Raw genomic sequence first — 225,438 nt, 5'->3', positions numbered from 1 at the left:
AAGTCCTGGGCTACGGGCTGCTGTCCTTTGTCGAGCTGCACGTCGACCAGCGCTGCCTGGGCGACATTGCCGCCAAGCTTGAATCCATCCCCGAGGTGCTTGAGGCGCACGGCCTCACCGGCTCTGCCGACATCCTGGTGCGGGTCGCCGCCAAGGACGCCGAGGAACTGTTCCGGGTGCACGGCCAGCTGCTGCATATCGACGGGGTGAATCGCGCGGATTCGGCGCTGTCCATGGCCGAGCTCGTCCCCTACCGCACCACCGCCCTGCTCCAGCACTCGCTCTCCGGCAACGCATAGCGCTCCAGGGCAGCAAAAAAGTTCCGGGAACCAGCCTGCTGGCTGGTTCCCGGAACTCTGCTTTTGCGCTTGCCGCTATTCCCGGCTAGTGGTCGACAGCCTTTTCAGCACCGACACCGGTCAGCGAACGGACTTCCATTTCCGCCTGCTTGGCGATGTCCTCGACACCTTTATCGGTGACCGAGCCCAGCCAGCCCAGGAAGAAGGCCAGAGGAATCGAGACGATGCCCGGGTTGGCCAGCGGGAAGATCACCATGTCGATGCTCGGGATCATCGAGGTTTCCGAACCGGAGAAGACCGGCGAGATGATGATCAGGAGCAGGGCCGAGCCGAGGCCGCCGTACATGGACCAGACTGCACCGCGGGTCTTGAAGCCCTTCCAGAAAAGCGAGTACAGGATGGTCGGCAGGTTTGCCGAGGCCGCGACCGCGAAGGCCAGTGCCACAAGGAAGGCCACATTCTGGCCCTGGGCGCCGATGCCGCCGGCGATGGCGAAGACGCCGATCACCAGAACCGTGCGGCGAGCCACCTTCATTTCCATCTCCGGGGTGGACTTGTCCTTGGCGATCACCGAGGCGTACACATCGTGGGCGAAGGAAGCGGCTGCGGTGATGGTCAGACCGGCAACCACCGCCAGGATGGTTGCGAAGGCCACTGCGGAGATCAGGCCCAGCAGGACGGTGCCGCCCAGTTCGTAGGCCAGCAGCGGTGCCGCCGAGTTCACGCCACCGGGAGCCGCCTGGATCCGATCCGGGCCGATCAGCGCGCCGGCACCGAAGCCCAGCACCAGGGTGAACAGGTAGAAGGCGCCGATCAGCCAGATGGCCCAGACTACCGACTTGCGGGCTTCCTTGGCGGTAGGAACGGTGTAGAAGCGCATCAGCACGTGCGGCAGGCCTGCGGTGCCGAGCACCAGGGCCAGCGCCAGCGAGATGAAGTCCAGCTTGGAGGTTTCCGAAACGCCGTACTTCATGCCCGGGTTCAGGATTTCCGGGTTGCCAGCCACTTCAGCTGCCTTGCCCAGCAGTTCGGAGAAGTTGAAGCCGAACAGGGCCAGCGTCCACACGGTCATGATCAGCGCGCCGGCAATCAGCAGGCAGGCCTTGATGATCTGCACCCAGGTGGTGCCTTTCATGCCACCTACCAGCACGTAGAGGATCATCAGTGCGCCAACGATGACGATCACCAGAGACTGGCCGAACTTCTCGTCGATGCCCAGCAGCAGGGAGACCAGCGCACCTGCGCCAGCCATCTGCGCCAGCAGGTAGAAGACGCACACCGCGAGGGTGGAGATCGCCGCAGCGATGCGCACCGGGCGCTGCTTGAGGCGGAAGGACAGCACGTCGGCCATGGTGAACTTGCCGGTGTTGCGCAGCAGCTCTGCGACCAGCAGCAAGGCAACCAGCCAGGCGACCAGGAAGCCGATCGAGTAGAGGAAGCCGTCGTAGCCCTGGATGGCGATAGCGCCGACAATACCCAGGAAGGATGCCGCCGAGAGGTAGTCGCCGGCAATGGCGGTGCCGTTCTGCGTTCCGCTGAAGGAGCGGCCGCCGGCGTAGTAGTCGGCTGCGGTCTTGTTGTTCTTGGAGGCACGGAGCACGATCACCAAGGTGACGCCCACGAAGGCCAGGAAGATGGCGATATTGACCAGGGGGTTGCCGACCTGGGTCGACTCGCCTGCGGCCTGGGCCAGGATGCTGAGCTGGTTCATCTAGTTCACTCCCTCGCGCTCAAGGCGCTCACGGATCTTGGTTGCTTTCGGGTCGAGCTTCTTATTCGAGAAGCTGACGTAGGCAGCGGTGATCGCGAATGTCGACACGAACTGCAGCAACCCGAGAACAATACCCATGTTGATGTTGCCCAGGACCTTGATGGACATGAAGTCGTGGGCGTAGTCGGCTAGCAGCACATAGGCGAAATACCAGACGAGGAAGAAGATGGCCATCGGGAAGACGAAGCTGCGGTGGGTCTTGCGCAGTTCCTGGAATTCCTCGGATTGGCTCTCCTTGACGAAATCAACGCCGGCAGAGACGTCGTGTTCCGGGTTGGCACTCATGATGCCCTCCTTGAGCGAGTTGGTGATGTGACTGAGCGCACATCTCTTGTGTGACTAAGTTCACTATTGGGGATTATTCCTTTGGCGACTAGGGGGCCTGTGCCGCTCGTGGCTCAACGGACTGCTTTCTGCGCCCAACGGCGCACCTTGGCGCGCTGAACGGTCAACGGATTTCGCGGGGCTCTAAGATGGGGTACATGTCTCCAGCACTGCAAGTCACCCTGATCGTCGCCATCGTGCTGGTCGGAATCGCCCTTGTCGGCTACTTCGGTTTCAAGATCTCCCGCTCCACCCGGGAAATGGGCACCGACGTCGAAGAAGCCACCTACAAGACGCTGCACCACATGTCGGTTGCGGTCCCCCATTTGGAACGCGGCCTGACCGAGGACGGAGCGGCGAAAAGCACCAAGGCGCTGCGCCGGCTGCTGAACTGCCAGGTGCTGCTGATCTCCGACACCACCCACGTGCTGGCCAGCGATGCCGGTGCCGATTTCACTGCGGAGCATGAAGAGACAGCAGCCAACGTTTCGAAAAGCGCGCTGGCGACCGGCAAGACCCAGGTAGAACGCTCTTCCGGCATGGACTTCGTTTCAGCACCCATCACCGTAGGAGATCTGAGTGTCGGGACGGTGACGGCGCTGTCGCGCAGGGCCGGCGCCAGCTTTGTGCGGGCCGTCTCCGAAGTGGCAGTCTTCGTTTCGGCGCAGGTCTCCACCGCGCAGCTGGATGAGTCCAAGGCCATGCTGCTCGAAGCGCAGATGCGGGCCTTGCGCGCCCAGATCTCCCCGCATTTCATCTACAACTCGCTGAATGCGATCGCCTCGTTCATCAACACTGATCCTGCTCGCGCCCGCGAGCTGGTCATCGAATTCGCGGACTTCACCCGCTACTCCTTCCGCCGCCGCGGCGAATTCACCACCCTGGCCGAAGAGCTGGAAGCCATCGACCGCTACCTGCTGCTGGAAAAGGCCCGCTTCGGCGAGCGCATCAAGGTCTCCCTGCAGATCGCCCCCGAGGTGCTGCCCACGCAAATTCCGTTCCTGGCCCTGCAGCCGCTGGTTGAAAATGCCGTGCGCCATGGCCTGGAAGCACGTCCAGATGGCGGAGTCATCTCCATTACCGCCACCGAGGACGGAATGCACGCGTTGATCAGCGTGGAAGATGATGGCATGGGCATGGATCCCGAGCAGCTGGCCAGCGTGCTGGCCGGCGACACCCCGAATATGCATGTGGGCCTGCGCAACGTGGACCTGCGCATGCGCCAGCTCTACGGCAATTCAAATGGTCTGGTCATCGAGACCGCGCCGGGGGCAGGAACACTGATCACCTTGCGCGTCCCGAAGTTCCGTCCACCCAGCGCCATTGCGTCCGATGTTTAGATAGTCCCGATAAACGGTAGAATTTTCGCATGATTAACGTGGTGGTTGCCGATGATGAACTTCCAGCGGTAGAAGAGATCGCTTTTCTGCTCAGCCAGGATTCGCGCATCGGGAAAATTCACCGCGCCACCTCGGGTGCCGCGGCGCTGAAGGCGCTGGAGGAAAATGCGGTCGACGCACTGTTCCTGGATATCCACATGCCTGCGTTGTCAGGTCTGGATATCGCCCGCGTCATTTCCCGCTTCGCCAATCCCCCGCTCATCGTCTTTGTCACTGCCGATGAGGACCAGGCACTGCAGGCCTTCGAATTGGCCGCCATCGACTACGTGCTCAAGCCCATTCGCCCGCAGCGCCTGGCCGAATCCGTGCGCCGCATCTGCGAACTGGTGGAAGATACCCCTGCGAAGCCGGAAATGATCACGGTGGACCAGGGCGGCATCACCAAGCTGATTCCCCGCGCGGATATCGCCTATGTCCAGGCGCAGGGCGACTATGCACGATTGCACACCAAGGATTCGAGCTACCTCATCCGGGTTCCGCTCAACGATCTGGAGCAGCAGTGGGGCGAGTCCGGCTTCGTTCGGATCCACCGTTCCTACCTGGTGTGCATGGACAAGATCGAGACCGTGCGCCTGCAAACCGGCAAGGCCGCCGTGGTGGTCAACAGCACCGAGCTTCCCATTTCCCGTCGCGCATTGCCCTACCTGCGTGAGCGCCTGGCCGCCAACCGCGTCCGCCCGCTGTAGGAAGCAGCTGGCCTTCCGTGGAACAGATTCCCCAAGACAGCAGCCGGCAAGAGCCCCCAACGCCCGGACGATTCGCTGAACAGCGTCCGCAACGCGTGCGCGTGCAGGCTCCGCAAGACGCCTCCCTGAAGGTCTCCCCTGCGCGCCCCGAGCACACGGCAGAAGAATTCTATGTTCGCCAGCTGATCCGTTCTCAGCTGCGGCTGGCCTGCGCCGTGGCTGCGGGCCTGCTGGCGCTGCTGGTCGGCATCAGCGCGCTGCTCGTGTTCTGGCCGGTCTTCGAGGACATCCGCCTGCTCGGCTTGCCGCTGCCTTGGTGGGTTTTGGGCATCGGGATGTATCCGCTGATCATCGTGGCTGGAATGCTCTACAACAGGGCCGCCGAGCGCAATGAAGAACGGTATCGGAGCATCAGCCGTGGCTAGCTTGCTGTCAGTTTCATCCTTGGTGCTGGTCTGCCTGACGACCATGCTGATTGCCTTCCATGGCTTGCGCCTGTCCCGTACTACGTCCGACTTCTACGTCGCTTCGCGCACCGTGCGCCCGTGGTGGAACGCCTCGGCGATTGGCGGCGAGTACCTTTCGGCGGCGTCGTTCCTGGGTGTTGCCGGGCTGATTGTGCTCTCGGGGCAATCGGGGTTGTGGTTCCCCATCGGCTACACCGCAGGCTACTTGATGCTGCTGCTGTTCGTTGCAGCTCCCCTGCGGCGTTCCCGGGCCTACACCATTCCGGACTTTGCGCAGATCCGCTTTGAAGGCTCCCCGATGCTGCGCAAGCTCACCACTTATCTGGTGGTGGTGATCTGCTGGCTGTATATCGTTCCGCAGATGCACGGAGCAGCCCTGACCCTCGCCATTGCCACCGGATTCCCCAGTTGGGTCGGTCCGGTCATTGTCGCGGCGGTGGTCTGCGTGACGGTGCTGTCCGGCGGGATGCGTTCGGTGACCTTCGTCCAGGCATTCCAATACTGGTTCAAGCTGGCTGCCCTGGTCATCCCCACGATCTTCTTGCTGGGGCGCGCCATCCCCGAGCATTCGTCCTCCGGCCATGCGCAGGCCCTGTACGCGCAGCTGGAGTCCGCGAATTCGATGAATCTCTACGAGACGGTCTCCATCATCTTGGCGCTGCTCTTCGGCACCCTAGGCTTGCCGCATGTGCTGGTGCGCTTCTACACGAACCCGACGGGCCAGGCAGCGCGTACCACCACGGTGATTGTGCTGTGCTTGCTCTCGGCCTTCTACCTGTTGCCCACGACGTTGGGTGTCCTGGGCTTGCTGTACACCCCGGAGCTCGGGGCCACCAATGAAACAGATGCCACCATCCTGTTGCTGCCCTCACGCCTTTTCGAAGGATTCCTGGGCGACGCGCTGACCGCAATCGTGGTCGGCGGCGCCTTCGCCGCATTCCTGTCCACCACCTCCGGGTTGGTGGTATCCCTCGCTGGCGCGCTGTCGCAGGAATTCTTTTCCGGCACCGTGCGCGGGTTCAGGATCTCGACCGTTCTGGCTACCGCACTGCCGGTCTTGATTGCGGTGGTGACGAATTCCTTGGCCTTGGCCGGTGCCATTGGCAACGTCTTCGCTTTCACTGCATCGACGATCTGCCCGCTGCTGCTGCTGGGCATCTGGTGGCGTTCGCTGACCGCGCGAGGTGCGATTGCCGGCCTGCTGGCCGGCGGCATTTCCTGCGGGCTGTCCTTGATGATCGGCACCTTCCTGCCCCAGGAAGACGAGATCTGGATCCATCTGCTGCGCCAGCCCGCGGCGTGGAGCGTTCCGCTGGCCTTCCTGGTGATGATCTTCGTTTCGCGCAGCACCAAGCGCAGCGTGCCAGCCAACGTTGAACGCGTCATGGCCCTGCTCCATGTCCCGGACTGGCGGGCGAAGTTCTAGCAGCTCTTCACCGCTTGCCCGGCAGGCGCGTCGCGGCTTGGCAACTGTGGTACAGGAAGTAGCCTGCGCCGGGAGCCGTTGGCCAGCCCCAGCAGGACTCCGCCGAGCACCAAGCCCATCCCCAAAATGCTTTGAAGCCCAAGGCTTTCGGCTGCCAGCAGGGTTCCGAGCAGGACGCCGGTGACTGGATTGAGCAGGCCGAAAAGGCCCACGGACGATGCTGGCAGTTGGCGCAGCCCGGTGAACCAGGCGAGGTATGCGGCCGCGGTAGCAACGAGGCTGACATATCCGAAGCCCGCCGCCGCCTGGATACCAAGCTGAGGCGGCGCTCCATGCACGAGCAGCGCGCAGGGCACCAGGACTGCCCCTCCGGCCACCAGCTGCCAGGCCGTGACCCGGATAATCGGCAGCCCTTGCGACCACCGCTTGGTCAAGATGAATCCGGCACTTGAGCAGAGCATCGCGACCAAGGACGAGATGATGCCCCGGATATCGATGCCGCCCTGCGCATCGAAGACCATGACGGCCACGCCGATGAATCCCATGAGCGCTCCGATCATCGGCCAGCGTGCAGGTCGCTCGCCGAGCATGAGCCAGGCGAACAGCATGAGCGCACCGGCGGAACTCGCCATGGTCGTCGCAGCGACACCCGATGGCAGCAGTTGCGCCACCACGTAGACCAGAGCGAAGAAGGCGCCGATGTTCAGGATGCCCAGGACCGCGGATTTCCACCACCAGCTGCCGTGTGGCAGTTTCCTGGATATCGCCAGCAACACCAAGCCTGCGGGCAACGCGCGGATCGCCGCACCCCAGAGCGCCGAGTCTTCCGGAAGGAATTCCCTGGTGACGTAGTAGTTGGACCCCCACGCGATCGGGGCAATCGCGGTCAGCGCAACCCATCCCAATGACCGCAGCCGGTTTCCGGCAGAAGCTAAAGTATCTTCCATGGAAGATACTTTAGCTTCCTTGGAAGATATAATAAAGGGATGCAGCACAATGACCATGTCTCGCGCATCCAGCAGCAGTGGGCCAAACAGCGTCCGGATCTCGACACCGCTCCGCAGGGAATTATCGGACGGCTTCACCGGCTGGCCAATTACCTCACTGAAGAGCTCTGTGCGGTGTATGCAGAACACGGGCTGACCGAAGCCGAATTCGATGTGCTGGCAACCTTGCGGCGGGCAGGCGAACCGTTCTCCCTGACTCCCGGCGAACTTGCCTTGCAGACGATGGTGACCACCGGAGCCATGACCAAGCGGCTGGACAAGCTCGTAGGCAATGGCTGGGTCACCCGGACCCAGTCCGGTGAAGACCGTCGAGGACGCCTGATCTTCTTGACTGCCAACGGCAAAGAGAAAATCGACGAAGCCTTTGCCGCCCACATGCGCAACGAAAAGCGCCTCGTAGAACAGCTCTCCCCCGCCGACCGTCCGGTGCTGGAGAACATGCTGCGCGACTGGTTGGCCCACCACGAACAGCCAGGCCTCTAAGCTATCCGGTTCTTCCCTCTATGAATGCAAAAAGCCGCGGACGGCAACGGGAGAGAATTTCCCGCCGCCGACCGCGGCATGGCTTTGGAGCCGGTGGCGGCGACTAGTCGATCGAAGCCATCAGCTCGACTACACGGTCGAGGAACGCATCGACCTGCGACTCCTCGTAGCCATCGGTGCCCTGCGCAGAACGGAATTCCACGCGGCGCACGGTGTCAACGGCCATCGGCACGTCGTTCTCGAAGTAGTCGATGAGCTGATCGCACAGGCGATCGACGTCCTCGATGTTGTAGCTCGACGCGTTGGAACGCGAAGGACGGCGGAAACGCTCGCCCTTGGCACGGTGCAAGCGGCCACGCAGGATCGCGGCCAGGCGGCCAACCTGCTGCAGCCAAACCTCTTCGCCCTGATGGGCAATCAAGTCATCGCGCTCGCGCTTGGCAAAGACATCTTCCAAGCGGTCCAGCGCGCCATCGACTTCGCGGGCCTGGTACCCGCCCTTCTGCGGTGCAAAAGTGGTGCGGCGAATCAGGTGGCTGGTGACCACACTGTCGTCGTTTCCTCCACCGTTGAAGGTGGCACGGGCACGGCTCAGGAACGCATCAACTTGCTTTGCGTTGTAGCCGAATTCCGAGTCCGGTACGCGGGAAAACGGAGCATCTTGCTGCTGCGACACGACAGTTCCTTTTTCTCTAGGGAGATATCCGTTGGGCACCGCACTCAGGCGATACCCCTCATATTCTATTGGCTTGTGCCGATAGTTGGCCTGATGGCCACACCAGCGAGTGCATTCCGGTAGCGGATCACACCCGCTGGCGTCGCGGGCCGGGGACGCGGTCAGAAGACTGCGACACTCCAGGCCAGCACATGTGAAATCACGTAACCCAGCGGAATGACGAACAGGACCGAGTCCAAGCGGTCCATGATTCCGCCATGGCCAGGAAGCAGGTTGCTCATGTCCTTGATGCCCAGTTCGCGCTTGACCATGGATTCCGAGAAGTCGCCGGTAGTCGCTGCAATGGTGGTGAAGAACGCCAGGATGACACCCGTCCACCATGGCATGCCCATCCAGAAGTGCATTGCGGATGCGCCAATGGCCATGGAACCGAGCATTGATCCGGCAAAGCCTTCCCATGACTTCTTCGGCGAAATCTTCGGCGCCATCGGATGCTTGCCGATCAGCACGCCCACAATGTAGCCGAAAGTGTCATTGGCGACCGCAAGCAGCAGCAACGTGGCGATGAGCCACTGGCCATTGACCGAATCGAGAATGAGCAGGGCAAAGGACAGCAGCAGCGGCACCCAGCTGATGATGAACACGCTGCTCATCACCGAGGCCACAGCGCCCTTGGCCCCATCCATCAGCCTGAAGAGCAAAGCGATCAGGATGCAGGCAATATAGCTGAACCCGAGTGCCTCTACCCCGCCCCAGATGGCACTGGCCGGCAACAAGATCGAAGACAGGTACAACGGCAATTGCGGTACCGATGTCTTGGCATGGGTAGTAGCCCTGGCCACCTCCCAGCAGCCAATGCAGCTGAGCGCGATCAGCGCGATGACCAGCAGCGGGTGGAACCACAGCAGGCCAACCAGCACGACTCCGAGCAACAGCACGCCGACGCCGATGGCCGCTGGCAGATTGCGCCCTGCACGCGACTTCTTCGGTTCCGGGGTTCCGATCAGCAGCTCCGCAGGGATATCTGCTTCTTCCGCGTCGGGTTCCCCGGTCTCGGCAAGGTCCGTGGAATCGGATACCGGCGGAGCAGGCAGCTTGCTGTCTGCGGGCGCGGGATTCTGCGTCGCAGATACGGCTTCCGGTGTGGCTGATTCTGCCTTCTCCGGCTTGTCATCTTCGGCAGCGGGGTCCGGAACCGTCTTGTCCTTTCCGGGTGCCGCCGACTGTGCAGGCTTCGCTGGTTCTGCCTGCATGGCAGATGCCTGCGCCTCAGCTTCCACCGGCTTGGACAGGTCGGCCTTGAAAGCGGCTTTGGCGCGCTCTTTCGCTTGCCCGGTATCAGCCTTGGCGGCATCAGCCTTGCCGGTCGATTCCGCGACTGCCTGGCTGCCAGCCGCAGCTGGTTGAGGGGTCAGCAATGCGGCATCTTTTCCGGCATCCGGTTTCACTGCTGCTACCGGCGTTGTCATGGCCGCTGGAGCGGGTACCGCAGTGGCAGGTGCAGGCTTGACCGGTTCCTGGATTCCAGTGGCAGGTTCTGAAGCTTCCTTTGCCCCGCGGTTTTTCATGAAACCGCGTTTCTTCCCCTTGGCGGCGGCTTCGCGCCGCGCGCGAGCTTCACGTCGGGTCAGGGGCTGGGATTCTCCGGATGCCACTGAGGGCACCGCCGAAGCGTTGCCCTCAGTGTTGTCTGTCGAGCCTGGCATTAGACTTCCAGCAGCTCTGCTTCTTTTTTCTTCAAGATCTCATCGACTGCGTCAACGTGCTTCTTGGTCAGCGCGTCGAGGTCCTTTTCTGCACGGGTACCCTCGTCCTCGCCAATTTCGCCGTCCTTGACGAACTTGTCGATGGAATCCTTGGCCTTGCGGCGGTGATTGCGCAGTGCAACGCGAGCGTCCTCGCCCTTGGCCTTGGCCAGCTTGACGTATTCCTTGCGGCGCTCTTCAGTCAGCACCGGAAGGACAACGCGGATCATCTTGCCGTCCGAGGATGGGTTGGCGCCAACTTCTGGATCGCCCAGAGCCTTTTCGATTTCGCGCAAAGCGGTCACATCGAATGGGGTGATGGTGATGGTGCGTGCTTCTGGCACTGCGAAGGAAGCCAGCTGCTGCAGCGGGGTTGGGGAACCGTAGTAGTCCACCATGACCTTCGAGTACATGCCTGGGTGGGCACGACCGGTACGGATCGTCGCGAAGTCCTCCTTGGCGGCCTCAATGGTGCGTTCCATCTTTTCGGCGGTATCCGCCAGCGTTTCCTCAATCACCGGTACTCCTCAAGTACTTCATCTGTGTTTCCGCTAAGGGAAATTAAATCTACTTCAATCCTAAGCCACGATCACCGATTAGACGGTGACGGTGGTGCCAATCCGCTCGCCGCGAATTGCCGCGGCCACATTTCCCTCGCCTTCCATGCCGAAGACCAGCATGTCCAGCTTGTTGTCCTTGCACATGGTCATGGCGGTCTGGTCCATCACGCGGATGTTCTTGACCAGGGCGTCGCTGTAGGTCAGGGTATCCAGCTTGGTGGCGGTTGGGTCGGTCTTCGGGTCGGCAGTGTATACGCCGTCCACCCCCGACTTGGCCATCAGGACTTCGTCAGCATCGACTTCCAGGGCACGCTGCGCGGCCACGGTATCGGTGGAGAAGTACGGCAGGCCGGCGCCGGCGCCGAAGATGACGACGCGGTCCTTCTCCATGTGGCGGATGGCACGGCGCGGAATGTAGTTTTCGGCGACCTGGGCCATGGCGATGGCCGACTGGACGCGGGTTTCAACACCGCACTGCTCCAGGAAGTCCTGCAGCGCCAGGCAGTTCATGACGGTGCCGAGCATGCCCATGTAGTCTGCGCGCGAGCGGTCCATGCCGGAAGCGGAGAGTTCCGCGCCACGGAAGAAATTGCCGCCGCCAACCACGATTGCCACCTCGACCTCGCCAACGGTCTGGGCGATCTGCTGGGCGATGCCGCGAACGGTATCTGGGTCAACGCCGATCTTGCCGCCGCCGAATACTTCGCCGGAGAGCTTGAGCAGTACGCGGCGTCGTTTGGTTTCTGGGGTGCTTGGCATGAGGTGTCTTACTCCTGGAGGTCGGAATCAAGCTGGGGGTTCTACGTCCCAGATCCCAAGCTATCGTGAGATCCGGGCTCAAGAAAAGGGAGGCGAGTCACCGAGTTTTCTCTCGGTGCCCACCTCCCTTTGATCTTGTGCGCTCAGGTTGCCCCGAACGCGGTTCGCTTAATGCGTATGGCTACTGCCTAGAGCTGCAAAGCCTAGGCGCCAACGCGGAAGCGTGCGAAAGCAACTGGCTTGGTGCCAGCTTCCTCGAAGACCTGGCCAACGGACTTCTTTGCGTCCTTGGCGAAAGCCTGGTCAACCAGGACGATCTCCTTGAAGAAGCCGGTCAGGCGGCCTTCAACGATCTTGGTGAGTGCAGCTTCTGGCTTGCCCTCTGCGCGAGCGGTTTCGTCAGCGATGCGGCGCTCGTCGGCAACCTTGTCAGCTGGAACCTCTTCGCGGGACAGGTAGGTAGGAGCCATTGCAGCGGTGTGCACTGCAACGTCGTGCGCGACGGTTGCGGCAGCTTCGCTGTCAGCGTCAACAGCCATCAGGACGCCAACCTGGGCTGGCAGGTCCTTGCTGGTCTTGTGCAGGTACGAAGCAACCTTGGCACCCTCGATGCGTGCAACACGGCGTACAACAACCTTCTCGCCGAGGATTGCGCCCTCTTCGATGACGGTGTCGCCAACGGTCTTGCCATCCAGCTCGTAAGCCAGCAGTGCTTCTGCATCTGCAGCGCCGGAAGCCACAGCGGCATCCAGGACCTTGTTGGCCAGTGCGATGAACTTGTCGTTCTTCGCTACGAAGTCGGTCTCGCAGTTGATCTCGATCATCACGCCGACGTTGCCCTCAACCTTGGCAGCAACCAGGCCTTCAGCAGTCGAACGGCCTTCGCGCTTGGTAGCGCCCTTCAGTCCCTTGACACGGATGATCTCGATGGCCTTCTCGGCGTCGCCGTTGGCCTCGTCCAGTGCCTTCTTAACGTCCATCATGCCGGCGCCAGTGCGCTCGCGCAGTGCCTTGATATCAGCAGCGGTGTAGTTTGCCACGTGCAATCCCATTCAGCTAGGAGTTTCAAGTTTATTTTGCTTATGGGACGGGTCGGATTTCCGGCCCGTCCCACAAGACTTGGTGAAGTTCACCTCGAGCTACACGCTAGTGCGCCCAGGCAAACTTCTGGAGTCACGGAGGTGACTACTTGGCTTCTGGAGCCTCGGTTGCAGCATCTGCAGCTGGAGCTTCGGCCTTGGCCTTCTCGCCCTCAAGCAGTTCGCGCTCCCACTCAGCCATTGGCTCAGCAGCACCCTCGGTCTTGCCGGCAGCCTTGTTGTTCTTGGCGATGAGGCCTTCGGCCACAGCGTCAGCAACAACGCGGGTCAGCAGGTTGACGGAGCGGATTGCGTCGTCGTTGCCTGGGATTGGGTAGGTAACCTCGTCTGGATCGCAGTTGGTGTCCAGGATGGCCACAACTGGGATGCCCAGCTTCTGGGCTTCGTCGATAGCCAAGTGTTCCTTCTTGGTGTCAACGATCCAGATAGCGGAAGGGGTGCGGGTCAGGTTGCGGATACCACCGAGGTTGTTCTGCAGCTTGGTCAGCTCTCGCTTCAGCAGCAGCAGTTCCTTCTTGGTGTGGCCCGAGCCGGCAACGTCCTCGAAGTTGATCTCTTCCAGTTCCTTCATGCGCTGAACGCGCTTGGAAACGGTCTGGAAGTTGGTCAGCATACCACCGAGCCAACGCTGGTTGACGTATGGCTGGCCAACGCGGTTAGCCTGCTCGGCAATGGCTTCCTGAGCCTGCTTCTTGGTACCGACGAACAGTACGGTGCCGCCGTGGGCAACGGTCTGCTTCACGAACTCGTAAGCACGGTCGATGAACGACAGCGACTGCTGCAGGTCGATGATGTAGATGCCGTTGCGCTCGGTGAAGATGAAGCGCTTCATCTTTGGGTTCCAGCGACGGGTCTGGTGGCCGAAGTGGACGCCGCTGTCAAGCAGCTCTCGCATGGTTACGACTGGCATGTCGCAACTCCTTTCAGCAGTGGCGGACCGGGCGCGCGTGCGCCCGCGGTAACTGCTCTTGGTTGTTCGGGTTGATGCAGATAGCCATTGTGGATATCCGCCCTGGCATGAGTACCGATTGATGCTTGGCATCTCGGCTTCGGTCCACCGATTCTCTCGGACCACTGGAACCTCAGGCCACAGCCGATTTAGCTGTGAATACTCATACGCGAAGTCAATCTCCTGCCCGATGCACCCAATTTTGGACACACCTGTGACACGACACTGCTGCTTCAAGTGTACTACAGAGAACCCCTTGCCCCGCACGGCGGTTTTGGTGATCTGCAGCCCATTGCCTTGCCCACAATCCGTTCCCCCGGTTGCCCATGATCCATGTTCCGGGGACACCTTGGAAAGATGAAAATCAAGTATCTCTTCGCAGGATTGCAGGTTCTGTTGCTGGCCTTCAGCTTTCCTCCGGCCGCGCCCACGGACGCCGAGCCGCAGCAAGTCCAGGTACCTGCCGCACTTGCCGCCACCAATGGCTGGCGCTGGCCGCTGGCTGGCGAACCGGCAATTCTGGTGCCCTTCGACAAACCGGAGAAAAATTGGCTTCCCGGGCACCGAGGCGTGGACTTGGCAGCCAGCGCTGGTGATGCCGTTTTCGCACCGCAGCGCGGCCGGGTCACGTTCGCTTCAGCGATCGTGGACCGGCCTGTGCTGGTTATCGACCACGGTTCCGGGTTCAAAACCAGCATTGAACCGGTTTCCGCTGAAGTCGCGGTGGGCGACTGGGTGGAGGCGGGTGCCAAAGTGGGCCAGGTGGCAACCGGCGCACATTGCTCTGGCCGTTGCATCCACTGGGGTGTGCGCCTCGATGGAGAATATATCGACCCGGTATTGCTGATCCGCGACATGCGTCCGTCGATCCTCTTGCCGTTGAACGAATGACGCGGCATCGCTCGAGGGCCGCACGAGCCGGATCATCATCCGGCTCCCATGCACTTCTTCACACACCCGTGCATCCAGCGGGATCCAGCTGTGCACTGGAGCGGAGCCGGGAACAAGAAAATCGTCCAGCAGCTAATTTTTCAATAGCTGCTGGACGATCTGCCTTGGTAGGGAGTGACGGACTTGAACCGACGACCAAGGGATTATGAGTCCCCTGCTCTAACCAACTGAGCTAACTCCCCACATGGGTCCATCGCCGGAGCGGTGCAACCACACTCGAAATATTCTAGGGCATCACTAGCCGAAACACCGATTTGGCGCACCCAATGATGACATTCCGGCTAGTGGGTGCTCACTTCTTGGCCCCGGTAGAGGGCTTCGAAGGAGTTCATCGTCTTTTCCTGCGCGTGGTTCTTCACCTTTTCGTGGCCAGCTTCACCCATCTTGGCGCGGTGCTGCTCGTCCAGGGCCAGAACCTGGTCCAGCTTGTTGGCCAGATCCTGCCGATCACCCGGCGTGAACATATAGCCGTTGACGCCTTCATCCACCAGATGCGGCAGCGCCATCGCGTTGGCCAGGACCACTGGCTTGGACGCCGAAAGCGCCTCAAGTGTCACCAATGACTGCAGCTCGGCGGTGCCTGGCTGGCAGAATACGTCGCAACGCAGGTAGGCCTGGCGCAATTGCTCGTCACTGACGTGCCCCAGGAAACGGACGCGGTCTCGGATCTGCAAATCATCTGCGATCTTCTCCAGATGAGCGCGCTGCTCTCCGCCTCCGACGATCTCGATGATGGCGTCAGGCACCTTGCTCATCAGAGGCAAAGCCTCGATCAGTTCGTTGATGTTCTTTTCCACCGCGAGGCGGCCCGCGAACAAGATCGTAGGGAACTCATTGCGGATGATTTCTTCCCCGTCCGCCAGCTCGTAGTTGCCGATCTCAATGCCATTGGACAGCGGGAGCACGTGGTTCAGTTTGGCCCGTTCGCGCATGGCCTTGGCGGCCAGCGGAGTGGGGGTCGTGACGGTATCCGCACGGCCAAAGATCTTCCCCATGTCTTTCCACGAATTGTGCGCGACAATTCGCTTGAACCATTGCGGGAACGGCAGGAATGGGTCCAGGTTTTCCGGCATGAAGTGATTCGTCGCGATGGAGCGAACGTTGTTCTTCCGCGCCCATGCGATGGTGCGCTGGCCAATCATGTAGTGGCTCTGGGCGTGGACCACGTCGGGCTTGATATCCGAGAGCAGCTTGCTGATCTGCTTATTGACTTCCCACGGGAACACGATGCGGAAGTATTCATGGGTCGGTACCGAGTGCGATTGCAAGCGATGGACAATAGCCTCATCGCGGATTTCCGTATAGGTCTTTCCCTTGTCGCCACGGGCTGCCAACACGTGCACCCGGTGGCCTCGCGCATGCATCGCCGTAGCCAACCGGTAGCAAAACATCGCTGCTCCGTTAACGTCTGGCGGATAAGTGTCAGCAGCAATGACGATGGTCAGCGGTTTTTCCTTGGCCACGGGCATCCTTCGGCGTTCACACGCGTTGTAGTTTTTGATAGAGAAATTTGCAGCTTCAGTCTATTTGGAATCAGGCATGGATTTTTCGCCTTCGGTCTTGTTCCGGCGTTCGATCACGTCGGGGTGGTGCCTGGACAGCGCGGTCACGCCGACGATAGCCAAACCGGCAGCCACCAGCATCAGCACGGTGACCAGTACCGGGACATCGGTACGCAGCTCTCCGAGGATGCTGATTCCTATGGCAATGCCAATGATCGGATCGATCACGGTCAACCCTGCGATGACGAGGTCTGGAGGCCCTTTTGAGTAGGCCTTTTGTACAAAGTACGAGCCGAGCAACCCGGCGACTGCCACCGATAGTCCAGCCAGCCACGGCAGCTGGAAAAAGCTGCTGTCGCCGATATTCAATACGGCGATGGCAATGGTTCGCACCAGCACGGCAACGAATCCGAAGAGCACACCGGCGCCGAGGATGAAGAAGAACGCGCCAAGCTTCTTGTGGAAGAAGATGGTGGCCAATCCCACGATGGCGACGACTACCGCCAGGATCATTTCAATCAGGTGGGCTTCGGTTTCAGTCACTTCCTGGTTGCCGTTGGTGGCCGTGACTGCCAACAGCACGAACCCAACCGAACCAACCATGCAGCTGATGATCGCCAGCACGGTGGGACGGTTCATCGTCAGGTCGGTTTCCTTGGCATTGACCATAGCGGTGATCACCAGTGCAATGGCGCCGATTGGCTGCACCACTGTCAGCGGTGCGCTGGCCAGGGCGAAGACGTTCAAGGCCATGCCCAGGGCCATGAGGCCCAAACCGCTCATCCAGCGTTTATTGCTGGCCAGCTTGCCGACATTCTTAAGCGTCAGATCCAGCCCGTCGACTGCGTTGCGTACTGCCTGCGATTGGAAGTGCGCGCCAAAGGCAAGGCAAAAGGCACTGCATAGTGCCGCTGCGATAGCGATCCAAACCATGTCAGTGCCTTTCTAGCCTAAGTTTTCAAATGACGGGGCAGGTGCACGCGTATTAAGGCCGATGCACGGCTCCGTCGGCGAAAGACCTAGGAGCGCTTGAACAATGCCCGGATAACAGCAACCAGTGCCAGCCCGGAACCTGCCATCACGATATATGGACGTGCCTGTTCAGCGCGGTGCGAGCCGGCTCTGTCAGCCTCCGATTGGTCTTCGGAAGACGAAGACGAAGAAGGGCGGACAAATCCCTTGGCCTTGGCCGCTGCCCCGGCAAACTTTTCTCCAGCACCGTGGGTGAAGGAACGCACCTTGTCGATCTTGGCCAGCGGAGCCTGCACGCTTTCGCCCAGGTTGTCACGCAGTGCCTGGATCTGGCGGCGGCGACGCTTGGTGCGAAGGACCAGCTCATCGGCACTCGGTGCCGGCGGCTTCGGTTCCTTCTTCTTGTCTGCGGACTCATCATCCTCAGCCGACTTCTTCTTCAGCGGCTCGTCAAGAGTGCTGACATCGAAGGCGCTGCCATCCTTGAGCACGCCAAAATCGTGGCGGAGTCCGCGAATAGCTGCTTCCGGCTTCAGCGGCAGTGCCTTCTTGACCTTTGAATATCCGACCAATCCCAAGATGGCGGCAATCAGCAAGAAGAAACCTGCAACGATCAATGCGGCGGCCCAACCTGGCAGCCAAAGAGCCAACACGTTGACCAGGGTTACTACTACGGCAATGACGAAGAGCAGCACTACTAGCAGTGCGGCGCCTGCTAGCGCCGCGGCCATGCCAATGCTGATTCCCTTGCCCTTGAGTACGGTAGTCGCAAGCTTGACCTCGTCCGAGAGCTGTTGTGGAACAAGCTCCTTGAGTCCATCAACCTGCGCCTTAGCACTCTTGACACTCGACTTAAGGCTTTCGTCAGCTTGCGTCGATTCAGCTTCAGACATGGTTTCTCCATATTCTCGATCGCTCAGCAACCGGTACAACAAACGCTAACACCCCGGTTGCCGCATACGACTCAGTCTTCAGGCGTAAAACCCACTGCTTTATCTCATGCTGTGGGTGTAACTGGTAACGATTCGAAAGTCTATCGTCTAATCACCTGTGGTTATAGGAGATTCAGGCGTTGCCGGGTTTTCACTTCAATTTTGCGCACCGGCACCACTGTTCTCGGGTAAAGCAAAACCTCCCAGCTGCTGGTGCAACTGGGAGGTTTTCTTGGCTCCTCCAACTGGACTTGAACCAGTAACCCTTCGATTAACAGTCGAATGCTCTGCCAATTGAGCTATGGAGGAATGCAACGAGTAATACTTTAGCACTGGCCAAGTCCGGTTTTCAAATCGGCAGCTCCTCATGCGGAGCACACGTTCCCTTCCCCGATTTTCCGCCATTATTCGCGCGCGGCAAGGTGCTCAACCGCCACTGCGAAGCAATTTACTTTCTGTGATCTGCCGCATATCTGGCCAACTCCAGTAGCTGCTGCGCCGACTGCTCCCATGAGTAGTGGGCGGCTCGTTCGACAGCCCGTTGCGAATATTCTTTCCAGGCTCCGGGCTCATCCAGGGTGCGTACTTGGTCCGCGAAACCCTGCGCATCATCTGCCGTCGCATACAGCGCGGCGTCTTCTGCGACTTCCCGGAAGATCGGCATGTCGGTGGCAATCACCGGAGTTCCCATACTCATGGCTTCAACCAGTGGCAGGCCGTAGCCTTCTTCGCGCGAAAGGGTGACCAAAGCCGTGCACTCGCTGAGCAACCGCTCGTATTCCTCATCACTGACTCCCCGGTGGAATACCACAGTGGCACCTGAAGGAATAAGCTTGGTTAATTCGGCATGACGCTGTTCGCTGATCCCGCTGAGCAGATGCAGCTCATAGTCGGGCAGATGCGCCATACCTCGGATGAGCGTCTCGGCATTCTTGTATTCCATGAAAGAGCCCATATAGATCAGGGTCTTCCTTGGCCGCTTCGCCTGGTCGCGGCGTGCAAAGTTTCCCGTCGGCGCGTTGGACACCAAGCCAATATGCTTCTTGGTCAATCGATGCTTGCGCATCAGCTTGGCGGTGGTGTTGGAGACGGTAGCTACCGCGTCGGCACGATTCAGCAGCATTCTTTGCGGCCAGTAGACCTGGTGGAACAGGAACCACCCGGCACGGATCGGCAGGGGCAGGAATTTCGGCGCGTGCGGATGCGAGTAGTAGATCAAATCATGCAGGGTCAGGATCACGGGATATTTTCGCCCCACGGTCCCCATGGTTTGCATGGGCGAAAACACGACATCAGGGTTGAGCTTATTGACTTGCAAGGCCACGAACGGTTCGAACACACTGGTGGGTCCGGAAATCTTCAAATACGGGACATCTGGAAGCATACCCAGTTGCCTGGTGTCGTTGACCAGCATCGTGACGTCGGCAACTTTGCTGGCGGCTTCGATCAACCCAGCGGTGTACCGGCTGATGCCGTCGTGGTGGGTGATTCGGGTGTATCGAGCGTCGATAACGAGTTTCACGTGCGCAGTTGCCTTTAGTTCGTGGTGCCTACGCTGTCCAGCCTAACGGGTTGCCGGGCCGCGCATCGCCAGATAGCTGATAACCGAGAGGGCCGCGGCAACAACCCAGCCAAGCAGTCCGGCGGCAATCCCCCATGCGCTGGCCACTGCGCCGCCAGCCAAACCGCCGACGGGAACCACTCCAAAGGTGAATAGCCGTCGTGCACTGAGGACTCGTCCCAGCAGGTGCTCGGGAACGATCTGCACGACCCATGAGGAGGCAGCAATGTTGAAGAGCAGCACGATGATTCCCCAGCCCAACGAGAACGTGCCCAGCAGCACCATGGACCACAGTTCTGGTGCGTAGGCTGCGGCCAGTACGCAGCCAGTCAATGCCGCCTGCAGTGAACCGGTGTAGACCAATAGCGTTGCGGGCGGAAACTTCCCAGCCAGCTTTCCTGCGACTGCTGCGCCGATCAGCCCGCCGATGCCGCCAATCGAGACGAAGATGCCGTACCCGAATTCGCCAAAGCCGAGCTCATTGATGATGAAGATCGCCTCCACCGACGAGCCGATGGCCAACCCCAAGTTGGAGAACATCACGGCAACCGTGATCGCCAAGAGCAGCCGATGCCGGAAAAGATATCTGAGGCCGGCGAGCATGCCGCCTTGTTCGGCCGACGGCTTGAGCGTGCCACCAAGGCCTTGCGATGGGCGATGGGAATGCACACGCAGCGCCATCAGCAAGGCCAGCAGGCCCAGTGCCGCCGAGATGCTCAGCAGCGGCGGCGCTCCCCACAGCGCGAATCCGGTTCCCGCAAGGGCCGGGACAACCACTGTCATGGATTGGTCCGCCGCGCTCAGCGAGGCGATCAGCTTGCTAATGCCCGCTGATCGGTTCTCGGGATCATCTTCGATGAGTTGCGGGACGGCAGTGGTTTGCGACGTTTCGGAAAAGACGTTGCAGATGCCAAGCAATGCGCACAGCAGCATTCCCATCGGGATCGATAGCGCTTCTGCGGATGACAGCACCGCCAAGCACCCCAGCAGGAACAGCTTGGCCCCGAGACCGATGCGCAGTACACGGAACGCGGAATACTTGTCGACCATATGGCCCGCGGGAATGCTTGCGAGCACGAAGGCCAGGGAACCAAGCGCATTGAGCATGCCCATTTGCATGGCGGTTGCCCCGAGGGCGCCAACGAACAACAGGTCAATCGCGATATCCGATAGCGAGCGTCCTGCCGCGTCAGTGGCATTCGCCCCGAGGAGCAGACGCTGGGATCGCTCGGCTTTCCGTGGGCTTACCGTAGTCACCTGCCCTCCCTTGCTCCAACTGTTTGATCATACATGCTCGCGCCGAAAACACAATCAAACGATTAGCGATACTTCTTGAACGCCACAAGTCGAGTCGATTACTCCGCTTCGCTATTGAAAGAGCTAATTATTGAAACATCAACATACAGGTCAGAGGGCAACCTACCACAACCACGTGCCACTGATGCGAAAATTGAGAAATTTTTCCCTGGGAGAATCCATCGAATTACTCGGCTTGCATTAACTAATTGAAGTGTGTTGTTAATAGATTCTTGTTAGGTGAGCCTGACCAACTATTGATTGTCTCTATCTGAGGAGCATGCACTTGGGTGCCTCACTGCCTACCCTGCAAATACCTGATCTGCCGCTGCCGATCTACGACGATGCGCTGCTCTGCGCAGACACCGTCCACGTCTACGAAAACGAATCACGTGATGCCATCTCACGTGTGGCCAACCGATTGGCATCGGTCAACGCGCCGACAACCGGACCGACCCCGCAGCAGCTGAAAGCACGCATCGACCTGGTTGATCTGCATCGCCCCTTGGGTTCGACCCAGGACTCGTTCACCGAGTTGAACGAGTTGTACTTCAACGACGCGGTCTACTTCCACGACCCGAAGTATGCTGCGCACTTGAACTGCCCCGTCGTGATCCCTGCAGTCGCCGCCGAAAACTTCGTCACGAGCATCAACACCTCGATGGACACTTTCGACCAGAGCGCCGGAGCCACACTGATCGAACGCAAGCTCATCGAGTTCACCGCCGAGCTGATCGGCTTCGAGGCCGGGCAGGCCGATGGAATCTTCACCTCTGGCGGAACGCAATCCAACCTCCAAGCCATGCTGATCGCGCGGAACACCGCGACCGCGAAGCTGCGCGGAACTTTGCCTGAACGGCTGGCCAACCTGCGGATCTACTGCTCGGAGGACGCGCATTTCTCGATTCGCAACGCCGCGATGCTCCTGGGCCTGGGCTACGACGCAGCCGTGTCCATCCCTACCGACGCCCAGCACCGCATGGATGTACAGGCCTTGCGCGTGCAACTTGACGCGGATCGCGCCGCCGGTCTGGTGCCCATGGCCATCTCCGCCACCAGCGGGAATACCGACTTTGGGGCCATCGATCCGCTGCCCCAGTTGCGTGCCATCGCCACGGAAGTCGGTGCTTGGTTCCACGTCGACGCCGCGTACGGTTGCGGTCTGCTCGTCTCCAGTTCCCACCGCCACCGGCTGGATGGAATTGAACAAGCCGACTCGGTCACTGTCGACTACCACAAATCGTTCTTCCAGCCCATCGGTTCAAGCGCCTTGGTGGTCCGCTCTGCGGCTTCCATGGAATCCATCGCCCACTATGCCGAGTATCTGAACCCGCGTGCGGAGGCCGACGCCACCCCTAACCAGGTGGCGAAGTCGTTGCAGACCACTCGGCGCTTCGATGCGCTGAAGCTCTGGGTCACCTTGCGCTCCTTGGGGGCTCAACGCCTGGGCGACATGTTCGACCAGGTCATTGCGTTGGCCGAGGACGCGCAGCAGGAAGTGGCCATGCGCGCCCAGTTGCATATGGCAGCCGATGTGCAGCTGAGCACGCTGGTCTTCTCCTTTGAAGATCCGCAGCACCTTTTGGACCTGGCAGAGCACAATGCACTGGCCAACCAGATCCGCCAGCGCCTCTATTCCAGCGGCGAGGCAATGATCGCCGCTACCACCGTCAAGGGCAAGCGGCTGCTGAAACTCACGCTGCTGAATCCGAATACGACCCTGGCCGATATCAGCGAGATCCTCGACGCCATCTGCCGCATTGGTTCCGGCATCCTGGCCGAACGCACCCTTGGAGAGAAGAAATGATTCAACCTGCCGAACACTTTGATGCCATCGCCATTGGAGCTGGCCCCTTCAACCTGGGCTTTGCGGCCTTGACCGACGGCTTGGCCGATCTGGATGTCGCCGTGCTCGAAGCCGGAGAGGAGTTCATCTGGCACCCCGGGATGATGCTTCCCGGAACCCACCTCCAGGTTCCCTTCATGGCGGACCTGGTGACCATGGCGGACCCGACCAGCAAGCATTCATTCTTGAACTACCTCAAGGAAAAACAGCGGCTTTACCCGTTCTACATCCGCGAAGACTTCTATGCCCTGCGCGAAGAGTATTCCAACTATCTGGCATGGGCGGCGGAAAATATCCGCAGCGTTCGTTTCGGGCACCGGGTGCTCGAAGCCGACTACCGCGATGGGACCTACCAGCTGTCGGTGCTCACCGCCGCGGGACTGACCCGCTTCACCGCAGACAAATTGGTGCTCGGCACCGGAACCCAGCCTTATCTGCCGCCTGTCATCACACCGGAAGCGCAAGCCAGCGGCAAGGTGCTGCACTCCAGCGACTACGCGTTCCACCGCGAACGGATCCTTTCGCCCCGGGCACCAGGTTCATCTTCGCAGGTAACAGCTGTGCTGGGCAGCGGCCAGAGTGCCGCAGAAGTCTTCCTGGATCTGCTGCGCAGCTTGCCAGCCGAGGACCATCTGGTGTGGGCAACCCGTTCGGAACGCTATTTCCCGCTGGAATACACCAAGCTCACCTTGGAAATGACTTCTCCGGAGTACATCGACCACTTCCACTCCCTGCCCATGGACCAGCGGGATGTGCTTTCAGCTGAGCAAAAGGGGCTCTACAAGGGCATCAATGCGGATCTGATCAACGAAATCCATGAAGAGCTCTACCAGCGAAGCATCAATGGAGCCCCGAATGTGCACCTGCGCACCGGTTGCGCTGCCACGAGCATCGACGCCGACGCGGATTACCTGGCCGTCCGCCTGCACCATGAGCGCACCGGAGAAGACTTGGAGTTCCTTGCCGACAACCTGGTCATGGCAACCGGCTACCGTGCCAGCGCGCCGGACTTCCTGGAAGGCATCAGCCAGCGCATCGACTACCTCCCCGACGGCCGATTCAATGTCGACCGCGAGTATTCCATCGGGCTGGATCAGGACATCTTTGTGCAGAACGCCGAATTGCACACCCACGGCTTCACCGCCCCGGATCTCGGCATGGGCGCCTACCGCAATTCGGTCATCATCAACCGCCTGGCTGGACGCGAAGTCTACCCGGTAGAGCAACGGATCGCCTTCCAGCGATTCGGCGCCGCTGAACTCAGCGGCCTGCCCACTTCCGCCAATGCCAGCGCACGAGCCTAAGGATTTACCGATGACCAGCTACACCTTCCGCCCCGTTTCACTGCCCGACGATTCGGCGCTGCTTCATTCGTGGATTTCCACCGAACACGCCTCGTTCTGGGGCATGCCCAATGCGACCGAAAAGGAGATCGAAGCGGAATACCGCACCTTGCTCTCTACCCCCGGATACGAAGTGCTCCTCGGCATCGACGCTTCAGGAGACGAGAAATTCCTGGTCGAGCTCTACGACCCAGCCGCATCCCCACTGGCCGACGCGTACAACTATGTACGTGGCGATCGCGGATTGCATTTCCTGGCGCCGGCGGCAGCGAACCCCCAGCCCGGGTTCACGCTGGAGGCGCTGGCCGCAGCCATGGTCCAGGCATTCGCCCTGCCTGGAACTGAACGAATCATCGTGGAGCCAGATGTGCGCAACAAAGCCATCCATGCGCTGAATGCTCGCGTCGGCTTCCGACCGGTACGGCCAGTGGAGCTTTCCGAGGCAGACGGCTCGATCAAGCAGGCTCTGCTGTCCATTTGCACCCGCCAGGATTTCGAGAGCGCAACCGGCCGCCGCTTGGAATCCTCGTTCCTCTCCCCCGTGCGTTGGGACATCGCGAATCGCCATGTCTTGGCCAAGGCCTTGGGCGAATTTTCGCATGAGCGCCTGCTGGAACCTGCCGAGCATGGCGACAGCCGATATTCAGTCCAGAAGGACGCGCACCGCTACAGCTTCAGCGCCCAGCGCTACCAGCTGAACCACTGGATAGTTTCACCGCAGTCTGTGGAACACCACGTTTACGTTGACGGCAGCTGGCTGGCGGCAGACGCGGATGCCATCGAATTCATCACGCTCTTCGCCGAGGAACTCACGCTCTCCCCAGCGCAGCTTCCCACCTATCTGGAGGAGCTCTCCTCCACGTTGAGCAGCCACTGCTACAAGCAGGTCCATGCAACCCATGATTCAGCGCAGCTGGCCGAATTCAATGGCAGCGCCGCACAATCATTCCAGCTCATCGAATCCTCGATGACCGAGGGGCACCCGTGCTTCGTTGCCAACAATGGACGCATGGGCATCGGACGCACCGACTACCTGAAGTACGCCCCCGAAACCGGGGCCGCGCTGCACCTTGGCTGGGCGGCAGCCCACAAGTCCAGGGCGCAATTCGATGCCATCGATTCGCTGGATTACGAAGGCCTGCTGGCTAGCGAGCTGGATCCAGCCGAACGCCAGCGACTGGACGAGGCCTTGGAGGCCGCCCTGTTCGGTACCGGCTATGCATCCGAAGACTACCTGTTCATTCCGGTACATCCCTGGCAGTGGGAGAACCGCCTGTCGATCACATTCGCCAACGACATTGCCCGCAAGCAATTGATCTGGCTCGGCAGCGGCGCCGACGAATACCAGGCGCAGCAGTCGATCCGCACCTTCTTCAACCTGTCCAACCCGCACCGCCACTACGTCAAGACGGCAATGTCGATCTTGAACATGGGCTTCATGCGCGGCTTGAGTGCCGAGTACATGAAGGTGACTCCGGCCATCAACCAGTGGTTGGGCGAGCTGTTTGCAAAGGATCCGGTGCTATCGACCCAGCCGGTCGCCCTGCTGCGGGAAATCGCGGCCGTCGGCTACCGCAACCCGCAGTTCGAAGCGGTCACGGCCACGAGCGATCCGCAGCGCAAGATGCTTGCCGCGCTGTGGCGCGAGTCCCCGATCAGCTTGCTCGGCCCGGAAGAGAAGTTGGCCACGATGGCCAGCTTGCTGCACGTCGATGCATCCGGCCGATCCTTTGCTGGCGCCCTCGTCCGCCGCAGCGGACTGGCTCCGGCCGAGTGGCTGAGCCGCTATCTGGATGCCTACCTGATTCCGCTGGTGCATTGCCTGGCAGCCTATGATCTGGTGTTCATGCCGCATGGCGAGAACGTAATCATGGTGCTGGAAAACGGTGTCGTGAAGAAGGTACTGCTCAAGGATTTGGGCGAAGAGATTGCGGTGCTGTCGGATCGGGTGGAACTGCCGGAGGAGATCCGCCGGGTGCGTACCGGAGGGGACCCGGTCTTGTCAGTCTTCACGGATGTCTTCGATTCGTTCTTCCGCTTCCTCGCCCCGCTGCTGGATGCCGAAGGCCTACTGTCCGAAGCAGAATTCTGGAAGACCGTGGTGGATCGTCTGCTTGATTACCGTGGGCAGCACCCGCAGTTCGCTGGCCGCTTTGACGAGCTGGGGCTCTTTGCACAGAGTTTCCCGCTCTCTTGCCTGAACCGCTTGCAGTTGCGCAACAACCAGCAGATGCTCGACCTGGCCGACCAATCCGGCGGCCTGCTCTATGCAGGGGATCTGGAGAACCCGTTGGCCACCGTGGCCGCCCCGGTGTCCTGACCTTTACTTTCCCCAGTGCCGTCGTGCCCAGATCGGGCGCGGCGGCACTGCAGTTCAATGGCCTAGTCAACGCCGCAATCCACAGTACTGGAAGCAGTGCGGCGGCTATTGGTGAAATTTTCTTGGGAAAATTACTTGACGCTTCAATCAAATGGGCCTAGTATTTAGTTAAAGCTTCAACAAACAATTTCAAGGAGTCATCATGGTCAACGTCAGCATCATCGGCAAGGGCAACATGGGCCAGGCTATCTCGTCAGTCTTCAGCAAGGCAGGGGCCACCATCCAGCTGCTCGGCTCCGGCGATTCGGCCACCGCCGCCTTCGGCGACATCATTGTTCTTGCCGTCCCATACCCGGCCATCGAAGGCATCATCGCCGAGCGCGGCGAACAGCTGGAGGGCAAGATCATCGTGGACATCACCAACCCGCTGAACTTCGAGACCTTCGATTCCCTGACTGTCCCGGCAGACAGCTCGGCCACCGCAGAAATCAGCAAGGCCCTGCCTTCATCGCGAGTCGTCAAAGCCTTCAACACCAACTTCGCCTCCACCATCGTTGAAGGCAAGGTCGGAACCACCCCGACCACCGTGCTGATCGCCGGTGATGACGAGGATGCCAAGTCCCAGCTGGCCGATTTGGTCACGGCCGGCGGCCTGCACGCCATCGACGCTGGCACCACCAAGCGCGCCCGCGAGCTGGAAGGCATCGGCTTCATGCAGATCTCCCTGGCAGCCGGCGAGAAGATCGCTTGGACCGGAGGCTTCGGGGTCAACTAATCCCGCCAACCCCTCATGCGCACCATGCCCCGGCGGTGGACAATGTCCACCGCCGGGGCATTGCCGTGCATCAAGCTGCCCGCACTCCCCACCGCTGGCTGGCAGTTGCCTATGTCCGCGCTTGCGCTGCGATCCTGCGGTCGAGTTCTTCAACCCCTGCGCCTTCAAGCCGCGGGAGCACCTGTTTCCTGCCGGCCATGGCGAGGAGAAGATCGAGCAATCCGCCGCGAACCTCGGGTCCCGCCCCGCTGCTGAAATCATCATCGGCTGCCGATATCCGCAACCCCTTGACCAGGGTGCTGCTGTTGACCGCGAAATCTCTGGAGGCGAAGAATTCTGCCACAACGCGCAGCACCTGGGGATCCGGGAACAGCGGCAGATCCAGCGCCTTGGCGATATCTTGCCCATGCACCACCACTTCACCCAGCAAACCGGTCACCGAGTTCAGCGGGGCAATGCATTTGGCCGCGGAACGGTTGAAGCTCTCCAGTGTTTCCCGGGGACTGGCCCCAAGCTGCTTGCGCAGCAGCCGTTCATTGTGCCGGCCGGTATTGAATCCGGAACGGGCCATGCTCGCCAGCCAGTGGACGGTGGTAGTGGATCCGGCCGCCGCCAGATGCGCTGCAACGTCACGCACCTGCCAGTTCTCGCACAGCGACGGGGCAGTCCACTGCTCAGGCGCCAAGCCGCCCAGCATTTCTGCCAGCTTCGCACGCTCGGCATCAACCAGCCCCCAGTGCCATTTCGCATCTTTCATGGTGGCCCTTCCCATCGGGTCCAGTTCCGGATCAGCTTCAAGGAGCATACCGGATTGGGTGCCTCGTTATCTTGCCGCTGGTCATCCCCCACTTCTCTGGATCCCCGAAGAAAGTCCCTGAAATCCTCCGGTACTAAGTGTTGCTAAATACCGCTACCTAGTTCTACTATCTAGTTGTACTCAATGGCGCTAAGTAGAGAGGGGTGCAGCATGGCCTCGCAGATGACTGAGATGCTCAAAGGCACCTTGGAGGGGATCGTCTTGGCGATCCTGGCCGAACGCCCGGCCTACGGATACGAGATCACCACGGAACTGCGCGAACGCGGCTTCACCGATCTGGCCGAGGGGACCATCTACGCACTGCTGGTGCGCATCGAGCAAAAGGGCCTGGTTTCGGTGGAGAAAGTCCCCTCCGAAAAAGGACCTCCACGCAAGGTCTTCACCCTCAACCCCCGAGGCAGGCAGCAGCTCGACGATTTCTGGAGCACCTGGAACCTGCTCGTTTCCCGCATCGACAGCCTCCCCCACCCAACCACTCCGAAGAAAGGGCACTGATCATGGTCGCCAAATGGATTGAAACCTTCACTGGATCACTGGAACAGAAAAAGCAGTACAAGCAGAGCCTGGCGCGCCTCAAGGAGCTGCCGCAGCCCTATGCGAAGGCCGCTGCGGGATTGCAGCGCTACCTGATGAACCAGAGCGGAATTACCGACGCCGAGACGATGATCTCGATGTACTCGGATTTGGCAGACCTCTTCGAAGGGGCGGCCGCCAACGGCACCTCGCTGCGCGAACTGCTGGGCGAAGATCCGGCGGAGTTCGCCGACGACTTCGCCCAGGCCTACGGCGGCAAGCGCTGGACCGACAAGGAGCGCGCCCGTCTGGCACAGGCCATTTCCGAAGCGGAAAACGAGACGAAGGAGCAATGACATGAACACCGCACTGGCCCCCGAACCGGCCATCGAGGTCATCGGCTTGGCCAAGTCGTTCAAGAAGCTGCCCGTGCTGCGCTCACTGGACTTCGCCGTGCAGCCTGGCAGCACCTTCGCCTTGCTCGGCTCCAATGGCGCCGGCAAGACGACACTCGTGCGGATCCTGGCCACCCTGCTGCCCGCCGATGCGGGCACTGCCCGGATCTGCGGAACGGCAACCTGCGAGAATCCCGCCCAGGTCCGCAGGTCCCTGGGCCTGACCGGCCAGTTCGCCGCCGTGGATGAGGTCTTGACCGGACGCGAGAACCTGCTGCTGGTCGCCCGGCTGCTGCGGCTGCCCGATCCGCCAGTGATCGCCAGCGGACTGCTGGAGCGATTCAGCCTCTCGGACGCGGCCGACCGCCCCGCCGGCACCTACTCCGGCGGGATGCGCCGGCGCCTGGATATCGCCATGGGCGTGGCCGGCGACCCGCCAGTGCTCCTGCTCGACGAGCCGACCACGGGACTGGATCCCCAATCGCGCCGGGAGGCCTGGCGGCTGATCCGCGGCTTGGCCGAGTCCGGAACCGCAATCCTGCTCACCACGCAGTATTTGGATGAAGCGGAACACCTGGCCGATCACATCGCCATCCTCCACGAGGGCACCATCATCCAGCAGGGCACGCTGGCCGAGCTGCAGGCCCAGCTGCCGCCGGCCACCACCGAGCTGGTCACCAAGCGGCCGAGCCTCGAGGAGATCTTCCTGGAACTGACCGGCAGCAACCAGCGAACCGAAGGGAGCCAGCCATGAGCATCGCAGCACTGCGTGAAACCCGGATCCTCACGGGCCGCTCGATGCGCCACGTGATGCGCAGCCCCGACACGATCATCACCACCGCAATCACCCCGGTAGCCATGATGTTGCTGTTCACCTATGTCTTCGGCGGTGCCCTCGGCACTGGCGCCCCCGGTCCGTACATCAACTACTTGCTGCCGGGCATCCTGGTCATCACCATCGCCTCCGGGGTCGCATACACCTCCTACCGGCTGTTCCTGGATCTGCGCGATGGGCTGGTGCAGCGCCTGTGCGCCATGCCGATCTCCCGTTCCAGCGTGCTCTGGAGCCATGTGGCCACCTCGCTGGCGGCCAATTTGCTCTCGCTGGTGCTGGGGGTGGCCGTGGCCATGGGCTTCCGCTCCTCGGCCTCCGTTGCCTCGTGGATCGCGGTGCTTGGGCTGCTGTGTCTGGTGACCCTGTGCCTGACCTGGATCGCCGTGCTGGCCGGATTGAGCGCGAAATCGGTGGATGGTGCCAGCGCCTTCAGCTACCCGCTGATCTTCCTGCCCTTCATTTCCTCGGCGTTCGTTCCCACCGCGGCCATGCCCGGCCCGGTGGCCTGGTTCGCGCAGCACCAGCCGATCACGGCGATAGCCGATTCCCTGCGCGCCTTGCTATCGCAGGACCCCGTGGGCTCCGAGCTGTGGGCAGCACTGGTGTGGCTGGCGGGCATCACGCTCCTGGCTTGGGCGCTGGCCGCGCGGATCTACCGAGGCAAGACCACCAGCTGAGCAGCAGATGCCGCGTGCGGAGCAGTGCAAGCCCCTAACTTGAACATTGTTCAAGTTAGGGGCTTTTCGTGCTACATTAAGGCCAGCAATTGAACACCGTTCAGGACTGGCTGATTCTTGGCAGGCAGTCGCCCAACCACGCTAAGGACCCCATGAGCATCTCCACGCATCGCATCGGCACCGCAGATTTCACTGAGCTGGCCGTCCGCATCGCCGACGGCCACCAGCTCACCGAGGCAGAAGCCCTCGGCCTGCTGGCAACGCCGGACGGAGACACGACGCGGCTGGTCAACGCGGCCGGGTTGCTGCGGCGCAAGCATTTCGGCAACACAGTGAAGGTCAACTACCTGGTCAACCTGAAGTCCGGCCTGTGCCCCGAGGACTGCACGTATTGCTCGCAGCGTTTGGGCTCCAAAGCTGAAATCCTGAAGTACACCTGGCTCAAACCCGAAGAAGCGGTGCACCAGGCCGGCCTGGGCATCGCCGGCGGCGCCTCGCGGGTCTGCATGGTGGCCTCCGGAAAGGGGCCCACGGACCGCGATGTCGACCGGGTTGCCACGATGATCGGCGCGCTGAAGGAAGACCATCCCGAGGTGGAGGTCTGCGCCTGCCTGGGCATCCTGAAGCAGGGGCAGGCCCAGCGGCTCAAGGAGGCCGGTGCCGATGCCTACAACCACAATCTGAATACTGCCGAATCTCTCTACCCGGAAATCTGCAGCACGCACAGCTTTGACGAGCGCGTCTCCACCGTCCAGCAGTCCCAGGCCGCCGGTCTCTCCCCCTGCTCGGGGCTCATCGTCGGCCTGGGCGAAACCCCAGAGCAGCTCGTCGAGGCGATCTTCGCACTGCGCGCGCTGGATGCCGATTCCATTCCGGTGAACTTCCTGATGCCATTCGATGGCACCCCGCTGGAAGGGACCTGGAACCTGACACCGCTGGCCTGCCTGCGGATCTTGGCCGTGGTGCGCATGGCCTGCCCGGACAAGGAATTGCGGATGGCCGGCGGTCGCGAGATGCACCTGCGCTCCTTGCAGGCCACCGCGCTGGAAGTGGCCAATTCGCTGTTCCTCGGCGACTACCTGACCAGCGAAGGCCAGGATGCGAAAGCCGACCTGGCAATGATTGCCGACGCCGGGTTCGTGGTGCTCGGGCAACAGGGCAAGGACCCGATGCAGCTGGCCGCGGAACTGAGCGAAGCCGCCGGCCATGCTGCCCGCCAGCCATCGGATGCCGGCAATGCCGGATCCTCTGGCTGCGCAGGTTCCTGCTGCTCCGCTGCTGATTCTTCGCCCTGCGGCAGTTCTGCCCCCGGTTGCGGCAGCGGCAACGGAAGCGCCGAACCGGTGCTGCGCCGCCGCGGCGCCGGAACCGCGCAGAGCCCTAACGCATGATCACCACCAGAACGACGCTGCTGGAGAGGGATGCCGGGCTGCTCTGGCACCCCTATGCTTCCCTGGATGCCGGCGCGCACTATGCGGTGCTCGAGGCGCACGGCGCCCAGCTGGTCCTGGAAGATGCCGCAGGCACCCGGCGAGAGGTCATCGACGGGATGTCCTCATGGTGGTCGACGGTGCACGGCTATCGCCACCCGGCTCTGGATGCCGCGGCCCGCGGCCAGCTGGAGCGCTTCAGCCACGTGATGTTCGGCGGCCTGACCCACCAGCCGGCCATCGAACTGGCCGAACGCCTGGTCGCGCTGGCCCCGGAGAGCTTGCGCCACGTGTTCCTAGCCGACTCCGGGTCGATCAGCGTCGAAGTCGCGCTGAAGCTCGCCCTGCAATACCAGGAGGCCAAGGGCCACACCGGACGCCACCGCTTTGCCGCGCTGCGCGGCGGCTACCACGGGGACACCTTCGCCACCATGGGCATCTGCGATCCGGTGGACGGCATGCATGCCGCGTTCGCCCCGCGCTCCTCCGGCGAGCTGTTCCTGCCCAAGCCTCCGGCGGCGCGCCGCGACGCCGCCGGCGGCTGGGAATATTCAGCCGCTGAATTGGCGCAATGGGAACAGGAAGCGCACGAGCTGATCGCGGCCCACGCCACCACGCTGGCCGGGATCGTCTTCGAGCCGGTGCTGCAGGGAGCCGGCGGGATGCACATCTATCCCCCCGCGGTGCTGCGCATCCTGCGCGAGCTGGCAGACCGCCACGGACTGGTGCTGATCGCCGACGAAATCGCCACCGGCTTCGGGCGCACCGGGCAGCTGTTCGCGGTGCAGCATGCCGGCATCGAACCGGACATCATGTGCGTGGGCAAGGTGCTGACCGGCGGGTATCTGACCCTGGCGGCGATGCTGTGCTCTTCGCGGATCGCTTCGGCCCTGTCCGGCAGCGGGGGCTCGGCGGGCGCGGCATTGCTGCACGGTCCGACGTTCATGGGCAACCCGTTGGCCTGCGCGGTGGCTTGCGCTTCGCTGGATCTGCTCGCCGGGGAACCGGGCACCTCGGCAGAGCGCGCTCCGTGGCGGCAGCAGCTCACCACCTTGGAATCCGGGTTGCGCACCCATTTGGCACCGGCCGCTGATCTGGCCTCGGTGCAGGAAGTGCGGGTGCTGGGCGGGGTGGGGGCCATCGCGCTCGCCTCCCCCGTCCAGGTGGCCGCGGTGACCGAAGCAGCCGTCCAGCGCGGGGTCTGGGTCCGCCCCTTCCGGAACCTGGTCTACGTGATGCCGCCGTATATCAGCACCCCCGAACAGCTCGCGGAACTGGGCCGCGGCGTGGTGGGCGCCGTGGAGCAGGTCCATGGCTGAGCCGGGTTGGGACTCCTGGCTGGCCACGCGCGCCACGGTGCGCCAGCGGCGGGGGCTGCAACGCAAGGACTCGTCCGCGGCGGGGCTCTTCGACTTGTCTTCCAACGACTATCTGGGGTTGTCCGGGCACCGCGATATCCGGCAGGCCGCCGCTCAGGCCGCCCTGGATTACGGCGCCGGAGCTTCGGCCAGCCGGGTGGCCGCCGGAACCCTGCCGGTGCATCGCGAGCTGGAAGCCGGGCTCTGCGACTACGCCCAGCGCCAAGCCGCCCTGGTGTTCTCCAGCGGCTACACCGCCAACCTCGGGGTGCTCGCCGCCCTCGGCGGGCCGGGGAGCCTGTTCATCCTCGACGCGCATGCCCACGCCAGCCTGATCGATGGCGCCCGGCTTTCGGGTGCCGAGGTCGCCACCGCAGCGCATAACGACCTGGCTGATTTCACCCGCCTGCTGGAAGCCAACTGCAGCGCCCAGCGCCCCAAGCCCCGCGTCCTGCTGGTGGTCGAATCCGTCTATTCGGTATTCGGCGACGCCGCACCGCTGCCTGAGCTGGCGGCCCTGTGCGCCGAGTTCGGCGCTTTGCTGCTGGTGGACGAAGCGCATTCGCTGGCTGCCACCGGCCAAGGCTCCGCAGTGCTGGCCGCCGGACTGGCTGGCCACGGACGGGTAGTGTCCACGGCGACCTTGTCCAAGGCCCTGGGGTCGCAGGGCGGCGCGGTGCTCATGGGCGGGCCTGGCGCGGCGGCACTGCGCGATCATATGGTCAACACTGCCCGCACCTTCATCTTCGATACCGCGCTATCCCCTGCCGCGGCAGCCGGAGCGCTGGCGGCCTTGCGCTTGGCCGGGCCGCAACGCCGTGGCGCACTGGCGGAGAATGCACTGCTGATCCGCGACCAGCTGCAAGCCCACCCGGCCCTGGCCGGCCGCGTGGAAGCCGGAGCCGGAGCCGTGCTCTCGGTGAAGATGCCCAGTGCCGGCGCCGCAACCCGCACGGCCGAAACGCTGGCCGTCCAGGGCATCTCGGTAGCCTGCTTCCGACCGCCCAGCGTGCCCGATGGCATATCCCGCATCCGGCTCACCGCCCATGCCCACCACGGGCACCCGGAATTATCTGCAGCTATCCACGCGGTAGCCCGCGCCATCATCCAGGAGGATTCATGAGCTGCCCTTTCGCAGCGACGGCGAGCGCCTTGGATCTGGCACCGCTCGCCGGGCCGCTGTCCGAGGCCTACCCGGACGTTGTCAACGCGCGCTACCGGAGCATCGAGGATCCGAACACCGTCCGCGCCATCCTGGCGCGGCCCGATGAGTTCTCGCCGGCCAATGCCCTGTCCACTGCGGTGGAGCCGGAACCTGCGGCGCTGCGGGTCCTTGCCCGGGCGCGCTTCGCGCTTCCCGAGGTGCTGGCCAGCGCTTCGGGCCCAGCGCATCTGGAAGTGCGCAGGATTGTCGCTGGATTCTTCAGCCCCGCCAAGGTCCGTGCCCAGCGCGAGCCGATCCTCGACCGAGTGCGCGGGATCTGCGCGGACCTCGAACCCAGGCTGCGCAACGGGGAATCGGCGGATCTGGCCACCGAATTGGCAGCCGTGATCCCGGTGGAAGCCATGGCCCGGCTCACCGGGGTGCCAGTGCCCGACGTGGGGACGCTCAAGGCCTGGAGCCGGGACTCGCTGGAGCTGTTCTGGGGTTGGCCCGATGCGCAGCGGCAGCTGGTGCTTGCCCGCAGCGCGGCACAATACTTCGGCTGGCTGGATGCATCGGTGCACCAAGCAGTGCAACGCGACGATGGGAATCTCTACGCCGCGTTGCACCGGGCCGGGGTATCCGAACCCCAGATCCGCTCGCTGGCTTATTTCCTGGGCATCGCCGGACAGGAAACCACTTCGATGCTCATCCAGACCGCATTGTATTCGGCATTGCATGACCATCGCTGGGAAGCCCTGGCCCAGGCGGGCACGGAAGAGGCCGCGGCCCAGGGGCTGGTGCGCGAGGTGCTGGCCCGGGCCTCCTCGGTGCCGACCTGGCGGCGTATTGCCCTCAAGGACACACGGATCGGGGACCTGGAATTCGCCACCGGGGAGCAGCTGGTGCTGCGCTTGGCCGGTGGCGAGCTCGGCGCCGCCGGCGATGATTCACTGGCTTTCGGCTACGGGATCCACCGGTGCCTGGGCGCTTCCCTGGCCAGGATGGAAACCGAGCTGGTGCTCTCCGAAACCGCACGCTGCCTGCCGCTGGCCGTCGCCGATGGGCCGCCCGTGCCCTTCGGCCATCTGCTGTCATTCCAGGCGCCACCCGCAGTGCCCATCACCTACCCTGCAGAGAGGATGCTGGAATGATCCATGCAATGACCGGAACCGATACCGAGGTCGGAAAGACCGTAGCCACCGCGGTGCTGGCCTCCCGCTCACTGTCCCACGGGCACAGCGTCGCCATCTACAAGCCGACGCAGACCGGTCTGGGCAAGTCAGAACCCGGGGACGCCCAGGATGTGGCACGCTGGCTGGGCAATCCCGGCCAGCTCTCGGCCTTCGAAGGGGTGCGCCTGCGCCACCCGATGGCACCGGTGGATGCAGCGCTGTGCGCTGGGCTGGATCCGGCTGCTGTGCTGCCCACCTTGGCCCAGCACGTGCAGCAGGTCGGCGAGCTCGCTGCCACGCATGATGTGGTGATCATCGAGGGGGCCGGCGGCTTGCTTGTGGAGCTGACAGCGGCCGGGGAAACCATCGCCGATCTGGCGCAGACCGTGGGGGCCAGCCTCGTCGTGGCCGCCCGCCCGGATCTGGGAACGCTGAACCATACGGCATTGACCCTGGAGGCCTGCGGTACCCGCGGTTTCACCCGGGGCACGTTGCTGCTGGGCAGCTATCCGGAACACCCCGAGCCGCTGCATCAACGAAATCTGGCGAATCTGCGGAACATGGCCGCCGGCCATGGCTGGGATTTTGCCGGGGCGCTGCCAGCTGGCCTGGTCCGCGATCCTAGCCGGTGCCGCGCCGCCCTGCATGAAGCGGCCGCGACACTGGCCTGGCCTTGCCCTGGACCCTGCTAGTTCTTTGGCAGGGTGAGGATCTCGGCTCCGGTATCCGTGATCGCGATGGTGTGCTCGGTATGCGCGGTGCGGCAGCCGGTGGAGCTGCGCAGAGTCCATCCATCCTTATCAGTGACCAGCTTGCTGGTGTCTTCCATGATCCAGGGTTCAAGCGCGAGCAGCAGGCCCGGGCGCAGCGTGTAGCCACGGCCTGCACGGCCGTCATTGGACACGTGCGGGTCCTGGTGCATCGTGCTGCCGATGCCGTGGCCGCCGAATTCCAGATTCACCGGATAACCTTCGGCGGTGAGCACCGAGCCAATAGCGAAGGAAATATCGCCAATCTTGGCTCCCGGAACCGCAGCTGCGATACCTGCGGCCAAGGCGCGCTGGGTTACCTCGATCATCTTGAGATCTTCTGCCCGCTGCTTCTCTCCCACAATGAAGCTGATGGCCGCGTCCGAAGCGATGCCGCGCAGCTTCACCGCCAAATCCAAGGTCAGCAGGTCGCCGTCGGCGAGCGCATAGTCGTACGGCAAGCCATGCAGCACCGCGTCGTTGACACCGGTGCAGATGTAGTGGCCGAAGGGACCATTGCCGAAGGCGGGGGCGTAATCGACATAGCAGGATTCCGCGCCGGCTTCCTCGATCAGTTCCTTGGTCCAAGTGTCGATTTCCAGGAGGTTGGTGCCGACCTTGACCCGGTTCTTGAGCGTTTGCAGGATGGTGCCAACAAGGCGTCCGGTGTCCCGGGCGCGGTCCAGTTCGCTGGGGGTGAGTATCTCAATCATTCCAATTATTATACCGGTCAAACTTTACCGGTACTATAATTTTTCCATGGTCAGATTGCCGCTTACTCCCCGCGAAATCGAGCAGGGAAAGAACCTTGGTGCACTGCTTCGGCGGGCGCGCGGGGAACGCACCATCCTCGATATCGCGCTCGAGGCCGGGCTTTCCCCTGAAACATTGCGGAAAATCGAGACCGGACGCGTAGCCACTCCCGCGTTCTCAACCATCGCCGCCATTGCAGCAGTGCTGGACCTTTCCCTGGACAGCATCTGGTCCAGCATGAACGACGCGGAGCCGGATAGGGCCTCAGGGCTTTCGGATAGGCGGCTGCTGCGCCGCTAGCCGTGCTGGTCCGCCGCGGAATAACGGGATGCGGCCGCTTATTGCCCCAAGCATGAAGAACATCGGCTTTTTGTCCTTCGGCCACTGGACCGACCATCCGCAATCCGGCACCCGCTCAGCATCCGACGCACTGCTGCAGGCCATCGACCTGGCAGTCGCAGCCGAGGAGCTCGGCGCGGACGGCGCCTACTTCCGCGTGCACCACTTCGCGCAGCGATACGCTTCCCCGTTCCCGCTGCTCGCCGCCATCGGCGCACGGACCAGCCGCATTGAGATCGGCACCGGCGTGATCGACATGCGCTAGCGCATATCTCTGCTGTAACACCGGCTATCGGACTGGCTTCGCATCCTTCTCCACCTGTAACGACAACATCAGCTTCGGTAATCGCTCGGGGTCAGCATCGTACGTAGGTGCACCCTCATTGAGAGGTCGTCGACTTGGGGGGCAGGTTCCGCTCACCGCGTTCAGTGCCAGCAGAACCCTACGTCCTGGACTCTGATTTGAGATGATGGATGGCATGGATGATGGAGACTCTGGTGCCCCGCTGGAAGTGATGGATCGACTCATCGCGGCTTCAGGCTTGCCTGCTCCTGTCTCAGTCCAAACGATTGACAGCGACGGCAATGGGCTAGACAACAGGCTGATGAGGGCCGAATTGACCGATGGCCGCATGGTAGTCATGCGGCAGAGCCGAGTGGCTACCACGTCACCGCGTCGGCGAGTCGACTTCCTGCGCGCCAACGGCATCAACACACCGAAGCTCTTTGCATCTGATGACGCTGGAGCCGCACTTTGGGAGTACATCTCCGGTCAAACACTGGCCGATTCAGTCGCGAACGGTACAGCGGACCGCACGGCATGGCGAAGGACCGGTGCTGCCCTGGCCGAATTGCACGCCGTCACATTTCCCGCCTCACTTGAGGGAACAATCGATGCAGATTCTTTGAGCCTACGAACTACCGATCCGGTCGAGAGTTTGCTCGACAACCTCGCTGCTAGCGGTCCATGGGTCGAGAAGCATCGTCCGCGACTGCGCGGTGCTCTCGAACACGTGAGGTGCTTTATCGCTGACCGGGCGACTCAGATCCGTACCGCCCGACCGAGCGTGCTTCATGGCGACGTCAACCTGCTGAACATCGTCGTCAACGAAGACGAAGCGCGGCTGATCGACTGGGATTTCCCACGTGTTGGCCAGCCCCTGGCCGAACTCTCCGCACTTGATGAGCACGCTTACCTCCACGGACTCGACGGTCTCCCTTCTTCGTTCTTCGAGGGGTACGACCGCCCCGTGCCTCGTGACCTGCTCCTGGCCTACCGAATCGTCGGATGCATCGGATGGCTCGCCAGTGGTGACTGGGAGGAGTGGGACCGTGCTCCAGAGCTCCCAGACGCGGCTCGGTCGCGCTTGGACAAGTGGCACCAGCGTCTACTCGACTGGTCGATTGGAATACCCGAGGTAATCACTACGCTCCGGTGATCAAGACTAGCCATCTGAATGACATAGGCCCAGGTCGAGCCACTCGACCTCGCCTTCTTGGCTCACGCTGCACAGCAGGAGAAGCGCCAGTCACCCGCGCCCCCGCCAGGTCTCTACGAGGCCGGCGACCCAGCGGGCGGACGCGAAGAGCCCGTAGCCGGCCCCGGCGATGCCCACGGCTACCACGAGCCAGCGCCCGATGCCGAGCCACACGCTCCCGTCAACGTCCAGCGCCCACTGCGTGCCTGTGATGAGCCCGGCGATGCCCATCCAGAGCCCGGCGACGACCACGGCGACCGGCAGGAGGGCGAGGCACATCGCGGCGGCGGCACTCCAGAGCTGACGCGCTTCGAGCTTCGCTGTGGCGGCGATGATCCGCTCGGCCCAGGCGTTCGAGGCGTCGAGCTTCGCCGTGACGACCTGTCCTGCCTCCCCGGCGACCTGCTCGACGGCCTTCGCGACCCGATCCTCGGTCCGTTTCTCGATGCGCTGCACCGCGCCGCCGACCTGGCCCACAAGCTTCTGGTTCGCAGCCGCCTGCGCCTTGAGCCCGTCAATCGCCGAGGCCGTAGCCGCGTGATTCTTCTGCGCTTCGGCGATCAAACTCTGCGAGGCGGCGCTCAGCCGCTTCCCGTCGAGACTCTTCACGAACTCGCTGAGCGTGCTCTCGATCTCGCTCAGCCTGCTCTCGACGCTCTCGATCTGCGGAGGCATGCCGACGGACTGCTGCGAGGTCGACGCCCGGTCGATGCGCTTCGCCAGCTCCTCGTCCATGACCTTCACGAAGCCCGCCAGCTTCTTCTGCTGCTCGGTCAGCCGGTCGATCCTCGCGTTCTGCGCCTCGACGGCGGCGAGGATCGAGGTCAAGGTCTCCATCATGTCCGGACTGCCAAGCTGCTGCGGCGATCCGCTCTGCTCGTTCTGCTGCTTCAGCCTGTCGAGCGCTGCGCTCATGTTCCTGCTCCTTCTGCTGCTGGTGGTAGTCGAAGAACGCCTGCGCGCCCTCCGGCGTGAAATCTGCCGAGAGTGCGCTCGTGCGCTTGCGGCGCTCGGCGCGCCCGGACTCGCCCCTGCGGTCCTCGATGTAGAGCGTCCAGGTCTCCTTGCCGACGTTCTTCCCGCGCTTGCTCACGGCGGTGTGCAGCCGCATCCGCGGCACCCGGTCGCCGTCATCGCCGAGCTGCTGGTTCTGCTCCGCGATCACCGCTTCGAGACCGGCCTTGTCCGTCGCGCGGGGATCCGCCAGGGCGGCACTCATCCGGTCGCCCATCTCGCGGTCGAGGCCGCCCTCAGCGAAGTCCTCGCGGCGCAGCTCCCAGTCCTTCGGCGCGTGCTCCAGCCGCTTCACGACCGAGAGCCCGTGCTCGCGCATCAGCTCGTCGTTGGAAGACTGGACGCCCTTCTGGTTCCCGGCCTTGCGGTCGTGGAACGTGCGGTAGTCCGAAAGGGCTTTACCCGTCTCGTTGTCGTGGTTGATGACCAGGACATGGTTGTGGGCCTTGCCGCCGCGGCCATCGGTATGGGTGACCACGAGGCAGTCGGAGCGCGGGTGCATCTTCTTCGCGAGCTGGTAGCCCAGATCGTTCACCCGTTGCACGTCCTCCGGGGTCTTCGGGTCGAACTCGTCATCGCTGAACGACTGGCGGTAGTGCAGTGCTTCGACATGCCGCTTGGTGTTCTGCGTGAGCGCCTGAGCACGGCGGGCGAACGCGCCGGGGCCTCCCGGCACGTCGCACGTGATAGCGACCCCGCGCTTGTCCTCCCTGCCTCGGATGTAGCGCTCCGTGTCGGCGGCGCTGGCGCTCGGGCTGTAGTGCGTGGTGCTCATGAGGCCGTCCGATCCCCGAGCAGCTCGCGGGCCTCGCGCAGCAGCTCGACCAGCTCGGGCACCTCCGCGGAGAGCGTCACCGGCTCACCGGCCCGCGCGCGGCGGTCCAGGTCGTTGACGTTGATCGCCAGCGGGCGCACCTGGGCGGCCAGCTCGCGGGCGTCCGCTGAGGCCTGCACGCGCGTCTCGACCCCGAGCAGGTGCGCCGCCACGGCGGCGTCCAACTCCTCCGAGCGGGAGGCGTGGAGGGCATCGCGTACGACGGTCCGTACCCACGTGCTCGGAGCCAGCCCGAGCCGCTTCGCACGAGTGCGAAGCGCCGCGAGCGTCTCCTCCCCGAAGTCGGTATCGAGCTTCGCGCGGCCCCCACGACGACGCTTCGCGCCGCCGTGACTCTGACGCACAGCCTCCGCATCAGCCCGACCGGTGTTCACCTGGGAGTCGGTCTGCTGCTCCACCTGTACGCCAGAGTGGCAAGCAGTAGGCCTGTCGGACACATCGCTGACGCTCGTGTCCTCCAGCCCTGCTTGCGAGGGGCCTCCGGCCCCCTCGACCCCCTGGAAGAGCGAATGCTGATCGGTGCTCATGCGGCACCTTCGATCAGCGCCAGCGGCACGTCCGGACTTCGCACCGCGAGCCCGCTGAGCAGCTCCGCGACCGCACCGTCCGCGTCGTGTTCCGCCGAGGTCTCCGGACCGTACGTCAGTTCCCGCGACCCGGCGTTCTGGTGGTACGCGTTGCCGTACATGCCGGGCGTGTGCGCGGCGGTCGGGATGCTGCACTGGTGCCACTCGTAGGGCTCGATCTTCCCGATGTGCTGCACGAGGTAGCGGTTGATGTCGTCGGCGCGGTAGACCTTCACGACCGACGCCAGGCGGCGGATGAACTGGTCCAGCGCCTCGTCCACGTTGCCCTTCTGGCGGGCGTAGTAGAAGAACTCGACCGGCTCGATCGTCGCCGTAATCACGATGAGGCGCGGAGCCACCTCGCCCTTGTTCTTGTACCGAGCCTTCGCAGGCGAGGCGTTATACGGATCGAGCAGCAGCAGCCAATCGTTCGCGTCCATCGCCGAGGCCCGCAGATCGTCCAGCAGCAGCACCTCCTCGCCCCGCCAGTCATCCAATGGGTTCCCCGTCGCGGCACGGTAGACCTGCCACCGCTCGCCATGTGCATTGGCCGCGCTAATCGCCTCGGTGATGAAATCCGTTGCGAACCGAGTCTTGCCGATCCCGGCATCCCCGTGGACGAACACCACGTGCGTCGAGAAGGCACCGGCGCGCAGCTTCGCGGCCGCCCGGTACGCGCGGCGCTGGCCGTAGGCCGACAGCGCGTCGTCGATCTCCCGCTGATGCCGCGAGTAGATGTCGAACAGTTCGTCCGTGAGCATGATCTGATCCCGCGTGATTTCGCCCTGCAGCACCCGCTCCCGCATGTCCTCGAAGTTCTCCGCGACGACCTTCTTCTTCACGTGGGCGCGCCCCTTGAGCCAGGTCTCCCGGCGCTGGGCGTCGATCCCGAGGTAGTCCGGCCCGCGCACCGTGGCGACCTCCGACGGCGCGTACTGATGCTTGTCCGCATACTTCACGTGAGTCAGGTACGACAGCATGTTGTCGAAGGCGTACCGACCGCGGCCCGGCTTCTCGACGTACTGGGGCTCGACGCCGATGCCGAACGCGAGCCGATCCAGCGGCGCGCTCTTCGCACGGCTGGCGAACTTGATGACCGCGTGCAGGTGATCGGGCTTCGGCTCGACCACCAGAGCCTTCTCCGTGTCGCTCCAGACCTCGCGCTCATCCTTGTCGTGCACGATTCCGTAGGCCTCGATGACCTCGCAGCCGATGGCCTCGAGCCGCTGCGCGACGTAGGCGAGGATCGCCCCGGCTCCCTGCTCGAGCAGCGCGGCCCCGTTCGGGTCCTCGGCAGCCCAGGTCCAGTACGACGGATCGAGGTACTGCGTGAGCCCGATGCTCGTCGGGTTGTTCTCCTGCTTAGCCACGGCGACCACCCCCGTCGCAGGCGGCGTGGAGGGCCGCAGAGGGGGTGCGGCGCCTAAATGACCCCGTATTGACCCCCAAATGAGACCTCAAATGAACCCGCGAGGCGACGCGACGCAGCGAAGACGGAATCGGCTTCTGACCAGGCGCGTTGTTGCAAGGCGCGGCAATCGACAAGCCCTTGCCGCGCCCGTAGGAACGAATGAGGCCCCCGAAACTCTTGGAGTGCGAAGCACGGCTGCGGACCGTCATCACGGCGATGGGCAGCCCGCCTTCGGCGGGTGCCAGGCCAGGCCCTCCGGGCGGGGTCAGGTCGGCGGGTGCGGTGCTGAGGTTGCGTGCGTCGGCGTGCATCAGCGACCACCGCCCCGGCCGTAGCGCTTGATGACAGCCTGATGCGTGACGCCGAGGGCGTCGCCGATCCTGGCCCAGGTCACCCCGTCGGCGCGGGCGTCGGCGACGGCGATCTCGACGGCCTCCTCCAGCACGGAGCGGAGCACGCCGAGGTCGTAGAGCTGGGCCTCGCCATCGGCGAGGGACGGGTCGCCCTGTCGCCAGCGGAAGCTGGTCAGGTGATCGAAGGCGGCGGAGTTCGCGCTCATCAGCGACCACCGCCCATCACGGCGGCGACGGCGGCGCGCTGTCGCGGCGTCAGCGGAGTGAGTGCCAGGCGCTCACCGGCTCGGCGACCGGCGGCGCGGGCGGCGGCGATGACGGGATCGAGCCCATCAGCATGCGGAACGGGAGACGAGTCCTGATCGAGAGCAGGGCAGTCAAGCGCGGATGCGCGGGGAACGTCGATAACGACAGACATCGGAAGTCCTCAGATATGAGTATCTTCCGGTTCCCCGCCACGGTAGTTGGGCTGTTTGACCGGCTACTCATCCGGGAGCAGAACCCCGCGCTTCTAAGTCGCGGCCCCGGTGGGATCTTCTTGTCTGCAACCACTCTCCCACGAGTCGACTCACCATTGCAATGACGAGTTGACTCATGAGTCAGTCGCGACGCGGCTCTATGCGAATGAGGTCGGGGTCGAACTTCACGTGACCGGGCGCGATGGGCTCGATGGTCACAGTCACCAGCTCGTCCACGAGCATCCGGCGGCGGTCTATGTCCAACGCCTTCCACTTCGACTCGACAACCTCGCGACGCTCCGCGGTGCCGACCGCCTCCTCCACGTCTGCCAGCAGCTTCGCCGCCACGGATACCGAGCGGTCGAGCAGCTCCGCGTCGATCTCGTCGATGCGGACCTTCACGTCGTTGATCGCCGCGGTGATCTCCAGGACCGGCTGATGGATGTCGCGCAGCAGCGGGCTCAGCTCCTTTACGCGCTCGACCAGGGCGTTCCGCTCGGTCAGCAGCTCCTCGCGGTCCGGCCCGTCGTCCTCCTGCGGCATCACGAGGTCGTGCACGTCCACCGACGACAGGCGGGTGAGCACTGCCTCGGTGACCATCGCATCGACGGGCTCGCGTTGGCGGGTGAGGTGGAACTGCTCGCCGCAGCGATACGTCGGCTGCTTGCGGCTGTTCGTCCCCGAGACGAGCGTCGCACCGCACTTCCCGCACAGCCCGATCGTCGACAGGAGGTATTTCGGCTGGTTGCCCTGCCTGGCCGACCTCCGCACGTTGTCCTCCAGCTTCGCCACCGCGGTCCGCCACGTCTGCTCGCTGACGATGGGCGGGAACGCCTCGCCCCGCACCGGGTACAGCTCGCCGGATGCGTAGTGCTTGATGTAGCCACAGTAAAGCGGGTTCGCGAGCAGGTAGCGCACGGCATCGACGGAGAATTCCGAGCCGCGGGCGGTGAGGTGACCAGCGCTGTTCAGGTCCTCGCGGATGCGCCGGATCGACAGCGACGGCTCGCCGAGGAACGCGTCGAAGGCCCGCCGAACCGCGTCGGCCTCTTCCTCGATCAGCTCACCCTCCCTCGACCATCCGAACGCCTTCCAGGCGGACGTGGGGATGCCCTCGGCACGTCGGCGCTCGTTCGACCTGATCTGTCGCTCGGCCTTGCGACGCGCCTCGAACCGGGCGAGAGCGGCGAGCATCGTCGCCCGGAACTCGCCGTCCGCCGTCGAGAGATCGATCTCGCCGTCCACGGTGACGACGCGCAGACCGAGGTCGATCAGCGTGTTCAGGTCCTTCGTGCTGCGCAGGAGCCGGTCCATGTCCACGGCGACCACCATCGAGAACCGGCCCGCGCGGGCGTCGTCCAGCATCTCGGCCCACCGGGTGCCAGCGCGGCGCTTCTTCGTCGCCGACACCGCGTTGTCCTCGTAGACCTCGACGACGTTCCAGTCCTTGGCCTCGGCCAGCGCCCTGATCTTCCTCAGTTGGGTATCGACCGTCCAGCGGTCGCCCTTGCGGTCCATGGAAGCGCGGACGTAGGCCGCCACCTCGTTCGTCTTCCTCAGTGCTACCAGTTCGACCATGCAACCAGCTTACGTGAACGAGTGTTGCAATCGCGACATGCGCTACGAGAACCCGTTGTACATGGCCGAGGATGCAGGTTCAGCTGACCTGATTTCCAATCGCCGGCTGCAGCTGGGCATCAGCCGCGGCTCGCCCGAGCAGGTTATCGACGGTTGGCGGCATTTCGGCTTCGAGCCCCGCGAAGGCGAATCGGATGCCGACATGGGCCGCCGCCACGCCGAGCGGCTGCTCGAAGTGCTCTCCGGCGAGGGCTTCGCCGAACCCAGTCCCAAGCCGATGTTCCCCAACCCTCCCGGCTTGCTGCGCATCGAACCGCACTCCAGCACCTTGCGCGAGCGCATCTGGTGGGGTTCGGGCTCCAATGCCACCGCAGTATGGGCGGCGAAGCTGGGAATGAAACTGCAAAGCTCCACGCTGAAGGACGATGAATCCGGCAAGCCTTTCCACGTCCAGCAGGCCGAGCGGATCGCGCTCTACCGCCAGGCCTGGAAAGATGCCGGCCATGCCCGCGAGCCACGGGTATCGGTCAGCCGCAGCATCTTCGCGCTGACCGACGAGCGCGACTGGCAGTACTTCGGCCGCGACCGCTACAGCTCCGACCGGGTGGGCAACATCGATGCGAAGACCCGTGCGGTCTTCGGCAAGTCCTACGCCGGCGAACCCGATGAGCTGGCCAAGAAGCTGGCCGAGGACGAAGCGATCGCCGCAGCCGACACGCTGCTGCTGACCGTTCCGAACCAGTTGGGCGTCGATTACAACGCGCACGTCATCGAATCGGTGCTCAAGCATGTTGCTCCGCAATTAGGTTGGCGGTAGCACAACGAAGGATGGTGCGCCTGGATTGACCGTGCCATCATAGCCACATCATGATCAGCCCGTTGCCGCAAGGCGCGGGCTGGTTCTCTGTGTGCAGGAGAGCCAGATGGCAGAGCATTCGAAGCACCGGCTGGAACGTATCAAGGTTTGCCGCGACAGTTCCAAACCAGCCGGGCGTCGATTACAACGCACATGTCATCGAATCGGTGCTCAAGCACGTGGGCCCGCAACTGGGTTGGCACTGAAGCGGGGGAATAGTTACGCCGACTCCTTCCCCAGTTATTTCATTGAGATCTGCAGCACTAGGGTGGATCAAAAGAACAAGAAGATTTCACGCAGATCCAGGGAGTAACTCATGAGCAAGCCATTGAACATCGCCTTCATCAAGGCCAGTTGGCACGCGGATATCGTTGACCAGGCGCTTGCCGGGTTCAAGGCCGAGATGAAAGCTTCCGGGCAGGAATGCTCCATCAACGTCGTTGCCGTACCCGGTGCCTACGAAATGCCGCTTCAGGCCATGCGCCTGGCGAAGACCGGGAAGTACGATGCAGTGGTGGCCGCGGCCCTGGTGGTTGACGGCGGCATCTACCGCCACGACTTCGTGGCCCAGGCTGTGGTCGACGGGCTGATGCGCGTGCAGCTGGACACCGACGTGCCGACCTTTTCGGTCAGCCTGACCCCGCACCACTTCCACTCGAACGATGAGCACCAGGCCTTCTATTTCGAGCATTTCCTGAAGAAGGGTGCAGAAGCTGCCCGCGCAGTGCGGGCAGTGGCAGCTATCGAACTCTAGCGAATTCGCGAAAACAGGAGTTCCGCCTTGGCCAAGATTTCACTGGCCAAGGTGGCACACCTGCGTTGTTTCGAAATGCTATACCTGCCACGGATCTACAATGGTCATTTTTCACGCTTACCTTGCTTCCACAAGGCAATGTCCAAAACTCGCAATAGCGACAAATGATGTTGGCCTGCTGCAAGCCTGATCGCTCTGAGCATGTCTACGAATTCGGCTGCTTCAGGCGAACCGTCGTGGAACGCGGAATACCAAGCGTTCCACTGTTCTCCGCTACCCTTGATGCCGACAACTGCTTTGACAACCGAATCATAAACCGGAATTAAATCTGGCCGTTTACGAGCCATAATTTTGCTCACCGTGGTTTGGCCGAGGTTCCAAGGATCGTCATACTGCCGCAGAATCTTCCACAATTTATCTGCAGGCGATCCCGGGGCGAGATATTTCTCGAATAGCTCAGGCGTCAGATTCTCAAACTTCAAGTCCTGCGGAATTTGTGACAGCAATTCACTGATTTGCTCGGCTAGTGTTTCAAGGATTCCCAAGGAAGCCTGCGCTGGCACGTCCACGGACAGCATCGACACTGCCACCAAGTCGATCGCAGTGATCTGATTTGGATCAATGTCGACATCTTCGCCAAGAGTTTCAAAGCGGGATCCAGAATATTTTGGCCGGCCGTTTTCCATGGTCGCAAAATAGTCCTGTATATCGGTTACCGCAGAGTCGAAGTCGACTTTCGATCGAAGTTGCATTTATGCCGATCCCATCCTTGGTTGAATCTCTGATCATTACAACATATCCGAGAATACCGACGTTTTGGACTGTCAATCTTGATTTAAGAAATTAGGCGTCACGTAGTTTGTCCGCCGCACTCGATACGCTCGATTCATGATCGATTTCAATAATTCTTCCGTCTTCAAATTGGGTCCCTGGGACCTGTCGCAGGTAGCTCCTGAAATCATGCCCATGCTGGTTGCTGGCGAAGAGCTGCAGGCCGCCTTCAAGGGCGCCCGTGACTACGTGGTGTTCACCAACAAGCGGCTCATCGCCGTCAATGTGCAAGGCATGACCGGCAAGAAGCGGGACTACACCTCGTTGCCGTATTCGAAGGTCCAGTCGTTCTCGGTTGAAACGGCTGGAACCTTCGATCTGGATGCTGAACTGGATCTCTGGTTCAGCTCACTGGGCAAGGTCCGCTTGGAGTTCAAGGGCAAAGTGGATATCCGTGCCCTGTCCCAGCTGGTCGCCGGCTACGTCTTGTAGCGGAATCTTTTACCAGGCCACGCGCGGGCTCAGCCGTGCCGCGGCCATCGACGCGCCCAGGATGATGGTGCGCATGAAGCGTTCGGCCGCTTCGATGAGCAGCCGTTCCCCGTCATCCACTGCTTCCTGCAATGTCATGGGAATAGGCATGATCGAGGCAATGGCATCGATGCCGATATCGTGCACGTCGCGGCAGCCGCGGCCCAGCGTTCCCGCCAAGGCCACCACCGGCACCCCATGCAGCGAGGCGCGCCGCGCAACTTCCGCCGGCACCTTGCCCTTGGGCGTCTGGAAGTCGATGGCGCCTTCTGCGGTGATGACCAGGTCCGCTCCGCGCAGCATCGAATCCAGATCGATGCCGGCCAAGCCCGAGTCCAGGATCGCCTCGAAGCGGGGCAAGAGCACCGCCCCGACTGCGGCCAGCCCAGCACCCAGTCCGCCCGAAGCACCGGTGCCCGGGGCCAAGGCGAAATCGGTGGAGCGCGCGGACTCCAGCGTATCGCGGCGCAGGATCGAAGCCCAGCGTTCAAAGCCTGCCGACATGCTTTCCACCTGTTCCTCGGTGGCACCCTTCTGCGGTCCGAATACGCGCGCCACTCCGCGCGGTCCGGTCAGCACATTGTGCTGGTTCAACGCCATCGTGATCTGCACCTGCCCGGCGGCCAATGCCGGGTGCAGGCCGGAAAGATCCAGCCGGTCCACGCGTCCGAGGTAATTGCCGCCGGCTTTGACCTCGCGGCCCTTGGCATCGAGGATCCGTGCTCCCAGTGCCTGCAATGCGCCCATGCCGCCATCGGAGGTGCCCGAGTCGCCGCAGCCCACCAGGATCTTGGAAGCCCCGGCATCGATCGCGGCCGCGATCAGCTCCCCCACTCCGTAACTGGTCGTGGTTCCCGGATCCCGCTGGTCGCGGGGAACCAGCCGCAGGCCGGCCGCGGCTGCCATTTCCACGACCGCAGTTCCTGCCGCCTCGCCGCCGAGCATCGCGTAGTGCGAGTGGACCTGCTGGCCGACCGGACCGGTGACCGTGACCGGGACCAGCTGGCCACCGGTAGAGCAGGCCAGGGTTTCGGCGGTGCCTTCGCCGCCATCGGCGATGGGCACGGCCTTGACTGCCGCTCCGGGCAAGGCCCGGCGGACGCCGGCGCCGATGGCTGCCGCCACGGCTGCCGCGTCGAGGGATTCCTTGAAGCCCGATGGTGCAACCAGGATGCGTTGTGGAAGTGCGTGTGCCATGATTCTTTGTCCTTTTCAGTGAGGATGGATGCGTTGGAAATGAAGCTTTGAAGTGAGTCAGAGGAACAGCGGCAGTCCCATGGCCGGCCAGATCCAGAAGGCGAAGGCCAGGACCAGCAGGACCATGAGCGGTCCGAGCACCGCGCTCAGGCGCAGCAGGTCTGCTGGCCGGTAGGTTTCGATGCCTTCGATCTCGGAGAACAGGTTCACCGGTTTCGCGCTGCTGGTCAGGGTGTGGCAGAAACCGGCCGCGGCGGTGGACGCCAGCGCAATGGCCACCGCATTGACCCCGACGCCCGGGGCGAGGGACACCACCAGCGGGATCAGCACCGCTGAGCGGGCCGAGCGGGACTGGATGACCAGGTGCGCCGCGGCGGAGATCACCACCACCAGAATGGTGAAGACCCAGGCGGCGGCAGCTCCGAGCTGCTCTACCGGGCCAAGGACCCGGCGGGCCAGCCAGTCGGCGGCCCCTGTTCCGGCGAGCGCGGTCCCCAGGGTCAGGGTCGCTGCCATGAAGATCAGCATCGACCACGGCACCGCCTTCAAGGCCTTGGCCAAGCCGACCGAGCCGTATCCCGGACTGGCGACCAGCAACGAGCCGAGCAGGGCCACGATGGCGGGATGGAGCTGATGCAGCGGCTCGGTGCACCAGAGCACCACCACCGCCGCGACCAGCAGCGCTGCCCTGGATTGCCCTACGGTGAGCGGGCCGGTGAGCGGCACCGGCGAATGCTCCTGCAGCCGTTCGATGCCCACGGCCAGCGGCTGGGCACGATCTTCGGCGCGGGTGAACATCCACAGCACCAGTTCGGCGCACAGATGCGAGGAAACGAACGCCAGTGGCAAGCCGTAGACCAGCCAGCCGGCGAAGGAGAAACCTTCATGCCCTGAGGCCGTGAGGATCTGGCTGGTGATCAGGTGCGCTCCCGCACCCAGGTAGGATGCCACCGCCGAAAGCAGGATGACCGAGGGGAAAACCAGGGCCAGGGCCAAGACGACACGGCGGCGATCCGCCAAGGCCTTGGCCAGGGCGATGAACACCGGGATGGCCAGGGCCGCGCGCCCGGAGGTGGAGGGCACCGCGAAAGCGGTGGCAACCAGCACCCCGGTGCTCAGGTGGATCAGCTGCCGCGGGGTGTTCGCGCCCGCGGCGATCCAGGCCGCGGCACGGGTCGCCAGTCCGGTGGCGGTGATCCCCGCCGCGATCACGAAGGCGGCCAGCAGCAGCCAGATGGTGTCTTCGCCCAGCGAGGAGAACAGTTCGGCTTCGGGCAGCACCCCCATGAGCACCAGCACCACCGCTGCACCCAGGGCGATGTAGGTATCGCCGACCGGCGAGAAGATCCAGAGCCAGATGGCCACGGCGAAAACCGCCAAGGTCAGGGCTCCTTGCGCCGGCAGTGCCTGCGCTGTCCCGGCCGCCGGGCCGAAGGCTCCGTAGGCGCACCAGGCAAGGAAGGCCAGCAGGAGCAGCGCGGCGATGATCCGCGCGGCGTTCTGCCTGCTCCACTGGCTTGGTGCCGCGCCGGCCTTGCCCGGTTCGGCGCTCTGGCCCATGGGCCGCTGGGCGGTGTAGCGGAATCCCGCGCGGGGCGCGGTTGGCTTGATGCTCATAATTCGCCTCTAAGACTGCTGGCCATGGATTGGGCGAAGTCTTCCTCGCAGCTGCTGCCTTGCCCGGCGTCGGCCAGCGGCAAGGAGAATCCGAAGCTGGTCCCGTTGCCATGCCCTGATTCCACCCAGGCCGTGCCGCCGTGGGCTTCGGCGACCGCTTTCACCACGGCCAGTCCGAGACCCATGCCGGATCCCTGCTCGCCGGTACCCGGTGCGCTGCGGTAGTTCTCCAGCAGGGCACGGGCTTCTTCCGGATCCAAGGCCGGTCCATCATTGGCAACCCAGAAGCTGGCCATGCCATCGGCTGCGGCAGAACCGATCCGGATGCTTTGGCCGTCTTCGGTATGCGCGACCGCATTCTGGATCAGCTGGTGCATTCCCTGGGCTACGCGCAGCGGATCCAGCCACGCCTGGGCCTTGGCGGACTCGGCGATCCTGAATCGGCGGTCCGGGTAGGCTCCCGGACGGGAAGCCGCCGCGGCGACATCCGCCGTGACTTCGCCAACGGAGATCATCTGCCGATGGATGAAGTTCGGGGTGGAGCTTTGCGCCAGCAGATCCAGGTCGGCAAGGGTCTGCCCCATCTGCGAAATATGGGCGTGCGCGGTGCTGATGATGGCGTTGCGTTGCTTGCGCGGAAGATCTTCCTCATTCAGCTTCTGCAGGGCGGAGGCCAGCTGGCGTTGCGGGCCGCCCAGGTGCTCGCGTGCTTCGGAGATGAAGTGGCGTTGGGCCAGATGCGAAGCTTCAACCCGGTCGAGCATCGCGTTCAGCGTGCTGGCCAGCTGCGCCAGGTCGTCTCGTCCTTCTACCGGAACGCGGGCCGAAAGGTCATTGGCGGTAATCGATGCGGCGGTTTCGCTCATGGTACGGATGGGGCGCATGATCTGGCCGGCTGCCAGCCAGGCGATGCCCGCCGTCAGGGCCAGTCCCCCGGCTGCTACGCCAAAGAGCATCGTTGCCTGCCGGTTGGCTTCGTCCTGGGCACCGCCAATGAAGTGCGCAACGACCAGGTGCGCCTGGTGGCCTTCGCCGTTGGCCCCGGAGGCATCTTTCGCCTCGGCTTTCGCCCAGCGGACCGTCCCGTGATTGCTTTCCAGGATTCCAGAGGTCTTCGCGTCATTGAGAATCCGTCCCAGGAGGACCGGGTCTTCAGCCAGCCAGCTCCCGGCTTGGTTTGCGGCGGTTCCTGCGGCGAGCACCCGCCCGTCGGCCTGGCCGATGATCGCTTCGCCGGCCATTGGCTGCTGGCGGGCCAGATAGCGTTCCATCAATTCGCCCATGGAGGAAAACGGCCGGGCAGTCTTCGGGTCCAGCCCCTCAGCCGCGAATGTCCGGAACTCCTCGATTTCCTGCGCGATGCCCACGTTGGCTGCCTCGGCAACCTGGCCGGACATGATCGATCGCATCGAAACCGTGACCGCCAGCAGCGCCAGTGCAGTAGTGAGCACGATCCAGCCGACGATGCGCAGCCGCGCCGAAACCGTTGATCCTTGGTTTTCCTGGAGATCAGTCATGGCTGTCTCCCTCCTGGTCCTGCGCTTTCGCAGCATTTGGCGCCGGGGCTAAAGAGAGCTGGACAACAAATGGCTCATGATGCGGGATGGGCGGATTGGCCGTGTCGGCAAGAGCCTGACTGGCACCGGCCAGTCCCGCTGGCACGGCCAACACCATGAGGATGAGAAGTATGCGACGAATCATGTTTTGAACATTAAAAAACCCTTGTGAGGAGCTCATTAGGCACTTGTTAGAAGATCATGGCTCGCCCATGAGAAGTAAATGAGAACGTTCGAAAAACCGCGAGTTCCAGCGCTTTTCCGGGACTCTGGCTTGGGGAAAATCCCATGAAAATTTCTTCAATCCCACCGGTTTCCGTGTTCCTAGTGCTGTAACAATCGCCGGCTGGCCTACGGCCGATCCAGCGGGCGGCAGGGATTCGTCGAAGTCCGCGGACGGCCAGCTCCGGCGCCGCCGGCGCGAATGAAGAGCGGCACAAAAAGAGGCTCCGCCATCCTTGATTGGATGGCGGAGCCTCTTCGAATGCGAGCTACTTGGTGGCCCAGAGCACCGACTCGCCGGAGAACGAGATCGTCTCGCTCACACGGATTTTCGCATCTTCCACGGCCTCGGCCGGCACGTCGAAGACTACCTGGTAGCTTCCCTTGCCGCCGTTGGCCAGGGTAGGTAGATCGGTGCCCGGCTTCGCGGGGACTGCGAACGAGCTGGTCGTGCTGTAGATGCTGGCATCCGATCCCACGAGCTCCGGATTCAGATCCAACCAGGCATCTCCTTCTTCGTCTCCGTTGTAGACCACGGAGAGGTCAACCAGCACATACTGGCCTTCGGCCTTCTCATTGAACTCGTTGGCCTTGGCGATCTGAGCTCCGGCGTCCAGGTTCACTGCGCTGACGTTCACCGAATACTCGCCAACGGTAGCCGCCTGCCCCAAGGCAAGTACCTGTGATTCATCTTCGGCCTGCTCGATGACCTCCGCCGGGGCTGCCACCTCGCCGTCCGATGCGTCGGCAATATCGTTGGCAACCTCGTCGATCGCCTTCACGTAGGCTGCCTGGGTGGCAAAGACCAGGATGATGGCCATGATGGCAATGATGCTCGATGCGATGCCCAAGCCCTTGCTGCCACGGCGCTTGGAGGCGACGACGAGCGAGATGACACCGAGCACCAGGGCAATGAAGCCGAGCACCGCGGCGATGTTGTTGACGATCGGCACCCAGCACAATGCCAAGGCAACGATGCCCACGACTAGGGCCGCGATGCCCAGACCCTTGCCAGCAGAGGTCTTGGCCTGAGGCGCCGGCGGCACCACATTCGGGTCGAGCGGATTTTGTACAGGCATGAAAGTTTCCTTCGAGTGAAGACGGCGCCCAGCTGGCACCGAGTCGGCGATCGGCTCAAGCGGATGACTGCCCCAGCCGATTCGGAGTCCTTGTTGACTCTTCAAGAGCTTGTCATTGCGCACCGACAATTTAGCTTCCCGCAATTCATTGCCTGCAATTCTGCCGGGAATTTTCCTTCCCTTGGCGGGCCGTTCGCACAACCCGGGCGATTAATTACAGAATGCAGTCATGGCCACTTCCATTGAACGTTCTCCGGGCCGCAGCACGCTGCGCTATGTGCGCCTGATGCTGCTCGTGGTGCCCCTGCTCCTCGTCGTCGCCATTGTCATCTATGGCATTGCTAACCAGCGCATCGAAGACTCGCTGAGTTCCTACTACCTGGGACCGGCACGAGACCTCTTCGTCGCAATGCTGGTGACTACCGGGGTGCTGCTGGTGGTCTATACCGGAGAAGAGCTGGAAGATTTTGCCCTGAATTTAGCAGGCTTCTACGCCATGTTCGTTGCAGTGGTCCCCACCAGGCTGGGAGAAACGCTGGCAGACTTGACAGTCGGCGAGCAGCGGCGGCTGATCTTCTCCGTGCAGGTATCGGTCATTGCGGTACTCGTCGTCAGCGTGGTTTTCATCTGGCTGGGAATCCGGACCAGCAATGCTCTGCACCGTGCGCTGTTCCAGAGCAACTTGACCAAAATCCTGGGATTGCTCAGCACCCTGCTCCTGATCGCCTTTGTCCTTCTGCTGTTGTGGCGGACCATCGAAGGCAGGCAGTTCGCCGGAGTGCATGCCAGCGCCGCGTTCCTGCTGATATTCTCCATGGGCATCGCCATCGCCAGCCATCTGGATCATAGGCCGCTGTGCTCCATGGATACCAGCGGCGGCAAGAAGACCCACTATGCAATCCTCTTGATGCTGATGCTGCTGGGGCTGATTGCCTGGCCGATTCTGCTGGCGCTGGGCATCGAAGAAGCGCTGTTCATTGTCGAATGGTTCGAGATCGGCCTGTTCGCGTACTTCTGGTATCTGGAATCCCGGCGCTTGTGGAACCTGGCGGACTGACTGCTGCAGGAAAAAATTGCACCGGCGTGCCCGGCCAATGTCCCCGATAAACGCCTCGTGGATTCCGGGCTTTTCAGGCGAAAATAAAAAGTTCCGGCTCGCAGATGCGAGCCGGAACTTTTCTGTAAGCTCCTCCAACTGGACTTGAACCAGTAACCCTTCGATTAACAGTCGAATGCTCTGCCAATTGAGCTATGGAGGATTGCAACGAGATATAACTTTACCCAAGAATCCCGTGATTGCAAAATCGGGATCCTAGGTCCCGCGCAAGATCCTCCGGCGCATTTCCAGTTCCATCAATTCTCGGTTGATCTGGGCATATTCTTCACCCTCAGATTCCATTTCCGCACGCTGAAGCCGGCCGATGAGCTCAGCCTTGCGGTGTGTGATTTGAAGCTCAATCAATCCGTTGATGATGTCGGCGCAGTAGCGGTTCAGGCTGTGCTCATCCGATGCCGGAATGCTGGTCACGGCGAGTTCCGAAACGAAGCTGCGCAATTGCTCGGGAACTTCGTTGCGAATCACTTCAACCCAGGACGTCGCCGAGGCACCCGCGCTGGAAGCGGCAACGATCCCGTCATGGACAGCCGAATGGGCCGGGGCCAGGAATCGGGCCTCGTAGAACGCCTGCCATTGCTCGTCCTTCAGCCGTTGCGGCTGCTGGATGACAACTTCCAGTGCCTGCCGTTCAAGGCGCATCACCGGGTCTCGGTGATCCGGGCGTTCGAAGGCCGGCGCGGTCGCGATGGCCGGTTCGGCTTCGTCTGGCTGCGGGCGCGGTGCCTGCAGCTCGGCGTTTTTCGGCAACCGGGCGCGCTTGATGGAGGCGCCGACCGAGCGGTTGACGTCCTCGTTGTTCATTCCCAGCCAACCGGCCAGCTCGCGGGCATACGCCGGACGAATGGCGGAGTCGCGGATCTGGGCAACGATGGGGGCGGTCTGGCGCAAGGCCTGCACTCGTCCTTCAACGGTGTTCAGATTGAATTTCTTCAGTTCGGCACGGATGGCGAATTCGAACAGCGGACGCTTGAGCTCAATGAGCTCGCGTACCGCTTCATCCCCGCGGTGCAAGCGCAAATCGCAGGGGTCGGCACCGGTTGGCTCAACGCACACATAGGTCTGGGCGATGAATCGCTGGTCTTCTTCGAACGCGCGCAACGCGGCCTTCTGGCCCGCGGCGTCGCCGTCAAAGGTGAAGACCACTTCGCCTCCGGTGCCGTCATCCTGCAGCAGGCGGCGGGCAATCTTGATGTGGTCGGTACCAAACGCGGTACCGCAGGTGGCCACCGCGGTGGTGATGCCAGCCAGATGGCAGGCCATCACGTCGGTGTAGCCTTCCACCACGACAATCTGCCGGCTCTTGGAGATCTGCTTCTTGGCCAGGTCGATGCCGTAAAGCACCTGGGACTTCTTGTAGAGCTGGGTCTCCGGGGTGTTCAGGTACTTTGGCCCCTGGTCGTCCTCGTAGAGCTTGCGCGCACCGAAGCCGATGGTTGCACCTGACAGGTCGCGGATCGGCCACATGACTCGTCCGCGGAACCGGTCGTAGATGCCGCGGTTGCCTTCGGAGAACATGCCGGTGAGCTTCAGCTCGTCATCGACAAAGCCCTTGGAACGCAGGTGCTTGAGCAGCGAATCCCAGCCCTTGGGCGCATAGCCTACGGAGAATTGGGCTGCGACTTCCGCGTCGAATCCGCGGCCGGCGAGGAACTCGCGGCCCGCGACCCCTTCATCGGTCGCCAGCTGAGCGCGGAAGAATTCCTCGGCGACCTTGTGCGCGTCGACCAGGCGCTGGCGCTTGCCGTAGTCCTCGCGGCGCGGTCCCGGTCCCCCGTCTTCGTAGTGCAGCTCGTAGTTGATGCGGGCGGCGAGCAGTTCCACGGTTTCGGTGAACGAGGAGTGGTCCATTTTCTGGATGAAGGCGATGACATCGCCGGACTCGCCGCAGCCGAAGCAATGGAAGGTGCCCAGCTGCGGGCGGATATGGAAGGACGGGCTGCGTTCATCGTGGAAAGGGCACAGGCCCTTGTACGAGCCGATGCCCGCGGATTTGAGCGTGACATAGGATTCGACAACCTCGCGCAGGTCGGTGCGGTTGCGCACCTCGTCGATATCTTCACGCTTGATCAGCCCTGCCATGATTCCCTTCTAGAACAACTTTGCGTCAGGGGCTTCGCCCTTGACCAGATACGAGTGCCATTCGGTGGCCGATACGTCGGTGAGCGAGGCGACCTGGTCAATCACCACGCGCAGCTGTGCGGCCTCATCAGCGGCGTCCTCCCAGTCGGCTGCGAAGATCGGCTCCAGGTTATCCCGGCCGGTCTCGAAGAGCAGCTGAACCAGTTCGGCCAGCAGCGTGCGCTGGTCCTCGTAGAGCGGCTGGCGCACTTCGGAGGTCATCACGTAGCTGGCGGCGATGCCCTTCATCACGGCAATCTCATGCTCGGTTTCCTCGGGCACGATTAGGCTCGCGTTGTAGCGGGTGAGATTGCCGTCCCCGTAGCGGACACGGGTGGCATCCATGGCAGCGGCGGCGAAACGGCCAATGAACTGGCTGGTCATGTCCTTCAGCGCGGCCATGGAACGCCGCGAGCCGTCAAAGTGGGCAACCCATTCCTCGCTGGCTTCCAGGCGGCGCAGCGCAGCATCGATATCGGCCTCGTCGGTCATCGGCAAGTACCAGTCCTTGGTCACCTGCAGCGCGCGCTCGCGCTGCATATCCTGCTTGAGCCAGCGCAGCTGCAGCTTGCCACCGACAATTGCGTCTTCCACGTCATGCACGGAGTAGGAAATGTCATCAGCCAGGTCCATGACCTGGCCTTCCATGCAGACTGCTCCCGCGGTGGCCTCCGGAACATTGCGCAGCCACGCGAAAATCGTCGCGTCATCTTCATAGACGCCGAACTTCTTGGTCTTCTTGCCGTTGACTTCGGGGGCATCAGCCTTCAACCACGGGTACTTGCATGCCGCGTCCAGCGAAGCGCGCGAGAGATTCAGCCCGGCCGAATGCCCATTGTGCCTGAAGGTCTTCGTTTCCAGGCGGGTCAGCAAGCGCAGCGTCTGCGCGTTGCCCTCAAACCCGCCGATGTCCTTGGCGACCTTGTCCAGGGCTTTTTCCCCATTGTGGCCGAAGGGCGGATGTCCCAGATCATGCGCCAGGCAGGCGGTATCAACGACATCCGGATCGCAGCCCAGTGCTGCACCGAGCTCGCGGCCCACTTGGGCCACTTCCAGTGAGTGCGTCAGCCGATTCCGTACGAAGTCATTCTGGTTCGGTGCCACAACCTGGGTCTTGGCGCTCAAACGGCGCAATGCCGAGGAATGCAGCACGCGGGCACGGTCCCGCTCAAACGCGGTGCGGTACGACTTCTTTGCTGGTTCAGGCACCCACCGTTGCTGGTCGGCTTCGGTATATCCGGGGATCTGAGTCATGGTTCCCAGTCTAGTGAGTGATTGCCTGCAATTATGAGTTATCCACTAGTGGCGTAGCCGTGGCCAGCGAATGGGACCTAGCCGCCGGAAATATCCAGTTCGGCGGCCTTGATCATTTCGCGGTGGGCGTCGCTCATCACGCGGTTATCCAGCCAGCCGTCGGGCACGTGGGTCTTCTTCGGGTGGCCGGCGCGGCCACGGGTGCCCTCAGCGCCCTCGCCGGGGTACGGCAAATCCAGATCCAGCTGGTCCAGCAGTTCGCGCAGGCGGGCCAGGGATGGCACCTGGGCCAGCTGCGAGCGGATCTCGCCGCCGACCGGGTAGCCCTTGAAGTACCAGGCGATGTGCTTGCGGATATCGCGCATGCCCTTGCCCTCGTCCTCGAAGAATTCGGTGAGCAGCTCGCCGTGGCGGTACACGGTCTCAGCCACCTTGCGCACCCCGGGACGGAAACGGTCCTCGCGGCCTTCGAAGGCAGCCTGCAGGTCGCCGAAGATCCATGGGCGGCCCTGGCAGCCGCGGCCCACCATGATGCCCGCGGCGCCGGTCTGCTCCACCATCTCGATGGCGTCCTCGGCGCTGAAGATGTCGCCGTTGCCCAGTACCGGCATGTCATCCATGGCCTCGCGCAGGGTGGCGATGGCCGACCAGTCCGAATGGCCGGCGTAGTACTGGCCCGCGGTGCGCGCATGCAGGGTCACCGCGGCGGCGCCGTGGTCGCGGGCGATCTTGGCGGACTCCAGGTAGGTCACGTGGTCCTTGTCGATGCCGATGCGCATCTTCACGGTCAGCGGGATATCGCCCTTGGCGGCCTCGGAGGTCGCCGCTTCGATGATCGAGGTGTAGAGGTCGGTCTTCCAGGGCAGCGCCGAGCCGCCGCCCTTGCGGGTGACCTTGGGGACCGGGCAGCCGAAGTTCAAATCGACGTGGTCCGCCAGATTCTCGTCAACCACCATGCGCACGGCGGCACGCACGGTTGCCGGATCCACGCCGTAGATCTGGATGGAGCGGATCTCTTCGTCGGGGTCGTGCGAAATGATGCGCAGGGATTCGGGGTTGCGCTCCACCAGCGCGCGAGCGGTGACCATTTCGGTCACGTACAGCCCGCCGCCGTATTCACGGCAGAGGCGGCGGAAGGCGCGGTTGGTCACGCCAGCCATCGGAGCAAGGACCACCGGAGTATCAATGGTCAGCTTGCCCAGCTGCAGCGGTGGCAGCTTGAGGGTCGGAGTGTTGGTTGGCGCATCAGTCAGGGTCGTCACCCATCCATTGTCTCGCATGAACGCAAATCGGGAACTGAGATCTTGATCAAACTGTGTTCCGCAGACGCTGGCTTATTGCCTCGTTGTCAACCAAAATGGTGCAATGACAAGTAAATTTTCGGCAGCGCGGGTGGTTCTGCTCGCCTTGGCCGCCGTCATTGTGGCTTTGGTAATAGCCGCGCTGCTCGTGGTTTCGCTGCGTCCGGCACCACAGGCCCACGCGGAGAACACCCCCGAAGGGGTCGTGCAACGGTATCTGATGGCCTTCGAAGCCGAGGATTTGCCTGCCATGCAAGGCTATGCCATGGAGGGCAAAGCCAGGACGCTGTGCAATCCGGAGCCCTATGCCACGCAGCCGCTGGACGTGCAGCTGCTCAGCAGCACCGTGGGCCCTGCGAGCGCTACCGTCCACACGAGGTTCGATTCCGGGGATGCCAGATTCCTGCCCTGGCCGGATCTGTCCTCCTACGAGGATGCCTTCGAGCTGCGCAAGGTCAACGGAACCTGGCTGATCGACCGCATGCCATGGCAGGTCGGACTGTGCACCGCCGAGGAGATGGGCTACTGATGGCCACCACTACTGCTCCAGTGCCGCTATCGCGAAGCGGCAGCGTGCTGCGTCCGGTCATCCTCCACGGACTGCTGCTCATCTTGCTGATGGTCGTGGCCACCGGCCTGGCCGCCTTGCTCACCGCGCTGTTCCATGGCTTCGATGCGCAGCAGGTCAGCACCGAACAGCTGGCGATGGCCTGGGCGTTCAGCTTGGTCGGGATCCCGTTGGCCTGGTTGCTGTGGCGCTCCATCCGCAAACGGCTGGCCCACCCGACGGCCTTCGATTCGGCGATCTGGTCCTTGCAGGCCTCGGCCGCGTATCTTGCGACGCTGGCTGCCAGCAGCTGCGCCGCGTTGGCGGTGCTCTCCGGACTGGTCGCCCCTTCCATTCAGGGGGCGTGGCAGCCGACCCTGGGCACGGCTTTGGGATGGGGAGCGGTGTGCGCCTGGCAGCACCACCAGATCGTGGCTGCGCGGACCGCGCCACGGCAATTCGCGCATCTGGCCGCGGCGGTGGGGAACTACTTCAGCATGGTGCTCGTCGCACTCTCGCTAGTGGCCACGCTCAAGGCCGCGCTGGAAATCCTGGTCCGTCCGGACAACACGTTGGCAGGTCCTACCGGCATGCGGCATCTGCTGGTTGCGTTGATCTGGCTGGCTGGCTCCACGGCACTGTGGTTCTGGCATTGGAAATTGCGCCGCGTGCAGAAAATGTCCGATCCCTTCAACGACATCCTATTGATCGCTATGGGACTGGCCGCACCGGCACTGGCGCTCCTGCTCTCGGGCGCCACACTGTTTTCCTGGGTGTGGCCGCAAGCGTGGACCTCCCAGGAACGCGCCAGGCTGTTCCTCGCCGGCGGTCCAGAGCTGCTGGCCATCGTGGTGGCGGCCGCGGTGATCTGGATCTACCACCAATTGCAATTGCGGACCGGGTTGCGCTCGGCCTCCGTAGTCGACGCGGCGCGTCTGGTGCTTGGCGGGATCGGTCTGGCGGTGCTGGCCACCGGCTTGGGGATGGTGGTTAATGCGCTCTTCGCGGCGATAGCGGCCAGCGTCACGGTGGAATACTCGGCGGGCTTGCTGGGCCACGGCCTGGGACTGCTCATCCTCGGGGCGGCGGTGTGGGTTGCCTATTTCAAGCCGTTCAAGCCTTCGCCGGCGGATTCCCGCAGCGTCTACCTGGTCTTGTTCTTCGGAGCCAGTTCCGTGGTCGCCCTGATTTCCTTGCTGGTCCTCGGATACCGGATTTTCGAGTACTACCTGGGATCCGAGACTCGCCTCGATTCCCTCCTGGACACCGTGCGTGCCCCACTGGGCTGGCTGGTCGCAACCGCTGCCGTGGCTGGCTACCACTTCGTGCTGTGGCGTGCGGACAAGCAGTCCAAGGCCGAGGCTTCCGGCACGTCCGTGGTGGACCACAGCTCGGTGGCGCGCCGTGCCGTGATCATCGTTGGCCCAGCTGCTTCCGAGCCGATGGCCGCGCAGCTCGTAGCGCGGCCCGAGCTGTCGGTGACGTGGGTTGCTTCGGCCGGTCCGGCCTTGGACGACAGGGCCGAGGTGTCGGTGCTGGCGAGAATCGAAGAATATCTGGACTGCGAGTCCGGGCCGTTGCTGGCCATCGCCAACGACGATGGCACCGTGCAGTTCACCGATCTGGCCTAGGCCAAAAGGCCCAGCAGCACTCCCCCGAGCCCCGAGATGGCAACCACGATCCATGGTGCCATCTTCCAGGCGGTCAGCAGGACGAAGCAGAGCAGCGCCAGCACGAACGTGGGAGCGGAAGTAATCGCCGAGGTGAAGACCGGGTCGTAGAGGGCGGCGGCCAGCACGCCGACCACTGCCGCGTTGGCGCCGCGCAGGATGGCACGTGCCGCTGGCCAGTGGCTCACCCGGTTCCAGAATGGCAGTACGCCCAGCAGCAGCAGGAATCCCGGAAGGAAGATGGCCAGCAAGGCAATGGCCGAGCCGAGCACACCGCCGGGGCCTGATTCAACGAGGACGCCGAGGTAGGCGGCAAAGGTGAACAGCGGTCCGGGGACTGCCTGGGCGGCGCCGTAGCCGGTGAGGAAATCCTGCGAGCTGATCAGCCCGGGATCCACGACTGCGCTTTGGAGCAGCGGCAGCACCACATGGCCGCCGCCGAAGACCAATGCGCCGGAGCGGTAGAACGCATCGATGAACGCCAGCAGATCCCAGCCGGTAGCCCAGGCAGCCAGCGGCAACCCGACAAGCATGAGGGCGAACAGCGCCAGGCAACTGATCCCCAAGGTCCGCGAGACCGGGAATTGCAGGGCCGACGCTGGACCCGAATCCGCATCACGGCACCAGAAGTACCCTGCCGCGGCGCCGAATGCAATGGCCAGCAGCTGCCCGAAGGATCCCGCCAAGAGCAGTGCAGAGGCCGCGGCCGCCACGGCGATGGCTGCACGGGTCCGGTCCGGTGCCAGATTCCTGGCCATGCCGGACACCGCCTGGGCGATGATGGCGACCGCAACGATTTTCAGGCCGGTCAGCAGCCCGGTTCCAGCAGGGCCGGTAAACAGCGACGCACCGAAGGCGAAGACCGCGAGCAGAACCGCTGAGGGAAGGGTGAAGGCGAGGAATGCCGCCAAGGCCCCTGGCAGGCCGGCGCGGTGCAGGCCGAGGCCGAAACCTACCTGGCTGGAGGCCGGGCCGGGCAGGAATTGGCCCAGCGCGACCAGCTGGGCGTATTGCTGGTCATCGAGCCAGCGGCGCCGGTCCACCAGTTCGGTGCGGAAGTATCCCAAGTGGGCGATGGGACCGCCGAAAGAAGTCAGGCCGAGCTTGAGGAAGACCTTGAAGACTTCGCTGGCCGAGCCCTTGTCCAGCTGCTGTGATTCCATGAATTCCAGCATAGGCGGAGAAAGGAAACGGACGGTGAACGCCCACCGCCCGGCACGCTATTCGCGCACTTCCACCGGCCTGCGTCCGCGGGATTCCTGTGCGCTGCGCGCCCCGGAGATCGAGGCCAGGCCAACGGCGAGCAGCGTCAGCACGGTGCCCATGACGGTGGCCGCGGTGACGGAGGAACCCGGGGCTGGGAAAAGCCCATCCATGAGCAGCGAGCCGGCCAGCTGTCCGCCCACCGCCGCGAGGCTGGTGACCAGCACTCCGAGCCGCTTGACCACCACCGCGGTGATGCCCACGAACAGGCAGCCGAGCAGCCCGCCGATGTAGTACCACCACTGGCCGGGCAGCGGATGCAGCTTCGCGCCGGCCGGCAGCCGCACCAGCATCACCGCCGCCAGTACCAGGAACCCGATGTAGAAGTTCACCAGGGTTGCCGCCGTGGCGCCGCCATAGGCTGCCGCTTGCACGCCGTTGGCGGCGGCTTGGAAGCCCATGAGCATGCCGACGGCTGCCGAGAGCGCCATCGGCACCAGCAGCGATGCGAGCTGCGCATCCGCGCCGCGCGGGCTGACCGCCCAGATCACTCCGGCAATGGTCAGCACCACGCCGAGGATGCGCAGGGCATTGATCTTGCGCGGTGCGGCCCCGCCAAAGCCCACCCGGTCCATGAGCATGGAACCGATTGCCTGCCCGGTCACCAGGCAGACGGTGAACAGCGCCACGCCGATGAGCGGCACCGCGGCGGCCTGGCTGAAGACCACCAGTGCGCCCACCGCGCCGGCCACCAGGTACCACCGCGGGAAACTGCCCCGGGCCAATGCGCGCGGCACCTGCCGCACCGTGTTGCGCACCCGGGGGACGGCGATCGCCAGCAGGATCAATGCCGCCAAGCCGACGCCGAAGCTGATGGTTGATGCTGCCATGGCATCTCCCAGCTTCGCGCCCAGCGCCCCGTTGATGCGCGACTGCACGCACAGCAGCAGGCCCGAAGCGATGGCAAGCAGGATGAACAGGAGCTTTCCGCCGGTGCGGACCGGCGTGGCGGGGATGGTGCTGGTGGTCAACGGGGTTCTTTCAGGGATCTGGAGGATGGCTCGGCAACGCAAGAACGGGACCCGCCTGGCGGGTCCCGTTCTGTCTGGCATTACTTCGCCGCGTCGCTGGCGAGGATATGCGTCGTGGAGATGACGGTGGCCTGCTCAACCGCTGCCAACGCGTCGATCAGCGAGGAGAGGACAAACATCGACGAGTCGACTTCCAGCTTCACCGGGTACTGGTGGATCAGCATGGCGACCATGTCGCGCACCGCTTCGGCCACCTCGTCATCGCTGAAGGCCGGATTATGGCCCACCAGCACGTCGGTCGGGGCGTTCTCGCGGGCCGGCACGTAGCTCACCGCGAAAGCCAGCGGCACGCCGCCCTCGCGTTTGGGCTTGTCGCGCAGCACCAGTGCGCCCTGCGCGCCGGTGTGCTCATCGAGCAGCATGCGCTGCGCCGAGCCTACGGTCATCTTGGCCGGATCCCAATCGGTGTGCACCGCGTTGTAGAAGTCCATCACCAGCTTGGTCAGCTCGACGCTGCCGGTGGACAAGTCCTCGATCACCCGGTCGTTGGTGTCGAACACCGGCTCGGCCAGCGCTCCCGGTTCCAGCACGACATCGCGCGAGACCTGGATTTCGCCCAGGCCCAGCGACTGGCAGAAGCCGGCCGCCGCGGCGGCCGGGTCTCCGGCCGTAACGGTATAGCGGGCCTTGAGCTCCTGCGCCTGGCCTGCCGGGATCTGCTGGCGCAGCTGCTGCACCAGCGCGGTGCCCACGCCGGAACGGCGCTGCTCGGCAGCCACCTCGACATAGAGCCAGAGCCGCTGCGGGTGCAGCGAGGAGGCGAACACCACGCCGGCGCCGATGGCCACACCGTCAACCGTGGCCACCAGCGTGCGCGAGAACGGCGCATCGCTGTTCTCGCGCAGCATGGTGCGGTCCTGGTGGGCCTGCGGCGAACGCGGGTCCCCGAAGATCTGCAGCAGCTCCAGGTCGTCGCCGGAACGCCAGGGACGGAATTCCAGTTCGTTCATCGGGCTCTAGGCTCCGTTCAGGCGCTCGGAAAGGTAGGCGGTGACCTGGTCCAGGGACACGCGTTCCTGGGACATGGTGTCGCGTTCGCGGATGGTCACTGCCTGGTCTTCGAGGGTGTCGAAGTCCACGGTGATGCAGAACGGGGTGCCGATCTCGTCCTGGCGGCGGTAGCGGCGGCCGATGGCTCCGGCATCGTCGAAGTCGATGTTCCAGCGCTTGCGCAGCTCGTTGGCCAGGTCCTTTGCCTTCGGTGAGAGGTTCTCGTTGCGGCTCAGCGGCAGCACGGCGGCCTTGACCGGGGCCAGGCGCGGATCGAGCTTGAGCACGGTGCGCTTGTCCACCCCGCCCTTGGTGTTCGGTGCCTCGTCCTCGGTGTAGGCATCGACCAGGAACGCCATCATCGAACGGGTCAGGCCGAAGGACGGCTCGATCACGTACGGGGTGTAGCGTTCCCCGGTGGCCTGGTTGAAGTAGGACAGTTCGGCGCCCGAAGCCTTGGCGTGGCTGGACAGGTCGTAGTCGGTGCGGTTGGCGACGCCCATCAGCTCGCCCCACTCCGAGCCGGCGAAGCCGAAGCGGTATTCGAAGTCGATGGTGCCTGCCGAGTAGTGGGCGCGCTCGTCTTCCGGCACGTCGAACTGGCGCAGGTTCTCTTCCTTGATGCCCAGGTCGATGAACCATGCCCAGCAATCCTTGACCCACTGGTCGAAGAACTTCGGTGCGTCTTCCGGTGCGGTGAAGAACTCGATTTCCATCTGCTCGAACTCGCGGGTGCGGAAGATGAAGTTGCCCGGAGTGATTTCGTTGCGGAAGGCCTTGCCGATCTGGCCAATGCCGAATGGCGGCTTCTTGCGGCTGGCGGTGAGCACGTTGGCGAAGTTCACGAAGATGCCCTGCGCGGTTTCCGGACGCATGTAGGCCAGGCCGGCTTCGGAATCAACTGGGCCCAGGAAGGTCTTCATCAACCCGGAGAACATCTGCGGCTCGGTGAACTGGCCTTTGGTGCCGCAGTCGGGGCAGGCGATCTCGCTCATGCCGTCCTTGGGCGCACGGCCCTTCTTGGCTTCGAAGGCCTCGATCAGGTGGTCCTGGCGGTGGCGCTTGTGGCACTGGATGCATTCGACCAGCGGGTCGGTGAAGGTGGCTACGTGGCCCGATGCTTCCCAGACGGCCTTGGGCAGGATGATCGAGGAGTCCAGGCCCACCATGTCCTCGCGGCCGCGAACGAAGTTCTGCCACCACTCGCGCTTGATGTTTTCCTTCAGTTCGGTGCCCAGGGGTCCGTAATCCCATGCGGAACGGGAACCACCGTAGATCTCACCGGCCTGGAAAACGAATCCTCGACGCTTTGCGAGGGAAATAACCTGGTCTAGCTTGGACTGTGGCGCCATATCAACTCCAATGGGACTTACGAGGCCGCTGGTTGCGGTCCGTAGAAAAATACATACATTTCAAGGGTATCGTTTCAACGCCCTGCGCACGAAGCCGAATCAGGTAACGCTGGCGTGAACTTCCACGCCTTTGGGCCACATCCACGGTGCAGGCCGGTTATATAGGGAAGAATGGAAGCCATGAGTGCCAATGAAGCTTTTGACCTAGAAATCCGTGACGAGTCCATCCGCTTGGGCCAGCTGCTCAAGCTCGCCTCGCTGGCAGAGGACGGCATCCACGCCAAGGAAATGATTTCCGAGGGAATTGTCACCGTCAACGGCGAGGTGGACACCCGCCGCGGGGCGCAGATCCGCCCCGGCGACGTGGTGTGCGTGAACGGCGAATGCGTGCGCGTCACCGCCCAGCCGTAGCTAGCCCTTCTTCAGGACGACCTTGGTGAGGAAGCCGGCAACGTCCTGGATTTCTTCCATGCACACCGAGTGGCCGATCTGCGGGTAGGTTTCGCTGGTCAAGTCGGTATGCCCCGGGACCCAGCCCAAGGTGTATTCGATCTTGTCCCGGGTGATCACCCGGTCAGCCACGTCGCGGCCCCAGAACATCGGCAGCGGCTTGTCCGCCAGCTTCGCGTCATCGAAGATGTCCAAGGTCTTGGGATCCACGGCAAAGCCTGAGAGACCCACGACTGCTTCAATGGCATCGCGCTGGTAGCGGGCCAGCGAGGTGGCCATGGCCATGCCCTGGGAGAAACCGAGCAGGGTGATCGACGAGTGCTGCTGGGACAGCGGTTCCAGCAGTGCCCACAGCGCTTCGACACTGTGTGCCACCGACTCGATGGAGTAGTCGATTTCCTGGGTCAGCGGGAACCAGCTGTATCCCGGGCCTGCCGGCAGCGGTGCGCGCACGGAGAGGTAGGTGAATTCTTCGGGCAGGTGCTGCGAGAGCCCCATGAGGTCTTGCTCGTTGGAGCCGTAGCCATGCAGGAACACCAGCAGCGGAGTTCCTAGGCGGGATTCGTCGTTGCGGGAGATGATGGCTACGGGAGCCTGGTCTTGGTATGTCATAGTTCCCCAAGACTATCGAACAGCGCCGCGCTATTTCGGCGGTTCCACAGAGCGCTGCCATCGTTTCCCCTGGGCATCGCGATCCGCAGCGCCAGGATGCAGGTGAAAGTCCGGCGTGTGGCCGACGGGCGAGCCGATGGATCGGTTGCCAACGGCATGGAAAACCAGTTTCTCCGCCTCCATAAATCTGCATGACATGTAACAAGATAATCAAACTTCAAAATTATCTTAGGCATTCAAGTACTTTTCGTGTTCAACTGGATTCACTGCTTCACGGCCACCTGACTTGGGGATCCCACCGGTAGAAGCTGCAACCGGCAAAGGACAATGGCACCATGGGCGAAATCGAATACAGCGAGGAAATTTCAGGACTGGCACCCGAGGATCTTGCTGAACTCGGCTACGTCGATTTGGATCCCGGCACCTCGTCGTCGCTCTTCGATACCGTCGACACGATGTTTTCATTCGGCCTTCCCTTGTTCTCCGTGCTTTTCATCGCCTTTGCCGGACTCATCATCTTCGTCATTGTGCGCAACTTCCGCAAAGCCAAGAGCGCCGGCTTCGATCCGTTGACCATGGAAACCGACCTGATGGCCAGAGCGGCGAATTCAGCTTTGCTGGCGCCGAGGAAATCCATTGAAGACAAGCTGTCCGAACTCGACTCACTGCACTCGCGTGGAGTCATTACCCGCGACGAGTACCTGCAAGCACGCAGGGATGCTCTGGGCGGGTAGAGTGGTGCCCACCGAATCATCCTCTGGAATGATTGACTAGAAGTTACCCTTTGGTAACAATGGATTCGTGCCCAACAATATTGCTTCTGAACCGTCAAACACCGCCGACTCCCCGCTCCACCCATGGCGCCGCTATGTAGCCATCGGGGACTCGTTCACCGAAGGCATCGGCGACCCCGATCCATCGAGCGCAGGACGGCACCTAGGCTGGGCCGACCGCTTGGCCCAAGAGCTCAGCCGCACCGTCCCGGACTTCTCCTATGCCAACCTGGCCATCCGCGGCCGGCTCATCGGCCGGATCGTTGCCGAACAGCTCGATCCCTGCATCGACCTGAAGCCGGATCTGATCTCGCTGTGCGCGGGCGGCAACGACGTGCTGCGCCCGGGCGGCGATCCAGACAAGATTGCCGACATCCTCGACGACGCGGTAGCCAAGCTCACCGCAACCGGTTCCACGCTCCTGCTCTTCACCGGGCCCGATATCCGCGATACCCCGGTCCTTGGAAGCATCCGCGGCAAGGTGGCGATCTACAACGAGAACGTGCGCACCGTCGCTGCCCGGCATGACGCCATCGTTGCCGACATGTGGGCATTGCAGGAATTGCATCAGTCCCAGATGTGGGCGCCTGACCGCCTGCACTTCTCCCCCATCGGCCACCAGCGCATTGCCGCCATGGCACTCGACTCGCTGAACGTCCCGCATCAGCTGGATACCGACATCGTTCCGGTCGTGGATGAGCGCAGCTGGCGCGAAGCACGCAAGGAGGATCTGCAGTGGGCCCGCGAGCATCTGGCGCCCTGGGTGCTGCGCCGCCTGCGCCACCAGTCCTCCGGTGACGGCATCACCCCGAAACGGCCTTCGGCTAAGCCGTTCGCAGATGCCAAGCCCAACGACTCGCTCGGTGCCGGCGACAGCGCCAAGTAGCAAGAAAGACTGAAGCGGTTCCGCCGATTACTGGCGGAACCGCTTCAGTCTTCAAAGGCTTGCCAAACTTCGCCCAGATTCTAGTCTCCGAAGACCAAGGTCCGAAGCACCCCATCCAGCTGCGTCGCATCGGTCAAGAATCCGTCATGGCCAATGGGCGAATCGATGTAGTGCACCGGCTTCGGCTTGGCCAGCGACGAGGCCAGCTTCACCGACTGCTCGGGGAAGTACAAGCGGTCGGTGGTAACCGCGGCAACCACCACGTTGACCTTCTCCAGGCGCGCCAGGGCGGCCTCCAGGGATTCATGGCCACGAGCAACATCGTGGCTCATCAGCGCCTCGGTCAGCACCAGATAGCTGTTCGCGTCGAAACGATTCACCAGCTTGCTGGCCTGATGGTCGAGGTAGCTTTCCACCTGGTATCGCCCGCGCGGCCCCTCCAGCTGGCCCGTCGGCTTCTCGCCATCCTGCGGATTGCGCGAGAAACGGGTTTCCAGCTCGGCCTCGGAGCGGTAGGTGATGTGGGCCAGGCGGCGAGCCAGGCCGAGACCGGCGTCAGGACGGGCATCGTTGCCGTAGTAATCGCCATTGCAGAAGTGCGGATCCAAGCGGATGGATTGGGTTTGCACCTGCGCAAAGGCAATTTGCTCGGCAGTCGCCTGGGCGCTAGAGGCCATCACGATCAGGTTCTTGACCTGCTCGGGGAACTCGACAGCGTATTCCAGCGCGCGGGCACCGCCCATCGAACCGCCGATGACCGCATGCCAGGATTCGATTCCCAGCTGCTTGGCCAGCCGCGCTTCGAGGCGCACCGAGTCCTTGACGGTGACGAAAGGGAATCTGGAGCCGTAGGGCAGGCCCTGCTCGTCCAAGGACGAGGGGCCGGTGGATCCATTGCAACCACCCACCATGTTGATGGACACGACAAAGTACTCGTTGGTGTCAACCGTGGCGCCGGGGCCAACGAAGCCTTCCCACCAGCCGGCGCTGTGCGAATCGCCTTGGGCGACGTGGGCGTCACCGGTGAGTGCATGCATCACCAGCACCGCGTTGGAGCCATCAGCTGCTAGCTTCCCCCACGTCTCGTAGGCCAGCACCACGTCGGGAAGGTATCCACCGAATTCAAAGTGGTACTCCCCCACGGAGCTACGGCGCAAAATGCCGTCTTGTCCGCCAGCGAGCTCTTCGGCGCGCAGAGTATCTTCAGTAGTCACAATGGATGGCATGCCTAGAGGGTTTCCTGCAATTCCTTGTTTTCAAGGGCCGCAACAGCTTCGAAGCCCAGCTCAAGATCGGCCAGGATGTCCTTGATGTTTTCCAGCCCGACGCTCAGCCGCACCAGTCCCGGGCTCACACCGGCGGCAATCTGCTCCGCTTCGGAGAGCTGGGCGTGGGTGGTGGAGGCCGGATGGATGACCAGCGAGCGCACGTCGCCGATGTTCGCGACGTTGGAGTGCAAGACCAGTGCGTCCACGAAAGCCTGTCCGGCTTCCGCGCCGCCCTCCAGCTCGAAAGCGATGATCGAGCCAGCGCCGTGATCGCTGTACTTCTGCGCGCGCTCATGCCACGGAGAGGACTGCAGTCCGGCGTAGGCGACCTTCTGCACTTCCTCGCGGGCTTCGAGCCAGTTGGCAACTTCCACTGCGTTCTGGCCGTGGCGCTCAATGCGCAGCGACAGGGTTTCCAGGCCTTGGGCGATCAAGAACGCGTTGAACGGCGCCACTGATGAACCCAGATCGCGCAGCAGCTGCACGCGTGCCTTGAGGATGTAGGCCAGATTCGCGCCGAGGATGCCGTTGACGCCCAGGTCGCGGGCGAAGACCAAGCCGTTGTAGGACTCGTCCGGGGTGTTAAATACCGGGAAGCGTTCGGCGTCCTTGGCGAAGTCGAAGTTGCCCGAGTCCACGATGACCCCGGCGATGGCGTTGCCGTGGCCGCCAAGGAACTTGGTGGCCGAATGGATCACGATATCGGCGCCCCACTCGATGGGGCGGATCAGGTATGGCGTGGCCAGGGTGTTGTCCACCAGCAGCGGCACGCCGGCTTCGTGGGCGATCTCCGAGATGCCCTCGATATCCAGCACGTCCTGCCGAGGATTGGAGATGCTTTCGCCGAAGAAGGCCTTGGTGTTCGGGCGCACCGCGGCACGCCATTCGTCCAGGTTGTCCGGGTCGGAGACGAAGCTGACTTCGATGCCCAAGCGCTTGAGCGTGTGCTTGAGCAGGTTCTGGGTTCCGCCGTACAGGCTCGGGCTGGCTACCAGATGGTCGCCGGCTTCGGCCAGGTTCAGGATGGCGAAGGTGGTGGCGGCCTGTCCCGAGGACAGCAGCAGCGCGCCAACGCCGCCTTCCAGATCAGCGATGCGGGTTTCCACGGCGTCGGTGGTCGGGTTGCCGATACGGGTGTAGATCGGTTCCAGTTCCTGCAACGCGAAACGGGCAGCGGCACTCTCTGCGCTCGGGAAGACAAAGGAAGTGGTTTGGAAAATCGGGAGAGCTCGCGCTCCGGTCGTCGGATCCGGGGTCTGGCCGGAATGGATCTGACGGGTTTCAAATGACCAGTTGTTGCTCATGGTTTCCTCCAAATAGCGTTTCATGACTATGGGGGTACGCCGCTGAAAAGACACCGACAGGAAGCACCGTATCGAAACGACTTCCAGGGGGTAACCCGCGCTTGTCCTTGATGCCTTGTGCGTTCAAGGGCCAGGTCTTCACCCGGGGCACCCCACCGCGGTTGGAGGGTTGCCGCCCAGTAAGCCGGGGCTTGTTACTGGGACTCATGACCTGCTATCAGTTTGCCCGAAAACCGAAGATCTTTGCAACGCAGTGGACCGGCATTGGACTCAATCGGTCATATTTCGCGAATTCCGCAGATTTTCCGCAGAGTATTCGATAACATCAGCGCACTTAGGGGAGCCTAAGTAGAGACTCGCATCACATGTTGCCATGATGGGCACATGATGAGGCTAGATCACGTAAGTTATGCTTGCGGCCCGGACGGGCTGCTGCCAACCGCTGAAAGAATCTCCGAGTCCCTGGGACTGGAATTCGTCAAGGGCGGCGTGCATCCACGATTCGGAACACGCAATGTCATCTTCCCGCTCAAGCATGGCCAGTACCTGGAAGTGGTTGAAGTCCTGAACCACCCGGCCAGCGACAAGGCTCCCTTCGGCCAGGCCGTTCGCGCCCGCTCGGACCTCGGCGGTGGCTGGATGGGCTGGTGCGTCTCGGTGGAGGATCTATCCAGCGCCGAAGACCGCCTGGGCCGCAAGTCAGTGCCTGGCAACCGCAAGTTCCCTGATGGCCGCGAACTGACCTGGCAGCAAATTGGCATCAAGGGCCTGATCGCCGACCCGCAGTGCCCATACCTAATCTCATGGGATGACGGTACTGAGGATCTGCATCCGTCCAAGTCGCTTGAACCGGTTGGTGCCATCAGCGAGATAGCCATCGCCGGTTCGCGCGAACGGGTGCTGGATTGGCTCGGCCAGCCGCAGAACGTCAATTTGGGAGCTGTCACCATGCAATATGAAGCTCCGAATGGCACTCCGGGCATCATGTCGGTAACCTTTGAAACCGAGTCCGGCACCGTGGTGCTGTAGGAAACTCGGAAACGAACGCAGGTAGGCGGGGACAATGGCGTCCCCACCTACCTTTTTCGTTAATGGCGTTTCAGTCGCTGGCGCAGGCCTTCGGGCACTACTGGCCGATTCCGATGGCAGGCCCAATCAGCGCGTAGCCGACGAAGCCGATAGCATCGAGCAGGAAGTGGGCGATGACCAGCGGCATCACCCGGCCGTACTTCTGGTACACCCAGCCGAAGACGATGCCCATGAGCATATTGCCGATCATCGGCCCCACGCCCTGGTAGAGGTGGTAACTGCCGCGGAGCACTGCAGAACCGATAATGGTGCTCCACAGTCCCAGCTTCAGCTTCTTGGCATAGGTGAACAGGAAGCCGAGCATCAGCACTTCTTCGAGCACTGCATGGCGTACAGCCGACAGCAGCAGCACGGGGACGCTCCACCAATAATCACCGAGATTGGCTGCTGACAGTGCTGTGGTGACGCCCAGTGCCCGTCCGGCAGCATAGACGCCCAGCGTCCCGATGCCCATGGCCAGGAACAGCCCCGCCCCGAGCATCGTGTCCTTGCCCGGACGTCGCATGTCGAAGCCGATGTCACGGATGGTTCGGCCGGTCGTGCGCTTCATCAGATAGAGTGCCAGCACCACGGGCACCAGCGCGAAGACAATGTCCAGAAGCTGGTAGGTGAAATCAAAGAACTCGCGTGTGCTCAGCGGGTTGTTCAGCGATGTCGTCTGATCACGCAACGGTGCCCTGGTGACTTTATCCGCAAAGCTCAGCAGCGAGTAGACCGCGCTCTGCCCCAAGGACAGGGCGAGAACCAAAATGATCTCGAACCTGAGGGTTCTGCGGGTTGCCGTCGGCTCAATTTGTTCAGCGTTCACGTTCTCGATCATAGGCCGATCTGGCTGTGCGCGTACTGAGTAGCCACGTGGCAAACCTGCGATAGCCTGAAGGTGAGACCACCAGCGAGCTGAACGAGAAGGGTACGAATGAGTCGTCCTGCCACCAGTGGAGAACTGCAAATCGCCCGCCAGCTCTGCCCCGATCTTTCGTGGGAAGATGCGGCCGTGAATGAAGGCGGACAATTCCACAAGGTGGTCATTGGCAATCCGCAGGCGGTGATTCGCATGGCGCGCACGCCAGCGGCGACCGAACAGATGCCGCGAACCGTCGAGCTGCTGTCGTTGTTGGAAAGCCAGCTCAACTATCAGATCCCGGTGGCGGTCTCCGAGATCCTGCATGTCGACGGGCTCAGCTCAGTTGCCATGTCCTTCATCCCCGGAAGCGCGCATGAGCCTCATTACGGGGATCCAAAGGTGCTGGGCCAGCTGGTGAAGGAATTGGCCGAGGTACCGCTGGAACAGATCGGCGCTCATCTGGCCAAACCGTTTTCGTTCCGTGGCGAATGGACCCAAGCTCGGCAGCAGCAATGCTTCGATGCGCTGCCCGAGGAACTTCGAGCTCCTGCAACCGCACTTTGGGATCAGCTCGATATTCTGGCGCAGGTTCCAGCGGGACTGGTGCATGGTGATTTGGCTGGCCACAACATGCACTGGATTGACGAGAAGCTGATTGGCATCTTGGATTGGGACCTCGCAGCAGCGTGGGACCCTGCCTTGAACACCGCGTACCTGAGCCTGTGGCATGGTTTGGAAATGGTGGATTTGATTGCTCCCAACTCTGAGGAAGCGCACCGGGCCAAAATCTGGTTGGGTCTCATGAGCCTTGAACGGTTATCGGATACGCTCTCGCGCTCGGACAACCCGAAGATGGGCAAGCTCATGCGCAAGATTGGTCCGCGCATCCTCACTGCAGCGCAATCAATCAATGGATAGGAAGCAATTTGGCCTGACCCGCCGATGAGCAAGCCATCTGGAGCGTAAAGAAAGCCCGCCTGAATGTTGTCAGGCGGGCTCTCATGCACCGTATCGGGTGCATTGCTTGCTTAGCTCAGGGCTGCGATAGCTGCATCGTAGTCAGGCTCGGTGGTGATCTCCGGGACGATCTGGTTGTAAACAACCTTCCCGTCCTCATCCAGCACAACAACCGAACGGGCCAGCAGGCCAGCCAGTGGTCCGTCGACCTGGGTGACTCCGTAGTCCGAACCGAAGTCGGAACGGAAGACCGAACCAGCTGTAACATTCTCGATGCCTTCGGCACCGCAGAAGCGGCCCAGTGCGAATGGCAGGTCAGCAGAAACACACACGACGGTGGTGTTCTCCAGGCCGGCAGCCAGTTCGTTGAAGCGACGCACGCTGGCAGCGCAAACGCCGGTATCAACCGACGGGAAAATGTTCAGGACAACGCGACGGCCAGCCAGCGATTCGCTGGTGACATCTGCAAGGCCGGTGTCGGTGAGAGTGAAAGCTGGAGCCTGCGAGCCAACGGCTGGCAGATCACCAATAGTCTGTACAGGGGTTCCCTTGAAAGCAGTAGTAGCCATAGGTCTTGTCTATCATGAATGCCTAATTCAGAGCTATCTTTTCAGCCTACTAGCGCAAACAAGTCGTTCAGATCCTGTATCCATGCAAAACTGTGGATATGGGCCCCAACTACGATTCATACGCGGCGAAAATGCGTGCTCAAACAATGGACGGGATTGATCTGGACGTAGTTGCCCGTTTCGCGGACATGCTCTGTCCTCGTAATTCACGAATTCTCGATATCGGTTGCGGGATTGGCAATACCGTCAATGCGTTGCGTCGCTGCGGACATGATGCCTATGGCGTAGATCCAACGCCCCAAGTTCTGGATGTAGCAAAAGACCTATTCGATGGTAGCTGGTTCAGACAGTTATCAGCCGACCAGCTGAGCTCGGGTACACTCAACGAGCATTCGCTGCCGGAACAGTACGACGCCATATTGATGACCGGAAATGTGCCTGCCTTCATTTCACGTGGCGAACTGCGAAGCGTATTCGATTTTGCCGATCGGGTGATCCGTTCAAATGGAGTACTCATCGTTGGGACTACCAGCAACGCCCATGGCGGCCCCACGGACCAGACCGATATTCTCAAAGGAACCTCGCTGAAGCTCGTACACCGATTTGCGGACTGGCATTTAGGCTCCTATGGTTCAGACTCTCTGTGGTCCGTGAGTGTGTATGCGCGGACTGCGCAACGGTCCGGGTTCGGGATGCCTGACGGAATATTCGTCTTGCCTTCCTAACCTCGTATTTCCCTTCGAAACTCTCGCCGCTACCGGATTGGGCACAAGCTCTGCAACTCCGGAAATCGTTTCCTGAAATCGAACGGTACTTCGTAGCCAACTACATTAAAAATCGAGATGATCGCTCTATCTCACCGGATGGCCGGATCATGTCTCCTTTGGAAGAACAGTTCCAAGGAATCACGTAAGTCGATCAACTAGTTCACCCGCCCGATACACGCTATGGGTCAGGTTCATTCCGGGGCGGTACGCCAGGTGCGCAGCAACCGGCGCGTCAAGCACATGCAGGTCTGCGCGCTTGCCGATCTCGATGGATCCCACCTGATCGGCAACCCCGAGCGCGAGCGCACCTCCGTAGGTTGCCGCCTCGATGGCTTCGGCCAGGGACAGGTTCATCTGGAGCACCGCCGTAGCCACGCAGAAGTTCATGTTGCTCGTGTAGCTGGTCCCCGGATTGCAGTTGCTCGCCAGCGCGATTCGCACGCCTGCATCAAGCAGTTCGCGGCCCGGTGCAAGCGGCTGCCGGGTGGACAGGTCGCAGGCGGGCAAGCAGGTAGCTACCGTGCCCGGCTTGCCCGAACGCGCCGAGGCATCCCAACCGGCCCAGCTGTCGGCGAGCGCCTTGAAGTCCCCTTCATCCAGGTAATTCACGTGGTCTACCGAATGGCTGCCGAATTCTACGGCCAGCTTCACTCCTGGGCCGGGGCCCAACTGGTTTCCATGGACCTTGGTCGCCAGCCCTTTGCGCTGCGCGGCTTCCAGAACCCGGCGCGATTGATCCTCGGTGAATGCGCCGCGTTCGCAGAAGACGTCGACGAAGTCGACGTTGCCTGCCACCGCATCAAGCATCGGTCCGGTGACCAAATCCGTATAGGCCTCGGCAGCCCAACCTGCCGGAACCAGGTGGGCGCCAAGGAAGGTCAGTGAATCCACCAGCGGCTTGCCGAGCACGGAATGCCGGGTCTCTTCTTCCAATGTCAACCCATAGCCGGTCTTGGTTTCCATCCAGGTGGTGCCCATGGCCATGGCTTCACGGCGGCGTTCGCCCACAACGCCGGCCAGCTCTGTGTCGGAGAGTTGCCCGGTGGCCGAGGTGGTGACCGCGATGCCTCCGGCGGCGTAGGTCTGGCCTGCCATGCGGGCCACGAATTCTTCGGCGCGGTCGCCGCCGAAAATCAGATGGCTATGGGAATCAACCCAGCCGGGCAGCACCGCACGACCGCCCAAATCGATCTCGTGCGCCGTTGCTGGCGCCAGCGCCATGTGGCCGACCCATGCAACAATCCCATCTTCGATTAGCACCGCGGCGTCTTCCAGCACGCTGCCTTTCGCGTCAACCGTCGTCAGCTGTCCGATATTGGTAAGCAACAAGGTTGCCATGAGCGCTCCGCCTTCGTGGTAATTCCAATCCTTCAGGCACGAGCCTACCTATGGCTTGCCGCCTGCGGGGCAGAACACAAGGGTGCCCGTCTGAAATTTCAGACGGGCACCCTTGTGCCTTGTTTCAGGGCAGGTTTATCCCTTGGTGGCGCCTGCTAGCAAGCCGCGCACGAAGAACCGCTGCAGCGCGAAGAACACCGCCAGCGGAATGATCATCGAGATGAACGCGCCTGCGGTAAGCAGCTCCCACGATTGGCCATAAGAACCTGAGAGGTCTTGAAGCGCCTTGGTAATCGGAAGTTCCCCACCGGAGGTGAAGACCGTGGCCACCAGCAAGTCATTCCATACCCAGAGGAATTGGAAAATTCCAAACGACGCGATGGCAGGAGTCGCCAGCGGAAGGACGATACGAGTGAATATAGTTCCGTGCCCGGCACCGTCTACTCGTGCAGCTTCAATGACTTCTTCCGGGATTTCCGAAATGAAGTTATGCAGCATGAAGATCGCCAGAGGCAAGGCGAAAATCGTATGGGCAATCCAAACCTTGGCATAGGCGCCGTCGAGCCCATTAACGCCTAGCCCGGGAAGGATATACAACCCACCGATTTTCACGCCATCGGAAAACATCTGCAGCAGTGGAACCAGCGCCATCTGGATCGGGACAATCTGCAATGCAAAGACCAAGATGAATAGAGTGTTGCGCCCTTTGAAATTGATCCAGGCAAAAGCGTAGGCCGCCAAGCTGGCAATGATGATCGGGATGATGGCAGCCGGGATCGTAATGACCAAGGAGTTCAAGAACGCCTTGGACAGCGGCAAGCTGTCGCCCGAGACGAACGCTTGCGCGTAGTTCTCCAGCGTAAATGACGGGTTGGACAGGGCCGTCCACCAACCAGTGGTTTTGATGTCGTTGGCTTCACGGAATGAGGAGACAAAAAGCCCAAATGTCGGGATGGTCCAGATCGCGGCGATAAGGAACGCAGCGGCCGTGGCAATTCGAGACGAACTGGCCTTGCGCAGTTTCCCGCCGGTTTTTTCGGTGGCTTTAAGCAAGCGGCGCGAGGAATCACTGACCGTACTCATCGAGTGCCTCCTTGTTTCTTTTGCTGGCGAACGTTGTAGATGATGATCGGAAGCACCAGGACAAACAGGACTACTGCCAATGCGGAGCTGTAACCGGTGCGGCTGCCCAGCTGGAACTGCCGGACCATTTCGTAGGCCAGAACCGTGGTCTCGGAGCGTCCACCGGTCATGGAGGACACGATGTCATAGACCTTCAGCGAAGCAATGGAAATGGTGGTCAGCACAACGATGACCGATGAGCGGATTCCCGGCAGCGTGACATTCATGAAGCTCTGCCACGGGGTGGTACCGTCCAAGGCAGCTGCTTCAAGCTGTTCAGCAGGGACCGCTTTAATTGCCGCGGACAGAATCACCATGGCGAAGCCAGCTTGGGTCCAGATCAGGATGATGACCAGGAACAGGGTGTTCCATGGTTCCAGTCCTAGCCAGTCCACCGGTTTCGCCCCGAAGGCGGTGATGATTGCGTTCAATACGCCAATTTGTTCGCCTTGCCGCGCATCATAGAAGAATTTGAAGATGATCGACGCGCCAACAAATGAAATTGCCATTGGCATGAAAACGAGCAGCTTGAAGAACTTCTCACCACGGCTCTTGTCGATGAAGGCGGCGTAGGCCAAGCCGATAATCGTTGAAACCACCGGGGCTACCAAGACCCAGACCAGCGTATTGAGCAGGGCGGTCAAGCCATCGGGGCTGGTAAAGACCCAGGCGAAGTTCGCCAGCCCGGCAAATCCGGAGCCGTCGTTGGTCATGAAAGCACTAATTGTTGTTCGGATGGTTGGGTAAATCAGCCCTATTGCCAGCAAGATCATGGCCGGGGCCAGGAATCCTGTTAGCTGAAGAAAAGTGCCGGCCCCCGACCGTGAGCGGCGGTCATAGAAATACACGGCAAGACCGAGAACGGCAGCCACTGCGGCGACCCACATGACCGAGGCATATAGCCCGAGCAATAAGAGTATTACTACAGGAACGAGCACGGAGGCGAGCAAACGAAGAATTGCGAAGCCACGTCCACGGTTCGTAGAAACCTCAACGAACGCAAGTACCAGGCCGATCACCACGGCAAAGGAAAGCAAAATTACCGGTATTTGAAGAAGCGGTGACAAGCCGGCAAGCCACTGGAAAAAATCAGACACGAGTCATATCTCCTTTAAAGCTGGAGAAGGCCGGTTGAACCGGCCTCCCCCACTTATTCACTGGTGACTAAGAGTCGTAACCGGCTTGGATGTTCTCTAGAACTTCCTTGGTGGGCTTCCCATCGATCCAGTCCACAATTCCCTTCCAGAAGGAATCGGCACCGACGCTCTTTGGCATCAGGTCAGATCCGTCGAAACGGAAAGTGGTGCTTGGATCCTGCAGCAGTTCCACCGCAGAGCGCAGCAGATCACTGCTGGCATTTTCTGGATCAAGGCCGGAGTTTGCCGAGATCACGCCACCGAGCTTAACTCGGCTATTGGCCCAGTCTGCACTGGCCAGGTATTCCTGCACCTTCGCAGTGTCTTCGTCGTTCGAGAAGGCCGCGACGAATTCGCCACCGCCGACAACCGAAGTTGGATCACCCTCGTTGAATTGTGGTGCGATGAATGCCCAGACATCTCCGTCAGGAGCTACCGTAGGTGTTTCACCGTCTGCGTTCTCGGCATCAAGGATGAAGCCTTCGAGGAATGAAGCCTGGTGGGTCAGCGGGCAAGTGCCCTTGGCAACTGCGGTGCCGATGTCACCAAACGCGGTGGCATTAATGGACTTTACATCTCCATAGCCTGCGTTGACCTGCTTTGGATCCAGCAAGATCTCGCCAACTGAATCAAATGCGCTGGTGATTTCTGGCGAGGTGAATTCCAGTTCTCCGGACACCCATTTGTCATAGGCTTCGGTGCCCGACTGGCGCAGGACAGCGTCCTCAATCCAGTCAGTGCCTGGCCAACCCGATGCTTCGCCCGAGGCAAATCCTGCACACCAGGCAGGCTCATCGGTCTTCTTGGTAATTTCGGTTCCCAGCGCGGTCATTTCGTCCCAAGTCTTGGGAACGCTGACGCCCCATTCCTCGAACTGCTTGGGCGAATACCAGATGTAGCCCTTGACGCTGGCCATCAGCGGAGCACCATACTGGACGCCGTCCACCTTGCCGTAGTTCTGCCAGTCCTCAGACCAGTTCTTCCCCACTTCAGCTTGGGCGCCTTCAGGAAGTTTCTGCACCTTGCCCGAAGCTACGGTAGCTTCCAGCAAACCTGGCTGAGGGAAGACTGCTAGGTCAGGCGTATCTCCGCCCTGGACCTTGATGCCCAACTGGGATTCGAAGTTCTTGTCGCCGGTGTAGCGGATCTTGATGCCGTTCTCTTCAGACCAGTCGGCCCAGGACTTCTCGAGCAGCTCAGCTTCGGTGCCAGTGATTGGTCCGTAGACATCCACCACGCCGTCGGATTCGGCAACCTGGGTCTCCCCGCCTTGGGCATTGGGATCATTGGGATCTGCTCCCCCGGAGCAACCGGCCAGCAGCAAACCGATTGAGGCCACGGAAAGAGCGGGAACGAGCTTCAACCCACGTTTTGTTTTCTTCATGATGCCTTCCACTTTTGAGTTGTACCCTGCGGGAAGTTCCAGCTTGGCACGAGTGATCCCCTCCATAGTGACGCAGATCATCGACGCGCGTCAACATTTATGAAAGAAGATCGTCCAGAGATTGTCGTGGGATGCTCAGCGCGGAGCCGGGCCGGTGCTGTCGCGGACCGTCATCAGCGGCGCGATAAGCTGCTGCATGGCACCCTGGGAACGGCCTTCGATTTTCTGCACCAGTGCGTCCACCGCCGCATGGGAGACCGCCTCGCCCGGTGGGGCGACCGTGGTCAGTGCCGGGGCTACCATTTCGGCCGAGCGATCGCCGACACCCAATGCAATTACCGAGAGGTCTTCTGGGATGCGCAACGACGCCATGCCAGCGGCGTTGACGAAACCGGCAGTGGCGAATTCCTTGAGCGCCAGCACCGCCGTGGGGCGCGGGTGCAGGTCCCGGTAGGCATCCAACGCCGTCCGTCCGCCGCGCGCGTTGTTTTCCACCGGGACTTCCTGCATCGACATGCCGCGGAGGCGCACGGCTTCAGAGATGGCGCGGGTCGTGCGGATGGCCGGACCGTTACCGGCCTCCTGGTCTTCCACGGAGACGTTGATATACATGATGGATTGGTGGCCGAGATTCGCCAGGTAGTCCACCGCGATGCGCCCGGCCTCGGCGAAATCATTATCGACATAGGACAGGTCGGCATTGTCATCGGGACGGCCAATGGAAGCGAAAGGTATGCCCGCGCGCCGCAGGACATCGAAGCGCGGGTCATTGATCGATACTTCCATCAGCAGCACCCCGGCCACCAGCTTCTGCCCGACCAAGCTTTCCAATCCCATGACATCGGTCATCGGATTGGACCATAAGAGCATGTGGTAGCCCAGCGCGCGGGCACGCTCCATTGCGGCGGTGACGTATTCGAACTCGGTGGAGGAATAGCCGTCCACGCTGGTGGGAAAGTGCAGGGCAAGGATCCCCCGGCGGGATCCGGCCAGGCCCTGGGCAAAGGCATCCGGGGTGTAGTTCAGCTCCCGCATGGCCGCCACGACTCTGGCCTTGGTCGCCTCGGAAATGCTGCGCCGGCCGCTGATCACGTAGGACACGGTACTGGGAGATACACCGGCCAAGCGCGCCACATCATCCCTGGTAGCCATGAGTCCTCCGCCTTTGGTTATGCCAATTCGTCATCCCTATTGAAGCACGCCGCCGGGCCAACCGAGCTGGTCAGCGGCTGGCAACGAAGGCCTGCACGCAAGCCTCGATGTCCTCGGCCGAATGCGCGGCGGAGAGCTGCACGCGGATGCGCGCGGCGCCCTTGGGCACCACCGGGAAGCTGAAGGCGGTCACGAAGACGCCCTGTTCCAGCATCTTGCCTGCCACCTCTGCGGCCTTGACCGCGTCGCCGAACATCACAGGGATGATGGCGTGCTCGCCGTCGAGCAGCTCGAAGCCCTCTTCGGTCATGCGGCGGCGGAAATGCGCGGCGTTCTCGAAGAGCTTCTCCCGCAGGTCCCCGGAATCCACCACGAGGTCCAGCGCCTTGAGGGTTGCGGCGACAATCGACGGGGCCAGCGAGTTGGAGAACAGGTACGGGCGGGCCTTCTGGCGCAGCATCGCGACGATTTCGCCGCGGCCGGAAACATAGCCGCCCGAGGCGCCACCCAGGGCCTTGCCGAAGGTGCCGGTGTAGATGTCCACGCGGTCCGAGACCCCTGCATGCTCGGGGGTGCCGGCGCCGGTGGCGCCCATGAAGCCTACCGCATGGGAATCATCGACCATGACCAGCGCGTTGTACTTGTCGGCCAAATCGCAGATGGCTTCCAGCGGTGCCAGGTAGCCGTCCATGGAGAAGACGCCGTCGGTGACAATGATGGTGCGGCGTGCACCGGCCCCGTCGTTGAGCTGCGCGGCGGCCTGCAGCTGGGTTTCCAGGTCAACCATGTCCTGGTTGGCGTAGCGGAAGCGCGCGGCCTTGGACAGGCGGATGCCGTCGATGATCGAGGCGTGGTTCAGCGCATCGGAGATGATGGCGTCTTCCTTGCCGAACAGCGATTCGAAGACGCCGCCGTTGGCATCGAAGCAGCTGGAGAACAAGATGGTGTCCTCGGTGCCCAGGAACTTGGAGAGCTTGGATTCCAATTCCAGGTGCAGGTCTTGGGTGCCGCAGATGAAGCGGACCGAGGCCATGCCGAAGCCGCGCTCATCCATGGCATTCTTGGCCGCATCGATGATCTGCTGGTTGTCAGCTAGGCCAAGGTAATTGTTGGCGCAGAAATTCAGGACCTTGCGCGCATCGTCACCCAGCGAGCCGGCCAGGATGGACGCGGACTGGGCCGAGTCGATGTGGCGTTCTGCCTTGAACAGGCCGGAGGACTTCAGCTCGTCCAGTTCGGCGGCAAGCTGGTCTTTAAGATCCGTGTACATTGCAAATACTCCTTGTTGATCCGGGAAATTCTTAGCCTGGGAAAACGGTCCAGTCGAGCACGACCTTGCCGCCGTGGCCGCTGCGGGCCGTTTCAAAGCCCTGCTGCCACTCGGTAGCTGGAAGGAAGTCGGTGACCACCGAGGAAATGCGTTCGCGCATGACCTCTGAAGAGGTCAGCATGGCGCTCATGGCGTACCAAGTCTCGAACATTTCGCGGCCATAGATGCCCTTCAGGGTGAGCATGTGGGTGACGACCTTGCCCCAATTGATGTCAATTGAGGCGCTTGGCAGGCCCAGCATGCAGATCTTGCCGCCATGGTTCATGTTCTCGATCATTTCCGGCAGGGCAGTCTTGTGGCCGGACATTTCCATGCCGTAGTCGAAGCCTTCAACCATGCCCAGCTTCTGCTGGGCTTCCTTGATACGCGTGTCCGCTACATTCACGGCCAGGTCGATGCCCATGGTCTTTGCCAGTTCCAAGCGCTGCTCGGAAACATCGGTGATGGCGATGTTGCGTGCACCTACGTGGCGGGCCACTGCCGCGGCCATCAGGCCGATAGGGCCAGCACCGGTAATCAGCACGTCTTCGCCAACCATGGGGAACTGCAGTGCGGTGTGCACGGCATTGCCGAACGGATCGAAGATCGCGCCGAGCAGCGGGGTGATACGCTCATCGCGGTGGATGTAGACATTGCTTTCGGGAATGACGACGAATTCTGCGAAGGCGCCGTCGCGCTGCACGCCGACCGAGTCGACATTGATGCACATCTGCTTGCGTCCGGCGCGGCAGTTGCGGCACAGGCCGCACACGACGTGGCCTTCACCGGAAACACGGTCGCCAACCTTGACCCCGTGCACGAAATCGCCGATTTCCACGACTTCGCCGTAGAACTCATGGCCCGGAACCAGCGGGGTGTTGATCATGGCCTTGGCGGCGTCGTCGAAGGCTTCGATATGCAGATCGGTGCCGCAGATACCCGCGGTCATGACACGGATCTTGACCTCGTGGGCACTAGTCTCCGGTTCTGGACGATCTACGAGTTCGAGTCCTGCATGTGGACCGGACTTGTACAGTGCTTTCATGCTGGTTCCTTAGGATCGGGCACTTGGATGCGCGCACGGCAGACTTGGGGTTGCTTCAAGTGTCGCACCCGACAGCACGGGACAACACCTTAGAAGATCACTGATTTACTGATCCAACGATTTAGTATTTACTTCATGGAATTACATCAGTTGAGGATTCTGCGTGAACTCGCGGATTTGGGCAGCGTCAACGCCGTGGCGAAGGCCCTTTTTGTCTCGCCCTCGGCGGTCTCGCAGCATTTGGCGCAACTGCAACGCAATTTCCCTGTGCCACTGACACAGAAGGACGGACGCAGGCTGGTCCTGACCACCGAGGGAAAACTGTTGGCCTCGGCCGCGGCGTCAGTCGCTTCGACCCTGGCCGAGGTGTCGGCGAGGATCCGCACCCAGAATCAAGAGCGGGACACACCCATTCGCATCGCGGGATTCCATTCCATTGGGCAGACCATTTTCGCCCCGTTGCTAACCTACCCGGAAGGCCAATTGCCCCCGCTGCGCTTTTCCGACGAAGATGTCTCGCAGCAGGATTTTCCGGCGCTGACCTCGACGTACGATTTGGTGCTGGCGCACCGGATGCCGCACACGGCCCCATGGCCCGAAGACCGAATCAGTGTTATACCTCTGGCTTTCGAACCGCTGGACGTGGCGATCCACCGAGATCATCTACTGGCCAAATTCGAGGAGCTCTCCCCCGAGCAGGTGATTGACGAGCCCTGGGTCGTTTCCCGCTCAGGATTCTCACCGGCCGACGTTCTGGAAACCATCGCCGCACTAGCCGGTAAAGCCCCGCGGATCGAGCACCGGGTCAACGATTACGCCACCGCCGGCGCCTTGGTTGAAGCCAGTGGTTGCCTAGGAATCCTCCCGCGCTTCACTGCACGAAAGACTTTGGATGAAACGGTGACTTTACGACCAATCAAGGGATTGAATTCAGGGAGACAAATCGACCTTTTATTGAGAGCCGAACACTTGCATCGAATTACCATCATTGATGTCATCGAAGCGATCAGGAGCACCGTGAAACGCTTGGTCATCAACTGATTCAGCACCTCGGGCAACACGGTTCCAACTGTTCCCAATTCGCGGCTACCAAGCTCGCTTGATCGCGCAACACGCGCTCTCTCCGACTGCTGCACCTTGAACAGCAAAGCTCTCGCTCAGCAGGCCTTGCATCAATTTTGTTCTAGACCGTGCGGCTGACGGTCTCCGGCTCCGTACCGACGGCCTCCCTTGGAATTCAGGTTCTGCAAGCCGGCCAGTTCGCTGCTTCGTTTCACTTTCCAAGCCCTGCGAAGGCAAGTGGCTGGCTACTCTGGCAGTGAATTGCCGAACAATCGGAACCCTCTTTAATCTATTTCGTTCATAGCCTCGGCTGTTGGCATATACCGGCTAGCCCGGGTGTTTCATGATGGGCCACGTCATTAACTGTCATTAAAGACGAAAGAGTGATCTGAACTGGGAAAATAAAGGTGTCTAAGCCAAAATTCCATGAGTTCAAGGATCACTCTTTCAATGAACAATCATACCGGCCTTTACCCCCAGCTCCCAACCATGACCACCTCCCAGAATCTGGTGTCCCACGCAGGACTGTCCACGCTGACCGGCCTGCTCAACACCCTCGGGTTCCGTCAACTGGCCGAGGACCGGCTCAGCCAGTTCGTCCCCGCCACCGCGACCCACCGGCCAGGGAAGATGATCAGCGACCTGGTGTTGATGCTCGCCTCTGGCGGGGAACACGTGACCGATACCGATCAGCTACGCACCACTCCAGGCGTGTTCGGGCAGGTTGCCTCCGAGGCGACGTTCAGCCGCTTCTTCACCCGCCTCGCCGAGCATCCCGGCGCGTTCGACTACGCCTTCGCGACCATGCAAAGGGAGGTTCGCTCCCGGCTCTGGGCTGCCGCAGGAAAGCGTAGCCCCGCCGTCCGGGCGACCCGCACCCATCCTCTTATTGTGGATATTGATGCGTCGTTGGTGCATGTGCACTCGGATAAGGAAGGTGCCAAGGGCACTTATAAGCGCGGGTACGGCTTCGCTCCGATGATCGCCATGGCCGATTACGGCCAGGGCCACGGCACTGGCGAGGTGCTGGCGGTGAGGATGCGCCCCGGCAATAAGGGAGCCAACAGCGCGGCGGACCATATCAGCATCCTCACCGAGGCGCTGGCTCAGCTGCCCGATGATTTCTATGACCAAAACGGGTGTCTGATCGGTGAGAAGATTCTGGTCCGCACCGATAGTGCTGGTGCGTCCCGCGAGTTTTTGCACCACCTGGATGCCCTGGGTTTGCAGTTCTCCACTTCGTACGCGCTGCCGGTGGTCAATGAGCGGTTCATCGGGTGGATCAATGAGAAGAAGTATTGGGAGCCGGCGCTGACCGCCACCGGCGAGCAGCGTGAGGATGCGTGGGTGATCGACGCGACCAAGATCTTGGGGTTGAGGGATTATCCGCCGGGCACCAGGATCTATTTGCGGGCCGAGCCCCTGCATCCCGGGGCGAAGGCCAGCTTATTCGACACGGACGGGAATCGGGTGACTGCGTTTTTGACCAATGCTCCGCGGTTTGATCCGGCGTTCCTGGACGTGCGGCATCGGGCGCGGGGCCGTTGCGAGAATCGGATCAAGTCGCTGAAGGCTGCCGGGTTGGGCAAGCTGCCGTTCTTCGCGTTCGGTGCGAACCAGGCCTGGGCGAACCTGGCGATGTTCGCCTTGAACCTGGTGATATGGCTGCAACTGGCCGTGCTGCCAGCCGAGCACATAGCTGGGTGCTGGGACTTGAAGAGGTGGCGGTACCGCGTCTGGTCGCTGGCGGGGAAGCTGGTCACCGGCAGCCGCCAGCCGCGGCTCCTGGTCAACCAGGACGCGCCGGAAGCGGGGTTGGTGCTGCTGTTGCAGGAGCGGATCAGCCTGTTGGCTGGTCAGTGGCGGAATGGGCACTTGGCGGCCTGAGCCGCTGGTTCCTGGTTCTTGATTCCTTCAACAGCAATGCTTTTCGGCGGGTGGTGGCCGGCACGTGCGCCAGTGGTTGGCGCTCTTCGTCGTGCCCAGGAATGGGGAAACCCACCAGTGCGTGGCTTAGGCCGTGCGTTGGTGGGTTTCCGGGCCGTCATGAAAAAGTTGGGCTAGTCGACCGTCGGCAATGCAACTTCCAAACAGTGGAAACAGGCAACAGCCTGGCGGGCGTTTTCATCAGGACCGGGGCTTCAGGCCAAATGACCAGAGGGCTAGTCTCCGTAAAAGAGAGTGTCCAAGAATCAACATTTCCCACGAATAGCGCACGAGCGCCAGCGCACGATCGAGCAACAACAGAAGTTTCCTTCCCCAGAACCGATGTGGCGCCTTTCGCTCATTTCCCATGTCCCGCATAAGGCACCTTCACCGGGCATTTTCTCGGGCGGGGTATATGGGAATCTGAAATGTTTGAAAACTCGGAGTTTCAAAAATTAGCCCAGTCAAGAACACGTATGTCCCGTATGACGACCGGCTTACGGGACGGTTCCCAGCGATACGACTTTGAGTTTCAGCTCAATGCAGGATTCTTGAAAATGAACAGCATAAATGCCGAGAGGATGAAGTTCACAACCCCTACTGAATCGTCTTGCCCACGGAAAAGCTGTAAATTTTCTCTGGACCACGAAAGTAGTCTGTCACTTGATCTGAGAGTTTTCACGGGTAACGTCTTCAAGCCTCGTTTGCCGCAGCCCCCCGTTCCTGCTGTTTGGGTGGGCAGAGAACCGTCCCATAGGAGCAGAAAACGCAGCAGTCCCCCACCTCTGGGCGCAGACGTTCCCCGCAGCCGGGGCATACCCAGAAAAACTGGCATGCGTCGGTCGGCATCTGAACGGCAGTGGCTACGCCGCACGACGGGCACGACACAACGGAGTTTAATTCGACGGACATCTCTTGACTCTCCATGGGTCGGTAGAAAATGCGGTTGACGGCCCCTGTTGCTTGGGTGACCGGTCAGCCGACGAAAGCGGGAAGGAATCGCAGAAAGACCGACCCTGCGACCAAGACGTAGACGATGGCCACGAGCGTTCCCGCCCACTCGGCCGCGAACCTGACCACGGCCCGGGGCGCGGGAATGACGCCGTGTACGAGGTTGCGGACCGTGAGCAAGATAAACAAGGGGATCATCGCCGCCCACACCACCATGCAGTACAAGCACAGGATGTAGATCTCAAAGAGGGCCTGGCTCCAAAGCCAGATGACGAACACCATTCCCAGGCTCACCCCGGCTTGTAGCCCGGTCCAGTACCAGCGCCCGGGGGCGGCTCCGGAGAGCACCATCATGGCGGTGGCCAGGATAAGGGCGAAGGCGACGATGCCGATCAACGGGTTGGGGAAGCCGAAGAGTTCCGACTGCCAGGTTCCCATGACCCGCCCGCAGGAAACCCAGGGGTTCACGTCGCAGCTGGTGATGTGGCCCGGGTTCTCATACAGGGCCAGGCGTTCTAGGACGAGGATGGCCGAGGCAACCCAGGCCACGGCCCCGGTGACCAGCAGCACGAGGCCGAACGTGCGCGGGCGGGCGAAGTGGGGCACCCGGATCGCCGGGTCCCGGGGGCCGGCTACGGGATCAGCGGTGGCCGGTGTGCTCATGGCGTCTTTCCTTGGCATGGAGGCAGCGGATCAGTTGGCGGCCGTCGCTGCGACGGCGGCCCTGAACTCATCCAGGCTCTGCACCGTGAGCATCTTTCCGTCGAGGAAGAATGTCGGGGTTCCGGTGACGCCCAGGGCCTTGCCGTCGTTGACGTCGAGCTTCACGCGTTCCTCGGTGGCGGGGTTGGCGACGGCGGCGTCGTAGGCGGCCATGTCCAGTCCCAGGTCTTCGGCATAGGTGCGGAACAGGGCGCTCTTGTTGTCGGCGGATTCGCCCCATTGGGCCTGGGTGTCGAACATCTTCTTGTACATCTCCTCGTAGGCGTCCTGCTGCGCCGCGGACTCCACGGCCACGGCGGCGTTCATGGAATTCAGGTGTCCGGGCAGCGGGAAGTACCGCTGGACGAACGTGACGTTCTCCGAGTACTCGGCGCGCAGCTCCTCGACGAACGGGTAGGCCGCACCGCAGGCCTCGCACTCGAAGTCCAGGAACTCCACCAGGACCGCCTTCTCATCCGGCGCCTGCGAAAGCACCCGACTGTTCTCCCGCACGACCTGTTGTTGGGCGGCGTCGGTGGCTTGGGGGGAAGCGGCCTTGGAGTTTCCCTGGGTAATGACGTAGCCGATGACGCCCGCGACAATGGCGGTCGCCAGCAGGATCCAGACCACGATCTTGGGCTTCTTCGGGGAGCGGGTGCTGGGAGGGATGGGGGTGCTCACGTGGTGTTCCGTTCTGTAGTCGGCATGCAACAGGGCAGGCCGGACGGGTGGGGAGTTTGGGGTGGGATGGTCGCAGCCGGGCGCGGATCTTCCATGCAGCGCGGCAAGGGGGAATGCAGTTCCCTGATGATCGGCGGTCCCATTACCGGCAGGTGCATCCTTCGGGGGTGCAGCAATCCGGGTCTACGGTGAGGACGAGTTCCAGCAGATCCCCCAAGGCCGATCCGAGCCGTGGGTCGGCCAACCGGTACCAGGTGTTGCGGCCCTCCGGCTGGACCGCCACCAGTCCGCATCCGCGCAGGCAGGTGAGTTGGTTCGACATCGACTGCCGGGAGACGCCCAGCTCTGTGGCCAGGTCAGAGGGCCTCGCGGGGGCGTCACGCAGGGCCAACAGGATCCGGGTGCGGATCCCGTCTGACAAGGCGTGCCCCAACTGCGTCAAGGCCGAGGTATGCGTGGGGGTTGCGCTTTTCATCAAACACCATGGTACATGATCCAATGTATAGTGATCCATTTCCGGGGTCGCTTGAAAGGCACTTCACTGGGCATATAGCATTCGGCCCAACTATGCCGAATGCCTTCACCCGTTATGTTGTTGACAGCTCCTAAACACCGAGGAACATAGGAGCTGTCGGCCGACCAATCTCGGCATGGTGTCCTGCCCCTGTCCAACCAATGATCCGGGGGGTGTTGCCACCGAGGTTGGGAGGGCAGCGTGGTGATTGCTGATTAGGGGCGCGGCGCCAAGAAATTGGACGCCTGTCATAACGTGGATGTAAGACTTCGCTACCGAGGGTTGGTCGACCTTGAACAGAAACTAGTTCAAAGGAGCACTAGCCATGATCACCACGGACATCGATATCTTCCTCGGAGTCGACGTAGGGAAAACCGACCACTGGGCCTGTGCCGTCACCAAGGACGGCACCAAAGTCTGGAACAAGACCCTGCCCAACGACGAAGCCAAACTGACTAAGGTCTACCAAGAGCTCAGTGCCAAAGGCACCGTGCTGGTCGTCGTGGACCAGCCAGCCACCATCGGCGCCCTGGCCGTCGCGGTTGCTCAGCACCTTGGTATTCCTGTGGCCTACCTGCCCGGACTTTCGATGCGGCGTATCGCAGACATGTATCCCGGCACAGCGAAAACCGATGAGAAAGACACTTTCATTATCGCGGATGCGGCGCGCACCATGCCGCACACGCTGCGCAGCATCCAGGTTTCGGACGAGGATGAAGCCACTTTGGGCATGCTCACCGGATTTGATCTTGATTTAGCCCGGCAGATCACCCAAACCAGCAACAGGATCCGCGGTCTCTTCACCCAAATCCACCCGCCACTAGAACGTGTCCTTGGTCCATGGCTGGAACACGACGCGGTGCTGGAAGTCCTCGCGGCCTGGCCCACCCCAGCCGCGCTGAGGCATGCCGGCAAAGCCAGGATCGATGCGAAGCTGAAGAAATACGGAGCTCGCCGGCACACCGCCTGGGCTTCAACCGTCATCGACGCCTTGGATGAACAGAGCGTCATCGTGGTCGGCACCGACGCCGCAGGCTTGGTCATCCCTCACCTAGCACGACAAATGATTTCCTTGCACGCACAGCGAGCTGATGTTGCTGCACATCTTGAAACCATGGTGGAGGCCCACCCTCTTTACCCGGTCCTGACTTCCATGCCCGGGGTCGCTGTCAGGACCGCCGCGATCATCATCGCCGAGATCTCCGGCAAGACCTTCACCAGCGCCGCAGCGTTGTCTTCCTACGCTGGTTTGGCACCGACCACGCGTCAGTCAGGGACTTCGATCAAGTCTGAGCGAGTCAGTCATTCAGGCAATAAACGATTGAAACGTGCGCTCTTCCTTTCGGCGTTCGCGTCCATCCGTTTCGATCCAGCCAGCCGGGAATATTACGACCGGAAACGAGCTCAAGGTAAACGCCATAACCAGGCGCTCATCGCGTTGGCGCACCGTCGACTGACGGTCCTGTTTGCGATGATCCGGGATGGCTCACTCTATGATGTTCCGGAACTGAAAATCGCTTGACTTTATACATAGGGGCACCCCCGGGCAATTGCCTTGCAGGGCTGGCGGCGACTGCGCTATCTCGATCCCCGACGCTCCTGGCAATAGAGGTCAGGGGCGCGCTCTGGAGCCTCCACTGCGTGCATCAAACTCCACATATCGTAATTTACGATATGATCGATACATGACGATTGAATATAGAGGTGAGGACGGCTGCAAGGGGCTTGACCCGGCAGCCGCCCTGTTCCATTCCCTGGGCGATCCAGCCCGTCTCGCCATCGTCAAGCGGATGGCGCATGGCGAGGTGAGGGTCAGCCAGCTAACCCATGAGCTGGGGCTGGCCCAATCGACGGTGTCCACGCACGTGGCCTGCCTGCGGGACTGCGGACTCGTTGAGGGCCGCGCAGAGGGCCGCAGTGTTCACTACTCGCTGACGCGGCCCGAGCTCATGGACATGCTGGCCCAGGCCGAAGTTCTTCTCGCCGCAACCGGCAACGCGGTGAGCCTGTGCCCAACCTATGGCACCGCCGCCAGAGAAAACGACATCGCGAAGGAGAATGCCCGATGAGCGACGCCTGTGGTTGCAGCGACGAAACGACGCCCACCGACGGAACTGGCGAAGCGGAAGCGGAGGGCTTCTGGCAGGTGAGAGAGGTGCGAGCCGCCGCCGTGTCCGGGGTGCTGCTGCTGGCAGGCTGGATCATTTCCCTGGTCGGGGGCCCGCAGTGGTTGACCTTGCCGCTGGAAATCATCGCGCTGCTGGTCGCGGCCTGGACTTTCGTTCCCTCCACGCTGCGACGCTTGGCCAAGGGCAAGATCGGCGTCGGCACGCTGATGACGATCGCCGCGGTGGGCGCGGTGCTGCTGGGACAGATAGAGGAAGCGGCGATGCTCGCCTTCCTCTATGCCATCTCCGAAGGCCTGGAGGAATATTCCCTCGCCAAGACCCGGCGGGGTCTGCGCGCCCTGTTGGACCTCGTCCCGGCCGAGGCAACGGTGCTGCGCCACGGCGCGCAGCTCACCGTATCCCCGGCAGAACTCGTCCCCGGGGATCGGATGGTCGTGCGCCCGGGGGAACGGCTCGCCACGGATGGCAGGATCGTCACCGGGCGCACCTCCCTGGACACCTCGGCGTTGACCGGCGAATCGGTGCCGGTCGAAGCCGGTCCGGGAACCGAGGTTTGGGCCGGTTCCATCAATGGCACCGGCCCGCTGGAGGTCGAGGTCACCAGCACCGCGGAGAACAACTCGCTGGCGCGCATCGTGCACATCGTGGAGGCCGAACAGTCCCGCAAGGGCCCCGGCCAGCGCCTGGCCGACTCCATCGCCAAAAGACTGGTCCCGGGTATCCTCATCGTCGCGGGCCTGATCATCGTCTTCGGGTTCATCGTGGGGGAACCGGTGCTCTGGTTCGAACGCGCCCTGGTGGTGCTGGTCGCCGCCTCGCCCTGCGCGTTGGCGATCTCCGTGCCCGTCACCGTCGTGGCCTCCGTCGGTGCGGCCAGCCGCATTGGCGTGCTGATCAAGGGCGGCGGCGCGCTTGAAACCCTGGGCAGGATCCGCACCATCGCCTTGGACAAGACCGGCACGCTCACCCGCAACCAACCGGCCGTCATCGACGTCGCCACGGCCGGCTCGGCGACCCGGGCGCAGGTGCTGGCGCTGGCCGCCGGACTCGAAGAACGCAGCGAGCACCCGCTGGCGCGCGCCATCCTCGCCGCGACCCCGGACCGGGCCAACGTCACCGACGTGGACACGGTCCCCGGAGCCGGACTGGAAGGCCTGCTCAAGGGCCAAAGGGTGCGCCTGGGCCGCCCGGGGTGGATCGAACCTGGTGAACTGGCCGCTGATGTGGAGCGCATGCAACGGGCCGGTGCCACGGCGGTGCTGATTGAACAGGACGGCCAGGTAGTGGGAGCCGTGGCGGTCCGCGACGAGCTTCGCCCCGAAGCCCGCGAAGTCATCGCCCGGCTTACCCGGTCCGGCTACACGACAGTGATGCTCACCGGCGACAACACCATCACCGCCAACGCCCTGGGGAAGGACGCCGGCATCACCGAGGTCCACGCCGATCTGCGCCCCGAGGACAAGGCGGACATCATCCGCCGGCTCAAGGCGAACCGGCCCACCGCTATGGTCGGTGACGGCGTCAACGACGCCCCTGCCCTGGCCACGGCCGACACCGGCATCGCCATGGGTGCCATGGGCACCGACGTCGCCATCGAGACCGCCGATGTCGCACTGATGGGCGAGGACCTGAACCACCTGCCCCAGGTGCTGGACCACGCCCGGCGGACCCGCCGCATCATGCTGCAAAACGTCGGGCTGTCCCTGCTGTTGATCGCCCTCCTGATCCCGCTTGCCTTGTTCGGGATCCTCGGGTTGGCTGCCGTGGTCCTGATCCACGAGCTGGCCGAGATCCTTGTCATCGCCAACGGCGTGCGTGCCGGACGGATAGCACGGAAAAACCAGCTTGACGCCCGGCAGCCCGGCCCCGTGTTGGAGCCTGCGGCATGAGCGCGGCAGCCGAGCGGACCACAGGAGGGCGGTCCGGCCACTTCCGGTCCCGGTCCCGGACCGTGATGCTGGGCGGGGCGGCGTTGCTCGCCGCCACCGACCTTGTCTCGAAGTGGGTGGCGGAGAGAAACCTGACCGTGGGCGAGTCCCTGGGCCTGGGGCCGCTGGACATCAGGCTGTTTTACAACACCGGGGTGGCCTTCAGCCTCGGCGCATCCCTCCCGCCCTGGACAGTCGCGGCCGCGACCGGGCTGATTATCGCGGCCCTGTCCTGGTTCCTGCTGGCCTCCGAACCGGTCATGACCGGGCTCTCCCGCACGGGCGCGGCCCTGTTGCTCGGCGGCGCACTGGGGAACTTCATTGACCGGCTGGACGGGCGCGGGGTCGTGGACTTCCTGCACAGCGGATGGTTCCCCACCTTCAACCTCGCAGACGTCCTTGTCACCGCGGGTGCCGCCTTGATGGTCCTCGGGGCGTTCAGGCGCCAACCGGAAGAAAATCCCGGATAGTCCGTCCGACTCGCCCTGCCGCAATCCGGCGCAGCGCGGACAAAATACCGGTGGCGCCACCGGAGCCAGGCGGCGCCACCGATCCCCCACCCTGAAAGGACACCATGGATCTCATCCCCTCCATCCTGCAGGCCATCGGCCTGTTCATGGCCACCAACATCGACGACATCATCGTGCTCTCATTGTTCTTCGCCCGCGGTGCCGGACAGCGCGGGACAACGGCCCGGATCCTGGCGGGCCAGTATCTCGGCTTTGGCGGAATCCTCGCTACGGCCGTCCTCGTGGCGCTAGGCGCGGGGGTATTCCTCCCTCCCCAGGCGATCCCCTACTTCGGCCTCATCCCCCTGTTCCTCGGCCTGTGGGCGGCATGGCGAGCCTGGCGGGCAGCCGACGACGACGATGATGCCAAAGTCGCTGGCAAGAACGTGGGGGTATTGACTGTCGCGGCTGTCACCTTCGCCAACGGCGGGGACAACATCGGGGTCTATGTTCCGGTTTTCCTCAGCGTGGGACCGACCGCCGTGGTGGCATACTGCATCGCCTTCCTCGCACTGGTTGCAGTTCTCGTGGTGCTGGCCAAGTTCATTGCCACGCGCCGGCCGATTGCCGAGGTCCTGGAACGCTGGGAGCACGTCCTGTTCCCGATCGTCCTCATCGGCCTCGGGGTGTTCATCCTCGTCGAGGGAGGGGCCTTTGGACTCTAACAAGTCCACCTCCGGCAAGAACAGGGCCGGCACGCTTTCGTCACCGCAATCCCCGAACCCCGAAACCGAACTGGAACAGATTACCAAATAACCCCAGCAATCCACGGTGGGGACGGTGCCGGTAACACCGGAACCCGCCTCGCAGTCCGCAATGTATATACCCAGCGTGGACCTCTTGGCCAACGCTGCGAACATCCCAGGAGCTAGAAATCATGACCGATCCCCTTCCGTCCCCCTTGAAGCATGCGGGACGCCGCACCTTCCTGCGAGTCGCTGCCCTGGCCGCCGCCGCACTGCCCTTGGCCGCATGCTCCGGTGGCGAGGACTCCCTGGCCAAGCAGGCGCGGGAGGGAAACAACAAGAACTACATAGCCGGCGATGGCTCGGTGGAGGAATACGGTCCGGAATCCCGCACCGCACCGGTCAAGATCAGCGCGGTGGCCTACGACGGAACCACCATTGATTCGGCCACCTGGGTGGGCCAGGCAACGGTGCTGAACTTCTGGTACGCGGCATGTGCACCGTGCCGCATTGAGGCCCCGCACTTGGTGGAACTCAGCAGCGAATATGAGGGCAAGGTCGAGTTCATTGGCATCAATGTGCGCGACGAAAAGGAGGCCGCCGAGGCGTTCGAGCGCACCTTCGGCATCACCTACCCCTCGGTGCAGGACACCCAGGGCGCGATCCAGCTGGCCATGACCCAGTACGTTCCGTTGCAAGCGGTGCCCACCACCCTGGTGCTGGATAGGCAGGGCAGGGTCGCGGCACGCATTCTGGGTGCTGCAGAAAAAAGTACGCTCAAGGCCCTGATCGATACCGCCCTCACCGAGGCCCTGTGATGCTTTCATCGCTCGTTGCTTCCCTCGCAATTCCTGCACAGGGGGGCAACCAGTTTGCAGAGATTGTGCAGGACGGTTCGCTGATCCTCGCGGTCCCCGTGGCCATCCTTGCGGGACTGGTCTCCTTCCTGTCCCCGTGCGTGCTGCCCTTGGTGCCTGGCTACCTGGGTTACGTCACCGGCCTGTCCGGCGCCGACCTCGCCGAACAGAAGCGTGGTCGCATGGTCGCGGGCATTGGGCTGTTCATCCTCGGTTTCACTGCCGTCTTTGTCCTGGCGGGCGTGGTCTTTTCACAGATCGCCGTCTGGATGAGATTCGAAGGTTCTTGGGTCACCCAACTCCTGGGCGTGCTGGTGATCCTCATGGGAGTGGTGTTCATGGGCGGTTTCTCGTTCATGCAACGCGATGCGAAGATCCACCGCAAACCGCCCGCAGGACTCTGGGGTGCCCCGGTTCTCGGTGTCACCTTCGGCCTGGGCTGGGCACCGTGCATTGGGCCCACGCTGGCGGCAGTCCTGGCGATGAGCACAGGCATTGATCCCAACCCCGCCAAGGGCGCCTTGTTGACGTTCTTCTACTGCATGGGCTTGGGCCTGCCGTTTGTTTTCATCGCACTTGGTCTGCGCCGCGGAATGGGCACCATGAAGTTCTTCCGCCGGCACCAGCTGGCGATCATGCGCTTCGGCGGCGGCATGTTAATACTGCTGGGACTCCTGATGGCCACCGGCCTGTGGGGTTCGTGGGTCACGCAATTGCAGGACTGGTTCACCAACGAGGTCAGGTTGCCCATCTAACCCAACTTTTTCATGACGGCCCGGAAACCCACCAACGCACGGCCTAAGCCACGCACTGGTGGGTTTCCCCATTCCTGGGCACGACGAAGAGCGCCAACCACTGGCGCACGTGCCGGCCACCACCCGCCGAAAAGCATTGCTGTTGAAGGAATCAAGAACCAGGAACCAGCGGCTCAGGCCGCCAAGTGCCCATTCCGCCACTGACCAGCCAACAGGCTGATCCGCTCCTGCAACAGCAGCACCAACCCCGCTTCCGGCGCGTCCTGGTTGACCAGGAGCCGCGGCTGGCGGCTGCCGGTGACCAGCTTCCCCGCCAGCGACCAGACGCGGTACCGCCACCTCTTCAAGTCCCAGCACCCAGCTATGTGCTCGGCTGGCAGCACGGCCAGTTGCAGCCATATCACCAGGTTCAAGGCGAACATCGCCAGGTTCGCCCAGGCCTGGTTCGCACCGAACGCGAAGAACGGCAGCTTGCCCAACCCGGCAGCCTTCAGCGACTTGATCCGATTCTCGCAACGGCCCCGCGCCCGATGCCGCACGTCCAGGAACGCCGGATCAAACCGCGGAGCATTGGTCAAAAACGCAGTCACCCGATTCCCGTCCGTGTCGAATAAGCTGGCCTTCGCCCCGGGATGCAGGGGCTCGGCCCGCAAATAGATCCTGGTGCCCGGCGGATAATCCCTCAACCCCAAGATCTTGGTCGCGTCGATCACCCACGCATCCTCACGCTGCTCGCCGGTGGCGGTCAGCGCCGGCTCCCAATACTTCTTCTCATTGATCCACCCGATGAACCGCTCATTGACCACCGGCAGCGCGTACGAAGTGGAGAACTGCAAACCCAGGGCATCCAGGTGGTGCAAAAACTCGCGGGACGCACCAGCACTATCGGTGCGGACCAGAATCTTCTCACCGATCAGACACCCGTTTTGGTCATAGAAATCATCGGGCAGCTGAGCCAGCGCCTCGGTGAGGATGCTGATATGGTCCGCCGCGCTGTTGGCTCCCTTATTGCCGGGGCGCATCCTCACCGCCAGCACCTCGCCAGTGCCGTGGCCCTGGCCGTAATCGGCCATGGCGATCATCGGAGCGAAGCCGTACCCGCGCTTATAAGTGCCCTTGGCACCTTCCTTATCCGAGTGCACATGCACCAACGACGCATCAATATCCACAATAAGAGGATGGGTGCGGGTCGCCCGGACGGCGGGGCTACGCTTTCCTGCGGCAGCCCAGAGCCGGGAGCGAACCTCCCTTTGCATGGTCGCGAAGGCGTAGTCGAACGCGCCGGGATGCTCGGCGAGGCGGGTGAAGAAGCGGCTGAACGTCGCCTCGGAGGCAACCTGCCCGAACACGCCTGGAGTGGTGCGTAGCTGATCGGTATCGGTCACGTGTTCCCCGCCAGAGGCGAGCATCAACACCAGGTCGCTGATCATCTTCCCTGGCCGGTGGGTCGCGGTGGCGGGGACGAACTGGCTGAGCCGGTCCTCGGCCAGTTGACGGAACCCGAGGGTGTTGAGCAGGCCGGTCAGCGTGGACAGTCCTGCGTGGGACACCAGATTCTGGGAGGTGGTCATGGTTGGGAGCTGGGGGTAAAGGCCGGTATGATTGTTCATTGAAAGAGTGATCCTTGAACTCATGGAATTTTGGCTTAGACACCTTTATTTTCCCAGTTCAGATCACTCTTTCGTCTTTAATGACAGTTAATGAGGGCTATAGGCAATAATTGGTGTCTGGCCCGGGTGTGTCACCCGGGCCAAACCTTGATCTAGCCCCTAGTTCTAGTAGGTTCGTCCAGCCCAGCCGGCCCTGGAATACAAGCCTTCCTCAGCGACTGCAGCGGTCCCGTAAAGCTCGGGCCCCAACGGCTCTTCTGCTGCTTGAACCGCTGCTTCCAACTGTCGTTGCTCGAATGCTTTAGTTGCCTTGATCAGTGTCGGCAACGTGGGTCTTGAGCTCTTCTGGGAATGCGTCCAGCAGAACCACTCGCATGCGCGCCGGCGATGCTCAATCGGCATCCCGCGATGGTTGCGGATCATCTCCCGAATCCCGGAATTAATCGCTCCTTCGATCATGTTCGTCGTCGCACTGATGCCCAATCCTTCCAAGTCCGGATCGAGGTACGTGAACAGGTGCCCACGCTTCATTGCCTTGTTCATGGATTCGTATGCCTTGCGCAGCCGCTCATGCGTGTACCACCAAGGCCGGGACTTGCGATGCCACTTCGGCAACGGTCCAGCCCAGTGAGCGGCGTAGGTGCGTTCATTGAGCAGCTCGCGGTTTTCGGCATGCCAATTGGCAAACGCGGCCATCCATTCTGCAGCGGCTTCACGGGTGCGGATCCGCGTCAGTTCCAGGCTCAACCGGCGCAAGGACTTACCCGCGGCCAACCGCGGATTCAAGGTCAGGTAGGTGCGCACGTTGCGTTGGATATGCACCAGGCACCGCTGGACCTTCACCTCAGGCCAGAGCGTTTTCAACGCTTTCATCAGTCCTGAGCCGCCGTCGGTGACGATCACTCGGGGTTCAGGCAAATGCTGCAGCAAAGCGGTCCATGCAGCTGCTTTCTCGTGATCGCACCATTGCCAGCTGATGACTTTCCCATGGGCGATGGCGATCAGCAGGCACCAGCCTTTGCGCAGATAGATCCCGTCAACTTGGATCTCGTCGAATACTTCGCCGGTGCGGTTCAGATAAGGGTGCACGTTCCAGCACCACTTGGTTTGGTGGCGGAAGGTTCTTCCGGTTCCGCCGGCATGTTCTGCTTGGGTGAGCTTGCCCATCAGCCAGGTGATGAAGCTTGATAGTTGGTTGCGGGCAGTGACATCTGGCCGGTTGTGGGTGGTGGACGCGTTGCAGTTGGTGCACCGCCAGCGTTGCTTGCCGTTGCGTTTCCCGTTCTTCTTTTGGGGACTTTGGCAGATACTACATAGGTGGGTGTTTTTTCTATTAAGGGTCACGCCTATTGGAACAACATCCAAAAGCAACTTGATTCTGCCCCGGAAACCCGGGGTAGAATCAAGTTTCGCGACACCTCTTATTGCCTATAGGCCGTTAATGACGTGGCCCATCATGAAACACCCGGGCTAGGCGCATCTCTTCAAATGCCCTAAGGAGGTTCCTCTTACGGGCGCTCCTATAGAGGACCGGCTTGAGGGGCGTCCCCGTGGAGCGTCCCTCTGCGGAGCGCCAAGGCGTGAGCGCTAGTCTTGTGGGATGGAAGAGGTTCACCTGGATGGAGGCAACGCCACCGATGGCGTGGTGCGCGTTGGCTCCACGGTACGTAAACCGTGGACGGCAGCCACTCCGAATGTGCTCGCGTACATGAAAGCTGTGCGCAACGCGGGCGTTGATGTGCCTGCCGTCTATGAACAAGACTCCCAGGGGCGGCAAGTGACAGAGTTTGTCCCTGGTCGCCTTGCCATGGACGCTGGACCATTGTCGCTCTCAGAACTTACCCGGGTAGGTCACCTAGTGCGCGCTATCCATGATGCCAGTGCGGCCTACGAGCCGGACTTCGGCTCAACCTGGATCACACACATTCCGGCACCCGGAGCCGACCTGATCTGCCACAACGATCTGGCCCCGTGGAATCTCCTCATCGGAGACCGATGGGTATTCATCGACTGGGATGCGGCCGCACCAAGTACACGCCTATGGGATCTCGCATACGCCGCGCAGTCATTCACACTAAACGACGCATCGGCTGACCCGCTTATGGCTGCACAAGCACTGGCAGCCTTCATTGACGGCTACAACGCCGACGAAGAGCTCCGGGCAGCGCTGCCCTCCACGATGTGGCAACGGACAACGGCTATGTACGAACTGCTCAAAAATTCCCATGCCGGGGGAATCGAACCGTGGGGGACGATGTTCACGACTGGCCACGGTGACCACTGGAACACCGTGACCCAGTTCGTGAGGAACAACGAGTCCCTTTGGCTCGAAGCGATCCGGATTGTTCGATAGACCTTCCCCTATCGGGCGCTGAAAAGTAGCGCCGCGACCTTTGAATTGTCCACGCATGATCCGACGCGTTTCCCACACTGATATAGCATTGCCGAATGAGTGAAACAAGACACACAATTGCTGTCGACGACGGAAGTACTATTTCGTATTCTGTGTCTGCAGGCACCAATCCACCGGTGGTGATCTTGCACGGCCTCGCGGGAAGTAGTCGTGAATTCATCCCAACAGCTCGGGCTCTCTCTCCCCGGAGAGTCATCTTGATTGATCAGCGCGGTCACGGGTTCAGTACACGCATGCCAGCTGACACCTCACGAGCTGCGTTCGTCAATGATGTCATCCGCGTGATCGAAGCGGAATCTTCGCAGCCGGTAGATCTTGTGGGCCAGTCGATGGGGGCTCACACCGCGATGCTCGTGGCAGCTGCGCACCCCGCCCTCGTGCAAAAGCTCGTACTTCTGGAAGGCAATGAGGGTAGTGGGTCAGCGGAAGAACACGCTGCACTCGGAGCTTACTTCCGTTCTTGGGAAGTTCCATTCCCCAACCGTGCAATCGCAAAGGAGTCGCTGGGCGATGGCCCGTTGGCAAAGGCGTGGGTGGCCGATCTTGAAGAGCGTGAAGATGGCCTGTATCCGAGGTTCGACGCGGATGTGATGGTACGAACAATTTGCGAAGCTACGGTGCCACGATGGGCCGAATGGGAGAGTGTCAGCGCGCACACAATTGCAGTCTATGCAGACAGAGGTTTATTCACTGAAGCGCAGAAGGCTGAGTTCGTACGCCGAGGAAGGAATGTGACCCGTGTGGATCTCACCAACGCTTCGCACGATGCGCATCTGGATGCTTCTGAGCAATGGTTCATGGTACTGCGCGAATTCCTCACTGCCCCCTAAAACTATTGGGCCAACGAGATGGACGGTTAAGGCTGTCCCGTAGCAGGTTCGTCCTATGGGACGCCAAGCCTGCTACCCCTCTAACGCACGGACCAGTGGTTCCGACCAAGAATCCACTGGTGTCCATCCAGCTCGATTTTCAGTACCGGACTCGTTCCCCGGCCGAGCAACCGCCGCCGTTGTACGATACGTCCTTCGCCCCGAAGATAGGCATGCATGACGAGACAAAGCCGTCGAAGTTCATCTACTTTCTCTGACTCCACCTCGCCTTCGTCAAGGACGCTGGTCTGCACGTTCAGCTCGGGGACGAAAGCGTCTATCCACACGTAGGAGGCGCGGATGATCGCCGTGCGTTTCGGGGCAAGACGACTGATAACACGCACTGCGGGTCGCAACGGATCACTACTGGAGGTCGCATCTTCCACAGCGTAATTCTGGTCGAACACCTAGGCGACAACGCGATGAAGCATAGTTTTGATATAAATGTTCACGGCATCAGTTTCGCACCGTGATCAAGCATGTTTACGGCGACAGGCCCACCGACGTATCAACCGCAAAGAAATCCAACCTTAGAATCAAAGAATTCATGTGCGGTAGAGGTTCCCCTACGGAACGAACTACAACTGATGCGCCTATCTCGTCAGTCCATGGCGACGAGCGTTGACCAAGAAACGTCGACCACACATAGCCCATCGTCGGTATCACGGTAAAAGACGTCTCCCGGGTAGTGTGTGCCGGGCATTGCTCCCTCGGGAAGACCTTCTAGATTGATACTCCACTGCGGGTCGAGCGCCACTTGGTCGGCCCAATACCCCGCGGAAAACTTTTCCGGCTCGCCTGCGGAAAGCCCTGACCAATCGCTGGGCGCCCCGAAATCCGCAACCGAATCCATGCAGACAATGTCTGACGTTTCGCCTGAGGCTAAGTCGCTCACGAGCTTCTCGGTCGTTTGAATCACCTGCGCTCCATCGCTTCCCCAGATCAGTGTGTCGATTGAGCATCCAGTCAATAGTGCCGCGAGAGCGCCGACTGAAAGTCCGTAAATAGATCTGCGAATCGGTGTCATGTTTCAAACCTACAGCGCCGCCTTCCCGATCTGCGCATGAAAGCTGAACAACGAATGCAAGCTCGGTAAAGATTCCCCTTCCGGGCGGATCGGTTCAGTGCCGAGGACGATGGACAGATGCCCTGTGGACTTCGGAAACTGACAGGGTGAGACACCCCCACCTACTCGATTCACAAACGTCTTTCAAAACTTGAACGTTGCACAACCAGGCTGTGTACCGTTTTTGATATCGCAGTCGTTGGGTACTCGCGAGCAAAACCCGGAGTCGAAGACGGCTGAGCTGCGCGCGTCCGGGGCCAATCAGATATATGTCGACCAGGGGGAATCGTACCGGGATGCTGTGCAGCCGCAATGGATTGCACGCAAGGCACAATTGAAGCCGAGGGACACGCTGGTCATCCGCGCCTTGGATCGTGAAGCGGGCGAAGAGCGAATGGCCATTGAGATTATCCGCGAGCTGGGGGTGCGCGGTGTGCGGATCAAAAGTCTTACCGAGCCATTCCTAGACGTGGACATATCTACGCCGATGGGCGAAGCCACTGCGGGCAACATGGCGGCTATGGCGCAGCTATGCGTTTCTATGATCCGGGAGAACACCCACCGAGGCTTAGCGCACGCGCGCCCAGAGAAAGCCGTGGGCGGCCGCACGTCATGGATGAAGACCGCACCGCCACGACGCGGCAGCTGCGCGAGGAAGTAAAGAACTATGCACATATCGGCAAGATTCTTGATGTCAACGCAACGAATATTTACCGTTCTCTTTCGAGTGAATACCCATGATCCACCCTATCCAAGCCAGAGATACTGCCCGTGGCCGGTTGAGGGCACAGGCAGCATCGTGGTTGTTGTCATCGAGTTAGCCGTTGAAGGTGTCCGGGTTTGGGCCGGTGCGTCCATCGCGATCAAGGGCATCAATGCTTGCCAGTTCGCCGCTGGTCAATTCGAAGCCGAACAGGTCCAAGTTGGCGATGATGCGTGATTCAGTCACAGACTTCGGGATGATCACCCGGCCCTGCTGCAGATGCCAGCGCAGGATGACCTGAGCCGCGGACACCTCATGTACCTGAGCGATGCCCACGATGGTTTCATCGCTGAGCATTGCACCCTGAGCCAGCGGGCTCCATGCTTCGGTGACGATACCGTGCTGCGCGTTAGCTGCAACGACTTCGCCGTTCTGCAAAGCTGGGTGGAGTTCCACCTGGTTCACGGCCGGAACGATGGTTCCTTCGGCGACCAGCTGCTCCAGGTGCTCGGGCTGGAAGTTGGAAACCCCGATGGCGCGGATCTTCTTCTCTGCATACAGCTTCTCCAGCGCCTTCCACGTCTCAACGTAGAGATTCTTTTCCGGGGCTGGCCAGTGAATCAAGTACAGGTCCAGGTAGTCCAGGCCCAAGCGCTCAAGACTTGCATCAAAGGCGTCCAGCGTCTGCTCGTATCCCATGTCTGCGATCCAGATCTTGGAGGTGATGAACAGGTCTTCGCGGGCAATACCGGACTGGGCCAGTGCAGCGCCCACGCCTTCCTCATTGCCGTAGATCGCGGCGGTATCGATGCTGCGGTAGCCGGCCTTGAGCGCTGAACTCACTGCGACAGTGGTCTCTTCGTTGGGAACCTGGAAGACTCCAAAACCTACCTGGGGCATTTCAACGCCATTGTTCAGGGTGACGGTTGGGATTGCGGTAGTCATATCTAACTCCTAGAAATTGGTTGGGGACTGAACAAAACTGTGGATTAGCCAGCTGTAACCAGCTGGGGTGATGCTGCCGAAGACTTCTTGGCCAAGCCCATGGCCAGGAGAATAACGAGCAGTGCGACGAGGGTGATCAGTGCGCCGATCCAGATCGGCGAGGTGTAGCCCAAGCCTGCCGCAATACCCAGGCCGCCAGCCCATGCGCCCAGCGCATTGCCGACATTGAATGCACCGATATTGGCGCCGGATGCCAGGGTCGGTGCATTGCCGGCGTACTGCATGATGCGGCTTTGCAGACCGGGAACGGTTCCGAACCCGAAGCCGCCCATCAGCAGCAAAGCGATAACGGTGGCGATCTGGTTGCTTGCGAAGAATCCGAAGAGGACAAGGACCACCAGCAGTGCCGAGATGAAGATGAGCAGAGTGCGGTCGACGCTCCTGTCAGCCATGCGGCCACCGATCCAGTTGCCGACGAACAGACCCACGCCGAAGAGCATCAGCAGCCATGGAACGCTGGTCTCGTTGAATCCGGTGACCTCGGTCAGGGTGTAGGCGATGTAGGTGAAGGCGCCGAACATGCCACCGTAGCCAAGGACCGTGACACCTAGGGACAGCCAGACCTGCAGCGAAGTGAAGGCCCCGAGTTCTTTGCGCAGCGAGATGCCTTCGGCCGCGTGCTTGATGACTGGCACCAGCACGAGGATGCCGATCAGCGCGATAATGCCAATGCCGGAGATGGCCCAGAAAGTCGAGCGCCAGCCGGAATGCTGCCCCAGCAGGGTACCGAAGGGAACACCCAGTACGTTGGCCGCGGTCAGCCCGGTGAACATGATGGCAATGGCGCCAGCCTTCTTGTGGGCCGGGACCAGCTCGGCTGCCACGACCGCGCCGATACCGAAGAAGGCACCGTGGCACAGGGCGGCGATGACGCGGCCGATCATGGCCACTTCGTACGTTGCGGCCATCGCGGTAAGCGAGTTGCCGATGATGAAAAGCACCAGCAAACCGACGAGCACCGGCTTGCGCGGCCAGCGGACGGTGGCTGCGGTCAGGCCGAGCGCGCCGACCACCACGCTCAATGCGTATCCGGAAATGAGCCAGCCAGCTGCGGCCTCGCTGACGCCGAAGTCGGCCGCCACATCCGGCAACAAGCCCATGATGACAAATTCGGTAAGCCCGATGCCGAAGGCACCGATGGCCAACGCAATAAGACCGAGCGGCATAGCGTTACTCCTGATAGACTAGATAAATTAGTTGCACACGCTTGTTATTGCGCGATGAACACAATCGTTGCACACGCAACTAACCGGCGCAAGCAAGTATTTCTTGGAGGAACCATGGGAATCGCAGATGATGCTGTCGAAATCCGTGCTCGCGGATGGCGCACTTTGGCGTCATTGCACGGATTAATCGATGCCGCACTGGAAAAGGATCTGACTGCCCAGGTAGGCCTTTCTGTGGTCGAGTACACATTATTGGACGCCTTGAATCGGCAGGATGGGTGGCATATGCGCATGGCTCAGCTCGCCCGCGCCACCGCCTTGAGCCCGAGTGCAACCACGCGCTTGGTCACCCGGCTCGAAGACCGCAACCTGCTTTCGCGAGTTCTGTGCGCCGATGACCGTCGTGGAATCTATACCGAGCTGACCCCCGCAGGCCACGAGCTGTATCAAAAAGCCAAGCCCATTCACGATGCCACGTTGGAACGCGTACTGAAACAGGCCGAAGAACAGCCTGAGCTGGCTCCGCTGGCCCGCATTCTTCATGAATTCTCCGCAGTCTAGCGAATCGCACATTTGAAGGAAGAGCCAGCCATGTCCTTGTCGCGTCCAAAATTCTCCGCCGCCCTGTTCGATTGCGATGGCGTGTTGGTCGATTCCGAATCCATCACCAACGCAGTGCTCCGCGAAATGCTCATTGAGTTGGGATGGAACATCAGCCAGGAAGAATGCATCAGCATCTTCATCGGCAAGGCCCTGAAAGACCAGTGGGAACCCATCTTTGTGAATACGGGTGTGCGAATTGATGAGCAGTGGATCGCTGGCTTCAGGCAGCGTCGAGATATTGCCCTACGTGAAGGCTTGCAGGCCATATCTGGTGCCGTGGATGCGGTGAAGCACATCTCTGCCAGCTACAACGGCAGAGTTGCATGCGCTACGGGCGCTGACCGCGGAAAAGTCGAGATGCAGTTGTCCCTGACGAAGATGGCACCATTCTTCGGCGAGCATGTTTACAGCGGAATGGAGTGCGCGCAGAGCAAACCTGCTCCGGATGTCTATCTGGCAGCGGCTGCTGGCTTGGGAATCGATCCGAGCCAGGCAGCGGTCATCGAGGACACTGTCACCGGCGTAACTGCAGGCGTCGCGGCCGGAGCTACGGTCTTCGGCTACTGCCCAGGCGGACCTATCAGCAGCACCAGGGAAAAGCTCTTAGCCGCGGGGGCCACCGCCGTGTTCACGGACATGGCTCAGTTGCCAGGACATCTCACCCAGAATTAACTGAGCTCATGCCTCCCAGACCCGGGCATCACTTCAACCCAGCCCCACGGTTCTCGAGCGAAGTCGTTGCTGCGGCACGAGCGCCAGCTCAACCACGCGAACGGAATCGAGCACTCGGCTCAAAATCACGTTCTTGATAACTGGTCAAGGCTTGGCTGATCTCACCGGTCGATGCTCGCCAGCTGCAAGGGGATACGTGCCGAATTTTGGTACGAATCAGGACGGAAAATCAGGTCTGCCGAGGCTTGGCTCTGTAGCCGTTGTCAGTTATCTATTTCTATTCTCATACTTGCCCCGTGCATGGTCCCGCGTGAACCAGTGAATGTATGAAGAGCTGCTGTCAATTCCGAAAATGCGCACTGTTGGCCACCGGTAAACCCTCTCGGCATTCGAATGCCGTTCAAACTAGCAAGTTCGTGTTCCGTAACCCGCCAATTCACGACGGCCGTGCCATTGTCGTCGAAATTGGGGTATTCAATATAGATACCCCATGGTGTTACCCGGGCGTCATATCCGTGTTCACCCACCAAGTAATCAACGTACTTTTGGCGCTTGCTGGTCTCCATAAATCAAGTCTAAGGAAACACTCCTGCGGCGTTACCGAAGACCTCCGATTATGAATCCTACGATTGACGTTGAAAACGTTCTATCGTCAAAAGGACCGATCAGGATTCCTAAGGTCATTTGGAACTCAGCTGACGGATTGAGACAAGTCGGATGGATCTGGAGTGCGCCTACACGGAACTACCCAAGAGTGAGTTCAGGGTCTCCCGCCCAACTATGCCCAGAAGATCGTCGGCGCCTAGATTCGTGGTCATCATGGCGTAGCGCAGACCCCAGCCTCGCGCTCGCCTCCACGTTGGGCTGCCCACTGCGATGCCGTATGCCTCGAAGGCTTGGCCGATGCCCGCGGAACTGAAATGCATCCAGCACATGCCTAGATCTGATGCCGGGTCGCCGACGCATAAGTCACCGTAGTCAATCAGAGAAACTGTCAGGGATGGCTCTTCGCCGTCTACAACAGTGTTGGATGGATGCGGGTCTCCGTGCAGCCACACTGGGCTGCCCCCGTACACATCCGCATCCAGCGCTTCCTGCCAAAGTTCCAATGCCGCGCTCTGCAGTGGCAGATCCAATGTCGAAATTTGCTCCCGAGTCCGCTCATCAACTTGGGACAACGCGCAGCCTCGGAAATCGCTTCGTGGTTCCTTCGAGTTTGCGGGTTGATGGAGAGCCTTCAGCAAACCAGAGAACTCCTGCGCGTATTCATCGCGTTCCTTTCGATTGAGCCGAGCTGCACTTATACCCGGAACGTACGGGCAGATCGAAAAGGTAAAGGGGTAGCTGGAAGTAGGTTGCCCTTCAAAGATCGCCAGGTCGATGTCCACCCCGGAGTCTTGCGCGAGTTGTGGAAGCCAGCGCCGTTCCTTGACTCCGATGTCCTCCCCCAGCTGTCGGCGGGGCAAGCGAATCAGCAAGGTATCTCCGAGTCGATAGACTTCGTTATCCCAACCGGTAGCCAAGTAATTGATTTCTTCATGGGCCCAATGCGGAGCTTGTACCGCAATCAACTCGCGCACCATTGCCAGATCAATGGACACTTCAGCATCGGGCATGGCTGTCTTCTTAGCCGGTGGCAGGTTCATCTCTCAATCGTAATCGCCCTCATTCGTAGACCTCAACCTTGCACTGCTAGCCACGCTGCCCGAAATGGCGCACAGTCAAGCGCGAATCGAATGCAATCAGAACACTGGTGGAAAGACAACATTCTAATCCTCGCAGGTTTTCGGAGAGAAGGGGTCCATGCAATTGGTCAGATGCCCAGGGTGAGTTAGGCTGGGAGGCAGGCAATGCTGAAACTGTCTGGCAGCAGCGCCACAGCCTCGATCCGGTCATGCGAATAAGGCAATTCACGCTCGCTGCTGGCGAGATCGTTCTGGACGCGGTGGCCAACATCCAGCGTCCAGTCCAGTCCTTTATCGTTGGCTGAACCCCGCTGCTCGGCCGGTCGGGCAGCGGACTTGGTGCCGTGGAGACGATGTTCGTCAGCAATCCGCTGTCGGGGGCAACCATGCCGTGGCAATTCCTGGTGGCACCATGGGGTGCGATCGGGCAGCACATGGTTCCAGGTGCTTCAAGCTCTCTCATTCGATCACTCAGCTACTTCCCCGAGGCCTCCACCGCCCAGCAGTGGTGGACGCTCGGCGCGTGGGCACTGGGCCGCATGGTGCTGGCCTTGATTGGGCACTTCCGCTCCAAGGAAACCATGCACGTCCCGGAAAGCACGTTGGAGGCTCCTCATGCCGGGAAGCACGCCTCCTAGCAAGATTGCGCAGAAGTGCGTTGATTTCCTGATGAAGTGATTGGCTGCTCAGCAAATTTCCAGGGTATGGAAGAAGATCTTCTTCCATACCCTGGAGCTGCTCGACAGCTCCTACCGAATTTGAAGCTCGACAGAGACTCCGGAGAGCCTGAACTAGAATCAGGACATGAATTCATCGGTGCCTGGCCAGCGAGTCCTGGTTCGGCTTCTGCTTGAGAAATTCGACCAGCTTGTCGATACCGTCAATGGCATTCCCGATGAGTTGGTCAACTTCACGCTGCCGGCCCAGGCCAGCAACTCCCCCGTTCAGATCCTCGTGCACTGTTGCGGAATGATGCGGCGCTGTTCTTCAACAGTGAACCTGGGCGTTGCCGTTCCCCGCGACAGGGATGCCGAATTCAACGCGCAGATGGAGAAGCAGGACGCGTTGAAGTTGGCTGACGCAACCAGAACGGCATTCATCGCCGATCTTTCCCACACCCGGATGCACCTGCCTCCGGCTGCCACCCCTCCGGGCCGCGAGAGTGAATACTGGATGGGCACCTGCGAGGGCGTCCTGCTGCACGTATTCGAGGAGCTCTGCCAGCACTTGTGGCATCTGGAAATCACCCGGGACGTGCTGGGCCTCCCCGCTTCTTGAAACCCTGGGAACTCAGATTTACACATCGTTCCAGTCGAAGGCGGTCGTTTCTCCTGACTGCCAGTCCTGGCGGAGAATGGCGTAGGCGACCGAAGCCAACCGTAAGCCGTCTTCAGCTGGCCAGCCCATCCGGTAGTGGGCTTCCTTGAGGAAACCGGACTTCAGGAACACCTTGCGCATCGCAATGTTGTCTTCCCGGGTTTGCCCTTCGAAGCGCACAGTCTCCGGGTTCTCATTGAATACCTTGGTGCACAGTTCCTTCAGTATCTGCGTACCCAATCCTTGCCCCCGATAAGCCTCTGCAAGGCGGAGGTCGAACATCGGGGTGTCGTCTTCCAGATCTTCAAGAACAACCATGCCCAGGCAATCGCCATTGCCCATGATCCAGAAACCTTGGCTCTCGCTGTTCCAATATCTTCCGCCATCAACCAGTGCCCGCAGCTCCGTCTGCGTCCAGTCTCGACGGACATGGAAGGGGAACTTGTTGCCGAGCAGAAATGCGACAATGCCATCGCTGTCTTCAGGACCCAAGGGCGTGAACGAGAGATTCATGGCCCAAGTCTATCCAAAACGGCGTTGCCTTCAGCCGACCACCGTGGCAACTTCGTATTGCTCGATACCAGGGGACCCGGAGCGGCACAGGGATGACTATGCGGCTTTCCTGTTCATAGAAACGTAGCGCGAAAAGCCAGCACGTTTCGCGAACCTGACCGGTCGCGAATCCGACTCGCTGAAACCGAGCTTGCGGTACAGCGACAACGCAGCGACATTGGTGTCCTTGATATCGCGGAGCACGAATTCATCGAACGGCAGGGCCAGCAGGTGCTTCATCAACTCCGTGGCCACCCCACGGCCTTGGTATTGGGGTGCGGTAGTCACGAATCCGATTTCCGCCAGTCCCGGCCGAGCCCCCTTGAAAGCTCCCAGGAACTGCGTGCGGACGATGAAATAACTGATCAGCCCGTGCCACGTCCCGAGATGGCGCTGGAATTCACCCCGATCCGGCGTGAAGCACTCCTGATCGGCTTCGGTGAGGCTCGCGATGGCGGCGGGAACCCCGTCCACCAGCGCCACATAAAAACGTTCCGGGATGATCATGTGGGCAAACGCCCGCGCCAACGTTTCCTGATCCTTGGAAAAGTAGGCGAAGTCCTCGGCGAAACCGCCGACGAGCACCGCGGCAATGTCCGATGGCTGAAATCCGGCCAGTGCATCAACCCGTTTGATTTCGATCATTGCGATTCCTTCAGCCTCGGTCAGCTCAATGCACCCGACCCATCCCGGGCGGGCCTGTGCATATGCTTACGCATACTCTAGCGAACCAGGAGTCCGGGGTCGACCTCTCCGAATCCATCCGCGTGCTGCCGCCAAGCCGCATTCGGCTTGATAACCAGCACTCGGCTTCCCGGCAGTGCCGTGATGCCGGCCCTTCGGCCAGCTTCGATGCAGTGCATGCAGGGAGCCGATGACGAAGAAGCCCAAACGAGACAGCGGCGGCCCGTACTCCCCACCGGGAATACGGGCCGCCGCTGCAACAATGCGGACCTTACAGGCCCAGCTTCTCCATCACGATCTCGCGAACGCGGCCGGCATCGGCCTGTCCGCGGGTGGCCTTCATGACAGGGCCCATCAGCGCACCGATGGCCTGCATCTTGCCGCCCTTGATCTTCTCGACCACATCAGGCATGGCGGCCATGGCGTCATCCACAGCCTTGCCCAGTGCGTCGTCGTCATTCACCACAGCCAAGCCGCGCTTCTCGACGATTTCGCTTGGGGTGCCTTCGCCAGCAATGACGAATTCCAGGACCTGGCGGGCGATCTTGTCATTGATCTTCTTCGCTTCGATCAGCGAGTTCAGCTCAACGATGGTTTGAGGGGTGACGCCCAGATCAGCGATCTCCTTCTCCGCGGCCTTGGCCAGGCGCGCGATCTCGCCCATCCACCACTTGCGGGCCACGGCAGCGCTTGCGCCGGCAGCCACGGTGGCTTCGATCTCGTCGAGCACGCCGGCGTTGACCACGTCGCGGAATTCCTTGTCCGCGTAGCCCCACTCGGCCTTCAGGCGCTTGCGGCGCTCGGCTGGAGGTTCCGGCAGGCGGGAGCGCAGCTCTTCGACCCACTGCGCGGTGGTGACGATCGGCACCAGGTCAGGCTCCGGGAAGTAGCGGTAGTCATCCGCGTCCGACTTCGGGCGGCCCGAGGTGGTGGAGCGGGTGTCCTCATGCCAGTGGCGGGTTTCCTGGACGATCTTGGCCCCGGAATCCAGCACTGCAGCGTGGCGCTCGATCTCGAAACGCACTGCATGCTCCACGGCGCGCAGGGAGTTCACGTTTTTGGTCTCGGTACGGGTGCCGAACTTGTCCGCGTCCTTTGGCATCAGTGACACGTTGGCGTCGCAGCGCACGTTGCCGCGTTCCATCTTCGCATCCGAGACGCCCAGGTTCTTCACGATCTCGCGGATCGCCGCCACATAGGCGCGGGCCAGCTCCGGGGCGCGCTTGCCGGCGCCCACGATCGGCTTGGTGACGATTTCCACCAGCGGCACGCCGGCGCGGTTGTAGTCCACCAGCGAGTAGTCGGCGCCCTGGATGCGGCCTGCGGCGCCGCCCATGTGGGTCAGCTTTCCGGCGTCCTCCTCCATGTGGGCGCGCTCGATCTCCACGCGGAAGACCTCGCCGTCCTCCAGTTCGATGTCCAGCCAGCCATCGTGGGCGATCGGGTCATCGTACTGGGAGGTCTGGAAGTTCTTCGGGGTGTCCGGGTAGAAGTAGTTCTTCCGGGCGAAGCCGCACTTCTCGGCAATCTGGCAGTTCAGTGCCAGGCCGATCAGGATGGAGTACTCCACAGCGGTCTTGTTGACCACTGGCAGCACGCCGGGCAAGCCCAGGTCCACCGGGGTGACGTTGGTGTTCGGCTCGTCGCCGAAGGCGTTGGGCGCGTCGGAGAACATCTTGGTCTTGGTGTTCAGCTCGACGTGGACCTCGAAGCCCAGGACCGGGTCGTAGCGGTCCAGTGCCGTATCGAAGTCGACCAGTTCATCGGTGTAGTTGCTCATGGTGCCTAGGCCTCCTGCGCGATCGAAGCGGTGTCAATGGCTGGTGCCTGCGAGATCAGCGAGTGGCCCCACTGCTTTTCGAGCAGCGCTTCCAGCGCCGCGCCGGCACGGTACAAGCGGGCGTCCTCGTAGGCCGGAGCCAGGAACTGGATGCCCACCGGCAGGTTCTCGGACAGGCCGCCAGGCACGGTGATGCCCGGGACGCCGGCGAGGTTGGCCGGGATGGTGGCCACGTCGTTGAGGTACATGGCCAGCGGGTCGTTGTCGTTCGCGCCCAGCTCGAAAGCCACGGTCGGCGCGGTCGGCGAGACCAGCACGTCAGCCTGCTCGAAGGCGGCGTCGAAGTCGCGCTGGATCAGCGTGCGGACCTTCTGCGCCGAGCCGTAGTAGGCGTCGTAGTAGCCGGCGGACAGTGCGTAGGTGCCCAGAATGATGCGGCGCTTGACTTCGTCGCCGAAGCCTGCGGCGCGGGTGGCGCCCATGACGCGCTCGATGGTCATCGGGCCGTCTTCCGGCAGCACGCGCTTTCCGTAGCGCACCCCGTCGAACTTGGCCAGGTTGGAGGAGACCTCCGACGGCATGATCAGGTAGTAGGCGCCCAGCGCGTACTTCAGGTTAGGGCAGGAAACCTCGACAATTTGAGCGCCGGCTGCCTTGAGCAGTTCCAGGGACTCGTCGAAGCGTGCCTGCACGCCATCTTGGTAGCCCTCTCCCTGCAATTCCTTGACCACGCCGATGCGCAGGCCGTTCAGGTCGCCAGCGGCGCCGGATTCAGCGGCGGCCACCAGCCCTTCAAGGGCGTTCGGCAGCGAGGTGGAATCCTTCGGGTCGTGCCCGCCGATCAGTTCCTGCAGGTAGGCCGAGTCCAGCACGGTACGGGAGACCGGGCCGATCTGGTCCAGCGAAGAGGCCATGGCGATCGCGCCGTAGCGCGAGACAGCACCGTAGGTCGGCTTCACGCCGACGGTGCCGGTGACGGCGCCTGGCTGGCGGATGGAGCCGCCGGTGTCGGTGCCCAGGGCCAGCGGTGCCTCGAAGGAGGCCACGGCTGCGGCCGAGCCGCCGCCGGAACCGCCCGGAATGCGGTTCAGGTCCCACGGGTTGCGGGTCACGCCGTAGGCGGAGTGCTCGGTGGAGGAACCCATGGCGAACTCGTCCAGGTTGGTCTTGCCCAGCATCGGCAGCTTGGCGGCACGGATCTTCTCGATCACGGTCGCGTCGTACGGGCTCATCCAGCCCTCGAGCATCTTCGATGCCGCGGTGGTGGGCTGGCCCTTGGTGACGATCAGGTCCTTGATGGCGATCGGCACGCCGGCCAGCGGGTGCAGGGCTTCGGCGTCGGCACCGCCGGCGGCGCGGATGGCGTCCACCTCGGCGGCCACGGCGAGCGCCTCTTCGGCGTTCACGTGCAGGAAGGCATTCAGGGCGCCGTCGACTTCGGCGATGCGGTCCAGGTGGGCCTGCACGGCGTCGACGGAGGTGACCTCGCCGGCGCGCAGCTTGGCTGCCAGCTCGGTGGCGGAAAGCTTGATCAGTTCATTCACTGGGATTATTCACCATCCAGAATTGCCGGGACCTTGAAGCGGTCCGAGTCCGAATCAGGCGCGTTGAGCAGAACTTCCTCGATGCTCAGCGTCTGCCCCACCGTATCTTCGCGCAACACGTTGGTCAGCGGGATCGGGTGGCTGGTGGCTGGGACGTCGGAGGCGGCGACTTCGCTGACGGACGCGATGGCACCGACGATAGCGTCGAGTTCACCGGTCATTTTGTCCAGCTCCGCGTCGCTCATCTCGATGTGGGCAAGGTGTGCCAGATGCACAACGTCCTCACGGCTGATGGCAGACATGTATCTCCCTAGAATGGCGGTTGGGTTTCATAGACAAGTCTATCCCTTGCGCGCCGGGCCCGAGGCACTATTCCGGGGCATTCATTATGCTGTGCGCAATACCAAACCGCTCAGATCCTGCCCGAGGGCGTTCTCCCACAACCCGATCACCCCTGCTTCGGCCGGTTCGCCGGCCACCGGCTTGCGGATGATCTCCGCCTGCTTGCCGGCGGTCTGCCCGTGGACGCGGATCCGCGGATCGTCGGTGAAGGATTCGGTGCGGTGCTGCGGCACCGAGTTCCCGGCCAGCAGCTCGCGGGCCTGGGCGATGAAGACGGGATCGCCGGCGGCATCGTAGACGTAGCGCAGGCCCAGGATCGCGTGCTCGCTGGTGCCCAGCAGGTGCTGCTCCGCGCCTTCGATAGGGGCATCGCGATAGGTCAATGGAACGTGGTAGACCACGTCGGAGGTGTCGGCGTGGTCGGCGTAGAAGCTCAGCTCGATGCCGACCTCGCCCTGCGGATCTTCGAGGCGGAATCCGCCGATGTTCTCAAGTTTCGGGGCGCCCTGGCCGGTGTAGAACTCCTGCTTGGCCAGCCAGGCGGTCACCAGCTCGGTCTTCGTTGGAGACATGGTGGTGTTGTAAACGATTCCCATGAGCATAGTCTGTCAACAGCTGGTATTAGGCACAAGTGTTGGCGCAATGGTTCTTGGTCCGGGCAAAAGCTCCTACGATGGATCCATGCACACCGATGAGCCGTGGAATAATCTCCAGCGGGCGCAGCAGTACGGCGAGCGCCTGCTGCGCGATGCCGCCGTTGAACTGCGCGAGTCCGAGCCGGAGGACTTCGCGGCCATGGCCCGGTGGTGGAATGACCCGGCTTGGGCGGTACTGCAGCAGCGGATCATCAAGCCGCGCCCCGAGACTGGGCTCATGGACATGTTCGCCCAGTGGAGCCGCAACGAGCCGAATAGCGGCGATGCCGGTTTCAGCATCTTCGACCGCGGCACCGGAAGCTTCATCGGCCACATCTCGCTGCATGGCGGGCAGCTGCCGCATCGCGCGGCCGAGCTGGCAGTGATGATTGGCCCGGACTTTGTCGGCCAAGGCTTCGGCACCCGCGCCACGAAGCTGATGTCCGGCTACGGTTTCCGCGAGCTGGGGTTGCACCGGATCAGCCTGTGCGTTGCCGCCTTCAACCAGCGGGCCATCAAGGCCTATGAGAACGCCGGGTACATCCAGGAAGGACGCCAACGCGAGGTGTATTTCCATGACGGGGCATTCCACGACCAGGTGCTGCTGAGCCTGCTCTCCGACGAATATTTCGCCCAGCAAGGCTGAACGGCACCACGTACAGTTACTTGGCAGCTTCCTGGAGCATGGACTTCACCAGGGGTCCGGCCGATTGGGCACCGCCGTCCCCGTCCTCGACGAATGCGGCAATGGCCAGATCGCCTTGTGCGGCGATGGCCCAGGCATGCGCGTTCTTCTCGCTGTCGTATTCTGCGGTGCCGCTCTTGCCGATGATCTTGCCGCTGCCTGTCCCCTTCAAATCCTTCAGGGTTCCATGGTCCACGACCTCTGCCATCATCGCGGACAGCTGCTCGGCTTCCTTTTCGGTGAGCGTGGAGGCCGGCTTGGCCGGCGTCTCGGGTTCTGGCGAGAGCACCAGCTTGGGCTGCACGGTGGATTTGGCTTGGATGGATGCCACCACGGTGGCCATGCCCAGCGGCGAGGCTTCCACCACGCCCTGGCCAATCATGTTCGCGGCTTGGGTGGTGCCTGTCGAATCCTCGGGCACCGAACCGAACACGGCGCCGGTACCGGTGCCGTCCTCGGCCAGCAAGCCGAGCGAGGTTGCGGCCTCGGCCAGCTTCTTGCCGCTGATCTCCTGCCCCTGGTTCACGAAGACCGTGTTGCAGGATTGGGCAATCGCCTCGGAGAGCGGGATGGTGCCTACCGCGGAGGCCGGGTAGCCGTCGTAGTTCTTGAAGCTCTTTCCGTCCACCACCGTGGTTGCCGGGCATTTGACCTCGGTGCCCGGGGTGGCTCCTTCACGCAGCATGGCCAGGGCGCTGATGACCTTGAAGGAGGAGCCTGGCGCATAGGACGCTTGCAGGGCGGTGTTCAAGCCGGAGGATACCGGGCCGGAAGATGCAGCCAGGACGCTGCCGTCCGAGGGCCGGATAACCACGATGGCCGAGTTCGATTCGGCATCTTCCAGCAGTTCATCCGCGGCTTGCTGCAGGCCGGTATCAAGGGTGGTCTTCAGATCCTCACCTGGCACCGGGGCGTTGGAGAACAGTTCCGCTAGCGCTTCATGCTCAGCATCGTATTGCGACACCGTGACTCCGGCGGTTCCCGAGAGGGTGTCGTTGTAGGCGGCCTGCAATCCCGATTTGCCTACCTGGTCGCCGACCTTGACCTTGCCCTCGGACTTCTCGATGATTTCCGCGGTGGCCTTTCCTACGCTGCCCAGCAGCGGACGGGCGAAGGAACGGGTGGGTGCCAATGGCAGCTCGTCATTCTGGAAGTTGGCTCCCGGGATGGCCTTGATTTCTTCGTCGGTAACCTCACGGGTTGCGTCATCGCGCAAGACGATGGCTTCCACCCATGCCTTATCGCCGGCGGCCATCACGCGTTTCGCGTACGCGTCCTCATCGATGTCCACCAGCTTGGCCAGCTTCTTCGCTGAGCTTTCCCAGTTCTCCTTGCCGGTATGGGTCTTGTCCATGCCGACGCGGATCACCGGCCGGTCAGCGACAATGTTCTCGCCTTCTGCATCGGTGATGCTGCCGCGTGCTGCCGGCTCGAATGCCGCCTTGAGGTAGTCGCCGCTTTCGAATCCCGGGGCGAGGATTGACGGGTCGAAGCGCAGTTTCCAGGCCTCGGCTTCCTTGTCGTATTCCCAGACGGCCCGGGTGTCATAGCTCAGGTCCTTGTCCGATGCGTCGACATCCCACACCGTGGTGATGTTCGCGGTGGCCGTCTTGACTCCGTCTTGTTCCTCTTCGTCCTCTGCTACCGAGCTGACGGTGCTCGTGTGCTTGATTTCGCTCATGGTGCCAAAGGCTGTTTCCTGGGCCTTCGCCGCGTCCTGCGGGCTGGTGCCGGTAAATTGCACGCCGGCGAAATCACCGCTGTTCATGGCGGCCACCAGCGCATCGGCTGATGGTGCCGGGTCGGGTGCGCCGGCGCTGCAGGCGCTCAGCGGCCCGAGGGCGAGAGCGGCGACGGACAGGGCGGTGACACTTCGGCGAACAGCACTCATGGCGCCATTCTATTCATGCGCTTTGGCAGACCACAATGCGTGTCTGCCTATGTCATGGGCGGTTCAGCTGGAGTGTGGAGGAATCCGCCGTGGCTAGAGGCGGTAGGCGTAGACCACCAATTTGATGTCGGTGTTCGGCACCACCCAGTCGCGTTCTGGATGGTGGGCGAATCCGAGGGTTTCATACAAACCCCGGGCGGAAGCCCAGGTGCTGCCGGTGGTTAGGGAGACGGCGTTGATTCCCGGAATAAGCCGGGCACGTTCAATGGCGGCCAGCACCATGGCCCGTCCGATCCCGCCGCGCTGCGCGGCGGGATCGACGCTGAGCATGCGGATTTCCAGCTCGTCGGCTCGGGCGATATCCGCATAGTCGCTGCCCGCGCGGATCAGCGTCATGGAACCGGCAATTTCGCCGGCTCGGCGCACCACATAGATTTCGCTCTGCTTTGCACGCTCGGCGACCTTGCGGACAAAGTTCAGGTATTCGTCCTGCGGGCTGCTGAAATGCCCAGCGGCAAAGTAGGACTCTGCGGTCAGCTCGCCCACCCTCTGGTAATCCGTGGGCGTAGCCAGTTCAATCGACAAATCATCCAGGCAGTATGAAAAAGATTGCTCATCAGTCATGATCTTCCAAGTGTGCCACGGCTCCTGGCGGTCTGCCGCAGTTCAGCGGCCGCTGCGGAAACAATGCATCGTTGCAAACTCTTGCCGCCGACGAATCTCCGATCTGCAGCAATTGGCCTAAAAGACTCTTGCCATGCAATGTCCACGGAGCAAACTTGTCCAAAAGTTTGTTAATAGAGTTAACTAACCTTGTGACTTCCCCGCGCAAGGATTGGAATATGCTGTCCCACGGCAGCGCCATTTTGCCGTCCCATGGAAGGGAACACAACCTCTCGCTGATTCTGCAAACACTTTCAGACCAAGGCGAAATGAGCCGTGCCGATCTGGCACGCGCGACCGGTCTGACACGTGTCACCATCTCAGAACTAGTCGCCGAATTGATCAATCGTTCCCACGTTATCGAGACCGGACAGCAAGAAGGCAAACGCCCGGGAAAACCCTCAACCCTCCTCGATTTGAATCGTCCCGGGCTCAGGATCATCGGTGTGGATTTATCCGGCGTTGTCCCGTTCCGCGCAGCGATCATGGATCTGGATGGTGCCATTCTCCAGAGCTTTTCTTCCCCGAAGCGCGATGCAACAAGGGAAGCGGCGGTAGCCCAGCTCCTGGAACTGATCGACACGGCGATACGGCACTGCGACGCACCGATTCTTGGCATCGGCATCGGTTCCCCCGGGGTAGTGACCGATAAGGGAATTGTCATTGCTGCCGAAAAGTTCGTTTGGCGCGGCTTCGACTTGGGCGCCGCAGTCGAACAGGCTACCGGCATCAACACCCATATCCTCAATGACGCCGACTGCGCCATTCTCTCCGAGCACACGTTTGGCCAAGGCAGCGACCACATGGTCTTGCTGCGCCTCGGGCGCGGTGTAGGTTGCGGCGTCATCACCCACAACACCTTGGTGCGCGGCTCGGATTTTGCCGCCGGTGAGCTGGGACATGTCCGCCAGCGCGCAGAGGATAGGGCGTTATGCAGTTGCGGAGAAATCGGCTGCCTGGAAGCCTATGCATCCATTCCTGCAATTTGGAAGTCCTTGGCCGAAGGGGAAGAGAAAGGGCAATTGAACCAGCGGGTCGCGGCCTATCTTGCTGGCGCAGTTGCTCCGCTTCTTTCAATTCTGGACATTCGAAACGTCATTTTCACCGGCACCCCAGACATCGTAGATCAGCCTCTCGCACAAGCGTTGCGCGAAGCTCTGGCCCTGCGCTCGCATACGGCTCGCTCCGAAAACTTCAGACTTTCACTCAGCGAAGATCCAGAGCATCTGGTGCTCCGGGGTTGCGCCGTGAACGTGCGGTTCCACGAACTAGGGATCGCTTAGCGGCTCCTTTTCGCCCACTTGTTTCTGCTATTCCACTAATCATGAACACCAAGATCGGAGAGTCCACACCATGCGAGTACTCATTGGTTCATCCCCGGAAGAAGTCGCAAAGATCGCGTCCGACAACGTGTTGGCCGGCCTGGCTCACCACAGCGCTGGCGCTGAACCGGTTCTAGGGCTTGCCACGGGCTCCTCCCCGCTAGGACTGTATCGTGAATTGTCCCGCGCAGTTCAGGAAGGTCGCGCCGATTTCAGCCGTGCACAGGGATTCGCCCTCGATGAATACATCGGGATCCCCGACACCCATGAACAGTCCTACCGACAGACCCTGCTCAACGAAGTCTGCAACGTCATCGGCTTGCCTGCGGACTCATTGCATGTTCCGCAGGGCATGGCAGCCTCGGTGGAAGCCATTGAGGCAGCGGCCCGCGCGTACGATGCGTCCATCGCACAGGCCGGAGGCATCGATGTGCAAATCCTGGGCATCGGATCAAACGGCCACTTGGGCTTCAACGAACCCGGCAGCGCGCTGCGCAGCCGCACCCGGATCAAGCGCCTGGCGGCGAATACCCGTGAAGACAATGCGCGCTTCTTCGACGGCATTGAGCATGTTCCCACCCACTGCGTCACCCAGGGCCTCGGCACGATCCTGGACGCAGGTCGCCTGGTCCTGGTTGCCGTGGGCTCCGGCAAGGCAGATGCAATTGCTGCTGCCGTGGAAGGCCCGATCTCAGCTTCCTGCCCGGCATCTGTCCTGCAGCTGCACCAGGACGCAGTGGTGGTCGTTGACGAGGCAGCGGCCAAGGGCCTGAAGCTGCGTGACTACTACGATGATGCTGCTGAGGAATTGACCGTTCTGGACCTCACCGTCCGCTAAAACTCCCATGCCAGTGGCATACTTTAGCCATGGCCGTCTACTTTGAATGCGTTACGCAAGCCAACCTCAGCCCTGCTGAGCTCTTCGAGAAATCCTTGAGCATCGACGCGCATACAGGCTCGATGGCCGACGCGCAGGAGAAGGCAGTAGCTGGGGTGACCAGCGGAACCATTGGCCTGGGCGAGCAAGTTACCTGGCGGGCCAAGCACTTTGGCATTCCCATCCGGATGACCTCCACGATTTCCGCCGTGGATGCCCCGCGCAGCTTCACCGACCAGCAGCTGCGCGGGCCGTTCAAGTACTTCCACCACGTCCATGAATTCCATGAGTTGGACCACGGGACGTTGATGATCGACAAGATCCGGTTCAGTGCTCCGCTTGGCCCACTGGGGTGGCTGGCCGAACGGCTCGTCCTCGGCTGGTACCTGCCCAAGCTCATCCGGATCCGCAATGACTACCTGGTCGCGGAGCAAAGCTGACTCTGCAAAATGGGAGCACCGGAACTGCTTGTACAGTGGACTAGTCGCATAGTCGTCAGCAACCCGCTACCCAGATGAAGGCCAATGACCCGAATGCAGCAGACCTCGCAAGCCAACGCCCCGACCACAGTGCGGAAATTCGCTCTGGTGGTTTCCCACCTGCTCTCCCCTATCATCTTGGCTACCGTGCTGCTGCTGGCCACTCCATGGCGGGATGCTTCGGTGCGCTGGAGCGAGTCGGTCACCGCGGCCCTGTTCACCACGATTATTCCGTGGCTGATCCTGGCCGGCGCGAAACTGCGTGGCAAGGTCACCGACATGCACGTGACCGTAAGGCATCAGCGGCATTGGATCTACGCCTATACCGCCGGATTGATCCTCTGCGGCCTGCTCGTGCTGCGGCTCATGGACGCCGGGACGCGGATGTACCTCGAAGTGCTCAGCATCCTGCTGGGATTGGCAGTCGTCGCTGTGATCAATATGTGGTGGAAGGTCTCGGTGCACCTGGCCGTGGGCACCTACGTGATCTTGCAGGTGGCCGGGCAGTTGAACGAGCTGATGCCGCTGGTGGTGTTCTTCATTGCGGTGCTGTCCTGGGCACGCATCCGCAGTTTCCAGCACACCGCCACACAGGTGTGTGGCGGTGTCGCCGTGGGCATTGCCATCCACTATGCGCATGAGTGGATGGCAGCCGTTCTGCTTTAGGCGCCAGGCTCCGCGAGCTTTGCCGGGTCCACAAATCCGGCGTACTGCCAGCCCGGATTGCTGCTGGGCCGGCCAACCTGGCATCCTGCTTCCTCGGCAATCAGCGCGCCGGCGGCCCAGTCATACTCCTGGGTGCCGTATTCGGCGTAGGCGTCCAACGACCCCTCGGCCACGAGGCACAAATCCAGCGCAGCCGAGCCGAGCCGGCGCACATTCACATAGTCCTCAAGCATCGTCCCGAGCACCTGGGCTTGGAACTGCCGGCGCTCGGAATCATAGCCGAAGCCGGTGGCCAGGATCCTGGTTTCCGATTCAACCGGGCCGCTGAGCTGGGTGAGCTTTCCGGAACGCAGGTCGAGTTTCCATGCGCCCAGTCCCTTCCCGGCAAAGTACTCCACCTGCAAGGCAGGGGCGACGATGGCCGCGGCCACCCAGGTCTCGCTGCCATCATCGTTGCGCTGGCAGACGCCCACCGACGAGCAATAATAGGCAATGTTGCGCACGAAGTTCGTGGTGCCATCCAGCGGATCAATGCTCCAGCGCAGACCGCTGGGATGCGCCGGCTTGGCGCTGGGATATTCTTCGCCGGTCAACTCGTCGTTGGGCCGGGAGGTCACAATGGCATCGCGAATCGCTTCCTCGGCAGCCCGGTCGAAGTCGGTGACCCAGTCCCCTGCCGCCGACTTGTCGGTGAGGTTGAACTGCGATTCGTCGCGGCGGCCAAGTACTTCAGCGCCGGCGGCGGCAGCCCGGCGGGCCACCATCACCAGCGGATCGTGGGTTACTGTGCGGTCCATGTCTAGCCTTCCGTTGGTGCGGTGAGTGCTGCCTTGCGTGCTGCTTCCGGTCCTTGCTCCAGCAGGATGCCGAATCCGGCTTCGTCCAGTACCGGAACGCCCAGGGACTGGGCTTTGTCCAGCTTCGACCCGGCGGATTCGCCGGCCACCAGGAAGTCGGTCTTCTTCGAGACGCTGCCGGTGGCCTTGCCGCCACGGACAATGATCGCTTCCTTGGCGGTATCCCGGGAATAGTTCTCCAGGGTACCGGTCACCACGATGGCCAGGCCTTCGAGGTTCTTGGTGATGTTCGCATCCTGCTCGTCTTCCATCTGCACGCCGGAGGCCTGCCAGGAGGAGACGATCTCGCGGTGCCAATCCACCGTGAACCAGTCAACCAGCGCTTCGGCGATGATGGTGCCAACCGAATCGATTTCGGCCAGTTCCGCCACCGCGTTGCCCGAGTCCAGGACCTGAAGCAGGGCGTCCATGGAGCCGTAGCGGGTGGCAATGGCCCGCGAGGCGTTCGGGCCGACGTGACGGATGGACAGGGCTACCAGCACCCGCCACAGCGGGTTGCCCTTGGCCTTCTCCAGCTCATCAAGCAGCTTCAGGGTGCTCTTGGTCGGCACCGAAGGCTTTTTGGCGGTGGCCTTGGAATAGAAGTACGGGACGAGCTCGTACTTGCCGGTGCCCTCCCCCTTGGAGCGCTTTTCCCGCCAGACCTTGACTTCTCCAAGCTCGTCGAGCTTGTCCTTGAGGTTGAACAGGTCAGCCTCGTTCTTCAGCGGGCCGGTTCCGGCGGGCAGGATGACGCCGCCCTGGGTGGCCGGGTCCTCGCCCGGACCGCTGGTCAGGGCAGCTGCCGCTTCGTAGCCGAGGGCTTCGATGTCCAGTGCACTGCGTCCGGCAAGGTAGGCCACGCGCTCGGTGAGCTGTGCCGGGCAGGATTCAGCGTTGAGGCAACGGATATCCACGTCGCCTTCCTTGGCCGGGGCCAGCGGTTGCCCGCAGGAGGGGCATTCGGTGGGCATGACGAAATCACGCAGGTCCTCGTTGCCATCGCGCAGCGGGAGCACCGGGCCGACAATCTCCGGGATGACGTCTCCGGCCTTGCGCAGGATGACGGTGTCGCCGATTTTGACGTTTTTCGCCTTGACGACTTCCTGGTTGTGCAAAGTCGCGCGCGCGACGGTGGAGCCGGCGACGAGGACTGGTTCCATCACGCCGAAGGGGGTCACGCGGCCGGTGCGGCCCACCTGGACCTGGATGTCCAGCAGCTTGGTGTGCACTTCTTCGGGCGGGTACTTGTAGGCGACGGCCCAGCGCGGAACCCGCGAGGTGTAGCCCAGCTGTTCCTGGGTGGCCAGGTCATCGACCTTGATGACAATGCCATCGATGTCGTGGATCAAATCATGGCGCTTCTCGCCGTGCTCGGCGATGTAGTCCTTGGCTTCTTGGCGGCTGCCGACCACGCGGCCGTACGGAGAGACCGGCAGGCCCCAGCTGCGCATCAGCTCATAGGCCTGGGACTGCTCGGTCAGGTTGAAATCGCGGCTGCGGCCCAGGCCGTGCACGAACATGCGCAGCGGACGCTTGGCGGTCTGCTCCGGATCCTTCTGGCGCAAGGACCCGGCGGCGGCGTTGCGCGGGTTGGCCAGCGGCGCCTTGCCCTGGGCGATCAGTGCCTCGTTGAACTTGTTGAAGTCCTCGGTGGCGATGAAGACTTCGCCGCGGACTTCGAATTCCGCAGGCCAGCCGGAGCCGGACAGCTGTTGCGGGATATCGCTGATGGTCAGCGCATTGTGGGTCACGTCTTCGCCGGTGGTGCCGTCCCCGCGGGTGGCCGCGCGAACCAGCTTGCCCTCGCGGTAGGTCAGGTTCAGTGCCAGGCCGTCGATTTTGACTTCGCACAGCCACTTGACCGGGGTCTGCGGGTGCAGGCGTTCGGCGTTGGCCTGGGCACGCTCCAGCCACGCGTCGAGTTCATCAAGCGAGAAAACGTCTTCCAGCGAGTACATCCGGCTGGCGTGGGTGACCGATGCGAACGCTGCGGAGGCTTCGCCGCCGACTTCCTGGGTGGGCGAATCCTGTCCAGCAAGGATGGGATAGGTCGCCTCAAGCAGCTGGAGCTCCTGGAATAACGCGTCGTATTCCGCGTCGGAGACCAGCGGAGCATCATTTTGGTAATAGGCCTCGCGGTGGGCGCGGATCTGCTCGACCAGCTGTTCATAGCGGGTCTTGTCGGCTTCCGGCGGTACGTTGGTGGCCTCAACTGGTGCTGCGTCTTTTTCACTCACGTATTCAATTGTGCCCCACCGGCGGACTGTTTAGCTGGCTTGGAGCCCTAGTTCCCAGGTGCGTCCGCTGGTGCGGGTTCGGCTGCCAGCACGTCAATCACGATCACTGCGATGTTGTCCCGGCCGCCGGCTTCCAGCGCAGCCGCAGTGAGTATTCGGGCCGCTTCGGTGCGGTCCTTGTAGTTCACCAGCAGGGTCTGCAAAATGTCTTCGGTCAACTCGCCGGAGAGCCCGTCGCTGCACAGCATGTAGCGGTCGCCGATGCGTGGCTGCAGGACGGTGACGTCCGGCTGGCTTTCGGCGCCTGCGCCCAGGGCGCGGGTAATCAGGTTCCGGTGCGGATGGTTGCGGGCTTCCAGCTCGGTGATCTGCCCGGCATCCACCATTTCCTGCACGGCCGAGTGGTCGCGGGTCAGCTGCTGCAGCGCACCGTCGCGCAGCCGGTAGCCGCGCGAGTCTCCCACGTTGACCAGCAGCAGGCTCGGGACTTCCTCGGTGGCCACCGGCAGCGGCGCGGTAGCAGGAGCCAGGTTGGCGCGGTGGTTCTCCAGCATTTGCGGAGTGATCTTGGAAATCACGTCGGTATTCTGCGTCATTGCGAAGCTGGAGGTCCACGGCGGAACGGCGGCCAGCGGAGCGGTCACGCTGTCCCGGCCCTTGCTGGGGGTCTTGATCTGCACCAGGGCGCACAGGGTGGTGCCGCCGCGCGATTCAAGCGCTTCGCGGATGCGGTCATCGGCCAGCTGCACCTGCCGCTGGACATCCGGCACCGAGGGCAGTTTCCGCACCGAGGTCTTATTGGCGAAGGTGCAGATTTCTTCCATGGTTTCCACCGCAAGCTGGCTGGCCACCTCGCCGGCTTCATGCCCGCCCATGCCGTCGGCAACCGCGTACACGATGTCGTGCATCAGGATGCGGTCCTGGTTCTGCGAGCGCTTGCGTCCCACGTCCGTCAGGCCCGCCGCGGCGAGGATGAAGGGAACCGGTGCTGGTTCATTAGCCATCAGTCAATCACCAGTCCTGCTCCCTCGCCTGCCGAGAGTTCGTAGGGTTGGATATCCCCGAAGCCACGCACCGCGGTGATTTCCTGGGCGGTGAGCACAAAGCGTGCATCATTGCGCAGCGTATTCGCGGTAATCGCATCGGTCAGCACGGTGCCAGGCTCGGCCAGCGAGGTCAGCCGGGCCGCCATGTTCACCGTCGGTCCGTAGATATCGCCCAGGCGCGAGAGCAGCCGGCCCCAGACCACCGCTCCGCGGGTTTGCGGGAAGAGCTCGTCCTTGGCCAGCTCGCGCGAGAGGGACAGCGCGATCTGCGCGCCGGCCTGCGGGGTTTCTGCCACGTAGAGCACTTCATCGCCGATGGTCTTGACCAGGCGGCCGCCGCCCACGGAAATGATTTCCGCGCATTTGGCCTCGAAGCGCTGGACCAGCTGGGCCAGCGTGCGCTCGTTCATGCGCCGCGACAGCGAGGTGTAGGAGACCAGGTCGGCGAAGCCCACCGCACGGGCCAGCGGCAACGGGGTGCCGCCATCGTCCTCGCCGCGGTCCTGGTTGTAGGCGGCCACACCGGTTTCCACGCGCAATGCCATGCGGTGCACGGCGGAGTTGAGCTGGCGGCGCCACGAGTAGAGCAGCAGGTCCTCGATGGCTGGGATGATTTCAGGCAGCAGGCTGAAAAGCTGGCGGCGGGCTTGGCGGTCGGACAGGTTCTGGTTGGCGATCATGTCCTCGACCAGTGCCTCGATTTGCCAGACCACCATGCGGTCGGTCATCTGGCCCACCGAGCGCATCAGCGAGATGGCGGTTTCCTCGGTCAGCGCGCCTTCGCGGACCATGCCCACCATGGTGCCCAGGGCTTTCTTGTCGGCCTCGGTGAAGAACACTTCGTCATCGCTGAGTTCCGGGAAGCCTATGGCGCGCCACAGCTTGCGTGCCGAGTGCAGGGAGACCCCTGCCTCGGAAGCGACTTCGCGTCGGCGGAATTCGCGCTGGCCGCCGATGAGCCGTTTTTCCAGCGAGGCGACGGTGTCGCGGACAGCCTCGGGGGTGTGGGCCGGAATGCGCAGCGGGCCTTCCATGGCCTCGGCAAGTTCGAGAATTGGATCCGATTCGGCGGGGGTTGCCGCGGGAGCGTGCTGGCGGGCGCCACGGACAGCCTCGGCGGCGGACTGCGGAGAGTCTGCCCGAGGTGTGTTGGTGTGCTCGGTGCTCATGCCCCCATGCCCTCACTGTTCGTCGTTTCGGTGTGCGCCATACTCTGGCTGCTGCGCAGGTTCGCCATCGCCTCCATTGCCAGGGAACGGAAATACTGTACCGAGGGCACATGCGAGAGCCGCACGTATCCCTGGTTCAGCACGATATCCAAGGTTCCCGCACGCGTCATGGCATTTTTCGCCTTGCTGTGCGCGACCAGGTCGCGAACTGTAAATAATCCTACAGATTGCAGCTTGCCGTCGTTATACGTCGGCCGGAACATGATCCGCTCGGTAGTCAGCACGATGCGGCTGCGCAGCCACCGGGCCCAGGGAATCACGCTCCAGATGAGCACCAGCGCGGCCCAGAGGACTACCGCAACGATCATCCACACATTTGCATTGGAAGCCAGCCCGTCCGAGAGATCGTCCCGGGAAAGATAGCCAAGCGAAAACGTGCACAGTGCGGTCAAGACGAGGAAGGTCCCCACGGGCTGGCGCAGTACTCGGGAATGCTCACGAGTCTTGATGATCACTCGTTCCCTTTCATGCAGCGGCAACTTCATCGTGTTGTTCCTCATCCCTCCTGTTCCCGGCTGAATGCTTCGGTCGTCTCTTCCAATACTAGTCCCGGGCCAATACCCAAGCCGGGTTAGGCATACTTTCCATCGGCGCGCCGCACGTGGTGCACGTCGCCTGCCAGCACATGTTCACGCTGCCCGGTGCCGTGCTCCAGCACCAGCGAGCCATCGGTGCCCAGCTCTATGGCAGTGCCCACCAGCGTGGACCCGTCAGGGAATTCCACACGCACGTCATGTCCCAGCGTGGCCAGCTTGGCGCTGACTAGCTGGTGCAAGGATTTCCCGTTGCTTGCCGGCAACGGCATCTGCGCCATGCCGCCGACTTGGCGGAATCCCCGGTCCAAAGCCGCAAATTGCTTCAGGTACTCGGCCAGCAATTCGGTGCGGTTCAGGTTCTTCGCACCGGCCAGCCGCAGGGATGTCGCGGTAGAAACCGGAAGTTCCTCCCGGCTCTGGTTCACATTGATTCCGGTCCCGACCACCACGCCGTAGCCGTTGCCGACAGGAACCATTTGCGCCAGGATGCCGCAGACTTTCTGCTCGCCAGCCAACAGGTCGTTGGGCCATTTGATCCCCAGTGGAACGCCGCAGGTATTCTCGGCCGCCCGGCTCCAGGCCAGCGCCGCCAGCATGGTGTACCAGGACAGGGATTCGGGAGGGAAACCAGGTCCGGGCACGGCCAGGACGCTGACGGTGAGGGAAGATCCTGCCGGGGTCACCCATTCACGGCCCAAGCGCCCCTTGCCGGCCTGCTGGTGCTCGGTGTAGTACACGCTGAGATGGCCGGCCTCGCCGGTGCTGGCCAGTTGCGCCAGCTCGGTATTCGTAGAACCGGAGGTTGGCTTGAGATTGACCAGCCCCAAATCCAACGGGGCGGTGAGCTCATTGAAGATCCGGGGATCGAGAACAGCGCGGTCGGTGCCATACGGGTTTTCCATATCTCCAACCCTATGGCACCGGCCGCCCATTTTTCCCTGTTTTACCCCGCTTGACCGCCTACAGGAAGATGTCCTGGACCAGCGGGATCTGCGGGTTCAGGGTGTACTTCTCCAGATCCGTTTCCCCGGCCAAGGTCAGCACCTGGCCGTCGGTGAAGAAATTGCCGCTGACGCCCGCGGGCGGGCTGGCAAGAATTGCCATGGCAGCGTCTGCCACGACCGAAGAGTCGCGTGCGCCCTGGACCATTTTCTGCCCGCCTGGCAGGTTGCGGATTGCTGCGGTGTCGATCAGTGTTTCAGGCCAGAGCGAGTTCACCCCGATGCTGTCTTCCTTCAGCTCTTCAGCCAGCCCAAGGGTGGTCAGCGACATTCCGTACTTAGCCATGGTGTAGGCCAGGTGCTGCCCTGCCCACTTGGGGTCCAGGTTCAGCGGCGGGGAGAGGGTCAGGATATGGGCGTGCTCGGAGGCGCGCAGGTACGGGAGCGCGGTCTTGGACAGCAGGAAGGTGCCTCGGACGTTGATGTCCTGCATCAGGTCGTAGCGCTTCATATCGACTTGGTCGGTCTTGGCCAGGTTGATGGCCGAGGCGTTGTTGACCACGATGTCGATGCCGCCGAATTTCGCCACCGCTTCCTCCACGGCGCGCTGCACGTCGGCGTCCACGCGGACATCGCCGACAACGGCTAAGCCCTGGCCGCCGGCTTCCTCGATCTGCGCAACGGCGGTATGGATGGTCCCTTCCAGCGTCGGGTGAGGAGTATCGGTCTTGGAGAGCAGAACCACGTTGGCCCCTTGCCGGGCTGCGGCCAAAGCGATGGCCAGGCCGATGCCGCGGCTGCCGCCGCTCATCAGGATGGTGCGGTTCTTCAGGTTGCCGGGAACGGGCGCGATAAGAGTGCGTGATTCAGTAGTCATGTGATACAGATTACTCGATGATCCACCACTAAGCTACCGCCCAGTAACTTATTCTGGCGTGCCACGCACCAGATATCGGGCCATTTTGTAAGATTCCTACAACCGGAAGAGCTGTTTCCACAGCTAGACTAACTTGGATGGCATTTTTCTTGTGCTATTCCTACACATTGATGACAACTCAAGGGAGTCGAAGGCATGACGCAGGGCAGAACTGAGGCAGCCGAGTCAATCGACCTGTCCACCACCGCCGGAAAGCTTGCTGAGTTCCGCCGCCGCCAGAAGCTCGCTGAAGCGCCAAGCGGCGAAGCGGCGATCGAAAAGCAGCACTCCCGCGGCAAGCACACTGCCCGCGAACGCATCGAAATGCTCATGGACGAAGACTCCTTCGTCGAGTTCGACGCACTTGCAGTCCACCGCTCCACCGCCTTCGGCATGGAGAAGAAGAAGCCATTGGGCGATGGCCTGGTCTCCGGCTACGGCACCGTGGATGGCCGCTTGGTGGCCGTCTACTCGCAGGACTTCACCGTCTACGGCGGCTCGCTTTCCCAGGTCAACGGCGAGAAAATCGTCAAGGTCCAGGAATTCGCACTGCGCAACGGCTGCCCGGTTGTCGGCATCCTCGATGGCGGCGGTGCCCGCATCCAGGAGGGGGTCGCGTCCCTGGCCATGTTTGCTGACATCTTCCGCAACAATGTCCACGCTTCGGGCGTTGTCCCGCAGATCTCGCTGATCATGGGACCATCGGCCGGCGGCGCAGCCTACTCCCCCGCACTGACCGATTACGTGATCATGGTCGACAAGACCAGCCACATGTTCATCACCGGCCCGGACGTCATCAAGACGGTCACCGGCGAGGAAATCGACATGGAAACCCTGGGCGGCGCCCGCCAGCACAACGCCAATACCGGCACCGCCACCTATCTCGCCTCCGACGAGGAAGACGCTGTGGAGTTCTGCAAGGAACTGCTGGACTTCCTCCCGTCCTCCAACCTCTCGGATCCGCTGATTGCCGAATTCGATGAAGAACCGGATATCACCGCCGAGGACCTGGAGCTCGATACGCTCATCCCGGATTCGGCAAACCAGCCTTATGACATGCGCACCGTGATCGAGTCGGTTGTCGATGATGAGCACTTCTTCGAGATGCAGTCGCTCTACGCACCGAACGTGATGATTGGCTACGCCCGCATCGAAGGCCGCACCGTGGGCATTGTCGCCAACCAGCCAATGCAGTTCGCCGGCACCTTGGACATTGCCGCCTCGGAAAAAGCCGCCCGCTTCGTGCGCAACTGCGACGCCTTCAACATCCCGATCCTCACCTTCGTGGACGTGCCGGGCTTCCTGCCGGGCAAGGACCAGGAGTTCCAGGGCATCATCCGCCGCGGCGCGAAGCTGCTCTACGCGTACGCCGAGGCCACCGTGCCGAAGCTGACAGTGATCACCCGCAAGGCCTACGGCGGAGCGTACATCGTGATGGGCTCGAAGAAGCTGGGCGCAGACCTGAACCTGGCTTGGCCGACCGCGCAGATCGGCGTGATGGGTGCCCAGGGCGCGGTCAACATCCTCTACCGCCGCGATCTGGCCGCTGTGGAAGCCGAAGGCGGAGACGTCGAGGCTCGCCGCAAGCAGATCATCGACAACTACGAGGCCGAACTGCTCAACCCGTACCAGGCGGCTGAGCTGGGCTACGTGGATGCGGTCATCGCCCCGAGCGAGACCCGCTTCCAGCTGGTTCGCGGCCTGCGAGCGCTGCGCGAGAAGCACGCCACCCTGCCTCCGAAGAAGCACGGCAACATCCCGCTGTAAGCGGCAGATTCTGCCCGACCAGTACCCACCAGAACCACAAAGGAGCACGCCGATGGAACAGAACAGCGCCTTGCCTGCTGCCCCGCAGATCCGTGTCACCAAGGGAAACCCGAGTGACGAGGAATTGGCGGTGGTCACTGCATTGATCGCTGCCATGGGCAATGCTCCAGCGCCTGCACCTGAGGCCGCAGAGCCCAAGAAGCGCGTGGATCGGATTCGCCGGCGCCGCGCACTCGTCCCGCGTTTGGGCTGGACTATCGGACGGCGCTGAGCATTCCAATGGCCAATGGGCTGGACAATTCCGCAAGGAATCGTCCAGCCCATTGGCCTTTGGCGTATCAGCCGGGAACCTAGTCTTCGTCGGGTACTTCGGAATCCAAGATGGCCAAATCGGCACGGGTGACCAGATGCGAACTCACCGCGTGCTCCACCAGCCGGGCGCGACGGTTGGTGGCCAGTTTTCCGGGCCCCCCGCGCAGTCCGGCAACGCCAGCTTTGTCCAATTTGTCGCACACGTTATCGAGTTTGCGATTGAACTTCGTAATTCCCCACCCCAGCCGTGCGGCAGCCGCCGCGCTGGTGGGAATCGAGCTAAGCCCGGTGCCTTCGCGGCGCAGCATCGGCTCAGCCAAGACCACGACCAGCGCCCGCTGGGCGCTGGTCAGCAGCACCGGCCCAATGGTGGTTTCGCCGCACGCATCGTATTCCAGGTAGTCCTGCCGGAATGCCGGCTGCGCGACATGAATCGACAGCTCATAGGTGGTGGGACCGGCAGTGAACACCACGCCCACCCGATTGAGCACCAGCGGCAGGCTCGACTCCGGCGACAGCCAGGCTTGCAGGCCGCCGGTTCGATCCGCAATGGTCGCGGTCAGCCGGCTGCCCACGTTGTTGAGCCACCACAGTCCGCTGTGCTTGCTAATTGTCAGGAAGTGCCGGTGCAAGTACGGATTGTCGTCGATTGCGAGATCGCCTTCACGTCCGATGGTGAAGGGTTTGTCATCTTGGACAGGATAGTACTGCCCGCAGTACTCGATAGTTACTTCACTCATCGCTTATGCCTACCTTCCTTAACCTGCGCCCGTGCAGAATCGTGCTCCATCCGAGATACGTCCATCATCGCGCACGAGCTTGACCTCGATACAAGTTTGCCCGCCTTCGCCGATGTCTGTAGTCGCACTGGGAGACTTCGTCTGCTTGAACTCTCCCGTTTCCGTTGCGGTAATGGGAGCCCAACGGTAATGGTCGTCCTTATTCGGTTCCGGATTGGACCAGCGGAAGGTTACCGTTTCTCCCACCGTGGAGTACTCGAAATTATCCACCTTGGGGACGGTGCCGCCAACTAATGCGTCCTTGGGACCGTCCGTGGCGGTAATGGGCGGGCCGGTACGCTGCGCGGCATCCTGCTCCGGCAAGAACGTGTTTGCAATGAAGGCGCCGCCAACCAAGAGGAACAGCACTATGCCCACCACGATGAATACCTTCGGCAGGCTCTGGCGCGGCTTCGGCTCTGCACGCTTGGCCAACGGTGTTCCGGCTTCGTCTTGCGCTTCATCATCCGGGCTCGGACCCGCCGCAGGTTCCTTCGGCATGTGCAGCCGCGGTATCGGCGCTGACGGTCGTACCCGCTGAGCCTGTTGCCCGGGAACGGAAGAAATCATCGGTGTGGAAGGCAACGGACGCTGCACGTCGCTTATCGAAATGACATTGCGGACGCGCGTGCTTTCGCCGTCCTCCTCCTCGACCGCTTCGGCAGGTTCTTCAATGACCTCAAAAGGAGTGACCGAGAAGCCCAACTCGATCTGGATTCGCTGCAGGGAGCGGGCGAATTCGGCGGCCGAGCCGAATCGCGAAGCAGGGTTCTTCGCCATGGCTACCGACAACGCCTGGTTCAGCGACTCGGGAACGTCAAGGCGCTCCAACGGCTTCAATGGCGAATTGCAGATCCGCTCAATGAGCACTGGCTGCGCATTATCCTGTCCCGGGCGGACGAACGGCGAATGCCCTGCCAAAACCGTATAGATCGTGGCACCGAGCGAGTACACGTCCATGCGCACGCCCGGAGGAGTGTCGCCGATGAACGCTTCCGGGGCGGACCATGGCACCGACAGCCCTGCGGTGTGCGATCCGATAGTTCCCGAGATGCCGAAGTCGGTCAGTGCCGGCCGGTTGTAGTCGGTGGTCAGCACATTTCCCGGCTTGATATCGCGATGCACGATGCCCGCAAGATGCGCCGTATGGACCGCTGAGCACAATTGGATGGCCAAGGCCAGCGTTTCATCGATGCTCAAGACACCGCGACGGTAACGGGCATCCAAGGACGGCCGGGAGCAATACTCCATGGCCAGATAGGAACGTCCGTCATCGGTGATCTCCGCTTGGTAGATCGTGACGATATAAGGATGGGTGGACAACTGGGCCATCAAGTTGGCCTCCGCCTCGAAACGTTGGCGGGCTTCCTCATCACTGACATCAGCCAGCAGCACCTTGACCGCCACCTTGCGGTTGGGCCGGTGCTGCTCGTAAAGATAGACATCGGAGAATCCGCCGGTACCCAGTGGCTTGACGTACGCGAATCCCGGTATTTGCGGTGCCGGAGCTGGCGCGCGCTTTGAGCTCACGGCAGATCCTCGAAGCGGATGCTGACGCCATCACCCAAGTCAGCGACGTCGCCGTTGATCAGCATGATCTCCTGGTGGCGGGACACGCGCCGTGGCCGCTGCCCTTCGCGCAGCAGCACGGTGCCATTGGTGGCACCAAGGTCCACCAGTTGCACATGCCATCCCTCCACACGCACGTGCAGGTGCGAACGGGAGATGTCGCCGCTGGGGCTTTCAACCTTCAGCAGGCGGGGCTCGCTGTCGGATTTGACGGCTGCTGCGTTTGGCTGGCGTCCGAGAACCACCGAGCGGTTCAGCTCGTGGGCGTATTCGCGGGTACCTCCGTGGTCGCTGACAATCATGCGGCCCATGGCAGGCTTGCGAACCTGCTGCGCCTGGGCGGTCAATCGCTCGCCGCATTCCCTGCACGTCGACGCGGTGGGTGGATTGGGGTGCCGCTTGGAGCAAGAGCGCGCCAGGATGAATTCATTCAGGGACACCGAACTTTCTGTACCGTCCTTGGCATCTAACCCTGATGAAGGCCTGGATTTCGGAACACTGGAGCCGCGGATGATCGTGTGCTCGTCGTCAGCTGGCTCAGCGGGAGGCGCAGCGATGGCAGGTCCTGCCGGGCGGGGCTTAATAATCGTGTCCTGGTCATCGCCCTGGCCGGTATCGTAAACGGTCTCTGCCGCACCTCTGGCTCCGAACAGCTGCCCGGCAAGCGATAGTTCCTCCGAGAAAACTTCCTGCTCGTACTGCGCTGGATCCTGGGTTGCTTCTGAGTCAAAGGTCCTGTCGTCCTCGGCGTCCTCTGCCGATGCCTTCGCGGACTTGGCTTCATCGGCCGCCTTGGCAGCGTCGGCTGCACGTGCCAGCACGTCAGCTGGGCCCTTGGGATCTGCAGCTTCCTTGGCTGGTGCAGCGTTCGGTGCGGCAGCAGGCTTGGCCTCCGCCGGTGCCGTGTCCTTTGCTGGCGGTGCAGCTGACTTGGCAGCCGCTGGTGCAGGATTCTTTGCTGGCGCATCAGTTGGTTTGGCCGCATCAGGTGCGGAAGCAGCCTTAGCCGGAGCAGAAGCTGGCTTGGCCGCAGCCGGTGCCGGGTCCTTTGCTGGCGCCGCAGCCGGCTTACCAGCATCTGGCTTAGCAACAGCTGGCGCAGGATTCTTTGCCGGCGCCGCAGCCGGCTTAGCAGCGGCAGGCGCAGGGGTCTTTTCCGCAGCCGGCTTAGCAGCGGCAGGCGCAGGGGTCTTTTCCGCAGCCGGCTTAGCAGCGGCAGGCGCAGGGGTCTTTTCCGCAGCCGGCTTAGCAGCGGCAGGCGCAGGGGGCTTCTCCGCAGCAGGCTTAGCTTCGGAAGGTGCAGGAGTTTTTGCCTGAGCTACCACAGGTTCTGCAGCATCAGATCCTGCAGCGGGCTTAGCCGCAGCAAGAGCCGGAGCCTTCGCCGGAGCAGCGGCAGACTTGGCATCAGCCGGTGCCGGGGCTTTAGCCGGTGCCGGGGCTTTAGCCACGGCTGGGGTCTTTTCCGCAGCGGTGGGGTCCTCTCCTGCGGCCCATTCCAGCTGCGATACGCGTACGATGCCTTCGCCAATTGGCAGCGCGAATGTGGCTTCGGCTTTCGCCGAACCGGTGCCCAGCGTCCACGACTTCGACTCCCCCAGCTTGCGTTCGGCCCAGGTCGCGATGCCTGCGCCGCTCACCTTCTCCTCGCCGGAGGCAGACCGGGCGATGAATTCCGGGGCACCGCGCAGGATCAGATGCGGTGCGCTGTCACGGGAGATCAAAGCGAAGTTCGGCAGGTCGGCAATGTTCATCTGGTACATCGGCAACAGCTCCGAGAGCAGAGCGTCCACCGTGGTCTTCCCAGCGAGCTTGGCCCACAGGCCATTGACCTGTTCTGCGCTTGCACTGAAAGGAAGGAGGACAATGTGCTGGCCATTGACCAGGGCGTACCAGTCTCCGGGAAGGTAACGCAGGCTGTTCATGATTTCTCCTCTTGGTGGCTCGTAGTCGATATGCGCGGAATAGTAATGCCAACATCGTCGGGGTGCCCATGCTCCACATCGGCAACGATCACGCTGATATTATCGCGTCCCCCGGCATCCAGAGCCGCTTGGACCAATTCTTCGGAAGCTTGCTGGGGATCCGGGAACCGCGCAAGGATTTCCTGGATTGCGGGATCGCCGACTTCGCTGCTCAGACCGTCAGAGCAGACCAGGATGCGCTCCTTCCCTGCCAGCGGCACCAGCCAGTAGTCCGGTTGGCTGTTGGCGTTGATTCCCAAGGCGCGGGTGATCACATGCCGGCGCGGATAGGTGGCTGCCTGCTTGGCATCCAGCTCTCCGATATCCATCAATTCCTGCACCTCGGAGTGATCGACGCTGACCTGTTGCAGCACTCCCTGCGTCCACAAGTAGGTGCGCGAATCGCCCACATTGAACACCAGCAGCTGGGGTTCTTCCGCTTGCCCGCTGGTAGCGCCTGCATCAATCAGCACGGCCCCGGCCAGGGTGGTGCCGGCTCGACCCGAGCCCGCCTCCACGATGCTGCGATCAGCTACGGCCAGCAGGGTATCCAAGGTCTCTGGATCCAGCTGCGCGCCGGCATCCATGAATCCATCGCCAAGGATCTTGAGGCACAGGGCGCTGGCTATTTCGCCTGCTTCATGCCCGCCCATGCCGTCGGCAATGGCCAGCAGCCGTTCAGAGGCCAGCAAGCTGTCTTCGTTCAGGGCGCGGCGCAGTCCACGGTCAGTTGCCTGGCCGTGGCTGAATCTGAGGCTTGCCCCAGGGTTGAGATCTGTCACGGATGTTCCACCTGGAAATAGCGGTCGCCAAAGTACACCGTATGGCCAATCATTGCCTGCTCCGGCTTGCCCGGAACAAGTTCGCGCACGTTCCCGTCCTCGTCGACAATGCACGAGCCGTTGCCCGAATCCCGGTCGGTCACCCAGACGCTGCCTACGCCTGGCTGGATCAGCAGATGCGTTTTGGAGACCGTGCGGTCCGGATCATCCAGTGCAACCAGGTGGACACCCACATCGCCATCCGAGTACGAGGGGTTGCGCCCGATCAGGATGCTGCCGGCCAGGTCGAGGCACTGGCTATCGTCGAAGAGCAGATGCACGGCATCCGGGGATTGCGGACGAATTTACGTATGACCGAGGTCTTCATCCGGATCAGCTGCGGCCTCGGTGGAGGGAACCTCAACGATCTTCGCTTCCTGCTTGGGCCGCGCGGCGGGACGGGGACGAACCGATTCCTGCGCTTCGGGGGCAGCGACGCGCACAGCACCTGGCACCGAATCGATGACTGCACCAGAAGTGCCCTGCGCATCGTCCGGCTCCCCCACAAAGCGGCGGCCCGGAGCATACTGCTGCGGAGGCGCGAAGGACTGCGGCCCTGCGGCGCCCCCGGTGGTCAGCGGGTCGCGCCCAGCCTTGATATCCAGCACCAGCGTCCCGGCCACCTTGTCATGCCAGCCCTGCTTCTTGCCGTTCGCATCGAAGTGATTGGAGATGACCATCAGCACCGATCCGAGAATCGGGACGATGCCTGCCACAGCGATCAGCAAGCGGCGGATGATGGTTTTGCCCCATCCCGGACGCTCGCCCTTGAGGGTGGTGGTCCGCAGCCCGAGGAGCACATTGCCCAGGGTCTTGCCCGAGGTAGCTTCCCACCACCACAAGAACACCGTGTAGGCCAGTGTGAGGACGCTGTACAGGATATATGTTCCGGCGATTTCGTCCGCAAGCTGCGGAGCGCTCAGCGAGGCCACCATCCTGGAGGCGATCATCGGCAGGAAAATCACCGACAGGACCAGCACCGGCAGGAAGTCGATCAGCCATGCGAGCAGCCGCTGGGTAGTTCGGGCATCGACCAGATCCATCTTTACCGCCATGGCTTCCTCCGGTTTTTCTGTTGCAGTATTCGTGCCGTCTTGGCGGTCTTCGCAGCCAGCTCATGTATCAGGGATCGTGGGGAGTACTTCACGCGCATCCTGCCGAAGAATCCTAGCGGTTCCTGCATCTTCCGGGTATGCGCAATGACATCTTCCCAATACTTCCGTACCTGTTCCTCGGTCGGCTGCTCATGGGAGAAGTTCGCCGCGTCCGCACGCTGCGCCAGGGAGCGCACCGGATCGGACAGCGCCGGGAAGCCGGCGGCCAGCACGCTCGCGCTTTCCCGCCGGGTCGCGCCGTTGGCCGTAGCGATACGGTGATCCGTGGCATGGCTGAGCAGTTCCTGCCAACCTCCGCTCATGCGGTCCCCTGTGCTGCCGGACTTCGCCCGCTTCTCGCGACGGCGCAGCTTCAGCAGGGCAATCAGCAGCAGCGGCGAAAGCAGGAGCAGCAGCGACCCCAGCGAAATGCCGACAACGATGATGACCTGTCCCCAGCGCTCCCAGAAGGTTTCCGGTTCCTCTTCCACTTCCTGCGGCTCCGGTGCAGTTTGCGGCGGCAAGTCGGCTTCTTCCTGCGCCGGCGGCGGAGGCTGCAGCACCTGCGGCTGCGGCACGGCCTTGGGTTCCTGTTCCGGAGGGGTCGGCTGCTCATCCTCGTTGGGCGTCGGGTTGAAAGCAACCCAGCCCACATCTTCAAAGGCGATCTCCACCCAGGCGTGGACATCGGAGCCCTTGATTTCGACCGCCTTTTCAGGCGCGTATTCCTCGGGATAGAAGCCCATGACCACGCGCGCAGGAATACCCTGCTCGCGGGCCATCAGCGCCATCGCAACAGCATACTGCTCGTCATCGCCAATCATCTGCTCGGCATCGAGCAGGCTGGTGATGCGTCCCGCGCCGTGCCCGGACAGCGAGGGCACCTGTCCCTCGGTGCCGTTGGAGAAGAACCCGGTTCCGGAGAGCATCGCTTCGATGCTCCGCACACGCTCCAGGTCCCCGCGGCCCGATCCGGTGAATTCAGCGGCTTTCGCTCCCGCTATGGCTGGCACATTGGCCAGCTCAGGCATGCGGAACTGCGCCAAGTCCAGTTCGTTGAGCTGCTCATCGCTGGGCTTGGCCGGGAACAGCACCTTCGCCGTGTAGGCATCGCCCTCCGCCAGCCCGATGGAGCTCAGCGCGCTCTCGGAGGAATCGCTGTAGAACAGCGAACGGGCCAGTTCATCTTCACGCCCGCCGGTCAGTTCCATGCCCAGCAGCTTGCCACCGGACGGAACCCACACGCCTTGATAGTCCTTGATCGAGAATTCAAGCTCGGCGGCTTCGCGGCCTTCCACCGTGTCGGCCGAACGGATATCGCTGGCATCGCCCACCGGGGCGAAACTGCCACCCGCGGACGGATCCACGTTGATGACCATGCCGTTGTAGGAATCCAGGGCGGCCAGGCGGATGCGCTCGTCCTTGGGCAGGCCCTTGACGGTCATCAGGGTGTCGTCAGCCATCGTTTTCACATATTTGCGGAAACGCGTCAGGGGGCTTGGGTAGTCATAGAGGTCCACCGGCGGTTCCAGTGCATCGCGCAGCACCTGGCGCGGGGTTTCCGGGGCCAGCAGCGGCGTGGCCGCCGCGGTTGCGACGCCGGCACCGGCCAGCACCAGGGTTCCGGCAATCACGCGGCGCAGCAGGAGCTGCTTGGAACCCTGGGAGTCAAGCTTCTCGTGGTTCAGCGAACTGAATCCGCCGGAAACGCGCGTGTCGATGAAGCGCCGCCAGGCAAGCCAGCCGACCAGCACCGCGATGAAGGAGACGCCACGGGCGACGGGCATCGGCACATCGCGGGTGCCGAAGACAATGCCGAGCACGAACATTGCCAATAGCGGCAGCAGCGTCCAATACGGCGAGCGCAAATGCCAGGCGGCCAAGCCGGCCAGCAGCGCGGTGAGCAGCGCGGACAGGAAGGCCACAATCAGCACTCCGCCGTAGGAACCTACCGGTGGCGCCACGGTGAGCATGTCTTTCCAGCTGAAAACCAGGCCGGTCAGCAAGGTGCGCAGGGATTGGCCGGTGGGCAGGAGGCCAAAGGCTGCCTCGCGCGGGGTCGCCAACGGCGTGCCAAGCACGAGGTACAGCAGCGCGAACAGGCCCAGGGTCCGCCAGGTGCCCAGCTTGAAATGCACATTGGCCCAGGCCAAGGCCAGGCCGGCAACCAGTCCGCCAACGGCAGCGAGGATGAAGTTCAGGCTCGCGCCGTAGGCTTCCAGCAGACCCAGCGCGCCAAGCACCAGGGCCAGGGCGAGGCAGGCCGCGTCGACGCCATAGCGCCAGAGGGGAATCGTCTGTTTCATGCCACGGCCTTTCGCAGCATCACGCCGAGTTCTTCCAGCTTGCCGAGGCTCAATACGGTCAGCTCGCCAATATTCGAGCGCGAAGGTTCAATCCCGGTTTCGCAGCGGATGGCGATGGCGCGCACGCCGGCCGGCACGTGCATCCATGCCTCGCGCAGCGATTTGGCGCTGGTTCTGGTGCCGGTGAGGAAGAAAATCACCGAGGCGCCGGGCACCGTATCAGCGGTGTGGCGCACCACGTCCACCAGATTCTCGCGCTGGCCGGTGGCCGCCTCGATGCGGGTCAGCCCGTCCATCATCTGCCGGCCGCTGCCGGTGCGCACCGGGCCCTGCTGGGTCAGGATGGCCAGCTTGCGCTGTTCGGCCACGGCCTGCTGGCCGATGGAGGCCGCCACCGAGATGGCCAATTCGAAATCCTCCTCGGCGTGCGCCTCGGCGTACTCGTCCAGGTTGGTGCTCAGCGACAGGGCCAGGTGCGAGCGCCGGGTCTCTTCGAACTGGCGGACCATCAGCTCGCCGGTGCGGGCCGTGGACTTCCAGTGGATGTGCCGGCGGTCATCCCCCGACTGGTATTCGCGCAGGGCGTGGAAGGACACGTCGGAATTCGAGAGGTCGGCGGTGGGCATGCCTTCCAGGTCGCGGATGAACCCGGCCGAGGAACCATCCAATGCGGTGGTGCGCGGATGGATGAACAGCTCGTAGCTCTCGGTCCATTTCACCTGCCGGCGCAGGATCGCAAAGGGGTCCTGGCGGACCGAGCGGACCGGACCCACGTCCAGCACCTGGCGGCGCTGGGTGGGGATGGTGAACAGGTCCTCATGCGTTTGCTGCGGTTCCAGGCGCGGGATCCGGAACTGGGCGGCCCCATGGCCCACCGGAAGTTCCATCATCACCGGTGCCGAGCTGCGCGAAGCCTTGTTGGCTACCTGCATGGCTCCCACGGCGCGGTCCCCCACGGCCACACGGGTGCGGTGCAGATCCAAGTCGACGCTGAAGTCGTTGCGACCCAGGACGAATCCCACCGAGGCAAGCAGCAGCACGGTGGCCATGAAGGCGCCCAGCAGGGCTTCCTGCCAGCCGAAGCTGGCGCCGAGGATCCACAGCAGCACCGCGGTGCCCAGCAGCACGAAGCCCAGCGGGGAGATGACCGTGGCGATCGGCGCGAGGTATCGGGTGGACAGTTCCCTGGCTCGCGCGATGGCAGGGCCCAGGTAGTCGCGCAGCACCGCCATGGCCTCGCTGGCCATGGCCAGCGACGTCTCGGCCCCGCGATTCAGCTTGCTGTTCCGTGCAGGACGCTTAGCTCGTCGGCTCATTAATGCTCGTCCTGGTCCTTGCTCTCGGCTTCGGCGGAGTCCTCGTCGCCGCGGCGGGTCGGGGCCGGGATCTTGCGCAGCACCGAGGCGATCACCTGCTCGGCGGTGGTGCCGGTGAACTCGGCTTCCGGATCCAGCACGAGGCGGTGGGTGAAGACATGCGGCGCCAATTCCTTGATGTCATCGGGCAGCACGTAGTTCCGGCCCTGGCTGGCGGCCCAGACCTTGGCCGCGCGCACCATCGCCAGGGCGCCGCGCACCGAAACCCCCAGCCGGGTGTCGGCGGAGTCGCGGGTCGCTTCGCACAGGGCTGCAACGTATTCCAGCACGGCCGTATCCACGTGCACGGTGGTGGCCAGTTCGGCCATTTCCACCACAGCTTCGGTGGTGATGATGGCGTTCAACGCTGCCGAGCGGTCGCGCTGGGTGCTGCCCGAGAGCAGCGCCACGGTGGCCTCGCGGTCGGGGTAGCCGATGGAGGTCTTGATCAGGAAACGGTCCAGCTGCGCTTCAGGCAGCCGGTAGGTGCCTGCCTGCTCGATCGGGTTCTGGGTGGCGATCACCATGAACGGGCGGGCCTGCGGGTAGGTGGTGCCATCGACGGTCACCCGCCCTTCTTCCATGACTTCCAGCAGCGCCGACTGGGTCTTGGGCGAGGCGCGGTTGATCTCGTCGGCCAGCACGAGGTTGGCGAAGATCGGCCCGTGGTGGAAGTCGAATTGGCCGCTGCGCTGGTCGTAGATGGTGATGCCGGTGACGTCCGAGGGCAGCAGGTCCGGGGTGAACTGGATGCGCGAGTTGCTGCCGCGCACGGTGGCGGCCAGCGAACGGGCCAGCATGGTCTTGCCGGTGCCCGGGGCGTCCTCCAGCAGCACGTGCCCCTCGCTGAGCATGGCGGTGAGCACCAGCTTGATGGTCTGCTCCTTGCCCAGCACGGACTGGCCGACGTTGGACACCAATTTGGCGAAGGTATCGCAGAACCAGTTGGCCTGCTCGGTGCTCATGGTCATGGCAGTGTTTGTTCTTTCTGTACGTCTTGATGCCCGGCCGATGCCGCGCTTATCTGAAATTAACGTGGTCGGATTCGGTGCCATCGATGCGTGCGAAGTACGGCTGGGCGTATCCCGGCTCGATCACGCATGGCAGGTCCTTCGAGGCCCGGCCATTGCCGTCGACGTTGAAGGTCACGTAGTTATCCGAGAACATCCCGCCGGAGTGATAGCACTGGGCCAGGTAGGTGTGGGTTCCCGGGGCGAAGTTGTAGAGCTCCACGTGGTACTTGTAGCAGTTCGGCGGGCAGGTCGAGTTCGAGTAGCCGTTGTACATCGGTCCCTCGGACAGCTTCACCGAACGGGCCGGCTTCGGGTTGGTCTTCTCCGTCTTGGACCAGGACCTGGATTGGCCTTCGGTGTCCGTTGCCACGATCTTGATGGTGCGGCTGGTGGAGTAGCCCAGGCCGGTGACCTTCTGCGAGCCGTCGTTCTTGGTGCTGTTGCCGCCGATCTTCACCGTCTGGGTGACCTTGCGCCCGTTGGATTCCCCGGCGGCCGTATTCCAGCTGAAGGAGATCCAGTCGTTGCCGTGCGAGGAGGAAATCTTCGCGTTGTCGCGCAGCGGACCGTAGGCGCTGGTCTTGTTGCTGGCCGGGCTGGCGGTGCCGGCGCCAGCGGCATTCAAGGCCCGCACGCGCCAGGTGTGCGCGCTTCCGTTGGAACCGGTGTCGATCACCGAGCCCGGTCCGCCGAAGGACTTCCAGCTTCCGTCGTCGGTGGAGTACTGGTAGCCGGTGATCTTCGATCCGTTCGCGGCAGGTGCCTGGAAGTCCAGCCGCACCATGCGGTTGGCGCCCGTGGCCTTGGCGCTCACGCTGGATACGGCCTTGGGCCGTCCGTACGGGGTCACCGCCACCGACTTGGAGCTCTGTTCCGAGCTGCCCTTGCGGTTGGTGGCGGCAATGGTGAAGGTGTAGGAACCGGAGGTGCTCAGGCCGGTGACCGACTGGCTGGTCTGGTTGGCGGCAATGGAGCCGATGGTCTTCTCCAGGGTGCCGGACTTGAAGACGCGCAGGGTGTAGCCGGTGATCGGCGCGCCGTTGGTGCCCGGGGCGTTCCATGCCACGTTGACCACGCCGCCATCCACCGCGGAGTCCTTGCGGGCGGCGGTAGGCGCCGATGGCTTGAACGGCTTGCCCGCCGGGGTGACCGCTGCCGAGTAGGCGCTGAAGGCCGATGGCTTGGAGGCCTTGTTCACCGCGCGCACGCGCACCTGGTAGTCGGTGCCGTTCTTCAGGCCCTTCCAGGTGTAGGAGGTGCCGGTGATGCCGGTGACCTGGGTGACGCCATTGGCCGGTGCCGGGGAGATCTCCAGGGTGTAGCTCTGGATGGCCGAACCGCGGCTGACCGGGGCGGTCCATTTGAAGGCGGCCTGCTGGTCGCCGTCGGTGCCGGTGGGAGCGGCCGGCTGTTCGGGTTCCACGTCCGGACGGGCGTCGGCAGATTGCGCCGAGGCCGGGGATTCGCCGATCTCGTTGGTGGCGGTGACGGTGAAGTTGTACACGGTGTCGTTGGCCAGCGGGGTGATCGTGCAGGTGGTGGTGGCGCACTTCTGGGTGTGCCCGCCGCCGCGCACGGTGTAGCCGGTGATGTCCGAGCCGTTATTGGCCGGCGGGTCCCACTGCAGCACGACCTTCTGGTCGCCGGTGGACTGGACGCGAGGCAGTCCCGGGGCTTCCGGGGCGCCCTTGACGTTCAGCGTCACGGTGCCGATGACGTTGCGTGCCACATCTTCGGTGACATCGCCAATGGTGTATTCCACCCGCATGGTGCCCACGAAGTCGTCGTTCGGGGTAATTGCCACCTGGTCGCCGCGCTTTTCCACCGTCCCGGTGTCTTCCAGGGCGCGGGCGTTGATCAGGCGCAGCGGACCTTCATCAGCGTACGGGTTGTGGTCATTGGCCAGCACATCAACCACTTCGGTCTTGCCCTGGGCGGCATCGGGGACGTTGTCGGCCACGGCTACCGGCAGCTCGCGCACCGAGCCGGTAACGGTAATGGCCATGGCGGCCGGGACCGGCGGGTTGACGCCGTCGCTGACCGTGACGGTCACACTGCCGGTGGTGCCCTTCGGGGTCGATGCTTCGGCGCTGACCCTCAGGTTGTGCCCCTCGACCAGTTCGGCCCTCACGCCCTGGATGTCCACCGAGGCAATGGCGAACTTCAGGTTCGGGACGTCCTCTTCATTGGCATCGCCGGCGGCCATGCGCAGGTCCAGGAAGGCAGGCTCCTCGCCCTGGCCCACGGCCAGGGAATTGGCCTGCAGGGTCGGAGCGAAGTTCTCCTCGTCGGGCTGCTCCTCTTCTTCCTCTTCCTCTGGCTCGTCCTCTTCCGGCTGGCCTTCCTCGTTCTGGTTCTGGCGTTCCTCGGAATCGTTCTGGCGCGGTGCCGGGGTGACGTTGATCGGCAGGGTTAGCTTGGACTTCAGCCCCTTTTCATCGTCCGGGCCGGTGCCGTCGGTGACTTCGAAGCTGACGGTCGCCGAACCGTCGAAGTCCACCGGGGCGCGGAAGGACAGCTCGGTGGCGGACTTGACCAGTTCGCCGTCGTTCTGCGGCATCGAGGTCACCGATTCCTCTGTGGTCAGGCGCGGGGTGCGGCCATCGCGCACGAGGACCAGGTCCTCCAGATTCAGCGGCAGGACTTCTCCCGCCTGGACCTGCAGGTTCAGCCCGCTGCGCAGGATCGGCCGGGCTCCGGCGGTGCCCGGCACGTGGACGAAGGCCGTGGAGGTCAGTTCGTCGGGGTCGGTCAGGGTGTAGGCGATGATCTGCGCCTCTTCGGTGGCGGTAACCACCAGGCCGTCCTCGGTCACCTGGGCGGTGGACGGGTTGTCCGGCAGGCTGATTTCCAGCTCGCTGGAGCTGCCGTCCGGGTCCTCGTCGTTGCGCAGGATATCGACGGTCACCTGCTCATCGGCAATGACTTCTTCCAGCGACACCCGATCGTCGCGGGCAATCGGGGCGAGCAGCTGCGCCTCGGGATCGGATTTGACGCTCAGCGTGCCCGCCGCGGTGCCGCCGCGGCCATCGGAAATCATGTAGCGGATCGACACGTTGCCGTCTTCCGGAGGCGAGGTCAGGGTGACGCGGCCGTCAACGACTTCCACTTCAGTGCTGGATTCGGTGGAGACCTCGCTCATCAAGGCGATCGGGTCGCCGTCCGGGTCGGTGTCATTGTCCATCACGTCCACGGCGACCGGGCGGTCCGGGCGCACGGTCAGGAAATCGTTGACCGCTACCGGGGAATTATTGGATTCGGCCAGTGGCGCCACGCCGATCTTGATGGTGCCGGTGGCGCGGGCGCCCAGGCGGTCTTCCACCACGTAGCTGAATTCGTCGGTGCCCGAGGCATCGGGGTTGGCGGTGTAGTCGATGGAGGCCCCGCGGATCTTCGCGGTGCCCATGCGCGGCGAATCGCCGAATTGCACGAGCGACACCGAGTCGCCATCGGGGTCGATGGCGTCAATGGGGACCAGCACGTTGGTGCTGGATCCGGCGAACACGCGCCCGGTGACCGGTTCAGGGTTCGGAGGGCTGTTCTTCTCCAGGTCGTTGGCTTCCGCTTCGGGCAGCACGTTGAAGGTGACGCTGGCGCTGGTTTCCTGGCCGTCGGGTCCGGCCACGGTGTAGACCGCGGACACCTGCTTGGCCTTGCCGCCGAAGTCGCCGGCACGGAAGCGGATCGTCTCATCGGCGACCGAGATCAAGGATCCCTCGCCCAGGTCATCGGCTTCTTCCAGGTCCGGGCGCAGGATCAGCTCTCCGCCGTTGGGGTGGATGTCGTTTTCCAGGACCTTGACGGTGGCCACGTCGTTTTCGCGGACGGTGACGGTGTCGGGGTTGGCCTGCGGCGGATCCATGCGCGGCGGGGCCGGAATCGGGATCACCCGGATGGAGCCGGTCGCTTCGCGGGAGCCGTTGGAAACGGTGTAGCTGATGGTGGTGGGGTCGGTCAGGCCGCGCACGTCGGTGATGCGCACGAACGTATTGCGTTCCACCGAGGTGGAGAATGGCTTGTCGCTGGCGGTCTGCACGCCCGTGACCACCAGCACGCCGCCGCCCGGGTCGGTGTCGTTGCCCAGCACGTTGACCAGCACGTCCTGGCCGGCAGGCAGCAGGGCGACATCGCGGACAGCGATCGGGTCCTCGGCCTTTTCCTCCGGCTTCTTGATGTCGATGCGGGCCAAGCCTGGGGCGCTGGCCGGGCCGTTGGTGGCCATGTATTCGACATAGTAGGTGCCGGCGCGTTCGGCGCGGGCGGTCACGGTTCCGGTCTGCGCATTGGTCTTCAGTTCCAGTCCAGGCACATCGTCCACGCCGGCCAGGCGCAGTCCTTCTCCGGTGGGGTCCGTGTCATTCTCCAGCGGGGTGAAGCTGGCGGATTCATTGATGGTGGCCACCACGTGGTCGGTGGCGGTCACCGGCTTGACCACGGAGTCGGCCAGGACCTCGATCAGCACCCGGCCCTTGGTGCCTTCCTGGCCGTCGGAGACCTGGATGGCCAATTCCTTCTGGCCCAGCTTCTTTCCATCGTCCTGGAAGGTCAGGGTGCCATCGGGCTGGACCCGGATCACGTCATCGCCCTCGGAGGTGCCGCCGAGCAGGCGCAGGTCATCGCCTTCCGCGTCGGTCCAGTCGGTGAGCACGTTGTGGCTGACCGACTCGCCCTGCTGCACGCGCAGCACGGTAGTGCGCTGCTGTTCCGGTGCCTTGTTGGTGCCTTCGTCCACCACGTTCAGCTTGACCCTCGCGGTGTCCTGTCCCCCGCGGCCATCCTTGGTGGTGTAGGCGAAGCTTGCCCCGCCCTTGGCGTCCTCGGGAACCACAATCTGGAATCCGGTGCCGTCGTGGACCGGCTGGACTGCGCCAACCGAGGGCGCAGCGCCTTCCAAGCTGGCAGTGAGCAAGTCGCCGTCCGGGTCCACGTCGTTGTAGAGCACCGGGAGCAAGGTGGTGCGGCCGGGGCGCACCGAATAGGTGTCGTCTTCGGCAATCGGCTTCTTGTTCTCTTCGGTGCGGTTGGGCAGCTCGATGGCGTCGGTGATTTCCTTGGTTTCTTCTTCCTTGGCCTCGCCCTCGCCGGCAGGCGGTTCCAGATCGCTCCAGTTGCTGACGATTTCCATGCCTTCATTGGCCAGCCAGACCTGTCCCGAATGCACATCGTTCAACACGACCACGTCGCGGTTGACGCGGAATGCCAGTTCAGCGCCCTCGGTCATTTCCGGGATTCTGGTGTTCTGGTTATCGGCCGGGTTGTCGCAGAAGCGCAGGTATTCGCCGCTGGTCTGCCAGGCCGCGTAGGTGCAGGATCCCACGCGTACCGGCTGGATCGGGGTGCCGGCGGTTTCCAGCTGCTCGTAGTTGGTGTCTTTGCCGGACAAGCTCACCGTTGCCAGCGACTGGTCCAGCGCGACGGCAATGGTCTCGGCTTCCGGACCCGGGGACTGGATTTTGGCGTTGGCCGGGTTCTCCAGGATCGCGGAGCCGCCTTCGGAGGTGACCAGCTGGCCGCTGGCATCATCGAAGACCACGCCGACCTTGCCCACGGCCGAGAGCTGCGGCTTCTTCATTTCGGCCAGTTCGGGAATTTCGATTTCCTGGCCGAGCTCGGCTGTTCCGTCATCGTCAAGGGTGAAGCTGGACAGGGTTCCGGCGCCGATGTCTGCGGCCCAGATGGTGTCATCGGCGCCAACCACGGCGGCGACGTCGCCCTTGGATTCGATCAGCGGTTCGGCGCCTTCGCCTTTGAATTCCGCGATCTGCTCGAGGTTGCTGGCGTGGACGGTACCGTGTTCTGCGTCGGTGACTGCGACAACGGAGGCGCCGAAAGAGAAGGACGAGTTGGCAGGCAGGTTGTTGTCGCCGGCGAATTGCACCATCGCGGGATCGATGGTGGTCAATGATGCCTGTTCAATGTTGCGCACCAGCACGCTTTCCTCATGCTGGACCAGGTCGTAGTTGGCCAGAGGGGTGGCGACGCCGCCGTCAATGGTGCGCGACTGGTAGTTGACATGCCCGATTTTGCCTTCGGACTGATTCACCACCCAGACGCCGCCGTCGTTCAGTTCCACGTCAGCGGTTTCGAAGCCCGGATAGATAATGGCACCGGTTACGGCAAGCGCCGCCACCACTGGAATAGCAGTCACCTTGAAGCCGGTGCTTTTGAGCAGTCCGGTCCATCCGGTCGAAGCGGCTTTTGCCATCTAGAGGTCAGTCCTTGTTTTGCTGGTACGAGTGCGCGCTGGAATCCGGCCTTATTCCCCAAAATCAGATTCGTCGCCCTCCAATTCTAACGAACTGACAAAACCATCGCCATGGAGAGTTCTCCCCATGCATGCTGACTAGGCGGTTCGGCAACGCAACACAATCCGGAAGGCCGTTCATGACTTACCGCGGATCACTGCTTTCCAAGGTGTTGCACACACATCCATCGCTGGCAACTCTAGCGATGCAGCCCTCACCCTTTGAATGCCAGCTTGGGCGAGGGATAAGTAATAGAGAATGAACCCGCGGAAAAGTCTTCAACAAATCTTTCATATCAGCTACTGTTAGCTACATGACATCCCCCGCACCGCACCGCGATCCCTCGGCCATCGACCAGATCGCCGAAGATTTCTTCGCCAAATCCCTTGAACTGACCCCGGAGTGGGGAGTTTCCCTTGGCATGCCGGGTTACGAAACCGCCTACGGCGACTATTCCCCTGCCGGCACGACCCAGATGATCAGCTTGCTGCGCGAGACCTTGGGCACTTTGGCCAACGCCACCCCGGTCGACGCCATTGACGAGGTCTCCCTCGATGCGATGACCGAGCGGTTGAGCCTGGAGATGGAAATCCTGTTCACCGGGCGCACCGAACTGAACAATATTGCCAGCGCGGCCCAGGAAATCCGCTCGATCATCGATTTGATGCCGCAGGATACCTCCGCGGATTATGCCTTCATCGCCCAGCGGATGTCGAACATCCCTGCCGCGATTGACGGCTACATTGCGTCCCTGCGAGATTCCGCCTCGAACGGCTTGGTCGCCGCACAGCGACAGGTCTCCATTGTGATCACGCAAACCACCGACTACGCCAAGGACGGCGGCTTCTTCGACCAGCTGGCCGTCTCCGGCACCACGGTGGATGCCGCATTGCAGGAACAGCTTCAAGCCGGTGCAGACGCCGCAAAGACGGCCTACCGCAAGCTCACCACCTACCTGCAAGATGAACTCCTGCCGCAGGCACCAGCCGAAGACGCGGTGGGCCGGGAGTACTATTCGCTGATGTCCCGCCGCTTCCTGGGCGCAACAGTGGACCTGGAAGAGACTTACACCTGGGGAGTCGGCGAGCTCGATGCCATCATCGCCGAGCAGCAGCGCGTCGCCGAGCAGATCAAGCCGGGCGCCACGATTGAGGAAGCCAAGAAGATCCTCAACGAGGATCCGGCACGAAAGCTGAAAGGCACCGACGCCCTGCGCGAATGGATGCAGGGCAAGGCGGATCAGGCCATGGCCGATTTGTCGGGCACCCATTTCGAGATCCCGGCACCCATGGACCGCATCGAGTGCATGATCGCCCCAACCCAGGATGGCGGCGTGTACTACACCGGGCCGTCGGAAGACTTCAGCCGTCCGGGCCGGATGTGGTGGTCGGTTCCGCCGGGAGAAGATGAATTCACCACGTGGGCCGAACTGACCACCGTGTACCACGAAGGCGTGCCGGGCCATCACCTGCAGATTGGCACCGCGCAGATGCAGGCAGCTACGCTGAACAGCTGGCGCCGATTGATGTGCTGGGTTTCCGGCCACGGCGAAGGCTGGGCACTGTATTCCGAGCGTCTCATGCACCAGCTGGGCTACCTCGACGACCCAGGCGACTACATGGGCATGCTTGACGCGCAGCGCCTGCGTGCAGCTCGCGTGGTCTTCGACATCGGTGTCCATTTGGGCTTGGAAGTCCCCGCGCAGTGGGGCTCCGGCACCTGGAATTCCGAAAACGGCTACGAGTTCCTCCAGAAGAATCTGGACATGTCCAAGGGGCAGCTGGACTTCGAGTACAACCGCTACCTCGGTTGGCCGGGCCAGGCCCCGTCCTACAAGATCGGCCAGCGACTCTGGGAGCAGATCCGCGATGATCTCGCAGCGGCCCAGGGCGAGAACTTCTCGCTCAAGGATTTCCACACCGCGGCATTGCAGCTCGGTTCAGTGGGCCTGGATACCCTGAAGCGCGCACTGGTCAAGTAGCTTCCAGCAATGCGAATTGGCAGCCCTGCAATACTGCAGGGCCGCCAATTCGCATTACGCCTTGTAGCTGGAAATCTGGATCAGATTGCCGCAGGTGTCATCAAAGGTCGCCACCATCACGGGACCCGCGTCCATTGGCTCCTGGGTGAACTCCACCCCCAATGAACCCAAGCGCTCGAATTCCGCCTGGACATCATCAACGGCAAAAGACGTTGCCGGGATGCCATCGGCTTTCAGCGCCGCACGGTATGGCCCGACCGCTGGATGCGCCGCCGGTTCGAGAAGGACTTCAGGACCATCTTCCTGGTCGGCAGCGACGAGGGACAGCCAGCTGTACTCCCCGACGGGAATGTCGTGCTTTACCTTGAAGCCCAGCACCTCGGTATAAAACGCTTTGGCTTTCGCCTGGTCATCGACGAAGACACTCGTGATGTATACGCGCATTAGTTTCCTTCTTTCCGCTCCGGAATGGACCACGGCAATAAATTCGCACCGCTTTGCTGGCTCCTACCGTTCCACAAGACACCGACAGATCAAGGCTGGCAGGCCCTGCGTGTGAGATCACCGCCCCGAATCACGGAGTCCAGTAGCGTGAAATCGCGATACACTCGACAGATCCTATTGATAATCGATAGATTATGATTGATAATCAATCGTATGACGAATTCTGCCATTGCTCTGCTTCGGGCTTCGCTGATCGCTATCTTCCTCGGCGCACTCTTGGCCCAGACGCTGATTTTGCCGCTGTTTATCGCAGAGTCCGTCAGCATCCATCCCGAAGTTGCCTATCTGGCCACCCCATACCGATGGGTGGTGACGGCCGGAATCATATGCCTGCAGGTTTCCCTGGCCTGCGTCTGGATACTGCTGTCAAAGGTTCAACGCCAGAGAATCTTCGAGAATAGTTCACTGCGCTGGGTCACCACCATCATCTGCGCATCCGCGATCGCCACCTTCTTGGTCCTGGGATTGGGATTTCACTTGCTGGCGATCGTCGGCGCCGGCGGTCCCGGCGTATTCCTGATGGTCGCTGGCACCGTGGCGTTCGGCAGCGCCGCCACCTGGCTGCTGGTTGTGATGCGCAATCTGCTCGCGTCGGCAATAGGACTGGAAGCCGAGATGCGTGCAGTGATCTGACTTTTCATTGCACAGTCAAGGCAAATAGTCCAGAAGCAATGAAGGACACGCAGAAATTCCCAAATGACGAACTTTGTTTCGGCGCCCAAGGAACCCTTCATTTCTTGCGTAATTCGCCGGATTTGTGACCCCGGGCACCGCTTTGGAGTGCAATGAAGCACAAACAGCGAAATATCGTCATGTTCAGTAACATTGACTGCTGGCCGAGCAGATGAGCACCCTAATCTTGAACGCATGTCTACTAACGCACCTGCATCTAAGCTTCCCCGCTGGATGACCAGTTTCGGACCGCAGATCATTGCGGCACTGATTGTCGGTCTCCTTTTGGGCCTCGTGGCCAAGTACACCGGCAGCACCACCGAAGAGCCCAACGGCCTGGGTGAAGCCCTGTCGATCATTGGATCCAGCTACGTAGCCCTGCTGCGCACCGCGGTAATCCCGCTGATCTTCTTTGCAGTTGTCGCCTCGATTGCCAACCTCGCCAAGGTCACCAATGCAGCACGGCTCGCATGGCAGACCCTGCTGTGGTTCGCCATCACCGCTCTGGTCTCCGTCGTCATCGGCATGGTCCTCGGCACCGTTTTCCGCCCCGGAGCGAATACCGGCCAGGACATGCCGGATGACTACACCGGCAAGACCGGCGACTGGCTAGGCTTCCTCACCGGATTGGTCCCAGCCAACTTCCTGGGCCTGGGCGCCAGCACCAAGCTTGCCGATGATGCCACCGCCACCACCTCGATCAGCTTCAATGTCCTGCAGATCCTGGTAATTGCCATTGCTGTGGGCATCGCCGCACTCAAGGTCGGAAAGGCAGCAGAACCCTTCCTGGCGTTCTCCACTTCTATCTTGGCGATCATCCAGAAGGTCCTCTGGTGGATCATCCGCATTGCACCGATCGGCACGGTTGGCCTGATCGGCAACGCTGTCGCCACCTACGGCTGGGACACCATCGGCGCGCTGGGCAAATTCACCGTAGCGATCTATGTTGGCCTGGCACTGGTGCTGTTCGCGCTGTACCCGGTCCTGATCCGTGCTCATGGCCTGTCCATCAAGCAGTACTTCTCGGGCGTTTGGCCAGCCGTGCAGCTGGCCTTCGTCTCGCGCTCGTCGATTGGCACGCTGCCATTGACCCAGCGCGTCACCGAACGCAACCTCGGCGTGCCTTCGGGCTACGCTTCCTTCGCGGTGCCGTTGGGTGCCACCACCAAGATGGACGGCTGCGCTGCCATCTACCCGGCGATCGCCGCCATCTTCGTTGCCCAGTTCTTCGGCGTCGAGCTCTCGCTCACCGATTACTTCCTGATTGCCCTGGTATCCGTCCTGGGCTCGGCGGCAACCGCAGGCACCACCGGAGCCATCGTGATGCTGACGCTGACCCTGTCCACTCTGGGCCTTCCACTGGCAGGCGTCGGCTTGCTGATGGCCGTTGACCCGATTATCGACATGGGCCGCACCGCGGTGAACGTCGCGGGACAGGCACTGGTTCCAACCATTGTCGCCAAGCGCGAGGGCATCTTGGACATCGACATGTACAGCGCACCACGCAATGGCAATCCTTTTGCCGACGAAAGCATCTCGGCTCCAGACGCTGAGGCAGCCGCGGCCAAATAGGCATTGCTGGAGGCAATCGGCGCACGGGCATTTACGCCCGTGCGCCGATTTCTTGTTTAAGGTCACACCCACCACTTTTGCACAGGGTGCAACTTTGCACGTAGTGTAATCATGTGACTTCTCCAAGTACCGGCACCCGCCGCGAACTGAACAAGCAGGCGACAAAACAAGCCATCGTCGAAGCCGTCGCGGATCTGCTCCGCCACGGCTCTGGCACCGCGCTCACTGCTACCCAGATCGCCGAGGCGGCAGGAATCTCCCGGCGTACGCTCTTCAACTACTTCCCCTCGGTGGATGCGGTCTATTCCTATCCACTGCATCAGGTCCTGGGAACCATGGTGGATTCCATCAGCGACCTGAGCGATTCCATGCCATTGGTCGAAGCGATCATCGAAGCACTCAAGTCCGATGATGTCGCGCGGTTGCTCGGACAAGTAGCGCACTTCGGTGCGTTCTTGCGGACCGAAGGTGCCAACTGCGGCTTCCCCGCCATGATGAATGAATGGCAGACAGCCGCCACTGAAGTCATCGAGAAGGTCGCCCGGCGCTATCCGCACGCCAATACCTTCACCGTCAGGGTCTTCACCAATGCGCTGCTCGGCGCAGGCCAAGCCGCCTTCGACGAGTGGATCGAACGTCTGCCCGCCACCGAAACTGTCGGCATGGACATCTCCCCCGAACTCATTTCCGTCTTCCATTCCTTGATTACCCAGGCCATGGAAACCCTTGACGAGGGTTTCAAGGCCTTGCCGCTTTCCAGCACTAGCACCGTGAAGGACATCTAAGCTCATGGCTTCCCTCCTCTACCGCCTCGCGCGATGGGCACACCTGCACCGCTACCGCGTCATTTCGATGTGGCTGGCAGCCTTCATCTTCATTGGGCTGTGCGCCAGCTTGTTCATGGGCCAGCTGTCCAATACCTTTACCCTTCCCGGAACCGAAACCCAGCGCACCCTGGACCGGATGAAGGAAGAACTTCCGGATCTCGCCGGCGGTTCCGGGTCCATCGTGTTCCGCGAAAGCTCGGACCGGCCGCTGAATGAAACCCAGAAGCAGGCCATCGCCGAGTCCTTGGACCAGCTGGGCATGCATTCCCAGGTCGTCGAGGCTATGAGCCCCTTCGAATTGCAGGAAAAGCTCGACAAGGCCCAGCCTGAGCTGGACAAGGCGCAGCAGGAACTGGTTGACGGCCAGAAAAAGCTGGACGATGCCAAGGAGCAAATTGCCGAAGGCAAGGTGCAGCTCAAGGATGGCCGTGAGGAGCTCACCGAAGGCTGGGCCCAATACTTCGACGGGCAGAAGGAAATCCAGGATGCAGAACCGCAGATCGCCGCAGCCGAAAAGCAGCTGGCCGATAGCCGCGCACAGCTGGAAGCCGGGCAGCGTGAGCTGAACTCGGGCCGCGAGCAGCTGGAGGCTGGCGAAGCGAAGTACGAGGCCGGATTGGCCCAGTACAAGGACGGCAAGGTCGAATACGATGCGGGCCGGGAACAGTTCGAGGCTGGCGAGAAGAAGCTCGAAGCCGCCGATGCCAAACTGGCCGCGGGCGAAAAGGAATACCAGGCTGGCATGGACCAGCTGCTCGGCGACTCCTCCCGCAAGGAATTCGAGGCAAACCTGTCCGACGGCAAGAAGGAAGCCGCCGCGGTCCTGAAGGCTGCCGAGGACGGACTGGCCGAGGCACAGGCAGGCCTGGCCGAAGCTGAAGCGGCGATCAAGAACCTGACTGCCCAGATCGAGAACACCCAGCGGCTATTGGCTGAGGCCGAGGCCGCTGGAAACCAAGAAGAAATTGATACATACACCAAGCAGCTAGCGAAGCAAGAAGGCAGCTTGGCTGAGGCGAAAGCCGCGAAAACCGCAGCAGAAACCGGAATCGACGAAGCGACCGACGGCAAGCAGCAGGCTACCGACTCGCTGGAGCAGATCGCCACCGCCGAAGCCGGCCTGAAGCAGCTTGATGCCGCGCGCAAGGAACTCGACGCCGGCCAGGTCCAGGCCAAGGCCGGCCACAAGGAACTGGAAGCCAACCGCGGCCAGCTTGATGCCGCCAAAACCCAGCTGGATGCAGCCAAAGCGCAGCTGGATGCAGCCAAGAAGGAAATCGCCACCAACAAGGCGAAGCTGAACCAGGGCCAGGCCGAGCTCGATGAAGGCCGCGCCAAGCTGGAAGCCGGGCAGCGTGAATTCGATGCCAAGAAGGCCCAATTCCTTGAAGGCAAGGCCGAACTGGCAGCAGCCAAGAAGCAGCTTGAAGACGGCGAAAAGACCATCAAGGAAAAGACCGCCGAGCTCGAGCAGGGCGAAAAGGATGTCGAGCAGGGCCTGAAGGACCTGGAGTCCGGCCGTGCTGAGCTGGAATTCGCTTCCCGACAGGTGGGTGCCAGCTCGGGCATGCGTTTCGTTTCCGAAGACGGAAGCACCGCAGTTTCGCAGGTGAGCTTCAAGGTCCAGACCGACGCCCTGACTCCTGATGACCGCGAGCAGATCAAGGCCATCGCTGCAGGGCCGCAGGCCAATGGGGTTCAGGTGCTGTTCTCCAAGGAGATCATGCAGGACATGTCCCAGGTCTTCGGCGCCTCGGAAATCGTTGGTGTGGTGATCGCCGCCATCGTCCTGCTGGCCATGCTCGGCACCTTGGTCGCCGCCGGCTTGCCGCTGGTGCTGGCGATCCTCGGCGTAGGGGCTGGCGTGGGCACCACCATGGCGTTCTCCTCGCTGATCGACATGGCCTCGATTACCCCTGCCCTGGCGCTCATGCTGGGCCTGGCGGTGGGCATCGACTATGCGCTGTTCATCATCCACCGCCACCGCTCGCAGCTGCTTTCCGGCATGGAGGTCGGGGAGTCGATTGCCCGCGCGGTGGGTACCAGCGGCAACGCGGTGGTCTTCGCCGGCCTGACCGTGATCATTGCGCTGGCAGCCCTGGCTGTCCCGGGACTGCCGTTCCTGACCGTCCTGGGCCTGTCGGCCGCGTTCACCGTCCTGTGCTCGGTGCTGCTGAACATCACCCTGCTTCCGGCGCTGCTGTCCCTGGCTGGCAATAAGCTGGTATCCAAGCGGGCCCGCGAGAAAGCCGCCGCAGATGCCGAGAATCCGAAGGTCAAGGAATCAGTCTCCACCCGCTGGGTGCGCATGGTCACGAAGATCGCTGTCCCAGTGACCTTGCTAGTGGTAGTCGTTCTGGGTGCCATCGCCCTGCCGGCCACGCAGATGCGCACCGCATTGCCCGATGGCAGTGCTGAACCGGCTGATTCGCAGGCCTTCCAGGCCTACGAGCAGACCAGCGACAAGTTCGGCTCGGGCTACAACGGCCCGCTGCTGGTCCTGGCTGACCTGCCTGCGGGGCTGAGCGAGCGCGAAGCGGAGGAGAAGAGCCTTGACGTGGCCGACCTGCTGCGCGAATACGACGGTGTCGTGGCCGCCATCCCGGTCACCATGACCGACGACCGCAGCTTGGCCGCCATCCAGGTGATCCCTACCGATGGCCCGTCCTCGGAAGCCACCGAGGCGCTGGTGCACCAGCTGCGCGCAGACTACTCGAAGTTCTCCGAGGCCACCGGCGCCGATATTGCAGTGACCGGACAGGTTGCCGCGCAGATTGACGTCTCCGAGAAGGTCACCGCCGCGCTGGTCCCATACCTGAGCATCGTGGTGGGCCTGTCGCTGATCCTGCTGCTGCTGGTCTTCCGCTCGGTGGTGGTTCCGCTGCTGGCTACTGGCGGCTTCCTGCTTTCGCTCGCGGCCGCCTTCGGCGCCAGCGTCATGGTCTACCAGTTCGGCTGGTTCTCCGCGCTGTTCGATGTCAACGTTCCAGGTCCGCTGCTGTCCTTCCTGCCGATCCTGCTCACCGGCATCCTGTTCGGCCTGGCCATGGACTACCAGGTCTTCCTGGTCTCGGCGATGCGCGAACGCTACGCCCACGGCGAGCCTGCCAAGGAGGCGGTCCGTTCCGGCTTCTCGATGGCCGCACCGGTGGTCACCGCGGCCGCGCTGATCATGATTTCGGTCTTCGCCGGCTTCGTGTTCTCGCACCTGGCAATGATCCGGCCGCTCGGTTTCGCGCTGGCCTTCGGTGTGCTCTTCGATGCGTTCATCATCCGCATGACCCTGATTCCTGCAGTCATGCACCTGCTGGGCGACAAGGCCTGGTACCTGCCCAAGTGGCTGGACAAGATCTTGCCCGACGTTGATGTGGAAGGATCGAAGCTCAACGAAATGCTGGAATCCGAGGAGAACTCCTCCCATGACGTTTCCAGCCAGGACCAGACCAAGGAGAATGCGGCAGTATGAGCGAACAGCTGAAACCCGAAACCCGGCTGCTTTTGGCGTCGGCTTCCTGGGGGCGCAAGAAGGTTCTGTCCGATGCCGGCATCGCTTTCACCACCCAGGTATCCGAGGTGGATGAAGATGCGGTGCTTGCCGCCGCAGTGGCCCGCGACGGCGAGCAGTCGCCAGCGCAGACCGCCTTGCTGCTGGCCCGTGCCAAGGCCGAGAACGTGGCGCAGGCCGGGCAGCCGGCAGGCACCGTGGTGCTGGGCTGCGATTCGGTCTTCGAGCTTGATGGCGTGGCCTACGGAAAGCCGCACACCGCGCAGGTGGCCCGCGAACGGTGGCAGCAGCTGAGCGGTGCCACCGGCATCCTGCACTCGGGCCATTGGCTGATCGATACCGCCGATCCAGCCCAGGCCCGCGGCCAGGTCTCGTCGACCGTGGTGCATTTCTCCACCGTGAGCGATGCCGAGATCGAGGCCTACGTAGCCAGCGGGGAACCACTGCCCTGTGCCGGAGCCTTCACCATTGACGGACTGGCCGCGGCCTTCATCGAGTCCATCGAAGGCAACTTCCAGAACGTTGTCGGCTTGGATGTCTTCGTGCTGCGCGGCCTGCTGGCGCAGGCCGGGATCAACCTCGTGGATCTCTGGAAATAGACCGGCTCTCGCCGGATGATGGTGCCTTCCGCTGCATGGCGGAAGGCACCTTTTTCATGCCTGGAATTCCTTGCTCAGCAGCATCTGGTCCTCCCCGGCCCCTCGGATGCTGGCCGCCGCAGGCCTCGCCGGGCAGGTTCAGCGAAGCCATAGCGCGAGATTGCCTTGTAGGATTCCTCTAAAAATTTCACCCTAACACCCTCGTTTTAGGCGATAACTACATATAGTTCCCACAAAAACGATAGGCTCATAGCTGAGAAACCCTATTTTTAAAAGACAAGGTTCATGATGAATCCATTGACGAAGGTGCTTATCGCCAACCGTGGCGAGATTGCAGTGCGTATTATCCGTGCCGCCCGCGATGAAGGAATCGAGTCTGTTGCGGTCTACGCCGACTCCGATCGCGATGCGCTGCATGTGCGTCTGGCTGACGAAGCCTACGCACTGGGTGGCACCACCGCCGCTGAATCGTACCTTCGCATTGAGAAGATCCTGGACGCCGCCGAACGCTCCGGTGCCGACGCGATCCACCCTGGCTACGGCTTCCTCTCGGAGAACGCCGAGTTCGCTCAGGCGGTCATCGACGCCGGCCTGACTTGGATTGGCCCTTCGCCAGAATCCATCGACAAGCTCGGAGACAAGGTCAAGGCCCGCCACATCGCTGAAAAGGTCGGTGCTCCGCTGGTGCCCGGCACCAAGGATCCGGTGGCTTCGGCCGACGAGGTCTATGCCTTCGCCGACGAGCACGGACTTCCATTGGCCATCAAGGCCGCGTACGGCGGTGGCGGACGCGGCATCAAGGTGGTCCGCAACCGCGAAGAAATCGGCGAAATGTACGATTCGGCGGTCCGTGAAGCTGTCGCGGCTTTCGGCCGCGGCGAATGCTTCATCGAGCGCTTCCTGGACGCACCCCGCCACGTGGAAACCCAGTGCCTGGCCGATGTCCACGGCAATGTGGTTGTCGTTTCCACCCGCGACTGCTCGCTGCAGCGCCGCAACCAGAAGCTCGTCGAGGAAGCACCGGCCCCGTACTTGAGCGAAGAGCAGACCGCCCGGCTGTACGAAGCGTCCAAAGCGATCTTGCGCGAGGCAAAGTACAACGGCGCAGGCACCTGCGAATTCCTAGTGGGCCAGGACGGTGTCATTTCCTTCCTCGAGGTCAACACCCGTCTGCAGGTGGAGCACCCGGTCTCCGAGGAAGTCACCGGCTTGGATCTGGTTCGCGAGCAGTTCCGCATCGCCCGCGGCGAAGAGCTGGGCTACACCGACCCCGAACTGCGTGGCCACTCCTTCGAGTTCCGCATCAACGGCGAGGATGCCGGTCGCAACTTCATGCCGACTCCAGGCACCATCACCAAGATGAACCTGCCTTCCGGTCCCGGCGTCCGCGTGGATTCGGGCATCGAGCAGGGCGAGACCGTTTCGGGGAACTTCGACTCGATGATCGCCAAGCTGATCGTGACCGGCCCGACCCGCGCGATCGCCGCCGCCCGTTCACGCCGCGCTTTGGAGGAATTCCAGATCGAGGGCATGGCCACCGTGCTGCCATTCCACCGCGCGGTGATGAGCGATCCGGCGTTCGTCCCGGAAGAGGGATCCTTCAAGGTCCATACCCGCTGGATCGAGACCGAATTCGATACCGTCATCGAGCCTCACCCTATGCCCATGGGCGGCGAGGAGGCAGCCGAGGAAGAGCGCACCAGCGTGACCGTCGAGGTTGGCGGAAAGCGCTTGGAAGTCACCCTTCCCTCGTCGCTGGGCTCCGTATCCTCCAACGGCGCCGAAAAGACCGCAGGCAAGAAGAAGCGCAAGCCGGGCCGCAAGGCATCCGGGGCCGCTGGTGGCAATAGCGCCGAACTGCGTTCGCCAATGCAGGGCACCATCGTGAAGGTTGCCGTCGAGAATGGCGACACCGTTTCCCAAGGTGATCTGATTGTCGTGCTTGAAGCGATGAAGATGGAGCAGCCGATTACTGCTCACCGTGATGGCGTGGTCAGCGGCTTGGAAGTTGCTCCGGGCGAGACCCTGTCGTCGGGCGCCCTCATCGCGTCGATCGACGACGCCAAGTAGAACCCGCCAAGCGCACTCGAGGGCCTGGACAGAATTGTCCAGGCCCTCCGGTGTTCTTCTTTCAGCCCATGGGTTCTACTTTGGAACTTGTCCATGTTCGGCCCAATGCACCATCGATGCTCGGAGGTGATCTGGCATGAGCAGGAACTTCGGTTCGAGTTCTTCCCAGCCCGCCATTTTCGCCTGGCGGCTAGCTGCTTCGTGGGTCGCATCGATATCTTGTCGCGTATCGAGCCCGCTGCCGTTCTCGCCCACCAAGCTCAAGTGATAGATCCACACCGAACCATCGGCCTCCACGTGCCTGAATGTCGCTTCCAGCACTGCCCGCTGCGCAGATAAGGATGCCTCGCATTCTTCGTAGCGGTTGTTCAGCGTTTCCATCCATGCGTCGAAGTTCTCATCTTGCCCATCCTTGATTCTTGAACGGCTCAGCTCCAGCCGCATGCCTTGCGGCACTGAAGATGGCATCGTGAAGCCGGGAAAGTCCCGAGGCGTGGGGATATAAGGAACATACGGTTCTTTTTCGTCCATGATGTGATGCTTCCAGGATCCGCCACTTTTGTCACGATTACTTGGCGACTGGAAACTCAGGCTGATCCGGGCTGCTGTCGAGCCAGCCAGGCATCGAAGGTTTCGTGGCCTAGCCTCGCGGAATTGCCGGGCAGCAGTCCCCCATCGCGCATTGCCTTGCCCATGGGACCGGGAACAGATACTTCAACAATCTTTGGCGACTTGCCTTGGGCTTGCAGGTATTTGGCGATTAAATCGGGAGCGTATTCCTCTTGCGGCCCCGCAAGGTCTTGCACCACGCCCTGGACCGGTCCCCCGGCCAGGGCAACGAGTGCGGCCGCCACCTCGCTGCCCGCGATGGGCTGCATCCGCATCTTCGGCGCCATCTGCACCGGCCCTGCACCCAGGCGGCCGATATTCTGGCCAATGAATTCGTGGAACTGTGTAGTGCGCAACAGGGTGTAGCCGCCGGGAAGCATTTGCAGCATCCGCTCTTGCGCCGCTTTGCCGGCGTAGTAGCCAGAATCCACCGTGGCGGCACCAATGATCGACAGCGCCACGTGGTTCTGCACCCCGGACTCGCGTCCTGCAATGACGAGGTTGGCCGTCGATTGGGTGAAATACCGCATGGAGGCAGCAGAACTCACCGTGGAGGCGCCGGAAACATCGATGACCGACTCGCAGTCGACCAGCCTTTGCTCGACCGCGCTGCGGCTCGTCAGGTCGCATCCTTTGGACCGGGCTAACACAACTGGTTCGTGGCCTGCATTCTTGAGCTGTTCCACCACCAGCGCGCCGATGGCACCGGTGCCGCCCGCAACTGCGATACGCATGAGCGCTCCCCTTCGGTGTTGAATATGTCGTGTCCCATGCTTCCATGCCTTGTATGAAGTTGTAAGGGGCGGAGCTCTCTTTCACCTCGCATTCACCTATGGCCGTCGGGAATGGCAAACGGCCCGGCGAATCATCGTTGCCAGATGATTCTCCGAGCCGTTCACTCAGCAATGCCGTCGAATTACTCGACCCACTCTTCCATATCCATGTCCGAGGTATCGCGAGTCATGAACAGCGCAACCAAGGTCAGGACCGCGCCAAGCGCCAGGTACAGGCCAACACCCATGGTGTTGCCGGCACCGGCCTTCCACAGGGCCACAGCCACGAAGGACGCAGGAGCCGCACCAATTACCGAAGACAAGTTGTAGGCAACAGCCGAACCGGTGTAGCGCACGTTCGAGGGGAACAGCTCCGGCAGGTAGGCGGCCATCGGGCCGAAGGTCAGACCCATCAGGGTGAACCCGATGACCAGACCGGCCATGGCAGCGCCTTGGCCTGGACCGAAGAACAAGGTCCAAGCCAGCCCGAAGACCAGGATGCCCGAGGTGACCCAGATCAGGAACTTGCGGCGGCCGAACTTCTCAGCCAATGGACCAGAAACCATGGTGAAGATGCCGAAGAAGACAACACCGATAATCAGCATGGTCAAGAAGGTTGGGCGTTCAATGCCCAAGCCTGGAACGAAGCCGGCTGCGTCAAAGGTCTTGCCCTTGGCTTCAGCGGCAGCCGTCGCCTGCTCGACGCTAGCTGGCTGCGTGCCGTAGGTCAGGGTGAAGGAAGTCATCAGGTAGAACAGCACGTAGGTTGCCAGCATGATGAAGGTACCGGCCAAGGTTGGGCGCCAGTGCTTCTTCATGGTCACCGCGAATGGCGACTTCACGACCTTCTGCTGATCCAGAACCTTCTGGAAGGAGGAGGATTCGACCAGCTTCAGTCGTACCCACAGGCCGATGATCACCATGACAGCCGAGAAGAAGAACGGAACGCGCCATCCCCAAGCCATGAACTGTTCTGCGGTGCAGAAGGTCTGCAGGGCCACGAACATCAGGTTCGCAATGATGAAGCCGATTGGGGCGCCCAGCTGAGGGAACGTGCCGTAGATGGCGCGCTTGTTCTTCGGAGCATTCTCGGTGGCCAGCAGCGCCGCGCCGGACCATTCGCCGCCGAGCGCCAGGCCCTGGGCGAAGCGCAGCAGCACCAGTGCGGTCGGAGCCAATACGGTCCAGTGGCCGGCAGCCGGCGGCAGGAAGCCGATCAGGAAGGTAGCGATACCCATCAGCAGCAGCGAGGCTACCAAGGTGCCCTTGCGGCCGAGCTTGTCGCCGTAGTGGCCGAAGATGATCGAACCCAGTGGACGAGCCACGAATGCCACACCGAAGATCGCGAACGAGGAAAGGATCGCGTTGATGGTGGAGGCGTTGGGGAAGAAAAGGGCTGGGAAAACGAGAACCGACGCGGTGGCGTAGGCATAGAAGTCGAAGAATTCGACGGTGGTGCCAATCATGCTGGCGAACAGCACGCGACCGCGGGTGTTTTCCTTCGGCGCCACTGCTTGGTTAGCCTGCGACATGTGAGGCTGCTCCTTAGAGTGAAAGTACGAGTGAGATGTTCAATTTTGCTGTCATAATCGTAAACCTCGGTGACCAGTATTCGGATATTGATGTCCATTATTTGGACACATAGTTAATGGAACCTGAACCGAGATCGGCAATTCACGGGTCTACTAGCGCGAATATGCACTTCCACATATTGAGACGTGACCTGAGAAAACAGTTTCTACACTTATATCAGAGTGGTTCGCCAAAGTGAATGGAGTCACAACATCTTGTATTAAGGGTATTGAGAAAACATGTCGCGTTTCAGGACTTCGCTGGCGTTCGCCGAAGGGTTCTGCGTTGTTAAACACCAAAGGCGGCATCCGCCCCAATATGAGGACGGATGCCGCCTGGAAAGGTTCGTCAGGACCTACCGATGGCGGTGAAGGCGGCGAGCCGCTTCAGCCAGCGAACCCGACAGCGACGGGTACACGGTGAAAGTTTCAGCCACGTCGTCAACGTGCAGGCTGTTCTGGACTGCCAGTGCCAGTGAGTAGATCAGCTCGCTCGCGCGCGGTGCAACCACGACACCGCCGATGACGGTGCCCGAGCCCTTGCGGGAAACGATTTTCACGAAGCCCTGGTCCACGTTCATCATCTTGGCGCGGGCGTTGGTGTTCAGGTCAACCTTGATGATGTTGGCCTGGTACTTGCCCTCAGCCACCGCACGCTGGGTAACACCCACGGTAGCGATTTCCGGGGAGGTGAAGACGTTGGACGCCACGAGATCCAGATTCAACGGCTTGACCGAGTCGCCAAGCAGGTGCGCCACGGCGATGCGTCCCTGCATAGCTGCCACCGAAGCCAAGGCGAATACGCCAGTGCAGTCGCCGGTTGCATAGATGTTGGTTGCGGTAGTGCGCGAAACGCCATCCACCTTGATGTGACCCGAGTCGGTCAGCTGCACGCCGGCTTCTTCCAGGCCCAGGTTGGCGGTATTAGGGATGCCGCCCACGGCAACCAGGCAGTGGCTGCCTTCGAGCACGCGTCCGTCAGCCAAGGTAACCAGTACCTTGTCGCCCTGGCGCTCCACGCCTTCGGCGCGGGCCTGGGAAACAACATTGACACCGTTTTCCTTGAAGGCGTCCTCCAGCACGCCCGCTGCGTCCGCGTCCTCGCCGGGCAGCACGCGGTCGCGCGAGGAAACCAGCGTGACCTTGGCACCGAGCAAGTTGTAGGCCGAAGCGAACTCGGCACCGGTCACGCCAGAACCGACAACGATCAGGTGCTCAGGCACCTCGTTCATGTTGTAGATCTGGGTCCAGTTGAAGATCCGCTCGCCGTCGGGCTTGGCTGTAGGCAGTTCGCGCGGGTGGGCGCCCACTGCTATCAGCATGGCGTCCGCTTCGATTTCCTGTTCGGAACCATCTGGGTGTGATACCGCAACCGTGTGGTCGTCGAGCAGGCGGCCTTCGCCGATCACGATGCGCACGCCGGCGCGTTCAAGAGTGGTGCGGATATCCGAGGACTGCTCCTTGGCCAGGTCCAGCAGTCGGTGGTTCACCACCGAGAAATCGGTGACAGCCGAGTCGAGTCCGTCAACGTGAACTCCAAAGGTTTCCGCGTGCTTCACGCGGCGCACCGCATCCGCCGTGGCAATCAGGGTCTTGGAAGGCACGACGTCGGTCAGCACCGCCGAACCGCCCATGCCTGCACGTTCCACGACGGTGACATTGGCACCCAACTGGGCCGCGCCCATGGCGGCTTCGTAGCCGCCTGGTCCTCCGCCGAGAATAACTAAACGGGTTGCTTCATTCCTACGATCTGCGCTCACAATCACCATTGTTCACCATGCCGGGTAATTGCGCACATCGAAGCACAATCCCGGAACGTGATTTTGATTCTGAAGCACTAGTTTCACCTGACAAAGCGCCCCGCTAGCGGTAGCGTATTTCCCGTGACTGATATGCAAAATGACCCACAGGTCCTGGCAGCGCAGGCTGCCCAGGCAATCGCCGAACAGACCGGCGTAGCAAAACACGACATCGCGCTGGTCCTGGGCTCCGGTTGGGGCCAGGCCGCCGAACTCATCGGCGAAACCACCCACACCCTGGATGCCACCGAAATTCCAGGCTTCCATGCCCCGGCCGTACCGGGCCACAAGGGCAGCATCTCCTCGATCCTGACCTCCACCGGCAAACGGGTCCTGGTCCTGGGTGCCCGCACCCACTACTACGAGGGACGCGGCGTCCGTGCGGTAGTCCACCCGATCCGCACCGCGGCGGCTGCCGGCTGCGAGCAGCTGGTGCTCACCAACGGCTGCGGCGGCCTGAATCCAGACTGGAATCCAGGCACCCCGGTAATGATCTCGGATCACATCAACCTGACGGCCACCTCCCCACTAGAGGGCGCGACGTTCGTCGACCTGACCGACTTGTACTCCTCGCGCCTGCGCGAGATTGCGCTCTCCGTTGATCCGACACTGGAACAGGGCGTGTACGCCCAGTTCACCGGCCCGCACTACGAAACCCCGGCCGAAGTGCAGTACGCCAAGACCATCGGCGCGGATCTGGTCGGCATGTCCACCGCGTTGGAAGCCATCGCAGCCCGCCACGCAGGCATGGAGATCTTCGGCATGTCCCTGGTGACCAACCTGGCAGCCGGCATCAGCCCGGTTCCGCTGAGCCACGAGGAAGTCATCGAAGCCGGCCAGGCAGCCGGTCCGCGCATCTCCAAGTTGCTGGCGCAGATCATCGCGAAGCTCTAGGCCTCGCATTCTTAGCGCTAAGCAAGCAGTCAGTGTCCTTTGAAGGGAAATCAGTGAACCACACGCAGAAAATCCAGTTGCTTGACGCGGCGGGCCAATGGGCGGCCCAGGATCCCGATCCGCAAACGCAGGAAGAACTGCAACTGCTGATCCAGCGCGTCAATGACGGCGACGCGCTGGCCTTCGAGGACATTGCCGACCGCTTCAGCGGCGTGCTGGAATTCGGCACAGCCGGACTGCGCGCCGAATTGGGCGCCGGCCCGATGCGCATGAACCGCGTGGTGGTCATGCGCACCGCGGCAGGCATCGCCCGCTTCCTGGCCGAGAAAGCCAATGGCCAGTACACGCCCAAGGTGGTCATCGGATTCGATGCCCGGTTCAATTCGGATGTCTTCGCCAAGGATTCGGCCGGCGTCTTCGCCTCGGCCGGGTTCGAGGTGCTGCTGATGCCTTCGGCACTGCCCACCCCGGTGCTGGCTTGGGCCGTCCGCGAATTCAGTGCCGAAGCCGGCATCATGGTGACGGCCAGCCACAACCCTCCGCGGGACAACGGCTACAAGGTCTACGTCGGCGGGAAGATCACCGATGAGTCGGGTCGCGGAGCCCAAATCGTCTCCCCGATCGATGCGCAGATCGCTTCGCTGATCGACTACGGCCAGCCGGTGGCGCAGATCCCGCGCGCCGAAAACGGCTGGAAAGTGCTCCCCGCAGCCGGCGCAGACGGCGACATCGAAGCAGCCTACCTGGCTTCCATCCGCCCGATTATCGACGCTGGCCAGCCGCAGGATCCAGCGCGCAAGAACCTGCGGATCGTGGTTTCGGCCATGCATGGCGTGGGCGGCCACACCATGCGCCAAGCCCTGCTGAACGCCGGATTCACCGACGTTCACATGGTTGCCGAGCAGGAGCACCCGGATCCGCTCTTCCCTACCGTGAAGTTCCCCAACCCCGAAGAACCCGGGGCCATCGACCTGTCGCTCGAGCTGGCCCGCACGGTGGGCGCAGATCTGGTGATTGCCAATGACCCGGATGCCGACCGCTGCGCGGCGGCGATCCAAGATAACGGCAGCTGGCGGATGCTGCGCGGCGACGAGGTCGGCTGGTTGCTCGGAGACCAGGTTTCCAAGACCTTGCCTGAGGGCAAGAAACTGGCCAATTCCATCGTGTCCTCGCGCATGCTGGCAGCCATTGCCAAGGATGCCGGACGCGAGCACGAAGAAACCTTGACCGGTTTCAAGTGGATTTCCCGCGTTGAGGACCTCGGCTACGGCTACGAAGAAGCCCTGGGCTACTGCGTGGCCCCGGATCTGGTGCGCGACAAGGACGGAATTTCAGCTGGCATCGTCCTGGCTGATCTCGCAGCGCAATTGAAGGCAGCCGGAAGCACCATTGCCGGCCGCCTCGATGAGCTGGCGGCCAAGCACGGCGTGCACGTCACCGACCAGCTCTCCCTGCGCTTCACCGACCTGGCGCAGATCCCCGCGCTCATGGACAAGATCCGCAATGACGCTCCGGCAACGCTGGGCGGCTCCGAGGTTTCCGAGGTCACCGACCTGTCCCAGGGCACCGAGAAGCTGCCTGCGACTAATGCCATGGTTCTGCATACGTTCTGCGGTTCCCGCGTGATCGTCCGCCCCTCGGGAACGGAGCCGAAACTCAAGTGCTACTTGGAAACCATTGAACCGGTCGATGATCCGGCCGAGGTCCCCGAGGCCCGCCAGTGCGCCACCGCGAAGGTCCTGGCCATCAAGGAAGAATTGGCAGCTTTCCTGAATGCCAACTAGGCTTACCCCTTCGAGACCTTCATTTGAAATGATTGAAATCTTTATTGCTAGAGGAAATGATGACTGAACTAAGCGCCCGCGAGATCGCCAGCTACATCGACCACACCCTGTTGGCCCAGAATGCTTCCCGCGAACAGGTGGTGCAGATCTGCGACGAGGCCAAGAAGTACGGCTTCAAGTCGGTTTGCGTCAACCCTTTGTGGGTTTCCACCGTTTCGCGTGAGCTGGAAGGCTCGGACGTGCTGACCTGCTCGGTCATCGGCTTCCCGCTGGGTGCTTCGGCCACCGACACCAAGGTCTTCGAAACCAAGCACGCTGTTGCCGACGGCGCCAACGAAATCGACATGGTCATCGACGTCGCTGCCGCCCTGCGTGGCGACCGAGACGCCTTGGTGAACGAGATCTTCGCCATTGCCCAGGCTGCGCATGAAGGCGGAGCCATCTTGAAGGTCATCATCGAAACCTGCCTGCTCACCGAAGAAGCCAAGGTCCTGGCCTGCGAGGCAGCCAAGGCCGCCGGCGCCGATTTCGTCAAGACATCCACCGGTTTCTCCACCGGTGGCGCAACCGTTGAAGATGTGGCGCTGATGCGCAAGACCGTCGGCCCGGAGATGGGCGTCAAGGCCTCGGGCGGCGTGCGCAGCGTCGAAACCGCGCGGGCCATGATTGCAGCTGGCGCAACCCGGCTAGGTTCTAGCTCAGGAGTTGCTATCCTAGAAGGAGAGCAAAGCGGTTCCAGCTACTAGGAATTCGCCCCATCTGTTTCCCAAGGAGAAAAAGTGTACTCGAACGGCAAGAACACTGCCCATTCAGGTGAAGGCCGCCTTGTCGGCAATATCGTCAACTTCGTGATCTTCTTCGTATTGTTCGTGGCTGGCGTTTACACCTTGGGCTACTGGACCCTTGAGGTTGCCTGGTGGCCGACCCTGGTCAGCTTCGCTCTGATGTTCTTGGCCTTCGCCATCCCGATGCACCTGATGGGTCGCGCGGAGAAGGCTGAGGATCTGGTTGCCGCGGCTAACGCCCACCAGAACTAGCTAGAGCTTTCCAAGAGAGGGAAACCCGACTGCGGGTTTCCCTCTCTTGGCGTTTAATCGCATTTCCTTGGCCTAGACTGGCCGGATGGAATCATGGGACCAACGCGTTGAAGAGTTCTGGAACTCGGCCGGAGGCAAACGCCCGGAACAGCTGCGCACCGAGCTGGCAGGCCTAGTGCAGGACAGGGATCCGCAGGATCCGCGGGTGCTCTTCGAAATCGCTTCCCTGCACGACTATCTAGGCGAAGAAGAACAGGCGGTTGGCCCCTACCGGGCAGCGCTGGACGCCGGGCTGGACGCGCCGCAGCATGATGAAGCGCTGCTCCAGTTGGCCAGCACGCTGCGCAACCTCGGGCAGTGCACGCAATCCATTGAGCTGTTGCGGCAGATCCCATCCGGCTCACCGATCTTCACCGATGCCCAGGCCTTCTTGGCGCTGGCGCTGCACGATGCCGGGCAGCCCACCGAAGCCCTGCAGCTGGCGCTCAGCGCCATAGCGCGCCATGCCTCGCTCTACTCACGGGCGATCAACGACTACGCCGCCGAACTGGGCGCGCCCGCTGGCGCAGAACAGCGCTAGCAGGCGTGGGCCAGGGGCCTGCCGGAAACGGCAGGATCCTGGCCCACGCGGTCAGCGACCGCCGCTTCAGTCCTTCGCTGCCGGGGTCGGCTCGAAGATCGCGTAGAGCAGCTTCTCTGCCCATTCAAGGATCTCCCCGTCGGCCAGATCCCTGCCGCCGATTGGCGAGGTCTTCGGCTTCGGAATGAAGATCGAATTCAGCGCCGGCTTGTTCGCAGCCCCCGGGTACAGGCGTTCCAAGCGCACCTGGCGCGAAGCAGGCAGGTCCTCGATCTTTGCCGGGGCCAGCTTGATGTGGTTGCCGATCTGCTGGATATCATGCAGTCCCACGGCACGCGCACGGATGCGCAGGGCCGCCACCCGCATCAGGTTCTCCACCGGAAGCGGCAGCTTGCCATAGCGGTCCACCAGCTCATCACGGACCTCGGCGAGCGCCTCGTCGGTCTCGGCCTGCGCAATGTTGCGGTACGCTTCCAGGCGCAACCGCTCGCCTGGCACGTAATCGTGCGGCAGGTGGGCATTGACCGGCAGGTCGATCTTCATTTCGGTGGCTTCTTCCTCGCCTTCCCCCTTGTAGTCGGCCACGGCCTCGCCGACCAGGCGCAGGTACAAGTCGAAGCCCACCCCGGCGATATGCCCGGACTGCTCGCCGCCGAGCAGGTTGCCGGCTCCACGCAGTTCCAGGTCCTTCATGGCCAGCTGGTAGCCCGAACCCAGCTCGTTGTGCGCGGCCACGGCCTTCAACCGCTCCAGGGCGATCTCGCCCAGCGGCTTCTCCGCATCCCATAGGAAGTAGGCGTAGGCGCGCTCGCGGCCGCGGCCCACGCGTCCGCGCAGCTGGTGCAGCTGGGACAGGCCGTAGTTGTTCGCCCGGTCGACGATCAGCGTGTTCGCGTTGGAAATGTCAAGGCCCGTTTCGATGATGGTGGTGGAGACCAGCACATCGAATTTCTTTTCCCAGAAGTCCTGGATGATCCGTTCAAGCCTTGATTCGCTCATCTTGCCGTGGGCCACCTCCACGCGGGCTTCAGGAGCCAGTTCGCGCAGTTCGGCCGCCACCCGTTCAATGGAGCTGACCCGGTTGTGCACGAAGAACACCTGGCCATCGCGCATCAGCTCGCGCTTGATGGCAGCGGAAATCTGCTTGTCGCTGCGCGGACCTACATAGGTCAGCACTGGGTGCCGTTCTTCTGGCGGGGTGGCCAGGGTGGAGGTTTCGCGGATGCCTGTCAGCGACATCTCCAAGGTGCGCGGGATCGGGGTGGCGCTCATCGCCAGCACGTCCACGTTGGTGCGCATCTTCTTGAGCTCTTCCTTATGCTCCACGCCGAAACGCTGTTCCTCGTCGATGATCACCAGGCCCAGATTCTTGAATTCCACGTTCTTGCTCAGTAGGCGGTGGGTGCCGATGACAATATCCACGCTGCCGTCCTTCAGCCCGGCCAGGATTTCCTTGGATTCCTTGGCGGTCTGGAAGCGCGAGAGCGTCTTCACGCGCACCGGGAACCCGGAGTAGCGTTCGGTGAAGGTCTGGTAGTGCTGGGAGGCCAGCAGCGTGGTAGGCACCAGCACGGCCACCTGCTTGGAGTCCTGGACCGCCTTGAACGCGGCGCGCACCGCGATCTCGGTTTTGCCGAAGCCCACGTCGCCGGAGATCAGCCGGTCCATCGGGATTTCCTTCTCCATATCGGACTTCACCTCGTTAATGGCGGTGAGCTGATCCGGAGTCTCGATGAAGGCGAAGGCTTCCTCCAGCTCGTTCTGCCACGGGGTGTCCTGGGCGAAGGCGTGGCCACGGCTGGCCATGCGAGCCGAGTACAGCTTGATCAGGTCGCCGGCGATCTCCTTGACCGCCTTGCGGGCCTTGGACTTGGTGCTGGCCCAGTCCGAGCCGCCCATCTTGGACAGGGTCGGCGCTTCGCCGCCGACATACCTGGTGACCATATGCAGCTGGTCCATCGGAACGAAAAGCCTATCCCCCGGCGCACCGCGCTTGGAGGAGGCGTATTCCACCACCAGGTATTCGCGCTTTGCGTCCTTGCCCGAGCCGTTGACCTTGCGGGCCATGAGCTCAACGAACTTGCCGATGCCGTGCTGCTCGTGGACGATGAAGTCCCCAGCTTCCAGACTCAGCGGGTCAACCGCATTGCGCTTGCGCTTGACGGTGAGCTTGCGGCCCTTGCGGTTCGGGTAGGCGCTGGAGCGGCCCAGCAGGTCTGCTTCGGTGAGCAGGCCCAGCTTGAGCTCCTCGAAGACGAAACCGCGGCCGGCGGTGGCCTGGGTGATCTCTATCAGTCCGGCGGTTGGCTCGGCGGAGAGGTCATCCACCCGGTGCGCCGGGATCTTGAACTCGGCAAAGAGCTCGGAGAGGCGGGCTGCCGGGCCCGGTCCCTCGGTCGCCACGACAAAGCGCCATTGGTCCTTGACCCGCCCGGCAATGAATTCCATCATCGCCTCGATGTCGCCTTGGTAGCCATGCGGTTCGCGGGCCGGCACGCGGATGGTCGCGGCACCCAGATCCAGTTCTTCATCGGCGCCCAGTGATGTGATGGCCCACCAGGAGACCTTGGCGGCGCGTGCGTGCTCCACCGTTTCGGCCAACGAGGCGAAGTCGCCGGTGGCCAGCTTGCGTTCAGACCCGGCGGTGGCCAGATCCAGCGGGGCGCTGGCCCCGTCCGAGGCCGAGGCCCACGCGGCTGCCAGGAACTCGGCGTTGGTGGCATTCAGGTCCTGGGCTCGGGCGCGAACCCGCTCTGGTTCCATAACCAGCGCGATGGAGGATTCGGGCAGCAGCGAGAGCAATGGCACCATCTTGTCCACCAGCAGCGGAGCCAGGGATTCCATGCCTTCCACGGCGATGCCGCCAGCAATCTTGGTGAGCATTTCCTGGGCGGCAGGGAATTGGTTCTTCAGATTCGCGGCCCGGCTCATCACCTGCGGGGTGATGAGCATTTCACGGCAGGGCGTAGCGATGATCCGCGTAGGCCCGGGATCATCGGTGGAGCGCTGGTCTGCGATGGCGAAGTAGCGCATCGAGTCGATCTGGTCGCCGAAGAAGTCAATGCGTACCGGATGGTCCAGCGTCGGAGGGAAAACGTCAATGATGCCACCGCGCACAGCGAACTCGCCGCGGTGCGTCACCATGTCCACGCGGGCGTAGGCGGCGGCCGCCAGGTCCTTGATGACGTTGTCGAATCCCGGCTCGGCGTCCAGTTCCAGGACCACCGGGCGCAGTTCGCCCAGGCCTGCGACCAAGGGCTGCAGCACGGCGCGGATTGGCGCGATGATGATATTCAGGCTCTCGTCCCGGTCGTGCAGCCGGCGCAGCACTTCCAGCCGTCGGCCCACGGTATCGCTGCGTGGCGAAAGGCGTTCATGGGGCAGGGTTTCCCACGAAGGGAATTCGGCGATTTGCCCTGCCGTCAGGAAGGCGCCCAGGGAGCTGGAGATCTCTTCCGCTTCCCGGCCGGTCGCGGTGACGATCAGCGTCACGCCCGGATGCTCGCTGCGGCTCAGTGCCTGGCTGATGTGCGCCGAGAGGATGGGGCGCATGCCCTGCGGGGCGGCGATTTCCAGTTCTTCGCTGCGTGCATGGTAGTCATGAGCGGCGCTTTGCCCAATGCGCCTGAAGGAAGGTTCTTCGCGCAGGAAATCATGAAGTCCGCTTAGGCTCATGGGGTTCGGGTCCTCTCATGCAGACGCTTGGCTCGGTGCTTTCGTGCGGCGGTGCGCCGATATGACACCACGAGCGCCGGCCGTCGATGATTATCCACGGCCGAAACGTCAATATGTTGTTTTGGGTGCAGTCCTAGCCTACCCAATGCGCCTTTGCGGATAGGGTTAATACTGTCCGTCGCCGGGCCTGCACTTTTGCTGACCGGCCACTTAGATTTCCAGATTGGGATTAGCTTTCATGGCATTGAACGCAAGCACTCAGATCGCCCACCCTGCAGACCAGGTCATCGCAACACTCAGCGATCGCGGCTTTGCCGAGCACCTGACCAAGGTGGCCAACGGTTCCCTGACCGACTTCTCCGTGAACGGCGACACCGCCGGCGCCTTCACCGTGACCACCGTTCGTTCGGTCCCCACCGATCGCGTCCCGGATATCGCCCGCAAGTTCGTTGGCGCAACCATCGAGATCACCCAGGTGGACCAGTGGACCGCCCCTGATGCTGCCGGCAACCGCTCGGCCACCGTGAAGATCTCTGTTGCCGGCGTTCCGGTGAACGTCAGCGGCACCGAACAGCTGACGGCGCAGGGCGAAACCTCCGAATTCTCCATCGATGCCAAGGTTTCTTCATCGATTCCGTTCATCGGCGGCAAGCTGGCTTCGGCTGCTGAGCCATACCTGGGCAAGGCACTGAATTTGCAGGCAGCCCAGGTCGAAGCCTGGCTCTCGAAGCGGGCCTAGCGAATAGTTACGCAACACCTCAGTCCCCGGACGTGCGATATCTCGCAATACGTCCGGGGATTTGTGCTCTGGAGCACTGTTCGCGCTAGTGTTGAATGCAGGTGTGCCGGGAAGTCTGGTCGGCGAGAAATATTCATTTAACGAAGTAAGCGAGTTAAACGCATGAGCCAAACTCCGTCTTCGGGTTCCGGCAAGAACCTGTTTTCGCGCCCCAGCTATAGCGAATCAGTCCGTATCGGTGACATCCTGCGCAAGGAAACCGTCGGCGGCATGGTTCTCATCGCCGGCGCCCTGCTGGCCTTGGTCTGGGCCAACACCCCGCTGCGCGATTCCTATTTCGCACTGCGTGATTTCCACTTCGGCCCAACCCTGTTCGGCGTGGACCTGAATCTGTCCGTCGGCCACTGGGCCGCCGATGCGCTGCTGGCGGTGTTCTTCTTCCTGACTGGCCTGGAGCTGAAGAAAGAATTCGTCATTGGCGATCTGCGCAATGTGAAGACTGCGGCCGTTCCGGTCGCCGCCGCTTTCGGCGGCGTGCTGGTGCCGGCATTGATCTTCGTCGCCATCGCGTCCATGTCCGGTGGCGGCGAGCTGCTGCGCGGCTGGGCCATTCCGACCGCAACCGACATTGCCTTCGCCGTGGCGGTGCTCGCGGTGATCGGCTCGGCGCTTCCCGCGTCGCTGCGCATCTTCCTGCTGACCCTGGCCGTCGTCGATGACCTGATTGCCATTGTCATCATCGCCGTCGTGTTCACCGACGATCTGAACCTGTCCTACCTGGGCCTGTCGCTGATCCCCATCATCCTGTTCACGGTGCTTGCCCGTTCCCTTGGCAAGTTCTTCGCCAAGCGGGCGTGGGCCGCATGGGTCATCTTGCTGCCTTTGGGCATCATCACCTGGATCTTCGTCTTCGGCTCCGGCATCCATGCCACCATCGCCGGTGTGATCCTGGGCTTCTGCGTCCCGGTCAAGCGCACCGATGGCCGCGAAGGCATCGGCCTGGCCGAACTATTCGAGCACCGTTTCCGGCCGCTGTCCTCCGGCTTCTGCATCCCCATCTTCGCCTTCTTCGCCGCTGGCGTGACTGTAATTTCCCCTGATAAGGGCAGCGGTGGCCTGCTCACCGATCCGGTGTTCTGGGGCATCGTGCTGGGGCTGGTGCTCGGCAAGCCGATTGGCATCATGGGCTCGACCTGGGTAGTGACCAAATTCACCAAGGCCTCGCTGGACAAGGATGCCCGCTGGGGCGATCTCCTGGGCGTCACGTTGCTGGCAGGCATCGGTTTCACCGTCTCCCTGCTAGTTTCCGAACTGTCCTTCGGGCTGGAGTCCGCGCACTACGAGCACGCCAAGGTAGCGATCCTCGCCGGATCGTTCCTTGCCGCGATCCTCGGCGCCCTGTGGCTGATTCCGCGCAACCGCCGCTACAAGGTCCTGCACGAGCAAGAGACCCGTGACAACGACAAGGATGGCATCCCCGACGTATACCAGCAGGATGACGGGGCGAACTAGTTTCTTGAACTGCTGAGGATACAGCTCGGGCGCCGGCTTTCAGATGTGAAAGCCGGCGCCCGAGCTATTTGGTTGTGCTGCTACTTGCGCGCTTCATGCATGGCGACCTCGGCGGCCACCCAGGCGAGCATGGCGCACTTGACGCGTGCGGGGAACTTGGAGACACCGACAAAGGCGGCGGCGTCTTCCAGCACGTCCTCATCAGGCTCGAAGTTTCCCTTGGAGCGCATCATCTCGCGGAAATAGTCCCGCTTTCCAAGGAATTCTTCCTTGGTCAGTTCCGGCAGCATCTCGGCCAGCACCGAGGCCGAGGCCATGGAGATGGAGCAGCCATCTCCTTCCCAGCTCATCGAGGTGAAATGGTCCTGGTCATCGAGCTCGACGCGAACCCGGATCTGGTCGCCGCAGATCGGGTTGTGCTGATGCGATTCGCCGTGCAGCAGCCCTTCGGTGTGCTCTACCAGTGGCGAACCGATCCGGCGCTTCGAGTGGTCCAGGATGACCTGCTGGTAGAGCTGATCCAATTCATTCATTTAGACTCCAAAGTATTCGCGCACGGAGCCCAGGGCCTCAAGCAGGGCCTTGATGTCTGCTTCCGTGTTGTACAGGTAGGTGCTGGCACGGGTCGTGGAATTCACGCCCAGGGCGCGGTGCAGCGGCTGCGCGCAGTGATGGCCCACGCGCACCGCGATGCCGCGCGAATCCAGGTACTGGCCCACATCGTGCGGGTGCACGCCGATCACTTCAAACGGGACAGTGCCGATGCGCTGGGCGTCGGCCGGGCCGAAGACGCGCACGCCGTCGATCTTCGAGATGCCCTCGTAGAGCATCGCTCCGAGGCGCTCTTCCCAGGCGGCAATCCGGCCCATGCCGATTTCATCCAGGTAGGCAACTGCGGTGGCCAGACCGTGGGTCTGGGCAATGCGCTGGGTACCGGCTTCGAAGCGCTGCGGCGATGGCATGTACTGCGCATGCTCCATGTCCACCACGGTGATCATGGATCCACCGGTCAGGAATGGCGGCATGGCGTTGAGCAGTTCTTCGCGTCCGTAGAGTGCGCCAATGCCGGTTGGTCCGAGCATCTTGTGGCCCGAGAAGGCCATGAAGTCCACGTCCAGTGCCTTCACGTCGACCGGCAAATGGGGCACGGACTGGCATCCGTCCAACACCGTCAAGGCGCCGACCTTGCGGGCGGCATCAACGAATTTCTGGGTATCGGTGATGGTTCCCAGCACGTTGGACACGTGGGTGAAGGCCACCAGCTTGGTGCGTTCGGTGACCAGTTCATCGAGCAGGTCGTAGCGCAGCGCTCCGTCTTCGGTGATGGGCACGTAGCGCAGGGTGGCACCGGTTCGGAAGGCCAGTTCCTGCCATGGGATCAGGTTCGCGTGGTGTTCCAGTTCGGTGGTGAGGATTTCATCGCCCGGCCCCAGACGGAAGCGGGCTGCAGCTTCTCCCCCGCGGCCCAGGGAGGCATTGGACATCGAGTAGCTGATCAGGTTCAGCGCTTCGGTGGCGTTCGCGGTCCAGACCAGTTCGTTGGTGCGTGCACCGATGAACTTGGCCACCGTCTCGCGTGCCTGCTCATAGATTTCGGTCGCTTCAACTGCCAGGGAATGCGCACCGCGGTGCACCGCGGCATTGGCGTTCTCGTAGTAGTGCTGCTCGGCTTCGTAGACGCAGCGCGGCTTCTGGCTGGTGGCGCCGGAGTCCAGGTACACCACGTCAACGCCGTTGACTTGGTGCTCCAGAATTTCAAAGTCGGCCTTGATGCGCTCAACTTCTCCAGCTGTCAACGCTTCAAGTGCTTCTGGCTGACCGGTCATCGTGTGCACGTGGTCCTCTGAATAATTGTCTTGGATGCCTGGCAGAACGCGGAATCAAGTAATCGGCGACCTATTAGGCAAGGGGTACATTGGGTAATTATTCCATTCTGGGCCTCGAAGCACATCTAAGTCAGGCCTTAGTAAGGAACGCCTCGCTACATGGCATTCCTAATTTTTAATGAGAGGAGGACCGCTGCGAACTGGTCCAGTCCGCAGCGGTCCCCCGCTTCACCGCTCCCGCCAGGGGCAACGATCAGCTGATATGGAATTTTGCCTGGGCGGCTTCCAAGCCCGAGGTCATCAGCAATTCCACTGCGTCAGCGCAATTGTCGACCAGGAACGGAAGATCCGCCTTCTCGGTCTTTGAGAAGTCCTGCAAAACCCATTTGGCGGTATCCATGCGGCCTGGAGGACGTCCAACGCCTGCGCGCACGCGCAGATAATCCTTGGAGCCCATGGCCTTTGAGATATCGCGCAATCCGTTATGCCCGCCTTCGCCGCCACCGCGCTTGAGCTTGATGGTGTCGAACGGAATATCGATCTCGTCATGCACGACGATCAAGCGGTCCACTCCGATTCCGAAGAACTTCGCTGCATTGGCTACCGGCCCGCCCGAAAGGTTCATGTACACCATGGGCTTGGCCAGCACGATGCGCGGACCACCAACCCCCATGCGCCCCTCGACCACTTGGGAACGCGAAGAGTGGGTCTTGAATTTCGAGCCGACGCGATTGGCCAGCTCGTCGAGCACCATATGCCCGATATTGTGTCTATTGCCAGCGTAGCCGGACCCGGGGTTCCCGAGTCCGGCTACGAGCCAAGTTCCATCACTCATGATGCTCAGCTGAAACCTAGGTCGCTGGAATTAGGCAGCGATGATCAGGTCCAGGTGATCAACGGTGCGGTTCAGCGCGTGGATCTGGATGTCCTTGATGGTGGTCTTGACGGTCTTGCCTTCGATATTCAGAACCAGCTCAACACCGCGGTCGCGAACGGCCAGGGTGGTTTCGCGGCCTGGCAGCAGGACGTGCTGCGGCTCGGAGCCTGCGCCGTAGACTACAGCTGGGATCTGGCCGTCGCGGCGAGCCTGGCGGGCAGCGCCCTTACCGAAATCGGTGCGTACAACGGCGTCAAGGTTGACAGATGCCATGATGATTCTCCTTAGGAAATGGTTGCTTCGTTCAGGCCCTTGCGTGGACTCGGGAAGCAACCAACATCTAGGAGATGAAAGAGCTTTTCCGGCCTTGTCGATAACGGTCCCACCATTGCTGGTGTTTCCCTCGCCTGGGCACAGTCAATTATTCTAGCAGTCCCACGCCCCTGGACGAAAATCTGTCACCCAGAACACAGCGGGCCCTTGCGCTGGCGGGTAGCGTTGAGGCAAGTCCCCGCAAGCCGCTGCAGCCGACGAACGCTGCAGGAAGGAATTCCATGGCCAGCAAGCAGCCCGCAATGTCCCCTTCCAATCTTCCGATTGCACCGGTATTGGACCGGGCCACCGGCCCCCGGCGTGCCGAAGCAGATGAGCTGCTGGCGCTGTTCAAGGAAATTTCCGGTGACGAACCGGTAGTCTGGGCCGGGCGGATCCTCGGCTTCGGCCAGTACGAGTACCGCTACGAGTCAGGGCACGGCGGCATCGCTCCGCTGCTGGCTTTTGCTCCCGGCCCGAGCAACCACACCATCTATCTGGCTACCGACTTTGCCGAACGCTGGCCGGAGCTGCTGGAGAAGCTCGGCAAGCACCGGAGCAGCAAAGCCTGCCTGTATCTGACCCGGCTTGCATCGGTAGACCGGGCAATCCTGCGCGAACTGGTCGAGAAGTCGCTGCAGGCAACGCTGTCCGACGACACGACCATGAACAGCTGATTTAACTGCCTCGGCCGGTACCCGCAGGGGTACCGGCCGAAGGCTTGCGAAACGAGGGCTGCTAGGCGCGGCCGTCAAACAGGTTCGTAACCGAACCGTCGTGGAACACCTCGGAGATCGCGCGGGCGATCGTCGGTGCGATCGAGAGCACGGTCAGGTTCTCGAAGCGCTTCTCTTCAGGGATCGGCAGGGTGTTGGTGACCACGACCTCGCGGGCACCGCACTCGGCCAGGCGCTGCGCGGCCGGATCCGAGAATACGGCGTGGGTCGCAGCGATGATGACATCCTTGGCACCGGCTTCCTTCAGCACACGCACGGCGCCGGCGATGGTTCCACCGGTGTCGATCATGTCGTCGATCAGGATCGCGGTGCGGCCCTCGACCTGGCCCACCACTGTCTTGGACTCGGCCTGGTTCGGCACGGTCAGATCGCGGGACTTGTGCACGAAGGCCAGCGGAGCGCCACCCAGGCGTTCAGCCCACTGCTCGGCCACGCGCACGCGTCCGGTATCCGGGGACACCACGGTCACTTGGCTGACATCCACCTTGGACTTGATGTAGTCGGCCAGCAGCGGGAAGCCGAACAGGTGGTCCACCGGACCGTCGAAGAAGCCCTGGATCTGCGCGGTGTGCAGGTCGCAGGAGATCACGCGGTCGGCGCCGGCGGTCTTGAACAGGTCGGCAACCAGGCGGGCCGAGATCGGCTCGCGGCCGCGGCCCTTCTTGTCCTGGCGGGCGTACGGGTAGAACGGCGCCACGACGGTGATGCGGCGAGCCGAAGCGCGCTTCATCGAGTCGATCATGATCAGCTGTTCCATCAGCCAGTTGTTCAACGGGGCTGGGTAGGACTGCAGCAGGAACACGTCCTTGCCGCGCACCGACTCGTCCGAGCGCACGTAGATCTCGCCGTTGGCGAAGTCGTAGGCGTTCAAAGGCAGCAGGTCGGTGTCGAGTTCCTTGGCTACTTCTGCGGCAAGTTCCGGGTGCGCGCGCCCGGTGGCCAGCACCAGCTCTTTGTCGACGTTATGGCGGATTTCACTCATGGGGTTTGCTTTCTCGCTCGCTTCGCTATCACGTATGAGGTTGTTGTCGAGGAAATGTAGTCCGTAGCTGGATTACTCGGAAGCCGAGGAGTTCAGAGAGGACTTGAATGCTGCGTCAGCCGAAGGGGTGCCTGGGCGCTTTTCCAGCGTCCATCCCTCGGAGTTGCGCTGCGGTGCCACAGACAGTGCCAAGGCACCGGCCGGGACGTTCTTGCGGACGATGGCTCCGGCTCCGGTGTATGCGCCGTCCCCGATTTCCACCGGGGCGACGAATACGGTGTTGGAGCTGGTGCGCACATGCGACCCGATCTTGGTGCGGTGCTTCTTCTCGCCATCATAGTTTGCGGTGATGTTGCCGCAGCCGATGTTGGTGAATTCACCGATTTCAGCATCTCCGGCGTAGCCGAGGTGCGAGAGCTTGGAGCCACGGCCAATCGTGACATTCTTGGTTTCGTAGAAAGCGCCGATCTTGCCATCTGCACCGAGGTCGGTGCCCGGGCGCAGGTAGGCGAACGGGCCAACCGAGGCGCCGTCGGCGATGCGCGAGTCGGTGGCGTCGGTGCGCTTGACGGTAGCGCGCTGGCCAACCACCACGTTGGTCAAGGTCGTGTCCGGGCCGACGGTAGCGTTGGCGCCGATGACGGTCTCGCCGTGCAGCTGGGTTCCCGGCTTGATCGTGGCGTCCTGGCCGATCATGACGTCGGCGTCGATCCAGGTGGTCTCCGGATCAACGATGGTCACGCCCTGGCGCATCCAGAATTCGGTCTTGCGCTGGTTGTAGATGCGGGCCAGGTTGGACACCTGCACGCGGTCGTTGGCACCCTCGATCTGCCAGCGGTCGGCGATCTGCGAGGAAGCGACGCGGCCGCCGCGTTCACGGGCGATGGCGAGCACGTCGGTCAGGTACATCTCGCCCTGTGCGTTGTCGGTGGTGACCTCGGTCAGTGCCGAACGCAGCATCTGGGCATCGAATGCGTAGATGCCAGAGTTGATTTCCTTGACTGCCAATTCCTCCGGCGAGGCGTCCTTCTGTTCGCGGATGCCGGAGACGTCCCCGTTGGCGTCGCGCAGGATGCGGCCGTAGCCGGAAGGGTCATCCAATTCGGTGGTCAGCACGGTCACCGAGTTGCCGTTCGACTCGTGGGTGGCCACCAGTTCCTGGAGCACCTCGCTGGTGAGCAATGGCACATCTCCGTAGGTCACCACAACGGTGCCCTCAAGCGACGGGTCGACAACTTCCAAACCCTGCTGCACTGCGCGGCCGGTGCCCGGGATCTCATCCTGGTCGGCAATGGTGATGGACGGGAACTGCGACAGGATGTGCTCTGCGACCAGATCGCGCTGGTGGCGCACAACTGCTACCAGGTTCTGCGGCTGCAATGCCGATGCCGCGTGGAGTGCATGGCCAATCATGGACCGACCTGCAATTTCATGCATGATCTTCGGCTTCGCCGATTTCATGCGGGTACCGGCGCCAGCGGCGAGGACGATGACAGCTACTGGTGCATTGACCTGATCACTCAAGTGCATTCTCCTGCAAATTGGTTTCAAGGTTTTGGGCAGAGAAGTAAAACCTCAGAGCAAGTCTATCGCGAGCGCCGGGATGTGCTGAATTGATTAAAAAATAACGGCGCCACATCCGTGGCGCCTTATCAATGGTTCCGCCCCTAGGATTCGAACCTAGAATGCACAGCTCCAAAGGCTGGCGTGTTGCCATTACACCAGGGCGGAAAATCGCTTGCGCAGGGCATGCCCGACAAGCACGCTAATTATTCTGCCATGATCGGCCCGTTGTGCGAAATCGCAAAACACCGTAGCTAAACTCGCTTTTGTTCTCTGCTTGAAACAACCCGGGACAGCCTGCAATGACCTCGATTTGCCCTCGGAACGTAAAATGGGAATCGTGGCTCATTTACTCGGGGGCGAAGCCCTGCATCTGGAATATCCCACCCACGTCGTTTTCGACTCGGTCACCATCGGCATCTCCGACGGCGACCGCATCGGCTTGGTGGGTCGCAACGGCGAAGGCAAGTCCTCGCTGCTCGGCATGCTCTCCAACAGGATCGAGCCCAACTCCGGGCGGGTGACCAAGCGCAACGGACTGCGCGTGGGCGTGCTGGACCAGTCCGATACCCTGGATCCCGAAGCAACCGTGCACTTCAGCGTGGTGGGCGAGATGGACGACCACGAATGGGCCGGCCAGGCCCGGATCCGCGACATCATCTCCGGGCTGGTCGCAGACCTGGACTGGGAAGCGAAGGTCGGCACCCTTTCCGGCGGCCAGCGCCGCCGCGTGGCCCTGGCCGCGCTGCTGGTTCAGGACTGGGATGTCATCATCCTGGACGAGCCGACCAACCATCTGGACGTCGAGGGCATCTCCTGGCTCGCCGAGCACATCAACAACCGCTGGTCCAAGAACTCCGGCGGCCTGATGGTCGTCACCCACGACCGCTGGTTCCTCGACGCGGTCTGCACCACCACCTGGGAAGTGCACGACCGCCTGGTCGAGCCGTTCGAGGGCGGCTACGCCGCCTACGTGCTGCAGCGTGTGGAACGCGACCGCATCGCCGCGGTCACCGAATCCAAGCGGCAGAACATGATGAAGAAGGAGCTGGCCTGGCTGCGCCGCGGCGCACCGGCCCGCACCTCCAAGCCGAAGTTCCGCATCGAGGCGGCCAACCAGCTGATCGCGGACGTGCCGCCGGTGCGCAACCCGCTGGAACTCAAGCAGATGGCGACCAGCCGGCTGGGCAAGGACGTCATCGACCTGCTGGACACCGAGGTCTCCTTCGGGGACAAGCAGGTTCTCAAGCCCTTCACCTGGCGCATCGGGCCGGGTGAGCGCACCGGCCTGCTGGGAGCCAATGGCGCCGGCAAGTCCACCCTGCTGGGCCTGATTGCCGGCACCGTGGCGCCCACCGGCGGTAAGATCAAGCGCGGCCAGACGGTCAAGCTGGCGGTGCTTGACCAGCAGTTCCGCGAACTGGAGCAGATCGGCGAGGACCTGGTCCGCGAGGTGCTCGGCCGCTTCAAGACCACCTTCAATGTGGACGGCAAGGACCTGACCCCGGCACAGCTGCTCGAGCGCCTGGGCTTCTCCTCCGCGCACCTGTCCACCAAGGTCCGCGAGCTCTCCGGCGGCCAGCGCCGCCGCCTGCAGCTGCTGATGATCCTCATGGGCGAACCGAACGTGATGATCCTCGATGAGCCGACCAACGACGTCGATACCGACATGCTGGCCGCACTGGAAGATCTGCTGGACTCCTGGCCGGGCACGCTGATCGTGGTCTCCCACGACCGCTACCTGCTCGAACGCGTCACCGACCAGCAGTACGCCATCCTGAATGGCATCTTCCGCCACGTGCCTGGCGGTGTGGACGAGTATCTGAAGCTGCGGGCCGCCCAGGGATCGGTCGGCGGATCGAATCCCACCCAGGCTTCTGCCCAGGCTTGCGAGAAGCCTGCCGGCCCGTCGGGGGCCGAGCTGCGTGCCGCGCAGAAGGAACTGAATGCCAATGAACGCAAGGTAGGCCAGCTGGAGGAAAAGATCGCCAAGGTCCATGTCAAGATGGCCGATCATGACCAGAGCGACTACGCGGGCCTGGCCAAGTTCACTGCCGAGATCAACGACTACCAGTCGCAGATCGATGAGCTGGAAGAGCGCTGGCTGGAACTGTCCGAGCTGCTCGGATAGCTTCTGCGCACTGCGATCGAGCTTGAGGGCCCGGAAACTTTTCGTTTCCGGGCCCTCAAGCTTCTCCGGTAATTTTTCTCCCAGTCTGCCACCGATCGTGGCAGACTTGCTGGTATGGGAACCGTGATCTTGGAGGGCCGGCTGCTGTGCAAGGATGCGGCCGAAGCTGAGGTAGTGAAGAAATTGCTGCCGAAGCATATCCGCCTGACCAAGGCCGAGCGCGGATGCATCTCGTTCTCTGTCACGCCGACCGAAGATCCCTGGGTGTGGCTGGTCCACGAGGAATTCGTAGACGGTGTAGCCTTTGAAGCCCACCAGCAGCGGGCCGCGGCTAGCAAGTGGGGCCAGGCAACCAAAGACATGCAGCGGATCTACAAGATCAAGGGTTTATAGGCAGCCGCATCTTGAAGCCCACGTGCGATGCAGTGAAGCCCAGCGCCTCGTAGAATCGGTGCGCGTCGTTGCGCTGCGCATCACTGGTCAATTGGACCAGCTGGACATTCTTGTTCTCGGCTCCGGAAATAGCCCAGCGGATCATTGCAGTTCCCAGTCCCCTGCCGCGCAACGCAGAAGACACGCGAACTGCCTCGATCTGCATCCGCGTCGCTCCTCTGCGTGCAAGTCCCGGCAAGATGGTCAACTGCATCGTGCCGACCAGTGTTCCGTCCTGGGCCTCCACCACGATCAGCGAATGCGCCGGGTCCGCATCAATTTGGTTGAACGCGTGGAGATACTGTTCCGTATCCTCCTCGGCACCTTGATGCTCCGCTCGGCGAATGTCATCGTCTGCCATCAAGGCAATGATCTGCCCGAGATCCACTGCTTTCGCTTCGCGCAGCAGCTAGTCCTGGCCGCCGGCCAACAAGCGTCCGCGCTTTGCCGTTTCCATGGCCACAGCCTATGCCCCGCAAGGCCAAGGCCTCAAGGCTTCCCTGTGATCTTGTCGGCCAGTACTGCCAGTGGAGACGAGCTGGCCCGCCCCTTCAGCTCGCTTCTATCTGCCGCGCCGTAGGCCGCATACAGGCCCTTGGTTGCCAGCCAGCGCAGCGGTTCCGGTTCCCATTTGCGCACCTGGTGGTTGACCCACGGCAGGCTGGTCAATTCAGTGGTTTCCCCGAGGATCAAGTCGCGCAGGGTGCGTCCGGCAAGATTCGTCGTGCTGACCCCGGTGCCGACATAACCGCCGGCCCAGCCAATGCCGGTCGCCGGATCCAGTCCCACGGTAGCCGCCCAGTCGCGAGGCACGCCAAGCACCCCGGACCATGCATGGTCGATTCCTGCGCCACGGGTCTGCGGGAACATGCGGTGCAGGATTTCCTGCAATCCGTGGACGGTGCTGTGCGGCGTCATGCCGTCGGTATCGGTGCGCGAACCGTACTTGTAGGGCACGCCCCGCCCGCCAATAGCGATGCGATCATCCGCGGTGCGCTGGGCATACATGTACACGTGGGCGTAGTCCCCCAGCACCTCGCCGTGATTCCATCCCAATTCATCCCACACGGACTGCGCCAGCGGTTCGGTGGCGATCAGCGAAGAATTCATCGGCAGCCACAATCGCTTGTGCCCGGCCAGCCCGGCAGTGAACCCTTCGGTGGCACGGATGATGCATTCGGCGTCCAGCGTGCCGCCGTCGTATTCGACGCGGTGCGGGCGCAACGCGGTGGCACGGGTGTTTTCATGGATCTTCACGCCGAGCCGCTCCACCGCGTCAGCGAGCCCGCGGACCAGTTTGGCCGGGTGGATCCTGGCGGCATGCGGATGCCACACCCCTGCCCGGGCGTTGGCCACGTTGACCTTGCGGCGCACTGCGTCGGCTTCCAGCAGCTCGGTGTCCGAGTGCTGCCATTGCGCAGCGGCCGCTGCGTCGGCACGCAGCCGCTTTTCCTGGGCCGGGGTGTAGGCAACTTCGAGTTCTCCGCCCTGCAGGATATCTGCGTCAATCCCTTCGGCGGCACACACCTCGATGACCTCAGCGACGGTCTGGTTCATTGCCAGTTGGAAGTCGTTGACCGCCTGCCTTCCATGGGATTTCAGGTAGCGTTCGCGACCGGCGGTGATGGTGTTGGTGAGCCATCCCCCGTTGCGTCCCGAGGCGCCGTAGCCTGCGTGCCGGGCTTCGAGGATCGCAATGCTCAGCTCCGGGTCGGCCTTGGCCAGGTAGTAGGCGGTCCACAGGCCGGTGAATCCGGCACCTATGATGGCCACGTCTGCGCTGCCATGGCCGCGCAGCTGCTGGCGTGGCTCTGGCAGTCCGATCTCTTCCCACCAGTGCGAGACGCGTCCGTTGAGCATGTTGTGTTCCGCCCCAGAGTCATAAATGAATAGTCTTCAATACTTGCCTTGGGATTCAGCCTAGGGCCATGCTGAAGCCGCAACAAGGGGTCGGGAGCAAATGATGAAAGAACTCCCTGCCCGGCTCAAGGCCAGACAGGGATTTTTCGGAGGATTATTCTGCGAGGGTGATGTGCGCTCCGGGTGCTGGTGCGGTCACCGGGATGGTAGCCACACCCACTTCGTCGCCCAGCTGGGCCATGACCTCATCAGCATGCTCGGCGTCCTTGACCAGCAATGCCAAGGTCGGGCCTGAGCCGGATACCATGGCGCGCAGCGCGCCGGCTCCTTCTGCCATATCGCGCATGGTGCCCAGCTCCGGGGCCAAAGCCAGGGAAGCCTGGGTCAGGTCATTGGCCAGCACCCGGGCCAAGGCTGGCGCGTCCGAGGCCATCAGCGCCTCGATCACCGCAGGATCGATTTCCTGCGGAACTTCGATTTCCATGCCCGCGCGCAAGCGATCGAGCATGCCATAGACGCGCGGAGTCGACAGGCCATAGCTGGCCGGAATCAGCACCCAGTGGGTCTTGGCGCGGGTCAGCAACGGGGCCAGCTTGTCGCCGATGCCCAGTCCAATGGCGGCCCCGCCCATCAAGGCGAAAGGCACGTCGGCACCGAGCCGTGCGCCCAGGCGGCCGAGTTCCTCGCGGTCCAGCCCGGTGCCCCACAATTCGTTGCAGGCCACCAAGGTGGCCGCGGCGTCGGCGGAGCCGCCGCCCATGCCGCCGGCTATGGGAACGCGCTTGGTGATGTGCAGGTCCGCGCCGAGGCTGCAACCGGTGTGCTCGCGCAGCAGCTGGGCCGCCCGGTGCACCAGGTTACCGGCGCCCAATGGGAAATTCTCCGGTTCGGAAACTACCGGGGAATTCGGTTCCAGGCTCAGCTGCAGCTCACCGTCGGTGCGCAGCCTCGCTTCGATCTGCTCGGTCAAGGACACCGCGACGTAGAGGCTGGCCACCTCGTGGTAGCCGTCTTCGCGCGGAGGGCCGACCTTGAAGTAGCAGTTGATCTTGCCCGGTGCGGTTGCAATGACGCGCTGCTTGAACATGCCTAGGCCTCGCTCGCCGGAGCTTCAGCCGGAACATCCTGAGCGGCCCTGGCAATGTCGATGTATTGCTCGATGTCCAGTTTCTCGCCGCGTTCCTTCGGATCGATGCCGGCGGCCACCAGGATCTGTTCTGCGCGCGCACCGGATCCGGCCCAGCCTGACAGGGCCGCGCGCAAGGTCTTGCGGCGCTGGGCGAAAGCCGCATCGATGATGGCGAAGACTTCTTCGCGGTCCGGGACATCGCTGCGGTCCTTGTCGCGGGTGAAGCCCACCAGGCCGGAATGGATCTTCGGAGCTGGCCAGAAAACATTCATGCCTATCACGCCGGCCTTGCGCATGGTTCCGTACCAGGCGCCCTTCACCGAAGGTACGCCGTAGATCTTGTTGCCTGGGGTGGCGGCCATCCGGTCGGCCACTTCGTCTTGCACCATGACCAGGCCGTTGCGGATGGACGGGAAGTGCTCCAGCAGGTGCAGCACCACCGGGACGGCGACGTTGTAGGGCAGGTTGGCGACCAGCGAGGTGGGTTCGCCGGGAAGTTCGGTGACCTTCATGGCGTCGGAAAGGATCACGGTCAGGTCGTCTTCGCGGCCCGGGCGGAATTCGGCCATGGTCTGCGGGAGGCGCTTGGCCAATGGCGGATCAATTTCCACGGCCACGACCTTGGCGGCGGCGTCCATGATGCCCAGGGTCAGGGAGCCCAGGCCCGGGCCTACTTCCAGCACCGTTTCTGAGGGGTCGACTTTGGCGGCGGCGACAATGCGGCGGATGGTGTTCCCATCAATCACAAAGTTCTGCCCCAGCGTCTTGGTAGGGCGGATTCCCAGCTCTTCGGCCAGACGACGGATTTCGGTGGCCCCAAGCAGCGGCAAAGATTCCTTAGACATCACAGATCCAATTCTAGTTCAGCTAGATTCATCCAAACATAACAACGCGACGCGTCCACCGTGATGGTGGACGCGTCGCGTTGCTGCTTGGCTTATGTCTTTAGCGCAGGCCCAGCTTGGCCGAGCATGCTGGCCAGTGGCCCCAGCCACCGGAACGGCGCAGTACCTCAGCCGCGGCGATCTGCTCCTGCGGGGTTGCCTGGTGCGGCAGTGGTGCGTACTGGGTGCCGCCGACTGCACGCCATGAGGAAGCGGAGAACTGCAGGCCGCCGTAGTATCCGTTGCCGGTGTTGATCGACCAGTTGCCACCGGATTCGCATTTGGCCAGTGCTGCCCAGGTTGCGGAGATGCCGCCCGGGGTTGGCGTGTTCTTGGAGGACGAGGATTCCTTCTTCTCTTCCTTGGTGCCCACGCGGATTTCCGCGGCCACTGGCTTCTTGGTGACCTTGGACTTGAGGACTTCTTCCTCGCCCTTCTTGCCGTTGCGGGTTTCCTGGCGCAGGGTCAGCTGGCGCTCGCCCTTCTTGCCTTCGGTCTTGACCTCGGTGTCGCCCATGTCCAGCGAGCTGTCCTTGATCTTCTTGGTCTCGAAGTCGATGTCGCGGGTTTCGTCCCAGGTCTTCACGGTGACGTCGATGACCTCGACGGTAATGCCGGCTTCCAGCTTGACGCTGTCCTTGACGTTCTTGTCGGTTTCGTCCTTGATCTTGACGTTGATCTCGTCGTTGCCGTCGACCTCGATCTTTTCCTCGGCAAGCAGTTCCTTGACGGTCGAAGCGGTCGTTGCGACCTTCTTCTTCTTATCCTTGACGACCAGGGTCATTTCCTTGGGCGTGATGACTTCCAGGTCATCGCTCAAGGCGGCCAACTGCATGTCCTCGTCCAGGGATACCTCGGAACCCTTTTCCAGGTCGAGCTGCTCGACAACGTCGGCAACGGTCATGCCGGTGGTGTGCACTACACGCTCGGTGCCATCCACGGTGACTTCAATCGACTTGTTGCGCTTGATGTCAACCAGCTGCTGGTCGACAAGTTCGGAATCCAGTGCTGCGGAGATCTCATCGCGCTCAGCCAAGGTGACATCCTGCTGTTCCAGCAGTGCGCCGACGGTTGCGGCACGGGTGGTGATTTCCTGCCGCTGTCCGTCAACCGACATGACAACCGACTTCTGTCCGGAAATGTAGAAAACAGCGCCGGCGATAACCACGGCTACGGCGAGCGCCTGCGCCAGGTATTTCATCCAGGTCTTCTTGAGCAAGTGAGTCACGGTAATGAGATCCCCATCGTTTGTAGGCCCGCTTCCGCCGAATCCGTCCAGAATCATCGGTGGGCCCGGCAGTGTTCGCTGCCTGTCCTTTAATCAAAATTGCGCCGTGTTTCCACCTGCTGCAAAGCGTTGAGGATCAGGCTGTCCCGAACACGCCTTGCCGAAAACAGGCAGGGGCGGTACCGGACATCTCATCCACCGTAACCGAATTGTTATATTTGTGGCAAGTGTCCTGTAACGAGACACACAACCGGCGGGTCTAGAATTCTCCGTACACTTCCCGGGTATTCGCATCGATCAGGGTGCAGAATTCTGCCAGCTCGATTCCCTTGTTTTCCGCCAAGAACCTAGTCGTGTAGGGAATCATGTAACTGGCGTTCGGGCGGCCGCGGAAGGGGTGCGGGGTCAAGAACGGCGCATCGGTTTCCACGAGCAGCAATTGCGGATCCGCCACCGACAAAGCCTCGCGGAGATCGTGGGAATTCTTGAACGTCACGGTTCCGGAGAACGACATGTACCAGCCGTTGTCGTTGCAGACCCGAGCCAGCTGAGCATCACCCGAGAAGCAATGGAAGACCACTTTCCCAGGCAATGGCGCATCCTTGAGCACCCGCACCACATCCTCGTGGGCATCACGGTCATGGATCTGCAGCGCCTTGCCCTGCTCCACCGCAATGCGCAGGTGCTCGCGGAAGGAATATTCCTGGGCGCCCCGTCCGTCTTCGCCGGTGCGGAAGTAGTCCAACCCGGTTTCGCCAATGGCACGTACCCGCGAATCCGCGGCGAGATCCTCGATCCGGGCAATTGCCGCTTCCAGCTGTCCGCGCTCGGCCAGGCGCGCGGCATCGTTGGGGTGGATGGCCACCGCGGCCAGGATATTCGGGTACTGGTTGGCGACCTCGACCGCGTACTCGGATGATTCCACGTCGCAGCCGACTTGGATCAGCCCCTTGACACCAACGGAGGCCGCCGCGGCCAGCGCATCGGCAGCCTCGACCTTCACGGTTCCATCCAGGAAATCCAGATGCGTATGGTTATCGACCACGGGCACCGGCAGCGGCTCGGGCGCTGGCGGGTAGTGCAGGTTGCGCTGGCTTCCGCCGTTTGCGTTGCCCGTGGCGCGCGCCCGCTCCCCCTGGCCTGCTACTGTAGCTTGCTCCGCGGGTCGGTAGGCCTCGGGAACCAAGGTGGGATCAGTGTACTTCTTCTTGGACACGATAATCCTTTGCGCGTGGGTACTGGGATGGAATCTGTGGTTAATTGTGGCACCACTAGGCGCATTGGCAACAATCAGGCGCTCATCCCGCGGCAGTTAGGCTCTGTTACTGGATAAAAGAACCCCATATGATGTGATGCAAGAACCAATTGAATGCATCCCGGGACGGTGGATCTTGTCCCTGGTTCATTCTCCAGGAGGAACTGCGCATGAGTGCTAACCGAACAGTGCCGTCGCTCGATTCGGCATTCCAGTCCAATTGCCAGCGCATTTTCGACGCTGTCCAAAGCGTCATCACCGGAAAGCCCGAGGCTGTGACCAGCGCGTTGACGGTCCTGCTGGCACAGGGCCACCTGTTGTTGGAAGACGTTCCCGGTGTCGGCAAAACCATGCTGGCCAAGTCATTGGCCCGCAGTGTCAACGGTTCGGTGCACCGCATCCAGTTCACCCCGGATCTCTTGCCCAGCGATGTCACCGGCGTCTCGGTGTACTCCCCGCAGACCCACGAATTCACTTTCCATCCCGGGCCGGTCTTCGCCAATATCGTCATCGCCGATGAAATCAACCGCGCGAACGCCAAAACCCAGTCGGCACTGCTCGAATGCATGGAAGAGCAGCAAGTCACCGTCGATTCGATCACCCATCGGCTGGAGCAGCCATTCATGGTCGTGGCCACGCAGAACCCGGTGGAGTCCGAAGGCACTTTCGCTTTGCCCGAGGCGCAGCGCGACCGATTCATGGCACGGCTGTCACTGGGCTACCCGCAACGCGACGCCGAAATCACCATACTGACCGGCCGGCATGAATTCGACCCCTTGGAAGCGCTGCAGGCAGTGGTGCAGCTGGAGGATCTGGGGCACATGATCGAGCAGGTGAAAGCGGTAACGGTCACCGAACGGCTGGGTGCCTACGTGGTGGACCTGGGCCGGGCCACCCGCGAGCATCCGCAGATAGCGCTCGGCGCTTCGCCCCGCGCGCTGATCCAGTGGGTTCGCGCTGCCAAGGCCCACGCAGCGATCCATGGGCGCGACCATGTCTTGCCGGAAGACGTCCGCAGCGTCGCCGAGATGGTGCTGAACCACCGGTTGATCCTGACCCGGCGAGCGGTGGCGGACGGGTTGGGTGCCAGTGCGATAATCCAGGAGCTGGTTGCCAGCACCCCGGTGAACTAGCGCCGCAACCATGGAGAAGATCCCCCGCTATGATTCGCGCGACGCGCTGTCCTGGACGCGCACCGAAAGCGCGGATACTGCATTGCGCCGCTGGCACCTTGACCTGTTCACGGTGCGCGGCTGGTGCACCGCCGGGGCAGGCGGGCTTCTGCTCTTCCTGGCCTATCTGCTAGGCCGGCACGAAATGATGGCCTTGGGCCTGGGCCTTCTGGCCTTGGCTTTGGCCAGCTGGGGTTTAGCAATGCGCCTGCGCGGACGCACCAATATCCACCGCGAGCTGCTCTCGGAGGTTCCCACAGTCGGCGAGGTCAGCAAGTTCCGCTTGTCCTGTGCTGAGCGGTCCACCATCCAGGAGCGATTGCCCGAAGATTTCGGTCCCGGCCCACGGCTCCAAGCTCCGGGATCCATAGAGTACGAATTGGTGTTCCGCACCCGCGGGATCCATCTCATGGGCCCAGCCCAGCAGATCGTCGTTGATCCGCTGGGGCTGATCCAGGGCATGGTGCGCACCGGTGAGTCATTGCAGGTTCCGGTGCGCGCGCAATTGCATGAGCTGGATCGTTTCGCCTCGCTCGGAGAGCGAACGCTCACCGGCGATGCGAAGTTCTCCCGGAGCACCACCGCCGATTACTACGATGTCGCGACCCGCGACTACCAGCAGGGCGACTCCATACGCCAGGTGCATTGGAAGGCCAGCGCCCGCCATGCCAAGCTCATGGTCCGCCAGGAGAACCATGTGGCAACCGCCCAAGCCCTCCTGGTCTTGGATACCTCCTTCGAGCATTGGAACCACAGCGGATCGGATCTGCGGATCTCCCTGCCGCAGGCTCACGCTGAAGCGCTGACCAGCAGCCGGCGCTTTGAGAACGCGTTGTCCTTGGCCAGCAGCATCGGCCTGAGATACGCCACCAGCGGCTACCAGCTCGCCTTCCGCAACCTCGCCGGGACCTCCTTGGCCCAACGGGACCCGCATAGCATCTCCGAGCTTGGCGCACTGAACAGTTTCGAGGATTTCCATGCCGCGACCACGGAGCTGTCCTTGGGCAACGGCAGCGTTGAAGCCAACGGTCCCGAGATCCTGGGCAGCACCCTGCACAAGGAGCTGCTGGGGTTCCGCGAAGAACCGGTCATCATGATCCTCGGCGAACTCGATGCCCCGCAGGCAGCCTGGCTGGCGACGCTCTCACGCACCGTACGCCATGTTGAAATTTTCCTGCTGGTCAGCCACCCTGAACGCTATCTGGCGATCCAGCATGAACTGGCACGCACCAGCTGGAAGGTGCATATACTTCCCGGCAATATGGCAATAGACGAGATGTGGGGATGATGAGCGCTGGCCTTGCTGTGGCTCCCGGTCAAACCCTGGAGCCCGAAAATCACGTTCCGCGCCCCGGTCCTGCGGCGGCGATGCGGCTCTTGCTGCTGCGGGTGGCCGCTACCTGCTGCCTTGCAGTCGCAGTCTTGGCCGGGACCGCCTCGCTGTCCGGGGTCATCGAAGGTTCCGGCTGGTTCCCGGCCCTAGTCGTACCGGTCTTCGCCGTGCACCTGTGCGCCGGGCTACTGCGCGCAGTCCGCGGCGTGCGCTGGGCCGCCCTCCCGGCCGCCGCTGGTATCGCCGTGGCATCGATCGCGCTCAGCCCTGCCAGCCAAATCAACATCTACGGGTTGCCGTTCGCCCAATGGGTCTGGTCTGCGCTGGCTGAAGCGGGCATGCAATTCGCTACGCAGGTTCCTCCGGTAGCCAATTCCCGCTATGTGGCGTTCAGCATCTTGTGCTTTACCCTGGCTATTAGCCTGCTCGTCGAGCTGCTGGCCAGCTTCCGGCGCACCGCCATGCTGATCATCATGCCCTTGTCCCTGGCACCTGTCATTGCCTCGCTGTTCAAGCAGGAAGGTGCGGGAATCGGCTATCTCTCGCTGCTGGTGCTGGGAGTTCTCGGCTACATAGCGCTGATTCCCTATCTTTTCGCCCCTGCATCGTCCAAGCACTCCCAGCCGAAGCTCCCCGCGCCCAGATCGCTAGGCATTCTCGGCATCAGCGCGATGACCTGTGTCGGTGTGCTCTTGGCAGCCAGCTTCTGGATGCCTGGTTTCCGCAGCGGCATGTTCCCCGAGGGGCAACGGCCATCCGGCGACCTGCTGGCCAGCAATGTCGATCCGCTGATCAACCTCGGAAGAGACCTCCGCTCTAACAGCGGAGCTCCCATCCTGGACTACTACACCACCGCTGAGGAAGCACCCTACCTGCGCACGCAAGTGATCAAGGATCTTTCCACGGACCGCTGGGAACCAACTGAGGGCCTGATGCAGCACACGCTTGATGGCACGTCAGCGGTGACACGGAATTTCAGCACGTTCAACAGCACCAGCGAAGTACTGCGCATGAGTTGGCCCGAAGGCATCAGCAATCCCGTGCTCCCCCTGCCCAACCAGTCCTATTTCGTGCAGGGCATCGTCGGAGACTGGAACTGGACCTACGAAACCTCGGTGGCCAGGCTCACTGGCGACGCCATGGCAGCCACCAACGACATTTCAGTGGCCTACTCGGATCTGGACATCAGCACGCAAATGGTCCGCAATATCGGGCACTTCGGAATTGATGCCGGGGACCAGCTGGCCGATGAATACCTGCGTCTTCCGCAAGATCCGGACAACACCCTGGAACCGCTGTTGCAGCAAACCCTCGATGAGGCCTTCGGCGACGAGGGGAAGCCGGCAAATGACATCGATGCCGCCGTGGCCTTGCAGCATTTCTTCCGTTCCGGGAATTTCGTGTATTCCGAACGCACTCCCCTGCGCGAAGGCTACGACGGGGCCAATCGCCGCGTCGTTGAAGCGTTCCTGACCCGGCGCCAGGGGTACTGCGTGCACTTCGCCTCGGCCATGGCCCTGCTGGCCCGTGAAGCCGGCATCCCATCGCGTATTGCTGTGGGGTACGCACCGGGCGAAGCCAACGGGGAAACCCTCGAAATCACCGGGGACACAGCCCAGAGCACGCCGGAACGCCGTCTGGCAGAAGGTACCGTGCTCACCGGCTACACCGTCAGCGGAAAGCAGTCCCACGCTTGGCCAGAACTGTATCTGAACGGGCTGGGCTGGATTCCCTTCGAACCCACACCTGGGCGTGGCTATGCCCCGAGCTACGCGCCGGAACCAACGCGCACCGCGGCCCCGCAGGAAAGCACGGCACCGGATGTCCCCACCGAGCGCAGCAACCCTAGCCTGCCTGCCAGTGACAGCCCTTCCGCCCAGGCGCAGCCCGCAGAGCCCGTGGAACAAGGCGCGCAGGCTGCGTGGCTGGTGCCGACCATCGTGCTGCTGGCCGCCGTGGCGCTGGGGATCGCCCCGTGGCGCCGCCATCGCCTCCGCGAAGAAAGGCTGGGACGCGTGCGCCAAGGCGGGGATGACGCCGCGCCAGCGCTGCTGGCCGAGCTGCAGGCCATCGGGGCCGATTACCGGGAACCAGCCGGCCACCACGAGTCAGCCGGCGACTACACCACCCGGCTGGGCGAAGACCACCCCCAGATCGCCAAGGAATTGCAGTCCTTGAAAACTGTCATCCAGGAAAGCTTCTACGCCAACCGGCATCTGGACGCTGATGATGCCGCCACGTTGCTGGATGCCTTGCATGAGGTCCAAGCCAATTTGCGCGGCGAGCTGACGGTGTTGCAGCGAATCTCGGCGTTCTTGTTCCCTGCTTCGGTGCACCCGCGTCATGCCCGCACGCGCAGCTCCCGTCGAATCCAGCTGTAGCACACGGGTCTTAACGGCCAAAGCCCAACCGTAACGTTCCGGTTGGGCTTTGGCAGGAGCTGGAGAATCTACTTCTTGGCTGCGTATGGATCGGCAATGCCGATGTACTGCACGGTGGTGTATTCCTCCAGGCCTTCGGCGCCGCCTTCGCGGCCCAGGCCCGACTGCTTCACGCCGCCGAATGGCGCCGCGGCGTTGGAGATCACGCCAGCATTGAACCCGACCAGGCCGAATTCGATCTGCTCGGAAACGCGGAACATGCGGTTCAGGTCCTGCGAGTAGATGTAGGAAGCCAAGCCGTATTCGGTGGAGTTGGCCAGCTTGATTGCCTGGGCCTCGTCCTTGAAGGTGGTCACTGGCGCCACTGGGCCGAAGATTTCCTGGGTCAGGATCTTGGCGTCGTTGGCGACATTGGCCAGCACGGTTGGCTGGTAGAAGTAGCCCGGGCCCTCAACTGGGGCACCGCCGGTGACGGCGGTCGCGCCGGCGGCCACGGCGGCCTCGACCAGCGAGTGGACCTCGTCGCGGGCCTTTTCCTCGACCAGCGGGCCTACGGTGGTGTCGGCTTCGGTGCCGCGTCCTGGCTTCAGCGCCTTCATCGCCGCGGCGAACTTTGCGGTGAATGCCTCGGCAACATCCTCGTGGATCAGGAAGCGGTTGGCCGCGGTGCAGGCTTCGCCCATGTTGCGCATCTTGGCGGCCATGGCGCCCTCGACAGCGGCATCCAGATCGGCATCCTCGAAGACGATGAATGGAGCGTTGCCGCCCAGTTCCATTGAGGTGCGCAGGACCTTGTCAGCCGCGTCCTTCATCAGCTGCTTGCCCACTGGGGTCGAGCCGGTGAAGGATACCTTGCGCAGGCGGTCATCGGCCATCAGCGGGCCGGAGATCTTCGAGGCCGAGGCGCCGGAAACCACGTTCAGCACGCCTGCTGGAAGTCCTGCTTCCATCATGGTGGCAGCGAACAGCTGGGAGGTCAGCGGGGTCAGCTTGGCTGGCTTGAGCACCATGGTGCAGCCTGCTGCTACTGCCGGTCCGACCTTGCGGGTAGCCATGGCCAGCGGGAAGTTCCATGGGGTGATCAGCAGGCAGGGGCCAACCGGCTTGTGCTGGACCAGAACCTTGTTCTTGCCCTCTGGGGTGGTGATGTAGCGGCCGTAGTGGCGTACGGTTTCCTCGGAGAACCAGCGCAGGAATTCGGCACCGTAGGTCACTTCGCCGTAGGCCTCGGCCAGCGGCTTGCCCATTTCCAGGCTCATCAGCAGCGCGAAGTCGTCCTTGCGCTCGGTGACCAGGTCGAAAGCGCGGCGCAGGATCTCTGCACGTTCGCGTGGTGCGGTCAGCGCCCATTCGGCCTGAACAGCGTCGGCCGCATCCAGGGCTGCCATGGCGTCTTCGCTCGTAGCACTGGCCAGGGTCAGCAGCTTCTCGCCGGTAGCCGGGTCAAGCACGTCGAAGGTGCCGCCGTCGGAGGCATCTCTCCATTCGCCATTGATCAACAGGCCGGTTGGAACCTTGGCGAGCAGCTCTGCTTCGCGCTGGGCAGTAATCGACATACGAGCATCTCCTGATAGAAAATAATGAAAACTGATCGTCTTTGATGTCTACGCTATTCCCGGCAGATGGCAGCTGTAAATCTCCGTCTGCACCATGGAAGCGAGCATTCATTGTGCATTTAGCCTATGCGGTCACGGCTATTTTTCCGCTTCGTGACGTGCTGCCAGGACCGCCTCGTAGAGCTCGCGTTTCTTCACGCCGGATTTTTCTGCCACTTCGGCCACGGCCTGCTTCATCCGCATGCCTTCGTCAACCAGTGCTGCAACCTTGGGCAGCAGGTCCTCGATGGAGGCGGCCTCGGCTTCCGGGGCTCCGTGGATGACCACGACCATTTCTCCGCGGACGCCGTCTTCCGCCCAGGCGCGCAGTACCGCCAGCGAATCCCGGCGGACTTCCTCGAACTTCTTGGTCAGCTCGCGGGCCACGGCCGCCTGGCGGTCCGGTCCGAATGCTTCGATGGCTGCGTCAAGGAAATCGTTCAGCCGGTGCGGAGCTTCGAAGAACACCATGGTGCGGTCCTCGGCGAGCAGGGAATCCAAGCGCTTGCGACGTTCGCCTGCCTTGCGCGGCAGGAAGCCTTCGAAGGTGAAGCGACCGGTGGGCAATCCGGACAGGGCCAGCGCGGTGAGCACCGCCGAAGGCCCCGGTACCGCGGTGACCCGGATGCCAGCGCTCAGGGCGGCTGCCACCAATGGGTACCCGGGATCCGATACCGCCGGCATGCCGGCGTCGGAAACCACCAGCACGGTGGCGCCCTCGGTGGCCAGGTCGATCACCTCGGACAGCTTGTGCGCCTCGTTGTGCTCATGCAGGCTCATCACCTTCGCGGTGATCTTGATGCCCAAGGCATGGGCGAGGTGGTGGAAGTTTCTGGTGTCCTCGGCGGCGATGATATCGGCGCTGGCCATGATCTCCCGCAGACGCGGGGAAGCATCGGACAAGTTGCCAATCGGGGTGGCGCCCAGGACGATTACGCCCTCATTATCTGAGTTCTGCACATTCTTAACCCTACGCGACGCAGGAAAAGCCCACTTTCTGGACTTTCCACCGGTAGCATGAACTGGTGATGGGCACCTCGGCTTTAGACACTCCGGACACCGGCCACGTACGCTCGGCGCGACAGGCCTTCACTTTCGAGAGCCTGAAACAGCGGCTCCTACCTGTGGTGGCCCCTGGCGGTCCGCTGATGTGGATTGTTCCGCTCGTCGTGACAGCCATTGCCGGCCTGCTGCGCATGGTCAATCTCGCCCACCCGCACCTGCTGATCTTCGACGAAACCTATTACGTCAAGGATGCTTTCGCGATGCTGCAAAGCGGCTATGAGCGCGAATGGGCCGACGACAGCGACGAGCAGTTCATCGCAGGCAATCCGCAATTGGAAAATGAATCTTCCTTCGTCGTCCACCCGCCGCTGGGCAAGTGGATGATCGGCGTGGGAATGCTCCTGTTCGGTGACTTCAACGGCTTCGGCTGGCGTTTTTCCACGGCCCTGATCGGCACCCTTTCGGTTCTGCTCGTCACCCTGTGCGCCCGCCTGCTCTTCGGTTCCCACCTCCTGGCCGGCATCGCCGGGTTGCTCATGGCCATCGACGGGCATTCAATTGTCATGTCGCGCACCGCATTGCTGGACATCTTCTTGATGTTCTTCGTGCTTGCAGCGTTCTATTCCTTGCTCAAGGACCGGATCCATGGCAGAACCGCGCTGGCGCGGAAGCTCTCGGTGCCCGAGGGCAATCGCCCCGATGATTTCCTGCTCATGCATGGCCCTATGCTCTGGTGGCGTCCTTGGCGGCTGATCGCCGCAATCATGCTCGGCGGGGCCGTTGGCATCAAGTGGTCGGCGCTGTCCTTCGTGGCAGTCTTCTGCCTGATGGCGGTGCTCTGGGATTTCGGCGCGCGGCGCACCGCAGGAATCCACAAGTGGCAATCGGCTGCATTCATCCGCGACGGTGTGTATTCCTTCTTCACCATGATGCCGCTGGTGCTGCTGACCTATTTGTCCACCTGGACCGGATGGCTGGTTACCCAGGGCGGACGCTACCGCCAGTGGGCCGAGGAGAATCCCGGCGAAGGCATCAGCTGGCTGCCAGCTCCACTGCGTTCCTTGTGGCACTATCACCAGTCTGGCTACGAATTCCATACCGGGCTGAATTCCGAGCACGGCTGGCAGTCCTCGCCGTGGACGTGGCCCTTCGCCGGACGTCCCGTGCTGTTCTACTTCGAAGGCTACGACAAGGGCGTCAACGGCTGCGAGCTGGACCGCTGCACCGAGGTCATCACCGACCTTCCCAATCCGCTGATGTGGTGGGCCTGCACCATCAGCATGTTCCTGCTGATTCTCTGGTGGATCGGCGCCCGGGACTGGCGCGCCGGAGCGATCCTCTCCTCGGTGGCTGCCGGGTTCCTGCCGTGGCTGATGTACCCGGAACGCACCATGTTCTTCTTCTATACCCTGCCGCTGGTCCCGTTCATGGTGCTCGCATTGACGTATATGATTGGCAGGTTCATTCCACGCCATCCGAATTCCGGTGCCCTGTACCGGTCACGCGTCATCGCGGTCACCGCATTCATGGCGCTGCTCCTAGTCACATCGGCCTTTTTCTGGCCGATCTGGAGTGGGGAAATGATCGCGGATGACTACTGGCGCTTGCACGTGTGGCTCCCCAGCTGGGGTTAGGCCGCCCGTGGCTTGGCCACCTGTTTCCATGAAATAGACCACTAAGACGACCATCGATTTCCAAAGGATAATTCCTCAATGCAAGAAGTGACCGTCGAGCTGCTGACTGATCTGGCACCAGAGGTCAACACGACGAACCTGCTCCTTGATCGCGTAGCACGCGGCGCACAACGCCCGCTGTTCAGCGTGCAGCGAGACGGCACCTGGCATGATCTCAGCGCCGGTGATTTCCTCATTGACGTCAAGCGTCTGGCAATGGTGCTGATCAATGATGGATTGCAGCCCGGCGACAAGGTCGCCATTATTTCCCGCACCCGCTACGAGTGGGCCTTGGCCGAGGAAGCCGTGTGGTTCGCCGGCGGCGTGTCGGTGCCAATCTACGAAACCTCCAGCGCTTTCCAGGTCGAATGGATCCTGCGCGACTCCGGTGCGCGCGTGGTGTTCGCCGAAAACCATGAGCTGCGCGCTACCGTCCGCCAGGCGGCGGCTCAGCTCGGCGAACCGGTGCGCACCCATATCTTCGAGGGCTCCGACGCGGACGATACGACGCTCATCCCCTCCGCCGGTTTGCACCAGCTGATGGTTCCGGCCGATCAGATCGACGAGCAGCTGATCGAGTCGCGCCGCGCATCCATGGCCCTCAAGGATGTGGCCACGATGGTCTACACCTCGGGCACTACCGGACGCCCCAAGGGTTGCAATATGACCCATTCGAACTTCGCCATGGTGGCGCACAACCTGGCCGGAAACATGCTCGAAGTGCTCGGTGAAGAACGCCGGACGCTGATGTTCCTTCCGCTGGCCCACGTATTGGCTCGTGCCGTCCAGCAAACCTGCATCCACGGCGGATCGGTGATTGCGCACTCCAGCTCGATGGCCAACCTGGTCGAGGACATGTCCGCGGTCAAGCCCGGCTTCCTGCTGGCCGTGCCGCGCGTCTTCGAGAAGATCCGCACCAGCGCCCTTGCCACCGCTGAACGCGGCGGCAAGGCCGACCTCTTCCTCAAAGCCGAGCAGGCGGCCATCGAGGTCTCCAAGATCCGTGATGCGCGTTCGCGTGGCCTCAAGGCGCGCATGCCGTTGGGCTTGCGTGCCCGCCATGCCATCTTCAGCAAGGTGCTCTACCCGAAGCTGCAGGCGGTTTTCGGCGGCCAGTGCGGTTACGCGATCTCCGGAGCCAGTGCGCTGAATCCGGACCTGGCGCACTTCTTCCGCGGCGCCGGCATCCAGCTGCTGGAGGGCTACGGCCTGACCGAAACCACCGCACCGGCCACGGTGAATCAGGCATCGCGAAACCGCGTGGGCACCGTGGGCCGTCCGATTCCCGGCACCTCCATCAAGATCGCGGATGACGGTGAAATCCTGGTCAAGGGGATCGGAGTTTTCGCCAGCTACCACAACAACCCTGCAGCCACGGCCGAGGTTTTCGACGAAGACGGCTATTTCAAGACCGGCGATACCGGTGTCCTGGATGATGGCGGATTCCTGCAGGTGACGGGCCGCAAGAAGGAACTGATCGTCACCGCCGGGGGCAAGAATGTCTCGCCAGGCCCGCTGGAAGAGATGGTCCGCGCCGGACGCATCGTGGCCCAGTGCGTGCTGGCCGGCGAACAGCGCCCATTCATCACGGCCATGATGACGCTCGATCCCGAAGAGTTGGCCGTGTGGGCCAATGCCAAGGGCCTTGGGGCAATGACCCTGGCTGAGGCGGCAGTTGATCCTGCGGTGATCGCCGAGGTCCAAGGCTACGTGGATACCGCCAATTTGACCGTTTCCAAGGCCGAGTCCATTCGCAAGTTCGTGGTGCTGGATGAGGAATTCACCGAAGCTTCGGGGCACCTGACGAACTCGCTGAAGCTCAAGCGCCAGAGCGTTCTCGAGGAATTCGAAGACCGGGTGGACGCCCTCTACCGCAAATAATTCTCGCTGGAAATAGCCAAGGGGAGCAGTTCATGGTGAACTGCTCCCCTTGCTGCTTATGGCCTGTGCCGGCTAGTTGCCAATGCCGAAGGCGCGGGCCTCCTGGCGCAGCCGGGCTGCCTCGCGACGGCGCCCGGTAGGCCAGCAGCTGATGATCACGGCGATGATGGTGGCCAGCACCAGCACGGCAATGGCGATCGCGCTATCGAGCCAGAACTGCTCCGGGTACAGGCGGATCAGCGTATCGCTGACGTTGAAGGTCCAGGTGCCGTCTGAGAAGAACAACGCGTGGAACTGGGTGAAGAAGTTATCCCATCCCATGATCGCAAAGACTGCCAAGGCCGCAATGCCGGCCAAGGCCAAGATGGCTCCGGAGAACAACGCACGGCGTACGCCGCCTGCATAGCGCTTGGCCAGATACCAGATCCCGATAATCAAGATGACCGCGAGCACCGCTCCGAGGATGTAGGCGAACCCGATGAGGTTCTTCACGTCCACCATGTGCTGGACCTCCCCCTCGGTGAACATGCTTGAACCGGTGGAAAGCTTCAGCCCGGACAGGTATTCCGGTCCGGCGAAGTTGTTCAGGTAGTCCACCCCGTAGCTGCCGTAGGTCAGGCGCTCGGCATCGGTGAACCCGAAGGAATCGCTAGGGAATCCAGGGCGGCCGTAGGACAGGGCAAGGAACGCCGGTGTGGCGACCAAGCGGATCGCGGCAATGAGGGTCAGCAACGGGAAGACCAGCGCCACAATCACCTGCGCCGTGCGCCCGAGGGCAGGCTTCGAGTTCAGCGCCCGTTCACGTGCAACCCTGCGCTTCATCGCCGCTTCGGAGGGTTCTGGCTCTGGGTCGTAGCTGCCGAAGACGCGATTGCGCGCTTGGGCGACGGCTGCCTTGGTAGTCGGCAGGGATCCGGTCTTCGGAGCGGCTGACACCGGCGGCACGCTTTGCGCAGTGGTGCTCTTCTCGTCGGCTTGCGGCTCTGAGGTCTTTCCGTCTGTTGCCTTGGCTTCGCTCTGCGCACGCTTCTCGGCTTCGATTTCGTGCGGCAGCTTGATGGCACGGATGACATCTTCCACCGGCTCTTTGGCTGCCGGCTTGGCGGCGGCCGACTTGGCGGCGGCTGGAGCCTTGGCTACAGGCTTCGCGGCGGCCGGCTTGGCGGCAGCTGGCTTGGCCGCAGCTGGCTTGGCTGCAGCTGGCTTGGCTGCAGGTGCGGCGGCTGGCTTGGCTGACGGGGCCTTGGCTGCGGCTGGCTTTACCGGGGCAGGCTGCGTCTTGTCCGCTGGTGCTGGAGCAGGGTTCTTGGCATCGGCTTCGGTCTTGCCTGACATCGCGCGGCGGATAGCCTCCTTGCGGGCCTTTTCCCGTTGGGCAACGGCGTCGGCTTGGGCCTGGTTCTTGTGCTGTTCCAGGCGCGCAGTGAGCTCTTCAGCTTTTTGGCTCAGGCTGGCCTGTGGGCTTGGCACGTTGCCAGTGGCAGCCGGTGCCGGCTGGCCCGTAGATCCTTGCCCTCCAGTGGGGTTCTTCGCCGCCTCAGCCATGAGGAGTCCTCCTGCAATTCGCGCGATGGTGTGCTGTTTTAGGGTCGCATCATGGGCCTAACACGGCCCATGCGCCTTTAGCATATCCAGCGGGCCCAGTCATCCGGCGGATTACCACACCAAAAACGGGTTTCAGCTAGGACACAAAGCCGTGGGGGCAAATGCCGCCAACGAACGGAGGCAGCTTCAAGAATTCGTGGAGAAGTGGTCTAGGATTCTTCGTCGGCCGCCGGAAGAACAGCTAAGCGGACCCGGGAGTCGAAGCGCTGAGCACTGGTTTCGCGGGTACGGACCGAATCAATGGGCGAATTCGATGCGTGGCGTGGTTGGGGAACCTTCGGTTCCCGATCGCGGACGGCATTCACCAAGGCGTTCAGTTCGTCCTCCGGTTCCAGCACGTCCGGGATGGCTCCACGGATCAAGTTCCAGCCGCTGGGAACCGTCAGGCGGTTGGCATGCTGGGCACACAGGTCATAGCAATGCGGTTCGGGGTATGTCGCCAAAGGTCCAAGAACGGCAGTTGAATCTGCGTATACGTAGGTGAGAGTAGCGCGGGCCGCTTCACGGCAGGCAGGGCGAGAACAAAGACGAAGACCTTCCACGCTTCCCATTCTACTTCGCCGGGCAGCACATCTTTGGGATCTTCGCCCAATTGCGGGCTCATGTGCATCGGCACAGCGCCGGAGGCGCTAGGCTGAATTAATGAGCTCCAAGTTGCCTGATCGTCCCAGCGGTCCGCGGCGCGGCCGCCACGGACGCGGGCGGCGTGGCCCGCTGATGCCCATGCATCTTCCCGCCTACCGTTCGCGCCCGGAAAGATTCGATGATGCGGTGATGGCCAGCGCGCAACGGCTGTCGCAACGCTGGCCAGGAGAAATCGAGAAGATTGATTTCCTGATCGATCCGGTGCCCAGCGGAAAGCTGCTAGAACAGGCTGCCGCGCTGGGCGAGCGGGTGCCGCTGGCATCCTCCAAGCCGGCTGCGCCCGGCCGGCCAGCGCGCATCGTCATTTACCGGTTGCCCATCGAGCAGATTGCGGAGAACGCCGGCGAACTCCTGGACCTGGTCCACCAGTGCGTGGTGCATGAGGTCGCCCAGCTCTGGATGAAGCCGATCTCGGAAGTGGATCCCATGTATTTCCCTGAGGATCCTGACTTCTAAGCGGACATTTCCCTAGCTGTTTTGGGGCTGGATGCCACGTGCCGTTGCATGGGAGGCCAAGCCAACGCGCACGGCGCCGATCCAGACCAGCGCGGAACCTACCAAGTGGGCCACCACCAGCAGCTCTGGCAGGCTGGTCACGGCCTGGACCACCCCGATCAGCCCCTGCCCGGCCAATACCCAGATGAACAGCTTGGCCTTGTGCGCCACAACCGGAACTTGCTGCTGTCGTGCCTGATGCCACAGCACCAGGGCAACAACCAGCGCACCGACGGCTGCAGCGGCATGCACAATGGTGATCTGCAGCCAGTCGAAGCCCATCCGCGGGACCTCGGCCGAGTCCCCTGCATGCGGGCCTGATCCGGTCACCCCGGTGCCGATGATGACCAGCAGGGCGCTGATCGCCACCAGGCAGGTTCCCAGCGACTTGAGCGAATCGGTGCTGGCCGCCTGGCTGGCATTGCCCAGATTCTGGACCTTGTCCCAGGTTGCCGCCGCGGCGGTGAGCAGCAAGGTTGCGGCCAGGAAATGCGCGGCCACGACATAGGGGTTCAGTTTCACCCAAACGGTGATTCCGCCGATGACCGCATTGAGCACGACAAGCCAGAATTGGAACCATGCCCATCGGGTGATGCCCGGAACCGGCTCGCGTTGCAGGCGGGCGGCAATGATGACCCAGCCGACGGCCGCGCATAGCACAAAGCTGAGCAGCCGATTCACGAACTCGATGGTCGCGTGAATTCCCATTTCAGCGGTTGGGGCGATGGAACCTCCGGTGCAGGTTGGCCAGTCCGGGCAGCCCAGCCCGGAACCGGTGACGCGCACGACACCGCCGCCGACGATAATCAGGATTGCCGCAATCATCGCCGAGAGCGAGGCCGCCTTGAGCGAGCGCCGCTCAAGCCTGATCCGCTGCGCCAGCCACGCGAAGGGAGTCGTCAAAGTTCCAGTTCCTTAATGGCGGGCTCCTAGCCGCCGATGTTCACCACAATGCCGTCGCGTCCGGCATTCGCCTGCGGCATGGCAGCCCAGGCGATGGAACGATCGGAACCGAGCACCAGCTGGGCCAGGTAGGCGTTGGCATCCGTCGAGAAGATGACTGCCTGGGCGTCATCGGAGACCGACTTCGGATCAAAGACAATGCTTTGGCCGGCCTTGATCTGCAGTTTCTCAGGGTCTTCCAGCTTGCCGTCCTTGTTGACGACCACTGCTTCCACCGCCGAGTCCGCCGCGACGGCGGCGATGGCGAATTTGCCGGTGCCGTTAGCCGACAGCGGCATGGCTTGCGTCCCGGCGAGCACGTTGGAGCTGGCCGCCCACGCAGTGTCGGAGGAATCCTTGGGGTCCGCGCCGCGGACCATCTTCACCGCTGCGGTGACCGGGGCATCGGATTCGACGACTACCGTGTAGTACCCGCCAGCAAGCTGGTTCAGGTTCACGACCTTCGTGGCGTCCGAATCAACGGCAAGGTTCTCGTCGAAGCTGGCAGCAACTTCACCGTCAGCCCCCAGGACCTTCACCTTGAACCCGGCGCCCGAGGAACCGGTGGCCGAGACATGCAGCTGCGGAACCAGGGACTTGTCGTCCTTGCTGAGCTTGGAAACATTTTCCTTGCTCTCGATCCACACGCCCGGAATCACCTGGCTGTTGGAAGCCGTCGCGTTCGCGCCGACCAGTTCAACACCCGATGGGGTCAAGCCCCGCAAGGCGGCCTGCTGGACCGAGGCGGTGATCTTGCCGCCGAGGCTGGTGACCTCAGCCGAAATGGAATTCAAGTCCTGCGCATAGCCGCCGAGCACGATCGCCCGGCTCTCCCCCGCTGCCAGGACAATGTTCTGCAGCGTGGAGGTGTCGATCAGGCCGTCCGGGCCGCGCAGACGCAGGGACACCTGGGCCGTGGTGTGCGTTGGGTTGGCCAAATGCATCACGCTGGTGGATCCGGTGCTGGTCTGCAGGCCGGTGAAGCGCCAGTTGGACGCCGGAGCCTGGCATGTTGCGGCGGCAAGCCCGGCGAGGTCGCCGTCCTTGGCCTGGTAGCTGCGCAGGGCGCTGCCCTTCGAAGCGAGTTGGCCCAGCGGCTGCAACGTGTAAACCTGGGTGTCATCGATATCGTTGGCAGTTGAGATCTTGCTGGCGCGCCCGGTCAGCCCCTCCTCATCGGCGCCACGGGCCTCGGCAGCTTCATCCTCGGCGATGCGCTCGGTCAGCTGACGCGCATCGCTGCCATCAAGCTTGGTGAAGGATGAGCCGGGAATGCGCTTGGCCAGATCCGACACGGCAATGCTGCGCAGGTTGCTGGAAACGTCCTTGGCGCCGGGAGCGAACTGCGCGTCGGTGCCTTCCACGCCCTTGAGCAGCTGCGGGGTTCCCGGGCAAACGCTGCTGGAGTCGCCGGCAGGCAGGTTCGTCACGGCAGCCGGCAACGACTTCACGGCCGGTGCCGGGGCAAAAATCGATCCGGCGCCTACGACAGCTCCGGCGGCCACCACCGCAGCCAGGCTGAGCAGTACCGCGCCGGTTTTCTTCCGCACCGGCGCGGACACCGCATCCTTGGAAGCCGCGGCTCGGGCCTTGTCCAGCTTGTGGCGGCGCTCAGCTACCTTGCCGTCTGCAGGCTCCGCCTCCGGCTCGGCTGCCGGAACAGCAGCCGCACTGGCAGCGGCAGGGGCAGCTTTCGCGGCTTTCCGTGCGCGGACCTTCTCCAGCTTCTGGCGGCGCTTGGCGACTTTCGGATCTTCCGGTGCTGATGCCTTCGCGGCTTCTTCTCCGGACTGTGAATCGCCGGCTTTGTCCTTCCCTGTGGCGGCAGCGGATGCCGCAGCGGCACCAGCTTCTGAATCCTGGGCGGAGGAGGTCTTCGGCTCAGCCTCGCGCGCAGGTGCAGAATCGGCATTGACGGCTACTGCCGTTGCGCCCTCCTCCTTGGCAGGCTCCGCCTCGGCGACTTGATCCGGCTTGGCAACCGGTTCTGGCTTGGCGGCTGCATCGGTCTTGCCGGCAGCGGATTCACCAGCCGTTGCCGACTGGGCGGGCGCGGCTTCGGGGGCCACCGTGCCGGTCTTGGCGGAGTCGTCCTTGGCCGAGCCGTCCTGGACGGAATCAGGCGTGGGTGACTGTTCCTGTGCTGCGCGCTTGCCTTCAGCCTGCTCGTCGGCCGGAACCGCAGCGGCGGCAGTTGGATTGCTGTACTTTGCTCCGGATTTCGCCTCGGACAGCGGTTCTGGCCTCGGATCTTCCTGCTTGGCGGTCTTGGGCTCAGCCTTCGCGGCCTTCGCCGCTTCCTTCGCCTCGGCCTTGGCCCGGGCTTGGGCCTCCTTGGCGCGAGCCTTCTCCAGCTTGGCATCGACCTTGGCCCTTGCCTTGGCGGCCTTGGCCTCGGCACGTGAGAGCGTCGCCGACACCGGGGTGGCGTCCTTGGCTTCCGGCTGTGCCGAGACCGGCTTCGGGCCCGGGGTCTGTGCAGTTGGCTGGTCAGCAGAGTCCGCTGAGTCCACGTTCTTCTCGTCGCTCACTACTTCTTCTCCTGCTCGGCATCAGCATCCGAAATCCGGTCGCTGAGCTTCGGGGTCAAGTTCTCACGAATCTCGCTGGCGCGTTCGCGTGCCTCTCGGCGGCTCAATGGCATGGACCCTGTGGCCGTCGCCGGGCTCTGGACTTCGGCCGCGGCCAGAACTGCCGAACCATCGGCAAGTTCTTCATTCTCGCCGCGTGGTTCACGGAAGCGGTATTCGATGTTCCGGTAGTTGGCCAATCGGCGCGAACTTGGCACTGGAATGGCCAGCAACACCGTGATCAGCAGAACTACTGCACTGAGCAGCAGCACCGGAATGGCCATGGAGTCCTTGTGCGACAAGGTCAGCTTGCCGCCCTCGGCAGGAAGCTCGTAGGCCTGGGCCCAACGGGTTTCCGAATCCTCGGGATAGGCCACCGAACGCAGGGATTCGCCATCGACGCTGGCGCGCAGCTTCGGATCCGACGCGGTAGCCAGGACCAGCGTGCGCTCGGAATCCGCGGCCGGGATCTGGAGATTGGTGATCTTGCCACGCTGGGTCGGCAAGACCGTCACGTCTCCATCGGCGGAGACGATCCGGGCAAAGCCAGCGCTTTGCTGCTCGTCATCGGCTTCGTAGTCCACGCGCCACAGCCAGCCGCTGTCGGTCTGGCCAACCGACGCCAACCCCGTTGCCGCATCCAAGGTGCGTACGGTCGCCGGGACGGATTCGCCGGTTTCGTTCAGCACCACGAAGCCCACGCCCAAGTCGCGCAAGGACTCGCGCGAGTCCAACGCGGATTCGGACAGCAGCATCGCTACGGCATTGCTCTGGACCTTTGCGGTGGCGGAATCTTCATTGCGCTCAGGATCCAGCAGCGGACCGGCCAGCTGCTTGACCTGCGAGTAGCGGCTGATGCTGTCCAGCGTCTCGCCGGAACCCGACACCAGCTGGCTGTCGATCTCGCCGGAGGACCGCGGGCTGAGCACCAGGGTGCGCGTCTGGAACTCGGAGCGGCCTGCATCGGCTGCGGTTGCCGGCAGGGTGCGCGGCTGCGAGCCGTGGACCTGCTGGGCCGAGTTCATCGCGGTCAGCGTTTCGGATTCGGCTGCCGGATTCAGCTGGGCGCCGAGCAGCACGCAGCCCGAAGCCAGCACGGCAAGCACGCTGAATGCGGCCATCAGGCTCATCGCCGGACGGGATCCGGCGGCACGCATTGAGCGAGGCTGGTCCTCGTGGCGCAGGGCGGCCAACGCGTTGGCGGCAGCTGCCAGCAGCGCGAACATGGCGAAGGAGACGTACGGGCCGGTGTAGGCGCTCACCGCGGTATGCGAGTCCAGGGTGAAGGGCACAAAGCCGACGGCCCAGCCCGCTGCCAGCGACAGCACCGCGCCCCACAGCAGGCGCCGGGAGTTGCGGCGCATGCTGGCGCTGTGGCTGAACGAAGAACTCAAGGTTCCGAAGACCGCCAGCGCGAGGATCGGGGCACCGACCAGCAGGGCTGAGACCAGGGCCCACGGTCCGGCAGGCAGGAAGTCCCAGCCCACCAGCGAGGCGTTGGCGTTGAAGGCTTCCGGGAAGCCCAGCAGCATCTGCCACGGGGCAGCCGGCGTGAACGCATTCGCGGCGCCGGGCTCGGTGAACAGCAGCCGTGCATCGCCCAGGCCGGCGAACAGCAGCGGAAGGTTCCACACGATCGCAGGCAGCGGGATCCACCACAGGCTGCGTGCGCGGCGCACAGAGAAGAAGGCCAGCACGTAGATCAGGATGCTCGCGGTCAGGAAGAAGGAGACGGAGCCGGCGGAGATCACCCAGAGCAGCAATGCGGCGCTGGCCGAGGCGGTCCACGCGGAAACCGACTGCTGCTTCGCGTTCTTCGGCTTCGCGCCCTCGATCGCCACATGGGCGTTCATGGCGCGGATAATCGCCAGGAAGAACAGCGGCAGCAAGATGTGGATCAGCACCGAGCCGATGCGTCCCGAGGCCAGCGAAGAAATCAGTGACGGCAGCAGCGCCCAGATCAGCGCGGCAAGGAACCGCACCGCGCGGGAGCGGCTGACCGCGCCAATCCCCCACCAGCCGGTGAGTGCTGCCAGCGGCATCGCGGCGAAGAAGAGATAGACGGAGGCTTCATTGGCATGGTTGAAGGTCACCAGCGAGAAAAGCCAAAACAGCAGGTCGGAATTATCTGGCGGGGCGCTCAAGCCGGTGGTAATGTTCTGCCACCAGGACAGCGCGTTGGCACCGATTTCCCGGCTGCTGTTGGACAGCGGGCGCAGTGCGCCACCGGACAGGGCGGTGGCGCCGAACAGGCTGCGCCATGCGATCAGGGAGGCCGCTGCGGAGAGCAGCAGAGCCAGAATCAGCGAGAGCACCGCAGTGGTGCGCGGCGGGCGGGCGATCCGCACGAAGTCGGAGAAGTTGTCGCCGCTGGGTTCAACCATGGCGTCGGCGCCACTGCCGTCGCCGTAGACTTCGCCATCGGCACGCCCGGTATTCACATTGCGGCGGTACTCGCGCACCTGGGCACCGGAGACCATCAGCTTGCGGACCTGGCGGCGCGGAATCTCGCGGATCTGGGCGACATTGCGGCGCGATGCCGCCAGCTTGCCCGGGGAGAACAGCCCGCGCAGCACCGATCCCAAATGACCGAACCCGTGGCCCGGGTCCTTGGCCAGCAAGGCCACGAGGAAGTGGCCGATGCCGCCGAGCAGCAATCCGATCCACAAGAAGGGCAGCACCGCTGGCGAAGCGAACTTCAGGCGCTGGAAGACCTCGGAGCGCTTGGCTTCGCGCGGACCAGCCAGCGAGTCGACAACTTGGACCTGGTGGTACATCTTGGCGCTGGGCACCACGACCACGCGGTGCCCGGCCAGGCGGTTGCGCCAGCACAGGTCCACGTCGTCGCCGCGGCCCGGGATCGCCGGGTCGAATCCGCCCAGCTGCTCGAAGACCTCGCGGCGGATGAACATGCCGGCGGAGGAGACGGCGAAGTAGTCGCTGCGTCCGTCGTATTGGCCCTGGTCGACTTCGTCGATGTCGATCATGGTCAGGCGCTGGGCCTTGCGGTCGACGCTCAGGCCCACCTCCACAAGGTGGCGGGGGTTGTCGATATCCAGCAGCTTGCATCCGGCAATGGAGACGGACTCGGAAGCCTCGACGGTGCGGGTCAGCTGTTCCAGCGCGTCGGGAGCAGGCATGGAGTCATCGTGGATAATCCATAGCCATTCGTCGCGGTCCGCACGCGCTTCGGGCAGCTGCGACACCGCCACTTCCAGCGACAGTCCCAACGACCCCTCATCGGCCACCAGCAGGGCGGCGTTCGACGGCAAGTTCGCCCGCAGGACCTCTAGCGATGCGTCGGAGGACGATGCGTCGACTCCGACAAAGCGTTCGATAGGCCGCGACTGGTTGCGCAGTGCGGCCAAAGTGCGTGGTAAAAAGTCAGCGCCATCGTGCGAAGCAACGATGGCGGTGACGTGAATTGGCGGACGAATTAGATTGCTCGTTTCCGTAGACGGCGACGTTCGCGCTCTGAGAGCCCTCCCCAGATTCCGAAGCGCTCATCATTGCTCAAGGCATATTCTAGACATTCCGAACGGACAACACATGCGCCGCAGACACGTTTCGCGTCGCGGGTCGAGCCGCCCTTTTCAGGGAAGAATGCCTCGGGGTCGGTCTGTGCACACAGGGCACGGGCCTGCCAGCCCAGCTCGCCCTCGTCAACTTCTCCGCCAACACCGAGCCATACTTCCTTGATGGTTTCGCGCACTTCGTCATCTTCGTCGAGCTCAGGCGCCCAGGATCCAACCGAGGAGATTTCTTCGGTGGCGGATAAGGTGTCCTGTTCTTTCAAGAAGTTGTCGGCCGCGGTCTCCAGATCGGCTGCAACTGCAACCCGTGCGGACTCACCGGCTTGAGGATCGACAAACCAGTCGGATGGTGCGTCCTCCAGCCCGTATTGGGCCGACGCAACAGCCGAGGTCGAAAATTCGGAGTACCCCTGCTCCAGATTCGCCATGGTGATGTTGACCTTTCGATTGGTTTGAGAAGATCGGGCCATCACTGCTCCCGATCCATCCGGCAGCATTTATTCCATCGAACTAGCGAAAAGTGATAAACCTGCTCGGACTCACCATCTAATTACAGCCGTGTAACTCCGCTAGAGTCAAGTGGGTAGGTCATTCTAAGAAGACTTCTCAGGAAACTCCCGGCACAACACGCCGTCAAAAGATGCAGATGAGACGGGCATGTCCCGTCTTGGCTGAATTCTCGGTGAATTCTCAGTAATTAAATTTAAGGACACCCAATGAGCAACATCCTGCAATCAGGAACCTTTGTGGAGAATCTCCTCGCGCCGCGGCGCACTTCGGCCTCGCCGTGGCTTACCTGGTACTCCGCCAGCGGGGAACGCATCGAGCTCTCCGGACGGGTATTCGACAATTGGGTCGCGAAAAGCGCCAATCTCCTGGGCGAGGTTTTCGACCTCGAAGAAGACTCGCTCGTGGTACTTGACCTGCCAGCGCATTGGAAGTCCCTGGTTGTGGCCCTGGCCGCCCTGCATCATGGCGCCACGCTGGTTGATGCCGAGCATGATGATGCCCAGCAGGCAACGCTATGGGTTACCGCCCAGCCGAATGATGAGCGCATCCCCAGCAGCTGTGAAATCCTCGCCGTGAATCCGGCAGCTCTCGCGCTGTCCTTCGGCTCGGATCTCGGCCCGGTCGCAGAAGACTTCAATGCCTCCGTGCGTTCCTATGGGGACCAGTTCTATCCCTCGCCGGTTGCTGGTGATGCAACAGCCATCGCAACCAATGGCCGCGCCCCGCTCAGCCTTGCCACGCTATTCGGTACCGAGGCGAAGAGCCAGGGGACCATTCTCGTGCGTGCCCAGCTGCCTGTGCTCGACCTGCTGCCTTATGCCATCGGCCAGTGGGCGGCAGGAGATGGAATTGTGCTAGTCGAAGATGGGGTGGAAGTGACCGCGCGCCTGCGCGACGGCGAACGCATCAACTTCGACTATTCCCTTCAGGGCTAGCGAACCACCGTCGGCACGGTGCCGGTATCGCACTGGCCAGCGGAACCCGCTGGCCCGGTGGCGGTATCGGCCATGTGCTTGCCCAGAATTTCGTGGTCATGGGCAAATGCTTCTTCCTGGTCCATCTCCTTGCCGAACACCCAGAAACGGTAGGCGAAGAAACGGAAGATCGTGCCGAGCACCAAGCCGACGACCGAACCTGCAATGAACACCGAGGTCGGATCGGTCAGGCCCAGCCAGTATTTGGTGACCCACACGCAGGCCGCGGCAATGCCCAGGCCGATGGCATTCATGATGATGAACATCACCAGCTCGCGCAGCACATTGGCCTGGCGGCGGTGGCGGAAGGTCCAGTAGCGGTTGGCGACCCAGGAGAACATCGTGGCGACGACACCAGCGACGATCTTCGCCTTGACCTGCGAATCGCTCATGGGACCATGCAGGAGCCAGACGTAGATCCCCGAGTCGATGACGAACGCAACGCCACCGACCACGCCGAACTTCGCCACCTCACGCCACAGCAGCGAGATGAGTCCGGCTATTTTGAGTTTGATGCGCTCGAGCAATTGTCCTCCAGGGAATGAAGTTCCCGTCTGGCTAGCAGTAACAAGGCGCGCTCAGCACTGGGAGAAGCGCGCGATCTTGCCATTTTATCGGCACTTTCTGGAAATTGGCCGAATTCTGAGAGTAATCAGACATCGCGCATGCGATTCTCCACGCCGCTTTCGTTACCCTTGTAATCGTGAGCTTTCCAAAAATTGGCGTGATTGGTGGCGGGCAGCTGGCCCGAATGATGGCCCCCGAGGCCTTGAACCTAGGTTTTGAACTGCATGTTCTCGCCGAAGGTCCGGATGTTTCGGCTGCGCGCTGCGTTCCCGACGCACCGGTAGGCGATTACAAGGACCTCGATACCCTGCGCGAATTCGCCAAGGGCAAGGACGTCGTCACCTTCGACCACGAGCACGTTCCCAATGAATTCCTGACCACCCTGATCGATGAGGGCGTGAACATCCAGCCGCGTCCGGCAGCGCTGATCCATGCCCAGGACAAGCTGGTCATGCGCGAGGCCATCGAGCGCCTCGGCCTGCCCAACCCTGCCTGGGCCAAGGTCGACGACGTCGAGGCGCTGATCGCCTTCGGCGAGCAGACCGGCTGGCCTATTGTGCTCAAGACCCCGCGCGGCGGCTACGACGGCAAGGGCGTGCGCATGCTCGACGGCATCCAAGATGCCAAGGATTCCGCCGACTGGTTCGCCAACGGCCCGCTGCTGGCCGAAGACAAGGTTGGCTTTTCCCGGGAGCTGTCCGCATTGGTGGCCCGCACCCCTTCGGGCGAGGCCAAGGCGTGGCCGGTGGTCCACACCATCCAGGTCGATGGGGTCTGCGATGAAGTGATCGCGCCCGCCCAGGACATCGACGAGGCTATCGCGGCCACCGCTGCCGAAGCCGCCCTGCGCATCGCCGAGGAATTCGGCGTGACCGGCGTCATGGCCGCCGAGCTCTTCGAAACCCCGGGCGTCGGCGCCGGGTTCGTGATCAACGAATTGGCCATGCGCCCGCACAATACCGGGCACTGGACCATGAACGGCTCGGTCACCAGCCAGTTCGAGCAGCACCTGCGTGCAGTGCTGGATCTGCCGCTGGGGGAAACCCGCGAGCTGGGTGTGACCGTCATGAAGAACTACCTCGGCGGCGCCAACCAGGACCTCTACTCCGCGTTCCAGGCCGCGCTGGCCGCCGGCCCGGAAGTCAAGGTGCACGCCTACGGCAAGTCCGTGCGACCGGGCCGCAAGATCGGCCACGTCAACGTCGTGGCAAACGCAGGGCAAAGCGTAGATGAACTTCGTTCGCAGGCGAACAAGGTGGCCGCGCTAATCCGCGACGGCGCCGGCACCGCCAACTAGCATTTTTATTAATCAAGAGCCGCTGCCTGCCGGGCAGCGGCTCTTACTGAAGCACTGCAAGGAAATATCTGATGACTCAAGCACCACTCGTCGGCCTCGTAATGGGTTCTGATTCCGATTGGCCGGTGATGCGCCTGGCCGCGCAGGCGCTGGCCGAATTCGGCATCCCCTTTGAAGCGGATGTCGTTTCGGCGCACCGCATGCCCGAGGAAATGATCGATTACGGCAAGAAGGCCCACGAACGAGGGCTGCGGGCAATCATCGCCGGCGCAGGCGGCGCAGCGCATCTTCCCGGCATGCTCGCAGCTGTTACACCGTTGCCAGTGATCGGAGTTCCAGTTCCACTGGCTAAACTAGATGGAATGGACTCCCTGCTCTCCATCGTCCAGATGCCTGCAGGAGTCCCCGTAGCAACTGTTTCCATTGGCGGAGCACGCAATGCCGGCCTGCTGGCCGTGCGCATGCTCGCAGCGGGAACCGATGAGCTAGCCGAGTCGTTACAGGTAAAGTTGCTTCAGTTTGCAGATTCGCTGCGCGAGCAGGCCCATGCCAAGGGCTCGGCTCTGCGCGATGAAGTTGCCAACGAGAATTTCGCCTCCTAGGGAAAGTCCAAAAGTACATGGGTTCTGCCAGTCACCGCGCACCAAGTCCGTTGCGCCAGCCGGAGACCATCAGCTCTCCGCAGCGCAGCAAGCGTGCCCTGATCCTGGTCCTGCTGACCATCTTCTTCCCCGGCGGCGCCCAGCTGGTTGCCGGAAATCGCAGGCTCGGACGGATCGCGGTGTCCATCACCATGCTCTGCTGGGTGGCGGTGCTGGCGCTGGTGGCCATGTACTTCATTGACCGCTCGATCCTGCTCGGCTGGGCGGCCCGCCCGAACTTCCAGCTGTTCCTGATCATCGTGCTCGGCACGCTGGCGCTGGGCTGGCTGATCATGTTCATCAACACCCTGGTGATCATCCGGCCCAAGCTGCTGGCCCCGGGCATGCGTGCCATCGTCACCGTCTTCACCCTGGCAGCCGTGGTGGCCACCAGCGGCCTGTTCGTCTATGGCGCCTCGGTGCTGAACACCGGACGCGAAACCATCGTGGCCGTCTTCGACGAGGGCCCGGCCTTCGATCCCATCGACGGCCGATACAACATCGCGGTGTTCGGCGCCGACTCCGGTGCCAACCGCGACGGCGTGCGCACCGACGTTGCGGCGCTGCTGTCCGTGGATGCCAAGACCGGCAAGAGCCTGCTGATCTCGGTGCCGCGCAACTTCCAGAGCGCACGCTTCGCCCCGGGCTCCCCCATGGAAAAGATCTGGCCAAACGGCTACAACTGCGGGGATGAATGCATCTTCAATTCCATCTACCGCAACGCCGAAATGGAGCATGCCGATGCGTTCCCCGACTCGGTGAAGAACGTCGGCGCGCAGGCGGCCATGGACGCGCTGGAAGGCACCACCGGCCTTCCGGTCCAGGGCTACGTCATGATCAACATGGCCGGCTTCGAGCAGTTCGTCGACGCCCTAGGCGGTGTCACCATCAACTCCGGCGGCTGGGTTCCGTACAACGGCAAGTACTACGAGAACAGCACTGTGCGCACCCACTGGTTCGCCCCGGGAACCCATGAATTCACCGGCAAGCAGGCCCTGTGGTTTGCCCGCTCGCGCGACTTCACCGATGACTACCACCGCATCAAGCGCCAGCAGTGCTTGCAGCAGGCAATCATCAAGCAGTTCACCCCGCAGACGATCCTGACCAATTTCACCTCCATCATGTCCGCCGGCGAGCAGCTGGTGGAAACCGACATTCCTGCCGGCCAGCTCGGTTCCTTCGTCTCCCTGGCTGAGAAGGTGTCCAAGGAGCCGATGGCCCGGCTGACCCTCGGTGCCCCGGACTTCGAACGCAGCTTCTCCACCTACCCGGACTTCGACAAGCTGCAGGAGCGCATCCAGTCGCTGATCGCGAAGCAGAACGAGCCGAAGAAGGACAAGAAGAAGGACAATTCGGAGAAGAGCGAGGATTCCTCCAAGTCCTCGGCTCCGGAAGAAACCACCGAGGCCTCCGAGGAGGCTGAGGAAACCACTGACGTGAACAATGCTCCGAAGCTGTCCAACAAGGAGGACCGGGAATTCACCCAGCCCGATGGCAGCCCGATCACCGAAGAATACTTGGTTCAGCTGGAAATGGCTGGCTACCGCACGTTGATCTCGGAGATCGCGGCAAACAACGACGAATGCTCGGTTCCGTAAACGGTTAAGACCCCCCGACCGCCATGCGACCCATTTACCGCTCTTGAAAGGCTATGGTCAAAAGACGTGTTCGAGTTGAAAAACACGATTAGGGACTACCACTGGGGATCTGCTTCGCAGATTTCCGATCTGCTGGATCTGCCTGCGGAAACCACCCCGCAGGCCGAAATGTGGCTCGGCGCCCACCCCGGGTGCCCGAGCCGGCTCTCCGATGACGGCACCGCGCTCAACGATTTCATCGCCCAGGACCCGGAGCGCATTTTGGGTTCGGCGGTTGCCGAGCGCTTCGGACGCCTGCCGTACCTGTTCAAGGTGCTCTCGGCGACCCAGCCGCTGTCGATCCAGACGCACCCGACGTTGCAGCAGGCGCAGGAACGCTTCGCCCAGGAAAATGCCCAGGGCAAGCCGTTGGATGCCGCCGACCGCAACTACCGCGATGACAACCACAAGCCGGAAATGCTGTTCGCCTTGACCGACTTCGTGGCGCTCTCCGGGTTCCGCCAGCCAGCGCAGATTGCCGAGGACCTGCAGCTGCTGGCAGCGCACCTGCCGGACTCGGCCCAGGCCCCGGTCAGCCAGCTCGTCGGCCTGCTGCAGGGCAGCGATCCGCTGGCCGCGATTTTCAAGCATGTGCTGACCGCCGGGGACGAAATCTCCCAGCTGGTACACCAGATCAGCGATGCAGTGGCGGCCAGCGGCGAGCTGCAGCGCAACGTGCATTTCGCCGAACTGGTGTCGATCAGCAAGATCTATCCGGGCGATCCAGGGGTCCTGGTGGCGTTGCTGCTGAACCTGATCTTCCTCGAACCGGGCCAGGCCATCAGCCTGGGTGCGGGCAACGTCCACGCCTACCTGCGCGGCCTGGGCATCGAGGTCATGGCCAATTCGGACAATGTGCTGCGCGGCGGGCTGACCAGCAAGCATATTGATGTTCCCGAGCTGCTCGATGTCACCATCGCCCAGCCCTCCCCTGCCCCGCTGCTGGAGCCGGTGGCGCTGGATACCCACGACCGGCTGTACAAGCCGGACTTCGAGGAGTTCCAGCTGCAGGTTCTCGATCCCACCGAACCTGGCCTGGCCGCCGACCTGCAGTTGCACGGTGCCGCCGTCCTGCTGTGCACTGCCGGCGAGTTCCTGGTGGCCACCCGCGAAGGCGAGCACCACATCAGCCGCGGCCAGTCGCTGTTCGTCACCGCGGCCGAGCTGCCGGCCACCGCCACGCTGCAGGGCATCGTGCCGGGCCAGCTCTTCGCCGCCAGCGCCCAGATCGACTAGCCGCGCTGCCGCAAGGCCCCGAAACGAAAAACTGCGAGCCATGGACTTGTTTCAAGTCCATGGCTCGCAGTTTTGCAAGCAGCTAGCGGGTGTACGCTTCCCACTTGTCCTGGTGGTGCTCGCCATCGACGAAGCGGATGGTGCCGGACTTGGCACGCATCACGATCGACTGGGTGTGGATACGGTTGTCCTTGTAGCGAACTCCGCGCAGCAGATCGCCATCGGTGATACCGGTCGCCGCGAAGTAGCAGTTATCGGAGGTCACCAGGTCGTTGGTGGTCAGCACGCGGCCCAGTTCATGGCCTGCGTCGATGGCCTTCTGCTTCTCATCGTCGTCGGTTGGCCACAGGCGGCCCTGGATCACGCCGCCCAATGCCTTGATGGCGCAGGCAGTCACGATGCCCTCGGGGGTGCCGCCGATACCCATCAGCGCGTCAACGCCGGTGCCTTCGCGGGTTGCGGCAATGGCGCCGGCAACGTCGCCGTCCATGATCAGCTTGGTGCGCGCACCGGCTGCGCGGATCTCTTCGATCAACCCGGCGTGGCGTGGGCGGTCAAGGATGGTCACGGTCACCTGGCTGATCTTCTTGCCCTTGGCTTTGGCGATCAGGTGCAGGTTCTGCTTCACCGGCAGACGGAGGTCAACGAGTTCTGCGGCTTCTGGCCCGGTGACCAGCTTCTCCATGTAGAACACTGCCGAAGGGTCGAGCATCGAACCGCGGTCGGCAACAGCCAGCACGGACAGGGCGTTGTTCAGGCCCAGGGCGGTGAGCCGGGTTCCGTCAATCGGGTCAACTGCGACGTCGCATTCGGCGCCGGTTCCATTGCCAACCTGTTCGCCGTTGAACAGCATTGGAGCTTCGTCTTTTTCGCCTTCGCCAATTACGACAACGCCGTTGAAGTTCACGCTGGACAGCAGGCCGCGCATGGCGTCGACTGCGGCACCGTCTGCGGCGTTCTTGTCACCGAATCCAACCCATGGCGAGGAAGCGATGGCTGCCGCTTCGGTTGCGCGCACCAGCTCCAGTGCTAGGTTGCGGTCCGGCTCCGCGTCGGAAACCGACAGTCGCGAAGAAAGGTGGGCATAATTGTTCTTTTCGGTCACGAAAGATCCCATCACTGAGTCGTAGTCATTGCGCCTATGCAAACAAGGCCATTCTATCCCCTAGGGTTCTCCCTTTACAGTTCGTGTCGGGCGCGCCTGATCATCGGTGGACGTGCGATTGGGCACTCCAGTTCGAATTACACAGAATCTTCGGGGAGAATGGAAGGCGTGGAACCTGAGAACAACACCGAGAACAACGCCCAGGCAGCCGCCAATGCGGCAAGCGGTACGCAGATGCCTGCCACGGCTCGTCGAAGCCTCGACGATCCCAACGCCACCTTCGAGGACCTGCCGTTCAAGCCGCAGCTGACCGAGAAGCAGGCCAAGCGCGCGAACCAGACCTTCAAGGGCATGGTGCTGTCCATCGGTTTCACTATTGCCATCCTCATCCCGGTGCTCATGCTCAACCCTGCGCCCAAGGACGACGCGTTTGAAAGCGACGTCAACCTGCAGGCCACCGCAGAACAGACGGAGAAGATTTCAGGCTTTGAGATCTTCGCCCCGGAATTGGGCGAGAAGGAATACGCGAACTTCGCCCGCTGGCAGGCTAATACCGCACAGGGCGTCCCCTATTGGGAATGCGGACTGGTCTTCGAGAACAAGGACTTCGTGTGGGTTCGCCAAGCCGCTGAAGCCAACCCGACCTGGATTGCCCTGATCACCGATGCGGCGGTGCCAACCGATACCCGTACCATCGGCGGAGCCCAGTGGGAAGTGCGCACCAAGGACCAGGGCACCTACCTGATCTCCGAGTTCAAGGACTCCACCGTGGTGCTGTCCAGCGACACCTCTGACGAGCAGCTGAGCGTTGTTGCTGAACAGGTTGCCAGCGAACTGAGTTAAGTCACGTTCACGGGGATAGCCAGTCACATATTCGATATTCGAATACATTCCCGTAGAATCTGAGTCATGCACGCAGAATCAAAAAAACCATCCATGACTCCTCAAGAGGCGTGGGAAAAGCTCAGCGCAGGAAATTTCCGTTTCGTCAATGACGATACCCAGCACCCTAACCAGGACAGTGCACGACGCGAGAAGCTGATTTCCGGCCAGGAACCCTTCGCTGTCATCTTTGGCTGCTCGGATTCCCGGCTTGCCGCTGAGATCATTTTCGACGTGGGATTGGGTGACATGTTCGTGGTGCGTACCGCGGGCCACGTCCTGGACCCGGCTAGCCTCGGTTCGCTGGAATTCGCCGTCGACATCCTCAACGTCCCATTGATCGTAATCCTCGGGCACAACTCCTGCGGTGCGGTCACCAGCGCCATCAAGGTCAAGGAATCGGGCAACATGCCCAAGGGCTTCGTGCGCGACCTCGTTGAGCACATCACCCCATCGGTCCAGGCCGCCGAGCGCAAGGGCATCACCGACGTGAACGGCACCGTCGTCGAGCACGTCAAGCAGACCACCGACCGCCTCGTCGATTTGTCCAGCATCATTGCGCTGGCTATCGAAGAAGGCCGGACCGCAGTCGCGGGCGTGTCCTACCACCTGCACGATGGCCGTGCCCAGCTGGTCTCCAGCCTGGGTCTCGACTAAGAACTCTAAGTTCTCGGGAAAAGCCTTGTAAAACGGCTTTTATTCCCATTTCGGCGAAGCGTCACTGTTGGTTGTGATGTTTACGTCAGAGCCCTGTCCTTTGATTGCGGTTCGGGCGTACTCTGGGCTCATGACTAACAGTGACGATTTCCGCATCGAACATGACACCATGGGCGAAGTCCGGGTTCCGGCTCAGGCCCTGTACCGCGCGCAAACCCAGCGCGCCGTCGAAAATTTCCCGATCTCGGGCAAGACCCTGGAATCCTCGCATATCAAGGCCCTGGCCCAGGTCAAGAAGGCCGCCGCCCAAGCCAATCTGGCGCTGGGGGTGCTGGATGAAGAACGCGCCGCCGCCATCGTGGCCGCGGCCGATCAGGTCGCTACCGGCCAATACGATGAGCACTTCCCGATCGACGTGTTCCAGACCGGATCCGGAACCAGCTCGAACATGAACACCAATGAGGTGCTCGCCGAACTGGCAACCCGTGCCCTGGAATCCAAGGGCAGCGGCACCGAGGTCCACCCGAACGACCACGTGAACGCGTCGCAGTCCTCCAACGACGTCTTCCCCACCTCCGTGCACGTTGCCGCCACCGGAGCGCTGATCAAGGACCTGGTCCCGGCGTTGGGCACCCTGGCTTCCGCACTGGAAGCGAAGTCTGCCGAGTTCAAGGATGTAGTCAAATCCGGCCGCACCCACCTGATGGATGCCACCCCGGTCACCCTTGGCCAGGAATTCGGCGGCTATGCAGCACAGGTCCGCTACGGCATTGAACGCATCGAAGCCGCGCTGCCGCGAGTTGCCGAAGTTCCCTTGGGCGGCACCGCAGTAGGCACCGGTATCAACACCCCGGATGGCTTCCCCCAGCGGGTCATCGAATTCCTCCGCGAAGACACCGGGCTGCCCATCACCGAGGCGCGCAACCACTTCGAAGCCCAAGCCAACCGCGATGGCCTGGTCGAGGCATCGGCTGCTTTGCGCACCATCGCGATCTCGTTGATCAAGATCGCCAACGACCTGCGCTGGATGGGCTCCGGCCCGAATACCGGATTGGGCGAAATCGCGATCCCAGACCTGCAGCCCGGTTCCTCCATCATGCCCGGCAAGGTCAACCCGGTCATCTCGGAGGCAACCATCCAGGTGGCAGCCCAGGTCATCGGCAACGACACGGCCATCGCCTGGGCCGGGACCAACGGAGCCTTCGAGCTGAACGTGGGCATCCCGGTCATGGCATCGAACCTGCTCGAATCCGTTCGCCTGCTCTCCAACACTTCGACGGTGATGGCTGAGAAGATGATCGACGGTATCAAGGCCAATGTGGAACGCGCGCGCTTCCTGGCCGAGGCTTCCCCATCGATTGTCACCCCGCTGAACAAGCTCATCGGCTACGAGAATGCCGCCAAGATCGCCAAGAAGGCTGTGGCCGAGTCGCTGACCGTCCGCGAAGCAACCATCGCACTGGGCTTCGTCGAGCGCGGCGAAGTCACCGAGGAGCAGCTCGATGCGCTGCTGGATGTTTCCACCATGGTGGGCAAGCACTAGCACCGAGCTATTCCAAGCTCAGCTACCGCGGACAGTTGCCGGCAACTGGCCGCGGTAGCTTGCTTAATCAGTTGGGGCGCAGCTAAATGAGCCGCCGTGGGGTGCCTCCAGCGAATTAGACCAGTTCAATCCAATAGCGTCGCAGGTCCTCGCGGGAGCCGAAGCGAGGACCGATTTCGGAAACCGGAGCGATGCTTTCGAGGACTCCTTCGCAAGCTTCAATAGTTCTCGCCGAAGCAATATTGGAGTCGTTGCACGTGAGCATGACTCGTGGCAGGCCCAGGTTGCGCGCTTGTTCCAAGGATCCGGCGAGCGCGATTCTGGCCAGGCGGTTTCCGCGGGCGCTCGGGCGTATTCCATAGCCGATGTGCCCGCCAACTTCGCGGAGAAAATCATTGCCCAGCTCATGACGCAAGCTGGCTGCACCCAAGTATTCATCGCCATGCACTAGCCACAGTGTGCTTTGCGCGACGAAACCTTTTGGTGGCGTGAAGTTCAGCGTTTCCAGATCCTTGAGCAGCTGGACCCATTGAGCGAAGTCGTCCGCGTTGTGTAGATCCCAGCCGTATTTGGCAGCGAAGAAGACCGAGGCGCCGTCTTGATCCGTTCCCGCCCATTCAGCAGTGCTCCGTATGAAAGAAGCGTGGAGTGAGGCAGTTGGTTCAATCAGTTCGATCCCAGTCATGGAACAAGTCTATGTTCATGCCATCGGCAAGTGATTGCAGGACTCATCAGCTGGCGAAGTATCCGCCGGGCCGCGGGTCCAGTGCCCACTGCACAGCCCGCTCATGCAGTGGCGGGAGCTCTGGCCGCTCTGCGAGCTCGAAATATCCCACTTCCAGGTTTTCGTCATCGTTGACCCTCGCATCGCCGGAGAGGTGGCGGGCTTTGAAAACCACATCGAGGTACTGGGCGTGATCCCCATTGGGATAAACCGTTGGCGCGGTCACTCCGACACCCAACAGGTCCGTGATCTCGCATTCAACGCCGGTCTCTTCCAGGACTTCGCGATGCGCAGTGTGCGATGGTTCTTCGCCAGGGTCGATAATCCCCGCCGGCAGGGTCCATTGCCCATTGTCGGCACGGCGCACCAGCAGCACTCGGCTGTCCCGGAAGACAACAACTTTCACCCCGGAGAGCCACAGCGGTTCATGTCCGATACGTTGCCGAAGATGGGTGATGAATTCAGGAGTTGCCATGATTTCATCGTGCCATAAGCAGTACTGCCAATGCTCCAACCAGCATGAAGGGACCGAAAGGGACAGCTGATTTCAGGGTCAATTTCCGCACTGCCATTCCCCCGATCACCCAGCAGGTCGCCAGCACGAAGGTGAGCACGGTTGCGAAGAACAAGCCGGGCACAGAATAGTAGCCCAGGTTCAGTCCCAGCACTCCGGCCAGCTTCACATCTCCCATGCCCATGGCGCCGGCGGAGATCAGCGTAATGAGCAGATATCCTCCGCCCAGCAGCAGCAACCCCAGCAGGCCCATGAGCACGCCGTGAGCATCAGAACGCAGGATGCCCAGCAACACGATCACCACGGTGCTGGCCGCCAGCCAGTAAGCGATAAGCCGATTGGGCAGGCGATGCGTTGCGATGTCTTGCCTGGCCAGGAGGAACCCGAAGCCGGCAAAGCAGGCCAGCTGGACAACGACTGCTGCCGCGACCGCCGGGCCTTCCTGGGCTACGTTCCAAATTTCTGACATGTGTAGAGCATAAGCATGTCCACGCCTGTGCGGCAGAGGGGTGTTCCCCTTGTGAATAATTCTTCCGCTTCTACAATTAGGGTATGGACGTTCCTGCAGTTCCACTTCTTTTCCCCGGGCAGTCTGCCCCTGAATCCGCTGCTCGGCGCCGTTTCCGCGCCCTGGCCCGTTCAGCCCCTTGGCTGAGCACCTCGCTGCAGTTCCAGGTCCAGGTCCCGGGCGAATACGCCAAGCCGGAAGATGGCTTGGAAGGAACGCTGACCGCCATCATCCGCCAGCGCGAAGCCATTGCCGTGCGTTCGGCGGATGGGCAGCTGGTGTACCAGCAGGAGAAGTTCACCGCGGACCGCAGCCGCGGCTATGTCGCTGCCACGAATTCCTCCTGGAAGCTGCCTGCCTCGCTGACCTCCCCGGTGTACACCTCGGACCAGTTGATATTGCGCCGTCCAGATATTTCCGGCTTCAACGGGCTGCTGCCACTGGAGCATTGGGAATCGATGCTCGATCCCGTGGAGCTTGCCGGATCCGAGCCCGCCTCGCATGATCTGGCATTCGACCACCCCACCTACATCCACGAGCTGGCCGAGATCACCCACGACGGCCGGCCAGCGCTGGCCGCCGTCCTCACCGCGGGGCATACCTACCAGCCCACGCTGGCCAGCGCTCCCCTGGTTCCCGAAGGCGCTCGGACCCTCGTGGTCCTGGATCTGGCAACCGGCGTCTGCCTGAACCGCCGGGTGCTGGCCGCCCCAACCGGGATGCCGCCGGCCCCGGAG

Annotated in this window: 203 protein-coding genes, 4 tRNA genes, 3 pseudogenes and 1 riboswitch (2 of these 211 cut by a window edge); of the genes and pseudogenes, 91 read left to right on the top strand and 119 right to left on the bottom strand. The window is 62.4% G+C overall.

Annotation, left to right across the window (positions count from 1 at the left end):
* A protein-coding gene (locus ACLQ8T_RS04605; protein ID WP_204721195.1) for an Lrp/AsnC family transcriptional regulator crosses the window boundary here: on the top strand, positions 1-299 show its 3' portion. It extends 175 nt beyond the left edge of the window; the window shows 299 of its 474 coding nt (coding positions 176-474); the start codon falls outside the window, past its left edge; the stop codon is at positions 297-299.
* A gap of 85 nt (positions 300-384) precedes the next feature.
* Here the strand turns inward: ACLQ8T_RS04605 and ACLQ8T_RS04600 are convergent, their stop codons facing one another.
* Complete coding sequence (locus ACLQ8T_RS04600) at positions 385-2,010, bottom strand: cation acetate symporter (protein ID WP_413455829.1); 1,626 nt, start codon at positions 2,008-2,010, stop codon at positions 385-387.
* Positions 2,011-2,355 carry a DUF485 domain-containing protein gene (locus tag ACLQ8T_RS04595; protein WP_204721191.1) on the bottom strand — a complete coding sequence of 115 codons (345 nt, stop codon included), beginning with the start codon at positions 2,353-2,355 and terminating at the stop codon, positions 2,011-2,013.
* Positions 2,356-2,552: 197 nt separating this feature from the next.
* On the opposite strand from ACLQ8T_RS04595, the gene ACLQ8T_RS04590 reads away from it, so the two are divergent.
* The 4 genes from ACLQ8T_RS04590 to ACLQ8T_RS04575 are packed head-to-tail and all read left to right on the top strand — an operon-like array spanning position 2,553 to position 6,373.
* Positions 2,553-3,734, top strand: a complete 1,182-nt coding sequence (locus ACLQ8T_RS04590) for a sensor histidine kinase (protein WP_413455828.1) — start codon at positions 2,553-2,555, stop codon at positions 3,732-3,734.
* Between the two features lie 29 nt (positions 3,735-3,763).
* Positions 3,764-4,480: a LytR/AlgR family response regulator transcription factor gene (locus ACLQ8T_RS04585; protein WP_413455827.1), complete on the top strand. Its 717-nt coding sequence runs from the start codon at positions 3,764-3,766 to the stop codon at positions 4,478-4,480.
* 17 nt (positions 4,481-4,497) lie between these two features.
* Positions 4,498-4,905 (top strand): hypothetical protein, encoded by a 408-nt coding sequence (locus tag ACLQ8T_RS04580; RefSeq protein ID WP_204721185.1) that lies wholly within the window; start codon positions 4,498-4,500, stop codon positions 4,903-4,905.
* Positions 4,898-6,373 carry a cation acetate symporter gene (locus ACLQ8T_RS04575; protein WP_413455826.1) on the top strand — a complete coding sequence of 492 codons (1,476 nt, stop codon included), beginning with the start codon at positions 4,898-4,900 and terminating at the stop codon, positions 6,371-6,373. The genes ACLQ8T_RS04580 and ACLQ8T_RS04575 overlap by 8 nt, the downstream gene beginning before the upstream one ends.
* Here the strand turns inward: ACLQ8T_RS04575 and ACLQ8T_RS04570 are convergent.
* Complete coding sequence (locus ACLQ8T_RS04570) at positions 6,370-7,320, bottom strand: DMT family transporter (RefSeq protein WP_413455825.1); 951 nt, start codon at positions 7,318-7,320, stop codon at positions 6,370-6,372. The two genes, ACLQ8T_RS04575 and ACLQ8T_RS04570, sit on opposite strands and share 4 nt — an antisense overlap.
* 39 nt (positions 7,321-7,359) lie before the next feature.
* Between ACLQ8T_RS04570 and ACLQ8T_RS04565 the strand changes: the two genes are divergently transcribed.
* Positions 7,360-7,863: a MarR family winged helix-turn-helix transcriptional regulator gene (locus ACLQ8T_RS04565; RefSeq protein ID WP_413455824.1), complete on the top strand. Its 504-nt coding sequence runs from the start codon at positions 7,360-7,362 to the stop codon at positions 7,861-7,863.
* A gap of 103 nt (positions 7,864-7,966) precedes the next feature.
* Here the strand turns inward: ACLQ8T_RS04565 and ACLQ8T_RS04560 are convergent, their stop codons facing one another.
* The 6 genes from ACLQ8T_RS04560 to rpsB all read right to left on the bottom strand — a co-directional run bounded on the left by ACLQ8T_RS04560 (position 7,967) and on the right by rpsB (position 13,613).
* Positions 7,967-8,539, bottom strand: coding sequence for a DivIVA domain-containing protein (locus tag ACLQ8T_RS04560; RefSeq protein WP_038989718.1), 573 nt, complete (start codon positions 8,537-8,539; stop codon positions 7,967-7,969).
* Positions 8,540-8,700: 161 nt separating this feature from the next.
* Positions 8,701-10,245: a phosphatidate cytidylyltransferase gene (locus ACLQ8T_RS04555; protein ID WP_413455823.1), complete on the bottom strand. Its 1,545-nt coding sequence runs from the start codon at positions 10,243-10,245 to the stop codon at positions 8,701-8,703.
* Entirely contained in the window at positions 10,245-10,802 is a 558-nt protein-coding gene (gene frr / locus ACLQ8T_RS04550) for a ribosome recycling factor (protein WP_038989719.1), read from the bottom strand. The genes ACLQ8T_RS04555 and frr overlap by 1 nt, the downstream gene beginning before the upstream one ends.
* Before the next feature lie 78 nt (positions 10,803-10,880).
* Positions 10,881-11,603: a UMP kinase gene (gene pyrH, locus ACLQ8T_RS04545; protein ID WP_038989720.1), complete on the bottom strand. Its 723-nt coding sequence runs from the start codon at positions 11,601-11,603 to the stop codon at positions 10,881-10,883.
* 203 nt (positions 11,604-11,806) lie between these two features.
* Positions 11,807-12,643: a translation elongation factor Ts gene (tsf, locus tag ACLQ8T_RS04540; RefSeq protein ID WP_038990119.1), complete on the bottom strand. Its 837-nt coding sequence runs from the start codon at positions 12,641-12,643 to the stop codon at positions 11,807-11,809.
* 145 nt (positions 12,644-12,788) lie between these two features.
* Positions 12,789-13,613, bottom strand: a complete 825-nt coding sequence (rpsB, locus tag ACLQ8T_RS04535; RefSeq protein WP_038989721.1) for a 30S ribosomal protein S2 — start codon at positions 13,611-13,613, stop codon at positions 12,789-12,791.
* Between the two features lie 396 nt (positions 13,614-14,009).
* On the opposite strand from rpsB, the gene ACLQ8T_RS04530 reads away from it, so the two are divergent.
* On the top strand, positions 14,010-14,543 hold the full coding sequence (locus ACLQ8T_RS04530; RefSeq protein ID WP_204721179.1) for a M23 family metallopeptidase: 534 nt from the start codon (positions 14,010-14,012) through the stop codon (positions 14,541-14,543).
* A gap of 165 nt (positions 14,544-14,708) precedes the next feature.
* On the opposite strand, the gene ACLQ8T_RS04525 is transcribed toward ACLQ8T_RS04530, so the two are convergent.
* The 7 genes from ACLQ8T_RS04525 to ACLQ8T_RS04495 form a co-directional block, all read right to left on the bottom strand.
* A tRNA-Ile gene (locus ACLQ8T_RS04525) sits at positions 14,709-14,785 on the bottom strand.
* A 99-nt stretch (positions 14,786-14,884) separates the two neighbouring features.
* Positions 14,885-16,072, bottom strand: a complete 1,188-nt coding sequence (locus ACLQ8T_RS04520) for a glycosyltransferase (RefSeq protein WP_204721177.1) — start codon at positions 16,070-16,072, stop codon at positions 14,885-14,887.
* A 54-nt stretch (positions 16,073-16,126) separates the two neighbouring features.
* On the bottom strand, positions 16,127-17,038 hold the full coding sequence (locus tag ACLQ8T_RS04515; protein WP_413455822.1) for a DMT family transporter: 912 nt from the start codon (positions 17,036-17,038) through the stop codon (positions 16,127-16,129).
* An 86-nt stretch (positions 17,039-17,124) separates the two neighbouring features.
* The gene (locus tag ACLQ8T_RS04510) at positions 17,125-17,970 is read right to left on the bottom strand and encodes a phage holin family protein (RefSeq protein ID WP_204721174.1); all 846 of its coding nucleotides are present in this window, start codon (positions 17,968-17,970) and stop codon (positions 17,125-17,127) included.
* Between the two features lie 272 nt (positions 17,971-18,242).
* Positions 18,243-18,318: transfer RNA gene (locus ACLQ8T_RS04505), tRNA-Asn, on the bottom strand.
* 139 nt (positions 18,319-18,457) lie between these two features.
* A complete protein-coding gene (locus tag ACLQ8T_RS04500; protein WP_413455821.1) occupies positions 18,458-19,531 on the bottom strand; it encodes a glycosyltransferase family 4 protein in 1,074 nt (357 codons plus the stop codon).
* Between the two features lie 42 nt (positions 19,532-19,573).
* A complete protein-coding gene (locus tag ACLQ8T_RS04495) occupies positions 19,574-20,827 on the bottom strand; it encodes an MFS transporter (RefSeq protein ID WP_413455820.1) in 1,254 nt (417 codons plus the stop codon).
* A 325-nt stretch (positions 20,828-21,152) separates the two neighbouring features.
* On the opposite strand from ACLQ8T_RS04495, the gene ACLQ8T_RS04490 reads away from it, so the two are divergent.
* From ACLQ8T_RS04490 to ACLQ8T_RS04475, 4 genes are all read left to right on the top strand, one after another.
* Entirely contained in the window at positions 21,153-22,673 is a 1,521-nt protein-coding gene (locus ACLQ8T_RS04490) for a pyridoxal phosphate-dependent decarboxylase family protein (RefSeq protein WP_413455819.1), read from the top strand.
* Positions 22,670-24,016 (top strand): lysine N(6)-hydroxylase/L-ornithine N(5)-oxygenase family protein, encoded by a 1,347-nt coding sequence (locus ACLQ8T_RS04485; RefSeq protein WP_413455818.1) that lies wholly within the window; start codon positions 22,670-22,672, stop codon positions 24,014-24,016. Before ACLQ8T_RS04490 ends, ACLQ8T_RS04485 begins: the two co-directional genes overlap by 4 nt.
* A gap of 10 nt (positions 24,017-24,026) precedes the next feature.
* Complete coding sequence (locus ACLQ8T_RS04480; protein ID WP_413455817.1) at positions 24,027-26,375, top strand: GNAT family N-acetyltransferase; 2,349 nt, start codon at positions 24,027-24,029, stop codon at positions 26,373-26,375.
* 202 nt (positions 26,376-26,577) lie between these two features.
* Entirely contained in the window at positions 26,578-27,150 is a 573-nt protein-coding gene (locus ACLQ8T_RS04475; RefSeq protein ID WP_413455816.1) for an NADPH-dependent F420 reductase, read from the top strand.
* A 109-nt stretch (positions 27,151-27,259) separates the two neighbouring features.
* Here the strand turns inward: ACLQ8T_RS04475 and ACLQ8T_RS04470 are convergent, their stop codons facing one another.
* Positions 27,260-27,955, bottom strand: a complete 696-nt coding sequence (locus ACLQ8T_RS04470; RefSeq protein ID WP_239543219.1) for a maleylpyruvate isomerase family mycothiol-dependent enzyme — start codon at positions 27,953-27,955, stop codon at positions 27,260-27,262.
* 162 nt (positions 27,956-28,117) lie between these two features.
* Between ACLQ8T_RS04470 and ACLQ8T_RS04465 the strand changes: the two genes are divergently transcribed.
* The 9 genes from ACLQ8T_RS04465 (at position 28,118) to bioD (ending at position 36,186) form a co-directional block, all read left to right on the top strand.
* Complete coding sequence (locus ACLQ8T_RS04465; protein WP_038989731.1) at positions 28,118-28,462, top strand: PadR family transcriptional regulator; 345 nt, start codon at positions 28,118-28,120, stop codon at positions 28,460-28,462.
* A gap of 2 nt (positions 28,463-28,464) precedes the next feature.
* Complete coding sequence (locus tag ACLQ8T_RS04460; RefSeq protein ID WP_066139403.1) at positions 28,465-28,836, top strand: DUF1048 domain-containing protein; 372 nt, start codon at positions 28,465-28,467, stop codon at positions 28,834-28,836.
* 1 nt (position 28,837) lies between these two features.
* Positions 28,838-29,629, top strand: a complete 792-nt coding sequence (locus ACLQ8T_RS04455; RefSeq protein ID WP_413455815.1) for an ABC transporter ATP-binding protein — start codon at positions 28,838-28,840, stop codon at positions 29,627-29,629.
* Positions 29,626-30,387: an ABC transporter permease gene (locus tag ACLQ8T_RS04450; RefSeq protein WP_413455814.1), complete on the top strand. Its 762-nt coding sequence runs from the start codon at positions 29,626-29,628 to the stop codon at positions 30,385-30,387. Before ACLQ8T_RS04455 ends, ACLQ8T_RS04450 begins: the two co-directional genes overlap by 4 nt.
* 152 nt (positions 30,388-30,539) lie before the next feature.
* Positions 30,540-31,778 carry a biotin synthase BioB gene (gene bioB, locus ACLQ8T_RS04445; RefSeq protein ID WP_413455813.1) on the top strand — a complete coding sequence of 413 codons (1,239 nt, stop codon included), beginning with the start codon at positions 30,540-30,542 and terminating at the stop codon, positions 31,776-31,778.
* On the top strand, positions 31,775-33,136 hold the full coding sequence (gene bioA, locus ACLQ8T_RS04440) for an adenosylmethionine--8-amino-7-oxononanoate transaminase (protein ID WP_413455812.1): 1,362 nt from the start codon (positions 31,775-31,777) through the stop codon (positions 33,134-33,136). Before bioB ends, bioA begins: the two co-directional genes overlap by 4 nt.
* Complete coding sequence (locus tag ACLQ8T_RS04435) at positions 33,129-34,298, top strand: aminotransferase class I/II-fold pyridoxal phosphate-dependent enzyme (RefSeq protein WP_413455811.1); 1,170 nt, start codon at positions 33,129-33,131, stop codon at positions 34,296-34,298. Before bioA ends, ACLQ8T_RS04435 begins: the two co-directional genes overlap by 8 nt.
* Positions 34,295-35,473, top strand: a complete 1,179-nt coding sequence (locus ACLQ8T_RS04430) for a cytochrome P450 (RefSeq protein ID WP_413455810.1) — start codon at positions 34,295-34,297, stop codon at positions 35,471-35,473. Before ACLQ8T_RS04435 ends, ACLQ8T_RS04430 begins: the two co-directional genes overlap by 4 nt.
* Positions 35,470-36,186: a dethiobiotin synthase gene (gene bioD / locus ACLQ8T_RS04425; RefSeq protein WP_413455809.1), complete on the top strand. Its 717-nt coding sequence runs from the start codon at positions 35,470-35,472 to the stop codon at positions 36,184-36,186. Before ACLQ8T_RS04430 ends, bioD begins: the two co-directional genes overlap by 4 nt.
* Here the strand turns inward: bioD and map are convergent.
* Positions 36,183-36,956 carry a type I methionyl aminopeptidase gene (gene map / locus ACLQ8T_RS04420; protein WP_038989739.1) on the bottom strand — a complete coding sequence of 258 codons (774 nt, stop codon included), beginning with the start codon at positions 36,954-36,956 and terminating at the stop codon, positions 36,183-36,185. The genes bioD and map overlap by 4 nt on opposite strands.
* Positions 36,957-37,002: 46 nt before the next feature.
* On the opposite strand from map, the gene ACLQ8T_RS04415 reads away from it, so the two are divergent.
* The 3 genes and pseudogenes from ACLQ8T_RS04415 (at position 37,003) to ACLQ8T_RS04405 (ending at position 38,774) form a co-directional block, all read left to right on the top strand.
* Positions 37,003-37,296 (top strand): helix-turn-helix domain-containing protein, encoded by a 294-nt coding sequence (locus ACLQ8T_RS04415; RefSeq protein ID WP_413455808.1) that lies wholly within the window; start codon positions 37,003-37,005, stop codon positions 37,294-37,296.
* A gap of 52 nt (positions 37,297-37,348) precedes the next feature.
* Positions 37,349-37,597 (top strand): annotated as a pseudogene (locus tag ACLQ8T_RS04410) (LLM class flavin-dependent oxidoreductase); the annotation flags it as partial.
* 205 nt (positions 37,598-37,802) lie between these two features.
* A complete protein-coding gene (locus tag ACLQ8T_RS04405; protein WP_211350532.1) occupies positions 37,803-38,774 on the top strand; it encodes a phosphotransferase family protein in 972 nt (323 codons plus the stop codon).
* Positions 38,775-38,864: 90 nt separating this feature from the next.
* Here ACLQ8T_RS04405 and ACLQ8T_RS04400 read toward each other — a convergent pair whose 3' ends face one another.
* From ACLQ8T_RS04400 to ACLQ8T_RS04370, 7 genes are all read right to left on the bottom strand, one after another.
* A complete protein-coding gene (locus tag ACLQ8T_RS04400) occupies positions 38,865-39,377 on the bottom strand; it encodes a hypothetical protein (RefSeq protein WP_141786424.1) in 513 nt (170 codons plus the stop codon).
* On the bottom strand, positions 39,328-40,503 hold the full coding sequence (locus ACLQ8T_RS04395) for a relaxase/mobilization nuclease domain-containing protein (RefSeq protein WP_413455807.1): 1,176 nt from the start codon (positions 40,501-40,503) through the stop codon (positions 39,328-39,330). Before ACLQ8T_RS04395 ends, ACLQ8T_RS04400 begins: the two co-directional genes overlap by 50 nt.
* 95 nt (positions 40,504-40,598) lie before the next feature.
* A complete protein-coding gene (locus ACLQ8T_RS04390) occupies positions 40,599-41,189 on the bottom strand; it encodes a hypothetical protein (RefSeq protein ID WP_413455806.1) in 591 nt (196 codons plus the stop codon).
* Complete coding sequence (locus tag ACLQ8T_RS04385) at positions 41,186-42,607, bottom strand: Rep family protein (protein WP_040004150.1); 1,422 nt, start codon at positions 42,605-42,607, stop codon at positions 41,186-41,188. Before ACLQ8T_RS04385 ends, ACLQ8T_RS04390 begins: the two co-directional genes overlap by 4 nt.
* Positions 42,608-42,949: 342 nt before the next feature.
* The gene (locus tag ACLQ8T_RS04380) at positions 42,950-43,198 is read right to left on the bottom strand and encodes a hypothetical protein (RefSeq protein WP_006215448.1); all 249 of its coding nucleotides are present in this window, start codon (positions 43,196-43,198) and stop codon (positions 42,950-42,952) included.
* Positions 43,198-43,410: a hypothetical protein gene (locus ACLQ8T_RS04375; RefSeq protein WP_006215449.1), complete on the bottom strand. Its 213-nt coding sequence runs from the start codon at positions 43,408-43,410 to the stop codon at positions 43,198-43,200. Before ACLQ8T_RS04375 ends, ACLQ8T_RS04380 begins: the two co-directional genes overlap by 1 nt.
* Before the next feature lie 181 nt (positions 43,411-43,591).
* Positions 43,592-45,028, bottom strand: a complete 1,437-nt coding sequence (locus ACLQ8T_RS04370) for a recombinase family protein (protein ID WP_413455805.1) — start codon at positions 45,026-45,028, stop codon at positions 43,592-43,594.
* 34 nt (positions 45,029-45,062) lie between these two features.
* On the opposite strand from ACLQ8T_RS04370, the pseudogene ACLQ8T_RS04365 reads away from it, so the two are divergent.
* Positions 45,063-45,845: pseudogene (locus tag ACLQ8T_RS04365) on the top strand (LLM class flavin-dependent oxidoreductase); the annotation flags it as partial.
* Positions 45,846-46,200: 355 nt separating this feature from the next.
* Positions 46,201-46,638 carry a 6,7-dimethyl-8-ribityllumazine synthase gene (locus ACLQ8T_RS04360; RefSeq protein ID WP_204721137.1) on the top strand — a complete coding sequence of 146 codons (438 nt, stop codon included), beginning with the start codon at positions 46,201-46,203 and terminating at the stop codon, positions 46,636-46,638.
* 104 nt (positions 46,639-46,742) lie between these two features.
* Here ACLQ8T_RS04360 and ACLQ8T_RS04355 read toward each other — a convergent pair whose 3' ends face one another.
* Positions 46,743-47,390, bottom strand: a complete 648-nt coding sequence (locus ACLQ8T_RS04355) for a DUF6308 family protein (RefSeq protein ID WP_413455804.1) — start codon at positions 47,388-47,390, stop codon at positions 46,743-46,745.
* A 136-nt stretch (positions 47,391-47,526) separates the two neighbouring features.
* On the opposite strand from ACLQ8T_RS04355, the gene ACLQ8T_RS04350 reads away from it, so the two are divergent.
* Entirely contained in the window at positions 47,527-47,901 is a 375-nt protein-coding gene (locus ACLQ8T_RS04350; protein WP_128469776.1) for a PH domain-containing protein, read from the top strand.
* Positions 47,902-47,910: 9 nt separating this feature from the next.
* Here the strand turns inward: ACLQ8T_RS04350 and ACLQ8T_RS04345 are convergent, their stop codons facing one another.
* From ACLQ8T_RS04345 to ACLQ8T_RS04325, 5 genes are all read right to left on the bottom strand, one after another.
* Positions 47,911-49,137, bottom strand: coding sequence for a glycerate kinase (locus ACLQ8T_RS04345; RefSeq protein WP_413455803.1), 1,227 nt, complete (start codon positions 49,135-49,137; stop codon positions 47,911-47,913).
* Between the two features lie 57 nt (positions 49,138-49,194).
* Positions 49,195-50,754 (bottom strand): SLC13 family permease, encoded by a 1,560-nt coding sequence (locus ACLQ8T_RS04340; protein WP_413455802.1) that lies wholly within the window; start codon positions 50,752-50,754, stop codon positions 49,195-49,197.
* Positions 50,751-52,271, bottom strand: a complete 1,521-nt coding sequence (locus tag ACLQ8T_RS04335; RefSeq protein ID WP_413455801.1) for an ATP-binding protein — start codon at positions 52,269-52,271, stop codon at positions 50,751-50,753. The genes ACLQ8T_RS04340 and ACLQ8T_RS04335 overlap by 4 nt, the downstream gene beginning before the upstream one ends.
* A complete protein-coding gene (locus tag ACLQ8T_RS04330; protein ID WP_413455800.1) occupies positions 52,264-52,491 on the bottom strand; it encodes a hypothetical protein in 228 nt (75 codons plus the stop codon). The genes ACLQ8T_RS04335 and ACLQ8T_RS04330 overlap by 8 nt, the downstream gene beginning before the upstream one ends.
* Positions 52,492-52,801: 310 nt before the next feature.
* Positions 52,802-53,611 carry a DUF4352 domain-containing protein gene (locus tag ACLQ8T_RS04325; protein ID WP_413455799.1) on the bottom strand — a complete coding sequence of 270 codons (810 nt, stop codon included), beginning with the start codon at positions 53,609-53,611 and terminating at the stop codon, positions 52,802-52,804.
* A gap of 229 nt (positions 53,612-53,840) precedes the next feature.
* Here ACLQ8T_RS04325 and ACLQ8T_RS04320 point away from each other — a divergent pair, with 229 nt between their 5' ends.
* The gene (locus tag ACLQ8T_RS04320) at positions 53,841-54,668 is read left to right on the top strand and encodes a hypothetical protein (protein ID WP_413455798.1); all 828 of its coding nucleotides are present in this window, start codon (positions 53,841-53,843) and stop codon (positions 54,666-54,668) included.
* Between the two features lie 129 nt (positions 54,669-54,797).
* On the opposite strand, the gene ACLQ8T_RS04315 is transcribed toward ACLQ8T_RS04320, so the two are convergent.
* The 4 genes from ACLQ8T_RS04315 to dusB form a co-directional block, all read right to left on the bottom strand.
* A tRNA-Asn gene (locus ACLQ8T_RS04315) sits at positions 54,798-54,870 on the bottom strand.
* A 53-nt stretch (positions 54,871-54,923) separates the two neighbouring features.
* Positions 54,924-56,807, bottom strand: a complete 1,884-nt coding sequence (gene dnaG, locus ACLQ8T_RS04310; RefSeq protein ID WP_413455797.1) for a DNA primase — start codon at positions 56,805-56,807, stop codon at positions 54,924-54,926.
* Positions 56,808-56,816: 9 nt separating this feature from the next.
* On the bottom strand, positions 56,817-58,100 hold the full coding sequence (locus ACLQ8T_RS04305) for a deoxyguanosinetriphosphate triphosphohydrolase (RefSeq protein WP_413455796.1): 1,284 nt from the start codon (positions 58,098-58,100) through the stop codon (positions 56,817-56,819).
* 77 nt (positions 58,101-58,177) lie between these two features.
* Positions 58,178-59,380: a tRNA dihydrouridine synthase DusB gene (gene dusB, locus ACLQ8T_RS04300; RefSeq protein ID WP_052253512.1), complete on the bottom strand. Its 1,203-nt coding sequence runs from the start codon at positions 59,378-59,380 to the stop codon at positions 58,178-58,180.
* 85 nt (positions 59,381-59,465) lie between these two features.
* Here dusB and ACLQ8T_RS04295 point away from each other — a divergent pair, with 85 nt between their 5' ends.
* Positions 59,466-59,930 carry a hypothetical protein gene (locus ACLQ8T_RS04295; RefSeq protein ID WP_413455795.1) on the top strand — a complete coding sequence of 155 codons (465 nt, stop codon included), beginning with the start codon at positions 59,466-59,468 and terminating at the stop codon, positions 59,928-59,930.
* On the top strand, positions 59,930-61,579 hold the full coding sequence (locus tag ACLQ8T_RS04290; protein WP_413455794.1) for a DUF5671 domain-containing protein: 1,650 nt from the start codon (positions 59,930-59,932) through the stop codon (positions 61,577-61,579). Before ACLQ8T_RS04295 ends, ACLQ8T_RS04290 begins: the two co-directional genes overlap by 1 nt.
* On the opposite strand, the gene chrA is transcribed toward ACLQ8T_RS04290, so the two are convergent.
* The 4 genes from chrA to ACLQ8T_RS04270 form a co-directional block, all read right to left on the bottom strand.
* Positions 61,576-62,781 (bottom strand): chromate efflux transporter, encoded by a 1,206-nt coding sequence (gene chrA, locus ACLQ8T_RS04285; RefSeq protein WP_413455793.1) that lies wholly within the window; start codon positions 62,779-62,781, stop codon positions 61,576-61,578. The genes ACLQ8T_RS04290 and chrA overlap by 4 nt on opposite strands.
* 57 nt (positions 62,782-62,838) lie before the next feature.
* The gene (locus tag ACLQ8T_RS04280; RefSeq protein WP_413455792.1) at positions 62,839-63,852 is read right to left on the bottom strand and encodes a DMT family transporter; all 1,014 of its coding nucleotides are present in this window, start codon (positions 63,850-63,852) and stop codon (positions 62,839-62,841) included.
* Between the two features lie 80 nt (positions 63,853-63,932).
* Positions 63,933-64,862 carry a GNAT family N-acetyltransferase gene (locus ACLQ8T_RS04275; protein WP_413455791.1) on the bottom strand — a complete coding sequence of 310 codons (930 nt, stop codon included), beginning with the start codon at positions 64,860-64,862 and terminating at the stop codon, positions 63,933-63,935.
* Between the two features lie 6 nt (positions 64,863-64,868).
* Positions 64,869-66,254 (bottom strand): glycine--tRNA ligase, encoded by a 1,386-nt coding sequence (locus ACLQ8T_RS04270; RefSeq protein ID WP_413455790.1) that lies wholly within the window; start codon positions 66,252-66,254, stop codon positions 64,869-64,871.
* 180 nt (positions 66,255-66,434) lie between these two features.
* Here ACLQ8T_RS04270 and ACLQ8T_RS04265 point away from each other — a divergent pair, with 180 nt between their 5' ends.
* Positions 66,435-66,665 (top strand): RNA-binding S4 domain-containing protein, encoded by a 231-nt coding sequence (locus tag ACLQ8T_RS04265; RefSeq protein ID WP_073706704.1) that lies wholly within the window; start codon positions 66,435-66,437, stop codon positions 66,663-66,665.
* Here the strand turns inward: ACLQ8T_RS04265 and ACLQ8T_RS04260 are convergent, their stop codons facing one another.
* Positions 66,666-67,316, bottom strand: coding sequence for an alpha/beta hydrolase (locus ACLQ8T_RS04260; protein WP_413455789.1), 651 nt, complete (start codon positions 67,314-67,316; stop codon positions 66,666-66,668).
* 335 nt (positions 67,317-67,651) lie between these two features.
* Here ACLQ8T_RS04260 and ACLQ8T_RS04255 point away from each other — a divergent pair, with 335 nt between their 5' ends.
* A complete protein-coding gene (locus ACLQ8T_RS04255) occupies positions 67,652-68,050 on the top strand; it encodes an SHOCT domain-containing protein (RefSeq protein ID WP_413455788.1) in 399 nt (132 codons plus the stop codon).
* Between the two features lie 67 nt (positions 68,051-68,117).
* The gene (locus ACLQ8T_RS04250; RefSeq protein ID WP_413455787.1) at positions 68,118-68,975 is read left to right on the top strand and encodes an SGNH/GDSL hydrolase family protein; all 858 of its coding nucleotides are present in this window, start codon (positions 68,118-68,120) and stop codon (positions 68,973-68,975) included.
* 80 nt (positions 68,976-69,055) lie between these two features.
* Here ACLQ8T_RS04250 and metX read toward each other — a convergent pair whose 3' ends face one another.
* Together metX and ACLQ8T_RS04240 are read right to left on the bottom strand one after the other, a co-directional pair.
* On the bottom strand, positions 69,056-70,201 hold the full coding sequence (gene metX, locus ACLQ8T_RS04245; RefSeq protein WP_413455786.1) for a homoserine O-acetyltransferase MetX: 1,146 nt from the start codon (positions 70,199-70,201) through the stop codon (positions 69,056-69,058).
* A 2-nt stretch (positions 70,202-70,203) separates the two neighbouring features.
* Positions 70,204-71,547 carry a bifunctional o-acetylhomoserine/o-acetylserine sulfhydrylase gene (locus ACLQ8T_RS04240; RefSeq protein WP_413455785.1) on the bottom strand — a complete coding sequence of 448 codons (1,344 nt, stop codon included), beginning with the start codon at positions 71,545-71,547 and terminating at the stop codon, positions 70,204-70,206.
* A gap of 92 nt (positions 71,548-71,639) precedes the next feature.
* Positions 71,640-71,759, bottom strand: a riboswitch (SAM riboswitch).
* A 172-nt stretch (positions 71,760-71,931) separates the two neighbouring features.
* Here ACLQ8T_RS04240 and ACLQ8T_RS04235 point away from each other — a divergent pair.
* Positions 71,932-72,576 carry a VOC family protein gene (locus tag ACLQ8T_RS04235; RefSeq protein ID WP_413455784.1) on the top strand — a complete coding sequence of 215 codons (645 nt, stop codon included), beginning with the start codon at positions 71,932-71,934 and terminating at the stop codon, positions 72,574-72,576.
* A gap of 97 nt (positions 72,577-72,673) precedes the next feature.
* On the opposite strand, the gene ACLQ8T_RS04230 is transcribed toward ACLQ8T_RS04235, so the two are convergent.
* Entirely contained in the window at positions 72,674-73,456 is a 783-nt protein-coding gene (locus ACLQ8T_RS04230; RefSeq protein WP_254590604.1) for a CPBP family intramembrane glutamic endopeptidase, read from the bottom strand.
* Between the two features lie 96 nt (positions 73,457-73,552).
* Between ACLQ8T_RS04230 and ACLQ8T_RS04225 the strand changes: the two genes are divergently transcribed.
* The gene (locus ACLQ8T_RS04225) at positions 73,553-74,398 is read left to right on the top strand and encodes a phosphotransferase family protein (RefSeq protein ID WP_413455783.1); all 846 of its coding nucleotides are present in this window, start codon (positions 73,553-73,555) and stop codon (positions 74,396-74,398) included.
* A gap of 110 nt (positions 74,399-74,508) precedes the next feature.
* Here the strand turns inward: ACLQ8T_RS04225 and tpx are convergent, their stop codons facing one another.
* Positions 74,509-75,006, bottom strand: a complete 498-nt coding sequence (tpx, locus tag ACLQ8T_RS04220) for a thiol peroxidase (RefSeq protein WP_204721097.1) — start codon at positions 75,004-75,006, stop codon at positions 74,509-74,511.
* A 98-nt stretch (positions 75,007-75,104) separates the two neighbouring features.
* On the opposite strand from tpx, the gene ACLQ8T_RS04215 reads away from it, so the two are divergent.
* Positions 75,105-75,731 carry a class I SAM-dependent methyltransferase gene (locus tag ACLQ8T_RS04215; protein ID WP_413455782.1) on the top strand — a complete coding sequence of 209 codons (627 nt, stop codon included), beginning with the start codon at positions 75,105-75,107 and terminating at the stop codon, positions 75,729-75,731.
* A 180-nt stretch (positions 75,732-75,911) separates the two neighbouring features.
* Here the strand turns inward: ACLQ8T_RS04215 and hutI are convergent, their stop codons facing one another.
* The 7 genes from hutI to tdh form a co-directional block, all read right to left on the bottom strand.
* Positions 75,912-77,111: an imidazolonepropionase gene (hutI, locus tag ACLQ8T_RS04210; RefSeq protein ID WP_204721093.1), complete on the bottom strand. Its 1,200-nt coding sequence runs from the start codon at positions 77,109-77,111 to the stop codon at positions 75,912-75,914.
* A 135-nt stretch (positions 77,112-77,246) separates the two neighbouring features.
* The gene (locus ACLQ8T_RS04205) at positions 77,247-78,194 is read right to left on the bottom strand and encodes a carbohydrate ABC transporter permease (protein WP_204721091.1); all 948 of its coding nucleotides are present in this window, start codon (positions 78,192-78,194) and stop codon (positions 77,247-77,249) included.
* Positions 78,191-79,330, bottom strand: coding sequence for a carbohydrate ABC transporter permease (locus tag ACLQ8T_RS04200; RefSeq protein ID WP_413455781.1), 1,140 nt, complete (start codon positions 79,328-79,330; stop codon positions 78,191-78,193). Before ACLQ8T_RS04200 ends, ACLQ8T_RS04205 begins: the two co-directional genes overlap by 4 nt.
* Positions 79,331-79,397: 67 nt before the next feature.
* Positions 79,398-80,753: an ABC transporter substrate-binding protein gene (locus ACLQ8T_RS04195; RefSeq protein ID WP_413455780.1), complete on the bottom strand. Its 1,356-nt coding sequence runs from the start codon at positions 80,751-80,753 to the stop codon at positions 79,398-79,400.
* A 135-nt stretch (positions 80,754-80,888) separates the two neighbouring features.
* A complete protein-coding gene (locus ACLQ8T_RS04190; protein ID WP_204721085.1) occupies positions 80,889-81,905 on the bottom strand; it encodes a LacI family DNA-binding transcriptional regulator in 1,017 nt (338 codons plus the stop codon).
* 70 nt (positions 81,906-81,975) lie between these two features.
* On the bottom strand, positions 81,976-83,175 hold the full coding sequence (locus ACLQ8T_RS04185; protein WP_204721083.1) for a glycine C-acetyltransferase: 1,200 nt from the start codon (positions 83,173-83,175) through the stop codon (positions 81,976-81,978).
* A 31-nt stretch (positions 83,176-83,206) separates the two neighbouring features.
* A complete protein-coding gene (tdh, locus tag ACLQ8T_RS04180) occupies positions 83,207-84,259 on the bottom strand; it encodes an L-threonine 3-dehydrogenase (protein ID WP_413455779.1) in 1,053 nt (350 codons plus the stop codon).
* A 135-nt stretch (positions 84,260-84,394) separates the two neighbouring features.
* Between tdh and ACLQ8T_RS04175 the strand changes: the two genes are divergently transcribed.
* The gene (locus tag ACLQ8T_RS04175) at positions 84,395-85,300 is read left to right on the top strand and encodes a LysR family transcriptional regulator (protein ID WP_413455778.1); all 906 of its coding nucleotides are present in this window, start codon (positions 84,395-84,397) and stop codon (positions 85,298-85,300) included.
* A 471-nt stretch (positions 85,301-85,771) separates the two neighbouring features.
* Positions 85,772-87,208, top strand: a complete 1,437-nt coding sequence (locus tag ACLQ8T_RS04170) for an IS1380 family transposase (RefSeq protein WP_413455087.1) — start codon at positions 85,772-85,774, stop codon at positions 87,206-87,208.
* A 732-nt stretch (positions 87,209-87,940) separates the two neighbouring features.
* Here the strand turns inward: ACLQ8T_RS04170 and ACLQ8T_RS04165 are convergent.
* The 4 genes from ACLQ8T_RS04165 to ACLQ8T_RS04150 all read right to left on the bottom strand — a co-directional run bounded on the left by ACLQ8T_RS04165 (position 87,941) and on the right by ACLQ8T_RS04150 (position 90,056).
* Complete coding sequence (locus ACLQ8T_RS04165; protein ID WP_302487517.1) at positions 87,941-88,159, bottom strand: GDCCVxC domain-containing (seleno)protein; 219 nt, start codon at positions 88,157-88,159, stop codon at positions 87,941-87,943.
* Positions 88,160-88,222: 63 nt separating this feature from the next.
* Positions 88,223-88,861, bottom strand: a complete 639-nt coding sequence (locus ACLQ8T_RS04160; RefSeq protein WP_204721077.1) for a vitamin K epoxide reductase family protein — start codon at positions 88,859-88,861, stop codon at positions 88,223-88,225.
* A 30-nt stretch (positions 88,862-88,891) separates the two neighbouring features.
* Positions 88,892-89,581, bottom strand: a complete 690-nt coding sequence (locus ACLQ8T_RS04155) for a DsbA family protein (RefSeq protein WP_254590645.1) — start codon at positions 89,579-89,581, stop codon at positions 88,892-88,894.
* 142 nt (positions 89,582-89,723) lie between these two features.
* Complete coding sequence (locus ACLQ8T_RS04150; protein ID WP_413455777.1) at positions 89,724-90,056, bottom strand: ArsR/SmtB family transcription factor; 333 nt, start codon at positions 90,054-90,056, stop codon at positions 89,724-89,726.
* A 364-nt stretch (positions 90,057-90,420) separates the two neighbouring features.
* On the opposite strand from ACLQ8T_RS04150, the gene ACLQ8T_RS04145 reads away from it, so the two are divergent.
* From ACLQ8T_RS04145 to ACLQ8T_RS04115, 7 genes are all read left to right on the top strand, one after another.
* Complete coding sequence (locus tag ACLQ8T_RS04145; RefSeq protein ID WP_413455776.1) at positions 90,421-91,617, top strand: IS110 family transposase; 1,197 nt, start codon at positions 90,421-90,423, stop codon at positions 91,615-91,617.
* Between the two features lie 163 nt (positions 91,618-91,780).
* Positions 91,781-92,164 carry an ArsR/SmtB family transcription factor gene (locus tag ACLQ8T_RS04140; protein ID WP_161448522.1) on the top strand — a complete coding sequence of 128 codons (384 nt, stop codon included), beginning with the start codon at positions 91,781-91,783 and terminating at the stop codon, positions 92,162-92,164.
* Positions 92,161-94,113, top strand: coding sequence for a heavy metal translocating P-type ATPase (locus ACLQ8T_RS04135; protein ID WP_161448524.1), 1,953 nt, complete (start codon positions 92,161-92,163; stop codon positions 94,111-94,113). Before ACLQ8T_RS04140 ends, ACLQ8T_RS04135 begins: the two co-directional genes overlap by 4 nt.
* Positions 94,110-94,622 carry a signal peptidase II gene (gene lspA, locus ACLQ8T_RS04130; RefSeq protein WP_161448526.1) on the top strand — a complete coding sequence of 171 codons (513 nt, stop codon included), beginning with the start codon at positions 94,110-94,112 and terminating at the stop codon, positions 94,620-94,622. Before ACLQ8T_RS04135 ends, lspA begins: the two co-directional genes overlap by 4 nt.
* A gap of 104 nt (positions 94,623-94,726) precedes the next feature.
* Entirely contained in the window at positions 94,727-95,326 is a 600-nt protein-coding gene (locus ACLQ8T_RS04125) for a cadmium resistance transporter (RefSeq protein WP_204721071.1), read from the top strand.
* A 212-nt stretch (positions 95,327-95,538) separates the two neighbouring features.
* The gene (locus ACLQ8T_RS04120; protein ID WP_161448531.1) at positions 95,539-96,165 is read left to right on the top strand and encodes a TlpA family protein disulfide reductase; all 627 of its coding nucleotides are present in this window, start codon (positions 95,539-95,541) and stop codon (positions 96,163-96,165) included.
* On the top strand, positions 96,165-96,959 hold the full coding sequence (locus tag ACLQ8T_RS04115) for a cytochrome c biogenesis CcdA family protein (protein WP_161448532.1): 795 nt from the start codon (positions 96,165-96,167) through the stop codon (positions 96,957-96,959). The genes ACLQ8T_RS04120 and ACLQ8T_RS04115 overlap by 1 nt, the downstream gene beginning before the upstream one ends.
* 173 nt (positions 96,960-97,132) lie before the next feature.
* Here the strand turns inward: ACLQ8T_RS04115 and ACLQ8T_RS04110 are convergent, their stop codons facing one another.
* Both ACLQ8T_RS04110 and ACLQ8T_RS04105 read right to left on the bottom strand, forming a co-directional pair.
* Complete coding sequence (locus ACLQ8T_RS04110) at positions 97,133-98,569, bottom strand: IS1380 family transposase (RefSeq protein ID WP_413455087.1); 1,437 nt, start codon at positions 98,567-98,569, stop codon at positions 97,133-97,135.
* 165 nt (positions 98,570-98,734) lie between these two features.
* Positions 98,735-99,934: an IS1249 family transposase gene (locus ACLQ8T_RS04105; RefSeq protein ID WP_413455775.1), complete on the bottom strand. Its 1,200-nt coding sequence runs from the start codon at positions 99,932-99,934 to the stop codon at positions 98,735-98,737.
* Positions 99,935-100,169: 235 nt separating this feature from the next.
* On the opposite strand from ACLQ8T_RS04105, the gene ACLQ8T_RS04100 reads away from it, so the two are divergent.
* Both ACLQ8T_RS04100 and ACLQ8T_RS04095 read left to right on the top strand, forming a co-directional pair.
* Complete coding sequence (locus ACLQ8T_RS04100) at positions 100,170-100,922, top strand: phosphotransferase (RefSeq protein ID WP_413455774.1); 753 nt, start codon at positions 100,170-100,172, stop codon at positions 100,920-100,922.
* A 95-nt stretch (positions 100,923-101,017) separates the two neighbouring features.
* Positions 101,018-101,812, top strand: coding sequence for an alpha/beta fold hydrolase (locus ACLQ8T_RS04095; protein ID WP_413455773.1), 795 nt, complete (start codon positions 101,018-101,020; stop codon positions 101,810-101,812).
* Positions 101,813-101,892: 80 nt separating this feature from the next.
* Here the strand turns inward: ACLQ8T_RS04095 and ACLQ8T_RS04090 are convergent, their stop codons facing one another.
* Together ACLQ8T_RS04090 and ACLQ8T_RS04085 are read right to left on the bottom strand one after the other, a co-directional pair.
* Entirely contained in the window at positions 101,893-102,237 is a 345-nt protein-coding gene (locus tag ACLQ8T_RS04090; RefSeq protein WP_413455772.1) for a hypothetical protein, read from the bottom strand.
* 215 nt (positions 102,238-102,452) lie between these two features.
* Positions 102,453-102,878 carry a hypothetical protein gene (locus ACLQ8T_RS04085; protein WP_413455771.1) on the bottom strand — a complete coding sequence of 142 codons (426 nt, stop codon included), beginning with the start codon at positions 102,876-102,878 and terminating at the stop codon, positions 102,453-102,455.
* Positions 102,879-103,068: 190 nt separating this feature from the next.
* On the opposite strand from ACLQ8T_RS04085, the gene ACLQ8T_RS04080 reads away from it, so the two are divergent.
* Together ACLQ8T_RS04080 and ACLQ8T_RS04075 are read left to right on the top strand one after the other, a co-directional pair.
* Positions 103,069-103,578, top strand: a complete 510-nt coding sequence (locus tag ACLQ8T_RS04080; RefSeq protein WP_413455770.1) for a recombinase family protein — start codon at positions 103,069-103,071, stop codon at positions 103,576-103,578.
* Complete coding sequence (locus ACLQ8T_RS04075; protein WP_413456435.1) at positions 103,530-103,658, top strand: hypothetical protein; 129 nt, start codon at positions 103,530-103,532, stop codon at positions 103,656-103,658. Before ACLQ8T_RS04080 ends, ACLQ8T_RS04075 begins: the two co-directional genes overlap by 49 nt.
* Positions 103,659-103,734: 76 nt before the next feature.
* Here the strand turns inward: ACLQ8T_RS04075 and ACLQ8T_RS04070 are convergent, their stop codons facing one another.
* Entirely contained in the window at positions 103,735-104,565 is an 831-nt protein-coding gene (locus tag ACLQ8T_RS04070) for an aldo/keto reductase (protein ID WP_413455769.1), read from the bottom strand.
* Between the two features lie 44 nt (positions 104,566-104,609).
* A complete protein-coding gene (locus ACLQ8T_RS04065; RefSeq protein ID WP_413455768.1) occupies positions 104,610-105,791 on the bottom strand; it encodes an MFS transporter in 1,182 nt (393 codons plus the stop codon).
* A gap of 114 nt (positions 105,792-105,905) precedes the next feature.
* On the opposite strand from ACLQ8T_RS04065, the gene ACLQ8T_RS04060 reads away from it, so the two are divergent.
* Together ACLQ8T_RS04060 and ACLQ8T_RS04055 are read left to right on the top strand one after the other, a co-directional pair.
* Complete coding sequence (locus tag ACLQ8T_RS04060) at positions 105,906-106,352, top strand: MarR family winged helix-turn-helix transcriptional regulator (RefSeq protein ID WP_038989796.1); 447 nt, start codon at positions 105,906-105,908, stop codon at positions 106,350-106,352.
* Positions 106,353-106,382: 30 nt separating this feature from the next.
* Positions 106,383-107,066 carry an HAD family hydrolase gene (locus ACLQ8T_RS04055; RefSeq protein WP_413455767.1) on the top strand — a complete coding sequence of 228 codons (684 nt, stop codon included), beginning with the start codon at positions 106,383-106,385 and terminating at the stop codon, positions 107,064-107,066.
* 734 nt (positions 107,067-107,800) lie between these two features.
* Here the strand turns inward: ACLQ8T_RS04055 and ACLQ8T_RS04050 are convergent.
* A complete protein-coding gene (locus ACLQ8T_RS04050) occupies positions 107,801-108,682 on the bottom strand; it encodes an aminoglycoside phosphotransferase family protein (protein WP_058255336.1) in 882 nt (293 codons plus the stop codon).
* Positions 108,683-109,095: 413 nt separating this feature from the next.
* Here ACLQ8T_RS04050 and ACLQ8T_RS04045 point away from each other — a divergent pair, with 413 nt between their 5' ends.
* Both ACLQ8T_RS04045 and ACLQ8T_RS04040 read left to right on the top strand, forming a co-directional pair.
* Positions 109,096-109,389: a hypothetical protein gene (locus ACLQ8T_RS04045; protein ID WP_413455766.1), complete on the top strand. Its 294-nt coding sequence runs from the start codon at positions 109,096-109,098 to the stop codon at positions 109,387-109,389.
* Between the two features lie 166 nt (positions 109,390-109,555).
* Positions 109,556-110,029 carry a DUF664 domain-containing protein gene (locus ACLQ8T_RS04040; protein ID WP_413455765.1) on the top strand — a complete coding sequence of 158 codons (474 nt, stop codon included), beginning with the start codon at positions 109,556-109,558 and terminating at the stop codon, positions 110,027-110,029.
* 18 nt (positions 110,030-110,047) lie between these two features.
* On the opposite strand, the gene ACLQ8T_RS04035 is transcribed toward ACLQ8T_RS04040, so the two are convergent.
* The 6 genes from ACLQ8T_RS04035 to ACLQ8T_RS04010 form a co-directional block, all read right to left on the bottom strand.
* The gene (locus tag ACLQ8T_RS04035) at positions 110,048-110,581 is read right to left on the bottom strand and encodes a GNAT family N-acetyltransferase (RefSeq protein WP_413455764.1); all 534 of its coding nucleotides are present in this window, start codon (positions 110,579-110,581) and stop codon (positions 110,048-110,050) included.
* 96 nt (positions 110,582-110,677) lie between these two features.
* A complete protein-coding gene (locus tag ACLQ8T_RS04030) occupies positions 110,678-111,265 on the bottom strand; it encodes a GNAT family N-acetyltransferase (RefSeq protein ID WP_204721025.1) in 588 nt (195 codons plus the stop codon).
* 310 nt (positions 111,266-111,575) lie between these two features.
* Positions 111,576-113,084 carry an Asp-tRNA(Asn)/Glu-tRNA(Gln) amidotransferase subunit GatB gene (gene gatB / locus ACLQ8T_RS04025; protein ID WP_413455763.1) on the bottom strand — a complete coding sequence of 503 codons (1,509 nt, stop codon included), beginning with the start codon at positions 113,082-113,084 and terminating at the stop codon, positions 111,576-111,578.
* Between the two features lie 5 nt (positions 113,085-113,089).
* On the bottom strand, positions 113,090-114,628 hold the full coding sequence (gene gatA / locus ACLQ8T_RS04020) for an Asp-tRNA(Asn)/Glu-tRNA(Gln) amidotransferase subunit GatA (RefSeq protein WP_413455762.1): 1,539 nt from the start codon (positions 114,626-114,628) through the stop codon (positions 113,090-113,092).
* Between the two features lie 5 nt (positions 114,629-114,633).
* Positions 114,634-114,930, bottom strand: a complete 297-nt coding sequence (gene gatC / locus ACLQ8T_RS04015; protein WP_038989805.1) for an Asp-tRNA(Asn)/Glu-tRNA(Gln) amidotransferase subunit GatC — start codon at positions 114,928-114,930, stop codon at positions 114,634-114,636.
* A gap of 84 nt (positions 114,931-115,014) precedes the next feature.
* On the bottom strand, positions 115,015-115,566 hold the full coding sequence (locus tag ACLQ8T_RS04010; RefSeq protein WP_204721022.1) for a maltokinase N-terminal cap-like domain-containing protein: 552 nt from the start codon (positions 115,564-115,566) through the stop codon (positions 115,015-115,017).
* 85 nt (positions 115,567-115,651) lie between these two features.
* On the opposite strand from ACLQ8T_RS04010, the gene ACLQ8T_RS04005 reads away from it, so the two are divergent.
* On the top strand, positions 115,652-116,251 hold the full coding sequence (locus tag ACLQ8T_RS04005) for a GNAT family N-acetyltransferase (RefSeq protein ID WP_413455761.1): 600 nt from the start codon (positions 115,652-115,654) through the stop codon (positions 116,249-116,251).
* Between the two features lie 16 nt (positions 116,252-116,267).
* On the opposite strand, the gene ACLQ8T_RS04000 is transcribed toward ACLQ8T_RS04005, so the two are convergent.
* Together ACLQ8T_RS04000 and ACLQ8T_RS03995 are read right to left on the bottom strand one after the other, a co-directional pair.
* A complete protein-coding gene (locus tag ACLQ8T_RS04000; RefSeq protein ID WP_413455760.1) occupies positions 116,268-118,181 on the bottom strand; it encodes a penicillin-binding transpeptidase domain-containing protein in 1,914 nt (637 codons plus the stop codon).
* A gap of 93 nt (positions 118,182-118,274) precedes the next feature.
* Positions 118,275-118,805, bottom strand: a complete 531-nt coding sequence (locus ACLQ8T_RS03995; protein ID WP_052253518.1) for a GNAT family N-acetyltransferase — start codon at positions 118,803-118,805, stop codon at positions 118,275-118,277.
* A gap of 155 nt (positions 118,806-118,960) precedes the next feature.
* Between ACLQ8T_RS03995 and ACLQ8T_RS03990 the strand changes: the two genes are divergently transcribed.
* The 4 genes from ACLQ8T_RS03990 to ACLQ8T_RS03975 all read left to right on the top strand — a co-directional run bounded on the left by ACLQ8T_RS03990 (position 118,961) and on the right by ACLQ8T_RS03975 (position 122,188).
* Positions 118,961-120,127, top strand: coding sequence for an ROK family transcriptional regulator (locus ACLQ8T_RS03990; protein WP_413455759.1), 1,167 nt, complete (start codon positions 118,961-118,963; stop codon positions 120,125-120,127).
* 70 nt (positions 120,128-120,197) lie between these two features.
* Positions 120,198-121,004 (top strand): glucosamine-6-phosphate deaminase, encoded by an 807-nt coding sequence (gene nagB / locus ACLQ8T_RS03985; RefSeq protein WP_413455758.1) that lies wholly within the window; start codon positions 120,198-120,200, stop codon positions 121,002-121,004.
* Between the two features lie 29 nt (positions 121,005-121,033).
* Entirely contained in the window at positions 121,034-121,483 is a 450-nt protein-coding gene (locus ACLQ8T_RS03980; protein WP_413455757.1) for an SRPBCC family protein, read from the top strand.
* Between the two features lie 84 nt (positions 121,484-121,567).
* On the top strand, positions 121,568-122,188 hold the full coding sequence (locus tag ACLQ8T_RS03975; protein ID WP_073706672.1) for a hypothetical protein: 621 nt from the start codon (positions 121,568-121,570) through the stop codon (positions 122,186-122,188).
* On the opposite strand, the gene ACLQ8T_RS03970 is transcribed toward ACLQ8T_RS03975, so the two are convergent.
* The 7 genes from ACLQ8T_RS03970 to ACLQ8T_RS03940 all read right to left on the bottom strand — a co-directional run bounded on the left by ACLQ8T_RS03970 (position 122,185) and on the right by ACLQ8T_RS03940 (position 129,893).
* Entirely contained in the window at positions 122,185-122,985 is an 801-nt protein-coding gene (locus ACLQ8T_RS03970; protein WP_121866376.1) for an inositol monophosphatase family protein, read from the bottom strand. The two genes, ACLQ8T_RS03975 and ACLQ8T_RS03970, sit on opposite strands and share 4 nt — an antisense overlap.
* Before the next feature lie 2 nt (positions 122,986-122,987).
* The gene (ligA, locus tag ACLQ8T_RS03965; RefSeq protein WP_413455756.1) at positions 122,988-125,264 is read right to left on the bottom strand and encodes an NAD-dependent DNA ligase LigA; all 2,277 of its coding nucleotides are present in this window, start codon (positions 125,262-125,264) and stop codon (positions 122,988-122,990) included.
* Positions 125,265-125,311: 47 nt separating this feature from the next.
* Positions 125,312-126,268: a PP2C family protein-serine/threonine phosphatase gene (locus ACLQ8T_RS03960; RefSeq protein WP_052253520.1), complete on the bottom strand. Its 957-nt coding sequence runs from the start codon at positions 126,266-126,268 to the stop codon at positions 125,312-125,314.
* Positions 126,268-127,479, bottom strand: a complete 1,212-nt coding sequence (locus ACLQ8T_RS03955) for an adenylate/guanylate cyclase domain-containing protein (protein ID WP_204721004.1) — start codon at positions 127,477-127,479, stop codon at positions 126,268-126,270. The genes ACLQ8T_RS03960 and ACLQ8T_RS03955 overlap by 1 nt, the downstream gene beginning before the upstream one ends.
* On the bottom strand, positions 127,476-128,024 hold the full coding sequence (locus ACLQ8T_RS03950; RefSeq protein WP_413455755.1) for a hypothetical protein: 549 nt from the start codon (positions 128,022-128,024) through the stop codon (positions 127,476-127,478). Before ACLQ8T_RS03950 ends, ACLQ8T_RS03955 begins: the two co-directional genes overlap by 4 nt.
* Positions 128,025-128,110: 86 nt before the next feature.
* On the bottom strand, positions 128,111-128,977 hold the full coding sequence (locus tag ACLQ8T_RS03945; protein ID WP_204721000.1) for a biotin--[acetyl-CoA-carboxylase] ligase: 867 nt from the start codon (positions 128,975-128,977) through the stop codon (positions 128,111-128,113).
* Between the two features lie 58 nt (positions 128,978-129,035).
* Positions 129,036-129,893 carry an SDR family oxidoreductase gene (locus ACLQ8T_RS03940; protein ID WP_204720999.1) on the bottom strand — a complete coding sequence of 286 codons (858 nt, stop codon included), beginning with the start codon at positions 129,891-129,893 and terminating at the stop codon, positions 129,036-129,038.
* Positions 129,894-130,088: 195 nt separating this feature from the next.
* On the opposite strand from ACLQ8T_RS03940, the gene ACLQ8T_RS03935 reads away from it, so the two are divergent.
* A complete protein-coding gene (locus tag ACLQ8T_RS03935) occupies positions 130,089-131,699 on the top strand; it encodes an acyl-CoA carboxylase subunit beta (RefSeq protein ID WP_204720997.1) in 1,611 nt (536 codons plus the stop codon).
* A gap of 52 nt (positions 131,700-131,751) precedes the next feature.
* On the top strand, positions 131,752-131,970 hold the full coding sequence (locus tag ACLQ8T_RS03930; RefSeq protein WP_413455754.1) for an acyl-CoA carboxylase subunit epsilon: 219 nt from the start codon (positions 131,752-131,754) through the stop codon (positions 131,968-131,970).
* A 79-nt stretch (positions 131,971-132,049) separates the two neighbouring features.
* Here ACLQ8T_RS03930 and ACLQ8T_RS03925 read toward each other — a convergent pair whose 3' ends face one another.
* Genes ACLQ8T_RS03925 through ACLQ8T_RS03880 form a run of 10 tightly spaced genes read right to left on the bottom strand, consistent with a single transcriptional unit; the run spans position 132,050 to position 149,117 of the window.
* Positions 132,050-132,751: a hypothetical protein gene (locus ACLQ8T_RS03925; RefSeq protein ID WP_413455753.1), complete on the bottom strand. Its 702-nt coding sequence runs from the start codon at positions 132,749-132,751 to the stop codon at positions 132,050-132,052.
* Between the two features lie 18 nt (positions 132,752-132,769).
* Complete coding sequence (locus tag ACLQ8T_RS03920; protein WP_413455752.1) at positions 132,770-134,320, bottom strand: protein kinase domain-containing protein; 1,551 nt, start codon at positions 134,318-134,320, stop codon at positions 132,770-132,772.
* Positions 134,317-136,284, bottom strand: a complete 1,968-nt coding sequence (locus ACLQ8T_RS03915; RefSeq protein ID WP_413455751.1) for an FHA domain-containing protein — start codon at positions 136,282-136,284, stop codon at positions 134,317-134,319. Before ACLQ8T_RS03915 ends, ACLQ8T_RS03920 begins: the two co-directional genes overlap by 4 nt.
* A complete protein-coding gene (locus ACLQ8T_RS03910) occupies positions 136,281-137,105 on the bottom strand; it encodes a protein phosphatase 2C domain-containing protein (protein WP_204720990.1) in 825 nt (274 codons plus the stop codon). Before ACLQ8T_RS03910 ends, ACLQ8T_RS03915 begins: the two co-directional genes overlap by 4 nt.
* Positions 137,102-137,425, bottom strand: coding sequence for an FHA domain-containing protein (locus ACLQ8T_RS03905; RefSeq protein ID WP_413455750.1), 324 nt, complete (start codon positions 137,423-137,425; stop codon positions 137,102-137,104). The genes ACLQ8T_RS03910 and ACLQ8T_RS03905 overlap by 4 nt, the downstream gene beginning before the upstream one ends.
* A gap of 24 nt (positions 137,426-137,449) precedes the next feature.
* Positions 137,450-138,199, bottom strand: coding sequence for an RDD family protein (locus tag ACLQ8T_RS03900; RefSeq protein ID WP_413455749.1), 750 nt, complete (start codon positions 138,197-138,199; stop codon positions 137,450-137,452).
* Positions 138,190-140,544, bottom strand: coding sequence for a DUF4129 domain-containing transglutaminase family protein (locus ACLQ8T_RS03895; protein WP_413455748.1), 2,355 nt, complete (start codon positions 140,542-140,544; stop codon positions 138,190-138,192). Before ACLQ8T_RS03895 ends, ACLQ8T_RS03900 begins: the two co-directional genes overlap by 10 nt.
* Positions 140,541-141,860, bottom strand: coding sequence for a DUF58 domain-containing protein (locus tag ACLQ8T_RS03890; RefSeq protein WP_128469713.1), 1,320 nt, complete (start codon positions 141,858-141,860; stop codon positions 140,541-140,543). Before ACLQ8T_RS03890 ends, ACLQ8T_RS03895 begins: the two co-directional genes overlap by 4 nt.
* Positions 141,860-142,870, bottom strand: coding sequence for an AAA family ATPase (locus ACLQ8T_RS03885; protein ID WP_413455747.1), 1,011 nt, complete (start codon positions 142,868-142,870; stop codon positions 141,860-141,862). Before ACLQ8T_RS03885 ends, ACLQ8T_RS03890 begins: the two co-directional genes overlap by 1 nt.
* 49 nt (positions 142,871-142,919) lie before the next feature.
* The gene (locus ACLQ8T_RS03880; protein WP_413455746.1) at positions 142,920-149,117 is read right to left on the bottom strand and encodes an Ig-like domain-containing protein; all 6,198 of its coding nucleotides are present in this window, start codon (positions 149,115-149,117) and stop codon (positions 142,920-142,922) included.
* Between the two features lie 353 nt (positions 149,118-149,470).
* Here ACLQ8T_RS03880 and ACLQ8T_RS03875 point away from each other — a divergent pair, with 353 nt between their 5' ends.
* Entirely contained in the window at positions 149,471-151,138 is a 1,668-nt protein-coding gene (locus tag ACLQ8T_RS03875; protein ID WP_413455745.1) for a DUF885 domain-containing protein, read from the top strand.
* Positions 151,139-151,192: 54 nt separating this feature from the next.
* On the opposite strand, the gene ACLQ8T_RS03870 is transcribed toward ACLQ8T_RS03875, so the two are convergent.
* A complete protein-coding gene (locus tag ACLQ8T_RS03870) occupies positions 151,193-151,582 on the bottom strand; it encodes a VOC family protein (protein WP_141359264.1) in 390 nt (129 codons plus the stop codon).
* Positions 151,583-151,795: 213 nt separating this feature from the next.
* On the opposite strand from ACLQ8T_RS03870, the gene ACLQ8T_RS03865 reads away from it, so the two are divergent.
* From ACLQ8T_RS03865 to ACLQ8T_RS03840, 6 genes are all read left to right on the top strand, one after another.
* A complete protein-coding gene (locus ACLQ8T_RS03865; protein ID WP_413455744.1) occupies positions 151,796-152,275 on the top strand; it encodes a DUF2975 domain-containing protein in 480 nt (159 codons plus the stop codon).
* A 234-nt stretch (positions 152,276-152,509) separates the two neighbouring features.
* Complete coding sequence (locus tag ACLQ8T_RS03860) at positions 152,510-153,886, top strand: dicarboxylate/amino acid:cation symporter (protein ID WP_413455743.1); 1,377 nt, start codon at positions 152,510-152,512, stop codon at positions 153,884-153,886.
* Positions 153,887-153,999: 113 nt separating this feature from the next.
* Positions 154,000-154,671 carry a TetR family transcriptional regulator gene (locus ACLQ8T_RS03855; RefSeq protein WP_413455742.1) on the top strand — a complete coding sequence of 224 codons (672 nt, stop codon included), beginning with the start codon at positions 154,000-154,002 and terminating at the stop codon, positions 154,669-154,671.
* Positions 154,672-154,675: 4 nt separating this feature from the next.
* Positions 154,676-158,179 (top strand): MMPL family transporter, encoded by a 3,504-nt coding sequence (locus ACLQ8T_RS03850; RefSeq protein WP_413455741.1) that lies wholly within the window; start codon positions 154,676-154,678, stop codon positions 158,177-158,179.
* Positions 158,176-158,817 carry a Maf family protein gene (locus tag ACLQ8T_RS03845; protein ID WP_413455740.1) on the top strand — a complete coding sequence of 214 codons (642 nt, stop codon included), beginning with the start codon at positions 158,176-158,178 and terminating at the stop codon, positions 158,815-158,817. The genes ACLQ8T_RS03850 and ACLQ8T_RS03845 overlap by 4 nt, the downstream gene beginning before the upstream one ends.
* A 285-nt stretch (positions 158,818-159,102) precedes the next feature.
* Positions 159,103-160,887: an acetyl/propionyl/methylcrotonyl-CoA carboxylase subunit alpha gene (locus ACLQ8T_RS03840; RefSeq protein ID WP_413455739.1), complete on the top strand. Its 1,785-nt coding sequence runs from the start codon at positions 159,103-159,105 to the stop codon at positions 160,885-160,887.
* A 75-nt stretch (positions 160,888-160,962) separates the two neighbouring features.
* Here ACLQ8T_RS03840 and ACLQ8T_RS03835 read toward each other — a convergent pair whose 3' ends face one another.
* The 4 genes from ACLQ8T_RS03835 to ACLQ8T_RS03820 form a co-directional block, all read right to left on the bottom strand.
* Positions 160,963-161,418, bottom strand: coding sequence for a DUF6176 family protein (locus ACLQ8T_RS03835; RefSeq protein WP_413455738.1), 456 nt, complete (start codon positions 161,416-161,418; stop codon positions 160,963-160,965).
* Between the two features lie 56 nt (positions 161,419-161,474).
* Entirely contained in the window at positions 161,475-162,230 is a 756-nt protein-coding gene (locus ACLQ8T_RS03830; RefSeq protein ID WP_413455737.1) for an SDR family oxidoreductase, read from the bottom strand.
* Between the two features lie 182 nt (positions 162,231-162,412).
* Positions 162,413-163,801, bottom strand: a complete 1,389-nt coding sequence (locus ACLQ8T_RS03825) for an MFS transporter (protein WP_204720962.1) — start codon at positions 163,799-163,801, stop codon at positions 162,413-162,415.
* A 395-nt stretch (positions 163,802-164,196) separates the two neighbouring features.
* Entirely contained in the window at positions 164,197-165,609 is a 1,413-nt protein-coding gene (locus tag ACLQ8T_RS03820) for an NAD(P)H-quinone dehydrogenase (RefSeq protein ID WP_073706651.1), read from the bottom strand.
* Between the two features lie 123 nt (positions 165,610-165,732).
* On the opposite strand from ACLQ8T_RS03820, the gene ACLQ8T_RS03815 reads away from it, so the two are divergent.
* The 5 genes from ACLQ8T_RS03815 to ACLQ8T_RS03795 all read left to right on the top strand — a co-directional run bounded on the left by ACLQ8T_RS03815 (position 165,733) and on the right by ACLQ8T_RS03795 (position 169,934).
* The gene (locus ACLQ8T_RS03815) at positions 165,733-166,533 is read left to right on the top strand and encodes a purine-nucleoside phosphorylase (protein ID WP_413456368.1); all 801 of its coding nucleotides are present in this window, start codon (positions 165,733-165,735) and stop codon (positions 166,531-166,533) included.
* Positions 166,534-166,586: 53 nt separating this feature from the next.
* Positions 166,587-168,317, top strand: coding sequence for a phospho-sugar mutase (locus ACLQ8T_RS03810; RefSeq protein WP_413455736.1), 1,731 nt, complete (start codon positions 166,587-166,589; stop codon positions 168,315-168,317).
* 59 nt (positions 168,318-168,376) lie between these two features.
* On the top strand, positions 168,377-169,063 hold the full coding sequence (gene deoC, locus ACLQ8T_RS03805; protein ID WP_073706649.1) for a deoxyribose-phosphate aldolase: 687 nt from the start codon (positions 168,377-168,379) through the stop codon (positions 169,061-169,063).
* 33 nt (positions 169,064-169,096) lie between these two features.
* The gene (locus tag ACLQ8T_RS03800) at positions 169,097-169,354 is read left to right on the top strand and encodes a hypothetical protein (RefSeq protein WP_204720958.1); all 258 of its coding nucleotides are present in this window, start codon (positions 169,097-169,099) and stop codon (positions 169,352-169,354) included.
* Positions 169,355-169,439: 85 nt separating this feature from the next.
* Positions 169,440-169,934 (top strand): tetratricopeptide repeat protein, encoded by a 495-nt coding sequence (locus ACLQ8T_RS03795; RefSeq protein ID WP_204720956.1) that lies wholly within the window; start codon positions 169,440-169,442, stop codon positions 169,932-169,934.
* Positions 169,935-170,000: 66 nt separating this feature from the next.
* Here ACLQ8T_RS03795 and mfd read toward each other — a convergent pair whose 3' ends face one another.
* Positions 170,001-173,609 carry a transcription-repair coupling factor gene (gene mfd, locus ACLQ8T_RS03790; RefSeq protein WP_413455735.1) on the bottom strand — a complete coding sequence of 1,203 codons (3,609 nt, stop codon included), beginning with the start codon at positions 173,607-173,609 and terminating at the stop codon, positions 170,001-170,003.
* A gap of 238 nt (positions 173,610-173,847) precedes the next feature.
* Between mfd and ACLQ8T_RS03785 the strand changes: the two genes are divergently transcribed.
* The gene (locus ACLQ8T_RS03785; RefSeq protein WP_204720952.1) at positions 173,848-174,348 is read left to right on the top strand and encodes a DUF2505 domain-containing protein; all 501 of its coding nucleotides are present in this window, start codon (positions 173,848-173,850) and stop codon (positions 174,346-174,348) included.
* A gap of 162 nt (positions 174,349-174,510) precedes the next feature.
* Positions 174,511-175,860: a Na+/H+ antiporter NhaA gene (nhaA, locus tag ACLQ8T_RS03780; protein ID WP_413455734.1), complete on the top strand. Its 1,350-nt coding sequence runs from the start codon at positions 174,511-174,513 to the stop codon at positions 175,858-175,860.
* 80 nt (positions 175,861-175,940) lie between these two features.
* Here the strand turns inward: nhaA and sufU are convergent, their stop codons facing one another.
* From sufU to ACLQ8T_RS03760, 4 genes and pseudogenes are all read right to left on the bottom strand, one after another.
* Positions 175,941-176,393, bottom strand: a complete 453-nt coding sequence (gene sufU / locus ACLQ8T_RS03775) for a Fe-S cluster assembly sulfur transfer protein SufU (RefSeq protein ID WP_073706644.1) — start codon at positions 176,391-176,393, stop codon at positions 175,941-175,943.
* Positions 176,394-177,686, bottom strand: a complete 1,293-nt coding sequence (locus tag ACLQ8T_RS03770; RefSeq protein WP_413455733.1) for a SufS family cysteine desulfurase — start codon at positions 177,684-177,686, stop codon at positions 176,394-176,396. It abuts the gene before it with no gap.
* Between the two features lie 253 nt (positions 177,687-177,939).
* Complete coding sequence (gene pth / locus ACLQ8T_RS03765) at positions 177,940-178,521, bottom strand: aminoacyl-tRNA hydrolase (protein WP_413455732.1); 582 nt, start codon at positions 178,519-178,521, stop codon at positions 177,940-177,942.
* Positions 178,522-178,563: 42 nt separating this feature from the next.
* Positions 178,564-178,836: pseudogene (locus tag ACLQ8T_RS03760) on the bottom strand (50S ribosomal protein L25); the annotation flags it as partial.
* A gap of 281 nt (positions 178,837-179,117) precedes the next feature.
* Here ACLQ8T_RS03760 and ACLQ8T_RS03755 point away from each other — a divergent pair.
* A complete protein-coding gene (locus ACLQ8T_RS03755) occupies positions 179,118-179,552 on the top strand; it encodes a DUF1801 domain-containing protein (protein WP_413455731.1) in 435 nt (144 codons plus the stop codon).
* A gap of 61 nt (positions 179,553-179,613) precedes the next feature.
* Here the strand turns inward: ACLQ8T_RS03755 and ACLQ8T_RS03750 are convergent, their stop codons facing one another.
* The 3 genes from ACLQ8T_RS03750 to ACLQ8T_RS03740 form a co-directional block, all read right to left on the bottom strand.
* Entirely contained in the window at positions 179,614-180,594 is a 981-nt protein-coding gene (locus tag ACLQ8T_RS03750; RefSeq protein ID WP_413455730.1) for a ribose-phosphate diphosphokinase, read from the bottom strand.
* Between the two features lie 72 nt (positions 180,595-180,666).
* A complete protein-coding gene (glmU, locus tag ACLQ8T_RS03745) occupies positions 180,667-182,118 on the bottom strand; it encodes a bifunctional UDP-N-acetylglucosamine diphosphorylase/glucosamine-1-phosphate N-acetyltransferase GlmU (RefSeq protein ID WP_413455729.1) in 1,452 nt (483 codons plus the stop codon).
* Between the two features lie 132 nt (positions 182,119-182,250).
* Positions 182,251-182,325, bottom strand: a tRNA-Gln gene (locus ACLQ8T_RS03740).
* A gap of 172 nt (positions 182,326-182,497) precedes the next feature.
* On the opposite strand from ACLQ8T_RS03740, the gene ACLQ8T_RS03735 reads away from it, so the two are divergent.
* Positions 182,498-184,288, top strand: a complete 1,791-nt coding sequence (locus tag ACLQ8T_RS03735; RefSeq protein ID WP_413455728.1) for an ABC-F family ATP-binding cassette domain-containing protein — start codon at positions 182,498-182,500, stop codon at positions 184,286-184,288.
* Positions 184,289-184,402: 114 nt separating this feature from the next.
* Positions 184,403-184,681, top strand: coding sequence for a putative quinol monooxygenase (locus ACLQ8T_RS03730; RefSeq protein ID WP_413455727.1), 279 nt, complete (start codon positions 184,403-184,405; stop codon positions 184,679-184,681).
* Here the strand turns inward: ACLQ8T_RS03730 and ACLQ8T_RS03725 are convergent.
* The 6 genes from ACLQ8T_RS03725 to ACLQ8T_RS03700 form a co-directional block, all read right to left on the bottom strand.
* Positions 184,668-185,108, bottom strand: a complete 441-nt coding sequence (locus ACLQ8T_RS03725) for a GNAT family N-acetyltransferase (RefSeq protein WP_413455726.1) — start codon at positions 185,106-185,108, stop codon at positions 184,668-184,670. The two genes, ACLQ8T_RS03730 and ACLQ8T_RS03725, sit on opposite strands and share 14 nt — an antisense overlap.
* A gap of 101 nt (positions 185,109-185,209) precedes the next feature.
* The gene (locus ACLQ8T_RS03720) at positions 185,210-186,580 is read right to left on the bottom strand and encodes an NAD(P)/FAD-dependent oxidoreductase (protein ID WP_413455725.1); all 1,371 of its coding nucleotides are present in this window, start codon (positions 186,578-186,580) and stop codon (positions 185,210-185,212) included.
* 154 nt (positions 186,581-186,734) lie between these two features.
* Positions 186,735-187,667, bottom strand: a complete 933-nt coding sequence (locus ACLQ8T_RS03715; protein ID WP_413455724.1) for a 4-(cytidine 5'-diphospho)-2-C-methyl-D-erythritol kinase — start codon at positions 187,665-187,667, stop codon at positions 186,735-186,737.
* A gap of 2 nt (positions 187,668-187,669) precedes the next feature.
* Positions 187,670-188,554 (bottom strand): 16S rRNA (adenine(1518)-N(6)/adenine(1519)-N(6))-dimethyltransferase RsmA, encoded by an 885-nt coding sequence (rsmA, locus tag ACLQ8T_RS03710; protein WP_413455723.1) that lies wholly within the window; start codon positions 188,552-188,554, stop codon positions 187,670-187,672.
* 100 nt (positions 188,555-188,654) lie between these two features.
* Entirely contained in the window at positions 188,655-189,821 is a 1,167-nt protein-coding gene (locus tag ACLQ8T_RS03705; RefSeq protein ID WP_413455722.1) for a transglycosylase family protein, read from the bottom strand.
* A gap of 259 nt (positions 189,822-190,080) precedes the next feature.
* Positions 190,081-191,037, bottom strand: coding sequence for a TatD family hydrolase (locus ACLQ8T_RS03700; protein ID WP_413455721.1), 957 nt, complete (start codon positions 191,035-191,037; stop codon positions 190,081-190,083).
* Positions 191,038-191,246: 209 nt separating this feature from the next.
* Between ACLQ8T_RS03700 and ACLQ8T_RS03695 the strand changes: the two genes are divergently transcribed.
* The 3 genes from ACLQ8T_RS03695 to ACLQ8T_RS03685 are packed head-to-tail and all read left to right on the top strand — an operon-like array spanning position 191,247 to position 195,962.
* A complete protein-coding gene (locus ACLQ8T_RS03695) occupies positions 191,247-192,209 on the top strand; it encodes an AAA family ATPase (protein ID WP_204720912.1) in 963 nt (320 codons plus the stop codon).
* 10 nt (positions 192,210-192,219) lie between these two features.
* Positions 192,220-193,536 (top strand): DUF58 domain-containing protein, encoded by a 1,317-nt coding sequence (locus ACLQ8T_RS03690; protein ID WP_413455720.1) that lies wholly within the window; start codon positions 192,220-192,222, stop codon positions 193,534-193,536.
* Positions 193,536-195,962, top strand: a complete 2,427-nt coding sequence (locus tag ACLQ8T_RS03685) for a transglutaminaseTgpA domain-containing protein (RefSeq protein WP_413455719.1) — start codon at positions 193,536-193,538, stop codon at positions 195,960-195,962. The genes ACLQ8T_RS03690 and ACLQ8T_RS03685 overlap by 1 nt, the downstream gene beginning before the upstream one ends.
* 68 nt (positions 195,963-196,030) lie before the next feature.
* Here ACLQ8T_RS03685 and ACLQ8T_RS03680 read toward each other — a convergent pair whose 3' ends face one another.
* The gene (locus tag ACLQ8T_RS03680; protein WP_413455718.1) at positions 196,031-197,518 is read right to left on the bottom strand and encodes an NAD-dependent succinate-semialdehyde dehydrogenase; all 1,488 of its coding nucleotides are present in this window, start codon (positions 197,516-197,518) and stop codon (positions 196,031-196,033) included.
* Positions 197,519-197,656: 138 nt separating this feature from the next.
* Positions 197,657-198,517, bottom strand: coding sequence for a 16S rRNA (cytidine(1402)-2'-O)-methyltransferase (gene rsmI / locus ACLQ8T_RS03675; protein WP_413455717.1), 861 nt, complete (start codon positions 198,515-198,517; stop codon positions 197,657-197,659).
* A gap of 68 nt (positions 198,518-198,585) precedes the next feature.
* Between rsmI and ACLQ8T_RS03670 the strand changes: the two genes are divergently transcribed.
* Positions 198,586-200,196: a dolichyl-phosphate-mannose--protein mannosyltransferase gene (locus tag ACLQ8T_RS03670; RefSeq protein WP_413455716.1), complete on the top strand. Its 1,611-nt coding sequence runs from the start codon at positions 198,586-198,588 to the stop codon at positions 200,194-200,196.
* 78 nt (positions 200,197-200,274) lie between these two features.
* On the top strand, positions 200,275-202,116 hold the full coding sequence (locus tag ACLQ8T_RS03665) for an AMP-dependent synthetase/ligase (RefSeq protein ID WP_413455715.1): 1,842 nt from the start codon (positions 200,275-200,277) through the stop codon (positions 202,114-202,116).
* A 72-nt stretch (positions 202,117-202,188) separates the two neighbouring features.
* Here the strand turns inward: ACLQ8T_RS03665 and ACLQ8T_RS03660 are convergent, their stop codons facing one another.
* Both ACLQ8T_RS03660 and ACLQ8T_RS03655 read right to left on the bottom strand, forming a co-directional pair.
* Entirely contained in the window at positions 202,189-203,661 is a 1,473-nt protein-coding gene (locus ACLQ8T_RS03660; protein WP_413455714.1) for a TIGR01906 family membrane protein, read from the bottom strand.
* A gap of 209 nt (positions 203,662-203,870) precedes the next feature.
* The gene (locus tag ACLQ8T_RS03655; protein WP_204720898.1) at positions 203,871-204,272 is read right to left on the bottom strand and encodes a DUF3499 domain-containing protein; all 402 of its coding nucleotides are present in this window, start codon (positions 204,270-204,272) and stop codon (positions 203,871-203,873) included.
* A gap of 91 nt (positions 204,273-204,363) precedes the next feature.
* On the opposite strand from ACLQ8T_RS03655, the gene ACLQ8T_RS03650 reads away from it, so the two are divergent.
* Entirely contained in the window at positions 204,364-204,822 is a 459-nt protein-coding gene (locus tag ACLQ8T_RS03650; RefSeq protein ID WP_038989879.1) for a metallopeptidase family protein, read from the top strand.
* Between the two features lie 12 nt (positions 204,823-204,834).
* Here the strand turns inward: ACLQ8T_RS03650 and ACLQ8T_RS03645 are convergent, their stop codons facing one another.
* From ACLQ8T_RS03645 to ACLQ8T_RS03630, 4 genes are all read right to left on the bottom strand, one after another.
* Positions 204,835-205,764, bottom strand: a complete 930-nt coding sequence (locus tag ACLQ8T_RS03645) for a COX15/CtaA family protein (protein ID WP_413455713.1) — start codon at positions 205,762-205,764, stop codon at positions 204,835-204,837.
* A 26-nt stretch (positions 205,765-205,790) separates the two neighbouring features.
* Entirely contained in the window at positions 205,791-208,334 is a 2,544-nt protein-coding gene (locus tag ACLQ8T_RS03640; RefSeq protein ID WP_413455712.1) for a DUF5719 family protein, read from the bottom strand.
* On the bottom strand, positions 208,334-211,741 hold the full coding sequence (locus tag ACLQ8T_RS03635) for a glycosyltransferase (protein WP_413455711.1): 3,408 nt from the start codon (positions 211,739-211,741) through the stop codon (positions 208,334-208,336). The genes ACLQ8T_RS03640 and ACLQ8T_RS03635 overlap by 1 nt, the downstream gene beginning before the upstream one ends.
* Positions 211,742-211,809: 68 nt before the next feature.
* On the bottom strand, positions 211,810-212,334 hold the full coding sequence (locus ACLQ8T_RS03630; protein WP_275588026.1) for a WhiB family transcriptional regulator: 525 nt from the start codon (positions 212,332-212,334) through the stop codon (positions 211,810-211,812).
* Positions 212,335-212,622: 288 nt separating this feature from the next.
* On the opposite strand from ACLQ8T_RS03630, the gene ACLQ8T_RS03625 reads away from it, so the two are divergent.
* Complete coding sequence (locus tag ACLQ8T_RS03625; RefSeq protein WP_413455710.1) at positions 212,623-213,351, top strand: TIGR03089 family protein; 729 nt, start codon at positions 212,623-212,625, stop codon at positions 213,349-213,351.
* Here the strand turns inward: ACLQ8T_RS03625 and ACLQ8T_RS03620 are convergent.
* Complete coding sequence (locus tag ACLQ8T_RS03620; RefSeq protein WP_204720888.1) at positions 213,348-213,917, bottom strand: GtrA family protein; 570 nt, start codon at positions 213,915-213,917, stop codon at positions 213,348-213,350. The two genes, ACLQ8T_RS03625 and ACLQ8T_RS03620, sit on opposite strands and share 4 nt — an antisense overlap.
* Positions 213,918-214,093: 176 nt before the next feature.
* Here ACLQ8T_RS03620 and ACLQ8T_RS03615 point away from each other — a divergent pair, with 176 nt between their 5' ends.
* The 4 genes from ACLQ8T_RS03615 to manA all read left to right on the top strand — a co-directional run bounded on the left by ACLQ8T_RS03615 (position 214,094) and on the right by manA (position 218,768).
* Complete coding sequence (locus ACLQ8T_RS03615) at positions 214,094-215,254, top strand: 5-(carboxyamino)imidazole ribonucleotide synthase (protein ID WP_204720886.1); 1,161 nt, start codon at positions 214,094-214,096, stop codon at positions 215,252-215,254.
* A 71-nt stretch (positions 215,255-215,325) separates the two neighbouring features.
* Positions 215,326-215,856 (top strand): 5-(carboxyamino)imidazole ribonucleotide mutase, encoded by a 531-nt coding sequence (gene purE / locus ACLQ8T_RS03610; RefSeq protein ID WP_073706622.1) that lies wholly within the window; start codon positions 215,326-215,328, stop codon positions 215,854-215,856.
* Positions 215,857-215,873: 17 nt separating this feature from the next.
* Complete coding sequence (locus tag ACLQ8T_RS03605) at positions 215,874-217,493, top strand: LCP family protein (RefSeq protein WP_413455709.1); 1,620 nt, start codon at positions 215,874-215,876, stop codon at positions 217,491-217,493.
* 75 nt (positions 217,494-217,568) lie between these two features.
* Entirely contained in the window at positions 217,569-218,768 is a 1,200-nt protein-coding gene (gene manA / locus ACLQ8T_RS03600; protein WP_239543620.1) for a mannose-6-phosphate isomerase, class I, read from the top strand.
* Positions 218,769-218,850: 82 nt separating this feature from the next.
* Here manA and glpX read toward each other — a convergent pair whose 3' ends face one another.
* On the bottom strand, positions 218,851-219,885 hold the full coding sequence (gene glpX, locus ACLQ8T_RS03595; protein ID WP_413456367.1) for a class II fructose-bisphosphatase: 1,035 nt from the start codon (positions 219,883-219,885) through the stop codon (positions 218,851-218,853).
* 156 nt (positions 219,886-220,041) lie between these two features.
* Between glpX and ACLQ8T_RS03590 the strand changes: the two genes are divergently transcribed.
* The 3 genes from ACLQ8T_RS03590 to ACLQ8T_RS03580 all read left to right on the top strand — a co-directional run bounded on the left by ACLQ8T_RS03590 (position 220,042) and on the right by ACLQ8T_RS03580 (position 222,955).
* Complete coding sequence (locus ACLQ8T_RS03590) at positions 220,042-220,716, top strand: DUF4245 domain-containing protein (protein WP_413455708.1); 675 nt, start codon at positions 220,042-220,044, stop codon at positions 220,714-220,716.
* A 93-nt stretch (positions 220,717-220,809) separates the two neighbouring features.
* Positions 220,810-221,412: a carbonic anhydrase gene (locus ACLQ8T_RS03585; protein WP_038989892.1), complete on the top strand. Its 603-nt coding sequence runs from the start codon at positions 220,810-220,812 to the stop codon at positions 221,410-221,412.
* 130 nt (positions 221,413-221,542) lie between these two features.
* Positions 221,543-222,955: a class II fumarate hydratase gene (locus tag ACLQ8T_RS03580; protein ID WP_204720874.1), complete on the top strand. Its 1,413-nt coding sequence runs from the start codon at positions 221,543-221,545 to the stop codon at positions 222,953-222,955.
* A gap of 115 nt (positions 222,956-223,070) precedes the next feature.
* Here the strand turns inward: ACLQ8T_RS03580 and ACLQ8T_RS03575 are convergent, their stop codons facing one another.
* Genes ACLQ8T_RS03575 through ACLQ8T_RS03565 form a run of 3 tightly spaced genes read right to left on the bottom strand, consistent with a single transcriptional unit; the run spans position 223,071 to position 224,662 of the window.
* Positions 223,071-223,640: a GNAT family N-acetyltransferase gene (locus tag ACLQ8T_RS03575; RefSeq protein WP_413455707.1), complete on the bottom strand. Its 570-nt coding sequence runs from the start codon at positions 223,638-223,640 to the stop codon at positions 223,071-223,073.
* A gap of 46 nt (positions 223,641-223,686) precedes the next feature.
* Complete coding sequence (locus ACLQ8T_RS03570) at positions 223,687-224,154, bottom strand: NUDIX hydrolase (RefSeq protein WP_038989895.1); 468 nt, start codon at positions 224,152-224,154, stop codon at positions 223,687-223,689.
* Between the two features lie 4 nt (positions 224,155-224,158).
* On the bottom strand, positions 224,159-224,662 hold the full coding sequence (locus ACLQ8T_RS03565) for a prepilin peptidase (RefSeq protein WP_204720870.1): 504 nt from the start codon (positions 224,660-224,662) through the stop codon (positions 224,159-224,161).
* A gap of 83 nt (positions 224,663-224,745) precedes the next feature.
* Here ACLQ8T_RS03565 and ACLQ8T_RS03560 point away from each other — a divergent pair, with 83 nt between their 5' ends.
* Positions 224,746-225,438, top strand: the 5' portion of a protein-coding gene (locus tag ACLQ8T_RS03560) for a hypothetical protein (RefSeq protein WP_204720868.1). 126 nt of this gene lie beyond the right edge of the window; the window shows 693 of its 819 coding nt (coding positions 1-693); it begins with the start codon at positions 224,746-224,748; its stop codon lies beyond the right edge, outside the window.

Origin of the sequence: Glutamicibacter sp. FR1 (assembly GCF_047300825.1) — a bacterium.
Lineage (GTDB): Bacteria > Actinomycetota > Actinomycetes > Actinomycetales > Micrococcaceae > Glutamicibacter > Glutamicibacter nicotianae.
This window is presented reverse-complemented; position numbering and strand designations above follow the sequence as displayed.

What these genes read in the sequence shown, in the direction of transcription:
- ACLQ8T_RS04600 (WP_413455829.1), bottom strand. Translation starts at nt 2,010, where the DNA reads ATGAACCAGCTCAGCATCCTGGCCCAGGCCGCAGGCGAGTCGACCCAG.
- ACLQ8T_RS04595 (WP_204721191.1), bottom strand. Translation starts at nt 2,355, where the DNA reads ATGAGTGCCAACCCGGAACACGACGTCTCTGCCGGCGTTGATTTCGTC.
- ACLQ8T_RS04590 (WP_413455828.1), top strand. Translation starts at nt 2,553, where the DNA reads ATGTCTCCAGCACTGCAAGTCACCCTGATCGTCGCCATCGTGCTGGTC.
- ACLQ8T_RS04585 (WP_413455827.1), top strand. Translation starts at nt 3,764, where the DNA reads ATGATTAACGTGGTGGTTGCCGATGATGAACTTCCAGCGGTAGAAGAG.
- ACLQ8T_RS04570 (WP_413455825.1), bottom strand. Translation starts at nt 7,320, where the DNA reads ATGGAAGATACTTTAGCTTCTGCCGGAAACCGGCTGCGGTCATTGGGA.
- ACLQ8T_RS04565 (WP_413455824.1), top strand. Translation starts at nt 7,360, where the DNA reads ATGCAGCACAATGACCATGTCTCGCGCATCCAGCAGCAGTGGGCCAAA.
- ACLQ8T_RS04555 (WP_413455823.1), bottom strand. Translation starts at nt 10,245, where the DNA reads ATGCCAGGCTCGACAGACAACACTGAGGGCAACGCTTCGGCGGTGCCC.
- pyrH (WP_038989720.1), bottom strand. Translation starts at nt 11,603, where the DNA reads ATGCCAAGCACCCCAGAAACCAAACGACGCCGCGTACTGCTCAAGCTC.
- rpsB (WP_038989721.1), bottom strand. Translation starts at nt 13,613, where the DNA reads ATGCCAGTCGTAACCATGCGAGAGCTGCTTGACAGCGGCGTCCACTTC.
- ACLQ8T_RS04530 (WP_204721179.1), top strand. Translation starts at nt 14,010, where the DNA reads ATGAAAATCAAGTATCTCTTCGCAGGATTGCAGGTTCTGTTGCTGGCC.
- ACLQ8T_RS04520 (WP_204721177.1), bottom strand. Translation starts at nt 16,072, where the DNA reads ATGCCCGTGGCCAAGGAAAAACCGCTGACCATCGTCATTGCTGCTGAC.
- ACLQ8T_RS04515 (WP_413455822.1), bottom strand. Translation starts at nt 17,038, where the DNA reads ATGGTTTGGATCGCTATCGCAGCGGCACTATGCAGTGCCTTTTGCCTT.
- ACLQ8T_RS04510 (WP_204721174.1), bottom strand. Translation starts at nt 17,970, where the DNA reads ATGTCTGAAGCTGAATCGACGCAAGCTGACGAAAGCCTTAAGTCGAGT.
- ACLQ8T_RS04485 (WP_413455818.1), top strand. Translation starts at nt 22,670, where the DNA reads ATGATTCAACCTGCCGAACACTTTGATGCCATCGCCATTGGAGCTGGC.
- ACLQ8T_RS04480 (WP_413455817.1), top strand. Translation starts at nt 24,027, where the DNA reads ATGACCAGCTACACCTTCCGCCCCGTTTCACTGCCCGACGATTCGGCG.
- ACLQ8T_RS04475 (WP_413455816.1), top strand. Translation starts at nt 26,578, where the DNA reads ATGGTCAACGTCAGCATCATCGGCAAGGGCAACATGGGCCAGGCTATC.
- ACLQ8T_RS04470 (WP_239543219.1), bottom strand. Translation starts at nt 27,955, where the DNA reads ATGCTCCTTGAAGCTGATCCGGAACTGGACCCGATGGGAAGGGCCACC.
- ACLQ8T_RS04465 (WP_038989731.1), top strand. Translation starts at nt 28,118, where the DNA reads ATGGCCTCGCAGATGACTGAGATGCTCAAAGGCACCTTGGAGGGGATC.
- ACLQ8T_RS04460 (WP_066139403.1), top strand. Translation starts at nt 28,465, where the DNA reads ATGGTCGCCAAATGGATTGAAACCTTCACTGGATCACTGGAACAGAAA.
- ACLQ8T_RS04455 (WP_413455815.1), top strand. Translation starts at nt 28,838, where the DNA reads ATGAACACCGCACTGGCCCCCGAACCGGCCATCGAGGTCATCGGCTTG.
- ACLQ8T_RS04450 (WP_413455814.1), top strand. Translation starts at nt 29,626, where the DNA reads ATGAGCATCGCAGCACTGCGTGAAACCCGGATCCTCACGGGCCGCTCG.
- bioB (WP_413455813.1), top strand. Translation starts at nt 30,540, where the DNA reads ATGAGCATCTCCACGCATCGCATCGGCACCGCAGATTTCACTGAGCTG.
- bioA (WP_413455812.1), top strand. Translation starts at nt 31,775, where the DNA reads ATGATCACCACCAGAACGACGCTGCTGGAGAGGGATGCCGGGCTGCTC.
- ACLQ8T_RS04435 (WP_413455811.1), top strand. Translation starts at nt 33,129, where the DNA reads ATGGCTGAGCCGGGTTGGGACTCCTGGCTGGCCACGCGCGCCACGGTG.
- ACLQ8T_RS04430 (WP_413455810.1), top strand. Translation starts at nt 34,295, where the DNA reads ATGAGCTGCCCTTTCGCAGCGACGGCGAGCGCCTTGGATCTGGCACCG.
- bioD (WP_413455809.1), top strand. Translation starts at nt 35,470, where the DNA reads ATGATCCATGCAATGACCGGAACCGATACCGAGGTCGGAAAGACCGTA.
- map (WP_038989739.1), bottom strand. Translation starts at nt 36,956, where the DNA reads ATGATTGAGATACTCACCCCCAGCGAACTGGACCGCGCCCGGGACACC.
- ACLQ8T_RS04415 (WP_413455808.1), top strand. Translation starts at nt 37,003, where the DNA reads ATGGTCAGATTGCCGCTTACTCCCCGCGAAATCGAGCAGGGAAAGAAC.
- ACLQ8T_RS04405 (WP_211350532.1), top strand. Translation starts at nt 37,803, where the DNA reads ATGATGGATGGCATGGATGATGGAGACTCTGGTGCCCCGCTGGAAGTG.
- ACLQ8T_RS04390 (WP_413455806.1), bottom strand. Translation starts at nt 41,189, where the DNA reads ATGAGCACCGATCAGCATTCGCTCTTCCAGGGGGTCGAGGGGGCCGGA.
- ACLQ8T_RS04380 (WP_006215448.1), bottom strand. Translation starts at nt 43,198, where the DNA reads ATGAGCGCGAACTCCGCCGCCTTCGATCACCTGACCAGCTTCCGCTGG.
- ACLQ8T_RS04375 (WP_006215449.1), bottom strand. Translation starts at nt 43,410, where the DNA reads ATGTCTGTCGTTATCGACGTTCCCCGCGCATCCGCGCTTGACTGCCCT.
- ACLQ8T_RS04370 (WP_413455805.1), bottom strand. Translation starts at nt 45,028, where the DNA reads ATGGTCGAACTGGTAGCACTGAGGAAGACGAACGAGGTGGCGGCCTAC.
- ACLQ8T_RS04360 (WP_204721137.1), top strand. Translation starts at nt 46,201, where the DNA reads ATGAGCAAGCCATTGAACATCGCCTTCATCAAGGCCAGTTGGCACGCG.
- ACLQ8T_RS04355 (WP_413455804.1), bottom strand. Translation starts at nt 47,390, where the DNA reads ATGCAACTTCGATCGAAAGTCGACTTCGACTCTGCGGTAACCGATATA.
- ACLQ8T_RS04350 (WP_128469776.1), top strand. Translation starts at nt 47,527, where the DNA reads ATGATCGATTTCAATAATTCTTCCGTCTTCAAATTGGGTCCCTGGGAC.
- ACLQ8T_RS04345 (WP_413455803.1), bottom strand. Translation starts at nt 49,137, where the DNA reads ATGGCACACGCACTTCCACAACGCATCCTGGTTGCACCATCGGGCTTC.
- ACLQ8T_RS04340 (WP_413455802.1), bottom strand. Translation starts at nt 50,754, where the DNA reads ATGAGCATCAAGCCAACCGCGCCCCGCGCGGGATTCCGCTACACCGCC.
- ACLQ8T_RS04335 (WP_413455801.1), bottom strand. Translation starts at nt 52,271, where the DNA reads ATGACTGATCTCCAGGAAAACCAAGGATCAACGGTTTCGGCGCGGCTG.
- ACLQ8T_RS04330 (WP_413455800.1), bottom strand. Translation starts at nt 52,491, where the DNA reads ATGAGCTCCTCACAAGGGTTTTTTAATGTTCAAAACATGATTCGTCGC.
- ACLQ8T_RS04325 (WP_413455799.1), bottom strand. Translation starts at nt 53,611, where the DNA reads ATGCCTGTACAAAATCCGCTCGACCCGAATGTGGTGCCGCCGGCGCCT.
- ACLQ8T_RS04320 (WP_413455798.1), top strand. Translation starts at nt 53,841, where the DNA reads ATGGCCACTTCCATTGAACGTTCTCCGGGCCGCAGCACGCTGCGCTAT.
- dnaG (WP_413455797.1), bottom strand. Translation starts at nt 56,807, where the DNA reads ATGGCAGGGCTGATCAAGCGTGAAGATATCGACGAGGTGCGCAACCGC.
- ACLQ8T_RS04305 (WP_413455796.1), bottom strand. Translation starts at nt 58,100, where the DNA reads ATGACTCAGATCCCCGGATATACCGAAGCCGACCAGCAACGGTGGGTG.
- dusB (WP_052253512.1), bottom strand. Translation starts at nt 59,380, where the DNA reads ATGCGAGACAATGGATGGGTGACGACCCTGACTGATGCGCCAACCAAC.
- ACLQ8T_RS04295 (WP_413455795.1), top strand. Translation starts at nt 59,466, where the DNA reads ATGACAAGTAAATTTTCGGCAGCGCGGGTGGTTCTGCTCGCCTTGGCC.
- ACLQ8T_RS04290 (WP_413455794.1), top strand. Translation starts at nt 59,930, where the DNA reads ATGGCCACCACTACTGCTCCAGTGCCGCTATCGCGAAGCGGCAGCGTG.
- chrA (WP_413455793.1), bottom strand. Translation starts at nt 62,781, where the DNA reads ATGGAATCACAGCAGCTGGACAAGGGCTCGGCCAGCGAAGTCTTCAAG.
- ACLQ8T_RS04275 (WP_413455791.1), bottom strand. Translation starts at nt 64,862, where the DNA reads ATGAACGAACTGGAATTCCGTCCCTGGCGTTCCGGCGACGACCTGGAG.
- ACLQ8T_RS04270 (WP_413455790.1), bottom strand. Translation starts at nt 66,254, where the DNA reads ATGGCGCCACAGTCCAAGCTAGACCAGGTTATTTCCCTCGCAAAGCGT.
- ACLQ8T_RS04265 (WP_073706704.1), top strand. Translation starts at nt 66,435, where the DNA reads ATGAGTGCCAATGAAGCTTTTGACCTAGAAATCCGTGACGAGTCCATC.
- ACLQ8T_RS04260 (WP_413455789.1), bottom strand. Translation starts at nt 67,316, where the DNA reads ATGACATACCAAGACCAGGCTCCCGTAGCCATCATCTCCCGCAACGAC.
- ACLQ8T_RS04255 (WP_413455788.1), top strand. Translation starts at nt 67,652, where the DNA reads ATGGGCGAAATCGAATACAGCGAGGAAATTTCAGGACTGGCACCCGAG.
- metX (WP_413455786.1), bottom strand. Translation starts at nt 70,201, where the DNA reads ATGCCATCCATTGTGACTACTGAAGATACTCTGCGCGCCGAAGAGCTC.
- ACLQ8T_RS04240 (WP_413455785.1), bottom strand. Translation starts at nt 71,547, where the DNA reads ATGAGCAACAACTGGTCATTTGAAACCCGTCAGATCCATTCCGGCCAG.
- ACLQ8T_RS04235 (WP_413455784.1), top strand. Translation starts at nt 71,932, where the DNA reads ATGATGAGGCTAGATCACGTAAGTTATGCTTGCGGCCCGGACGGGCTG.
- ACLQ8T_RS04230 (WP_254590604.1), bottom strand. Translation starts at nt 73,456, where the DNA reads ATGATCGAGAACGTGAACGCTGAACAAATTGAGCCGACGGCAACCCGC.
- ACLQ8T_RS04225 (WP_413455783.1), top strand. Translation starts at nt 73,553, where the DNA reads ATGAGTCGTCCTGCCACCAGTGGAGAACTGCAAATCGCCCGCCAGCTC.
- tpx (WP_204721097.1), bottom strand. Translation starts at nt 75,006, where the DNA reads ATGGCTACTACTGCTTTCAAGGGAACCCCTGTACAGACTATTGGTGAT.
- ACLQ8T_RS04215 (WP_413455782.1), top strand. Translation starts at nt 75,105, where the DNA reads ATGGGCCCCAACTACGATTCATACGCGGCGAAAATGCGTGCTCAAACA.
- hutI (WP_204721093.1), bottom strand. Translation starts at nt 77,111, where the DNA reads ATGGCAACCTTGTTGCTTACCAATATCGGACAGCTGACGACGGTTGAC.
- ACLQ8T_RS04205 (WP_204721091.1), bottom strand. Translation starts at nt 78,194, where the DNA reads ATGAGTACGGTCAGTGATTCCTCGCGCCGCTTGCTTAAAGCCACCGAA.
- ACLQ8T_RS04195 (WP_413455780.1), bottom strand. Translation starts at nt 80,753, where the DNA reads ATGAAGAAAACAAAACGTGGGTTGAAGCTCGTTCCCGCTCTTTCCGTG.
- ACLQ8T_RS04190 (WP_204721085.1), bottom strand. Translation starts at nt 81,905, where the DNA reads ATGGCTACCAGGGATGATGTGGCGCGCTTGGCCGGTGTATCTCCCAGT.
- ACLQ8T_RS04185 (WP_204721083.1), bottom strand. Translation starts at nt 83,175, where the DNA reads ATGTACACGGATCTTAAAGACCAGCTTGCCGCCGAACTGGACGAGCTG.
- tdh (WP_413455779.1), bottom strand. Translation starts at nt 84,259, where the DNA reads ATGAAAGCACTGTACAAGTCCGGTCCACATGCAGGACTCGAACTCGTA.
- ACLQ8T_RS04175 (WP_413455778.1), top strand. Translation starts at nt 84,395, where the DNA reads ATGGAATTACATCAGTTGAGGATTCTGCGTGAACTCGCGGATTTGGGC.
- ACLQ8T_RS04170 (WP_413455087.1), top strand. Translation starts at nt 85,772, where the DNA reads ATGAACAATCATACCGGCCTTTACCCCCAGCTCCCAACCATGACCACC.
- ACLQ8T_RS04165 (WP_302487517.1), bottom strand. Translation starts at nt 88,159, where the DNA reads ATGTCCGTCGAATTAAACTCCGTTGTGTCGTGCCCGTCGTGCGGCGTA.
- ACLQ8T_RS04160 (WP_204721077.1), bottom strand. Translation starts at nt 88,861, where the DNA reads ATGAGCACACCGGCCACCGCTGATCCCGTAGCCGGCCCCCGGGACCCG.
- ACLQ8T_RS04150 (WP_413455777.1), bottom strand. Translation starts at nt 90,056, where the DNA reads ATGAAAAGCGCAACCCCCACGCATACCTCGGCCTTGACGCAGTTGGGG.
- ACLQ8T_RS04145 (WP_413455776.1), top strand. Translation starts at nt 90,421, where the DNA reads ATGATCACCACGGACATCGATATCTTCCTCGGAGTCGACGTAGGGAAA.
- ACLQ8T_RS04140 (WP_161448522.1), top strand. Translation starts at nt 91,781, where the DNA reads ATGACGATTGAATATAGAGGTGAGGACGGCTGCAAGGGGCTTGACCCG.
- ACLQ8T_RS04135 (WP_161448524.1), top strand. Translation starts at nt 92,161, where the DNA reads ATGAGCGACGCCTGTGGTTGCAGCGACGAAACGACGCCCACCGACGGA.
- lspA (WP_161448526.1), top strand. Translation starts at nt 94,110, where the DNA reads ATGAGCGCGGCAGCCGAGCGGACCACAGGAGGGCGGTCCGGCCACTTC.
- ACLQ8T_RS04125 (WP_204721071.1), top strand. Translation starts at nt 94,727, where the DNA reads ATGGATCTCATCCCCTCCATCCTGCAGGCCATCGGCCTGTTCATGGCC.
- ACLQ8T_RS04120 (WP_161448531.1), top strand. Translation starts at nt 95,539, where the DNA reads ATGACCGATCCCCTTCCGTCCCCCTTGAAGCATGCGGGACGCCGCACC.
- ACLQ8T_RS04115 (WP_161448532.1), top strand. Translation starts at nt 96,165, where the DNA reads ATGCTTTCATCGCTCGTTGCTTCCCTCGCAATTCCTGCACAGGGGGGC.
- ACLQ8T_RS04110 (WP_413455087.1), bottom strand. Translation starts at nt 98,569, where the DNA reads ATGAACAATCATACCGGCCTTTACCCCCAGCTCCCAACCATGACCACC.
- ACLQ8T_RS04100 (WP_413455774.1), top strand. Translation starts at nt 100,170, where the DNA reads ATGGAAGAGGTTCACCTGGATGGAGGCAACGCCACCGATGGCGTGGTG.
- ACLQ8T_RS04095 (WP_413455773.1), top strand. Translation starts at nt 101,018, where the DNA reads ATGAGTGAAACAAGACACACAATTGCTGTCGACGACGGAAGTACTATT.
- ACLQ8T_RS04085 (WP_413455771.1), bottom strand. Translation starts at nt 102,878, where the DNA reads ATGACACCGATTCGCAGATCTATTTACGGACTTTCAGTCGGCGCTCTC.
- ACLQ8T_RS04075 (WP_413456435.1), top strand. Translation starts at nt 103,530, where the DNA reads ATGGATGAAGACCGCACCGCCACGACGCGGCAGCTGCGCGAGGAAGTA.
- ACLQ8T_RS04070 (WP_413455769.1), bottom strand. Translation starts at nt 104,565, where the DNA reads ATGACTACCGCAATCCCAACCGTCACCCTGAACAATGGCGTTGAAATG.
- ACLQ8T_RS04065 (WP_413455768.1), bottom strand. Translation starts at nt 105,791, where the DNA reads ATGCCGCTCGGTCTTATTGCGTTGGCCATCGGTGCCTTCGGCATCGGG.
- ACLQ8T_RS04060 (WP_038989796.1), top strand. Translation starts at nt 105,906, where the DNA reads ATGGGAATCGCAGATGATGCTGTCGAAATCCGTGCTCGCGGATGGCGC.
- ACLQ8T_RS04055 (WP_413455767.1), top strand. Translation starts at nt 106,383, where the DNA reads ATGTCCTTGTCGCGTCCAAAATTCTCCGCCGCCCTGTTCGATTGCGAT.
- ACLQ8T_RS04050 (WP_058255336.1), bottom strand. Translation starts at nt 108,682, where the DNA reads ATGCCCGATGCTGAAGTGTCCATTGATCTGGCAATGGTGCGCGAGTTG.
- ACLQ8T_RS04040 (WP_413455765.1), top strand. Translation starts at nt 109,556, where the DNA reads ATGAATTCATCGGTGCCTGGCCAGCGAGTCCTGGTTCGGCTTCTGCTT.
- ACLQ8T_RS04035 (WP_413455764.1), bottom strand. Translation starts at nt 110,581, where the DNA reads ATGAATCTCTCGTTCACGCCCTTGGGTCCTGAAGACAGCGATGGCATT.
- ACLQ8T_RS04030 (WP_204721025.1), bottom strand. Translation starts at nt 111,265, where the DNA reads ATGATCGAAATCAAACGGGTTGATGCACTGGCCGGATTTCAGCCATCG.
- gatB (WP_413455763.1), bottom strand. Translation starts at nt 113,084, where the DNA reads ATGAGCAACTACACCGATGAACTGGTCGACTTCGATACGGCACTGGAC.
- gatC (WP_038989805.1), bottom strand. Translation starts at nt 114,930, where the DNA reads ATGTCTGCCATCAGCCGTGAGGACGTTGTGCATCTGGCACACCTTGCC.
- ACLQ8T_RS04010 (WP_204721022.1), bottom strand. Translation starts at nt 115,566, where the DNA reads ATGGGAATCGTTTACAACACCACCATGTCTCCAACGAAGACCGAGCTG.
- ACLQ8T_RS04005 (WP_413455761.1), top strand. Translation starts at nt 115,652, where the DNA reads ATGCACACCGATGAGCCGTGGAATAATCTCCAGCGGGCGCAGCAGTAC.
- ACLQ8T_RS04000 (WP_413455760.1), bottom strand. Translation starts at nt 118,181, where the DNA reads ATGAGTGCTGTTCGCCGAAGTGTCACCGCCCTGTCCGTCGCCGCTCTC.
- ACLQ8T_RS03995 (WP_052253518.1), bottom strand. Translation starts at nt 118,805, where the DNA reads ATGACTGATGAGCAATCTTTTTCATACTGCCTGGATGATTTGTCGATT.
- nagB (WP_413455758.1), top strand. Translation starts at nt 120,198, where the DNA reads ATGCGAGTACTCATTGGTTCATCCCCGGAAGAAGTCGCAAAGATCGCG.
- ACLQ8T_RS03980 (WP_413455757.1), top strand. Translation starts at nt 121,034, where the DNA reads ATGGCCGTCTACTTTGAATGCGTTACGCAAGCCAACCTCAGCCCTGCT.
- ACLQ8T_RS03975 (WP_073706672.1), top strand. Translation starts at nt 121,568, where the DNA reads ATGACCCGAATGCAGCAGACCTCGCAAGCCAACGCCCCGACCACAGTG.
- ACLQ8T_RS03970 (WP_121866376.1), bottom strand. Translation starts at nt 122,985, where the DNA reads ATGGACCGCACAGTAACCCACGATCCGCTGGTGATGGTGGCCCGCCGG.
- ACLQ8T_RS03960 (WP_052253520.1), bottom strand. Translation starts at nt 126,268, where the DNA reads ATGGCTAATGAACCAGCACCGGTTCCCTTCATCCTCGCCGCGGCGGGC.
- ACLQ8T_RS03955 (WP_204721004.1), bottom strand. Translation starts at nt 127,479, where the DNA reads ATGAGCACCGAGCACACCAACACACCTCGGGCAGACTCTCCGCAGTCC.
- ACLQ8T_RS03950 (WP_413455755.1), bottom strand. Translation starts at nt 128,024, where the DNA reads ATGAAGTTGCCGCTGCATGAAAGGGAACGAGTGATCATCAAGACTCGT.
- ACLQ8T_RS03945 (WP_204721000.1), bottom strand. Translation starts at nt 128,977, where the DNA reads ATGGAAAACCCGTATGGCACCGACCGCGCTGTTCTCGATCCCCGGATC.
- ACLQ8T_RS03940 (WP_204720999.1), bottom strand. Translation starts at nt 129,893, where the DNA reads ATGACTACTGAATCACGCACTCTTATCGCGCCCGTTCCCGGCAACCTG.
- ACLQ8T_RS03935 (WP_204720997.1), top strand. Translation starts at nt 130,089, where the DNA reads ATGACGCAGGGCAGAACTGAGGCAGCCGAGTCAATCGACCTGTCCACC.
- ACLQ8T_RS03930 (WP_413455754.1), top strand. Translation starts at nt 131,752, where the DNA reads ATGGAACAGAACAGCGCCTTGCCTGCTGCCCCGCAGATCCGTGTCACC.
- ACLQ8T_RS03925 (WP_413455753.1), bottom strand. Translation starts at nt 132,751, where the DNA reads ATGAGTGAAGTAACTATCGAGTACTGCGGGCAGTACTATCCTGTCCAA.
- ACLQ8T_RS03915 (WP_413455751.1), bottom strand. Translation starts at nt 136,284, where the DNA reads ATGAACAGCCTGCGTTACCTTCCCGGAGACTGGTACGCCCTGGTCAAT.
- ACLQ8T_RS03900 (WP_413455749.1), bottom strand. Translation starts at nt 138,199, where the DNA reads ATGGCGGTAAAGATGGATCTGGTCGATGCCCGAACTACCCAGCGGCTG.
- ACLQ8T_RS03895 (WP_413455748.1), bottom strand. Translation starts at nt 140,544, where the DNA reads ATGAAACAGACGATTCCCCTCTGGCGCTATGGCGTCGACGCGGCCTGC.
- ACLQ8T_RS03890 (WP_128469713.1), bottom strand. Translation starts at nt 141,860, where the DNA reads ATGAGCCGACGAGCTAAGCGTCCTGCACGGAACAGCAAGCTGAATCGC.
- ACLQ8T_RS03885 (WP_413455747.1), bottom strand. Translation starts at nt 142,870, where the DNA reads ATGACCATGAGCACCGAGCAGGCCAACTGGTTCTGCGATACCTTCGCC.
- ACLQ8T_RS03880 (WP_413455746.1), bottom strand. Translation starts at nt 149,117, where the DNA reads ATGGCAAAAGCCGCTTCGACCGGATGGACCGGACTGCTCAAAAGCACC.
- ACLQ8T_RS03875 (WP_413455745.1), top strand. Translation starts at nt 149,471, where the DNA reads ATGACATCCCCCGCACCGCACCGCGATCCCTCGGCCATCGACCAGATC.
- ACLQ8T_RS03870 (WP_141359264.1), bottom strand. Translation starts at nt 151,582, where the DNA reads ATGCGCGTATACATCACGAGTGTCTTCGTCGATGACCAGGCGAAAGCC.
- ACLQ8T_RS03865 (WP_413455744.1), top strand. Translation starts at nt 151,796, where the DNA reads ATGACGAATTCTGCCATTGCTCTGCTTCGGGCTTCGCTGATCGCTATC.
- ACLQ8T_RS03860 (WP_413455743.1), top strand. Translation starts at nt 152,510, where the DNA reads ATGTCTACTAACGCACCTGCATCTAAGCTTCCCCGCTGGATGACCAGT.
- ACLQ8T_RS03850 (WP_413455741.1), top strand. Translation starts at nt 154,676, where the DNA reads ATGGCTTCCCTCCTCTACCGCCTCGCGCGATGGGCACACCTGCACCGC.
- ACLQ8T_RS03845 (WP_413455740.1), top strand. Translation starts at nt 158,176, where the DNA reads ATGAGCGAACAGCTGAAACCCGAAACCCGGCTGCTTTTGGCGTCGGCT.
- ACLQ8T_RS03840 (WP_413455739.1), top strand. Translation starts at nt 159,103, where the DNA reads ATGATGAATCCATTGACGAAGGTGCTTATCGCCAACCGTGGCGAGATT.
- ACLQ8T_RS03835 (WP_413455738.1), bottom strand. Translation starts at nt 161,418, where the DNA reads ATGGACGAAAAAGAACCGTATGTTCCTTATATCCCCACGCCTCGGGAC.
- ACLQ8T_RS03830 (WP_413455737.1), bottom strand. Translation starts at nt 162,230, where the DNA reads ATGCGTATCGCAGTTGCGGGCGGCACCGGTGCCATCGGCGCGCTGGTG.
- ACLQ8T_RS03825 (WP_204720962.1), bottom strand. Translation starts at nt 163,801, where the DNA reads ATGTCGCAGGCTAACCAAGCAGTGGCGCCGAAGGAAAACACCCGCGGT.
- ACLQ8T_RS03820 (WP_073706651.1), bottom strand. Translation starts at nt 165,609, where the DNA reads ATGGTGATTGTGAGCGCAGATCGTAGGAATGAAGCAACCCGTTTAGTT.
- ACLQ8T_RS03815 (WP_413456368.1), top strand. Translation starts at nt 165,733, where the DNA reads ATGCAAAATGACCCACAGGTCCTGGCAGCGCAGGCTGCCCAGGCAATC.
- deoC (WP_073706649.1), top strand. Translation starts at nt 168,377, where the DNA reads ATGACTGAACTAAGCGCCCGCGAGATCGCCAGCTACATCGACCACACC.
- ACLQ8T_RS03795 (WP_204720956.1), top strand. Translation starts at nt 169,440, where the DNA reads ATGGAATCATGGGACCAACGCGTTGAAGAGTTCTGGAACTCGGCCGGA.
- mfd (WP_413455735.1), bottom strand. Translation starts at nt 173,609, where the DNA reads ATGAGCCTAAGCGGACTTCATGATTTCCTGCGCGAAGAACCTTCCTTC.
- ACLQ8T_RS03785 (WP_204720952.1), top strand. Translation starts at nt 173,848, where the DNA reads ATGGCATTGAACGCAAGCACTCAGATCGCCCACCCTGCAGACCAGGTC.
- nhaA (WP_413455734.1), top strand. Translation starts at nt 174,511, where the DNA reads ATGAGCCAAACTCCGTCTTCGGGTTCCGGCAAGAACCTGTTTTCGCGC.
- sufU (WP_073706644.1), bottom strand. Translation starts at nt 176,393, where the DNA reads ATGAATGAATTGGATCAGCTCTACCAGCAGGTCATCCTGGACCACTCG.
- ACLQ8T_RS03770 (WP_413455733.1), bottom strand. Translation starts at nt 177,686, where the DNA reads ATGACCGGTCAGCCAGAAGCACTTGAAGCGTTGACAGCTGGAGAAGTT.
- pth (WP_413455732.1), bottom strand. Translation starts at nt 178,521, where the DNA reads ATGAGTGATGGAACTTGGCTCGTAGCCGGACTCGGGAACCCCGGGTCC.
- ACLQ8T_RS03755 (WP_413455731.1), top strand. Translation starts at nt 179,118, where the DNA reads ATGGCCAGCAAGCAGCCCGCAATGTCCCCTTCCAATCTTCCGATTGCA.
- ACLQ8T_RS03750 (WP_413455730.1), bottom strand. Translation starts at nt 180,594, where the DNA reads ATGAGTGAAATCCGCCATAACGTCGACAAAGAGCTGGTGCTGGCCACC.
- ACLQ8T_RS03730 (WP_413455727.1), top strand. Translation starts at nt 184,403, where the DNA reads ATGGGAACCGTGATCTTGGAGGGCCGGCTGCTGTGCAAGGATGCGGCC.
- ACLQ8T_RS03720 (WP_413455725.1), bottom strand. Translation starts at nt 186,580, where the DNA reads ATGCTCAACGGACGCGTCTCGCACTGGTGGGAAGAGATCGGACTGCCA.
- ACLQ8T_RS03715 (WP_413455724.1), bottom strand. Translation starts at nt 187,667, where the DNA reads ATGTTCAAGCAGCGCGTCATTGCAACCGCACCGGGCAAGATCAACTGC.
- rsmA (WP_413455723.1), bottom strand. Translation starts at nt 188,554, where the DNA reads ATGTCTAAGGAATCTTTGCCGCTGCTTGGGGCCACCGAAATCCGTCGT.
- ACLQ8T_RS03695 (WP_204720912.1), top strand. Translation starts at nt 191,247, where the DNA reads ATGAGTGCTAACCGAACAGTGCCGTCGCTCGATTCGGCATTCCAGTCC.
- ACLQ8T_RS03690 (WP_413455720.1), top strand. Translation starts at nt 192,220, where the DNA reads ATGGAGAAGATCCCCCGCTATGATTCGCGCGACGCGCTGTCCTGGACG.
- ACLQ8T_RS03685 (WP_413455719.1), top strand. Translation starts at nt 193,536, where the DNA reads ATGAGCGCTGGCCTTGCTGTGGCTCCCGGTCAAACCCTGGAGCCCGAA.
- ACLQ8T_RS03680 (WP_413455718.1), bottom strand. Translation starts at nt 197,518, where the DNA reads ATGTCGATTACTGCCCAGCGCGAAGCAGAGCTGCTCGCCAAGGTTCCA.
- ACLQ8T_RS03670 (WP_413455716.1), top strand. Translation starts at nt 198,586, where the DNA reads ATGGGCACCTCGGCTTTAGACACTCCGGACACCGGCCACGTACGCTCG.
- ACLQ8T_RS03665 (WP_413455715.1), top strand. Translation starts at nt 200,275, where the DNA reads ATGCAAGAAGTGACCGTCGAGCTGCTGACTGATCTGGCACCAGAGGTC.
- ACLQ8T_RS03660 (WP_413455714.1), bottom strand. Translation starts at nt 203,661, where the DNA reads ATGGCTGAGGCGGCGAAGAACCCCACTGGAGGGCAAGGATCTACGGGC.
- ACLQ8T_RS03655 (WP_204720898.1), bottom strand. Translation starts at nt 204,272, where the DNA reads ATGGGAAGCGTGGAAGGTCTTCGTCTTTGTTCTCGCCCTGCCTGCCGT.
- ACLQ8T_RS03650 (WP_038989879.1), top strand. Translation starts at nt 204,364, where the DNA reads ATGAGCTCCAAGTTGCCTGATCGTCCCAGCGGTCCGCGGCGCGGCCGC.
- ACLQ8T_RS03630 (WP_275588026.1), bottom strand. Translation starts at nt 212,334, where the DNA reads ATGGCGAATCTGGAGCAGGGGTACTCCGAATTTTCGACCTCGGCTGTT.
- ACLQ8T_RS03625 (WP_413455710.1), top strand. Translation starts at nt 212,623, where the DNA reads ATGAGCAACATCCTGCAATCAGGAACCTTTGTGGAGAATCTCCTCGCG.
- purE (WP_073706622.1), top strand. Translation starts at nt 215,326, where the DNA reads ATGACTCAAGCACCACTCGTCGGCCTCGTAATGGGTTCTGATTCCGAT.
- ACLQ8T_RS03605 (WP_413455709.1), top strand. Translation starts at nt 215,874, where the DNA reads ATGGGTTCTGCCAGTCACCGCGCACCAAGTCCGTTGCGCCAGCCGGAG.
- glpX (WP_413456367.1), bottom strand. Translation starts at nt 219,885, where the DNA reads ATGGGATCTTTCGTGACCGAAAAGAACAATTATGCCCACCTTTCTTCG.
- ACLQ8T_RS03585 (WP_038989892.1), top strand. Translation starts at nt 220,810, where the DNA reads ATGACTCCTCAAGAGGCGTGGGAAAAGCTCAGCGCAGGAAATTTCCGT.
- ACLQ8T_RS03580 (WP_204720874.1), top strand. Translation starts at nt 221,543, where the DNA reads ATGACTAACAGTGACGATTTCCGCATCGAACATGACACCATGGGCGAA.
- ACLQ8T_RS03575 (WP_413455707.1), bottom strand. Translation starts at nt 223,640, where the DNA reads ATGACTGGGATCGAACTGATTGAACCAACTGCCTCACTCCACGCTTCT.
- ACLQ8T_RS03570 (WP_038989895.1), bottom strand. Translation starts at nt 224,154, where the DNA reads ATGGCAACTCCTGAATTCATCACCCATCTTCGGCAACGTATCGGACAT.
- ACLQ8T_RS03565 (WP_204720870.1), bottom strand. Translation starts at nt 224,662, where the DNA reads ATGTCAGAAATTTGGAACGTAGCCCAGGAAGGCCCGGCGGTCGCGGCA.